Source organism: Streptomyces sp. NPDC055955, assembly GCF_042270245.1.
GTDB lineage: Bacteria > Actinomycetota > Actinomycetes > Streptomycetales > Streptomycetaceae > Streptomyces.
In genome coordinates this window covers 1-178,233 of record NZ_JBHJYS010000007.1, presented here as the reverse complement: position 1 = coordinate 178,233, position 178,233 = coordinate 1, and the positions used below count along the sequence as shown (strand labels likewise).

The following is a 178,233-nucleotide window of genomic DNA, read 5'->3' as shown; positions in this document are numbered from 1 at the left end:
GTCGTCTGTTTCACGTGAAACAGACGACCACCCGGCCCCTTCACCCTGACGACCTGGATCGAGGCCGACCGGGGGAGCAAAGCTGACCAGGAACGAGGTCGGCTAGGAACGTGGCAGCCCCCGCCAGCCCTCCGGGTCCACCCCGCCTGGAACCGGCGCCCCCTTCTCGTACGGTTCGCGCGTGAAGACGAACGATCCGAGATCGAGATGGCTCACCGACCCGTCGGGCCGGCGCTCAACGCGCAAGATCTCTCCCGCGTAGTAGCCGTCCAGCCCTGTCCAGGTTCCGTCGCCGTTCGGGCGGAATCGCGAGTCCCGCACCCCACTCGTCAGCGGCCCGAGCGAGACGCCCCCGTCGGCCGTCAGCCGCAGCACCGTGCTCTGCGTCCCCCGGTACCAAGACCCGGCGAGCTCCAGCACCGCCGCGTCGACCTCGGGCAGGGGCCGCCACGGTGCGGGAATGCACGGCTCGGCCTCGGCGACGATACGGAGAAGGTCTGTGCTGACCGTCGATGCGGCAACGCCCGACGTGCAGTTGGCGAGCGTGACCGCGGCCAGGCCGTCCTCCTCGCTCAGCCAAAGCCCCGCCACGAACCCGGGCAGCGAACCACCGTGCCCGGCCAGCACCTGGCCGTTCCTCCGTGCCAACTGCAGACCGAGGCCGTACGAGGAGTCCCAGTCCCCCGCCAGCGTGGGTGCCGCGGGCGTGCGCATCTCACGTACGGACTGCGCACTCAGAACCCGGTCGTCACCCTTCATGAGGAACACGGCGAACCGTCCCAAATCTGCGGCCGTCGACCAGAGTTGCCCCGCCGGAGCCATCAGCCCCAGGTCCTCAGTGGGCTCCGGCATCATCACATCGGCCCAAGGGTGCACGGCCCAGCCACCGGCGTGTGGGGCCTGCGGCTGCCCGCTCGTCCGGTGCAGACCGAGCGGCTCCAGGATCTCGCGGCGCAGGACGTCTTCCCAGGGAGCACCACGCAACGCCTCGACCAGCGAACCCAGCAGCGTGTAGCCGGGGTTGGAGTAGTGATGCTGCTTGCCGACCGGATGCCGGAACGGCTCCTCGCCCAGCACATCGGCGAGTTCGGGACGCAACGAAGACGACGAACGTTCCCACCACGGCCCGGGTGTCTCGGCCGCCAACCCGCCGGTGTGCGACAGGAGTTCGGCGATGGTGACCTGCCCGGCGCCGGTACCCGGCAGATGCTTCTCCAGCGGATCACCGAGGTCGAGCACTCCCTCGTCCCGCAACCTCAACACCAGCACCGCCGTGAACGTCTTGGTGATCGAGCCGATCCGGTACTGCACGTCCTCGTCCGGACCATGCCCGTCCACGCAGGTACGCCCATCGCTCCACACGAGCCGGCCGTCACGCACGACCGCGGCCACCAGCGAAGGAGATCGGCCTTCCGCCTGAGCGGTGGCGATGCGGTGCAACAGAGCTCGGCGCGTCGTGGGCAGCAGTTCTTCAGGGGAAGTCGTCATGCCCCAAGTCCACCCCGCCGACCGCCGGGCGTCGACCGCTTTTAGGCCGACGGATCCGGGAGCAGCAGGTCCGGAGCGCGCACCTTCAGAGTGCTCGGGTCCAGGGCGGTCGGGACCAGGCCGTGCGGGATCAGGTCTGCGCCATGTCCACGAAGCGCGAGTAGTGACCCTGGAAGGCGACCGTGATCGTCGCCGTCGGACCGTTACGGTGCTTGCCCACGATGATGTCCGCCTCACCTGCGCGGGGAGACTCCTTCTCGTAGGCGTCCTCGCGGTGCAGCAAGATCACCATGTCCGCGTCCTGCTCGATCGAGCCGGATTCACGCAGGTCGGACACCATCGGCTTCTTGTCCGTACGCTGCTCGGGGCCACGGTTCAGCTGCGAGAGCGCGATGACCGGCACTTCCAGCTCCTTGGCGAGGAGCTTCAGGTTTCGCGACATGTCCGAGACTTCCTGCTGACGGCTCTCGGAACGCTTCGAACCACCGGCCTGCATCAGCTGCAGATAGTCGATGATCACGAGCTTGATGTCATTGCGCTGCTTGAGGCGCCGGCACTTCGCGCGGATCTCCATCATCGACAGGTTCGGGGAGTCGTCGATGTAGAGCGGTGCCGCCGAGACCTCGGGCATCCGGCGCGCGAGCCGGGTCCAGTCCTCGTCCGTCATGGTGCCCGAGCGCATGTGGTGCAGCGCGACCCGTGCCTCCGCGGACAGCAGACGCATCGCGATCTCGTTCCGGCCCATTTCCAGGGAGAAGATGACGCTGGGCAGGTTGTGCTTGATCGAGGCCGCACGGGCGAAGTCGAGCGCCAGGGTGGACTTACCCATGGCGGGTCGGGCGGCGATGACGATCATCTGGCCGGGGTGCAGGCCGTTCGTCAGGGAGTCGAAGTCCGTGAATCCGGTGGGCACACCCGTCATCTCACCGCTACGGGAGCCGATCGCCTCGATCTCGTCGAGCGCGCCCTCCATGATGTCGCCGAGCGGCAGGTAGTCCTCGCTGGTGCGCTGCTCGGTGACCGCGTAGATCTCGGCCTGCGCACTGTTCACGATCTCGTCGACGTCGCCGTCGGCCGCGTATCCCATCTGCGTGATGCGCGTGCCCGCCTCCACGAGCCGGCGCAGGACCGCACGCTCGTGGACGATCTCGGCGTAGTACTCGGCGTTCGCCGCGGTCGGAACCGTCTGGACGAGGGTGTGCAGATACGATGCGCCGCCGACCTTGGTGATCTCGCCACGCTTGGTGAGCTCGGCCGCGACCGTGATCGGGTCGGCCGGCTCGCCCTTCGCGTACAGGTCGAGAATCGCGGTGAAGATCGTCTCGTGCGCGGGGCGGTAGAAGTCGTGCCCCTTGATCACCTCGACGACGTCGGCGATCGCGTCCTTCGACAGGAGCATGCCACCGAGGACCGACTGCTCGGCATCGAGGTCCTGAGGCGGTACCCGCTCGAAGGACGGAGCTCCGTCGTCCCAGCCGCCGTCGCCGCCGCGATCGTGCTGCTCCTCGCGCCCCCGCCCGACACTGCCACGCTGGCGGGAAGCAGGCAGACGGTCACTGGGACCACTGTCGGCCCAGGGGTCGTCCAAAGGCTCGGAGATACTCACCGGGCCACCTCCTCCAGTCCGCCGCGCGGACCTCGCCGTGCCCTCTTTCTTACGGCACGACACTGACAAATATGGGGACCCGACTCCGGTTCTGACGCGTCGGTTCATGACGTTTCCGAGGCCTGAAATCGTGGCGGGCGCCGCACCACGGTAGGCCCCTAGGCACCTTCAGCCAATCTGGTTATCCACAGGCGCTGTGGATGAAGGGCCTGTCACTGTGGAGAACTCTGCAAAACCTGTGCACGACACGGTGGACAGCCCTGTGAACAAGCCCTCAAGAGGCGTGCAGAAACGTGCCTGACCTGCAACTTTCCCGTCCACCGGCTGTGCAGGAAAAATACTTTCCCGGTCGGATCAAGATCCCCGTAAACGGTGTGTGACGCCACACCCCAGAGGGGGCAAAGTAAGGGCCCAAAGGCGGTTGCATCTCTTACCTGTGGAAGATTACATTGGTGCTCATGACACAGGCTCCCGCGGCGCCCAAGGCCGCCCGGCGGCGGCATGACCGTGAGATCGTCGCGCTGGCCGTACCCGCCTTCGGCGCGCTCGTCGCCGAGCCTCTCTTCGTGATGGCTGACAGTGCCATCGTCGGCCATCTGGGCACCGCCCAACTGGCCGGTCTCGCTGTCGCCTCGTCCCTCTTGATGACCGCCGTCAGCGTCTTCGTCTTCCTCGCCTACGCGACCACGGCCGCAGTGGCCCGCCGCGTCGGCGCCGGAGATCTCCAGTCCGCGATCCGCCAGGGCATGGACGGGATCTGGCTCGCCCTACTGCTCGGCGCCGCGGTCATCGCCATCGTCCTGCCCACCGCCCCCACGCTTGTCGAGCTGTTCGGCACCTCGCACACCGCGGCGCCCTACGCGGTTACCTACCTGCGGATCTCCTCGCTCGGCATCCCCGCGATGCTCGTCGTCCTCGCGGCGACAGGAGTCCTCCGTGGCCTCCAGGACACCAAGACTCCGCTCTATGTCGCAATCGGAGGCTTCGTCGCCAACGGCGCGCTCAACGCGGGGCTCGTCTACGGCGCCGGCCTGGGCATCGCAGGATCGGCTTGGGGCACCGTCATCGCCCAGGTCGCCATGGCCGCCGTCTATCTCGTTGTCGTCGTACGCGGGGCCCGTCGTCACGGCGCTTCCCTGCGCCCCGACGCCGCCGGGATACGAGCCTGCGCCCAGGCAGGCGCCCCGCTGCTCGTCCGCACCCTCTCGCTGCGCGCGATACTCATGATCGCCACCGCGGTGGCAGCCCGGCTCGGAGACGCGGACATCGCAGGGCACCAGATCATCATCTCCCTGTGGAGCTTGATGGCCTTCGCGCTGGACGCCATCGCCATAGCCGGCCAGGCCATCATCGGGCGCTACCTCGGAGCGGACGACGCCCAGGGCGCACGGGACGCCTGTCGCCGCATGGTGCAGTGGGGCATCGCCGCTGGGGTCGTCCTCGGACTCCTGGTGATCGTCTCGCGACCGCTCTTCATCCCGCTGTTCACGAATGATCAGGCAGTGCAGAACGTCGCGCTGCCCGCTCTCCTGATGGTCGCGCTCTCCCAGCCCATCTGCGGCATCGTCTTCGTTCTCGACGGAGTCCTGATGGGGGCGGGAGACGGTGCGTATCTCGCCTGGGCGATGCTCGCGACCCTGGCGGTCTTCACGCCGGTCGCCCTCCTGGTGCCGGTCTTCGGAGGAGGACTCACCGCTCTGTGGGGCGCGATGACGTTGATGATGACCGTGCGGATGCTGACCCTGTGGCTGCGCTCACGCTCGGGCCGCTGGATCGTCACAGGCGCCACGCGCTGATCCGGTTTCACGTGAAACGGTGACCGTGAAACGCGTTGGGCCGCACCCCGAGGGGTGCGGCCCAACGTTTGCTTCAGCTCTGCCAAGCGCAGTGCTTAGGCGGAGACGACCTCGACGCTGACCTTGGCGGCAACCTCGGGGTGCAGACGCACGGTCGCCTCGTGGGCGCCCAGCGTCTTGATCGGCGAGCCCAGCTCGACGCGGCGCTTGTCGACCTTCGGGCCACCGGCGGTCTCGATCGCCGAAGCGACGTCAGCCTGGGTGACGGAACCGAAGAGACGACCGGCGTCGCCGGAGCGGACGGCCAGACGGACCTTGACACCCTCGAGGCGGGCCTTGATCTCGTTGGCCTGCTCGATGGTCGCGATCTCGTGGATCTTGCGGGCGCGGCGGATCTGCGCCACGTCCTGCTCGCCACCCTTGGTCCAGCGGATCGCGAAACCACGCGGGACCAGGTAGTTGCGGGCGTACCCGTCCTTGACGTCGACGACGTCGCCGGCGGTGCCGAGGCCAGAGACCTCGTGGGTCAGGATGATCTTCATTAGTCGGTCACCCTTTCCTTATCGCGCGGTGGACGTGTAGGGCAGCAGCGCCATCTCACGGCTGTTCTTCACGGCCGTGGCGACGTCACGCTGGTGCTGGGTGCAGTTGCCGGTCACGCGGCGGGCACGGATCTTGCCGCGGTCGGAAATGAACTTCCGCAGCATGTTCGTGTCCTTGTAGTCCACGTACGTGACCTTGTCCTTGCAGAAAGCGCAGACCTTCTTCTTAGGCTTGCGCACAGGCGGCTTCGCCATGGTGTTTCTCCTGTGTGATCAAGAAGTGTGGGTACGGCCCACCCCTTGGCCCTGAGACCTAGAAGGGGGGCTCGTCCGAGTAGCCGCCGCCGGAGGAGGTCCCGCCGGAGCTTCCGCCCCAGCCGCCTCCGCCGCCCTGCTGGCCGCCGCCGGCCGGCGCACCGGTCGCCCAGGGGTCGTCGGCGGGAGCACCGCCGCCGCCCTGCTGCTGACCGCCACCGGAGCCACCGCCCCAGTTGCCGCCGCCCTGCTGGCCGCCGCCACCGCCGCCGTATCCGCCCTGGCCACCGCGACCCGTGGTCTTGGTGACCTTGGCCGTGGCGTTCTTCAGGCTGGCGCCGACTTCCTCGACGTCCAGCTCGTAGACCGTGCGCTTGACGCCCTCACGGTCCTCGTAGGACCGCTGCTTCAGCCGGCCCTGCACGATGACGCGCATGCCTCGCTGGAGCGACTCCGCGACGTTCTCCGCCGCCTGACGCCAGACCGAGCAGGTCAGGAACAGGCTCTCGCCGTCCTTCCACTCGTTCGTCTGCCGGTCGAAGGTGCGGGGAGTGGACGCGACACGGAACTTCGCGACCGCCGCACCGGAAGGGGTGAAGCGCAGCTCGGGGTCGTCGACAAGATTGCCGACGACCGTGATGACGGTCTCGCCTGCCATGGGGGAACCTCTCGGCGGGTTTGCTGCTGGCTGCTTGCTGCTACTCGAAACCCGAGTGCCGCTGAGCTAGGAAGCTCAGTGGGTCTCGGGACGGAGGACCTTGGTCCGGAGGACCGACTCGTTCAGGTTCATCTGGCGGTCGAGCTCCTTGACGACCGCAGGCTCGGCCTGCAGGTCGATGACCGAGTAGATGCCCTCGGGCTTCTTCTTGATCTCGTACGAGAGACGACGACGGCCCCAGGTGTCGACCTTCTCAACCTTTCCGTTGGCCTCACGGACAACGGAGAGGAAGTTCTCGATCAGCGGGGAGACAGCGCGCTCCTCGAGATCGGGGTCGAGGATGACCATCACTTCGTAGTGACGCATGTGGAACCCACCTCCTTTGGACTCAGCGGCCACGGTCGTTCCGTGGCAGGAGGGTCGTGATGCGTACGCAACGGTATCGGCGACCACTGACAATCGGGCCCCGCTGGCGGGGATCCCTGGTCAGGGCATGAGCAGACACCGGTGCAGACGGTACAGACTACCCGCACCACGGCTTCCGGTTGAAATCCGGCCGCGAGAGGGCACAATCTGTACACATCGGGTGTGTATGGCGCTACGATGCGCCGCCTTCCGCAGGAGGTGCCACATGGCACAGGCAATGCGACCCAACCCCGCGTCATCTCTCTTCGCCACGGACGGGAAGCCCCATCCCCTCCAGGACTCACTGGTCGCGGTAGCGATGGTTCTCGGAGCGATCGCGATCATCTCCTCGCTCTTCAGCAGCCTCCACCTGCTCAGCTCCTGGGTAGGGCTGATCGGCATCCTGACCGGTGCGTACGGCCAGTTCATCTCGGTGACGACGCGGGAGCGCTTCGGCCTCATCCTGGGCCTCGGTGCCTCGGCGATCGGCTTCTTCATCGGCATGGCCCACGGCGGCCTGTTCGGCGGTCTCATCGGCTGACTACCCACGAAGCTTCCATAGGCCCATTCGGGGCGCTCCCAGGGCGCAGTAGGCTTCGGCGCGAGAGCCGGAGCCCTTGTACCCATGGGGACACACCAGCCCGAGGAGCGCCCCGAATGAGCCTGACCCTGAGGACCATCAGCCGAGAGCAGCATCTGGCATACATCCAGAGCCTGCCCTCGGCTAGCCACATGCAGGTCCCGGCATGGGCTGACGTGAAGGCGGAGTGGCGCTCCGAGAGCCTGGGATGGTTCGACGAGCGGACCGGCGAGATGGTCGGCGCGGGCCTGGTCCTGTACCGGCAGCTGCCCAAGATCAAGCGTTATCTCGCCTATCTGCCCGAGGGCCCGGTCATCAACTGGTTCGCTCCGAATCTCGACGACTGGATGCGCCCGATGCTGGCGCACCTCAAGCAGCAGGGCGCCTTCTCCGTGAAGATGGGCCCGCCGGTGATCATCCGGCGCTGGGAGGCCACATCGATCAAGAAGGGCATCCAGGACCCGGACGTCAAGCGCCTGCGCGACATCGAGGCCGACTTCATCGAGCCGCGCGCCTTCGAGGTCGCCGACAAGCTCCGCCGCATGGGCTGGCAGCAGGGCGAGGACGGTGGCGCCGGCTTCGGCGACGTCCAGCCCCGTTACGTCTTCCAGGTGCCGCTGGCCAACCGCTCCCTCGAGGACGTGCACAAGGCCTTCAACCAGCTGTGGCGCCGCAACATCAAGAAGGCCGAGAAGGCCGGCGTCGAGGTCGTCCAGGGCGGCTACCAGGACCTCGCCGAGTGGCAGCGTCTCTACGAGATCACGGCTGTGCGCGACCACTTCCGGCCCCGCCCGCTGTCGTACTTCCAGCGCATGTGGACGGCCCTCAACAGCGAGGACCCCAACCGCATGCGGCTGTACTTCGCCCGCCATGACGGGGTGAACCTGTCGGCGGCGACGATGCTCGTGGTCGGCGGGCACGTCTGGTACTCCTACGGAGCCTCCGACAACATCGGCCGTGAGGTCAGGCCCTCGAACGCGATGCAGTGGCGGATGCTCCGCGACGCCTACGCGCTCGGCGCGACGGTCTACGACCTGCGCGGAATCAGCGACTCGCTCGACGAGTCGGATCACCTCTTCGGTCTGATCCAGTTCAAGGTGGGCACCGGTGGGCAGGCTGCCGAGTACCTCGGCGAGTGGGACTTCCCGCTCAACAAGCTGCTGCACAAGGCTCTCGACATCTACATGTCGCGGCGCTGAGCCCCGCCTCGTCCGCCCGGTCCACACGGCCCGGGCGGACCCTGCACAATTCACGTAGCTCAAAAGCTTCTTCATACCTCTGATACACCGCAGCCACGAGAAAGGTTCCGGGACCGGCCATGGCGCTCACGCTCTACGTCGACACCGCGCGCTGGCGGGCACACCACAAGCACGTGCTCGAGCAGTTTCCGGGGATCGTCCCGGTCTGCAAGGGCAACGGCTACGGCTTCGGCCACGAACGGCTCGCGGACGAGGCCACCCGCTTCGGCTCGGACATCCTCGCCGTCGGCACGACCTACGAAGCCGCCCGGATCAAGGACTGGTTCAGCGGTGACCTGCTGGTCCTGACCCCGTTCCGGCGGGGCGAGGAGCCCGTGCCGCTGCCCGACCGTGTGATCCGCTCCGTCTCCTCCGTCGACGGCGTGCACGGCCTCGTCGGCGCCCGCGTCGTCGTCGAGGTGATGTCCTCGATGAAGCGGCACGGCGTGAGCGAGCAGGAATTGCCCCAGCTCCACTCCGCCATAGAGGACGTCCGGCTCGAGGGCTTCGCGATTCACCTGCCCCTGGACCGCACCGACGGCTCCGACGCCGTCGAGGAGGTCATCGGCTGGATGGACCGTCTGCGCGCGGCCAGGCTGCCGCTGCACACGATGTTCGTCAGCCATCTCAAGGCCCAGGAACTCGCCCGCCTTCAGCAGCAGTTCCCGCAGACCCGGTTCCGGGCACGCATCGGTACGAGGCTCTGGCTGGGCGACCACGAGGCGACCGAGTACCGCGGCGCGATCCTGGACGTCACCCGCGTGGCCAAGGGCGACCGCTTCGGTTACCGCCAGCAGAAGGTCGCCTCGGACGGCTGGCTCGTGGTCGTCGCCGGCGGTACGTCGCACGGCGTGGGCCTGGAGGCTCCCAAGGCGCTGCACGGCGTCATGCCGCGCGCCAAGGGCGTGGCCCGCGCGGGTCTCGCGACCGTCAACCGGAATCTGTCGCCGTTCGTCTGGGGCGGCAAGCAGCGCTGGTTCGCGGAGCCCCCGCACATGCAGGTCTCGATCCTCTTCGTACCGTCCGACGCCCCCGAGCCCCGGGTGGGCGAGGAGCTGGTGGCCCATCTGCGGCACACCACCACGCAGTTCGACCGGATCCTCGACCGCTGACCGAGGCTTGGCGCACCCCGAGTCCTACGGACAAACGGAAGGGCCGGACACCATCACGGTGTCCGGCCCTTTTCGTGTGTTCACTCAGAGCGAACGCCCCTCATCCTTGCCCCAACCCCAACTCACTTGTGGCAGCTCCTCGTTGTGTACCGCGTGCCGCGGGGGATGGGCGGCGTGTCCGAGCACGAACACGTCCGGCGCTCCGTCCAGGACACCGCCCGACGGATCGTCGTCCCCGGAGCGTCTGACCACGTCCCGTTCCGGCATCAGGATGTCGCGGACGATCACCGCGCACAGATAGAGCGTGCCCAGCAGGTGGACGAGGATGACGAGGTGGTAGCCGTCCGTGGGCAGCCCTCGGTGCTTGTCACCGCTCGTGGTGTACGCGAGGTACATCCAGATCCCCAGGAAGTACGCGACCTCGCACGCCTGCCAGATCAGGAAGTCCCGCCAGCGCGGCCTGGCGAGGGCCGCGAAGGGGATCAGCCACAGGACGTACTGCGGCGAGTACACCTTGTTGGTGAGGATGAACGCGGCGATGACCAGAAAGGCGAGCTGCGCGAGGCGAGGCCGGCGTGGCGCGGTGAGGGCGAGTGCGGTGATGCCCAGGCAGGCCAGGACCATCAGCACCATCGCGTAGGTGTTGGCGTTGTCGGGGCTGATCTGCGCGTGCCACCGCTGCTGGATGATCAGCCAGATGGACCCGAAGTCGACGCCACGCTCCTGGCTGAAGCGGTAGAACTTCGACCAGCCTTCGGGGGCGAGCAGCATCACCGGCAGGTTCACGACGAGCCACGCGCCCACCGAGCCCGCCAGGGCCTTCCCGAAGTCCCGCCAGCGTCCGGCCCGCCAGCAGAGCAACAGCAGCGGGCCGAGCACCAGGAACGGATAGAACTTCGCGGCCGTGGCCAGGCCCAGCAGGACGCCGAAGGCGACCGATCGGCCCCGCGACCACATGAGCATCGCGGCCGCTGTGAGGGCCACGGCGAGCAGATCCCAGTTGATGGTGGCGGTCAGCGCGAACGCGGGCGCGAGAGCGACCAGGAGGCCGTCCCAGGGCCGTCGCCGGTGGGTGCGGGTCACGCAGATGGCGATCGCCACCGCGCAGATCATCAGCATCCCGGCGTTGACCATCCAGTAGACCTTCTCCAGGTGCTGGATGGAGCCGCCGCCCAGGGTCAGCCAGGACGCGACCTCCATGAACACGCCGGTCAGCACCGGGTACTCGAGGTAGTCCATGTCGCCGGGCAGCTTGTCGAAGTAGGGCACCAGGCCGTCGGCGAAGCCCCGCCCCTGATAGAGGTGCGGGATGTCCGAGTAACAGGCGTGCGTGTACTGCGAACTGGCGCCGAAGAACCACGCGCCGTTGTAGCAGGGGAATTTCTGCACCATGCCCAGCGCGAACATGCCGATCATCACCAGCGCGATGACGCGTACGGGGGTCCACCAGGAACTCCCGAGCAGCGCCCATCGTCCGATCGGTCCGCCGATCAGCTCGCTCCCCGCTGCGGCGACCTCGTCCTCCTTGGTCGGCCGTACCGGGTCCGGCTGTTGCACATGCGTGCGTGTCGTCTCTGCACTGGGCATGCCGCACATCCTGCCGTACGCGCCTGAGAACGGGGCGAGGGCCGCCGCACCCGATCGGTGCGGCGGCCCTCGCCTGGCGCTGTTCACTCACTGTTTCACGTGGAACACGCAGCGTTTCACGTGAAACAGGCGGCGTGGGATCAGCTCCGGCTAGCCCGCCGGCCCTCCGAAGAGGCCCCCGTTGCCATTCCCGTTGTTGCCGCCGTTGCCTCCCCCTGGGTCCGTCGGCGAGCTGGTCACGCCACCGTCTGCGCCGCCCGTGGGTGTCCCACCGGTGCCACCGTTCGACGTTCCGCCGTTGTTGTTGCAGTTCCACGACCAGCTGCTGCAGGACTCACTGGTCGACGGCGACGGGCCGGGGGTGGACTGACTGGGCGACGGTTCCACCGTTGCCGAATCCGAGGGAGAAGGAGTCGCCGAGGGCGTGATGCTCGGGCTCGGGGTGGCACCGACGATCTCACCGATGGGGTCGGGAGCGGGGAACGGCTTGGCCGGCACCCCCTTGAGGGCCTCCAACATGTAGTCGTGCCAGATCTCGGACGGGAACGAGGCTCCGTGGATCTTCTCCTGGTTACCTGTGCCGTACATCTCCAAGAACTCGCGCTTCTTGCTGTTCTCGTTGTCGTCCATCCGGTACATCGTGATGGCCGTCGACAGCTGCGGGGTGTACCCCACGAACCAGGCGGACTTGTTGCCGTCGGTCGTACCCGTCTTGCCCGCGACCTGGCGGTCGGGCAGCTTCGCGTTGGTACCCGTTCCCTTGTCGACGACGGTCCTCAGGACGTCGGTGACGTTGTCCGCGACCGCCGGCTGGAAGGCCCTGACCGGCGCCTTCTCGTGCCGATAGACCGTCTCGCCTTCGTGATCGACCGAAGTCACAGAGAACGGATCGTTCCGCTGCCCACTGGCCGCGAAGGTCCCGTAGGCGCCGGCCATACGGATCGCGCTCGGGTCGGAGGTGCCCAGGGAGAAGGACGGGTAGTTGGCACTGGCGAAACTGCTGTCCTTGATGCCCGCGTCGCTGGCGGCCTGCTTCACCTTGTCCAGGCCCACGTCCATGCCCAGCTGGACATAGGCGGAGTTCACGGACTCCCGCATCGCCTCACGAAGGTCGATCTGGTAGGTCGGCGCGTTGTAGGACTGGTGACCGTCGTTCTTCTGGAGCCACTCCTTGCCGTCCTTGTCCGTCCAGACCTGGCCGTTGTACTTCTTGATCTTCAGCTCGTTCTTGCCGCTGTAGAGGCTCTTGGGGGAGACCTGCGTGCGCTCGTCGTCACTCTGGATTTCGCCGCCCTTGGGGTCGCGAACACCGTCCCTCATCGCGGCGGCCAGCACGAACGGCTTGAAGGTCGAGCCGACCTGTGCACCTGTCTGGTCGGCGTTGTTCGTGTAGTGCTTCGTTGCGTCGACACCGCCGTAGATGGCTTCGATCGCGCCACTCGTGGGGTTTACCGAGGCGCCGCCGAACTGGACGTACTTGTCCGTCTTCGGGCGGAGCTTCTCGTTGATGTTCTCCTTGCGGACCTTCTTCACGGCCGCTTCGAGCTTGTCCACCTTCTTCTTGTCGAAGGTGGTGTGGATCTCGTAGCCGCCCTTCTGCAGGTCGAGGGCGGTGATCTTGCCGTCGCTGTTGTTGATCACGTAGGCCTTGGCGAGGTCCACGAGATAGCCGGTCTGGCCACCCAGCGAGGGGTTGGACCGCGGGTTCTGCAGCGCGGGGAAGCCTTCCGCCTTGAACTTCGCCCGGTCCGTGGCGTCCAGACGCTTGTCCTTGACCTCTTCGTCGAGGATCCAGCTCCACCGCTTCTCGGCACGGGCCTTGTTCTTGGCGGGCGTCGCCTGGACCGGGTCGATCTCGGGGGCACCGGCGGGGTCGTAGTACGTGGCGCCCTTGAGTACCGAGGCCAGGAAGGCGCACTGGCTCGCATTGAGGTTCGAGGCGTCCTTGTTGAAATACGTCCGGGCGGCTGCCTGAATCCCGTAGGCACCGCGTCCGTAGTACGCGGTGTTCAGATAGCCGGCCATCACCTTCTCCTTGGGCTCCGTACGGCCCACCTTTATGGAGACGAACAGCTCCTTGACCTTGCGCGAGATCGTCTGCGACTGGTCGTCGAGCATCGCGTTCTTCACGTACTGCTGGGTGATGGTCGAGCCGCCCTGCGTCGCACCGCCCTTGGCCATGTTGACGAACGCGCGGGCGATGCCCATCGGGTCGACGCCCTTGTCCGTCTCGAACGTCTTGTTCTCGGCGGACATGACGGCGTACCGCATGGCCTCGGGAATCTCTTCGTACTTGATGATCTGCCGGTTCGTCTCGCCACCGGTCGCCACCATCTGCTTGCCGTTGGCCCAGTAGTAGACGTTGTTCTGGGCCTTGGCCGTGTCCGCCGTCTTCGGGACGTCCACCATGGCGTACCCGATGCCCGCCGCGGCCATGAGACTGCCGCAGAAGCCGACGAACAGACCCGCCACCAGGCGCCAGGACGGCAGCCAGCGACGCACCCCGTACTTGTCGGAGCGCGGGTAGTCGATGAACCTCTTCTTCTGCGGCGGCCGTGCTGGTCCGCGGCCCCGGCCGCGGCCGGGCCCGCCGGCCCCCTCGGGGCCGCCTCCGCCGCGCCGGCCGCCGCCTCCGCGGCCACCGCCGCCGTCGGGAGCCTTCCTGCGGCTCCCTCCGGCGCTGCGCTGTGCGGCTCGGCGCGCTTCCGCCCGGCCTCCGTAAGGGCGGTCGTCGCCCGTCGGGCCGGACGATCCTGTTGACCCCGGCGTTCCATATGCATCAGAAGGCGATCCGGTGGCGTCACGCGGTGCCGCGCGACGGCCCGGCGTTGCGCCGGACGTGCCACGACGGGCCGCGGCACGTCCGCCGCCCTGTGGCTGCGGCGGTTTGCGACGGTGCTCGCTCATCGAACGACTACTCCTCGGGCAGGCGCTGACATACGCGCCTGGAAACGGCGGCTGGTTTCCGGTCCCCCCGAAATACGGATGCGCCCCTTCTGGCACTCACCCGCAATGCACCGGGGACAACGACGCCCACAGGCGTCACTTGGTTCCCGGCGGTCTGCATGGCGGACAGACTACGCACCGCCAAAACCCGCCTAGGGGTGAAGTTCACCCCAAATCAGGCAACTCGCTTGGTATGAATCGGTGATGTGACGCCGTTCACCGTGATCCCTCTTGTCCCATCCGTGGGGCCGTTCTATCGTCGTGATGTATCGAGTCGATACATCAGTTCGGCATAAAGAGTCCGTAAGAGGTCGTGACACGACCGCGGCAGAGGAGGAGGCGACGATGAGCCGACGTTCCGGCATCCTCGAGTTCGCCGTCCTCGGACTGCTCCGCGAGTCCCCGATGCACGGCTACGAGCTGCGGAAACGACTCAATACATCGCTGGGGGTCTTCCGCGCCTTCAGCTACGGGTCCCTCTACCCCTGTCTCAAGACGCTGGTCGTAAGCGGCTGGTTGATCGAGGAATCGGGGAGCACACCCGAGGACGCCCTCGCCGCACCACTCGCAGGGCGTCGCGCCAAGATCGTCTACCGGTTGACGGCAGAAGGTAAGGAGCACTTCGAGGACCTGCTCTCGCAGACCGGCCCCGACGCTTACGAGGACGAGCATTTCGCCGCGCGGTTCGCCTTCTTCGGGCAGACCTCGCGTGACGTACGTATGCGCGTGCTCGAAGGCCGTCGCAGCCGGCTCGAGGAGCGCCTCGAAAAGATGCGCATCTCCTTCGCCCGCACCCGGGAACGCCTTGACGACTACACCCTTGAGCTCCAGCGGCACGGAATGGAATCCGTGGAGCGCGAAGTGCGCTGGCTGAACGAGCTCATCGAGAGCGAGCGGGCGGGGCGGGATCAGCGGCGATCCGACCCCTCCGACGCAGCTCAGCAGGACACATCTGGAGAGACGGGCGGCCTGCCCCGGCACCGGGACAGCACCCGGCCGGATCCGTCCGACGACACCGCCACGTGAGGCCCATTCGGGGTTTCACCGATACACACAGGGAGCAACCGGAATGGGTTCGGTTCGCGTAGCCATCGTCGGCGTGGGCAACTGCGCCGCCTCGCTGGTCCAGGGCGTCGAGTACTACAAGGACGCCGACCCGGACAGCAAGGTCCCGGGCCTGATGCACGTCCAGTTCGGCGACTACCACGTCGGTGACGTCGAGTTCGTCGCCGCTTTCGACGTCGACGCGAAGAAGGTCGGCCTCGACCTCTCCGACGCCATCGGTGCCAGCGAGAACAACACCATCAAGATCTGCGACGTGCCCAACACGGGTGTGACCGTCCAGCGCGGCCACACCCACGACGGCCTGGGCAAGTACTACCGCCAGACCATCGAGGAGTCTGCCGAGGCCCCGGTCGACGTCGTCCAGGTCCTGAAGGACAAGCAGGTCGACGTTCTGGTCTGCTACCTGCCCGTCGGTTCCGAGGACGCCGCGAAGTTCTACGCGCAGTGCGCCATCGACGCCAAGGTCGCGTTCGTCAACGCCCTTCCGGTCTTCATCGCCGGCACCAAGGAGTGGGCGGACAAGTTCACCGAGGCGGGCGTGCCGATCGTCGGTGACGACATCAAGTCCCAGGTCGGCGCCACCATCACGCACCGCGTCATGGCGAAGCTGTTCGAGGACCGCGGTGTCCGTCTCGAGCGCACCATGCAGCTGAACGTCGGCGGCAACATGGACTTCAAGAACATGCTCGAGCGCGAGCGCCTGGAGTCCAAGAAGATCTCGAAGACGCAGGCCGTCACCTCGCAGATCCCCGACCGCGACCTGGGCGAGAAGAACGTCCACATCGGCCCGTCGGACTACGTGCAGTGGCTCGACGACCGCAAGTGGGCCTACGTCCGCCTCGAGGGTCGCGCCTTCGGCGACGTTCCGCTGAACCTGGAGTACAAGCTCGAGGTCTGGGACTCCCCGAACTCCGCGGGTGTCATCATCGACGCCCTGCGCGCCGCGAAGATCGCCAAGGACCGCGGCATCGGCGGCCCGATCCTCTCCGCGTCCTCGTACTTCATGAAGTCCCCGCCGGTTCAGTACTTCGACGACGAGGCCTACGCGAACGTCGAGAAGTTCATCAAGGGCGAGGTCGAGCGCTAACCACACACCGAGCGGCGCGAACCAGCGGTAACGCGCCTCTCCTTGTGGGCTGTTGAGGTCCCCGGATGCACATGCCGTGCTCCCGGGGACCTTTCCCGTATGTGAGGCTGGGCCCCATGGCTGTCGTCCGTGACCTGCGCGTACTCCTGCGCTTGAGGGACTTCCGGCGCCTGTTGGCATTGCGGCTGCTCTCCCAGGGAGCGGACGGCGTCTACCAGGTCGCGCTGGCCACCTACGTGGTGTTCTCGCCGGAGAAACAGACGTCGGCCGGCGCCATCGCCTCGGCCATGGCCGTACTGCTTCTCCCGTACTCGGTCGTCGGCCCCTTCGCGGGCGTCCTCCTCGACCGCTGGCGCCGCCGCCAGGTCTTCCTCTACGGCAACCTCCTGCGGACCGTCCTGGCGTCCTTGACGGCCGTCCTGATGCTCAGCAATGCGCCGGAGTGGCTCTTCTACGCCTCCGCCCTGTGCGTCACCGCCGTCAACCGCTTCATCCTCGCCGGGCTCTCCGCCGCCATGCCGCGCCTGGTAGACGCCGAGCGCCTGGTGATGGCGAACTCCGTCTCGCCGACCGCGGGCACGCTCGCCGCCACGCTGGGCGGTGGACTCGCGTTCGCCGTACGGCTGCTCATCTCGGACTCCGACGCCCTCGTGGTGCTCGTCGGGGCGGCCCTCTACCTGTGCGCGGCGCTCGCGTCGCTGCCCATGTCCGCGGAACTGCTCGGTCCGGACGCGGAGTTGGTGCGTCCGGGCCTGCGAACGGTGCTCACTGGCACGGCACAGGGGCTCGTCTCGGGCGTACGTCATCTGACCGCACGCCCCGCGGCAGCGCGCGCCCTGGCCGCCATGACGCTGATGCGGTTCTGCTACGGGGCGCTGACCGTCATGGTCCTCATGCTCTGCCGCTATTCCTGGTCGTCCACGGAGTCCGACGGACTTGCCCTGCTGGGCCTCGCCGTGGCGATCTCGGGGGCCGGATTCTTCGCCGCCGCCGTCGTCACGCCCTGGGCCGCGGGACAGCTGGGGCCCGCCGGGTGGATCATCGTCTGCGCGGGAGCGGCGGCCGTCCTCGAACCCGCCCTCGGGCTTCCGTTCGCACCCGCTCCCATGATGGCCGCCGCCTTCGTTCTGGGCCTGACGACCCAGGGCGCGAAGATCGCCACCGACACGATCGTGCAGTCCTCGGTGGACGACGGGTTCCGTGGCCGGATCTTCTCCGTTTACGACGTGCTGTTCAACGTCGCGTTCGTCGGCGCGGCCGCAGTGGCCGCGCTGATACTGCCTCCTGACGGACAGTCGGTCCCGCTGGTGCTCACAGTGGCTCTGATCTACGCGGCGATTGCTGGGGCTTTGGCCCGATTCGGCACCCAGTAAGTGTCACATCAATGACACAGAGCCCCTCCCGACTTCAGAGTTGTCATTCGGTACGGATAACTTACGGGCGTCTTATCCGCGCCATCGCGCCTAAGTTCGAGGGGGACCCCCAAAGTGACCACTCCGCCGCCGCAGGGCCAGAATCCGTTTGCCCAGGGCCAGCAGCCCTCTGGCCCGCCGCAGGGCGGTCCGTACGCTCCGGCCGCCGGCCAGCCCGGGGTTCCTCAGCAGCCGTACCCGCCGCAGGCCCCGGGTACGCCCATCCCGCCCGCCCAGTCGTCGGGTGGCGGCAAGAAGAAGGCCCTGCGCATCGTCGCGCTGATCGTGGTCGCCATCGCGCTCTACGGAGTGAAGTGGTACCTCGGCCAGAGCGACGCCGAGACGACCGCGGTCGGCAGCTGCCTGCACAACAACGGCACGACGTCCGCTCCGGACCTGAAGGACGTCGACTGCTCCTCCAGCGACTCCGAGTACAAGGTCATCGAGAAGTTCGACGGCACCAGCGACGTCGACAAGTGCAACTCGGTCAAGGGCACCGAGGTCTCCTACTACCAGAGCGGTGGCAGCCACGACGTGGTGCTCTGCCTGAAGGAAACCAAGTAAGACCGCGCATCACCATGCCGAAGGGCGCTGTTTCACGTGAAACAGCGCCCTTCGGCATGTCGCGCCAGGCCGATGTTTCACGTGAAACATCGGCCCAGGCCACTCACTCGGCGTTCTGCTGCGCCGCCCACCATTCCTTGAGCGCAGCCACAGCCATGTCATGCTCCATCGGCCCGTTCTCCAGCCGCAGCTCCAGCAGGAACTTGTACGCCTGCCCGATCACCGGCCCCGGCTTGATGCCCAGGATTTCCTGGATCTGGTTGCCGTCGAGGTCCGGACGGATCGAGTCCAGCTCCTCCTGCTCCTTGAGTCGCGCAATGCGCTCTTCCAGGCCGTCGTACGCACGCCCCAGCGCATTGGCCTTCCGCTTGTTGCGCGTCGTGCAGTCGGAGCGGGTCAGCTTGTGCAGGCGGTCCAGCAGCGGACCCGCGTCACGGACATAGCGGCGGACCGCGGAGTCGGTCCACTCGCCGGTGCCGTATCCGTGGAAGCGCAGGTGCAGCTCCACGAGTCGCGAGACGTCCTTCACGAGCTCGTTCGAGTACTTCAGCGCCGTCATACGCTTCTTCGTCATCTTGGCGCCCACCACCTCGTGGTGATGGAAGGAGACCCGGCCGTCGTCCTCGAAGCGCCGCGTCCTCGGCTTACCGATGTCGTGCAGCAGGGCCGCGAGACGGAGCACGAGATCCGGGCCGTCAGACTCCAGCGCCATCGCCTGCTCGAGGACGATCAGCGTGTGGTCGTAGACGTCCTTGTGCCGGTGGTGCTCGTCCCGCTCAAGGCGCAGCTCGGGCAGCTCGGGCAGGACATGGCCGGCGAGGCCCGTGTCCACGAGGAGGGTGAGGCCCTCGCGGGGGTGTGCGGAGAGGATCAGCTTGTTCAGCTCGTCACGCACCCGCTCCGCGGAGACAATGTCGATGCGGTCGGCCATGTCCTTCATGGCCTTGACGACCTCGGGGGCCACCTCGAAGTCCAGCTGCGCGGCGAACCGTGCGGCCCGCATCATCCGCAGCGGATCGTCGGAGAAGGACTCCTCGGGGGTTCCGGGCGTACGCAGCACGCGCTCGGCAAGATCGTCGAGCCCGCCGTGCGGGTCGATGAACTCCTTCTCCGGCAGCGCCACGGCCATCGCGTTCACCGTGAAGTCGCGACGCACGAGGTCGTCCTCGATGGAGTCGCCGTACGAGACCTCTGGCTTGCGCGAGGTCCGGTCGTACGCCTCGGAGCGGTACGTGGTGACCTCGACCTGGTAACCGTCCTTCTGGCAGCCGACCGTCCCGAAGGCGATCCCGACCTCCCACACGGCATCCGCCCAAGGCCTGACGATCTTGAGCACATCTTCGGGACGCGCGTCCGTGGTGAAGTCCAGATCGTTGCCGAGCCTGCCGAGAAGCGCGTCCCTGACCGAGCCACCGACCAGGGCGAGAGAGAACCCGGCCTCCTTGAATCGACGGGCGAGGTCGTCGGCGACAGGGGCCACCCGCAGCAGCTCACTCACCGCGCGGCGCTGCACCTGGCTCAGGGCACTGGGATTGTCTTCATTGGCGTTCGGCACAACAGAAAAGGGTACGTGGCCCCAGCCCAGGGTTCCGCCTCGTTTTCCGTGGGTGTGCGCGAGCCCTGCCGGATGCCCCCTACCCTGTCTTCCGATCATGTGGAGCAGTCCGCGGCACTTCGCCACAGCGCACCTCGTTACCATGCGTGGACTATCCGACGACCACTGACGACGACGAGGGACGGGCGAGCGCGTGGCCGAGGCGGCAGACTTCCAAGGGATGACTCCCTCACCTGCCCGTCGAAGGTGGCGGCGCACGGGGGCGTTGCTCGCCGGAGCGCCTCTGCTGGCCGGCCTGACCCTGCTCGGCGGCTCCCCCGGATATGCCTCCCCGCAAGCACCCGCGGCCGACGCGATCGGTACGAGCACCGTCGATGTCGCCGTGAACTCGCTCACTCCGAGCGCACCGTCCGACGGCGACACGGTCACCGTCACCGGCACGCTCACGAACGACAGCAAGCAGGCCGTCACGAACGCCCACGTGGCGCTCCGCCTCGGTTCTGCCCTCGGTGGGCGGGCCTCGATCGACAACGCCTCCCGGCACGCGGCGGGGGGAGCGCCGGACGGCAGGGAGATCGGCGGCAAGTACGCCAAGAAGGTCTCCACGCTGGCCCCCGGCGCGACGCAGGGCTTCAGCCTCTCCGTCCCCGTCAAGGAGATGGATCTCGGCGCCGACGGCGTCTACCAGCTCGGTGTCGCCCTGACCGGCCAGAGCGCGACTCAGCCGTACCAGCAGACGCTCGGCATCCAGCGGACCTTCCTCCCGTGGCAGCCCGAGGCAGCGGAGACGAAGACCAAGACGACGTACCTGTGGCCGCTCATCTCCCAGACCCACCTCACAGCGGAGACAGGGTCCAACGAGCAGCAGACGCGCATCTTCCACGACGACAGCCTCGCCAAGGAGATCGCTCCGGGCGGCCGTCTCCAGCAGATGCTGTCCCTCGGCACCGCCCTCGACGTGACCTGGGTGGTCGACCCCGACCTCCTCGCCTCCGTCGACGCCATGACGAGGCCGTACAAGATCAAGAAGCCGGACGGCACCGAGATCAACGGCAAGAATCAGACGGTCGCCAAGCAGTGGCTGAACGACCTGAAGAACGCCGTCGCCGACCAGAAGGTCGTCGCCCTCCCCTTCGCCGATCCGGATCTCGCGTCGCTGGCCCACAACGGCACGAAGGTGACCGGTTCCCTCGGGCACCTCAAGGACGCCACCGATGCGGCCTCCACGACCGTGGAGACGGTCCTGCACGTCAAGCCGGACACGAGCTACGCCTGGCCCGCCGACGGCGCGATCGACCCCAGCATCGTCAATGTCGCGACGTCCGCCGGCGCCGACACGGTGATCGCCCGCAGTGACAGCCTCCAGGAGCGGAACAACCTGCCGTACACGCCGTCGGCGGCCCGCCCCATCGGCAGCGGCACGACGGCCGTGGTGACCGACGCACGGCTGTCCGAAGCCTTCGAGGGCGACATGACGAAGGCCGAGAACTCGACCCTCGCCGTGCAGCAGTTCCTCGCGCAGAGCCTGACGATCAACCTTCAGGAGCCCGACAACCAGCGCAACATCGTGGTTGCGCCGCAGCGCATGCCGTCCGCAAGCCAGGCGCAGTCCATGGCTCAGGCCATCAAGGCCGACCAGGACAGCAGCTGGTCTGAGTCCGAGGACCTGGCCGCAGCCACGAAGGCGAAGCCCGACCCCGAAGCGACGACCCAGGTCCCCTCCTCCCGGTCCTACCCCTCGTACCTGCGCAAGCAGGAGCTGCCCGAGTCGGCCTTCCAGGCGATCCAGGACACCCAGAACAAGCTCACCAACTTCCAGGTGATCCTTTCCGACCCGTCCCGCGTGGTGACGCCGTTCGGACGGGCCATGGACCGGCAGATGTCCACGTCCTGGCGGGGGCACCCCGTCGAGGCGAAGGCGTACCGCGACGGCGTCGCCGACTACCTCACGGCGCTCACCAAGCAGGTCAGGCTCATCGAGAAGTCCGAGGCGAAGCTCTCCGGACGCAGCGCGACGATCCCGGTGACGGTCCAGAACAACCTGGTGCAGGGCGTCGAGCACCTCGTCCTGCGCCTCACGTCGACGAACGGCACCCGCCTCAAGATCGGCGACGGACCGTACTACGAGCAGCAGGTGAAGGTCGCCGGCGGGCACAGCCAGTCGGTGAAGTTCACGACCACCTCCAACGCCAACGGCAGGGTCCCGGTCTTCGCCCAGCTGTACACGGAGGACGGCCAGCCCTACGGCCCCGAGGTCCGGTTCGACGTGAACGTCACCGAGATCACCCCGACCGTGATGCTCGTCATGGCCGGCGGCGTTCTGCTCCTCGTCCTCGCCGGGTTCCGCATGTACACCCAGCGCAAGCGCGCCGCCGCGCAAAGCGCCGAGGAGGGACCTGACGACGGTCAGAACGGGGAGTCGGGCTCCGAGACCGGGGAAGGCGACCCCGAGCAGCCGAGTGACCCGACACCGGACACCGCTCCGGAAAGCACGGACCCGTCCGGCACGGGTGAGAGAGTGGACCGTTGAGCGATGTCGTGGCCGTGGGCCCGGGGACGATGAGGTGGGGTAACCATGAACGCGCCGTACGACGGTGACCGTGGCCAGGGCCCGGGCGGCTCGGCCTCGGCCGGGAGCCCGCCCCCCGGTCATCAGGGGGCGCCCGGCCAGGTCCCGCCGCCCCACCCGGCCCCGGACGCGTATCCGCAGGATGCGTACCTCCAGGACGCCTACGACCAGGATCCGTACCGGGCCCAGGACCTCACGGCACAGGACCCGGTGACGGAGGCGCTCTACGACCGCGCCGCGCACCCTCCGCCGCCTCCGGGCAGCTATGAGGCTCCTCAGCCGCTCTACAACGCGCCTCCCGCAGCCCAGTACCCCCCGGACCCCCGCGTGTGGGCCCAGACGCCCGCTCCCGAGCCGGAGGGCCCGTCGCAGCTCCTTCCGTACGGCGACGACGCCAGGACCACGCAGTTCCTTGGCGTCGACGATCTGATGACGCAGGCGAGCGAGGAGCAGCACGAGCCCGACGCCTTCGCGCATCTCTTCCGTGACCAGCAGAACAACGGCGGCGGCCGTCCGCCGGCCGACGCCTCCGGCGTTCCGGTGCCCACCGCCGAACCGGCTCAGCCTCCCGTCCAGGGCGGCACGCCCGCACCTGCCCCGGCGAAGGGGGGCCGGGCGTCGAGCCTCCTGAAGTCGAGCGCCGTCATGGCGGCGGGCACCCTGGTCTCACGCCTCACCGGTTTCGTACGCACCATGGTCATCACGGCTGCCCTCGGCGCCGCGACGCTCGGTGACGCGTGGACAGTGGCGTACACCCTGCCGACGATGATCTACATCCTGACCGTCGGCGGCGGCCTCAATTCCGTGTTCGTGCCGCAGCTCGTGCGGTCCATGAAGGAGGACGAGGACGGCGGCGAGGCCTATGCCAACCGTCTGCTGACCCTCGTGATGGTCGCGCTCGGCGTGATCGTCGCCGTGGCCGTCTTCGCGGCGCCACTCCTGATCCGGCTGATGTCGACCTCCATCGCCAACAGTCCGGACGCGAACAACGTCGCCGTCACCTTCGCCCGCTACTGCCTGCCCACGATCTTCTTCATGGGCGTGCACGTGGTCATGGGCCAGATCCTGAACGCCCGCGGGAAGTTCGGCGCGATGATGTGGACTCCGGTCCTGAACAACATCGTCATGATCTTCACGTTCGGCATGTTCATCTACGTCTACGGCACCGCGGCGGATTCTCAGCTGCACGTCGACACGATCCCCGCGGACGGTGTCCGGCTGCTCGGCATCGGCACCCTGCTCGGTCTGACGGTGCAGGCGCTGGCGATGATCCCGTACCTGCGCGAGACCGGCTTCCGGTTCCGGCTGCGCTTCGACTGGAAGGGCCACGGCCTCGGCAAGGCGGTCAAGCTCGCCAAGTGGACCGTGCTGTTCGTCCTCGCCAACCAAGCGGGCGTCCTCGTCGTCACCCAGCTCGCCACCGCCGCGGGCAAGGCGTCCGGCGTGCCCGGCGCGGGCATCATGGGCTACTCGAACGCCCAGCTGATCTGGGGCATGCCGCAGGCCATCATCACCGTCTCCGTCATGGCGGCGATGCTGCCGAGGATCTCGCGCGCGGCACACGACGGCGACCCCGGAGCGGTCCGCGACGACATCTCGCAGGGCCTGCGCACCTCCGCGGTCGCGATCGTCCCGGTCGCCTTCATGTTCGTCGCCCTCGGCGTTCCGATGTGCACCCTGCTCTTCGGGTCCAGCGGCGCCGACGGCGCCCGCTCCATGGGCTACATCCTCATGGCGTTCGGCCTCGGCCTGATCCCGTACTCCGTGCAGTACGTCGTGCTGCGCGGCTTCTACGCGTACGAGGACACCCGGACGCCCTTCTACAACACGGTCATCGTGGCCGCCGTCAACGCGGCCGCGTCGGGGATCGCCTACCTCCTGCTGCCCGCCCAGTGGGCCGTGGTCGGCATGGCCGCCTCGTACGGTCTCGCGTACGCGATCGGTGTGGGCGTCGCCTGGCAGCGCCTGCGCAAGCGTCTCGGCGGCGATCTGGACGGCGCACAGGTCATCCGTACATACGCCCGCCTCTGCATGGCCTCGATCCCGGGGGCCGTCGCCGGTGGCGCGGTAGGTTTCCTGATCATGGGGGCGCTCGGCAGCGGCGCGGCAGGTTCGATCGCAGCGCTGGTCGTGGGCGGGGCCGTACTGCTGGGTGTCTTTTATGTCGCCGCCCGGCGCATGCGGATCGAAGAACTCAACTCGATGGTCGGAATGGTCCGCGGGCGCCTCGGCCGCTGACGGCCCGGCCGGCCGCACAACCATCGCGGGCTACCGCGTGTCGTGCTTATCGCCGGACTGTGGGCACAATTGGCTTTGGCGTCGCAGAGCGCGCAACGGATGGGGAGGCAGGAACGACGGTGGCGGAACGGAGTACGGCTGCCGTCGACGTGGCAGACAACAGTGGTGACGAGCCACTGACCGCGAAGGCGGAGCAGACCACGGCCGACGGGGTGGCCCAGACCCGGGAGCGGGACACGGCAGCGAACGAGGACGCGGAGGACACCGACGTTTCGACGAGCCCCGGCTCGTCCACTCCCCCCGAGCTGCACAGCGGTCACAAACTCGCGAGACGCTATCGCCTGGAGGAGTGCGTCACCCGGCTGGACGGATTCAGCAGCTGGCGCGCGGTGGACGAGAAGCTCCGCCGGGCCGTCGGGGTGCATCTGCTCCCCGCGGACCACCCGCGGGCACGATCCGTCCTCGCGGCGGCACGCTCGTCGGCGCTGCTCGGCGACCCTCGCTTCGTCCAGGTCCTGGACGCGGTCGAGGAGAACGACCTCGTGTACGTGGTGCACGAATGGCTGCCCGACGCCACGGAGTTGACCGCGCTGCTCGCCTCGGGCCCGCTCGAGGTGCACGAGGCCTACCAGCTCGTGAACCAGATCTCCCAGGCGATGGCCGCCGCTCACCGCGAGGGCCTCGCACATCTGCGGCTCACTCCGAGCGCGGTGCTGCGCACCTCGACCGGCCAGTGGCGCATCCGCGGCCTCGCCGTCAACGCCGCCCTGCGCGGCATCACGTCGGAGACGCCGCAGCGCACGGACACCGAGGCGATCGGTGCCCTCCTGTACGCCGCCCTGACGCAGCGCTGGCCCTACGAGGACGACGCGTACGGCCTGACCGGGCTGCCCAAGGACATCGGCCTGATCGCGCCCGACCAGGTGCGGGCCGGCGTGCATCGCGGGCTGTCCGAGCTGGCCATGCGTGCCCTCGTCAACGAGGGGGCGACGGCGTCGCGGCAGGATCCTCCCTGCACCACGACCGAGGACCTCGTGAAGGCCGTCGGCGAGATGCCTCGCATCCGTCCCCCGGAGCCCGTGTTCACGGCGCCCGCGGAGTACCAGCGCACGACCTACCAGCAGGGCACGTACGGCCGTCAGGCTCCGCGTCCCGGCGTGGCCCAGCCCATGCCGGCGGTGCCCCCGCCACCGCTGCAGAGTCCGACGGGCAAGGCGCTCAAGTGGGCCGTGTCGGCGTTGCTCATCGTGGCCCTCGGCCTCGGCAGCTGGCAGCTCGCGGAAGCCCTGATGGACCGCGGCACGTCGGGCGACTCCAACACGTCGCACAACACCGACAGCGACGAGAAGGGCGACGAGCACAAGCCGACGAAGCCGGTGGCCATCGAGGACGCCAGGGAGTATGTCGCCAAGGGCGGGGCACAGGCCCCGGGTGACGTGGCGAAGACCTACGACGGCGACAGCAAGACGTTCTGGCGTACCAAGACCTACAACGACGGCCCGAAGCTCGCGCCCTACAAGCCCGGCGTCGGTATCGTCTACGACCTCGGCTCGGCCAAGGACGTATCGGCCGCGTCGATAGCCCTTCAGTACGGCGGCGACCACACGACGGTCTCCCTGTACGCGGCCGATTCGCTGTCGCCCACGACATCGATCGACTCCATGAAGAGCATCGGTACGGACACCACGACGAGTACCACCGCGAAGATCGAGGCCGACAAGCCGGTGAAGACGCGGTACGTGCTCCTGTGGATGACGGCCGTGCCGAAGTCCGGATCCGACGGCTACTACGGAGCGGGTTACAAGCAGGCTCTCACCGACGTGAAGTTCACCGGCTGAGGGCCCACCTGGGGGAGGGGGTTCGAAAGTGGACGACGCCGCTTACGGCGAAGCAAGCGATCAGGACCTCCTCACCCGCCACGTCGCGGGTGACAAGGACGCCTTCGGTGAACTCGTGCGCCGCCATCGGGACCGCCTGTGGGCCGTCGCCCTGCGCACCCTGAGAGACCGGGAAGAAGCCGCCGACGCCGTCCAGGACGCCCTGGTCTCCGCCTACCGGGCGGCGCACACGTTCCGCGGGCAGTCCGCCGTCACGACGTGGCTGCACCGCATCACCGTGAACGCCTGCCTCGACCGCGCCCGCAAGGCCGCGTCGCGGAAGACTTCCCCCGTCGAGGACACGGAGCGCCTGGAGCAGCTCCTCGAACCCCACGAGTCCGCGGCCGCGCCCGCCGAACGCAATGACCTGCACCGTGAACTCTTCGAGGCACTGGGCACCCTTCCCGTCGACCAGCGGGCCGCGCTCGTCCTGGTCGACATGCAGGGCTACCCCGTGGCCGAGGCGGCCCGCGTTCTCGGCGTTCCCACCGGCACGGTCAAGAGCCGCTGCGCACGCGGCAGAGCCAGACTCCTGCCGTTGGTCACCCATCTGCGGACCGACGACGGCGCCAACACAAGTAGCGAGAACCCGCACCCGGAAGCATCCGAAAGGAACCGGACGCAGGGGACATCCGTCCCACCGGCAGCAGAGCCCCGGGACGGGGCAGGACCGAGTGATTCAGCTGCCGTGAAGGGCGGAGGTGGGCGAGCGTGACATCCACGACCGACACGGCCGAGCACCCCGAGATCGACGAGATCTCCGACCTCACGGAGGGCCTGCTCTCTCCCTCCCGCACCGGGGAGGTACAGGAGCACCTGCACAGCTGCGAGCTGTGCGCCGACGTCTACGCCTCCCTGCAGGAGATCCGCGGCACCCTCGGCACGCTCCCCGGCCCGGCTCACATGCCTGCCGATATCGCGGGGCGTATCGACGCCGCGCTCGCCGCGGAGGCACTGCTCGACACGAAGGCACCTGTCGACACCGAGTACGAGGGCAAGGACGAAGCCGAGGCACACTCCGCGTCGCCTGTTTCACGTGAAACAACGCCGACCGACTCGCCGGCCACTCCCGCGGACCGCCCTTCAGGTCATCCCCGCGCCGCGACAGGTCCGGGGCGCGGCGGCCGGACGCGCGCCCGGCGCCGTCGGGGTGCCGCTCTGGGAGCGGTCTTCACCGCAGCCGCGATCGGCCTGGGAGTCTTTTTCCTGCAGAACGGGGGCGGCACACCTACCGGCGCTCCCGAGAGCGGCACGCCCCGTCAGACGAGCTCCGCACTCTCCTTCTCCGAGAACAAGCTCGAGAGTCAGGTGCAGAACCTTCTGACGGAGAAATCCGCCGCGCCCTCCGACTCGTCGACATCCAAGCCGTCCCTCGACATCCAGCAGTCGGGGCCGAAGACCCCCCGAACGAATTCCCCGATGCGAGGGAAGACCGTCGTCGTACCGGACTGCATACAGCGGGGTACCGGCCGTGAGACCCCTGCTCTCGCCATCGAGCGGGGAGACTACAAGGGCACCAGCGCCTACCTCGTGGTGCTGCCCCACGAGTCGGATCCTGCCCAGGTCTCGGCTTACGTCATCGACGCGGCTTGTGTGAAGCAGTCGTCCTCGGCTCCCGGCAAACTGCTGCTGGCTCACTCCTACGCACGGCGCTGACTCCACACCGGGACACACTTCGCGTGTGCTCCCGGACACGGTGGGAATGCGCGCCCCGTAGGATCCGTTGGGTGGGGTGAGAGTCCGGAGACGGACTCCCCCGGCAGTACGCAGCAGTCCCGCAGAGACGAGGAATCAAGCCGTGAGCGACGTCCGTAACGTGATCATCATCGGCTCCGGGCCCGCCGGCTACACGGCGGCCCTGTACACCGCGCGCGCGTCGCTGAAGCCGCTGGTGTTCGAGGGCGCTGTCACCGCGGGCGGTGCCCTGATGAACACCACCGAGGTGGAGAACTTCCCCGGCTTCCAGGACGGCATCATGGGCCCCGAGCTCATGGACAACATGCGCGCGCAGGCCGAGCGCTTCGGCGCCGAGCTGGTCCCGGACGACGTCATCTCCGTCGATCTGACGGGCGAGATCAAGACCGTCACCGACACGGCGGGCACCGTGCACCGCGCGAAGGCCGTCATCGTCACGACCGGCTCCCAGCACCGCAAGCTCGGCCTGCCGAACGAGGACGCGCTCTCCGGTCGTGGCGTTTCCTGGTGCGCGACGTGCGACGGCTTCTTCTTCAAGGACCAGGACATCGCCGTGATCGGCGGCGGTGACACCGCGATGGAGGAGGCGACCTTCCTCTCCCGGTTCGCCAAGTCCGTGACGATCGTGCACCGCCGTGACACCCTGCGTGCCTCCAAGGCCATGCAGGATCGCGCCTTCGCCGACCCGAAGATCAAGTTCGCCTGGGACAGCGAGATCGCCGAGGTCCACGGTGACCAGAAGCTCTCGCACCTGACACTGCGCAACGTCAAGACGGGTGAGACCTCCGAGCTCCCGGTCACCGGTCTGTTCATCGCGATCGGCCACGACCCGCGCACCGAGCTCTTCAAGGGCCAGCTCGAGCTGGACGACGAGGGCTACCTGAAGGTCGAGGCCCCCTCGACCCGGACGAACCTGACCGGTGTCTTCGGTGCCGGTGACGTCGTCGACCACACCTACCGCCAGGCGATCACCGCGGCCGGCACTGGCTGCTCCGCCGCCCTGGACGCCGAGCGCTTCCTCGCCTCTCTCACCGACAGCGAGTCCGCCGCAGCCGCCGCCGTCTGAGAACTCACACCCGCCCCACCGCATCACCAAAGTAGCTAAGGAGCCCGCCGTGGCCGGCAACCTCAAGAACGTGACCGACGCTTCCTTCGACGAGGACGTCCTCAAGAGCGACAAGCCCGTACTGGTGGACTTCTGGGCCGCCTGGTGCGGACCGTGCCGCCAGATTGCGCCGTCCCTCGAGGCGATCGCCGCCGAGTACGGCGACAAGATCGAGGTCGTCAAGCTCAACATCGACGAGAACCCGGCCATCGCCGCGAAGTACGGCGTCATGTCGATCCCGACCCTGAACGTCTACCAGGGCGGCGAGGTCGCCAAGACCATCGTCGGCGCCAAGCCGAAGGCCGCCATCGTGCGCGACCTCGAGGACTTCATCGCCAGCTGATCGGCGATGCGGCTCCACGGCGGAGCGGCAATGTTTCACGTGAAACACGAACGGGCCAACCCAACCGGGTTGGCCCGTTTGCGTGACCGCCGCAACGGATGCATCGGGACTCACAGAGGGCGGAGTGCCGGTTCCTTCTGTACCGCTCCGAGGAGCCGGTCCAGGGCGAGCTCGACGTCCTCCTTCCACGAGAGCGTCGTACGCAGCTCGAGGCGAAGGCGCGGATACGAGGGGTGGGGCCGCACGGTCTTGAAACCAACGGCCAGCAGATGGTCCGCGGGGAGCATGCAGGCCGGTTCTTTCCACTGCGCGTCACCGAACGCCTCGATCGCCTTGAACCCCCTCCGCAGCAGATCCTTGGCCACGGTCTGCACCATCACCCGGCCGAGCCCCTGGCCCTGATAGCCGGGCATGATCCACGCCGTCATCAGCTGCACAGCATCGGGGGAGACCGGACTCGTGGGAAAGGCAGTGGAGCGGGGGACGTACGCCGGAGGCGCGTAGAGAACGAAGCCGACCGGGACATCGTCCACGTAGACGACCCGGCCGCAGGAACCCCATTCCAGGAGGACAGCCGAAATCCAGGCCTCCTTCTCCAGCTCCGGAGTTCCTGCCTTTACCGCGGCTTGGCCGCTGACCGGATCCAGCTCCCAGAAGACACACGACCGGCAACGCTTGGGAAGGTCCGGAAGGTTGTCCAGTGTGAGCGGTACGAGCCGACGCCCCATGAAGGCAGTTCCTCACTTCCTTCGCCCGCCGCACCTCGGGCGGCTGTCAGAGCGCTCCGTTCCCTGAGCAGGCTGCCGACAAAACCGCCGACCGCGCCCAGCCCGAGACCAGCGGTCATCAGCCCGGCACGACTCACCGATTGCATGACCCGCCTCCCGCGTGAGGTGACTTTGAGGGGTGCGCTCTTCCCCGTCGCATCGTATCCACGAAGCGATTCCATCGATACCGACAGAAAGCAAAGAGCAGGCCGTGTTCCGGTACACACCGGACACGGCCTGCTCTCGTGAGACGTGCGTCGAACGGGATCAACCCCCCGTTCTCCTAGCCCTCGTTCTCCTGGTCCTCGTCTTCCGCCGCTCCGTGCTGGAGGACGGGTCCCTCACCCGGAGCGAGCTGACCGAGGATGCGCTCCAGGTCGTCCATCGAGGCGAACTCGACGACGATCTTGCCCTTCTTCTGCCCGAGATCGACCTTCACCCGCGTCTCGAACCGGTCGGACAACCGCGTGGCGAGCTCGCTGAGCGCCGGCGAGAGACGCGTCCCGGCCCGCGGCCCCTTGGCACGCGCCGTGCTCGTCGGACGTGAACCCATCAGGGTCACGATCTCCTCGACGGCCCGCACCGAAAGCCCCTCGGCGACGATCCGGTGAGCGAGGCGATCCTGCTCCTCCGAGTCCTCCACGGAGAGCAGGGCACGCGCGTGGCCGGCCGACAGCACGCCTGCGGCCACCCGACGCTGAACGGCCGGAGAGAGCTTCAGGAGCCGCAAGGTGTTGGAGACCTGCGGCCGCGAACGCCCGATCCGGTCGGCCAACTGGTCGTGCGTGCAGTTGAAGTCCTTCAGCAACTGGTCGTAGGCGGCAGCCTCTTCCAGCGGGTTCAGCTGAGCGCGGTGCAGGTTCTCCAGGAGTGCGTCGAGGAGAAGCTTCTCGTCGTCCGTCGCCCGGACGATCGCCGGAATGCGCTCCAGACCAGCCTCTCGGCAGGCGCGCCAACGCCGCTCACCCATGATGAGCTCGAAGCGCGACGAGCTCAGCTGCCGTACGACGACGGGCTGGAGAAGCCCGACTTCCTTGATCGAGGTGACGAGTTCGGCGAGGGCGTCCTCGTCGAACACCTCACGCGGCTGACGCGGGTTGGGCGTGATGGCGTCAATCGGAAGTTCGGCGAAGTATGCTCCCGCCGGCGCTTCCGGAGCGTCCACCGGACCGCCGAACAGATCCTCTGTTTCATGTGAAACCTGGGGCTGCGGAAGCGAGGCAACCTTCGCCGCTGCCACTCCGCGTTCCGCCGTCAGGATGGGCCCGGAAGAAGGCGAGCCGGGGACACCCCCCATCGCGCCGCTCGGTGCCGTCTTGTCGGGGGTGGGGGCTGCTGGAATCAGTGCGCCGAGGCCGCGGCCCAGTCCCCTCCGTCGCTCGCTCACTGGATACCCTCCACCGTGCTGTGCTGGTCAAGTTGAGTGCCCGCATGGGCGTGCTGAGCGTCGTAGCGGATACCGACCCCGCGCAGCGCCATCTCCCGCGCCGCCTCGAGGTAGGAGAGTGCGCCGCTCGACCCTGGATCGTAGGTGAGCACCGTCTGCCCGTAGCTCGGCGCCTCGGAGATACGCACGGAGCGCGGGATGCTCGTCCGCAGGACCTCTTCGCCGAAGTGGCTCCGGACCTCGTCGGCGACCTGCGACGCCAGCCGGGTGCGGCCGTCGTACATCGTGAGCAGGATCGTCGACACATGCAGATCCGGGTTCAGATGCCCGCGCACCAGATCCACGTTGCGCAGGAGCTGCCCCAGGCCCTCCAGCGCGTAGTACTCGCACTGGATCGGGATCAGCACCTCGGCGCCGGCGACCAGAGCATTGACCGTCAGCAGGCCGAGCGACGGCGGGCAGTCGATGAGGATGTAATCCAAGGGCTGCTCATACGCCTGGATCGCGCGCTGCAGTCTGCTCTCGCGTGCCACCAGCGAGACCAGCTCGATCTCCGCACCGGCGAGGTCGATGGTGGCTGGGGCACAGAAGAGGCCCTCCACATCGACCACGGGCTGTACGACTTCGGACAGCGGCTTGCTCTCGACCAACACGTCGTAGATCGAAGGCACTTCGGCGTGATGGTCGATACCCAGAGCCGTGGAGGCGTTGCCCTGCGGATCCAGGTCGATCACCAGCACGCGGGCACCGTGCAGCGCCAGCGAGGCGGCAAGGTTGACCGTTGTGGTGGTCTTGCCGACCCCGCCCTTCTGGTTGGCAACCACCATGACGCGGGTCTGCTCAGGTCGTGGCAGGCCCTCGCCTGCGCGACCAAGGGCTTCTACCGCCAGCTGGGCAGCACGACCGATAGGGGTGTCGTCCATCGGAGGCGGTGTTTCACGTGAAACATCCTCCCCCACCGACTCGGTACGGGGACCGGGGACCGGATCGGTCATCGGTCCCGCGATGTTGGCGTCGGACCGCAAGGATTCACTCTCCTCGACTTCAGGCTCGCAATGAACAGAGCCTCCCATGCTTTCGGGGTCGTGAACCAGCGAGGCCCTGTCTTCTGTGGAGGAAACGGCCTCTGTGGACAACTCCGTGCCCGATTCGAGGGATCCGAGAGACCTACGGTCGCGGGGGGCAGCCGCGGCGCGACCGCGGCTGATGATGCCATGCAGCAGTGAGCGACGTTTCACGTGAAACACGATGCACCGCAGCCCGGTCGGCACCCGTGCGACACCCCGACATACATACGTTTGGCAGGTTTCACGGAGCGCGGGTCACTGTCAGGACGATTCAGCGGCCACCCACCGACGCCCCTCGGTGCCGTCCAGTGCGTGCGCTGCCCACACCGGACACTCAGGACCCACGAGACAAGCGTCACTCAAAAATCGATGGCAGCTCAGGCAAAAGCAATGGCCGCTCAGGTCCTCAGGACCCGAGCGGCCATCACCGCGAGAAACGGACTGTCGCCTAGAACACAGCAGACGCCTCGAAGACGAGGAGCAGCGTCAGCGTCGACGCCGTACACGTCCGGCGCGAGCTGCCTTGGCGCGCTTCGCCGCGAAGCGCACACCGCCGGGGCTCTCCCCGACCTCGACACGCACCACGGTCGAGAGCGGATCCACCACGCCCTCACCGACGTGAAGCACCGAGGTGGCCACCGCACCGAGCTTGCTCAGGGCAGCACCCGCGCTCTTGACCTCTTCCTCGGCGGTGTCGCCCTTGAGGGCCAGCATCTCGCCGTACGGCCGCAGCAGCGGGACGCCCCACGCCGCGAGACGGTCCAGCGGAGCGACAGCGCGCGCTGTCACCACATGGACGGGGTTCAGCTTGCCGAGGACCTCTTCGGCGCGGCCGCGGACCACGGTCACATGGTCGAGGCCGAGGAGCTCGACGACCTCGGTGAGGAAGGTCGTGCGCCGCAGCAGAGGCTCCAGGAGCGTGATCTTCAGGTCGGGTCGTACCAGGGCCAGTGGGATACCGGGCAGGCCGGCACCGGAGCCCACGTCGCAGACGGTGACGCCCTCCGGCACGACCTCGGACAGTACGGCGCAGTTCAGGATGTGCCGCTCCCACAGCCGGGGCACTTCCCGGGGACCGATGAGACCACGCTGCACCCCCGCGTCGGCCAGCAGCTCCGCGTACCGGACCGCGTCCGTGTAGCGCTCGCCGAATACCGCTCGGGCCTGTTCAGGAGCCGGGGGAAGCTCTGCTGCCTCCGTCACGTGGACCGTCCTTCCGTACCGCGCTGCCGCGTTGGGTGGCTGACTATCAGGCTGACAAAGATCGGCCCCGCCTGCGAACAGACGGGGCCGTAGAGCGACGTACCGCTCAGGCGGGGAGCACGACGACGAAGCGCTGCGGCTCCTCGCCCTCGGACTCGCTGCGCAGGCCGGCGGCCTTGACCGCGTCGTGGACGACCTTGCGCTCGAAGGGAGTCATCGGGTCGAGCTTGACCGGCTCGCCGTTGCTCTTCACCTCGGCCGCAGCCTTGGCGCCCAGCTCGGAGAGCTCAGCACGCTTCTTCGCACGGTAACCGGCGATGTCGAGCATGAGGCGGCTACGGTCACCGGTCTCCCGGTGGACAGCCAGGCGGGTCAGCTCCTGGAGGGCCTCGAGGACCTCACCGTCGCGGCCGACCAGCTTCTGCAGGTCGCGGGTGGACGCGTCGCTGACGATCGAGACGGCAGCGCGGTCGGCCTCGACGTCCATGTCGATGTCGCCGTCGAGGTCGGCGATGTCCAGCAGACCCTCGAGATAGTCCGCCGCGATCTCGCCTTCCTGCTCGAGGCGAGTCAGGGTGTCGCTGCCCTCAGGAGCGGCGGAGGTGGTGCCTTCCGTCACGGGATGGACTCCTTCTTACTTCTTGGACGGGGACTTGGGCCGCTGCGGGCCCTTGCGCTGTCCGGACTTGGCTTTGCTGCGGGCAGGGGTACCGGAAGCGGGCTTGCCAGCGGCCGGCTTGGCCTCGGGCTTGGCGTCGTCCGCCTCGTCCTTCTTCTCGAGGGACGTGGGCTCCGGCGCGTCGGACTCGTCCTTGGCGGCGCTCTGGGCGGTGCCGTGCTGGCGCTGCGACTTGGACTGGCGCTTGGGCTGCTGCCGCTTCGGCGTACCGCCTGTCGTCTGGCCCCCGTCCTCGTCCTCGGTCAGGGTGCCGGCCGTGCTCTTGATGACCGTTCCGTCGGCCTGGGCGGCGAGGTTCACCTTGGTCAGGCCGTTGATGAACTTGCGCTCGAACTCGTTGCGGTCGCGGCCCTTGGCGACGATCGCCTTCACGACGGCGCGCTCGCGGCGGTTGCGCGTCTTCTCGGCGTGCGAGACGTGCTTGAGCAGACGCTCCAGGAACGCGGCCTGCGCCTTGCTGCCGGGGGTCGGGTTCTGGCGGATGACGTACATCTGCTGGCCCATGGTCCACACGTTGGTGGTCAGCCAGTAGACGAGAACACCGACCGGGAAGTTGATGCCGAAGACGGCGAACATGACCGGGAAGACGTACATCAGCATCTTCTGCTGCTGCATGAACGGCGTCTTCACCGTCATGTCGACGTTCTTGGTCATCAGCTGGCGCTGCGTGTAGAACTGCGACGCCGACATCAGGACGATCATGATCGCGGTGACGACGCGGACGTCGGTCAGCGAGGCGCCCAGCGAGGCGACCTTGTCGGCGCTGTCGGTGAACTTGGCCGCGAGCGGGGCGCCGAAGATGTGCGCCTTACGCGCGCTCGCCAGCAGATCATCGTTGATGACGCCGATCGTGGTGCCCGTCGCGATGCCGTTGAGCACGTGGTACAGGGCGAAGAAGAACGGCGACTGCGCCAGGATGGGCAAGCACGAGGAGAGCGGGTTGGTACCCGTCTCCTTGTACAGCTTCATCATCTCTTCGGACTGGCGCTGCTTGTCGTTCTTGTAGCGCTCCTGGATCTTCTTCATCTCGGGCTGCAGCGTCTGCATCGCCCGAGTGGCCTTGATCTGCTTCACGAAGAGCGGGATCAGGCAGATACGGATCAGGATCACCAGGGACACGATGGACAGGCCCCAGGCCCAGCCCGTGTCCGGGCCGAAGATCGCCCCGTACAACGAGTGGAACTGGACGATGACCCAAGAAACTGGTGTCGTGATGAAGCTGAAAAAACCGGCAATCGTGTCCACTAATCAGGCTCCTTGAGCATGGGACGGGGTCTCGGCGGCGGGGCTCGAGGGGCTGGTGTGGCCACACTCTGAAGGCGCGCCGGCGGCGGAAGGCCCGCCCTTGCGTTCGCGCCAGGCGTTACGCAGCATTTCGTGCCACCGCGGACGCTTACGCGGCGGAACGTGGTCGACACCGCCGAGCGACCACGGGTTGCACCGGAGGATGCGCCAGGCGGTGAGGGCTGTTCCCTTGATCGCACCGTGACGGTCGATCGCTGTGAAGCCGTAGTGGGAACACGACGGGTAGTACTTGCACACAGGCCCCAGCAGAGGGCTGATGGTCCACTGGTAGAGCTTGATCAGAGCAAGCAGCGGATATTTCATCGCGCGCCCCCTCCCAGTAGCCGCTGAAGGGCGGCATCCAGGTCTCGGGCCAGCTGTGCATGGTCGGCGTCACCCGCGCCGGGCAACGCACGTACGACTACCAGGCTACCGGGGGACAACAGTGCGAGTCGGTCGCGCATGAGGTGGCGAAGCCTGCGCTTCACCGCATTACGTACGACAGCTCCACCGACTGCCTTGCTCACGACGAAACCCGCACGCGTCGGGGGAACGCTCTCCCCAGGCGCGTGCGGGTCCGTTGCACCGCTACGTAGATGGACGACAAGGAGCGGGCGACCGGCCCGGCGTCCTCGGCGTACCGCGGTCGCGAAGTCTTCGCGCCGCCTCAGCCGATTCTCGGTAGGCAGCACGTCATGACCTGTACGCGATCAGGCGGACAGGCTTGCGCGACCCTTGCCACGGCGGTTCGCGAGAATCGCGCGGCCGGCACGGGTGCGCATCCGCAGGCGGAAGCCGTGGGTCTTGGCGCGACGACGGTTGTTCGGCTGGAAGGTGCGCTTGCTCACTCGGGGGCTCCAGAAATGATCGTGTAGTGGCGGGACATCGCCTGGCTGTCACCGTGCGCCCACGAGAAGCTCGCGTATACGCACCGAGTGCACCGCTTCACAATCACAGATCGTGATCTTTGCCCATCGGAGGCAGGCGGCAGCAGCCATCGACAACTCGACCTGGTCACGGTACGCGCGGCTAGTCCATCCGGTCAAACCGCCATCGGGTGAGGGACACTGTGCACAGCCTGTGGACAACAACTTGAACCGCACCGGTTGCCCTGACTACCGTGGCTGAACTCCGATTCGTTCCCTTCTCACCGCACCACCCCGATTTTCTTCCGACCCGTCCCAGAACCACACCTTCGTGGGACCTGCGAGAGAGCGTGCCCTGTGGCTGACGTACCTGCCGATCTTGCCGCAGTGTGGCCACGAGTTCTGGAACAGCTGCTCGGGGAGGGCCGTGGGCAGGGCGTCGAGACGAAGGACGAGCACTGGATCCGGCGCTGCCAGCCTCTCGCGCTGGTCGCCGACACCGCGCTGCTCGCCGTGCCGAACGAGTTCGCGAAGGGCGTACTCGAGGGACGGCTCGCGCCGGTCGTGGCCGAGACGCTGAGCCGCGAGTGCGGCCGCCCGATCCGGATCGCGATCACGGTCGACGACTCCGTCGGTGAACAGCCCGCGCCGCCCGCACCCCCCGTACAGCAGCACCGCTACGACGAGCCCGAGCTGCCGTCGGCCCAAGCCCAGGGCCAGAGCCAGAACCAGCCCCATGAGCCGTACGACCCGTACGGCCGCCGCGCGGACGACCATGCGCAGGGCCCCCGCAGTGATCAGGGCGCCCGCGCCGACCAGCTCCCGACCGCCCGCCCCGCGTACCCGGACTACCAGCGTCCGGAGCCGGGCGCCTGGCCGCGGTCGCAGGACGAGTACAGCTGGCAGCAGCCGCGGCTCGGCTTCCCCGAGCGCGATCCGTACGCGAATCCGCCCCAGCAGCCGCAGCACGACTACCGGCAGCAGGAACGCTCCCCGTACGAGCAGCAGAACGAGCGCTCCCCTTACGAACAGCAGCAGGAGCGGTCCCCCTACGAACAGCAGCAGGAGCGGTCCCCCTACGACCAGCAGCCGGACCGGACGGGTTACGACCAGCAGTCGGACCGCAACGGTTACGACCAGCAGGTCGAACGCTCCGGATACGAGCAGCAGGCCGAGCGGTCGTCGTACGAACAGCAGATGTCGGACCGTCAGGGGCGGCACGGCCGGCACGAGCGCCGTGACCTCAACGACGGTCCCATGGGCGGCCGCCCCGGGCAGGACGGCGGGCGCGCGGGCCGCGGTGTCCCCAGCGGTGCCCCCGGACCGCTCGCCGCGCAGCCCGCGCCCGCGACGGGTCCGGGCGAGCCGACCGCGCGACTGAACCCGAAGTACCTCTTCGACACCTTCGTCATCGGTGCCTCGAACCGTTTCGCGCACGCGGCCGCGGTCGCCGTCGCCGAGGCGCCGGCGAAGGCGTACAACCCCCTCTTCATCTATGGGGAGTCGGGGCTCGGCAAGACCCACCTGCTGCACGCGATCGGGCACTACGCGCGCAGCCTGTACCCGGGCACGCGGGTGCGTTACGTGAGCTCGGAGGAGTTCACGAACGAGTTCATCAACTCGATCCGCGACGGCAAGGGCGACAGCTTCCGCAAGCGGTACCGCGAGATGGACATCCTTCTTGTCGACGACATCCAGTTCCTCGCGGACAAGGAGTCGACGCAGGAGGAGTTCTTCCACACCTTCAACACGCTCCACAACGCGAACAAGCAGATCGTGCTCTCCAGCGACCGGCCGCCCAAGCAGCTGGTGACCCTGGAGGACCGGCTGCGCAACCGCTTCGAGTGGGGTCTGATCACCGACGTCCAGCCGCCCGAGCTGGAGACCCGGATCGCGATCCTTCGTAAGAAGGCGGTGCAGGAGCAGCTGAACGCTCCGCCGGAGGTCCTCGAGTTCATCGCGTCCCGCATCTCGCGCAACATCCGCGAGCTGGAGGGTGCGCTGATCCGGGTCACGGCGTTCGCGTCGCTGAACCGGCAGCCGGTGGACCTCGGCCTGACGGAGATCGTCCTCAAGGACCTGATCCCCGGCGGCGAGGACTCGGCCCCCGAGATCACGGCGACGGCGATCATGGCCGCGACGGCCGACTACTTCGGCCTGACGGTGGAGGACCTGTGCGGATCGTCGCGCAGCCGCGTCCTGGTGACGGCACGCCAGATCGCGATGTACCTGTGCCGTGAGCTCACCGACCTGTCCCTGCCGAAGATCGGGGCGCAGTTCGGCGGCCGCGACCACACGACCGTCATGCACGCGGACCGCAAGATCCGCGCGCTGATGGCCGAGCGGCGGTCCATCTACAACCAGGTCACCGAGCTCACCAACCGCATCAAGAACGGCTGACAGCAGCCTTCAGACCCCTCTGTACGCCGTCGAAGGGCGCCCCGGGACAACTCCTGGGGCGCCCTTCTTCGATGCGACGGGACAGCTCGGTCGGACGCGGTGTTCGATTCCGATCCCTGGTTACGGGTGTTCTCCACAGATGTGCGGACTTTCTTGCGTCCACACCCTGGGGACTGCCAAGTTGTCCAGACTGTGTCCACAGGGCCTCGCGATGAATGACCATCAGACCAGGTCAGACGGCTGTGGATTCGTGGACAAAAGATCTCCACAGGCTGTGGACAAGATCCTCCTCCACAGGGTGTGGGTTTCCTTGTCCACCGTCGACCCACAGGTCAGCGGTCCTTGTGCACAGCTGCGGCGGCTTCTCCACACGGCTGTCCACTGTTCGGCAACGCAACGCGCAAAATCACCGTGCCGAGTGAAAGGCGTCACATCAAGGGGTGTGGTTGGGCTGTGGGGAACCGGGGTAAAGCTGGGGACAGCCCTGGGGAGAAGTGACCCGGGCCTGTGCATCGGGTGTGCAGAACTTTTCCCCGTCCACAGAGAACCCCGGTTGTCCACCGCTCGCGCCCACAGGCCCGGTGGACAAAAAACCGACTCTGACCTGCGAAAAGGCAGTTATCCACGGTTTCCACAGCCCCTACTACTACTCCCAACTAGAGAGAGCTGGGAATCAGGATTGAAGTGGGGGCTGTGCACAACTCGGGGTCCGGTGCCCGACAGCGGGTCGGCACGACTTGACCCCGAGCGGCAACGACTGTCAGCGCCGTACGTCAGACTGTTCCCCGGTGTCCTTCCCATGTGGCGGCTGAGCGACACCGAGTCACACGACGAAGACCGAAGACCAACGCAGGGCGAGAGCAGCCAGCAACAGCAGGAGGCGGCTTACGGTGAAGATCCGGGTGGAACGCGACGTACTCGCGGAGGCAGTGGCCTGGGCGGCGCGCAGCCTCCCGGCCCGACCGCCTGCGCCGGTCCTCGCGGGCCTTCTCCTGAAGGCCGAGGAGGGCGCACTGAGCCTGTCGAGCTTCGACTACGAGGTCTCGGCGCGGGTCTCGGTCGACGCGGAGATCGACGAGGAAGGCACCGTCCTCGTGTCGGGCCGGCTCCTGGCGGACATCTGCCGTGCCCTGCCGAACCGTCCGGTGGAGATTTCCACAGACGGTGTACGAGCGACCGTGGTCTGCGGCTCCTCGCGATTCACACTCCACACCCTGCCTGTGGAGGAGTACCCGGCACTGCCGCAGATGCCGACCGCGACGGGCACGGTCCCCGGTGAGGTCTTCGCCTCCGCCGCGGCCCAGGTGGCCATCGCCGCCGGCCGTGACGACACCCTGCCGGTGCTCACAGGTGTGCGTATCGAGATCGAGGGCGACACGGTCACCCTCGCGTCGACCGACCGCTACCGCTTCGCGGTCCGCGAGTTCCTGTGGAAGCCGGAGGACCCCGAGGCGTCCGCGGTCGCCCTGGTGCCCGCCAAGACGCTCCTGGACACCGCCAAGGCGCTCACGAGCGGTGACACGGTCACCCTGGCCCTGTCGGGCTCCGGCGCCGGTGAGGGTCTCATCGGCTTCGAAGGCGCGGGCCGCCGTACGACGACGCGTCTTCTCGAGGGCGACCTGCCGAAGTACCGCACCCTGTTCCCGACGGAGTTCAACTCCGTGGCCGTGATCGAGACCGCCCCCTTCGTGGAGGCCGTCAAGCGTGTCGCCCTCGTCGCCGAGCGGAACACCCCGGTGCGGCTCAGCTTCGAGCAGGGCGTGCTGATCCTGGAGGCGGGCTCCAGCGACGACGCACAGGCTGTGGAAAGGGTCGACGCCCAGCTCGACGGTGACGACATCTCGATCGCCTTCAACCCGACGTTCCTCCTGGACGGTCTGAGCGCGATCGACTCCCCCGTCGCCCAGCTCTCCTTCACGACCTCCACGAAGCCGGCGCTGCTCAGCGGCAGGCCCGCCGTGGACGCCGAGGCGGACGACGCGTACAAGTACCTGATCATGCCGGTGCGGCTGTCGGGCTGACGCTCCACAGGGCATGGCCGCCGGGCGTTGGTCTGAGCGGCTATGCCCACAGGTGTGCGTGAGATCCCCTTCTGCCCGAAAGGCGTGGGTGGTACCCCCAGGTTTAGGCTCGGAACACAGGTGCGGGAGTACCTCACGCACCACCTCACGCCCCGTCGCAACTTAAGGAACCACCTGATGGAGCTCGGTCTCGTCGGTCTCGGCAAGATGGGCGGCAACATGCGCGAGCGCATCCGCCGCGCAGGCCACACCGTCATCGGATACGACCGCAATCCGGACCTCGCGGACGTCCACAGCCTCGGAGAGCTTGTGGGCAAGCTCAAGGGCCCGCGTGTGGTGTGGGTGATGGTCCCCGCCGGCGGCCCGACCCAGGCCACCGTCGACGAGCTCGCCGAACTCCTCGAGCCGGGCGACATCGTCGTGGACGGCGGCAACTCGCGCTGGACCGACGACGAGAAGCACGCCGTCGAGCTGGGCATCAAGGGCATCGGCTTCGTCGACTGCGGCGTCTCCGGCGGCGTCTGGGGCCTGGAGAACGGCTACGCCCTGATGTACGGCGGCACCAAGGAGCACGTCGCCAAGGTCCAGCCGATCTTCGACGCCCTCAAGCCGGAGGGCGAATTCGGCGCTGTACACGCGGGCAAGGTCGGCGCGGGCCACTTCGCGAAGATGGTCCACAACGGCATCGAGTACGCCATGATGCAGGCCTACGCCGAGGGCTGGGAGCTTCTGGAGAAGGTCGACTCCGTGGAGAACGTCCGCGAGGTCTTCCGCTCCTGGCAGGAGGGCACGGTCATCCGTTCCTGGCTGCTCGACCTGGCGGTCAACGCGCTGGACGACGACGAGCACCTGGAGAAGCTGCGCGGCTTCGCCGCCGACTCCGGAGAGGGCCGCTGGACGGTCGAGGCGGCCATCGACAACGCGGTTCCGCTGCCCGCGATCACCGCGTCCCTCTTCGCGCGCTTCGCCTCGCGCCAGGACGACTCGCCGCAGATGAAGATGATCGCCGCCCTGCGCAACCAGTTCGGCGGCCACGCAGTCGAGAAGAGTTAGCCCGGAAAGCGAACGCGCAGAGCGAACGCACAACGCATCCACGAAGCTCCACGACGAAGTAGTCCACACCAGCTCCACACCTTGGGGGAGGTCGGCGAACGACCATGCACGTGACGCATCTGTCGCTGGCCGACTTCCGCTCGTACGCCCGGGTCGAGGTCTCTCTCGATCCGGGCGTCACCGCGTTCGTGGGCCCGAACGGGCAGGGCAAGACCAACCTCGTCGAGGCCGTCGGCTACCTCGCCACTCTCGGCAGCCACCGGGTCTCCTCGGACGCGCCGCTGGTCCGCATGGGCGCCGAGCGCGCCGTCATCCGGGCCGCGGTCCGGCAGGGCGAGCGACAGCAGCTCATCGAGCTCGAACTCAACCCGGGCAAGGCGAACCGCGCCAGGATCAACCGGTCCTCGCAGGTCAGACCCCGTGATGTGCTCGGCATCGTGCGCACGGTCCTGTTCGCGCCGGAGGACCTCGCGCTCGTCAAGGGCGACCCCGGCGAGCGCCGCCGCTTCCTCGACGAGCTGATCACGGCCCGCTCCCCGCGCATGGCCGGTGTCCGGTCCGACTACGACCGCGTGCTCAAGCAGCGCAACACGCTCCTCAAATCGGCCGCGCTCGCCCGCAGGCACGGCGGCCGCTCCATGGACCTGTCCACCCTCGACGTCTGGGACCAGCACCTCGCGCGCGTGGGCGCCGAGCTGCTCGCGCAGCGGTTCGACCTGATCGCCACGCTCCAGCCGCTCGCCGACAAGGCGTACGAACAGCTGGCGCCCGGCGGCGGCCCGCTCGCCCTGGAATACAAGCCGTCCTCGCCCGAAATCGACGGCCACGCGCGCGAAGAGCTCTACGAACAGCTGATGACCGCCCTCGAAGCGGCCCGCAAACAGGAGATCGAGCGGGGCGTGACCCTCGTCGGACCGCACCGCGACGACCTGGTCCTCAAGCTCGGCCAGCTGCCGGCGAAGGGGTACGCCAGCCATGGCGAGTCCTGGTCCTACGCGCTGGCGCTGCGCCTGGCCTCGTACGACCTGCTGCGGGCCGAAGGGAACGAGCCGGTGCTCGTGCTCGACGACGTCTTCGCGGAGCTCGACGCGCGGCGCAGGGAGCGCCTCGCCGAGCTGGTCGCCCCCGGGGAGCAGGTCCTGGTGACGGCCGCGGTGGACGACGACGTGCCGGGCGTCCTGGCGGGCACGCGGTACGCGGTGTCCGAAGGCACGGTGGAGCGGATATGAGCGAGAACACATCCGGCGACGTCCCGCCGAAGGCCCCCGAGCCGTCCGGCATCGATCTCGCGCGTGTGGCCCTGCGGGCCGCGAAGGAACAGGCACGCGCGCGTGGAGTGGCCGACCAGCAGAAGAAGCAGGCCCGGCGCGGTGGCGGACTGAGGTCCGGGGCCCGTGCCGACGGCCGCGACCCCGTCGCGTTCGGCGCAGCGATCAACCGGCTGATCACCGAGCGCGGCTGGGAGGCGCCGGCCGCCGTCGGCGGTGTCATGGGCCGCTGGCCGGAGATCGTGGGCGAGGACCTCGCCAAGCACTCCGAGCCCCTGAAGTACGACGAGGACGAGCGCGTCCTGACCGTCCAGTGCGACTCGACTGCCTGGGCGATGCAGCTGCGGTACCTGGCTCCGACGCTGGTGGCGCGGCTCAATGAGGACCTCGGGCACGGCACCGTACGGCTCCTGAAGATCCTTGGGCCCAACGGCCCCGCTCGCCGCTTCGGCCCCCTGCGCGCCCCCGGAAGCAAGGGCCCCGGCGACACCTACGGGTGAGTCCCGAGAGCCGCCGGCCGGGCGTTGACAACCGGTTGACGCCCGGAAGCGCTGAGTGCCGCTGTGAGCCTCTTGGAGCCCCGGGACGCATATGGGGAGTCGGCAGAGGCCGGTTCAGGGCGGCACATGCGGACTCAGGTACCGGCAAACCCCCATCACTGTCAGCGCTACCGGTAGACTGAGAGTTAATCCCGCCCCACTTGTGGGACACACCGAGCAACGCTGACTATCGCTGAACGACGCAGCCGCTCCGGCCACCGCCGGGCTTGGCTTGTGCTGTGCCAGAAAGGGCGCTTCGTGGCCGATTCCGGCAACCCCAACGAGAACATCCCGTCCACTGCCGCCGACGCCGTCGGCGAGGCCCCCGCGGAGGCGAGCCAGTCCTCCGGTGAGGTGACCTCGGCGTACGACGCGAGCGCCATCACAGTCCTCGAGGGTCTGGACGCGGTCCGCAAGCGGCCTGGCATGTACATCGGTTCGACCGGTGAGCGCGGCCTGCACCACCTGGTGCAGGAGGTCGTCGACAACTCCGTCGACGAGGCGCTGGCGGGCCACGCGGACACGATCGACGTGACGATCCTGCACGACGGCGGTGTGCGCGTCGTGGACAACGGCCGCGGCATCCCGGTGGGCATCGTCCCGTCCGAGGGGAAGCCCGCCCTCGAGGTCGTGCTGACCGTTCTGCACGCGGGCGGCAAGTTCGGAGGCGGCGGCTACGCGGTCTCCGGCGGTCTGCACGGCGTGGGCGTCTCCGTCGTCAACGCGCTGTCCATGAAGGTCGCCGTCGAGGTCAAGACCGACGGCCACCGCTGGACCCAGGACTACAAGCTGGGCGTCCCGACGGCCCCGCTCGCGCAGCACGAGGCCACGGACGAGCACGGCACCTCGGTCACCTTCTGGGCCGACCCGGACATCTTCGAGACCACCGAGTACTCCTTCGAGACGCTGTCGCGGCGCTTCCAGGAGATGGCGTTCCTCAACAAGGGTCTGAGGATCACACTCACCGACGAGCGTGAGTCGGCGAAGGCCGTCGCCGGGGCGGACGAGGCGGGCGCCGACGAGAAGCCCGAGGTCAAGGCCGTCGAGTACCACTACGAGGGCGGCATCGTCGACTTCGTGAAGTACCTCAACTCCCGTAAGGGAGACGTGGTGCACCCCTCCGTCATCGACCTGGAGGCCGAGGACAAGGACAAGCTCCTGTCCCTCGAGGTCGCGATGCAGTGGAACAGCAGCTACGCCGAGGGTGTGTACTCCTTCGCCAACATCATCCACACACACGAGGGCGGTACCCACGAAGAGGGCTTCCGCGCCGCGCTGACCTCGCTGATCAACAAGTACGCGCGCGACAAGAAGCTGCTTCGCGAGAAGGACGACAACCTCACGGGTGACGACATCCGCGAGGGTCTGACGGCGATCATCTCGGTGAAGCTGAGCGAGCCGCAGTTCGAGGGCCAGACCAAGACCAAGCTGGGCAACACCGAGGTGAAGACCTTCGTCCAGAAGGTGGTCTACGAGCACCTGAACGACTGGCTGGACCGCAACCCCGTCGAGGCCGCGGACATCATCCGCAAGGGCATCCAGGCGGCCACCGCGCGCGTGGCGGCCCGCAAGGCCCGCGACCTGACGCGCCGCAAGGGCCTCCTGGAGACGGCGTCGCTGCCGGGCAAGCTCTCCGACTGCCAGTCGAACGATCCCACCAAGTGCGAGATCTTCATCGTCGAGGGTGACTCCGCCGGCGGCTCGGCCAAGTCCGGTCGTAACCCGCAGTACCAGGCCATCCTGCCCATCCGAGGCAAGATCCTGAACGTCGAGAAGGCGCGGATCGACAAGATCCTGCAGAACCAGGAGATCCAGGCGCTGATCTCCGCCTTCGGCACCGGAGTCCACGAGGACTTCGACATCGAGAAGCTCCGCTATCACAAGATCATCCTGATGGCGGACGCCGACGTCGACGGCCAGCACATCAACACCCTGCTGCTGACCTTCCTGTTCCGCTTCATGCGGCCCCTCGTCGAGGCCGGCTACGTGTTCCTCTCGCGCCCGCCGCTCTACAAGATCAAGTGGGGTCGTGAGGACTTCGAGTACGCGTACTCGGACCGCGAGCGCGACGCCCTGATCGAGCTCGGCCGTCAGCAGGGCAAGCGGATCCGCGAGGACTCGATCCAGCGCTTCAAGGGTCTCGGCGAGATGAACGCCGAGGAGCTGCGCATCACCACGATGGACGTCGAGCACCGCGTGCTCGGCCAGGTCACCCTCGACGACGCGGCCCAGGCGGACGACCTGTTCTCCGTGCTGATGGGCGAGGACGTCGAGGCGCGCCGCTCGTTCATCCAGCGCAACGCCAAGGACGTCCGCTTCCTCGACATCTGAGTCGGTCTCAGCTGACCGCATCAGAAAGGATCTTCACCAGCAATGACCGACGAGAACACTCCCCCCACGCCCGAAGAGGGCGCCGAGATCAGCGTCAGCGTCGAAACGGTGCCCGTGGAGGGTGCCCAGCGCATCGAGCCCGTCGGGCTCGAGACCGAGATGCAGCGCTCGTACCTCGACTACGCGATGTCCGTCATCGTGTCGCGCGCCCTGCCCGACGTACGGGACGGCCTCAAGCCCGTCCACCGTCGCGTCCTCTACGCGATGTACGACGGCGGCTACCGGCCCGAGAAGGGCTTCTACAAGTGCGCCCGCGTCGTCGGCGACGTCATGGGCAACTACCACCCGCACGGCGACTCCTCGATCTACGACGCCCTGGTCCGCCTGGCGCAGCCGTGGTCGATGCGTATGCCGCTGGTGGACTCGAACGGCAACTTCGGCTCCCCGGGCAACGACCCCGCGGCCGCCATGCGCTACACCGAGTGCAAGATGGCGCCGCTGTCCATGGAGATGGTCCGTGACATCGACGAGGAGACCGTCGACTTCACGGACAACTACGACGGCCGCTCCCAGGAGCCGACCGTCCTGCCGGCCCGCTTCCCGAACCTGCTGATCAACGGCTCGGCGGGCATCGCGGTCGGCATGGCCACCAACATCCCGCCGCACAACCTGCGCGAGGTTGCCTCCGGCGCCCAGTGGTACCTGGAGAACCCGGAAGCCTCGCACGAGGAGCTCCTGGACGCGCTCATCGAGCGCATCAAGGGCCCGGACTTCCCGACCGGCGCCCTGGTCGTGGGCCGCAAGGGCATCGAGGAGGCGTACCGCACGGGCCGTGGCTCCATCACGATGCGCGCGGTCGTCGAGGTCGAGGAGATCCAGAACCGCCAGTGCCTGGTGGTCACCGAGCTCCCGTACCAGGTCAACCCGGACAACCTCGCGCAGAAGATCGCCGACCTGGTGAAGGACGGCCGCGTCGGCGGCATCGCCGACGTCCGCGACGAGACCTCGTCGCGCACCGGCCAGCGCCTCGTCATCGTCCTGAAGCGTGACGCCGTCGCCAAGGTCGTGCTGAACAATCTCTACAAGCACACCGACCTCCAGACGAACTTCGGCGCCAACATGCTGGCGCTCGTCGACGGCGTGCCGCGCACCCTCTCCCTGGACGCCTTCATCCGCCACTGGGTGAGCCACCAGGTCGAGGTCATCGTCCGCCGTACGAAGTTCCGCCTGCGCAAGGCCGAGGAGCGCGCCCACATCCTGCGCGGCCTCCTGAAGGCCCTGGACGCCATCGACGAGGTCATCGCGCTCATCCGGCGCAGCGACACCGTCGAGATCGCCCGCGAGGGCCTGATGGGCCTCCTGGAGATCGACGAGATCCAGGCCAACGCGATCCTCGAGATGCAGCTGCGCCGACTGGCCGCCCTGGAGCGCCAGAAGATCGTCGCCGAGCACGACGAACTGCAGCTCAAGATCGACGAGTACAACGCGATCCTGGCCTCGCCGGAGCGCCAGCGCCAGATCATCAGCCAGGAACTCGGGGCGATCGTCGAGAAGTTCGGCGACGACCGGCGCTCCAAGCTGGTGCCCTTCGACGGCGACATGTCCATCGAGGACCTGATCGCCGAAGAGGACATCGTCGTCACCATCACGCGCGGCGGCTACGTCAAGCGCACCAAGACGGTCGACTACCGCTCGCAGAAGCGCGGCGGCAAGGGCGTACGCGGCACGAAGCTCAAGGAAGACGACATCGTCGACCACTTCTTCGTGTCGACGACGCACCACTGGCTGCTGTTCTTCACGAACAAGGGCCGCGTCTACCGCGCGAAGGCGTACGAGCTCCCGGACGCCGGCCGTGACGCTCGCGGCCAGCACGTCGCCAACCTGCTGGCCTTCCAGCCGGACGAGTCGATCGCCGAGATCCTCGCGATCCGCGACTACGAAGCGGCCCCCTACCTGGTCCTCGCCACAAAGGGCGGCCTCGTCAAGAAGACCCCCCTCAAGGACTACGACTCGCCCCGTTCGGGCGGCGTCATCGCCATCAACCTCCGCGAGACGGAGGACGGTTCCGACGACGAGCTGATCGGCGCCGAGCTGGTCTCCGCCGAGGACGACCTGCTGCTCATCAGCAAGAAGGCGCAGTCCATCCGCTTCACCGCAACGGACGACGCGCTGCGCCCGATGGGCCGTGCCACATCCGGTGTGAAGGGCATGAGTTTCCGCGAGGGCGACCAGCTGCTCTCGATGAATGTCGTTCGGCCGGGTACGTTCGTGTTCACCGCCACCGACGGCGGGTACGCGAAGCGGACCGCCGTCGACGAGTACCGCGTCCAGGGTCGCGGTGGCCTCGGTATCAAGGCCGCCAAGATCGTGGAGGACCGCGGTTCGCTCGTCGGCGCGCTGGTGACCGAGGAGACGGACGAGATCCTCGCCATCACGCTGTCGGGCGGTGTGATTCGTACGCGAGTCAACGAGGTCAGGGAGACGGGCCGTGACACCATGGGCGTCCAACTGATCAACCTGGGCAAGCGCGATGCCGTGGTCGGTATCGCTCGTAACGCCGAGGCCGGTCGCGAGGCGGAGGAGGTCGACGGTGACGTCATCGTCGACGAGTCCGCCGAGGCCGAGACGGCTGTCGAGACGGACGAGGGCACACAGTCCACGGCCGAGTAGCGCGAGGAGTGAGTCATCGTGAGCGGAGCCACGGGCGCCGGTTCGACCGGTACGGAATCGGAAGGCGGCCGTGGCCCCGCCACTGACTCGAACGACTCGCACGAGTCTCATGGATCCCAGGGGGGAACTGTGACGGACACCCGAGGTCCGCAGACGCAGCAGTACGAGGCCGAGACGGACGGGGCGCTGCCCGGGGAGAGGCAGCAGCCTGCGCAGCCCTCGCAGCCGTACCACCCGCCGCAGGCCTACCAGGCGGCTCCGCCCGCCGGAGCGGTCCGCAGGCCGCGCACGGGCGCCCGCACGACGCCTCGTACGCGCAAGGCGCGCCTGAGGGTCGCCAAGGCCGATCCGTGGTCCGTGATGAAGGTCAGCTTCCTGCTCTCCATCGCGCTCGGCATCTGCACGGTCGTCGCGGCCGCGGTGCTGTGGATGGTCATGGACGCCATGGGCGTCTTCTCGACCGTGGGCGGCACGATCTCCGAGGCCACGGGCTCGAACGAGTCCAACGGCTTCGACCTCCAGTCGTTCCTGTCTCTGCCGCGCGTCCTGATCTTCACGTCGATCATCGCGGTCATCGACGTCGTCCTGGCGACGGCGCTGGCCACGCTCGGCGCGTTCATCTACAACCTCTCCGCGGGCTTCGTGGGCGGCGTCGAGCTGACCCTCGCCGAGGACGAGTAGCAGCTGAGGAGCAACCGGGCAGCAGCCGTTTCGGTCGCTGCGACACCTGTGGAGCGCATTCCCTGACGGGGGTGCGCTCCACAGGCGTTTTGGCCGGTGGGGCGGGGTCCTGACTATCGATTTTGGGACTGGCCGGGTCGTGCGCTAATCTTCAGAGGTCAGCGCGCGGGACACACACCGCAAAGCGCGGCGGGGCTATAGCTCAGTTGGTTAGAGCGCATCCCTGATAAGGATGAGGCCACAGGTTCAAATCCTGTTAGCCCCACATGCGAAAGACCCCCAGTCGATATCGGCTGGGGGTCTTCGACGTATACGGGTGACATCGATCTTGCCGGCGCAGGCTCAGCACCTCACCGCGTCGCAGCCCCAGGACAAGCATCGACGCAGCGCGTGCGGCTAATCGGTGCGGACGAGCAGGGACACCGTGAGGCCGGTGGGGCGCGTTTGTTCGGACACCTTGTAGTGGGCCTGCAACGCCGCCACCTGGGTGGGGGGCAGCCCTTGCAGCGGATCCGGCACGTTCCCCTCCACCACCACCCAGATCCGCTTCTCGCCCCCCAGGCACCGGGCCGGATCGGGGCACTCGGTCGCCGCCAGGTCGTTGCGCCGGATCGGTGACTCGGAGAGGAAGACGTCGCGCAGCTTCAGGTCGCGGGGGAGGTAGTAGCTGACGCCCAGCGAGAGCGCCTCTTCCTGGACCCTGTTGTAGACGATCGCGTCGCCGGAGGCGTAGCCCTGCTGGATGGTTCGTGCGGCCGCGGCGAAGTCGGGGCCGTCCGACCAGTAGTGCGCGAGCGGCTCGCGCATGGATTTCTGGTCCGAGAGCGTGAGCAGGGTGAGGATCGCGAGGACCGACGCGATCACCCGCCGGGACCGTGCCCCGGTGGACAGCCCGGCCCCGGCCAGCATCGCGAGCGCGGGCAGGGTGAACAGCATGTAGCGGAAGTAGAAGTACGAGATGTGTCCGTGGGACATCGCCCAGATCAGCAGGACGGGCGCCACGGCCGACACGGTGCAGAAGACGACGGCGTCGCGGCGCGCCTGGCAGCCGACGAGGGCCAGCAGGAGCACCGTCCCCGCGCACAGACCGGAGTAGAACAGCTGCTCCCAGATGTCGATCAGGCCCCACGCCCCCGGCTTGGTGATCCACCAGATCTGCCGGGCGGTCTGGGCTCTGCCCAGCACCACGACCGGGACCAGCCAGACGACGCCGGCCAGGACCGCGCAGCCGAATCCGAGCCAGGTCCGGCGCTCACGCCGGGCCCGCATGGCCACCAGGGCCAGGTGCCCGATCAGGCACGTCAACGCGATCAAGTGGAAGAGTCCGACAGCCGTCAGGGTGAGCGCGTAACCCGCCCATCGCCACGGGCTGCCGGGACGGTCCAGGGCCCTCAGCAGCAGCAGCGCGGACAGGGTCACGGCCAGCATCACCAGGGCATAGGGGCGAGCCTCGTGGGCGAAGCGGCTCACGCCCGGGATCAGGGCGAACAGCAGACCGGCGGACAGTCCCGCGCGGTGGCCGAACAGCCGCCGTCCGACCAGCGCGACACAGCAGGCGGCACCGGTCATGGCCAGTGCTGAGGGCACGCGCAGGGCGAGGGCCGAGTCACCGAAGACGCTCGTCCAGGCGTGCAGGATCAGGTAGTACGTGCCCAGCACCCCGTCCACCCGCTGCACCGTGGCCAGCACCTGGCCGACGCTGCGGCCGGACATGTCCCAGCTCGTCAACTCGTCGCGGCTGAGCAGTGGTTCGCCGATCCGGTACATCGCCAGGACGAGAGTGGCCATCGCCGGCAACCACCACAGACGGACCGCGGTCGCCTTCTGATCGCCGTGCTGTGCTTCGCGGGCCGGATCGTCGTCGGTGCGCGGGGCGGTAGGGGAGAGAGTTGCCATGGCGAAAGCCATAGCGGCGTGGCGACGCGAGTGTCCGCCGTGACCCACCCGTTGCGGGTGGCTTTCCCCTGTTCGGCCCTGGGCTGTGACGGAACCGGGCCCACGGGCCACCCTCTTCGGGAGTGCCTTGACTCAGTCATCGAGACTTTCCCTGCCGGCCGCACAAGACAGAAACCCTCAACCCGTCGTGGTGGGGGGTGGCGTCTCTCGGGGGTGGCGGAGCAGAGCCGTTGTCCGTGGGCGCACGCCGAGAAGACCCTCAGCCTGTGGTGGCCGGGGTCGTGAAAGATCGAGGGCGCGGGGAGCGCGGTCTATCGATGCCTTGCTGCCTTGCCGTCTTGCCGTCCTGCCGTCTTGCCGTCTTGCCTGTGGTTGGTGAGGCCCGAATCTGGCGTGCGGCCAGGAGATTCGGGGCGTGGCTGCGCTGATGAAGCGCTGCCTGCTGCTGCCGTGGCTCTGTGGTGCCGCGCTGCAGTGGTGCGTGTGTTGTGGGTGTTGTGGGTGTTGTGGGTGGTGCGTTGGTCTGTGGTGCTCGTGCTCGTGCTCGTACAAGTGCCGGCTGCTGAGCGGCGCTGTCGGCTCGGGCCGATGAACCGTGCTGCCGGACGTTCTCTGCGGTGGTGCCTGCCGGTGGTACCTGTCGGGCTTCCTCACCGGCTGTTCTTGCGGTGGAGCTTTTGCTGCGGAGGGTCTGCCGCGGGTTCTCAAGGGGCCGGCCTTCTCGCCGTCGCCGCTTTCGGCACCGCTGGCGTACTGCTTGCTGTCACTGCTGGTGGAGCTTCGTCTTTGCGTACTGCTGTCGCTACGACTGCGAGTGGAGCGCATTGATCCGTGCCGCGGTCTCGTCGAACTCGTCCCCGGACCCCGTGTCGGTCGGCGGGCGGTGGCGGCAGCTGGGGGAGGAACCGTGGGCCTCGGCGCAGATGCGCTGCTTCATGGTGGGAGGCAGGGACCGTTTGAAGGTCCAGGGTGCACGGACGGCGGTAGGGGCGGGGATGCTCACCGCCGCGTTGCGCGTGCCCTCCGTCTGCTGTACGGGCGTGGCCGCGGCGGCCGGGGAGGTGAGACCCATCGCGGTCAGCACCGCGAAGAAGGCGGTGATGAGGACGGTCCACAGCTTGATGACCTTGTTGGTGGCCATGATCCCTCACTTTCGGGTTGGGCGATTTGCGTACTTTCCTCATGATGTGTATGTGGGCTCCGGAGTGGGGGACCGACGCCCGTGGCGCGTCGATGTTCAGATGAACACCACTCGGATGGGGGTAATCGACCTGCGAGGGAGCTAATCGCGCTGAATGTCACATTCTGCGAAGTGTGATCGGAGCTCCGTGATCCGGTTCGACTGCTTGTCGAGGTGCGGGAGTTGGGCCCGGGTGCAGGTCACCGATCGGTATCGGTCGGTGTGTATAGTCGGGCGCCAGAGGTCCCCTACGTCAAAGAAAGACGAGGTCGCGCGGTGAAGAAGCTTCTCCTGGTCGCACTGGCCGCCATCGGCGGGCTCCTCGTGTACCGCCAGATCCAGGCGGATCGCGCCGAGCAGGATCTGTGGACGGAGGCGACTGACTCCGTGCCCACGGGTTCGTGAGAGTCGACAACAGTCTCTTCAAGGCCCCGATCGCATGAGCGGTCGGGGCTTTGTGCTGTCCGGGGTGGGGCTGGGCGCGAGGCCGCCCGGGTCGACTATTCGCTTGAGTAAATTGTTTGCTTGCTTTGGCGAATGCCAGTGGGGCGCATGAGGCCCTGGCGGCAGGATGGGCGTCCGGCGATGAGTCCATGGCGGGGGCGACGAAGGGGCGCGTGATGAGTCGGCGCGGAGGGCGGCGCCTGATGGGGCGCGTGGTGGGGTGCGGGCCTGGACGGCCGGTGCCGGTGCTCAGGGCGCTGATGTGTGCGGTGGCCGTGCCGGTCGTGGTGGTGACGCTGCCGGGGACCGCGGTGGCGCAGGACGCGGCCCCGTACGTCTTCGCGCAGGGGGCGAAGACGGTCCAGGGCGCGGTGACCGGTACGGATGCGGCGGAGCTCAGGGCCGGGGAGATGTATCGCAGCTCCATCGAGGCGGGGGTGAGGAGCACCGGGCTCGGCAGTGGGTCGGGTGCGAAGGCAGCGGCCGGCACGCGTTATTACCGCGTCGACCTGGACGGCTCCTCCGATACGTATGTGTCGGTGGTGGCGGTGCCGAAGGCCGGGGCGGACGTGAAGGTGGCGTTCAACGACAGCATTTCCGTGACCCTGCAGGATCGGCAGGGCAATCGCTGTGACTCCGAAGTGGCGGCCTTCCGCTCCGCCGAGTACCCGAGGCCGATAGCCGCCACCGCGGAGCGGGTCGTACGCAAGGGCGGCGGACGCTGCCAGGATGCGGGCACATACGACGTGGTCGTCGCGCGCAAGACTGCGCCGGATTCCACGAGGGAGCGCTGGGACCTGGAGCTGAGCGTCTCCTCGGAGCCCGCGCTCACGTCGCCGCCCGCCACCACCGGGCCCGGGGCCTGGTCGTCGGCTTCGCCGCGGCCACCCGCCGGAATCCCTTCCGAACGCCGGGGAGGTACGGGCTTCAACGACGCGCGGAGCCTGCGGCAAGGCGTCTGGAAGGACCGGATCCGCCCGGGGCAGACGCTGTTCTACCGTGTCCCGCTGGACTGGGGACAGCAGCTCTTCACCGAGGCCGAGCTGGGCACGTCGGCGGGGGACGCACAGCGGAAGGGCTTTGTACCGAGCGCACTGAATGTGGCGCTGTACAACCCGGCGCGGACGCCTCTCACCGCGAAGGACGCCTCGTACGCAGGGGAGCCCTCCGTGGCGGCTCTGGACTCCCTGCCTCCGGTCGCCTACGAGAACCGCTATCTGTCGCGCGCGGACGAGGCGGGCGTGCGGTTCGCCGGCTGGTACTACCTGAAGGTCTCGCTCACGCCTGAGATGAAGGGGACCTTCGGGAACAAGGAATCCGGGCTGACACTCCGTCTGACGGTCCATGGGGAGGCGGCGTCCGCGCCGGCGTATGTGCGGGATCCGGGTGCGTTCCAGGTCACGGACGCGGACCGGGCCGCCGCCGAGAACGGCTCGGTGCAGGGCGGTGGCTCATCGTTGCCCTCGGCGGGAGACCAGATCGGCGGTCAGGGCGGCGGTCAGGCGGTGCAGGGCGGGTCCGGTCGGACGAACCGCATGACGGTCGTCGGGATCGCGGGGATCGGCACGGGGTCCGTGCTGGTGCTGGGGCTCGGCGTATGGACGTACGTCGCCCGCCGGCGGGCACCCGCCGGTCGGTAGGCGGGGCGTCAGGCTTTCTCAGGCCTGGGTCAGCGCCCAGATGCCCACCGCGAAACTGACCAGGGCAACGAACAGCACCGGGATCGCCACCTTCGCGGGCGGTCCCGGCCGCCTTATCCGCACCCTCCGATGAGGCGCCGGGTTCGCGGCCGTGCCGCCGGAATCCGGCCGGCCGACGAGTGGAACCTGAACGCTCTGGGCGGTGTACGTAGAGATAGAGGCGGGCTGGGCGGGCGCCGGAGCAGGGCCTGGAGCGGGAGCGGCGTAGAAGCGCTGCGTGGATGCGGGCGTGACCGGGGCGTGAGGGGAGGGCTCATGGGAGTGCGGGCCGGTCGGTGGGGCTGGTGGTGGTGCTTGTGGTGCTGGCAGGTGGGGGCCTGGGTGGGGGGTGTACTCAGGAGCGGTCGTGGGGGTGATCGGCCGCGGTTCCGGCGGGGTGTGCGCGAGTGGCTGTGCGGGTGGCTGCGCGGGAGGGGGCGGCGGCAGGTGGAAGCTGCCCGTCTCGGACATGTTGGTGCCGGACAGGTCGGCACGAGTCCGGGTGGTTCCGGCCGGGGTGGTTCCGGGCGGGGCGGTTTCGGGCGTGACGGTCCCCGACGGGGTGGTCCGGGGCGTGATGCTGCTGCCGCGCATGCCGGTCTGCGGTGTGGTGGATGCCGGCCCTGGGGGCGCGGGCGTGGTGGGCCTCGGAGTGGAGGCTTCTGGCGGTGCGACGTCCGGCACTGCGGGTGCGTACGGCGGGGGCGGTGGTGGCGCCGGTGTCGAGGGCTCCGGGGGGAGCGCCGGCAGGGCCTCTCCTGGCGCCGGTGCGGGCTTGAGGGTCGTGAACCGGCCCGTGGCGCCCTGGTTCCCGTTCGGGGCGTGTACGAGGCCGGGGGCGACCGCCCGGGAAGTCGTCGTCGGGCCGTTCGGGGCGAACCCCGGCGGGAGCGAGCCGAGTTGGTCGAAGACCTCGACCAGTTCGTCGTCGGGTCCGGGCTCGGGAAGCAGTTCGGCGGCGGCCAGGAGGGCCTTGTGCGCCCCTGTCGCGGTACGGAAGCGCGCTACGGGATCAGGCTGCAGCAGACCGGCCACGACGGTCCACAGCGGGCCGGGAATGCCCTGGGGCGCACCAGGGGTGCCGTGGTCGGTGAAGCGCTCGATCAGTGCCCTGGAGTCCGGCCGGGCGCCCTGGAGCAGATACAGAGCGACGAGACCGACGGCGAACAGGTCTGCCGGGAAGTCCGGCTCACCGCCCATCGCCTGTTCGGGGGCGAAGTAGCCGGGCGTTCCCACCACATAGTCGGTCTCGGTGAGCCGGGGCTCGCCCTTGCGCATCGCGATGCCGAAGTCCGAGAGGCGCAGATGAGGCCGGCCGGTGCCGGTCGCCTCCAGAAGAATGTTGGCGGGCTTGATGTCGCGGTGCACGACCCCCTCCGCGTGCACCGCGGTGAGGCCGGCCAGGAGCTGATCCAGGAGGAGACACACGAACGACGGTGGCAGGGGGCCGTAGTCACCGATCAGATGCGCGAGTGAGCCACCGGCGACGAGGTCCATGGTGAACAGGACCTTGTCGTCGTCCGCAGCCCAGCTGGCCGGGGCGAGGACGTGGGGGTGGTCGATCCGCAGTGCCTGTTCACGCACGAAGCGGAGCAGGGTGTGGGCATCGCTCTGCAACAGGACCTTGGCGGCCACGTATCTGCGGCGCCGGTGGTCCCAGGCGCGCCATACGGCGCCTGTTCCCCCGCGACCGATCGGGTCGGCCAGTTCGTAGCGTCCGGCGAAGACCTCACCCATCGTGGTGCGTCGCTCCCCCCTCGGCCGTCACGACGCGTCCGGCCTCTCGGATGGTCCCGCGGCCCAGGGCCGGCCGCGGGACTCGCGGCCGGCCCGTTGTCGCTACCGTTCGGCCGGGATCAGCTCTGGTGCGCCTGATAGTGGGTCACGGCGTCGGAGGTGCGCCCGGCGCCGTAGACCCGTAGGAACTCTGCCAGTTCCGGGTGGCTCGGGGCGAGGGTGTCCGCCGCATCGATGATGTCCCCGGCCGCGGAGACGGAGCGCAGCAGCGACTGGATCTCGCGGACCACACGCTTGACCGTGGGCGCGCCCGAACTGGTGGTTGTCTGAGCGGTGTTGGTGAGCACCGAGCCCCCCTGTGACTTCTTGATCTCGTCCATACGCTCGGTGGCCTCGGCGGCGCTGACGCTTCCGTCGGCGACCTGACCTGCCAGATCCTGGAGCTGCTGGACGCGCTGGACGACGGCCGGGTTACCTATCTTCGCGCGCTGACCGCTCATCAGCTGGGACAGCATGGGCGCGGACAGACCGAGAACCCCCGCGAGCCTGGCCTGATTGAGGCCCAGATCATCGATGAGGCGACGGAAGAGCGCCCCCAGCGGCTCTCCGTACCAGTTTCGCTGGAGCTCCCGGGCTCTTGCGGTAGCTTCCTGCTGTGCGGCGTCCATTGCGTCTCCCCATCGCTTCCCCAAATACGGCGGTTCGCTGCCGCGAACCACGTGGGGCATCTTACGGAGAGTGGTCGTGGACCGGGACCCCCAATCCTTTTGCGAGATCTGGGGGGTGACCCGGTACTCTGGTCTGCGATGCGTACCGGATCGCGCTTCTTCCGGTTCGACGTGTCGTTTTCGGGGCCTTAGCTCAGTTGGTAGAGCGCTGCCTTTGCAAGGCAGATGTCAGGAGTTCGAATCTCCTAGGCTCCACAGGTTCCACGTGAAACACGTGAACGCCGTAGGGCGGGAGACCACTGGTCTCCCGCCCTACGGCGTTACTGATCGTCCGAGGCTCAGTCGCGGTCGTCGCGGTCGGCGGCGTCCGCCTCCGCTTCGGCCTGCTTGGCCTGGACCTCGGGGTCGAGGGCGTTCTGACCGCTGCCGTCCACCGACGACAGGGGCGTGGTGTCCGGAACCTCTGTCGCGGCCGGCGGTTCCACCAGCCAGTCCGGGTTGGCCTGCTTGTCCCACCATCTCCAGGCGGCGTAGGCGCCCCCGGCGACGATGCCGACGATGAGCAGACCCTTGGCGACACGTCCGGCCCGGGCCCGCCGTTCGTGCTTGCGGGCGAGCTTCTTGATCTCCTTCGGTGAGACCTGTCCCCGCAGGGCGGCGATCGCCGCGATACTGCGGGCGGTCGCCTCCTCGCGGACGGGCTGGGCGGCGGCGACGGCCTGCTCGATCCGCGGCTTGGCGTAGACGGCGGCTTGGCGGGCGGCCTTCCGGGTGCGGACGGCTGCCTCCTGCGCGGCCTGGTCGACCTTCGGCGGCACATGGGTGCGGGCCTGTTCGAGATGCGGCGCGAGGTACGTGTCGTACTGGTCGCGGGTCTGTTGCGCAGCCTGCGACATCACGGGCGCGAGCCGTACGCGTGCTTCTTGCGCATACAGTGCGGCCCGGTCCTTGGCCGTCTCGGCGTAGGGCGCCACCACTTCCGCGGCGTGCAGCACGCTGTCCTTCGCCGAGCTGGTGGCGGCGCGCACGCTGTCGATGCGGGTCACGGGATCCTCCTCCTCGGTGGCGTACAGGTTTTCACCTTTCCACCCTTTTTCGGATCATGCCTGCCGGACGGCAATGAGGCATGCGAGGGCGAGCATTCGGGGCACAAGCAGCCGTCGGACGTACCGAGGTACTCCAGGCAATAACTGATCAATACGGTGCAAGACAGGCCTGTGGACGACAATGCCACGGATCGCCGTACGACGCGCCTCCTCGGCGGCGACTCGGCCGGAAATTCTGCGGCTGCCGTCGGGCGACGAGTCTGCGGGGGCGTGCGAGGATCGGGACGTCACAGAAGGCAACGGAAGGCAGATCGTGGCTGAGCAGCTCTACGCCACCTTGAAGACCAACCAAGGCGACATCGAAGTCCGGCTGCTGCCGAACCACGCGCCCAAGACGGTCAAGAACTTCGTCGAGCTCGCTCGCGGCGAGCGGGAGTGGACCAACCCGGAGACGGGCGAGAAGTCCACGGACAAGCTCTACGACGGCACGGTCTTCCACCGGGTGATCAGCGGTTTCATGATCCAGGGCGGTGACCCGCTGGGGAACGGCACGGGCGGCCCCGGCTACCAGTTCGGAGACGAGTTCCACCCCGACCTGGCCTTCGACAAGCCGTACCTGCTGGCCATGGCGAACGCCGGCCCGGGCACCAACGGCTCCCAGTTCTTCATCACGGTGTCGCCGACGGCCTGGCTGACCCGTAAGCACACGATCTTCGGCGAGGTCGTCGACGAGGCCAGCCAGAAGGTCGTGGACACCATCGCGACCACGCAGACGAACCCGCGCACGGACCGCCCGGTCAACGACGTGGTCATCGAGTCCGTCGTCATCGAGACCCGCTGACGCGAACCGGGCCGACGGGAACCAATCCGCCCCGCTCATCCGTAAGGATGGGCGGGGCCATGTGTTGATCGCGCGCGTTTCGTACGAGGGGATTTCCGATGGATCAGGTGCCGGGCAGTCCGCAGGGCCCTCAGGACGCACAGGGTCAGCCCCACTGCTACCGGCATCCCGACCGTGAGACCGGGATCCGCTGCGCCCGCTGCGACAAGCCCATCTGCCCGGACTGCATGGTCAGCGCCTCGGTGGGCTTCCAGTGCCCGGACTGTGTGCGGGGCGGTTCCGGAACGGGGCACGGTCCGGCGGCCAGCCGACCGAGGACCATCACGGGCGGCACGATCGCGGCAGACCCGCGCCTGGTCACGAAGATCCTCATCGGGATCAACGTCGCGGTGTTCATCGCGGTCCACGTGTGGAACCGGCTGCTCTCCGACTTCGTTCTGATCGGGGCGTGGCCTCCCGCGCCCTACGTCCCGAACCAGGGAGTGGCCGGCGGCGAGTGGTATCGCCTGGTGACGTCGATGTTCACGCACCAGGAGGTGTGGCACATCGCGTTCAACATGCTGGGTCTGTGGTGGCTCGGCGGACCGCTGGAGGCGGCGCTCGGCAGGGCCCGTTACATCGCGCTGTACATGGTCTCGGGGCTCGCCGGCAGCGCGCTGACCTACGCGCTCGCGGGGCCGAGCGAACAGTCCCTCGGTGCGTCCGGCGCCGTCTTCGGACTCCTGGGCGCGACCGCGGTGCTGGTGCGGCGCCTCAACTACGACATGCGCCCTGTCATCGGCCTGCTCGCGCTGAACCTGCTCTTCACGTTCACGTGGGGAAACATCGCCTGGCAGGCCCACGTCGGCGGTCTCGTCGCCGGTGTGGTCGTCGGGTACGCGATGGTCCACGCGCCCAGGGCGCACCGCTCGCTGGTGCAGTACGGGACCTGTGCGCTCGTCCTCGCCGTGGTGGTCGTCACTGTGCTTGTGAGGACGTCCCAGCTCACTTGAGCTCGGTCTGTGGCCCACGTTGTCCACAGACGGTGCCGGATCCTGTGCACTCGGTGGGGAACAAGTGTGCCCCTCGTCGCTGACCTGGGTTTCCCCAGCCAGGACAAGGGGCGAACATGTGGGCGAGCTGCGATGCGTCAGTCACACCGGCGTCAACACCCGGTGGGTTATCCACAGATCTTCCGACCTTTTCCCCACTGTGGAAACAGCTGTGGATAACTCAGTGGATAGCTAGGGGCAGAGCTACTTCCACTGCGTGGAAACGCCGAACCCGGCGGCGATGAAGCCGAAGCCCACGACGATGTTCCAGTTGCCGAGCGCATCCAGCGGCAGGGTGCCGTTGGTCACGTAGAAGACGACGATCCAGGCAAGCCCGATCAGGAACATCGCGAGCATCACCGGGGCCACCCAGCCCCGGTTGGTCAGCTTTATATTCGCCGCCTGCTTCGACGCCGGCGGCGGCGTGTAGTCGGCCTTCTTGCGGATACGTGACTTCGGCACGAGGGTCTCTCCTGTCGATGCGCTGCGTGGCCGCGCAGGGAACGTGGGCTGGCTCCGGGCAGCGTACAAGGGGAATCTGGGCGCTCCCCCGGGCGTCCGTTAGCGTAGTGCTTCCGCGGCGCTGAAGGAGATAAGGGTACGTTGAGCAATTCTGCCGACTCCCAGGGTGAGCCCCCCGGCGGGGGCCGCCCCCGTGTGCGCCTGCGACCTGTGCGCCTTCTGACGGTGGCCGTGTTCGCCCTGGCCGGGCTGATCTTCTTCACCAGCTTCAACACCGCCAAGGGCACCAACATCCGCACGGACGCCTCGCTGCTGAAGCTCTCCGATCTCATCCAGGAGCGCAGTCACAAGAACGGCCAGCTCGAGGAGTCCAACGGCGCGATCCGTGACGACGTCGACGCCCTCACCCAGCACGGCGGCGCCGGCACCAAGGCCCAGGACGCCAAACTGTCCGCCCTGGAGAAGGCGTCCGGCACCAAGAAACTGCGCGGGCAGGCCGTATCGGTCACGCTCGCGGACGCCCCGCCGAACGCGACCGCCAAGCTCCCCGGCTACCCCGAACCCCAGCCGAACGACCTGGTCATCCACCAGCAGGACCTCCAGGCCGTCGTGAACGCCCTGTGGAACGGCGGTGCGCAGGGCATCAAGGTCATGGACCAGCGGCTCATCGCCACCAGCGCCGTGCGCTGCGTCGGCAACACCCTGATCCTCCAGGGCCGCGTCTACTCGCCTCCGTACAAGATCACCGCGGTCGGGGACCCGGAGAAGCTGAAGAAGGCTCTCGCCGCCTCGCCCCAGATCCAGAACTACATGCTCTACGTCAACGCCTACGGGCTCGGCTGGAAAGTCGAGGACGACGGGGCGGTGACTCTTCCCGGTTACTCCGGCACAGTGGATCTCCACTACGCGAAGCCCGTGGAGTAGCCGCCTGGGGGAGCCTGTGTCGGTCCGAGTGGTCGTCAGGACATTCAGTGAACTGTGCATCACCGTCGGCGCACTGATCGTCCTGTTCGTCGCCTACGTGCTGTTCTGGACCGGCGTGAAGGCCGACAGCGCCATGGACCACCAGATCGACACCCTCCAGAACCAGTGGTCCCAGGGGTCGGTGGCGGTCGAGCAGCCCAGCCCGAGCCCGTCGCCGGGTCAGAGCCGGAGCGACGACCAGAGCTCCGCCCAGGACCAGGAACAGAGCCTGCCCCAGACCCCGGCCCCCTACAAGGACGGCAAGCCGTTCGCCGTCATGTACATCCCCCGGCTCGGTTTCACGTGGAACAAACCGGTGCTCCAGGGGACGGGCGTGGACATCCTCAAGAAGGGCCTCGGCCACTACGCGGGCACGGCGCAGCTCGGGCAGAAGGGGAACTTCTCCGTCGCCGGCCACCGCCGCACCTACGGCGACCCGTTCAAGGACTTCCCGAAGCTGCGCCCCGGTGACGCGGTCGTCCTCACCGACGGCGCCACCTGGTTCACGTACCGCATCGACACCAAGCCCTACAAGACGCTGCCCAGCGATGTCGCCGTCATCGACCCGGTGCCGCGCAAGTCCGGGTACAAGGAGCCGGGGCGCTATCTGACGCTGACGACGTGCGAGCCGGAGTGGGGTCACAGCCACCGGCTGATCGTCTGGGCGCACCTTGATGCCACCCAGCCCGCAGAGGCCGGGAAACCGGAGGCCCTGCGCCGTTAGTCTGTTGCCGTACGGCGACGGAAGGGACGGCATGTACGGCTGGATCTGGCGGCATCTGCCGGGAAACACGTGGATCAGAGCACTGATCTCGCTACTGCTCGTCCTCGTGGTGGTCTACGTACTGTTCCAGTACGTCTTTCCGTGGGCCGAGCCCCTGCTGCCCTTCAACGATGTGACGGTGAACAACTAGTGGGCGAGCGCAGCCGCAGCCGCATTCTCGTGGTCGACAACTACGACAGCTTCGTCTTCAACCTCGTCCAGTACCTGTACCAGCTGGGCGCGGAGTGCGAAGTGCTGCGTAACGACGAGGTCGAGACGCGGCACGCGCAGGACGGCTTCGACGGCGTACTGCTGTCCCCCGGCCCGGGGACTCCCGAACAGGCCGGTGTCTGCGTCGAGATGGTGCGGCACTGCGCGGCGACCGAGGTGCCCGTCTTCGGCGTCTGTCTCGGCATGCAGTCCATGCAGGTCGCGTACGGCGGCGTCGTGGACCGTGCCCCCGAGCTGCTGCACGGCAAGACGTCCCTGGTGCGCCACGAGGGCAAGGGCGTCTTCGCGGGGCTGCCGAACCCGTTCACGGCGACCCGTTACCACTCGCTCGCCGCCGAACCGGACACGGTCCCCGACGAGCTCGAGGTCACCGCGCGTACCGAGGACGGCATCATCATGGGCCTGCGCCACCGTGAACTGCTCGTCGAGGGCGTGCAGTTCCACCCCGAGTCCGTCCTCACGGAACACGGTCATCTGATGCTGGCCAACTGGCTGGCCGCCTGCGGCGACAAGACCGCGGTGGCACGATCGGCCGGGCTCGCCCCGGTCGTGGGCAGGGCCTCGGCGTGACCGCCCTGCGCCCCGAGCGCGAGGGAGCCTCGTACGAGCAGGAACCGTACGAGGCTGCCGGTGCGTTCGAGGCGGCCGTTCAGAGTCTCGGCGACCCGCTGAACGATCCACTGCCCGGGCAGCACCCCTCGCCCTGGTTCCGCGCCGCGGACGAGTCCGAGGAGCACCAGCCGTACCTTCAACCCCAGTCGTACCCTGAACCCCAGCCGCACGCTCAACAGCCGCTCCAGGCCCAGCCGTCGCCTCAGCCGGAGCAGGAGTGGTACGACCCGCAGGGCTACGCGCAGGACTGGTACGGCGGCGAACAGCACACACCACAGGCTTCACAGACGCCGCAGTCGCAGGTGCAGCAGGCGCCGCAGTCCGCGTACGTGCCGCCCGCCCGCGAGTACGAGGCGAGCCCGCCGCGGCCCGTCCCGGACGACGAGACGGTAGCCCTGCGCACCGCGGACACCCGGCGAACAGTCGAACCCGGCACGGGCGCAGCCGCGTATACCGACGTAGGCACCGACACCGACATCGACACCGCCTCCGAGTCCGACTCCGGCACGCCTGGGCACTCCGCCGTCGCGCCCGTGGTGACCGGTGGCCGGGCCGCGCGCAGGAAGGCCGCCAAGCACGGCGGCAGGCACTCGGCGGCGACCGCGCAGAGTCCGGAGCCCGCCTCCCCGCCGCGCAGCCGCCTGGAAGCGCGCAGGGCCGCGAGGGCGAGCAGGCCCAGCACCGGCGAGGTCGCCAGCCGGGCGATCGGCGAAACGTTCATCACCATCGGCGTGCTGATGCTGCTCTTCGTCACCTACCAGCTGTGGTGGTCGAACATACGGGCCCACCAGCAGGCGGGCAGCGCGGCGCACCACCTTCAGGACGACTGGGCGAACGGCAAGCGCGAGCCGGACAAGTTCGCGCCCGGCCAGGGCTTCGCGATCATGCACATTCCGAAGCTGGACGTCGTCGTGCCCATCGCCGAGGGCATCAGCAAGACGAAGGTCCTGGACCACGGCATGGTCGGCCACTACGGCAAGGACAGCATCCAGACGGCGATGCCGAGTGCCAAGACCGGCAACTTCGCCGTCGCGGGGCACCGCAACACGCACGGGGAGCCGTTCCGCTACATCAACCGGCTTCAGCCGGGCGATCCGATCGTCGTCGAGACGCAGGACACGTACTACGTGTACAAGATGACGAGCATCCTTCCGCAGACCCCGCCGAGCAACACGACCGTCCTGAATCCGATCCCGCAGGGATCCGGGTTCACGGCTCCGGGCCGGTACATCACGCTGACCACGTGCACGCCGGAATTCACCAGTACGTATCGAATGATCGTCTGGGGCAAGATGGTCGAGGAACGGCCGCGCAGCAAGGGGAAGCCGGACGCGCTCGTGCAGTAGCGGGGCGGGCGGCAAGCGGCAAGCAGCAGGTAGTAAGCAGCAGGTAACAGGCGCAGGCACAGGTTCAGGGACAGGGACGGGGCACAAGCAGTGGCAGCGACGACCGACCACGACGAGCGGGCCGGCGAGGCGCCGCCCGCGCCACGACGAGGCCGTGGCCGCATCGCCGGCGCCGTCAGTCTCTTCGGTGAACTCCTCATCACGGTGGGCCTGGTCCTCGGCCTGTTCGTCGCCTACTCGCTGTGGTGGACGAACGTGGTCGCGGACCGCGCCGCGCACAAGCAGGGCGACAAGGTGCGTGACCAGTGGGCCGACCATGGCGGCCCCGGCGCGCTCGACACCAAGAACGGCATCGGCTTCCTGCACGTGCCGTCGATGAAGAACGGTGAGGTGCTCGTCGAGAAGGGCACCTCGTCGAAGATCCTCAACGACGGTGTCGCCGGCTACTACACCGACCCGGTCAAGTCCGCGCTGCCGGCAGCCGCGAAGGGCAACTTCACGCTCGCCGCGCACCGGGACGGGCACGGGGCGAAGTTCCACAACATCGACAAGATCAAGAAGGGTGACCCGATCGTCTTCGAGTCGAAGGACAAGTGGTACGTCTACAAGGTGTACGACATCCTCCCCCAGACGTCGAAGTACAACGTGAAGGTCCTCGCCCCGGTCCCCAAGGAGTCGGGCGTGAAGAAGCCCGGCCGCTACATCACGCTGACGACGTGCACACCCGTCTACACGTCCATGTACCGCTATGTGGTGTGGGGCGAACTGGAGCGGATCGACAAGGTGGACAGCGATCGGACGCCTCCGCCGGAGCTGCGCTGACGACGATGCCTTCGCCGGAGCTGAGCTGAGCTGACGACGATGCCTCCGCCGGAGCTGAGCTGATGACGACGCCCCCGCAGGAGCTGCGCGGACGGCGCCACCGGCACAGGTGAGCGACCCGCACGTGAGCTCTCTTGCGCGCCCAAGCGCCCCGTTCGTAAGAACCTCCGCACGTAGAAGCCTCGAATCACCACCCGAAGAGCTCGCGCGTAGAACTCCGCATCACCTCTTGAAGACCCCGAGCGTAGAACCCCCGAATCCACACCCCCCGAAGAGCCCGCACGAAAGAACCCCGGCACCGCGTCTGCGGTACCGGGGTTCTCTCATGACGGGCGTCAATGACGGGCGTCAATGACGGGCGTCAATGACGGGCGGGCGCCTAGTGGCCGGTGACGCCTCCGAAGATCCCGCCGCCGCCGTTGTCGTTCCCGCCGTTGTTCTGGCCGGACGGGGTGGTGAGCAGGGTGACCGTGTCGCCCTTGTTCACCGGCGAGTTGGGGCCGGGCTGGCTGGTCACGACCGTGGAGTTCGGGTCGTTGGGCGAGCCGGGCGCCAGAGCCGGGACGAGACCGAGGTCCGTCAGCTGCTTCTGTACGTCCTTCAGCTTCTTGCCGGCGATGTCACCGGGCACCGTGATCTGCTGGGCCGCCTTGGCGACCTTCAGGGCAACCGTGGAGCCGGGCTCGGCCTGGGAGTTGGCGGCGAGGCTCTGCGAGAACACCTTGCCGGCCTCGACCGACGCGTTCTCCTCCTCGGTGCACGTGCCCTTGAGGTCGTTGTCGGCCAGCTGCGCCTTCGCCTCTTCGCACGTCTTGTTGGAGACGTCCGGCACGGTGGAGAGCTTCTTCTCCTTGGCGACAGTCAGGGTGATGGTGCTCCCCTTCTGTACTTCCTTGCCGGGGGTCGGGTCCTGGTCGAGGACCGTGCCCGGGTCGGCGCTGGACTCCTTCGACTTGGTCTCGACGACGAACTGGTAGTCGTTGCCCTCGAGCTTGGCCGTCGCGTCGTCGACGTTGTCGTCGATGACGTTCGGCACCGCGACCTTCGGCGCACCGGTCGACACCGTCACCGTGATGGTGTCGCCCTTCTTGACGTCGGTCCCCGCGGCAGGGTTCTGCGTGCAGATCTGGCCCCTGGGGAACTTGTCGCAGGGCTCCTTCTTCGAGGCGTCCAGCTTGAGGTGCGTGTTGTTGGCGGCGAGCCGGGCCTCGGGGACCGTCTTGCCGACGAACTTCGGAGCCGCGAACGGATCGTTGCTCGCGCCGCTCCCGTCCATGAAGAACTTCCCGATCAGGATCGCGCCGATCAGCACGAGGACGCCCGCGAGGACGAGCAGGATCGTCGACGTGCGGTTCTTGCTCTGGTTCTGACGGCGCCGGTCGGGGCGGTCGTCGTAGCCGTAGCCGCCGTCGTCCGGATTGACCGGCGGCAGCATCGACGTCTGGCCGCCGCCGTTCTGCGGGTGCAGCATCGCGGTCTGCTGGTCGTCCGGGTGGCCGCCGTAGCCGACGGCGCCCATCGCCGCGGTCGCCGCGACCGGCTGTCCGTCGAGGCACGCCTCTATGTCGGCACGCATCTCGTCCGCGGACTGGTAGCGGTAGTCCGGGTCCTTGGTGAGGGCCTTGAGGACGATCGCGTCCATCTCGGGCGTGATCTCGGAGTCGAAGACGCTCGGAGGCTGCGGCTCCTCGCGCACGTGCTGGTACGCGACGGCGACCGGGGAGTCGCCCACGAAGGGCGGCCGTACGGTCAGCAGCTCGTAGAGGAGACAGCCGGTCGAGTAGAGGTCGGACCGCGCGTCGACCTGCTCGCCCTTGGCCTGCTCCGGGGAGAGGTACTGGGCGGTGCCGATCACGGCCGACGTCTGCGTCATCGTCATGCCGGAGTCGCCCATGGCGCGGGCGATGCCGAAGTCCATCACCTTGACCTGGCCGGTCCGCGTCAGCATGACGTTGGCCGGCTTGATGTCACGGTGGACGATGCCCGCGCGGTGCGAGTACTCGAGTGCCTGGAGGATGCCGATCGTCATCTCCATGGCACGCTCGGGCAGCAGCTTGCGCCCGGAGTGCAGCAGCTCACGCAGCGTGGATCCGTCGACGTACTCCATCACGATGTACGGGATGGAGGTCCCGTCGATGTAGTCCTCACCGGTGTCGTACACGGCGACGATCGCGGGATGGTTGAGCGAGGCGGCCGACTGGGCCTCCCGGCGGAACCGGGCCTGGAACGACGGGTCGCGCGCGAGGTCGGCGCGTAGCGTCTTCACTGCCACGGTGCGGCCGAGCCGGGTGTCATGGGCGAGATAGACCTCCGCCATGCCACCACGGCCGAGCACCTGGCCCAGCTCGTACCGGCCGCCGAGGCGACGCGGCTCTTCCATGGTTACCTACCAGCCCTCTCCGTCGGTCCCGACCGTCACCCGTGCGGGGTCGGGCGGTGTGCTGTCCGGGCATACCGTACCCGGCCTGTCGTGCCTGACCTGCCCGAGACCGTCACCCGATACAGGACCGGTATCGCAACGTGCACCGATGTGAAGAACACGTGACCGGACTCACTTCTTGCTGTTGAGCACCGCTTCCATCACGCTCTTGGCGATCGGCGCGGCCAGACCGCCACCGGAGATGTCGTCTCGGTTCGCGCTGCCGTCCTCGACGACCACGGCCACGGCGACCGGCGAGCTGCCGTCCTTGGCCTTCACGTACGAGAGGAACCAGGCGTAAGGCTTCTCACTGTTGTTGAGGCCGTGCTGGGCGGTACCCGTCTTGCCGCCGACCGTGTAGCCGGGGATCTGCGCGTTCGTGCCGGTGCCCTCGCTGACGACCGTCTCCATCATCGACTGAAGGATCTGGGCGTTCTTCTCCGACAGCGGCCGGCTCATCTCCTTCGGCGTGTGCTGCTCGATGGTGTCGAGGTTCGGCGCCTGGAGCTCGCTGACCATGTACGGCTCCATGAGAGAGCCGCCGTTGGCGACCGCGGAGGCCACCATGGCCATCTGCAGGGGCGTGGCCGCGGTGTTGTACTGGCCGATCGAGGACAGCGCCGTCTGCGACTTGTTCATTTCCTTGGAGAACACGGACGCGTTCGAACGGACCGGGGTGAACTGCTGCTTGTTGAAGCCGAACTTCTCCGCGGTCTCCAGCATCTTGTCGTTGCCGAGGTCGGCGCCGATCTTGCCGAAGACGGTGTTGCAGGAGTAGCGCAGCGCCACGCGCAGCGTCGCGTCCTTGCAGGGGATGTTGCCCTCGTTCTTCAGCGGCGTCGTGGTGCCGGGCATGATCCACGGCAGCGGTGTGTCGGTCTTCGTGTCGGGGTTCGTGTAGAGCCCGTGCTCCAGCGCGGCCGCCGCCGTCACGATCTTGAAGGTCGAGCCGGGCGGGTACGTCTCGCGCAGCGCGCGGTTCGTGAGCGGCTTGTCCTTGTTCTTGTCGAGCTTGCCGAACGTGTTGCCGTCCTTCTGGAGGATCCCGGCGAACGACGACGGGTCGTACGACGGCGTCGACGCCATCGCGAGGATCGCACCGGTCTTCGGGTCGATCGCGACGGCGGCGCCCTTGCCCCGGTTCTTCAGACCGTCGTACGCGGCCTTCTGCGCCGCGGCGTTGAGGGTGGTGACGACGTTGCCACCCTCCTTCTTCTTGCCGGTGATCATGTCGAGGGTGCGGCGGAAGAACAGCCGGTCGTCGTTGCCGGTGAGGATGCCGTCCTCGATCGACTCGATCTGGGTCGCGCCGACCAGCTGCGAGGCGTACCCGGTGACGGGCGACCACATGGGCCCGTCCTTCCAGGTCCGCTTGTACTTGAGGTCGGTGCCGTCCGTCGCCACGGACCCCGTGATCGACTTGCCGTCGACGATGATGTCGCCGCGCGGCTGCGCGTACCGCTCGATGGCGACGCGCGGGTTCTGCTTGTCGGACTGGAGCTTGTCGGCCTGGGCGTACTGGAGCCAGTTGTCGCGGATCAGCAGGGCGAGGACGAGGAGCCCGCAGAAGATCGCGATCCGGCGCAGGGGCTTGTTCACGGTCGGACCACCTGGGTCATCTCGGCGTCGGGGCTGGGAGCGGGGGCCGGCGCCGGGCGGCGCGCGGTGTCGCTGATACGGATCAGGATCCCGATCAGCGCCCAGTTCGCGATCACGGAGGAACCGCCGTACGCGAGGAACGGCATGGTCATACCGGTCAGCGGGATGAGACCCATGACACCACCGGCGACGACGAACACCTGGATCGCGAACGCGCCGGACAGACCGGCCGCGAGCAGCTTGCCGAACGGGTCACGGGCCGCGAGCGCCGTGCGCAGACCGCGCTCGGCGATCAGCCCGTACATCAGCAGGATCGCCATGATGCCCGCGAGGCCGAGCTCCTCGCCGAACGTGGCGAGGACGAAGTCGGAGTTCGCGGCGAACTTGATCAGGTCGGAGTGGCCCTGGCCGAGACCCGTACCGAGCACACCACCGGAGCCGAACGCCCACAGGGCCTGCATCGCCTGCTCGGAGTGACCGGCGACGCCCTGCCTGCTCAGCAGGTACTCGTGCATCGGGTCGAGCCACGCCTGGACACGGCTCTGCACGTGCGGCTCGAACGAGGCGACACCGACCGCGCCGACCGCCGACATCAGCAGACCGAACACGATCCAGCTGGTGCGCTCCGTGGCGACGTACAGCATCACGACGAACATGCCGAAGAACAGCAGCGACGTACCGAGGTCCGTCTCGAAGACCAGGATCAGGATCGACATCACCCAGACGACGATGATCGGTCCGAGGTCACGGCCGCGCGGCAGGTACAGGCCCATGAAACGTCGGCTGGCCAGCGCGAGCGCGTCCCGCTTCACCATCAGATAGCCCGCGAAGAACACCGCGATGACGATCTTCGCGAACTCACCGGGCTGGATGGAGAACCCGCCGATGCTGATCCAGATCTTCGCGCCGAACACGTTCATACCGAGACCCGGCACGAGCGGCAGCAGCAGCAGGATCAGCGCGCCCACCATCGAGATGTACGTGTAGCGCTGCAGGATGCGGTGGTCCTTGAGCAGCATGAGCACGCCCACGAACAGGGCGATGCCGATCGCGGAGTACATCAGCTGGTTCGGCGCGTCCGGGCTGAACGACCCGTACGACGACTTTGCCAGCTGCTGCAGGCGCTCCGACTGGTCCAGGCGCCAGATGATGACCAGACCCATGCCGTTGAGCAGAGTCGCGATCGGCAGGAGCAGCGGATCGGCGTACGGCGCGAACCGGCGTACGACGATGTGCGCGACGCCCGCGAGCAGGCCGAGGCCCAGGCCGTAGCCCAGGAGCCCGGCGGGCAGCGAGCCGTCGATCGCCAGGCCCACGTTCGCGTACGCGAAAACGGGGATGACGACGGCGAACGCGAGGAGCGCGAGCTCGGTGTTGCGCCGGCTCGGCGCACCGATCGCGCCGATGGTCGACGTGTGTGTAGTGCTACTGCTCATGGCGTGCAAAGGCCCCCAACGGCTGCTTACTGCTTACCGCACAGCGGGACCAGCTTCTGCTCATCCTCCGAGAGGCTGGGGCCAGGTGTGGGCGTCGGTGCGGTCTTGGACTTGGCCGTTCCGGACGGCGTGGGTGTCGGACTCGGCGCTGTCTTCGCCGAAGCGCGTGACGTGGTGAAAGACGTCTTGGTGGCGCTTGTGGTGCCACCCGCCTCGCCCTCGCCGGTCTTCGCGTTCTGCTCGTTCTCCGCCTGACGGCGCTCGGCGTCCTTCTTGCAGGCCGAGGCCTGCAGCGACAGCTCGCCGATCTTGTCCTTGGCGTCACCGAAGCTGCCCTCGGTGATCGTCGCCTCGACCTGCTTGCGCTGGTACGGCGGCAGGTACTTGAGTTCGATCTCGGGGTGGTCCGTCTCGACCTTCGACAGACTCACCCACGCCAGGTCCTGGCTGATGCCGCGGTACAGCGCGACATGCGACTCGTTCGAACCGACGTAGTACTGCGTCTGCGTCCAGCGGTAGCCGCCGTACAGGCCACCGCCCACGACGGCCAGCGCCAGGACGATGAAGAAGGATCTCTTGAGCCACTTACGGCCGCGCCGCGGCTTGACGAAGTCGTCGTCCCCGTACGAGCCGAAGCTTCCCTCAGGAGCGTAACCGGCCGGGTCGCCGCTGCCGGGCGGGCCGAACTCGCCACCGCCGCCCTGCCCGGGAACCTGCCTGCCCGACCCGCGGCCGAGCTCCGACGCACGGCCCGCGGGGGTCTGCATCGCGCCGCCGTCGTGCAGCTGGTGCTGCTGGTTCTCGGCGACCGCGCCCACGATGACCGGGGCGTCGGACAGCTGACCGGCGAGCGTGTCACCGCTGTCGATGTCCAGGACGTCCGCCACGATCACCGTGATGTTGTCCGGGCCACCGCCGCGCAGCGCCAGCTGGATCAGGTCCTGCACGGTCTCCTGCGGGCCCTGGTAGCTGGCGAGGGTCTCCTCCATCGTCTGGTGGGAGACCACGCCGGACAGGCCGTCGGAGCAGATCAAATAACGGTCACCGGCCCGCACCTCACGGATGGAGAGGTCGGGCTCGACGTGATCACCGCTGCCCAGCGCGCGCATGAGGAGGGACCTCTGCGGGTGAGTGGTGGCTTCCTCTTCCGTGATGCGGCCCTCGTCGACGAGGCGCTGCACCCAGGTGTGGTCCTGTGTGATCTGCGTCAGCACACCGTCGCGCAGCAGATACGCGCGCGAGTCGCCGACGTGCACGAGGCCGAGACGCTGCCCCGTCCACAGCAGAGCGGTCAGGGTCGTCCCCATGCCTTCCAGCTGGGGGTCCTCCTCGACCATCATCCGCAGCTGGTCGTTGGCCCGCTGCACTGCCGTGCCGAGCGAGGTGAGGATGTCGGAACCGGGAACGTCGTCGTCGAGCGCGACGATCGTGGAGATCACCTCCGACGAGGCGACCTCACCGGCGGCCTGACCCCCCATGCCGTCGGCGATCGCGAGGAGACGCGGACCGGCGTAGCCCGAGTCCTCGTTCCCCTCGCGGATCATGCCTTTGTGCGATCCGGCGGCGAAGCGCAGTGACAGACTCATGCGCACCTCGCCCGTCGGCTCCGGGTACATCCGCACGGTGCCCACCCTCCGGTCGGGAGCGCGCTCAGGTCTTGGGTGACCGCGTCGGCTCGCTCGCTCCGCTCGCTCATTGTCGTACTACTTCCGCAGCTCGATGACGGTCTTGCCGATGCGGATCGGCGCGCCCAGCGGAATCGGTTGCGGGGTGGTCAGCCGAGACCGGTCGAGATAGGTGCCGTTGGTGGACCCGAGGTCCTCCACGATCCACTGTCCGTCCCGGTCCGGGTAGATCCTGGCATGCTTGCTCGACGCGTAGTCGTCGTCGAGGACGATCGTCGAATCGTGCGCACGGCCCAGCGTGATGGTCTGGCCCTGCAGCGCCACCGTGGTCCCCGTGAGGGTGCCCTCGGAGACGACGAGTTTCGTGGGGGCGCCGCGGCGCTGCCGCCCGCCGCCTCCACCGCTGTTCTGCTGCTGGGCGCGCTGCTGCGGCGGCGCGGCCTGGCGGGCCGCCGCCTGCTGCTGGCGCCCGCTGTCACGACGCGACCCGCGCTGGGTGACGCGCGTGCCGAACAGGTCGCTGCGGATGACCTGGACGGCCACGATCACGAACAGCCACAGAACGGCCAGGAAACCCAACCGCATGACCGTCAGGGTCAGCTCTGACATTGCCCCCGCTTCACCCTTCGGCTTGCCGGTAAATGATGGTGGTACTGCCCACGACGATCCGCGAGCCGTCGCGGAGCGTAGCGCGGGTGGTGTGCTGCCCGTCCACCACGATGCCGTTGGTGGACCCGAGATCCTGGATCGTCGAGGGCGTTCCGGTCCGAATCTCACAGTGCCGGCGAGAGACGCCGGGGTCGTCGATCCGCACATCGGCTTCGGTGCTGCGGCCGAGGACCAGCGTGGGGCGCGAGATCTGGTGGCGTGTGCCATTGATCTCGATCCAGTGACGCACTTGAGCGCCGGGCAGCGGTCCTGCCTGGTTACGCGGCCGAGCTCCCGCCGGTGCCTGGCCGGGGCGGCTCGGAGGCGGCCCCGCGGGCATCGGCGGCGCGCTCGCCGGCGGGTAGCCGTACCCGCCGGCAGCGTTCGCCGCGGGCGGATAGCCGTAGCCTCCGCCCGCCGCCGGGGGCGCCGAAGCGGGACCCCGGCCTGGCTGCGGCGGCTGCTGGGAGGGCTGGGACTGCTGCTGGCTGGAGCTCGACGCGAGCGTGCGGCTGCGTACGCGGTACAGACCCGTGTCCAGGTCGTCCGCCTTCTCCAGGTGGACCTTGATCGGTCCCATGAAGGTGTAGCGCTGCTGCTTCGCGTAGTCGCGCACCATGCCGGACAGCTCGTCGCCGAGCTGCCCCGAGTAGGGGCTGAGGCGCTCGAAGTCCGGCGCGCTCAGCTCCACGATGAAGTCATTGGGGACGACGGTCCGCTCGCGGTTCCAGATCGTCGCGTTGTTGTCGCACTCGCGCTGGAGGGCGCCGGCGATCTCGACGGGCTGGACCTCGGACTTGAACACCTTGGCGAAGGTGCCGTTGACCAGACCCTCGAGACGCTGCTCGAACTTCTTCAGGACTCCCATGGGGCACCTCCTCCTTCGTTTTCGTCCTGGTACTGCTTACTGATCGTATCCACGCACCGGGAAATCGGCTGGTTCCCCCTGTCAGCCCGGTCGATGAGTGTCGACCCTCACAGCTGGATCGTAGAGGGGGTCCCTGGACAGTGTCCCGCACGCGGCGGGGGAGCCGGGAGGGGACGGGGAAGGTCGGGGTCCGGCTTGGGGGCGGAGGCTGGATCGGAGGGGTGGACGGGGTCGGCGCTGGAGTTGAGGAGCAGGGGCGCTGCGAGGTGGCGTGCGTCCCCTTTGGAGGCTGGCGTGATCCCCTTCGGAGGCTTCGGACGGCCGGCGGAGTACCGGCGGAGTGCTGGTGGACTGCTGGTGGAGTGCCGGTTGAGTGTTGGCTGAGTGCTCAGGGCTGCCGGCGGACGCATCGGATGCGAGGTCAGCGGGGGTGGGCATGCCCAGCAGGTGCCCGCGGAAACGGATGTGAATCCACCCTCTGCAGCGTGCTAATCTTCTGCATGTCGGAAGGCGCTCACCCCGAAAGGGCGAGGGACCGGAAGGCACACCCAATGCGCGGGTGGCGGAATAGGCAGACGCGCTGGATTCAGGTTCCAGTGCCCGAAAGGGCGTGGGGGTTCAACTCCCCCCTCGCGCACAGAGAAGAACCGACGAAACGGGTCTTCACCAGGGACGAAAGTCCTGGTGAGGGCCCGTTTCTCGTTGTCCGATCGTCCATCTGACCCTGGCTGTGACCGCTGGGGCGTCGTGGTCCAGGACGGCATCTGTACGGCAGGGCCGGCTCCGTGACAAACGTCACGGAGCCGGCCCTGCTCTTCTTGATCTGCAGTTGTGCAGTTGTGCAGTTGCGTGGCTGTGGGCTGTGGGCTGTGGGCTGTGGGCTGTGGGCTGTGGGCTGCGACGGCTGGTCAGCCGGTCGGTGCCAGATGGTCGGTGGGGTTCGAGCTGCCGATCGGCTTCGTTCGGCAGCCGGTGATGGTGTTGTCTACGGGGTCGCTGGTCGTCGAGCGCGAGGGTTTCGACCCAGTTCTTGATCGTCCGGCTGTTGGCGCGGGCCGGCTGGTAGACGAGCGGGACGGCCTGGCCGGCGATGCGGTGAGTGCCGGATGCTCCGATGCCGTTGGTAGGTGGTTCTTCGTGCAGCCTTTGTGGCCTTCGACGCTGTTGCGGAGCCGGAAGTAGATCTTCTGCCCTTCGGTGCCCCCACACCGAGGGCCTGCCAGTGCTTGGCGCCTTGCACCTGGGCGGGCGTGATGCGGCGCAGGCGGCAGACCTAGAGCGGTCCGATGGGGCTGGGTTCAGGGTCGATGGGGGGATGCCACCGTTGAGGGCGCGCGGTTTGATCGTGCACCGGGCCTCGGCGGCCTCGGCTGGTCACATTGTTGAGTGGCTTGAGTGGCTTGAGTGAGGAGGCGGCGTATCGGCTGCCCCCAGGCCACGGGATTTCGTCGTGAGTCTCATCCCACATGCCGAACGGACCTGCGCGGTAGTCATTGATGGGCTCACTCGGCGGGCTGTTGCTGTCGGCTGCGGCACTGTCCGAAATGATTGGCAGACAGTTTGATGAGCGGACCGAAGAAACGAATCAGCTGGTCAGCACACTAACTATTGATCACTCAAGCCGGTGAACCATCCGATCAATCAGAAACATGATCGCGGCGTAGGAGTTCTTTTCGATCGGAGAGACTCTCCGACGAAAGGTGTTTGTTCATGTTCGCGCGTTATCGATCCCGGCCCTTCATGGCCATTGCCTCCGCCTGCGCTCTCTTGCTGACGAGTTCATCGGTGGCGCAGGCCGGCGCTGTCGGATCGACTCCTGTCCGAACCTTCGAGTACAGCGTTGGCGGGATGACGATGAAAGTTCCGACCGGATGCGCGTTCACCCACATCATCCGGGGCGGCGGGAAGAAGATCACCTACCAGAACGCCGGCGTCGACTGTGCTTTTGTCGCCGCGCTCGGCACTGGCTTCTGTAACTGGCGCATCGACTTCACGTACGCGGACACCGACAACAGGACGTACAGGGTCTCCCGGGGGCGAACGCACCCCGAGTGCAAGATCGATCCGATGCGGAACAACTCTCCTCAGACGTTGCCTCGTTATGGAAAGGCGTGTGCGCATCTCCACGTCAACGGGGTGCGCCGAGTGAGCCAGTGTCACCACATCACGAAGTGAGCCGTTCATGATTGATCGACAGCAGGAGCGAGACCTGGGATGGGAGGCGCGGCGGAGGCCCGCTGGGATCGCCGCTTTTGTGGCGGGTTTCGTCGTGACACTCGCCTTCTTCGCCTTCTTCCCTGGGCTTCCGCACGTCATCGACTGGGGGGCGATCGTCGTTGCCGCTCTGGTAGGAGCACTCACTCGATGGGCCTTCCTGGCGTGGGCAGGGAAGAGGAGTAGAGACAGTGAGTGAGTTCGGGCATAACGACGTGGGCCGGCAGAGATGCCACTTCAGTTGTTGAGTGCGGAGCGCGGGCTGTGGGTGCTGGACGCTCAAGGCTTTCGCGCCCCTGGCCTGTGCCGTAGGGAATCTGTGCCAGCAGGCCGGGAACGGTCTTTACGTCGGCGGACTCATTAGGCCTGATCATTGCCCTTCGTCGGTGCCCCGCAAAGGTCGGAAGCCCCGCAGGTCTCAGATCTGCGGGGCTTCCGCGTTTTCCCGGTGTGGGCGACCGTGTGTGGGTGCGGGTCCTGGGTCGGTGGGTGCCGGTCCTGAGAGCGGGGCTGGGCTCGGGTGGGTTCGGCGGCTCCGGCGGGCTCGGCGGGTTCGGCGGGTTCGACCGTGAGGACAATCACAGTGATTGGTGAAGGGTCCCCCAGTGCCGTACCGGACGGGGGACCCCTCGAAACCGCAGTGCTTCCGTGCGCGTCGGTGACGGCGCGGAGCGTCAGGCGGCGTCGGCCGAGAAGCGTGCCGCGAGCTCCTTGGCCCGGGCGTCCGCATCCTCCAGGGCCTTGGTGCGGGACGCCTCCGCGAGCGGGATGAGCTCGCTCATCGCCGGCGTCGTGTGCGCCAGGGTCAGCTCGGGAACGATGAAGTCCACGTCCAGGCCCAGCATCGTGCCGAGAAGGTCACGCAGGTAGTTCTGCACGTACTCGAAGGGCTCGCGCGGGGTGCCCGGCGCGTACGAGCCGCCACGGCTCGCGACGACCGTGACCGGCGTCCCCTTGGCGGACGGCGTCTCGCCGGCGGTGCGTCCCATGAGGATCACCTGGTCCAGCCAGGCCTTCAGGGTCGACGGAATCGAGAAGTTGTACATAGGGGCGCCGATCAGCACCGCGTCCGCCTGCTCCAGCTCCTCGATGAGCTTCAGACGCTCGGCGAAGGCCACGGCCTGCTCCGGGCTGTGGGTGGCGGGGTCGGCGAAACCGGCGGAGGCGCCGACCGCGTCCAGGTGCGGGACCGGGTTCACGGCCAGATCGCGGTAGATCACGGTGCCGTCGGGGTGCTGCTCCTCCCAGGTCTTGCGGAAGGCGTCGGCGACGGTGCGGGATGCGGAGGCCGAGCCGGGCCAGACGGACGAGTCGACGTGCAGAAGCGTGGGCATTGGGGGTCTCCAAAGGTGCGGCCGCTCGGCCACGTAGGTAGGTGCAGTTCTGTTCGGAGCTACTCTATGAACAGTAACTTACTTTTATTTAGTCCCCTACGGGAGGGCAGTACTCTGAAGGCATGGCGGGCAATGGGGAACACGAGAGCGGCTCCGCATGCGAGGCGGGGACCCACACCCCCGAAGCGTGCAAGCGGGTCGACAGCGGCATCACCCGCGTCTTCGGCCTGCTCGGCAAGCGCTGGACGGGACTCGTCGTCTCCGTGCTCCTCCAGCACCCCGTCCACTTCGCCGACCTTCGCCGCGCCATTCCCGGCATCAGCGAGCGCATGCTCTCGGACCGCCTCACCGAACTCGGCGCCGCCGGCCTCGTCGTACGCGAGGTCGACGAAGGCCCCCCTCTCCGCGTCGCCTACCGCCTGACGGAAGCAGGCGCCGCCCTTGAACCGGCACTCAAGGAACTCGGGCTATGGGCCGAGGCGTATCTGCCTGAGGGGTAGTAGAGGGGGGCGGGTGGCGAGGCTGTGCGAGGAGGGCTTCGATCGCGCCCATACGTTCCGACGCCGCCCGTACGTTTTGTTTCCATGGCAGGGGCCGAGGGCTCGAGGTCGGTGCTCGGGTTCGGTCCTGTGGTCCCGCTCGGGTGCGGTTCTCCTGTGTCCTCACTCCGGTTCCGCGCTCTTGTTTCCACAATCGCGGGGTTGTCCACAGGCTCTGACGGGTTCTGGCCGACGGCGGTACGGTCGTTGCCAGTTGATGTTCAGAGACGGGGGAGGCGGTCCGCGTGACCGAGCTCGACACGGCGGTACCGGTGCAGCGTGAGGAACCAGAACCGGCGGCTCGACGACTGCGGGCCGTCGACGGGTTCGCGACGCGACCCTGCTCCGGATCACCCAAGCAGGAGGGCAAGGTCCTGCGCGGCCGCGTACCGCGCTCCGCCCACGCGGCCCTCACCCTGCACCCCGCACGCCCCGACGCCGTCGCCGCGGTCGAGGAGTCCAACCTGGGCCGGATCGAAGAGCTCACGCCCATACGGGTCGGCAGGATGGTGGAGACCCCGTTCGCGTTCCTGCGCGGATCCGCCGGCCTCATGGCCCACGACCTCGCACAGACCCCCGTCACCGGTATCGGCGCCCAGATCTGCGGAGACGCCCACGCGGCGAACTTCGGCCTCTACGCCGACGCCCGCGGCGGCCTCGTCATCGATCTCAACGACTTCGACGAAACGGTGCACGGCCCCTGGGAATGGGACGTGAAGCGACTCGCCACCTCACTCGTCCTCGCGGGCCGCGAAGCCGGGGCCGACGAGGGCACTTGCCGGGAAGCCGCGTACTACGCGGCGGGCTCCTACCGCCGCACGATGCGTCTGCTGGCCAAACTGCCCGCCCTCGACGCGTGGAACGCCATCGCCGACGAGGAACTCGTCTCCCACACCGACGCCCACGACCTCGTCGGCACGCTGGAACGCGTATCCGAGAAGGCTCGCAACAACACCAGCGGAAGATTCGCCGCCAGATCCACCGAGCCGGCCGAGGACGGCACCCGACGCTTCGTCGACGCACCACCCGTGCTGCGCCGCATACCCGACGGGGAGGCGTCCGAGGTCGCGGCATCCCTCGGCGACTACCTGCGGACACTCTCCGAAGACCGCCTGCCTCTGCTCGGCCGCTACGCGATCCAGGACGTCGCCTTCCGCGTCGTCGGTACCGGCAGTGTCGGCACGAGGTCGTACGTGGTGCTGCTCCTCGATCATCGGGGAGAGGCGCTCGTGCTCCAGGTGAAGGAAGCCCGCCCCTCCGCGTTGCTGCCCCACCTGCCCGCAGTCGGCTTCGAGACGCCGACGCCCACCCATGAGGGGCGGCGTGTGGTCCTCGGACAGAAGCGGATGCAGGTCGTCAGCGACATCCTGCTCGGCTGGACGACTGTGGCCGGACGACCCTTCCAGGTAAGGCAGTTCAGAAACCGCAAGGGAAGTGTCGACCCCGCGGCTCTCGCCGCCGATCAGATGGACGACTACGGCCGCATGACGGGCGCGCTCCTCGCCCGCGCCCACGCACACAGCGCCGACCCCCGACTGATCGCCGGCTACTGCGGCAAGAACGAGGAACTGGACGAGGCCATCGCTCAGTTCGCGGTCACCTACGCGGACCGCACGGAACAGGACCACGCATCCCTGGTCAGGGCTGTGCGGGAGGGGCGGATAGGGGCTGAGGTGGGAGTTTGAAGGGGTTTGGGTGAGGGGGGTTGGGCTGAGGGGCGTGAGTCGCGGGTCCCTGATCGTGGGGTGCGGGTCGTGCTGAGCCTGGAGCGTGCGGGTCAGGCTGGGGCGGAGGCTTGAGGGCTTGAGCGCCTGAGGCGTGCGCTGGGGTGGGCTGGGGTGGATTGAGCTGATCTGGGGTGGGGTGGGAGGGGGCGGGGGAGGGAGGGGAGCCCCCCAGAACCCTTGAAATCAGGCGTCGAGCAGGGCATCCCGGCCCGTGCCCTAGGCTGGACGGGTGACGACCCCGGAAGCCGAGTCGACCCCGTCCGAGGCACCTGCCGCTGAGCCGCAGGGGCAGCCTGTTACTGAGGGGCGGCCCGAGGCGCGGCTTGAGCGGGCTGTGCTCGCCGCCGAGCAGGCTCTGATCGAGTACGAGATCGCGGTGGAGACGTTCCGCGTCGAGGTGGAGAACTTCTCTCGGCTGCACCACCAGAAACTCGGCCCCATGTATACGCGCCTGGACGAGCTCGAGGCGCAGATCGCCGAGGCGGTCGCCGCCCGGAGCGGGGATCCGGAGGACCGGCGTAAGGCGGACGAGGCCAGGGCGCGCGTGATGCCGATGCCCGCGGTCGAGGAGCTGTTCGACCAGTGGATGGACGGCGACGGTCTCTCGCCGGAGGCGTCCGCCATGCTCACCGATCAGCCCGTTAGGCCGCCACAGCGTGTGCGGCCGAGTGACGAGGCCCGCAAGCTCTACCGGGAACTCGTCCGCAAGGCGCACCCGGACCTGGCGCAGGACGAGAAGGACCGGACGCGGCGCGAAGAGTTCATCGTGCGGGTCAACGCGGCCTACGGCCGGGGCGACGAGGCGTTGCTGAAGGAGCTGTCCGACGAGTGGGCCGCGGGGCCTGTGCCCGAGGCGCGCAAGCCCAGCCCGAGCGAGGAGCTGTACGAGCGGCTCGAGTGGCTGGCGCAGCGCAAGGAGCTGCTGACGGCTGTTGCTCAGGAGCTGGAGGAGAGCGCGATCGGCGCGATGCTGCGGATGGCGCCGGACGACCCCGACCGGCTGCTCGAGGAGATCGCGGAGCAGCTGCTCGCGCAGGTCGCCGAGCGAGAGGCTGAGCTGGAGCGGCTGATGCGCGAGCAGGCTGCCGACAACTGAGCGGACGGTCGGACAGGCTGGTGGTCGTTGAGCCGCTTGGCGAGCATGCTGGAGAGCTGGAGAGCTGGGCCGGTCGGTGGGGATGAGGACACCCCGGCCCGAGTGTCGTTCCGCCCTGCCTTGCCGACGGGACGGTTGTGCGGGCGGCTGACCGCCCTGGTGCCTGGCGGGTCAGGGCTCTGGATGGGGTCGGGTAGCGTCGGGGGTATGCATTTCGGATCTGGTGTGCCCACGGTTGAGGTCGGCGAGCTCGTGGACGGGGACTTTCTCCTCGATGTCCGTGAGGACGATGAGTGGCAGGCGGGTCACGCCGAGGGCGCGTTGCACATTCCGATCAGTGAGTTCGTGGCGCGTTACGGCGAGCTGACCGAGGCGGCTCCCCAGGACGGGCGGGTCAACGTGATCTGCCGGTCCGGCGGCCGTTCCGCGCAGGTGACGATGTATCTCGTGCAGCAGGGCATCGACGCGGTGAACGTGGACGGCGGCATGCAGGTGTGGGCCGCCGCCGGGCGGCCCGTCCTGGACGACAAGGGGCAGTCGGGCTTCGTGCTCTGACCTCTGGCTCAGCCGAGGGGATGGGCTGCCAGTAGGTCGCCGAGTGTTTCCTCGTGGGCGGCGGCCGGGCCGAGTGACAGTTCCAGCTGCTTGGCCCAGGCGTGGTAGCGGTGGAGCGGATAGTCGGTGTCGGCGCCGAATCCTCCGTGCAGATGCTGTGCGGTCTGGACGACGCGTCGTACGCCTTCCGATGCCCAGATCTTGGCGACCGCGATGTCGCCTGCCGCGGGAAGCGCTCCGCCTGCCTGAGTGCTGATGCGCCAGGCGGCCTGCCAGAGGGTGGCCTCCATGGCGCGCAGGTCGATGTAGCGGTCCGCGGCCTGGACCGCGACCGCTTGGAATGTCGCCACCGGGTAGCCGAACTGTTCGCGCTTGGACGTGTAGTCGCCGGTCATCTGGAGGACTCGCTCGCCGAGGCCCAGTGCCAGTGCGCAGGTTCCGGTGGTGAGGAGCTGGTGCAGCCGGTCCCAGGACTCGTCGGTCTCGATGATCTGGTGGGCGTCGAGGCGCACGGAGTCGAGGTGGAGTTCGCCGAGGCGTTCGCCGGTCGTGGAGATCTGTTCGGCGAGGTTGAGTCCTTCGTGCGGGTGGGGCAGTACGGCGATGACCGTGCGTCCCTGTGGGGTGTGGGCGGGTACGGCGATGTGGTCGGCGTTGTGCGCCCAGGGCACGCCGGTCTGGGTGCCCTCGAGGATCCAGGTGTCGGTGTCCATGTCGCGGCGCGCGCTGACGGCGAGTTGGGCCGGGGCGTGGCCGGTGCGGCCCGCGGAGGCGGCGGTGAGGACGAGTTCGCCGAGGGCTGCCCGGGGGAGGATCTGCTTCTTCAACTCGTCGCTGCCGTAGGTCTGTACGGCGACGGCGGTCGCGGTGTGCTCCAGGAGCGGGACGCGGGCGAGCGCCTTGGCGGATTCCCGGAGGACCAGGCAGAGCGCGATGGCGTCCAGGCCCGCGCCGCCGTGTTCGGGGGCGAGCAGGAGGCTGAGCAGGTCGGCGTCGGCGAGTTTCGCCCAGAGAGTGCGGTCGAAGTCGTCGGCGATCGCGCCGGAGGTGAGGGCCGGGCTCGGCACGCTGTCGGGCGCGACCGGGCCGAACACGGCCTTGGCCGCCTCGACGGCCGCCTGCTGTTCTTTGGTGAAGGTGAAGTCCACTGCCCTGTCCCTCCGTGCACCGGTTCGTCGTGGCGACCCGCCAGGATCTGACGGTCCGTCAAGGTAGAACAAGTTCTACGAGAAGGGAATACGAGAGGGAGATACGCGGAGGGAGTGCGAAGGCAGTGGAACATGCACCGTCAGCCGTCAGCCGTCAGCCGTCAGCCGTCAGCCGTCAGCCGTCAGCCGTCAGCCGTCAGCCGTCAGCCGTCAGCCGTCAGCCGTCAGCCGTCAGCGGTCAGCGGTCGAAGTCCAGTTCCACCGTCTCCGTGGCTGGGTGGGACTGGCAGGCGAGTACGTAGCCGGCGTCGGTCTCCTCGGGTTCGAGTGCGAAGTTCCGGTCCATGCGCACCTCGCCCGAGACGAGGAATGCGCGGCAGGTTCCGCAGACGCCGCCCTTGCAGGCGTACGGAGCGTCGGGGCGGTTGCGCAGCACTGTCTCCAGGAGTGATTCGCCGTCGTCGACGGGCCAGGTGCCGGAGCGGCCGTCGAGCTGAGCGGTGACCGTGGAGTGCGCGAGCGCCGGTGCAGGGCGGGCGGGTGCCGCTCCGTCGTCGACGTGGAAGATCTCCTCGTGGATGCGCGCTCTTCGTACGCCGAGGGCGCGCAGCGTGCGCTCCGCTTCTTGTACGAGTCCGAAGGGCCCGCACAGGTACCAGCCGGCTACCTCTTCTACGGGGAGCAGCGCGGGCAGGAGGGTCGTCAGGCGGTCCTGGTCGAGGCGGCCGGAGTCGAGGCCGGCCTGCTGTTCCTCCCGGGACAGGACCGTGACCAGCTGGAACCGGTCGGGGTAGCGGTCCTTCAGGTCGGCCACCTCGTCCAGGAACATGGTCGACGCGGCGGTGCGGTCGCTGCGGATGAGGCAGAAGCGGGCGCGCGGTTCGCGGGCGAGCAGCGTGGCCGCGATCGACAGGACCGGGGTGATGCCGCTGCCGCCGACCACGGCGGCGTAGAGCCCTGGGGTGGGCTCGAGGATGAAGCGGCCGGCGGGGGTCATGACCTCGAGGGCGTCACCGACGGCGATTTCCTTGAGGGCGTATGTCGAGAAGGAGCCGCCTTCGACGAGGCGGACACCGACGCGGAGGGTCCGAGGGCCCTCGGGGCCCGGGGCGGGTGAGCAGATCGAGTACGTGCGCCGGATCTCGCCGTCGTCGGCGGGGCGGCGCAGGGCGAGGTGCTGGCCGGGCGCGTGGCGGAATTCCTCGCGCAGGGATTCGGGGACCTCGAAGGTGAGTGCCACGGAGTCGTCGGTGAGCCGGTCGACCGCTGCTACGCGGAGCTGGTGGAAGCGGGCCATCACAACTCCTTGAAGTGGTCGAAGGGTTCGCGGCAGTCGAGGCAGCGCCGCAGGGCCTTGCAGGCGGTGGAGGAGAAGCGGCTCAGCAGTTCGGTGTCCGTGGATCCGCAGTGCGGGCAGCGCAGGGGGGTGTCGCTTGCCTCGGGGGCGCCGAGGAGCGTGGCGGCGGCCACGTCGGTAGCTGTGCGTGTGGGGGTTGTGGTGCGGGTGGGGCCCAGAGTGACGGTCACCGGTCCCTGGTCCGCTCGGACGGCGCGGGGTGGAGCTATGCCGAACTCCCGGAGTTTGCGGCGTCCCTCGTCCGTGATGTCGTCCGTGGTCCAGGCCGGTGCGAGCACCCGACGGACGGTGACGTCCGGTATTCCGCGCTCGTGCAGGACGCGCTCGATGTCCGTGGACATGGCCTCGACGGCGGGGCAGCCCGTGTAGGTGGGGGTCAGCTCCACCTCGACGCTGCCGGGGTTGAGGCAGTGGACGGCGCGGAGCACGCCCAGCTCTTGCAGGGTGAGGACGGGCAGTTCGGGGTCGGGCACGGAGCCGGCGAGGCGGCGCAGCTCGGCTTCGAGCGGCGTCTCCGGTCGGTCGGCGGTGTCCTGGGGGGAGGCCTCGGGCGCTTTGGTCACCATGACGCCCCCGGGTGGCTGCGGTGGAGGTGCTGCATCTCGGCGAGCATCCGTCCGAACGGTTCCGTGTGCAGGCCCTGGCGTCCGGCGCCGGCGCTCCAGGCGCCGGTCCGCGGTCCCTCCGGGACGGTCAGCGTCGCCCTCTCCAGGACGGCGGTGACCGACGCGGTCCAACTGGCTTCCATATCCGGCCAGTCGATGTCGATTCCGTCGACGGGCTGGAACATCTCTCCGGTGTGGCGCCACAGTGCGTCGCAGGCTCGCTGCATCCGGTCGTGGCTTTCGGCGGTGCCGTCCCCGAGGCGTACGGTCCACTGCTCGGCGTGGTCCTGGTGGTACGCGACCTCCTTGACCGCCTTGGCGGCGAGACCGGCGAGCGGTCCGTCGGTCTCGGCGATACGGCCGTACAGGAGGCGCTGGTACGTGGAGAAGTACAGCTGGCGGGCGATGGTGTGGGCGAAGTCGCCGTTGGGCTGTTCGACCAACTGGACGTTGCGGAAGGCGCGTTCCTCGCGCAGGTAGGCCAGTTCGTCCTCGTCGCCGACGAGGGAGAGCAGAACCCGGGCCTGGCCGAGAAGGTCGAGCGCGATGTTGGCCAGGGCGACTTCTTCTTCGAGGACCGGGGCGTGTCCGGCCCACTCCCCCAGGCGGTGCGACAACACGAGCGCGTCGTCGCCCAGGGCGAGCGCTGCGGCGGCCGTGACGACGCCGGCGGATGAGGAGGCGGGGTTCAGGGACGTGGTCACAGGTGCTTCACCCCTTCCGGGATCTCGTAGAACGTCGGGTGCCGGTACGGCTTGTCTGCGGCGGGCTCGAAGAAGGGGTCCTTCTCGTCGGGCGAGGAGGCGGTGATCGAGGTGGACGGGACGACCCAGATCGAGACGCCTTCGCCGCGGCGGGTGTACAGATCGCGCGCGTTACGCAGGGCGAGCTCGGCGTCCGGCGCGTGCAGGCTTCCCGCGTGGGTGTGCGACAGTCCGCGCCGGGAGCGTACGAAGACCTCCCACAGCGGCCAGTCCTTCGCGTCGCTCATGCCGTCGCCTTCCCGTTCGCCCCGGAGTCTTGTGCCCCGGAGTGCTTTGCCGCGTGGGCCGCGGCCGCTTCCCTGACCCAGGCGCCCTCTTCGTGCGCCTGCCTGCGTTGGGTGATCCGCTGTTCGTTGCACGGTCCGTTGCCCTTGAGGACCTCCCAGAACTCCGTCCAGTCGATGGCTCCGAAGTCGTGGTGCCCGCGCTCCTCGTTCCACACGAGGTCCGGGTCGGGGAGGGTGAGCCCGAGGGACTCGGCCTGCGGGACGCAGATGTCGACGAAGCGCTGGCGCAGCTCGTCGTTCGAATGGCGCTTGATCTTCCATTCCATCGACTGCGCGGAGTGCGACGACTCGTCGTCCGGAGGGCCGAACATCATCAGGGACGGCCACCACCAGCGGTCGACGGCGTCCTGCGCCATCGCGTGCTGGGCCTCGGTGCCGCGGCTCAGGGCGAGGAGCAGCTCGTAGCCCTGGCGCTGATGGAAGGACTCCTCCTTGCAGATCCGCACCATGGCGCGCGCGTACGGCCCGTACGAGCAGCGGCACAGGGGGACCTGGTTCGTGATCGCCGCGCCGTCCACGAGCCAGCCGATGGCGCCGACGTCCGCCCAGGTCAGCGTCGGGTAGTTGAAGATCGACGAGTACTTCTGTCGGCCGCTGTGCAGCTTGTCGAGGAGTTCGTCGCGGCCCGTGCCGAGCGTTTCGGCGGCGCTGTACAGGTACAGGCCGTGACCGGCCTCGTCCTGGACCTTGGCCATCAGGATCGCCTTGCGTCGCAGCGAGGGGGCGCGCGTGATCCAGTTAGCCTCCGGCTGCATGCCGATGATCTCGGAGTGGGCGTGCTGCGCGATCTGGCGCACGAGCGTCGCGCGATAGGCGTCCGGCATCCAGTCGCGGGGCTCGATGCGCTCCTCCGCCGCGACGGCGGTGTCGAACGCTGTCTGGTACGCGGCGGTGCCCGGTGCCTGGCCCGAGGCGGTGCCGGTGGCGTCGGACGTGGCGTGGGCCGCCTGTGTCCGCGCCGCTTGGTGCGCAGCTGCTGTCGCCATCCCGGTCTCCCTCGACCTTGAGCGAATCTCCCGACCGATCGTTCGGTTCGTCGGATTCAATGGTGGGACGTGGCGCCGTAGGGTGTCAACCCTGCGAGGTCCGGCCTGTGGATAAGTCCCGTGCCTCTGTGCCTCGCGTGCGCGGCTGAGTACCGTGCCGGTGCGGCGGCGGGAGCGGGCCGCGGGGCGAGGAATCGGTTCGGCAGTAGCGCGGACCGGAGGCATCGGGAGACTCGGGGAAACGGGGCGGCATGGACGCGTACGACAAGGGCTCGGCCGCCCGGCGTTCCGACCCGGAGCCGCGGGCGGATCCGTTGCGGAGCCCTTCCTCGGACGAGGTCCCTGAGGTCGGCCACGTTCCTGAGGCCGCCAACGTTCCTGAGGTCGACCGGGTCCCCGAGGTCGACCATGTGCCTGAGGTCGGCCACGTGCCGAAGGGCGGCCACGTGCTTGACGGCGGACGAGTGCCTGAGCCGGATCTCCCGCCCTTCTCCCTCTCCTCCCTCCCCTCCGCGCCCCACGCACCCTCGCCCCCATCCGCCGCACCCCGCACAGGCATGTCGGCCCTCTCCCTCCGCTACCAGATCGCCGCCGCCTGCGCCCTCGTCGTGGTCGCTCTTGTGGCGTGTGCGCACGTCGCGATGGTGTTCCTGCACGTAGCTCCGTCGAACACCGTCTCCAAGCAGTACGGCCGGGCCGTCGACGGCTGGATCTATCCCGAGTTCGAGCAGAACTGGAAACTGTTCGCGCCGAACCCGCTCCAGCAGAACATCGCCGTGCAGGCCCGCGCGGAGGTCCGTACGGTCGGCGGCGGTTCGCGTACGACCGGCTGGTACGACCTGTCCGCACGGGACGGCGCCGACATCGACGGGAATCTGCTGCCCAGCCACACGCAGCAGAACGAGTTGCGCCGGGCCTGGGATTTCTATGTGTCCGCGCACGACAGTGAGAACCGCCCGAACGGTCTGCGCGGCCAGCTCTCCGAGCGCTACATCCGCCGCATCGTGGTCCTGCGGCTGTCCCACGAGGGCGGGCTGACGGCCGGCGGCAAGCAAGCCACCATCGCCCGCGTCCAGGTCCGCTCGCGGACCACCAACGTGGCGCCGCCCCCGTGGAGCGACGAGAAAGTGGATTCCAAGCCCCTCTACCGGGAGGTTCCCTGGTGGACGGTGACGGTCGCGGACAGGGCACTCGACAGCAACAGCAACAGCAACAGCAGCAGCAACGGTGAGAGCCGGAGCCAGGGCCAAAACGGCAACAGCACGCGCGCGCGTGCTGCCGGTGACGGGGCGGATGCCCGGTGAACCGCATCGATCGCGTCACCGGGTCCGCCCTCGGGCTCTACCAGAGCGCAGTGATCCGAATCGGCTTCTCCGCGACCTGGCTGCTGTTCCTGCTGCGCGAGTTCCCCAACCGTCACGAGCTGTACGGGCCCGACGGGCCGTGGAGCTGGGACATGGCGCAGCAGCTCATCGCCAATAACGGCGCTTTCACCGCTCTGATGTGGTCGGACGGCCGCGTCTGGTTCGAGATCGTCTACGCCGTCGCGGTCGTGACCAGCGCGCTTCTGATGCTGGGCTGGCGCACCCGGACCATGTCCGTCCTGTTCATGATCGGCGTGCTGTCGCTGCAGAACCGCAGCATCTTCATGGGCGACGGCGGCGACAACGTCATCCATCTGATGTCGATCTATCTGGTGTTCACGCGGTGCGGGCAGGTGTGGTCGCTGGACGCGCGGCGAGCGGCACGCGCGCGTGAGCACGTTGCGCGTGAGGGCGACATCGGGCCGCCCGACGTGGTGGGGCCGGTGCTGTGGTGGCTCGCGGGGCTCGGGCTCTCCGTGATCACGTTCATGGGGGTCGTGAGCGGGGGCTGGCTGGTCGTGTTCTGGGGGCTGTGGGCCGTACACGGCCTGTGGTGGGCGGTGAACCGGCGGGACCCGTACGGCGAGCCCCGGCAACTGCTCGACGTGATCGCGAACCTCGCTCACAACGCCGCGCTTCTCGTGATCATGACGGAGGCGTGTCTGATCTACGCGACCGCGGGCTGGTACAAGATCCAGGGAAGTCGCTGGCAGGACGGGACGGCGGTCTACTACCCGCTCCACCTGGACTACTTCTCGCCCTGGCCGGCCCTCGGTGATCTGCTCGCCTCGCACGGGCTGATGGTGATGCTCGTGTCGTACGGGACGGTCGCCGTGCAGGTCGCCTTCCCGTTCACGCTGTTCAACCGGCGCGTCAAGAACGTCCTGCTGGTCGCCATGATGTGCGAGCACGCGGCGATCGCCGTGCTGCTCGGGCTGCCGTTCTTCTCGCTCGCGATGATCGCCGCCGACGCGGTGTTCCTGCCGACGCCGTTCCTGAAGCGACTGGGTGGACGGGTGGCACGCGCGCGTGGAGGCGTGTTTTCCCGTACGGCCGGTGCCGGTGCCGGTGCGGTTCCGGGGCCTCGCGCTGCGGAGAGCCCCGACCAGGCCCACGTAGGCTTCACGCCATGAGCGGGGCGAACGGCGCGCGCAACGACACAGCCGTGCGCGGGCGCACAGCGTGAACAGGTAAGCAGCATGAGCGGGCACACAGCATGAGCGGGGCGCACGGCATGAACGGGCGGGCAGCATGAGCAGGGTGGATGGCGCCGGCGTCGACACATGGCGCGCCCGTGCCGAGACGTCCGTCCTCCTCGACGGGTTCCACGCGCTCAAGCACGCTCTGCGTTTCGGCGCGCGCGTGCCCGTGGCCCTGGCGGCCGACCGGGCCGCCGCGCTCGCCCTGACCGAGGAGCTCGCCCCGGACGTGCGGGATGCCCTTGACAGGCTTTTGGTGGAGGTGCCGGAGGAGACGCTGCGTGCCCTCGTGCCGCGTCTGCATCCCACCGGGGTGGCCGCGCTGGCGGTGCGGCCCGACCGGGCGGCGAACCTGGCCGCTGTGGCGCACCAGCCGAGGACCGCGCCCGTCGTCGTCCTCGACAACCCCCGCAACCTCGGCAACGCGGGCGCCGTCATCCGGCTCGCCGCGGGCTTCGGGGCGACGGGCGTCGTCATGACCGGCAGCCTCGATCCCTGGCATCCGACTGTCGTACGCGGTGGTGCGGGCCTGCACTTCGCGACGGCGGTGGAGCGCCTGGCGGTGGAGGAGCTGCCGCCGGGTCCCGTGTACGCGCTCGATCCGGAGGGTGAGGACATCCGGGGGACCGCGCTGCCGGACGACGCGCTGCTCGCCTTCGGCTCGGAGCGCAGCGGTCTGTCGCCCGAACTGCGTGCCCGCGCCGACCACTTGGTGTCGTTGCCGATGCGGGCGCAGGTCTCCAGCTACAACCTGGCGACGAGCGTCGGCATGACGCTCTTCCACTGGAGCACCTGTGGCACGCCGGGCGGTCCCGCGGGCCGCCCGGCTGCCTGAGCCGACGCCGGTCGGAGGCCTCAGGCCTCCTTGCGCACCTCCACCACCCGGAAGCGGTTCGACACGAACGCTCCGTCGCACAGCGCCGCGTTGGCCGCGGGGTTGCCACCGGAGCCGTGGAAGTCGGAGAACGCCGCCGTCTGGTTCACGTACACCCCGCCCGTGAGGTTGACGGACAGCTGGGCACACTCTTCGAGGCAGACCTCTTCGACGGCTTCGGTGACCTCGTCGGAGGTCGTGTACGCGCCGACCGTCATCGCGCCCTTGTCGCGCACCGTGCGCCGCAGCAGGTCCAGCGCGTCCGTCGTGGAGTCGACGGCGACGGCGAAGGAGACCGGGCCGAAGCACTCGCTGAGGTAGGCGGACTCGGAGTCGGCGCCGTCCCAGAACTTGCGCGCACCGTCCTGCTTGACGATCGTCGGCGTGCGGACGACGGCGCCCGGGAACTCCGGGTTGCTGATCTCCCGTGAGGCGAGGGCGACTTCGCCGAGGCCGGAGGCCGCCTCAAGGCGGGACTTCACGTCCGGGTTCACCAGGGCGCCGAGCAGCGCGTTCGCCCGGGCGTCGTCGCCGAGGAGGCCGCCGACCGCGGCTGCGATGTCCGTGACCACCTCGTCGTACGTCTTGGGGCCCTCGTCCGTGCTGATGCCGTCGCGCGGGATGAGCAGGTTCTGCGGGGTGGTGCACATCTGGCCGCTGTACAGGGACAGGGAGAACGCGAGGTTCGCCAGCATTCCCTTGTAGCGGTCGGTCGAGTCGATGACGACCGTGTTGACGCCGGCCTTCTCCGTGTAGACCTGCGCCTGCCGGGCGTGCGTCTCCAGCCAGTCGCCGAACGCCGTCGAGCCCGTGTAGTCGATGATCTTGATCTCGGGGCGCAGGGCGATCGTCTTGGCGATGCCTTCGCCGGGCTTCTCGGCGGCCAGTGCCACCAGATTCGGGTCGAAGCCGGCCTCGGCGAGGACCTCGCGGCAGACCTGGACGGTGAGGGCGAGGGGCAGCACCGCGCGCGGGTGGGGCTTCACCAGGACGGGATTGCCGGTGGCGAGGGAGGCGAAGAGGCCCGGATAGCCGTTCCACGTGGGGAACGTGTTGCAGCCGATGAGGAGCGCGATGCCGCGCCCGACCGGCGTGAACTGCTTGCCGAGGACGAGAGGGTCGCGCTTGCCCTGCGGCTTGGTCCACTCCGCCGCGTCCGGTGTGCGGACCTGCTCGACGTACGCGTACGCCACGGCTTCGAGCCCGCGGTCCTGCGCGTGCGGGCCGCCCGCCTGGAACGCCATCATGAAGGCCTGGCCGCTGGTGTGCATCACGGCGTGCGCGAACTCGTGCGTACGCGCGCTGATCCGCGCCAGGATCTCCAGACAGACGGCGGCGCGTGCCTCGGCGCCCGCCTCGCGCCACGTGCGCATGCCCGCCCGCATCGCGGGGAGCAGGACATCGAGGTCGGGGTGCGGGTAGGTCACGCCCAACTCGACTCCGTACGGCGAGATTTCGCCGCCCACCCAGTCGTCCGTGCCGGGCTGGCCCAGGTCGATCCGCGTGCCGGAGAGCGCGTCGAAGGCGGCCTTGCCCTCGGGCATGCTCAGGCTTCCGTGCTCTCCGTAGGCCTTGGGGTGCTCGGGGTGCGGCGACCAGTACGCGCGCGTGCGGATCGCTTCCAGCGCTTGGTCAAGGGTGGGCCGGTGCTTGGCGATCAGGTCGTGCGCGGTGACTTCGGCGGCCATGGCGGACCAACTCCTCGTCGAGACGGCTCTTCGTCGAGCCGGCGAGCTGGGCAGGAACAGCTGGGCAGGAACAGGCAGACACGGTTAGAGTAACCGAACGATCGGTCGGGACAAGGGGGTCCGTCGAACCTGTGGAAAACTTCGCGCCCGCCGCTGTGCCCCGACCCCCGGGCCCGCGGCCGTCGTTCCGTGCGGGAGGATCGCGACCATGACAGCACTCGAGCTCGGCAGCCCCGAACGCCTTGTGGGCGTGGTGGGCACCGGCACCATGGGCCAGGGCATCGCCCAGGTCGCCCTGACCGCCGGCCACCCCGTCCGGCTCTACGACGCCGTGCCGGGACGCGCCCAGGAGGCTGCGGACGCCATCGCCGCGCGTTTGGACCGCCTGGTCGACAAGGGCAGGCTCGACGCGTCCGAGCGCGACGCCGCCCGCGCGCGTCTGAGCCCCGCCGAGTCCCTCGAGGAGTTCGCGGGGGCGGCGCTCGTCGTCGAGGCCGTACTGGAGCGGCTCGACGTGAAACAGCGGCTGTTCGCGGACCTGGAGGAGATCGTCGGGGACGACTGTCTGCTCGCGACCAACACCTCGTCCCTGTCCGTCACGGCCGTCGGCGGCGCGCTGCGCCTGCCGGGCCGCCTCGTCGGCCTGCACTTCTTCAACCCCGCGCCCCTGATGCCCCTGGTCGAGGTGGTCTCCGGCGCGGCGACCGACGTCACGGCGGCCACGCGCGCGTACGAGACGGCCCGCGCCTGGGGCAAGACGCCGGTCGTGTGCGCCGACACCCCCGGATTCATCGTCAACCGCATCGCGCGCCCCTTCTACGCCGAGGCGTTCGCGGTCTACGAGGAGCAGGGCGCCCAGCCGGCCACCGTCGACGCCGTCCTGCGCGAGTGCGGCGGCTTCAAGATGGGCGCCTTCGAACTGACGGACCTCATCGGGCAGGACGTCAACGAAGCGGTCACCCGCTCCGTGTGGGAGGCCTTCTTCCAGGACGTGAAGTTCCGGCCGTCCCTCGCCCAGCGGCGCCTGGTCGAGGCCGGCATGCACGGCCGCAAGACGGGCCGCGGCTGGTACGCGTACGCGGACGGCGAGGAGCGCCCGGAGCCGCACACCGCGCAGCCCGCCCAGGCGCCCGCCTACGTGGTCGCCGAGGGTGACCTGGGGCCCGCCGCCGAGCTCCTCACGCTGATCCGTGAGGCGGGCATCCCGGTGCGCGAGGAGGACGAGGACAACGGCACGCGCCTGGTCCTTCCCGGCGGTGGCCAGCTCGCCCTCGCGGACGGCCAGACGTCCGTCGAGTACCGGGACGTCGTCTACTTCGATCTTGCGTTCGACTATCGCGCCGCCACCCGTCTCGCTCTCGCGACCTCTCAGGAAGCGTCCCCGCAGACTCTGCGCGAGGCCACCGGGCTCTTCCAGGCCATCGGCAAGGACGTCAGTGTCATCGGGGACGTGCCCGGCATGATCGTCGCCCGTACGGTCGCGCGGCTCATCGACCTGGCGCACGACGCCGTCGCCAAGGGAGTGGCCACTCCGGAGGACATCGACACGGCGATGCGCCTGGGCGTCAACTACCCGCTGGGGCCTGTCGAGTGGAGCAGGAAGCTCGGCAAGAACTGGGCGTACTCCCTCCTCGACGATCTGCACCTGCGCGATCCGTCCGGCCGTTACGCGCCCTCGCTCGCGCTCTATCGCCACTCGTACGCCTCCGACAAGCGGGAGGGCTCCGCATGACCACCTCAAGGCGCGACACCTACACGCCCGAGACCCTCCTGTCGGTCGCCGTGCAGGTCTTCAACGAGCGTGGCTACGACGGCACTTCGATGGAACATCTCTCCAAGGCCGCCGGCATCTCCAAGTCGTCGATCTACCACCACGTCGCCGGCAAGGAGGAGCTGCTGCGCCGGGCCGTCACCCGCGCGCTCGACGGCCTGTTCGGGATCCTGGACGAGGAGCACGCGCGCGTGGGGCGTGCCGTCGAGCGCCTGGAGTACGTCACCCGGCGCATGGTCCAGGTCCTGATATCCGAGCTGCCGTACGTGACCCTGCTGCTGCGCGTGCGGGGGAACACCGACACGGAGCGCTGGGCGATGGAGCGGCGCAGGGAGTTCGACCACCAGGTGGCCGAGCTCCTGAAGGCGGCCGCGGCCGACGGTGACGTGCGGGGCGACATCGAGGTGCGGCTCGCGACCCGCCTCGTGTTCGGCATGATCAACTCGATCGTGGAGTGGTACCGGCCGGGCGGCCGGGGCATGGACGACCGCGAAGTCGCCGACGCCGTAGCGCAGTTGATCTTCGGAGGGCTGCGCAAGGAGGGCTGACGGCCCCCGGGTGCGGGCGCGTCAGGCGTCCGGCTCCAGGTCCTCCTCCTCGAACACCAGCAGTGTCCGCGTGCTCAGCACCTCCGGCATGGCCTGGAGCTTGGTGAGCACCAGTTCACGCAGCGACCTGTTGTCCTGCGTGTGCACCATCAGGAGCACATCGAAGTCGCCGCTGACCAGTGCGATGTGCGAGGCCTCCGGGAGCCGGCGCAGCTGCTCGCGCACGGTGCGCCAGGAGTTCTGGACGATCTTGAGCGTGATGTACGCGGAGGCGCCCTGGCCGGCCCGCTCGTGGTTGACGCGGGCGCCGAAGCCACGGATGACGCCGTCGTCGATGAGCCGGTTGATTCGCGCGTAGGCGTTGGCCCGTGACACGTGGACGCGCTCGGCGACGGAGCGTATCGAGGCGCGGCCGTCCATCTGGAGCATCTGCAGGATGTCGCGGTCGATCGCGTCCAGCGGGCGCGGCTGGTACTCGGGGCGGTCGTCGGGCGGCCGGTGCGGAGCGTCCGGACGGCCGCCGAGGCCGGTGTCGGGCGCTCGGGGCGAGGACTTCGGGCGGTCGCCTCCCGGGCTGTCGGCCATTTGTTCAGATGCCATGTCCCCCCGCCTCCCTACCATGGACGTACTGCGTCCATCCCAAGCTGTGGAGAACCGTTTGTCCACAGCCTGGAGGCGCCTGTAGCCAAAATGTGCCGGCGACCGAACAATCGGTAGGTGAGGCGCATCACACCGTCGCGTCTCTCAGCCGCTTCCAACGAGGAGGTGCCGTCATGACGGTCATGGAGCAGCGGGACGCCTACCGGCCCACCCCGCCGCCCGCCTGGCAGCCGCGCACGGATCCCGCGCCGCTGCTGCCCGACGCCGAGCCGTTCCGGGTTCTCGGCACCGACGCCGCGGCCAAGGCCGACGCCCGGCTTCTGCGCCGGCTGTACGCGCAGGTGGTGCGCGGGCGCAGGTACAACGCGCAGGCGACCGCCCTGACGAAGCAGGGCCGGCTCGCGGTCTACCCCTCCAGCACCGGGCAGGAGGCCTGCGAGGTCGCGGCCGCCCTCGTCCTGGAGGAGCGTGACTGGCTCTTCCCCAGCTACCGGGACACTCTCGCCGCCGTCGCCCGCGGCCTCGACCCCGTACAGGCCCTGACCCTGCTGCGGGGCGACTGGCACACCGGGTACGACCCGCGCGAGCACCGCGTCGCCCCCCTGTGCACGCCGCTCGCGACCCAGCTCCCGCACGCCGTGGGACTCGCGCACGCCGCCCGCCTCAAGGGTGACGACGTGGTGGCGCTCGCCATGGTCGGCGACGGAGGCACCAGCGAGGGCGACTTCCACGAGGCGCTGAACTTCGCCGCCGTCTGGCACGCCCCGGTCGTCTTCCTCGTCCAGAACAACGGCTTCGCGATCTCCGTGCCGCTCGCCAAGCAGACCGCCGCCCCGTCCTTGGCCCACAAGGCCGTCGGTTACGGGATGCCCGGTCGCCTGGTCGACGGCAACGACGCGGCGGCCGTGCACGAGGTCCTCGCCGAAGCCGTGCGCCACGCGCGCGAAGGGGGTGGCCCGACCCTCGTCGAGGCGATCACCTACCGCATGGAGGCACACACGAACGCGGACGACGCCACGCGCTACCGCGTCGACGCCGAGGTCGACGCCTGGCGCGATCACGACCCGATCCTCCTCCTGGAGCGGGAGTTGACGGAGCGCGGACTCCTCGACGAGGAAGGCATACGGGCCGTGCGCGAAGACGCCGAGAAGATGGCCGCCGACCTGCGCGAGCGCATGAACCAGGACCCGGTGCTCGACCCCATGGACCTCTTCCGTGATGTCTACGCCGAGCAGACGACGCAACTGCGCGAGCAAGCGGCCCAGTTGCGTGCCGAGCTCGACGCCGAGGCGGACGGGGCGGACCGATGACGACTGTCGCCGCCAAGCCGGCCACCATGGCGCAGGCCTTCGGCCGCGCCCTGCGCGACGCCATGGCCGCCGACCCCTCCGTGCACGTCCTCGGTGAGGACGTCGGCACGCTGGGCGGTGTCTTCAGGGTCACCGACGGACTCGCCGAGGAGTTCGGTGACGCCCGCTGCACGGACACGCCGCTCGCCGAGGCGGGCATCCTCGGCACCGCGGTCGGCATGGCCATGTACGGCCTGCGGCCCGTCGTCGAGATGCAGTTCGACGCGTTCGCCTACCCGGGCTTCGAGCAGCTGATCTCGCACGTCGCGAAGATGCGCAACCGCACCAGGGGCGCGATGCCGATGCCCCTCACCGTGCGCGTGCCCTACGGCGGCGGCATCGGAGGCGTGGAGCACCACAGCGACTCCTCCGAGGCCTACTACATGGCCACCCCGGGCCTCCACGTCGTCACGCCCGCGACCGTCGCCGACGCCTACGGCCTGATGCGCGCCGCCATCGCCTCCGACGACCCCGTCGTCGTCCTCGAGCCCAAGCGGCTGTACTGGTCGAAGGACTCCTGGAACCCCGAGCACCCGACGGAGGTGGAACCCATCGGGCGGGCCGTGGTCCGGCGGCCCGGCAGCAGCGCCACCCTCATCACGTACGGCCCGTCGGTGCCGGTCTGCATGGAGGCGGCCGAGGCCGCGCGCGCCGAGGGCTGGGATCTGGAAGTCGTCGATCTGCGCTCCCTGGTGCCGTTCGACGACGAGACGGTCAGCGCGTCCGTGCGCCGCACCGGGCGGGCCGTTGTCGTGCACGAGTCGGGCGGTTTCGGCGGGCCCGGCGGTGAGATCGCCGCGCGGGTCACCGAGCGCTGCTTCCACCACCTGGAGGCGCCGGTCCTACGGGTGGCCGGGTTCGACATCCCGTATCCGCCGCCGATGCTGGAGCGGCACCATCTGCCGGGGGTCGACCGGGTCCTGGACGCGGTCGCCCGGCTTCAGTGGGAGGCGGGCAGCTGATGGCACAGGTCCTCGAGTTCAAGCTGCCCGACCTCGGCGAAGGCCTCACCGAGGCGTCGATCGTCACCTGGCTCGTCCAGGTCGGCGACGTCGTGGCGGTGGACCAGCCGGTCGTCGAGGTGGAGACCGCGAAGGCGATGGTCGAGGTGCCGTGTCCCTACGGGGGCGTGGTGACAGCGCGCTTCGGCGAGGAGGGCAGCGAGCTCCCCGTCGGCTCGCCCCTCCTGACGGTCGCCGTGGGCACGCCGGCCGAGGGGGAGGACGGCGCCGAGGGATCCGGGAACGTCCTGGTGGGTTACGGCACCACGGCCGCGCCGGCGCGTAGGCGCCGGGTCCGCTTGCAGGACGACGTCCCAGCGTCCGCGCCCGCGGCAGCCGGGCGAGTCGCCCCTTCCGCCTCCCCCGCACCGCCTCCGGAGGCGACACCGCGGAGCGGACCCGTGCCGGTCATCTCCCCCCTCGTGCGCAAGCTCGCCCGTGAACACGGCGTCGACCTGCGTGAGTTGCCCGGGTCGGGACCTCACGGCCTCATCCTGCGCGCGGATGTCGAGAGCGCCATGAGGGAGACCGTGCAGGTACGGGCCCACGTGGCCGAAGCGGAAGCGGTGGCCCCGGCCGCAGCCCCGACCCGGGCCCCCGCCCAGGTTCCGACTCCGTCGGACGCGAGTGTGGACGGCATCCGTGTCCCCCTGCGCGGCATACGAGGTGCCGTGGCCGACAAGCTCACCCGCAGCCGCCGCGAGATCCCCGACGCGACCTGCTGGGTGGACGCCGACGCCACGGAGTTCATGCACGCGCGCGCGGCCATGAACGCGGCCGGCGGGGAGAAGATCTCCGTACTCGCCCTGCTCGCCCGCATCTGCACCGCCGCCCTGGCCCGCTACCCGGAGCTCAACTCCCGGGTCGACCTGGCGGCCCGCGAGGTCGTGCAGCTCGACGCCGTGCACCTCGGGTTCGCCGCCCAGACGGAGCGCGGACTCGTCGTCCCCGTCGTGAGGGACGCGCACGCGCGCGACGCCGAGTCCCTCAGCGCCGAGTTCACCCGCCTCACGGAGGCGGCGCGGGCCGGGCGGCTCACGCCCGGGGAACTCACGGGCGGGACGTTCACGGTGAACAACTACGGCGTCTTCGGCGTCGACGGTTCGACGCCGATCATCAACCACCCCGAGGCCGCCATGCTCGGCGTGGGCCGGATCATCCCCAAACCCTGGGTCCACCAGGGGGAGTTGGCGGTGCGACAGGTCGTCCAGCTGTCGCTCACCTTCGACCACCGGGTGTGCGACGGCGGTACGGCGGGCGGCTTTTTGCGCTACGTGGCGGACTGCGTCGAACAGCCGGCGGTGCTCCTGCGCACCCTGTGAGGACCAGCGGCCCGCCCCGCCCACCCCGATGTGACGCAAATCCTCGTGGGTGCGGGCCGTCTCCGGGGGTCGCAATGATCCTTCGTGCGCCCATACTCGGGGGATGAACGCTGCTCCCGCGCCGAGCCGCCCCTCCCACGACGCCGTCGTGCTCGCCGGCGGCGCCGCCAGACGGCTCGGCGGCACGGACAAGCCCGCGGTCCGCGTCGGCGGCAGGCCGCTGCTCGACCGGGTCCTGGCCGCCTGCGCCACGGCCGGCACCACGGTCGTCGTCGCCGAACCCAGACCCACCGCGCACCCCGTGCGCTGGACCCGCGAGGATCCGCCGGGCGGCGGACCGGTGGCCGCGCTCGACGCCGGTCTGCGCGCCACCACGGCCGGCCAGGTCCTCGTCCTCTCCGCCGACCTGCCCTTCCTGAGCGAGCAGACCGTATGGCGCCTTCTCGACGCCCTGAACGCGGGAACGGCGGACGGGGTCCTGCTCACCGACGCCGACGGCCGGGACCAGCCGCTCGTCGCGGCCTACCGCAGCGCACCTCTGCGCCACCACCTCGCCGAACTCGCCGCCGCTCACGACGACGGCCTCTGTGGGCTGCCCCTGCGGCTGCTCGTCGGCCGGCTCGAACTCACCCGCATCACCGACCCCGTCGCGTCCTTCGACTGCGACACCTGGGACGACATCGCCGCCGCCCGGTCACGTATCAGGGAGCATGGGCACGTGTTGGATGAATGGATCTCCGCAGCCAAGGACGAACTGGGCATCGAGCTCGACGTCGACACCGGCGTCCTGCTCGATCTCGCCCGCGACGCCGCGCACGGCGTGGCCAGGCCGGCCGCTCCCCTGACGACGTTCCTCGTCGGATACGCGGCCGCGGCCGCCGGGGGAGGAAGCGAGGCCGTCGCCGAGGCCTGCGCGAAGGCCACCGCGCTCGCTGACCGCTGGGCGAAGGAAGCCGCGGACGAGGAAGCGCCGGTGGGCGGCACGACGGGTGCCACAGCCGCTGGTGCCTCCTCCGACGGCGCTTCATCCGGTGGTGCCTCCTCCGACGGCGCCTCATCCGGCGGTTCTGCGGGCGCGCGGCCGGACGCGGGATGAGCGGTCAGAGCGCCGAGTCGCCGGCCGCGCAGGCGCGCGCGGCCGAGGACCGCGCCGTCGACGAGGCGCTCGCCCTGGTCAACGAGGCCCGGGCAGCGGACGGCCGCGGCGCAGGCGGCGCGGGGGTTCCCGGCGCGGCGGGCTCCGGCAGGACGGGTTCCGGCCCGGGACGCCCCGGTCCGGAACGCGGTTCTGCAGAGCGCTCCCGGCACACCGGACCCGCCACCCCCACCAGCCATGCGGATCATCCGGGCCATCCGGACCCCACGCGCCACAGCACCCCTTCGGACGGCCGAACCGGCTCCCGGCACCAGGCCGCCCCCTGGTCCGTCGCGCGTGCTGTCGCCGGGCGGGCCGGGCGCCTGGCCGCCGCCCGCCGGCGAGGTGCGCAGCGCCGTGTGCCGCTCGACCGGGCGCTCGGTCTGACGCTGGCCGAGCCACTCGCCGCGCTCTCCGACCTCCCCTCCTTCGACACGTCCGCCATGGACGGCTGGGTCGTCGCCGGTCCGGGCCCTTGGGACGTACGGGCCGAGGGGATACTCGCCGGGCAGGACCGGCCCGAGCCGCTGTCCGACGGTGAGGCTGTCCAGATCGCCACCGGTGCCCGGGTCCCGCGGGACGCGACCGCCGTCATCCGCAGCGAGCACGGCCGCACCGACGACAAGGGCCGGCTGTTCGCCCTGCGCGACGTCGGCCATGGCCAGGACATCCGCCCTCGAGGCCAGGAATGTCGCTCCGGCGACCAACTCCTGCCCACCGGGGCCCTGGTGACGCCGGCGGTGCTCGGGCTCGCCGCGGCCGCCGGATACGACGAGCTGCCGACGGTGACACGTCCGAGGGTCGAGGTGTTCATCCTGGGCGACGAGTTGCTGACCGAGGGCCTCCCCCGTGAGGGCCTCATCCGTGACGCGCTCGGCCCGATGCTGCCGGCCTGGCTGAGGGCGCTCGGCGCGGAGGTCACTGCTGTACGGCGTCCGGGCGACGATCCGAAGGCGCTCCTCAAGGCCGTACAGGCCTCGGACGCCGACCTCGTCGTGACGACCGGCGGCACCGCGTCGGGCCCGGTCGACCATGTGCACCCGACGCTGAGCCGCGTCGACGCCGAGCTGCTCGTCGACGGGGTCGCGGTGCGGCCGGGGCACCCGATGCTGCTCGCCCGCACCAAGGAGGGGCAGCACCTCGTCGGTCTGCCGGGCAACCCTCTGGCGGCCGTTTCCGGGCTCCTCACGCTTGCCGAGCCGCTGCTGCGGATGCTCGCGGGACGCCCGGAGCAGGAGCCGTACACCGTGGCGCTCCGGGCGGCTGTGCCCGGGCATCCGCACGACACGCGGCTCGTCCCCGTCGTGGTGCGGGGCGAGGACGCCGTGCCTCTGCGCTACAACGGCCCGGCCATGCTGCGCGGGATCGCCGCCGCCGACGGGCTGGCCGTCGTGCCGCCCGGCGGCGCGACGGCCGGGCGGGAGGTGGAGATCCTCGACCTGCCGTGGTCGTGGAACCCGGCGGGTGACGACGGAGGCGACGCCTCCGTCGAGGGGTGTTTCACGTGAAACTTCCCGGCCACGATGCGATGGCCCGCCAGGACGACGAGAAGGTCGCCGTCCGCCAGGTGAAGCTGCCCAAGCGGGTCGTCGAGCGGCCGCTGCGGCAGGTCGCCAAGCGGCTGCTGATGGCGCTCACTGTGCTGGTCGCGACGGCGATCATCGTCTGGGTCGACCGCTCCGGCTACAACGACAGCTCCGACGGCAGCGTCGACCTGCTGGACGCGTTCTACTACGCGACCGTCACCCTCTCCACGACCGGGTACGGCGACATCACGCCTGTCAGTGACGGCGCCCGGATCGTCAACATCCTCGTCATCACGCCGCTGCGTGTGCTGTTCCTGATCATCCTGGTCGGCACCACCCTCGAAGTGCTCACCGAGCGCACGCGGGATGAGTGGCGACTGAATCGCTGGAGGTCCAACTTGCGTGACCACACCGTGGTCGTCGGATTCGGCACGAAGGGCCGGTCGGCGATCCAGACCGTCTGCGCGACGGGGCTGAAGGCGGATCAGGTGGTGGTCGTCGACCCCAGCAGCAAGGTCATCGAGGCGGCCACGGCGCTCGGGTTCGCCGGAGTCGTCGGGGATGCCACGCGCAGTGATGTGCTGCTGCGGGCCGAGGTGCAGAGGGCGCGGCAGATCATCGTCGCGACCCAGCGTGACGACACCGCGGTCCTGGTCACCCTCACCGCCCGTCAGCTCAATCGCGCGGCGAAGATCGTGGCGGCCGTCCGTGAGGAGGAGAACGCCCCCCTGCTGAGGCAGTCGGGCGCCGACGCCGTCATCACCACCGCCAGCGCGGCGGGCCGACTGCTCGGTCTCTCCGTGCTCAGCCCGAGCGCGGGCCTGGTCATGGAGGACCTCATCCAGCAGGGCAGCGGCCTCGACCTCGTCGAACGTCCGGTCATAAAGGCCGAGGTGGGGCTGAAGGTCCGGGAGACCGAGGACCTGGTCGTGAGCGTCGTGCGCGGGCACCGGGTGCTGGGTTTCGACGACCGGGCCATCGGCACACTCCAGTTGACGGACCGTCTGATCACGATCGTCCGGGCGACCCCCGGCACACAGTCCGTCCCGGACACACGACGGCTGCCGCAGGACTGACCGTCGGGGCAGCTCGCGACTGACCCGTCGGGGCACCGCAAGACGGATGGTCGGGCGTGCCCGGGCGGTGAGTTGGGGCGCGCCGAGAACCGGCAGGCGGGGCACGTGCCGTCCCGCCGCCCGGATCACCGCGAGGAGTAGCCTCGCCGGCATGTATGCGATCACGATTCCGGAACCCGGTGGACCTGAGGCGCTCGTCTGGGCGGAGGTTCCCGATCCCGTACCCGGTGACGGCGAAGTACTGGTCGAGGTGGCGGCCGGGGCCGTCAACCGCGCCGATCTGCTCCAGCGTCAGGGCCTCTACAACCCGCCGCCCGGCGCGACCGCCATCCCCGGCCTGGAGTGCGCGGGACGCATCGTCGCCCTCGGCGCCGGAGTGTCCGGCTGGTCCGTCGGCGACGAGGTGTGCGCGCTGCTCTCGGGCGGCGGTTACGCCGAGAAGGTCGCCGTCCCTGCCGGTCAGCTCCTGCCCGTACCCGAGAACACCGACCTCGTCACGGCGGCCGCGCTGCCCGAGGTGACCGCGACCGTCTGGTCGAACGTCTTCATGATCGCCCACCTGCGCCCCGGCGAGACCTTCCTCGTCCACGGCGGCTCCAGTGGCATCGGCACGATGGCCATCCAGCTGGCCAAGGCGATCGGCGCCAAGGTGGCGGTGACGGCGGGCAGCAAGGAGAAGCTCGACTTCTGCGCCGAGCTCGGCGCGGACATCCTGATCAACTACCGCGAGCAGGACTTCGTGGAGGAGATCAAGCGGGCCACCGACGGCGCGGGCGCCGACGTCATCCTCGACAACATGGGTGCCAAGTACCTGGACCGCAACGTCCAGGCGCTGGCCACCAACGGCCGCCTCGCGATCATCGGCATGCAGGGCGGCATCCAGGGCGAGCTGAACATCGCCATGCTCCTCAACAAGCGCGGCGCCATCACCGCGACCTCGCTGCGCGCGCGCCCGCTGGCCGAGAAGGCGGCGATCGTCGCGGCGGTACGGGAGCACATCTGGCCGCTGATCGACTCGGGTCGCGTCCGGCCGGTCGTCGACCGGAAGCTGCCGATGAGCGACGCGGCGCAGGCGCACCGTGTCCTCGAGGAGAGCGGGCACATCGGGAAGGTGCTGCTCACCGTGGAGTAGACCGGGCGGCGGGCGCCGGCGGGGCCGGAGTGAGCGAAGCGGCACCAAGATGCCGGAATTGTTGCGTCATGTGACGCTGATTCCGCGATTCCTCTGATCTTGGTGACTCGATTCCGGGAGGGGCGCGCGGAATGACTCCACGCCTCCGCACCACCGGCCGCCCGCCGCTGCCGATGCCGCCGCTGCTGTGGCCACTGCTGTGCCTGGCCCTTCTCTCCGGACCGGCCCTCACCGGCACCCACGCGTACGCCGCCGAACCCTCGCCCCCGCACGCCCCCGCCTCTGCCGACGACGAGGCGCGGGCCGCCAGCCGCCCCGGCGAGGGCCGTACGCCGCCGGGACGGGCCGAGTCGGGGCCGCCGGGACGGGCCGAGTCGGGGCCGCCGGGCCACAGCAGCCCCAAAGCGACCCCGTCCACGCACCTGCCGCGCCACGAGCCCTCCGCGGCCAGGTCGTCCGCGCCCGACACCGCGAAGCCCTCGGCCAGCGTGTCCCCCAGAAAGCCCAGCACGTCCCAGGCCCATCCGAAGGCGTCCTCCGCGGCTCCCTCCCGCAAGGGCCACTCCGCCCCAAAGAGCCACTTCACCCCCACCCCCACCCCCGCATCCGCCTCTGCGCCCGCGGCCGTGAAGACGCCGAAGCGGTCCCGCGCTCCCTCGGCGGCCCCGTCACGCACCCGCTCGGCCCAGGTCGCGATACCCGTGGTCCCGGAAGAGCCGCCGGGCTGGGAGGAAGACCCCGAAGAGCAGCAGGTCCAGCCGTCGGTCCGGCCCACGAGCGCCCCCGTGGACAACGCCGACCGCACCCCGCGGCAGACCGGGGCCGAACCCGTGATCCCTGGCGTGGGCGTCCTGCCGCTGGGCTCCGGCCTCGTCCTGGTCGGCCTCGGCGTCGGATTCCTGGCCCTGCGCCTGCGCCGCCCATGAATCGCTGCCGCCCATGAGCCACGCGCCGTCCCTGAGCCACCTGCTGCCCACGAGATGCATGGCGCCCACGGAATGCGCCCCGACCCCGAAATCTCCGTCGCCCATGACGTACGCGCCGCCCAGGAAATCCCCGACCCCGAGATCGCTGCCGCTCATGACGTACGCGCCGCCCAGGAAATCCCCGACCCCGAGATCGCTGCCGCCCATGACATACGCGCTGCTCACGACATCCGCCTCCACCGCATACGCCCCGAAGACACACGCCCTCACGGCTCATGTCCCCACGTCTCATGCCCCCACGGCTCACGCCTCCCGTTCCTCCCAAGCCCGAGGCCGTCCCTCGCGACCGGCCCGTGGCCCGCGTTCGGCGCCCCGCCCGCCCCGCAAACCGCCGCCGCCGTCGCTCAGGCCCGTACCCGCCGGGAACACCGCCGCTCACGGTGAGAGCACGCCCGAACACGGTGGATCACCCTCGTATGGGGGCACTACCCAGGTGTGATGGTGCCGTACGAGAGAATGGCGGCATGGAGATGCCGAGGAACGAAAGGTCGCCGGAGAGCCCCCAGGTCCTGGTCGTGGGCCAGGACGGAATGGCGCTCGGTGGCGGTGGAGACGACGACTCCCGCGAGGTCCCGGTGACGGAGATGGTGGAACAGCCCGCCAAGGTGATGCGCATCGGCAGCATGATCAAGCAGCTGCTGGAGGAGGTGCGGGCGGCTCCTCTGGACGAGGCGAGCCGTGTGCGGCTCAAGGAGATCCATGCCAGCTCCGTGAAGGAGCTCGAGGACGGCCTTGCGCCGGAACTCGTCGAGGAGCTGGAGCGTCTGTCCCTGCCGTTCACCGACGAGGTGATCCCGAGCGACGCCGAACTGCGTATCGCGCAGGCCCAGTTGGTGGGCTGGCTCGAGGGACTCTTCCACGGGATCCAGACGACACTGTTCGCGCAGCAGATGGCCGCGCGGGCCCAGTTGGAGCAGATGCGCCGTGCGCTGCCGCCCGGTGTGGGCACAGAGGACGGCGACGACCCGCGGGTGGCCGGCCGCTCCGGAGGCCCGTACCTGTAGGGGCGCCGGGCGCCCCCTACCCGGAACGCCCAGCCCGGTACCTGCAGCGACCCGAATCGAACCCGTAATAAGAAGGCGCCCGGCCGGTCATCGTGACCGGCCGGGCGCCTTCGTACGTCGTCTGCGCCGAGGGGCTCAGGCCCCGCCGTCGGTGCCGCCCGGGTCGTTCCCGCCCGGGTCCCCGATGACGCCACCCGTGGACGGACCGCCCGTGGGCTGGGTGGGATCCTCCGTCGGCGACTCCTCGGGCGTCGACTGGCTCTTGGACGGCGTCGGGTCGGACGGTTCGTCGCTCGGCTCGGGCGCGCTGTCGGAGGGCGTGACGTCACCCGTGCTGGGTTCTTCCGACGGCGAGTAGTCGGTGTCCCCGCCGGTCCCGGCGCCCGGGTCCGCCGTGTCGTTCTCGGTGGCCGTGTCGTCGGAGCCCTGGGTGGGCTCCTTCTCCTTCTGGGAGTGCGACTGCGTGGGCGACTGGGTGGTGCCGGTGCCGCCGCCGTGATCGCCGCCACTGGTCATCGCCCAGGCCGCGCCGCCCGCGATGGCGATCACGGCGAGGACCGCGAGGATCCACATCTTGCCGCGGCCGCTGCCGCCGCCCGAGCGGTGCCCGCCGTCGAAGCCGCCGTCGTCGCTGCCCGGGGGCCGCAGCATCGGCTGGGCCGCCGTACCGCCGTCGGTCGGGTGCGGCAGCGCCGTCGTGCCCGCGACGCCCATGGCCGGGGTGTTGCCGCCGCTGTGCATGTCGGCGGCGACCGGACCGGTGTTCCAGGTGTTGGTGTGGCCGCCCTGGTCGTGCAGCATCTGCAGCCCGTACTGGACGAGGCCGCGCATCTCCTCGGCGGTCTGGAACCGGTCGTCCGGGTCCTTGGCCAGCGAGCGCATGACGAGCCCGTCGAGCTCCGGCGGCGCCACGTCCGAGACCTCGGAGGGCGGCACCGGGGTGTCCTGGACGTGCTGGTAGACGACCGACAGCGGGGTCTCGCCGGTGAACGGGGGGCGCAGCGCGAGGAGTTCGTAGAGCAGGCAGCCGGTCGCGTACAGGTCGGAGCGGTGGTCGACGGCCTTGCCGAGGGCCTGCTCGGGCGACAGGTACTGGGGCGTGCCCATGACCATGCCGGTCTGCGTCATGGTCGACTGCGCGCCGTGCAGGGCGCGCGCGATGCCGAAGTCCATCACCTTCACCGCGCCGGTGTTGGTGATGATCACGTTCGCCGGCTTGATGTCGCGGTGCACGATGCCGTGCTGGTGCGAGTAGGCGAGGGCCTCCAGGACGCCGGAGACGATGATCAGGGCCTGCTCGGGGCCGGGCGCCTCGGCGTTCAGGAGGAGGTCGCGGATCGTGCGGCCCTCGACGATCTCCATCACGATGTAGGGGACGACCGAGTGGCCGACGGTGTCCTCGCCGGAGTCGTACACGGCGACGACGGCGTGGTGGTTGAGGCCCGCGACCGACTGGGCCTCACGCGTGAAGCGGGCCTTGGAGACCGGGTCCTCGGCAAGGTCGGAGCGCAGGAGCTTGACCGCGACGGTGCGTCCGAGCCGGACGTCCTCCGCGGCGAAGACCTCTGCCATGCCGCCCCGGCCGAGTCTGTGGGTCAGCCGGTACCGGCCGTCGCCGACCAGTCCGCCGTTACCCCACAACTCCGGCGCATCTGACATACCGCCGCCAGCCGCCTCGGGGTCGGACGGGCCCTGAGCGCGCTGCGTCTGTGCCATCAGTCCTCGCCGTCGTTTCTGTCCGCGTCGTCCGCACTGTCGGATGTTCGCGCGGTGGTCGTTACGGTCTCCGTCGGGCCACGCTACAGGCTTCGCCCGGCGCCCCGTCCCGAGATGGACCGGCCATCAAACCTTCTGCGGGCAATGCGATGCAAATCGTCCGGGCGGTTCCTGTAACGCTTCCGCGACGCTTCTTGCCCGTACGGTCACGGAACGGGCACCGAGCTTGACGTGTCGGTGCCACGGGGCAGACTTGGCCGGGATTAGTGGCAATCGATCACCGGCCGCGCCGATGGGGGACGTAGAAACATGAGCCAGGACGGCGCACAGGGCCGGTACGCAGGGCGTGCCGTCGCCGGCGGTCGCTACCAGCTGCGTGATCTGCTCGGCGAGGGCGGCATGGCCTCGGTCCACCTCGCGTACGACACGGTGCTCGACCGCCAGGTGGCGATCAAGACGCTGCACACCGAGCTCGGGCGTGAGCAGGCGTTCCGCGAGCGCTTCCGCCGTGAGGCCCAGTCCGTGGCGAAGCTCACGCACACGAACATCGTCTCGGTCTTCGACACCGGCGAGGACGACCTCGACGGGATGACCACTCCGTACATCGTCATGGAGTACGTCGAGGGCCAGCCCCTCGGCTCCGTGCTCGACGCGGACGTCGCGCACCAGGGCGCGATGCCGACCGACAAGGCTCTGAAGATCACGGCCGATGTGCTCGCGGCGCTCGAGATCAGCCACGAGATGGGTCTGGTCCACCGCGACATCAAGCCGGGCAACGTCATGATGACGAAGCGGAACGTCGTCAAGGTCATGGACTTCGGCATCGCCCGCGCCATGCAGTCCGGTGTCACGTCGATGACGCAGACCGGCATGGTCGTCGGCACCCCTCAGTACCTCTCGCCCGAGCAGGCCCTGGGCCGTGGCGTGGACGCCCGCTCCGACCTGTACTCGGTCGGCATCATGCTGTTCCAACTGGTCACCGGGCGGCTGCCGTTCGAGGCGGACTCGCCGCTGGCGATAGCGTATGCGCACGTCCAGGAGGAGCCGGTGGCTCCTTCGTCGATCAACCGGTCGGTGCCCCCGGCGGTGGACGCGCTGGTCGCCCGCGCGCTGAAGAAGAACCCGAACGAGCGCTTCCCGAGCGCCGAGGCGATGCGTGACGAGTGCCTGCGGGTCGCCCAGTCGCTGCAGGCCGCGGCGCCCAGCATCGTGCCGGGCGCGCAGACGTCCAGCGGCGCGGGTGTCGGTTCCGCGGTGTTCCCGCCGGTCGACCAGTCGACGTCGGCGCCGACCGGCCCGGTGCAGACGCCGTACCAGCCGGGCCCCTACGGGACGCCGGCGCCGGCCACTCCCGGGTACGGGTATCCGCAGCAGGGCTACCAGACCCCGCCGCCCACCTCTCCGTACGCGCCTCAGCACCAGCAGCACCAGCCGCTGCACCAGCAGACGCCTCCGCCGTACACCATCTCGCCCCAGACGACGCCGAGTTCGGCGGTCTCCGGCGGTGGTGGCGGCAAGCGGAACACCGGGGTGATCGTCGGTTCGGTCGTCGTCGCGCTGATCGCGGTCGGCGGTCTGATCACGGCTCTGACGATGAACGGCAACGACGAGAAGGGCGGCGGCGACGCGAAGAAGTCGCCGTCGGTCGTCGCCGGTCACAAGGGTCCCGATCTGACGAAGACGATCGAGGAGGACGAGTGCAAGGAGCCTGAAACGGGTTACAACGACCCGGACAAGGTCATGCTCCCGGACTTCACCTACAAGAACATCAAGTCGGTCAAGGCCTGCCTGCAGGCCGCCGGCTGGAAGTTCGACATCAGGGACGTCGACGAGAACACCTTCGGTGAGGGCACGGTCATCGTGCAGTACCCCAAGGCGCGCACGGAGATCGACCCGAAGAACCCCGAGTCGATCCAGCTCCAGGTCTCCACGGGCGATCCGGCGACGGGCTGACCCACCGATCGGGCCGACCCACCGATCGGCCCGACCCGACCGATCCGGCTGACCCGACCGACCCGGCCCACCGACGGCCGGTCACCCGGCGAACGCGTCGCACACTGCCCCGTACTCCCTCGTCCACCACACGGCGAGCGCCGACGCCGCGGGGAACTGGGGGTCGGCGCGGTGGTCGCCGCGTTCGTAGCGCCAGCGCAGTATCCAGAAGTCGTTGAGCCGCTCCCACCACACGCGGTGGACGGCGGCCGCGAGTTCGTCCGCCCCGGCGCCCGAGGCGCGGCGGTAGGCGCGCGCGTAGGCCCGCACCTTCGGCAGGTCGAGGGTGCCGACGGGCCGCACGAAGAAGATCACGGCGGCGCGTACGGCCTCCTCGGCCCGCGGCTGCACCCCGAGCCGGTCCCAGTCGACGATCGCGGCCGGTACGCCCCCTTGGTAGAGCAGGTTGAACGGGTGGAAGTCCCCGTGCACCCAGCCGGTCGCCGAGGCCTGCGCGGGCCGGCGTCCCGCGCAGGCCTCCAGGAGTCCGCGGCGCTCCACGAGGCGGTGCCGCGCCAACTCGTCGAACGCGTCGTGCGGCCGGTGGCGGCGCACCCGCGCCAGCAGCGTGTCGATGAGTTCGAGCGTGTCCGCGGGATCGGCACTGGCCCGGCCGCGCGCGGGCGCGGCCCCCATGACCTGCTCCAGACACGCGTGTACGAGTCCCAGGAGCGCCCCGAGCGTGCGGCACTGGGCCGCCGTGAGCTGGGCGCCGCTGCGGTGACGGCCCTCGACCCAGGGGTGCAGGGCGTAGCTGGCGCCGCCGATGACGGTGACGGTGCGCCCGTCGGCGGCGGGCAGGGGCGGGGCGACGGGGACGCCGAGCGTGGCCAGGCGTTCGGTGGCGCGGTGCTGACGGGCGATGGCGGCCGGGTCGGCGGTCTCCGGGTCGAAGTGGTGCTTGAGGAAGTAGCGGCCGCGCGTGGTGGCCAGTCGGTAGCCGCGGTTGAGCAGGCCTTGGTCGACGGGTTCACAGGTCAGGGGTGAGCCGGCGTCGTACTGCCGCAGCAGGGCGCGGAGCGGTGGGGCGAGGTGATCAGATGAGCGCGGCACGCGCCAGATGTTAGGGCACCCTGGGTGGTTGGTGGCTGCAGAACGTGGTGAAAGGGCTGCTTCGGATGACGGGTGCCGGCCGTCGGTTCGTGCACGGTGACGAACTGGGGCTCGATCCGCAGAAGGGCGGGGTCGAAGGGCTCTGCGTCGACGAAGCGGTGAGGGGCCGGAGAGGCCGAGTCGTCGTTCAGGTTGTCGGCGCCGTACGCGGCGACGCTGCCGGCGCAGGCCTGGTGCCGGCCGTAGCCCTTGTGCAGGCGCAGGACGACCCGGCCGTCCGCCACGTCGTGGCGGGCCGGGGCGAGGAAGGGGAGCGCGCGCACGCCGGTCGCCACCCGGCCGTGGTCCACGCTGCCGATCCGCTCGACGGCGCGCCTTTCCCGGGCGCGGTCTTCCTGGAATTCGGAGGGCAGGTTTTCACGGTGCGCCCGCGAAAGCGCCCCGTGAAAGAGGCCCCGGCCCCAGGTGAAAGGGACGTCGGTCCCGAATTCAGCGGCGCTTCTCGGCCTGCAGTCGTGCCACATACGCGGCGGCCTGCGAGCGGCGTTCCATGCCGAGTTTCGACAGCAGACCGGACACGTAATTCTTGATCGTTTTCTCGGCGAGGTGGAGACGCTCCCCGATGACCCGGTTCGTCAGGCCCTCGCCGATCAGGTCGAGGATCTTGCGTTCCTGGTCGGTCAGGCTCGCGAGCCGGTCGTCCTCCTTGCCGCGCCCGCCGTCGCGGAGCCTTTCGAGGACGCGGGCGGTGGCGACGGGGTCGAGCAGGGACTTCCCGGCGGCGACGTCACGGACCGCGTTCAGGAGTTCGTTGCCCCTGATGGCCTTGAGCACGTAGCCGGATGCGCCCGCCATGATCGCGTCGAAGAGCGCCTCGTCGTCGGCGAAGGAGGTCAGCATCAGGCATTTGATCGACTCGTCCTGGGAGCGGATCTCGCGGCACACCTCGACGCCGCTGCCGTCCGGGAGCCGCACATCCAGGACGGCGACATCGGGGCGCGTGGCGGGGATGCGGACCATGGCGTCGGCGGCCGTGCCCGCTTCTCCGACTACTTCGATGTCCTCCTCCACGGAGAGCATCTCGTGCACTCCACGGCGTACGACTTCGTGGTCATCGAGTAGAAATACGCGAATTTTTCCGTCTTCGGACACGCGGCCAGTCTCACATACTGGCTCTTCCCGTGCCCGAGGTGACCGGGATAACGTGCCCGTGTTCCGGCCGCCTGCCAGGCTTGTGACCGGTGCTCCGAACAGTGCTTTGACCACGTCTGACCAGCGAGTGTTCCGCAGTTGCTCGATTTACTTGGATATCCAAGCAAAATCGCAGGTCAGATGGGGTTTCGCAGATATGTGGGGCACTGGGTAACGTGCATGGTGCAGGGCGCTCGCCGGGACACCTGTCACGCCTTTACCCGGCCGAGTCGCACCCACCCCGTGCGCAGGACGGATCAGGCGAGCCTCCCCCGGGCCCTCAAAAGGCCGGGGGGAGACCCCCAGGCTTTCCCGGCGAACCCGGGGGCCGGACCGACGGAGGAGCACACGTGACCGTGGACAGCACTGCCGCCGCGCGTACGCCGCGCAAGCGCACCGCTGCGAAAAAGTCTGCGAAGAAGTCCCCGGGGGCGGGAGCGCCCGACCTCGTTCAGCTGTTGAGCCCCGAGGGCCGGCGCGTGGAGGACCCCGCCCACGCCGAGTACGCCGCGTTCGTCGAGGACATCACGGCCGACGAGCTGCGCGGCCTGTACCGCGACATGGTCCTCACCCGCCGTTTCGACGCGGAGGCCACGTCGCTGCAGCGACAGGGCGAGCTGGGCCTGTGGGCCTCGCTGCTCGGCCAGGAGGCCGCACAGATCGGCTCGGGCCGCGCCACGCGCGACGACGACTACGTCTTCCCCACCTACCGCGAGCACGGCGTCGCCTGGTGCAGGGGCGTCGACCCGACGAACCTGCTCGGCATGTTCCGCGGCGTGAACAACGGCGGCTGGGACCCGAACAGCAACAACTTCCACCTGTACACGATCGTCATCGGCTCGCAGACGCTGCACGCCACGGGCTACGCCATGGGCGTCGCCAAGGACGGCGCGGACAGCGCGGTGATCGCGTACTTCGGTGACGGCGCCTCCAGCCAGGGCGACGTCGCCGAGTCGTTCACGTTCTCCGCGGTCTACAACGCGCCCGTAGTGTTCTTCTGCCAGAACAACCAGTGGGCGATCTCGGAGCCGACCGAGAAGCAGACCCGGGTGCCGCTCTACCAGCGCGCGCAGGGCTACGGCTTCCCCGGCGTCCGTGTCGACGGCAATGACGTGCTGGCCTGCCTGGCAGTCACCAAGTGGGCCCTGGAGCGGGCCCGCAGGGGCGAGGGGCCGACGCTGGTCGAGGCGTTCACGTACCGCATGGGCGCGCACACCACCTCCGACGACCCGTCGAAGTACCGGGCCGACGAGGAGCGCGAGGCGTGGGAGGCGAAGGACCCGATCCTGCGCCTGCGCGCGTATCTCGAGTCCGAAACTGACACGGACGAGGGATTCTTCGCGGAACTCGAGGCCGAGAGCGAAGCGTTGGGTCTTCGAGTACGCGAGGTCGTGCGGGCCATGCCGGACCCGGACCGGATGGCCATCTTCGAGAACGCGTACGCGGACGGGCACTCGCTCGTCGACGAGGAGCGTGCTCAGTTCGCCGCCTACCAGGCGTCGTTCTCCACGGAATCCGATAGCGACTCCGTCGCGGGCTCGGGAGGCAACTGATCATGGCGGTACAGAAGCTTCCGCTCGCCAAGGCGATCAACGAGTCGCTGCGCACGGCGCTCGACACCGACCCCAAGGTCCTCGTCATGGGCGAGGACGTCGGCAAGCTCGGCGGCGTCTTCCGCGTCACGGACGGGCTGCAGAAGGACTTCGGCGAGGACCGGGTCATCGACACCCCGCTCGCCGAGTCCGGCATCGTCGGCACGGCCATCGGCCTCGCGCTGCGCGGGTACCGGCCGGTCGTGGAGATCCAGTTCGACGGTTTCGTCTTCCCCGCGTACGACCAGATCGTCACGCAGCTCGCGAAGATGCACGCCCGCGCGCTCGGCAAGATCAAGCTGCCGGTCGTCGTGCGGATCCCGTACGGCGGCGGCATCGGCGCGGTCGAGCACCACTCGGAGTCGCCGGAGGCGCTGTTCGCGCACGTGGCGGGCCTGAAGGTGGTCTCCCCGTCGAACTCGTCGGACGCGTACTGGATGATGCAGCAGGCCATCCAGAGCGACGACCCGGTGATCTTCTTCGAGCCGAAGCGGCGCTACTGGGACAAGGGCGAGGTCGACACCGAGGCGATCCCCGGACCCCTGCACGGCGCGCGCACGGTGCGCGAGGGCACGGATCTGACGCTCGTCGCGTACGGGCCGATGGTGAAGGTCTGCCTGGAGGTGGCCGCGGCCGCCCAGGAGGAGGGCAAGTCCCTGGAGGTCCTCGACCTGCGCTCCATGTCGCCGATCGACTTCGACGCGGTGCAGAAGTCCGTCGAGAAGACCCGCCGGCTCGTCGTGGTGCACGAGGCCCCGGTCTTCCTCGGTACGGGCGCGGAGATCGCCGCGCGGATCACCGAGCGCTGCTTCTACCATCTGGAGGCGCCCGTGCTGCGGGTCGGCGGCTATCACGTGCCGTACCCGCCGGCGCGCCTCGAGGACGAGTACCTGCCGGGCCTCGACCGGGTGCTCGATGCCGTCGACCGCTCGCTGGCGTACTGAGGAGAGGGCCGTGACGACGATGACAGACGCTGCGCTGGCCGAGTTCAAGATGCCCGACGTGGGCGAGGGACTCACCGAGGCCGAGATCCTCAAGTGGTACGTCCAGCCGGGTGACGCGGTCACCGACGGGCAGGTCGTGTGCGAGGTGGAGACGGCGAAGGCGGCCGTCGAGCTGCCGATCCCGTTCAACGGTGTGGTGCGCGAGCTGCGCTTCCCCGAGGGGACGACGGTGGATGTGGGGCAGGTGATCATCGCGGTGGACGTCGCGGGAGGATCCGGCTCCACGGCCGTTGCTCCCGAGCCCGTTTCGGTGCCGGAGCCCACGGCACCCGAGCCCGAGCCCGAGCCCCAGGGACGGCAGCCGGTGCTGGTGGGGTACGGGGTCTCCGAGGCGTCGACGAAGCGCCGGCCTCGCAAGGGCGACGTGGTGGCGGCCCCCGCGGCGGTCGCGCAGCTCGCGCCCGCGCCCGCACTCGCGATCGAGCCGGAAGCTCTGGCGAAGGGCAACGGGCGTCCGCTCGCCAAGCCGCCCGTGCGCAAGCTGGCCAAGGACCTGGGTGTCGACCTCGCCTCGCTCACGCCCTCCGGCCCCGACGGCATCATCACCCGCGAGGACGTGCGCGCGGCCGTCGCCCCGGCTCCCGAGCCGGTCGTGACGCAGGTGCAGGTGCAGACACAGGTGCAGGAGGCGTTCGCCGTCGCGCCGGCCGTCGTCCAGGGCGGCGTCCGCGAGACCCGCATCCCCGTCAAGGGCGTACGCAAGGCGACCGCGGCCGCGATGGTGGGCTCCGCCTTCACCGCACCGCACGTCACGGAGTTCGTGACGGTCGACGTGACGCGGACGATGAAGCTCGTGGAGGAGCTCAAGGCCGACAAGGAGATGCAGGGGCTGCGGGTCAACCCGCTGCTGCTCATCGCCAAGGCCCTGCTCGTCGCGATCAAGCGGAACCCCGAGATCAGCGCCTCCTGGGACGAGGCCGCCCAGGAGATCGTCCAGAAGCACTACGTGAATCTGGGCATCGCCGCCGCCACGCCGCGCGGTCTGATCGTGCCGAACATCAAGGACGCGGACGCCAAGACCCTGCCCGAACTGGCTGCGTCATTGGGCGAGTTGGTGTCGACGGCCCGCGAGGGCAAGACATCGCCGGGCGCCATGCAGGGGGGCACGGTGACGATCACGAACGTCGGAGTCTTCGGCGTCGACACGGGCACCCCGATCCTGAACCCGGGCGAGTCCGCGATCCTCGCCGTGGGCGCGATCAAGCTCCAGCCCTGGGTCCACAAGGGCAAGGTGAAGCCCCGCCAGGTCACCACCCTGGCTCTCTCCTTCGACCACCGCCTGGTGGACGGCGAGCTGGGCTCGAAGGTGCTGGCGGACGTGGCAGCGATCCTGGAACAGCCCAAGCGGCTGATCACCTGGGCGTGAGCGAACGGCACGGGGCCGTCCCTGAGGGGCGGCCCCGTGTGAGTACGCCGAAGGGGGCCCGCCGCGGATGCGCGGCGGGCCCCCTTCGGCGTGCAGGTACTTCTGCGGGTTACTTCTTGAAGCCGTAGTCCATGAGCTTCTTCGCGTCCGCCGTGCGGTTCGTGACGGAGGAGGAGGCGAGGACCGTGCCGATGACCGTCTTGCCGTTGCGGGTGGCGGCGAAGACCAGGCAGTACTTGGCCTCGGGGCCCGAGCCGGTCTTCACGCCGATGGTGCCGGAGTAGCTGCCGAGCAGGTTGTTCGTGTTGGACCACGACATGTAGCGGTAGCCGCCGCTCTTCGTGGTGACCTTCTGCTTCGTCGACTTCGTCTTGACGACCGAGCGGAACGTGGAGTTCTTCATCGCGGAGGACGCGATCTTCGTCAGGTCGCGCGGCGTCGAGTAGTTCGAGCCGCTGCCGATGCCGTCGAACGAGTCGAAGTGCGTGTTCTTCAGGCCCATGTCGGTGGCGGCCTTGTTCATCTTGCCGATGAAGGACTTCACGCGGGCGGCGCGCGTACTGCCGGAGCCGAACTTGTCGGCCAGGGCGTACGCGGCGTCGCAGCCGGACGGAAGCATGAGCCCGTACAGGAGCTGGCGGACCGTGACCTTGTCGCCGACGATCAGGCGGGCCGACGACGCGTTCTTCGCGACGATGTAGTCGCTGTACGCCTTCTGGATCGTGACCTTGGAGTCCAGGTTCAGGTTCGACTGCGCCAGGACGACCTTGGCGGTCATGATCTTGGTGGTGGAGCCGGTGGAACGGCGGGTGTCGGCGGCCTTGGTGAACAGGCTCGTACCGGTCCCGTTGTTCATCACATAGCCGCCCTTGGCGACGATCGTGGGGGTGGGCAGCGTGGCTGCCTGCGCGGAGGTGGCGAAGACCCCGCTCGCCAGGACCGCGCCGGCGGTCACGGTGGCGGCGGCAGATACGCGACGAATGCCCTTGATGCGGGTTTTCAAGTTGAACGCTCCAAATGCCCCAGGAGTGCGGCCACATGAGGGTGCCGCTCGCTGAAAAGACGCACGGGCGCGGCGAATGGATGTGCCGGGATGCGGACTATTTGCGGCGAGAGTTGGGGCGCCCGCCGTTTCGGGGTGCTGCGTCCGCATCCTGGACGCCTTCCGGCGATGCGTACGTGTTGTATCTATGATGTGCGCATGCCTTCAGTGCCCCCGTCCCCCACCGCCGTCAAGCGACCACCAGCGGCCGACCGCGTCTACGACCACGTCAAGCGCAGCGTCCTCGAACGCCGCTACGAGGGAGGGACGTTGCTCACCGAGGGCGAGCTCGCCGAGGCCGTCGGGGTGTCCCGCACCCCGGTGCGCGAGGCGCTGCTCAAGCTGGAGGTCGAGGGGCTGATCAAGCTCTATCCGAAGAAGGGCGCCCTGGTCCTGGCCGTCTCCGCGCAGGAGATCACGGACGTCGTCGAGACCCGCCTCCTCGTCGAGGAGCACTCCGTACGCAAGGCGGTCCCCGCACCCGCGAGCCTGATCGCCCGACTGGAGGAGCTGCTCTCGCTCCAGCAGGCCCAGGCCGCCGCGGGCGAGTTCGCGGACGCGGCCAGCACCGACCGCTGCTTCCACGCCGAGATCGTGCGCAGCGGAGGCAACGCCATCCTCTCCCGCCTCTACGACCAGCTGCGTGACCGTCAGCTGAGAATGGGCGTCGCCGTGATGCACTCGCACCCGGACCGGATCGCCAAGACACTGACCGAGCACGAGGAGATCCTCGACGCGCTGCGCGCCGGCGACGCCGAGGCGGCCGTCACCGTCGTGCGCCGCCACGTCGGCTGGTTCTCGAACCTGGCGCGGGGCGAGGTCCGATGAGCAGCTCCGCCGGCACCGTGTCGCTGCCCGGGGACCCGCCCGGCGGCCGCAGGGCCATGGGCGTCTGGTCCATCGGCGTCGCCGTCTACTTCGTCGCCGTCATCTTCCGCACCTCGCTGGGCGTCGCGGGCCTCGACGCCGTCGAGCGTTTCCACATCAACGCCTCGGCCCTGTCCACGTTCTCGATCCTCCAGCTGCTCGTGTACGCGGGCATGCAGATACCCGTCGGCCTGATGGTCGACCGGCTCGGCACCAAGCGCGTCCTGACGATCGGCGTCGTCCTCTTCACCATCGGCCAGCTCGGCTTCGCGTTCTCGCCCTCGTACGGGACGGCCCTCGTCTCGCGCGCCCTGCTCGGCTGCGGCGACGCGATGACGTTCATCAGCGTGCTGCGGCTCGGCACGCGCTGGTTCCCCGCCCGGCGCGGGCCGCTGGTCGCCCAGCTCGCGGGTCTCGTCGGTATGGCCGGCAACCTCGTGTCGACGCTCGTGATCGCGCGGCTGCTGCACGGCGTCGGCTGGGAAGCCGCGTTCGCCGGCAGCGCGCTCGCCGGGGTCTTCGTGCTCGTCCTGATGCTGCTCTTCCTCAAGGACCACCCGGAAGGCTTCGAGCCGGAGCCCGTGCGGCACACCGGCGGGGCCTTCGTCCGCGGACAGATCCTCGCGTCCTGGCGCGAGCCGGGCACACGGCTCGGCCTGTGGGTCCACTTCACGACGCAGTTCCCGGCGATGGTGTTCCTGCTGCTGTGGGGCCTGCCCTTCCTGGTCGAGGCGCAGGGCCTCTCGCGCGGGACCGCCGGTGAACTGCTCACCCTCGTCGTGCTGTCCAACATGCTGATCGGGCTCGTCTACGGGCAGATCGTGGCGCGGCACCACACGGCCCGGCTGCCGCTCGCGCTCGGCACGGTCGCCGGTACGGCGCTGATGTGGGCGGTGACGATCGCCTACCCGGGGGACCACGCGCCGATGTGGCTGCTCGTCATGCTGTGCGTCGTGCTCGGGGCGTGCGGGCCCGCGTCCATGATCGGGTTCGATTTCGCGCGTCCGGCGAACCCGCCGGAGCGGCAGGGGACCGCGTCCGGGATCGTCAACATGGGCGGGTTCGTCGCGTCGATGACGACGCTGTTCGCGGTCGGGGTCCTGCTGGATGCGACCGGCGACAACTACCGCATCGCGTTCTCCGCGGTGTTCGTCCTGGAGGCGCTCGGGGTGAGCCAGATCCTGCGGCTGCGCAGGCGCGCGGACCGCAGGGAGCGGGAGCGCCTGGTGGCGAGCCGGGTGGAGGCGGTGCACGTGCCCGCGTGAGCGGTTCCCGCGTGAGGCTTCGGCGCGTAGACGTGACCGGCTTGAGGCGTAGCCGTCCGGAGCCGTACTCCGCCCGAGCGGATCCACGGAAGAGGTGCCTGTCCGAGCCGTATCCGCGGAAGAGGTACCTGCCCGAGCCGTAGCGGGTGAGCGACGGGCCCCGGTTGCCGCCTTCGGCACCGGGGCCTTTCCGTCCGCTCCGCCGCCCTGGCCCCCGCCAGGACTACGGCGTGGTGGACAGCGAGTTCAGGATCGCCCGGGCGAGGTCCAGGTCGCCCTCCGTCTTGACCCGGTCGGACACCGCGTCGGGCGTCACGCGGCCGCAGGCCAGCTTGACGTAGGTCTCCCAGTCGAGGGAGAGCGTCGCGGCCGGGCCCAGCGACGGGGCGCCGTCGATCGTGCCGCGCCCGTCCGTGTCGACACGCACCGTGCGCAGGAACTCGACCGGCCCGTGCACGTCGAAGACCACCGCCGAGTTCGCGGGCGCGGAGGCGTCCTTCGCGACGACCTTCGGCAGAACGGCGAGCAGCATGTCCCGCGTGACGTACGCGCCCGGCGAGTCGAGGTTGCCCGGCCGTCCGACGGCCGCGCGCAGGTCCTGCTCGTGCACCCAGACATCGAACGCCCGCTTGCGCATGGCGAATTCGAGGGTCTCCTCCGTGCCGAGCGGCCCGCGCACCATCGCGCCCGGCTCACGCGACTCGTTGCGCAGCTGCCGGGAGCGCCGGATGATCGTGTACTCCAGCTCGGAGGTCATCTCGGGCGCCGTGTGGTGGCGCCGCACGTCGACCTGCATCTCCATGTACCGCTGGTGCTCGGTCTTCACGTGGTAGAGGTCGCGCGGCAGCGTGTGGATGGGCCGCGGGTCGCCGAGCATCTCGCAGTCGAGACCGATGACATGGGACACGATGTCCCGCACCGACCAGCCGGGGCATGGCGTGGCACGGTTCCATTCGCCCTCCACCAGGGGCGTCACCAGCTCGGATATCGCTTCGATGGAATGGGTCCAGGCATCGGCGTAGGACTGAAGACTGGGGTGGAGACTCACGGAACGGGACCCCTCGGGCGGTTGTGGCGCGGGCAGTGGGTGTCTTGGAACGCGTCTGCGGGGTCCGGGGGGAACCCCCGGAAATGCACAGTACGCTGCTGGCAGTCACCCCGGCAGTGCTTTCGTGTGACGATCGTAGGCCCGTGTAGACGGCTCGAATGCCAGGACGGTGGTAGTGTGCGCGCCTCGCTCATCCAGATCCGTGTAGATGATGACGAATCGCCCAATTCCCGTCGGCTGCGGGCCGCTTCGATGGTGCGGGAACAAGCCGGGTCCGCCGACCTCGTCGTCCTCCCCGAGCTGTGGACCACCGGCGCCTTCGCCTACGAGGCCTTCACGACCGAGGCGGAGCCCCTGGAGGGCCCGACGTACGAGGCGATGGCGAAGGCCGCGAGCGATGCCGGCGTCTGGCTGCACGCGGGCACGATCCCCGAACGCGACCCGGACGGGCCGCTCTACAACACCGCGCTCGTCTTCTCTCCGGACGGGGAACTCGCCGCCGCCTACCGCAAGATCCACCGCTTCGGCTTCGACAAGGGCGAGGCCGTGCTGATGGGCGCGGGCGAAGACCTCGTCACCGTACGTCTGCCGGAAACCGTCCTCGGCGTCACCACGTGCTACGACCTGCGCTTCCCCGAGCTGTACCGGGGCCTCGTCGACCGGGGCGCCGAGACGCTCCTCGTGTCCGCCGGCTGGCCCGAGCGGCGCCGCGCGCACTGGACGCTGCTCGCCCAGGCGCGCGCCGTCGAGAACCAGGCGTACGTACTGGCCTGCGGCACCGCCGGTACGCACGCGGGGGTGGCGCAGGCCGGGCACAGCGTCGTCGTCGATCCGTGGGGCCGGATCGTCGCGGAGGCGGGCGCCGACGAGGAGGTCCTCACCGTCGAGTTCGACGCGGCGGGCGTCGCCGCGGCCCGCGAGCGGTTCCCGGCGCTCAAGGACCGGCGACTGGGGCTGGAGCCGCCCCGGCGGTGAGGAAGACGTCAGCCGGCCCCCCGCTCCTTCTCCGCCAGGTGGATCACGCACACCGCGATGGCGATGATCAGCGCCGGGTCCGCGTCCTCACGGATGACGTCGACGCCGTACGTGTCGCGGACCCGGAGCCAGCGGCGTGAGATGTGGGCGAGCATCTCGCCCTCGTACTCGACGACGAACTCGCGGTCCAGGATCTTTCCGCTGACGTCGAGCTCCGTGCCGTCGACCAGTTCGACCCGGTAGTGGTTGCGCAGCAGCGACAGCCGCTTGCGCTTGATCTTGGCGAGGGCCTCGTCGCCGCGCTCGATGACCATCGTGTCGCGCAGGGCGAACATCTTCTCGTGGATGTCGATGAGCACCCGTCCGTCGGGCCCCTTCAGCTCGAAGGTGTCCCGCAGGCGCATCGCCTTGCCGTCGACGAGGAAGGCCTTGTGGCCCTGCTCGTCCTCGATCCAGTAGTCCTCGCCCACCGCGAAGAGCCGCTCCCGAACTTCGTATCTCATACGTCGAAGGGTGCCCGGCCCGCGCGCGCGGACTCCCCCCTCTCACTCGGGCGGCGGCGTCCGCAGGCGGCGGGCGAGGGACGGCTCCTGGGCGATGACGTACCCCGTGGCGATCCCCACGCACACGACCGTGAACAGCACGATGAGCCACGACAGCAGCGTGAACACGAGGCCGAGGGGGCCGAACTCCGCCACGGAGCGGTTCAGTGTCACCGGCATGTAGAAGCGCGACGCCCAGGCGAGGACGACCACGCCCACGCCGGTCAGGAGGGCGCCCGGCAGCAGCGGCAGCCACGGCACGCGGCCGCCGAGCAGCATGTGCTGCGTCCACCACCACAGCAGGGTGCTCGACGCGAACGACAGCGGCAGGCCGAGCCCGGGGCCCAGGCCGAACCCGTCGCTCAGCAGCCCCTGGACCATCAGCGCGGACAGCCACACCAGCAGCCACACCAGCCACCGCCACGCGATGAGGCGCAGGCCCGCGGGCGGTACGTGCCAGGAGCGCTCGCACACGCGTTGCAGGGCGCGGCTGCACGAGGTCGCCGACAGCAGCGTGATGAGGATGCCGACCGTCCCGGTGCTCTCGCGCGTGGCGTCGTCGGGCGACCCGAACACCTGCCGGACCTGGTCGAGGGCGGGTCCGGACAGGCCGAGCGCGTACGTGGCCGACTCGATGAGCCGGTCGCGCACCGAGGTCGGGGCGAACGCGGCGACGACGAAGAGCACGGGGAACGCCGTCAGGAACGCCTGCGCGGCCAGCCGCGTCGAGGAGTCGAGCAGGCTCACGTCCACCATCTGCCGGGTCAGGCGCGTGACGAACGGCAGCCGCTCCCGCAGCTCACCGGCCCGCGCGGTACCCCACCGCGTGACCTTGGCCAGAGTCCCGGTGAGACCGCCGCGCCCGCTGTCGTCCCTCATAGCTGCCAAGCGTCGGCCACGCGTCCTGTGCACAGCGGGCAGACGCGCCGCCGGGGCCTGCGGCGCCTGCCGGGATGCGGCTCCGGGGGCTGCGCCCACACGGCTTCGGCGCTGCCCCGGCCGGACCTGGGGCCTTTCGTCTGGATCAGGCCGGGCTCGCGGGTGCCGGCACCCGCCCCCTGATCCGGCCTGATCCAGACGAAAGGCCCTACGGCACCGCTGCCTCGGCCGGGCCTCGGCCGAACCTTCTCCGGTACGCCGACGGGCTCAGGCCCGTTTCCCGGCGGAGCCGGGCGCGCAGGTTCGCCGCGGTGCCCAGGCCGCTGCGGGCGGCCACCACGTCGAGGCGTTCCTCGCCGCGTTCGATGAGGCGGCAGGCCAGGGCGACCCGTTCGCCGGTGAGCCAGGCCAGCGGGGTCGTGCCGAGTTCGGCGCGGAAGCGGCGGTGCAGGGTGGCGGGGCTGACCGATGCGTGCGCGGCGAGGTCGGCCACGCTCAGCGGCTCACCGATCCGCTCCTGCGCCCACGCGAGCAGCGGCGCGAGGGACTCGTCCGGCACCGCGGGCACGGGCCGCTCCACGAACTGCCGTTGGCCGCCGTCCCGGTGGGCGGCGAACACGAGCCGCCGCGACACCGCGTTGGCGATCTCGGCGCCGTGGTCGCGGCGGACGACGTGCAGTCCGAGATCGAGCGCGGACGCGCTGCCGGAGGCGGTGAGGATGTCCCCGTCGTCCACGAACAGCACATCGGGCTGGAGGCGTACCGCTGGGAAGCGGGAGCGGAAGGAGTCCGCCCACATCCAGTGGCAGGCGGCCCGCCGCCCGTCGAGGAGCCCGGCCTCGGCGATGGTGAACGCGCCCGAGCAGAACCCGATGAGCCGGGCGCCCCGCGCGTGCGCCCGGCGCACGGCGCTGAGGACGGCGGGCCGCCTCGGCACGTCGGTGTCCGGCCGGTTGGGCACGATCAGGGTGTCCGCGGTCTCGGCCGCGTCGAGACCGGCCACGTCGGTCAGTGTGAAGAATCCGTCCCGCATCACCGTCCGCGTCCGGGGCGAGCAGAGCTGGAAGTCGTACAGCTCGCCGCCGAGTTCGGGCCGGCGCAGGCCGAAGACCTCGATGGCGCAGGACAGCTCGAAGGGGTTGGAGTTCTCGTCGACGATCACCACGACGCGGTGCGGCGGGCGCCGCGGCAGGCCCTGTGCGGGGCGCTGCGAGGATTCTTTCGCCATATGCGATTTCTAGCACTCGCCGCGGACCGGTTGCCGGGCACAGGATCGGCGTATGACCACCCGCGCGCACACGCCGATCGCCCTCGACGAGGCCCTGGCCTCCTTCGACGCCCTGTGGAGCCCCCGCATCGTCACCCGTGTCAACGACTACGACGTCCGCGTCGCGAAGGTCGAGGGGGAGCACGTCTGGCACGTGCACGACGACACGGACGAGTTCTTCCTGGTCGTCGACGGCGAGCTGACCATCGCCCTGCGCGAGCCCGCGGGCGAGCGCGACGTCGTCCTGCCCCGGGGCTCGGTCTTCACGGTTCCGCGCGGGACGTGGCACAGACCGCGCTCACCGAAGGGCGCCTCGATCCTCCTCCTGGAGCCCACCGGCACCCCCACGGTCGGGGACCGCCACGACGACGTGCCTGATCACGTGGATGCCACTACGGGGCATGCGCTCGCTTAGTGGCACCCTTGACCCATGAACGATGTCGACCCCGCACCCCGTCGCGCCCGTGTCCGTGCCCCCGAGCTCATCGGCAAGGGCGGCTGGCTCAATACGGGCGGTAAGCAATACACCCTGGCCGAGCTTCGGGGACGCATCGTCATCCTGGACTTCTGGACATTTTGTTGTGTGAATTGTCTGCATGTCCTCGACGAGCTGCGTGAGCTCGAGGAGAAGCACCGGGACACCGTCGTGATCGTCGGGGTGCACTCGCCGAAGTTCGTGCACGAGGCCGAGCACGCCGCCGTGGTCGACGCCGTCGAGCGGTACAACGTCGAGCATCCCGTCCTCGACGACCCCGAGCTGGCGACCTGGAAGCAGTACGCCGTGCGGGCCTGGCCCACGCTCGCGGTGATCGACCCCGAGGGGTACGTCGTCGCGCAGCACGCCGGCGAGGGGCACGCCCACGCCATCGAGAAGCTGGTCGAGCAGTTGGAGGCGGAGCACGGCGCCAAGGGGACGCTGCGCCGCGGCGACGGGCCGTATGTCGCCCCCGAGCCGGTCGCGACGGATCTGCGCTTCCCCGGCAAGGCGCTCGTGCTGCCGTCCGGGAACTTCCTGGTCTCGGACACGACCCGGCACCAGCTCGTCGAGCTGGCCGAGGACGGCGAGAGCGTCGTACGGCGGATCGGCTCGCCCGGCGACTTCAACGAGCCGCAGGGCCTCACGCTCCTCGACGACGCGACCGTCGTCGTGGCCGACACGGTGCACCACTCGCTGAAGGCCGTGGACCTCACGAGCGGGGACATCACGACGCTCGCGGGTACCGGCCGGCAGTGGTGGCAGGGCGCGCCGACCAGCGGCCCCGCCCTCGAGGTGTCGCTGTCCTCGCCGTGGGACGTCGCCGTCTTCGGCGGCAAGGTGTGGATCGCCATGGCGGGCGTGCACCAGCTGTGGACGTACGACCCGGAGACGAAGACCGTCGCCGTCGCGGCGGGCACGACGAACGAGGGGCTCGTCGACGGGCCGGGGACCGAGGCGTGGTTCGCGCAGCCGTCCGGGCTCGCGGCGGCCGGCGAGCGGCTGTGGGTGGCCGACTCGGAGACGTCCGCGCTGCGGTACGTCGACCTGGACGGCGCCGTGCACACGGCGGTCGGTACGGGTCTCTTCGACTTCGGGCACCGGGACGGCGCCGCCGGACAGGCCTTGTTCCAGCACCCGTTGGGTGTGACGGCCCTGCCGGACGGCTCCGTCGCGGTCTCGGACACGTACAACCACGCCCTGCGCCGCTACGACCCGGCGAGCGGTGAGGTCACCACGCTGGCGACGGACCTGCGGGAACCCAGTGACGCGGTGCTGGTGGGGGACGACATCGTCGTGGTGGAGTCGGCGCGGCACCGGCTGACGCGGCTGCGGCTTCCGGAGGAGGCCGTGCGGGTCGAGTCGGTCGCGCACCGGACGCAGCGGGCGGCGACCGAGGTCGCCGCGGGCAAGCTGCAGCTGGACGTGATCTTCCAGGCTCCTGCGGGTCAGAAGCTCGACGTGCGCTACGGGCCCTCGACCCGGCTCCTGGTCTCCTCCACCCCGCCCGAGCTGCTGGTCGCGGGGGACGGGGCGGACACGGACCTGTCGCGTGAGCTGGTCCTGAACGCGAAGGTGACGGAGGGCGTCCTGCACGTGTCGGCGATGGCCGCCTCGTGCGACGACGACCCGGCCAACGAGTACCCGGCCTGCCACGTCCACCAGCAGGACTGGGGTGTGCCGGTCCGGCTCACCGAGGGTGGCGCGGACCGGCTGCCGCTGGTCCTGGCGGGGATGGACGACCGGGGCTGATCCCGGCTGTCAGGGCTGACCGGGGAGGACGGAGCGCCGGTCAGCCGGCGTACGGGCGCTCGGTGTTCCAGGAGAGCACCTCGATGCCGTCGGCGCGCTTGCCGGCGTACTCCACCTCGCCGGGCGTGACCAGCTTGACGGACTCGCCCGACTCGTCGGAGTCGTTCCTGACCAGGGACAGGCGGATCGACGTGAAGTAGTCGTCCTCGGCCTTGGTCTCCTGGTAGACGTCGATCGCGGAGTAGACCGTGCCGCCGGGCTGCACGACGATCGGCTGGGCGGGCCGCCGGTCGTCCTTGGCGAGCGGCGCGTCGCCGTTGGCCTCGCCCGGGGTCACGACGGGGAACTTCTGGACGGTGCAGGCGGTGGCGGAGCGGTTGACGGCCGTGATGAGCAGGTGGTCGCCCTGCTGCTCGGGGTTCTCGCGCTTGAGGGAGTAGTCGAGGTAGCCGACCTTGCACTCGGGGGTCTTCTTCGCCGTCGTGCCGGTGCCGCCGGCGGTGTTCTTGCCGGTGCCGGCCTGCTTCGCGCCGGCCGCGGCGGCGTCCGTGCCGCCGGAGGCCTTCGACGATCCGGTGCCCGAGCCGCTGTCGGAGCCGGTGTTCTCGGCGCCGGAACCGGCGGAGTCGGTGGCCGTCCTGTCCGTGGCGGCGGCGCCCGAGTCCTTGGTGCCCTCGCCGCTGTCGCAGGCGGTGAGGGACAGGCTCAGGGCCGCGAGGGCGGCGACGGCGAGGACGGTGCGGGAACGGTTGCGGTGGGCGTTCATGGTGGGCTCCCCCGTGGGAATGGTCCGTGCGAAAGGTCCGTGCGAAGACGGTCCGTGCGTGCGGTCCGCTGTGTGGTCTGCACCGTTGTCTCGGCGCTGATCTCAGCTTCGGGGGTGCCTCTCTCGATCGGCTTGCGTGCCGCTAACGATCCGCTGGCAGCCCGTCCAGCATCTTCCGCGCGGCTGCCGCGCCGTCCTCGAAACCCGTCGACTCGGCTGTCCGCAGGGCCTGTCCGAGCAGGTCGGCGGCGTCGGCGGGGCGTCCGAGCGCGGCCAGCGCCTCGCCGCACGCGGTCTGGAGCAGCACGCGCCGGGCGGCCTCGTCGGACGAGGTCATGTCGAGGGCCCGTACGGCGTGCGAGAGGGCCGCTTCGTGGGCGCCGGCGTCGAGGCAGTGCCGGGCCAGGTGGTGCAGCGCGAGCGCCTCCGTCGGCGGGTGCTGGGCCTGTACGGCGAGGGTGACGGCGCGGGACAGGAGGAGCCCGGCGCGGTCGTGCTCGCCGGTGCCGTTGAGCGCGACGGCGAGGTTGACGCAGGCGATGGCCTCGCTGGTGACGTCGCCGGCGCGGGCCGCGAGTCCGGGGGCCTGTTCGAGGTGGACGAGGGCCTCGTCGTCCCTGCCTTCCTCGTGGAGGACCCAGCCGAGCAGGGCGCGGGCCCGCGACTGGGCGTCCGGGTCCTCCTCGTGCTCCGCGGAGGCGAGGCACTGTTCGAGCAGCGGGACCCAGCCGTCGCCGACGCGCAGCAGGATCACGGGCCACAGCAGGAGGGCGATCCGCCAGGCCCGGTCGTGCAGTCCGGCGCCGGCGGCCGCGGCGACGGCGCCTTCCAGGCCGGACCGCTCGGCCTCGAACCAGTCGAGCGCGGCGGCGCGGTCGGGGAACTCCCGTACGGCGGCGGGCGGACGCACGTCCGCGGGCAGGGCGCAGCAGGGCCGGCTCTCGGGGTGGGCGGCGGCGGCCGCGTCGAGGGCGGTGCGCAGGTAGTGGTCGAGGAGGCGGCCGAGTGGTTCGGCGGCGGGCTCGGGCGCGAGGGTGCGCGCGTAGAGGCGTACGAGGTCGTGGGGTGTGCGGCGGCCTCCGGCGGATTCGGCGACCAGATGGGCGGCGGCGAGCCGGCCGAGCGCGGCGTCCGCCTCGTCGGGGGTGGTGCCGGCGAGCGCGGCGGCCGTGAAGCGGTCGAGGTCGGATCCGGTGTGCAGTCCGACGAGCGTGAAGAGTTCGGCGGCGGGTGCGGGCAGGTGCCGGACGGTGAGCCGCAGCGCGGCCGATACGCCGGTGTCCTCGATGTCGAGCAGGCTCAGCCGGCGCTGTTCGTCGGCGAGTTCACCGGCCATCGCGGCCAGGGTGCCGTCGGGGCGCTCGGCGAGGCGGGCCGCGGTGACGCGCAGGGCGAGCGGCAGTCCGTCGCACAGGCCCGCGAGGCGTTCGACGGCCTCGGGTTCGGCGGCCACGCGCTCTTCGCCGAGCACGGCGGCGAGGAGTCCGGCCGCGTCGCCGGGCGGCAGGGGGTTCAGGGGCACGGGGGCCGCGGCGTCGGAGGCGATGAGGCCGCCGAGCCGGTCGCGGCTGGTGATGAGGGTGGCGCAGTGGTCGCCGCCGGGGAGCAGGGGGCGGACCTGGGCGGAGGTGCGGGCGTTGTCGAGGACGACGAGGAGGCGGCGGTGCGCGGCGAGGGAGCGGTAGAGGGCGCCCATCGCGGCGGTGGTCTCGGGGATCCGCCGGGCCGGGACGCCGAGGGCGAGGAGGAACTCCCGCAGCACGGTGGGTGTTTCGGGGGCGGGTGTGTCGCTGAAGCCGCGCAGGTCGGCGAAGAGGACGCCGTCGGGGAACCGGCCGGCGCGCGCGTGGCGGCGGTGGGCCCAGTGCACGGCCAGCGCGGTCTTGCCGACGCCGGCGGGCCCGGTCAGCAGACAGACGGGCGCGTCGTCGCCGGCCAGCGCCTGGTCGAGAGCGCCGAGCTCGGCCTCGCGCCCGGAGAAGCCACGCGGGAGGCGGGGCAGCAGGTTGGGCGTGGGTGTGGGGGGTTCGACGGGGGTGTGTACGGGGGTGGGCGCGGTGGGGTGTTCGGGGTGGGGGTCGGCGGGGTGTCCGGATGCGGCGTCGGTCCGGGGCTTTTGGCCGGACGCGCTGTCGGGGGCGCTCGGGGTTCCCGCCCCGGCGGGCGGCGAGGCGGCCCCCGGAGGCGGTGACAGGGGCAGGGAAGGTGACGGGGCGGGCCCGGTGCCGTCGGCCGGATCGTCGGACACGGGCCGCGGCGGCGGGACGGTGCCCGCGGGACCGGCCGACGGCCTCGGCCGCGCCGGCGTCTGCGGCTGGGCTGCGAACGCGGCCTGGGGCGGCGCCTGCACCGACGGCGTCCCCAGAATCGTCCGGTACGCCGCCACGAGGACCGGCCCGGGATCGACGCCGAGTTCGTCGGCGAGGAGCCGTCGCGTGCGGTGGTAGTGGTCGAGGGCGTCGGACTGCCGCCCGGAGCGGCCGAGCGCGAGGACCAGCGCGGCGGCGAGCGACTCGCGCAGGGGGTGGGCCACCGACTCGGGACGCAGGACGGCTGCCGCCCGCGTGTGCTCGCCGAGCTGCCCGTACGCCTCCGACAGTCCTTCCACGGAGGCGATGCGCAGCTCTTCGAGGGCGAGTGCGGCGGCTTCCAGGGGCGCGCTGCGCACGGTGCCGGTGAGTGCGGGGCCCTGCCACAGGGTGAGGGCCTCGCGGAGCATCTGGACGGTGTCGGCGGGCCGGTGCTGGAGCCGGGCGAGGGCGACCAGTTCCTCGAAGCGGTGGGCGTCGAGGAGGGTCTCCGGGAGCTGGAGCGCGTAGGCGGAGCCCTGCGTGGTGAGGCGGACCCCGTACATCTCGGCGTCGTGCGCGGTGAGCAGGGCCCGCAGGCGCGAGACGTGGCTCTGGAGGACGGCCTTGGCGTGGAGGGGCGGTTCGTCCTCCCACAGGGCGGCGATCAGCTGCTCGACGCGGACGACGCTGTTGGGCCGCAGCAGCAGCATCGCGAGGAGGCCGGAGCGTTTGGCGGGGCCCAGAGGCAGTTCGCCGGTCTCCGTCGCCACCGCGACGGTGCCGAGAATCCTGAACTCCACGGCCCGTGTCCTTCCTTGGCCCCCCGCACGGCAAAGGTCGAGTTTACCGCCGGGGGGTCCGCGGGCCGCGGGGCACCGCCTGTCGGGAAGGTCAGCCCTCCAGGAACGCGGCGAGGGCGTTCGCGAGGAGGAACGGGTCGTCGGCGGCGCACAGTTCGCGGACGCTGTGCATGGAGAGGATCGCGACGCCGATGTCGACGGTCTTGATGCCGTGGCGGGCCGCCGTGATCGGGCCGATCGTGGTGCCGCAGGGCATGGCGTTGTTGGAGACGAACGACTGGAAGGGCACGCCGGCCTTCTCGCACGCGGCGGCGAACACGGCGCGGCCCGAACCGTCGGTGGCGTAGCGGTTGTTGACGTTGACCTTGAGGATGGGGCCGCCGCCGGCACGCGGGTGGTGGGTGGGGTCGTGGCGCTCGGCGTAGTTGGGGTGCACGGCGTGGCCGGTGTCGGACGACAGGCACACCGTCCCGGCGAAGGCGCGGGCCTTGTCCTCGTAGGAGCCCGAGCGCGCGAACACCGAACGCTCCAGGACGCCGCCCAGCAGAGGTCCGTCGGCGCCGGTGTCGGACTGCGACCCGTTCTCCTCGTGGTCGAAGGCGGCGAGGACCGGGATGTAGGGGAGGTCGTCCGAGGCGGACACGGCGGCGAGGGCGGCCGTTCCCGCGTGCACGGACAGGAGGTTGTCCATCCGGGGTCCGGCGACGAGCTCCTTGTCGCGGCCGAGGTAGGACGGCGCCTCGACGGAGTGCGTCATCAGGTCCCACCCGGTGACGGCGCCCTCGGCGAGTCCGTGCTCCTGCTCCAGGAACCGGATGAGGTCGCCCTCGTGGACGTCGTCGCCGAGGCCCCAGATGGGCTGCATGTGCTTCTGCTTGTCGAGCTTGAGGCCGTCGGTGTGGACGGAGCGGTCCATGTGGATGGCGAGCTGCGGCACGCGCAGCAGTGCCCGGTCGATGTTCACGAGCCGCGTCGAGCCGTCCCGCAGGGTGAGCCGGCCCGCGAGTCCGAGGTCCCGGTCGAGCCAGGAGTTGAGGAGCGGGCCGCCGTAGATCTCGACGGCGACCTGCCGCCAGCCCTGCGAGCCCATGTCGGGCAGCGGCTTGACGCGCAGGTTCGGCGAGTCGGTGTGCGCGCCGACGATGCGGAAGGGGGTGTGCGGCGCGGCGCCCTCGGGGACGTACCACGCCACGATCGCGCCGCCGCGCGTCACGTATTTGCCGCCGGTCGTCCCGTCCCACGCGTCGGTCTCGGCGACCTGGCGGAATCCGGCCTTCTCCAGGCGCGCGGCGGCGTTCGCCACGGCGTGGTACGGCGAGGGGCTGGCCGCGAGGAAGGACATGAGGTCGTCGGTGTGACCGCGGTCGAAGCGGGAGGGGTTGCTCATGCGGGTCAGCCTAACGAGCCTTCGGCCCGGCGCGCGGGGGGTCCGCGCGGGTGCGGCCGGGGGTTCGGCCGGTCTCGACACGACGGCGCCGCCACCCGGATGTGTCCGGATGGCGGCGCCGGTGACCACGGGCGGGCCGGTGACTAGAACGCGGCCTCGTCCAGCTCCATCAGGTCGAGGTCGACCTTCTCGGAGAGGCGGCGCTCCAGGCCGACGCCCGGCAGGACGTTCGCGGCGAAGAACTTCGCGGCGGCGATCTTGCCCTGGTAGAAGGCCTGGTCCTTGGCGGAGGCGGTCCCCAGCTTCTCGGCGGCGACGGCGGCGCCGCGCAGCAGCAGGAAGCCGACGACCACGTCGCCGGAGGCGAGCAGCAGGCGGGTGGTGTTGAGGCCCACCTTGTAGATGTTCTTGGTGTCCTGCTCGGTGGCCGCGAGGTCGGTCAGCATGACGCCGACGATGGCCTCCAGCTCGACGGCCGCCTTGGCGAGCGCCTCACGGGCCGGGGCGAGCTCCTCGCCGCCGGTGCCGACCGCGAGGAACTTCTTGATCTCCTCGGCGAGGCCGTTGAGCGCGGCGCCCTGGTTGCGGACGATCTTCCGGAAGAAGAAGTCCTGGCCCTGGATCGCGGTGGTGCCCTCGTACAGGGTGTCGATCTTGGCGTCGCGGATGTACTGCTCGATCGGGTACTCCTGGAGGTAACCCGAGCCGCCGAACGTCTGGAGCGACTGCGCCAGCTGCTCGTAGGCCTTCTCCGAGCCGTAGCCCTTCACGATCGGCAGGAGGAGGTCGTTGAGGGCGTGGAGCTCGGCGGCGTCCTCGCCCGTGGCCTCCTTGACCGCGATGTCGTCCTGGACGGCGGCGGTGTGCAGCACGAGCGCGCGCATGCCCTCCGCGTACGCCTTCTGCGTCATGAGCGAGCGGCGCACGTCCGGGTGGTGCGTGATGGTGACCTTGGGGGCGGTCTTGTCCATGAACTGGGCCAGGTCGGGGCCCTGGACGCGCTCCTTGGCGTACTCCAGCGCGTTCAGGTAGCCCGTCGACAGCGTGGAGATCGCCTTCGTGCCGACCATCATGCGGGCGAACTCGATGATGCGGAACATCTGGCGGATGCCGTCGTGCTTGTCGCCGATGAGCCAGCCCTTGGCGGGGTGGCGGTCGCCGAACGTCATCTCGCAGGTGTTGGACGCCTTGAGGCCCATCTTGTGCTCGACGTTCGTCGCGTAGACGCCGTTGCGCTCGCCCAGCTCGCCGGTCTCCCAGTCGAAGTGGAACTTCGGGACCAGGAAGAGGGAGAGGCCCTTGGTGCCGGGGCCGTGGCCCTCGGGGCGCGCGAGCACGTAGTGGAGGATGTTCTCCGACATGTCGTGCTCACCGGACGTGATGAAGCGCTTCACGCCCTCGATGTGCCAGGAGCCGTCCTCCTGCTGGACGGCCTTGGTGCGGCCGGCGCCCACGTCCGAGCCGGCGTCCGGCTCGGTCAGGACCATCGTGGAGCCCCACTGCTTCTCGACGGCGATCTCGGCGACCTTCTTCTGCGCCTCGTTGCCCTCCTCGAAGAGGATGCCGGCGAAGGCCGGGCCGGAGGAGTACATCCAGACCGCCGGGTTCGAGCCGAGCAGCAGCTCCGCGTAGGCCCAGATCAGGGAGCGCGGGGAGGTGGTGCCGCCGATCTCCTCGGGCAGGCCCAGGCGCCAGTACTCGGAGTCCATGAAGGCCTGGTACGACTTCTTGAAGCTGGCCGGTACCGGAGCGGTGTTGGTCTCCGGGTCGAAGACCGGCGGGTTGCGGTCGGCGTCCGTGAAGGACTCGGCCAGCTCGTTCTCGGCGAGGCGGGCGACCTCGTCGAGGATGCTCTTGGCGGTGTCGACGTCCATCTCCGCGAACGGGCCGCTGCCGTACAGCTTGTCGCGCCCGAGCACCTCGAAGAGGTTGAACTCGATGTCGCGGAGATTCGACTTGTAGTGCCCCATGGCGACGGCTCCGTTTGGCTCAATCAATAGGGCGGCGCGTAGCGCCCCGTTGAGGGGTGGTGGTCGGGTGGCGGGCGGGCGGGATCTTCGTAAACACGCACTACTCGCAAGTAGCAAGTGCCTACGATGATGCTACCCGTCGGTAATAACGCGCAACCCCTGATCCGCCAATGTGAGCAGGGTCTAACGGCGCCCCCGCCGTGGCCCCCGCTCGGTAGTCTGGCCTCCATGTACGGCTACGACCAGACCGCGGGACCCGGGCAGCAGTACGCGCCGCCGCAGCAGGGCATGCAGGGCGGGTACGGCCAGCAGGCGCCGCCGCTGTATCCGGAGCCGTCACCTCCGTCACTGGCGGACGCGGTCCGCGCCTTCACCACGGGCTCGATGGCCGCCGAGGACTTCCAGCAGATCTTCGCCACGTCGAAGGTCTACTGCCCGCGCGGCGACAACCCCGGCTTCCTCGCGCTGCACAACACCCAGCAGCCGGTCATCCCGATGTTCACCTCGCTCAAGGAGCTGCGCAGGTACGCGGGCAAGGAGTCCAAGTACTTCGTGATCACCGGCGCCGAGGTGATCGACCTGCTCCCGACCGGGTACGGCTTCGTCCTCGACATGGAGGGCGAGCACCGGATGGTCTTCGACGCCAAGGCGGTCGAGCAGATGGTCGACTTCGCGATGCGCCGCATGTACGGCTAGCGGTCACCGCACGCGCAGGCATCCACGACGCCCGGAGGGAATTCCCTCCGGGCGTTCCGCGTTCCAGGTGGCAGAAAGTTCTACGTTCAACTAAACTTGAAGCACAAGGAGGTCCCGACATGCCTGCAGTGACCGTCGAAAACCCGCTGACCCTGCCCCGTGTGGCCGCGTCCGCCGATGCCGTGGCACGCCCCGTGCTGGCCGTGACGACCGCGCCCAGCGGATTCGAGGGCGAGGGCTTCCCGGTGCGCCGAGCGTTCGCCGGGATCAACTACAAGTACCTCGACCCGTTCATCATGATGGACCAGATGGGTGAGGTGGAGTACGCGCCCGGAGAGCCCAAGGGAACGCCCTGGCACCCGCACCGCGGCTTCGAGACCGTCACCTACATCATCGACGGCACCTTCGTTCACCAGGACTCCAACGGCGGTGGCGGCACCATCACCAACGGCGACACCCAGTGGATGACGGCCGGCTCGGGCCTCCTGCACATCGAGGCGCCGCCGGAGGCGCTCGTCATGTCCGGAGGGCTCTTCCACGGCCTCCAGCTGTGGGTGAACCTCCCGGCCGCCGACAAGATGAAGGACCCCCGCTACCAGGACATCCGCGGTGGCCAGGTCAAGCTCCTCACCACCGCCGACGGCGGCGCCCTGCTGCGCGTCATCGCGGGTGAGCTCGACGGCCACGACGGCCCCGGCATCACGCACACGCCGATCACGATGGTCCACGCGACCGTCCGCCCCGGCGCCGAGCTGACGCTGCCGTGGCGCGAGGAGTTCAACGGCCTCGCGTACGTCCTCGCCGGCCGCGGCACCGTCGGCACCGACCGCAGGCCGGTCCACATGGGCCAGACCGCCGTCTTCGGCGCGGGCTCCTCGCTGACCGTCCGCGCGGACGAGACGCAGGACTCCCACACCCCGGACCTCGAGGTCGTCCTCCTGGGCGGGCGTCCGATCCGGGAGCCGATGGCGCACTACGGTCCGTTCGTCATGAACACCCGCGACGAACTCCAGCAGGCGTTCGAGGACTTCCAGGCGGGCCGGCTCGGGGTCATCCCGGGAGAGCGGATCCCGCACACGTAAGCGGTATCTGATTGCCCGTCACTCGCGTGGCCCCGTCCGGAAGGTCGGGGCCACGCGCGCGTGATGCCCTGTGGGGGTGCACCCAGGTACAGGTAAGCCGCTTCTTCCCGAACCAGCCCGCCGCACCGCGGCCTGGTGCGCCCTGGCGCTGCTCGTCACCGGGGTGGCGGCCGTCGGCGTCTGGCTGTGCATCGTCTTCAAGACGGCCGTCACGCCCCTGCTGCTCGCCCTGCTCGGCACGGCCCTGCTCGGGCCGGTGCACGGCTGGCTGATCCGCAGGAGGGTCAACCGTGCGCTCGCCGCGGCCCTCACGTGTGTCGCCCTCGTCGCCGTCGTCGGCGGCGCCGGCTACATCGTCGTCAGGACCCTCATCGAAACCGGTGACCAGATCGTCGACTCGGTGCGGGAGGCCGGCAGCTGGATCAAGAGCCACTTCGGGATCACCGTGGCCGACGACCTCGGATCCGCGGCCGGAAGCCTCCAGAAGCTGCTGTCCAAATGGGGCGCCAGCGCCGCGAGCGGAGTGATCGCCGGGCTGTCCGTCCTCGGCTCGCTCCTGACGACCAGCGTTCTCGCCCTCCTGCTCACCTTCTTCTTCCTCAAGGACTCCGACCGCGCCGCGGGCCTCGCGCACAGCCTCGCGCCCGGCCGGGCCGGGGAGACCTTGGAGGCGATGGGGCGGCGGGCCTTCCAGGCTGTCGAGGGCTTCATGCGCGGGACCACGCTGATCGCGCTCATCGACTCGGTCTGCATCACCGTCGGTCTGCTCATCCTGCGGGTGCCCGGCGCGGTCGGGCTCGGCTCCCTGGTCTTCGTCACCGCGTACATCCCCTACCTCGGGGCGACGATCTCCGGCGCGGTGGCCGTCCTGGTGGCACTGGCCGACCGGGGCTGGGTGACCGCCCTGTGGGCGCTCGGCGTCATCCTGGCCGTGCAGCAGCTGGAGGGCCACATCCTTCAGCCCATGATCCAGTCCCGCACCGTGCAGATGCATCCCGCGATGGTGATGCTGGCGATCACGGCGGGCGCCTCCGTCGCGGGCATCCTCGGCATGCTGCTCGCGGTGCCGGTGACGGCGGCGGTCTTCGGGGTGATCGGGGAGCTGCGCAAGCGCTACTCCGCAGGCGAGGGGCCGTCGGCGCCGTCGGGGGGGTCACGTGAAACGTCGGCGGAGGACTCGTAGAGCTCGAACCAGATGCTCTTGCCCTCGCCCCTCGGGTCCACGCCCCAGCGGTCGGCGAGCAGGTCCATCAGGACGAGGCCGCGCCCGGACGACGCGAGCTCGCCCGGGTGGCGCTTGTGCGGCAGGTCGTCACTGGAGTCGGTGACCTCGGCGCGCAGCCGCCGCGCGGGCCCGTCGGCGACCTCGGCGACCAGGAGCGCGTCACCGTCCGTGTGGACGAGGACGTTGGTGAGCATCTCCGAGATCATCAGGACCGCCGAGTCGACCTGGTCCTCGTCGGTCCAGTCGTGCAGCAGCTCGCGCAGGTGCTGGCGCGCGGCGGCGACCCGCTCCGGCTCGGCCTGGGCGACGGTCATCACGGTGCGGCGCGCGGGTACGGGCGCCTCGGGCAGGCCCGTCCTGGCGAGGAGCAGCACCGCTATGTCGTCCTCGCGCCGGTCGGCGAGCGGGCCCGTCGTGTAGTGCGAGAAGGGGCCGTGCACGGCCCGCACGAGCGCGTCGGCCAGGTCTTCCAGACGGTCGGGGTCGGTGGAGTGCTCCGCGTGCCCGCCGTGCTCCTCGAGGATGCCGCGGATGCGCGCCCAGCCGGTGTCGAGGTCGTGTCCGCCCGTCTCGATGAGGCCGTCGGTGCAGATCAGCAGGGTGTCGCCGGGTTCGAGCGCGAGCCGGGTCGTGGGGTAGTCGGCGTCGGGGTCGACGCCGAGGGGCAGCCCGCCGGCGGTGGGCCGCACCAGGACCGTTCCGTCGGTCATGCGTATCGCGGGGTCGGGATGGCCGGCTCGGGCGATCTCCAGGATCCCGGTCTTCGGGTCGGCCTCCACGTACAGACAGGTCGCGAAGCGTGGGTCGCCCGCCTCCGAGCCCTTCTCGACGTCCTTGCCGGGGCCGCCGGTGGAGCCGTACGTGATGGAGTCGGTGACCCCGTACAGGAAGCGTGAGGCACGGGAGAGGACGGCGTCCGGGCGGTGTCCCTCGGCCGCGTACGCCCGCAGCGCGATCCGCAGCTGTCCCATCAGGCCGGCGGCCCGCACGTCGTGCCCCTGCACATCGCCGATGACGAGCGCGATGCGCCCGGTGGGCAGCGGGATCATGTCGTACCAGTCGCCGCCGACCTGGAGGCCGCCGCCGGTCGGCACATAGCGGGCGGCGACGCTCATCCCCGGGATCTCGGGGCCGAGCGTGGGCAGCATCGAGCGCTGGAGTCCGTCCGTCAGCTCCCGTTCCGACTCGGTGATCCCGGCCCGCGACAGGGCCTGCGCCAGCATGCGCGCCACCGTCGTCAGGACGGAGCGCTCGTCGGGAGTGAAGGACACCGGGTAGGCGAACCCGGCCATCCAGGTGCCGATGGTGCGGCCGGCCACGATGAGCGGCAGGAACGCCCAGGACTGGCGCTGGAAGCGCTGGGCCAGTGGCCAGGCGGCCGGGTAGCGCAGGCGGTACTGCTCGGGCGACGACAGATAGACGGCGCGGCCGGTGCGCACCACCTCGGCCGCCGGATAGTCGGTGTCCAGGGGCATGTCCGTGAAGGGCCCCTCCTCGCCCGGCTCGTGCCCGTGGTGTCCGATGACCGTGAGCCGGTCGCCGCCGACGCCGAAGACGGCGAGGCCGTCCGGCGAGAACCCCGGCATGGAGAGCCCGGCCGCGACCCGCAGGACCTCCTCCGTGGACCCCGCCTCGGCGAGCGCCCGCCCGGCGTCCAGCAGGAACGCCTCGCGCGAGCGCCGCCAGTCCCCGGTCACGGGGGTGCGCGCCGCGGACCCTGGCGTGGGCTCGCTGACCTCCTGGAGCGTGCCGATCAGCTCGTACGCGTGCGAGTCACCGTGCACGAGCGGCTTGGAGCGGCTGCGTACGGTCCTGATGACCACGCCCTGATCGTCCATGATCCGCAGCCGGGCCTCGGCGAGGGTGCCCTCGGCGACGGCGAGCTGCACCACACCGTAGATCTCGTTCCAGTCGACGGGGTGGAATCGGGAGCGTACGGCGGCCTCCGGCAGCGTCACCCGGGACGCGGGCAGACCGAGCAGCCGGGCTGCCTCCGCGTCGAAGGTGACCAGCCCGGCCCGGTTGTCCCACCGCCACACACCGGTGTCGAGGGCGGCGAGAACGTCCCCCACGGGCGGCAGGGGGTCACCAGTGCGCATGGCCCCACTCTAAGAAGAGGTGATCGTGAACGGCCACCGAGACTATTCGCAGAGCGATCTTGAGGCGGCCGGTACCCTGGGGTTTCGGGCATGCCCGGCCAATCCCCAATCGCAAAGACTGGATGAACGACGATGCATCGGTACAGGTCCCACACCTGCGGCGAGCTCCGCGCCTCTGACGTCGGATCCGACGTCCGGCTGAGCGGCTGGCTGCACAATCGGCGCGACCTGGGCGGCATCCTCTTCATCGATCTGCGGGACCACTACGGGATCACGCAGCTCGTCGCCCGCCCCGGCACCGCGGCCGCCGAGGTCCTCGACCGTCTGACCAAGGAGACGGTCGTCCGCGTGGACGGCAAGGTCGTCTCGCGCGGCGCCGACAACGTCAACTCCGAGCTGCCCACGGGCGAGATCGAGATCGAGGCCGCCGAGGTCGAGGTGCTCGGCGCTGCCCAGCAGATCCCGTTCACGATCAACGCGGACGACGGGGTGAACGAGGAGCGGCGCCTGGAGTACCGCTTCCTGGACCTGCGCCGCGAGCGCATGCACCGCAACATCATGCTGCGCTCGTCCGTCATCGCCTCCATCCGCTCCAAGATGGTGGCTCTCGGGTTCAACGAGATGGCGACGCCGATCCTCAGCGCCACCTCCCCGGAGGGCGCCCGCGACTTCGTCGTCCCCTCGCGCCTCAACCCGGGCAAGTTCTACGCGCTGCCGCAGGCCCCGCAGCAGTTCAAGCAGCTGCTGATGATCTCGGGCTTCGACCGCTACTTCCAGATCGCGCCCTGCTTCCGTGACGAGGACGCCCGCGCGGACCGCTCGCCGGGCGAGTTCTACCAGCTCGACGTGGAGATGTCCTTCGTCGAGCAGGAGGACGTCTTCCAGCCGATCGAGAAGCTGATGACCGAGCTCTTCGAGGAGTTCGGCGGCGGCCGCCACGTCACGTCCCCGTTCCCGCGGATCCCGTTCCGCGAGTCGATGCTCAAGTACGGCTCGGACAAGCCGGACCTGCGCGCCCAGCTCGAACTGGTCGACATCTCGGACGTGTTCGAGGGCTCCGAGTTCAAGGCGTTCGCCGGGAAGCACGTGCGCGCGCTGCCCGTCCCGGACACCGCGTCGCAGTCCCGCAAGTTCTTCGACGGCCTCGGCGACTACGCGGTCGAGCAGGGCGCGAAGGGCCTGGCCTGGGTCCGCGTCGCCGAGGACGGGTCCCTCACGGGCCCGATCGCGAAGTTCCTCACGGACGAGAACGTCAAGGTCCTCACCGAGCGCCTCGGCCTGAAGGCCGGCCACGCCGTGTTCTTCGGCGCGGGCGAGTTCGACGAGGTCTCCAAGATCATGGGCGCCGTCCGTGTCGAGGCCGCCAAGCGTGCCGGGCACTTCGAGGAGGGCGTCTTCCGCTTCTGCTGGATCGTCGACTTCCCGATGTACGAGAAGGACGAGGACACCGGGAAGATCGACTTCTCGCACAACCCGTTCTCCATGCCGCAGGGCGGCCTGGAGGCCCTGGAGACCAAGGACCCGCTGGACATCCTGGGCTGGCAGTACGACATCGTCTGCAACGGCGTGGAGCTGTCCTCCGGCGCGATCCGGAACCACGAGCCCGAGATCATGCTCAAGGCCTTCGAGATCGCGGGCTACGACCGTGACACCGTCGAGGCGCAGTTCGCGGGCATGCTCCGCGCGTTCCGCTTCGGCGCCCCGCCGCACGGCGGGATCGCCCCCGGCGTCGACCGCATCGTCATGCTCCTCGCCGACGAGCCGAACATCCGCGAGACCATCGCGTTCCCGCTCAACGGTAACGCGCAGGACCTGATGATGGGCGCGCCCACGGAGCTCGACGAGACGCGCCTGCGCGAGCTGAACATCCAGCTGCGCAAGCCGGTGGGCGAGAAGAAGTAGCACCCGCCAGTCGTCCGAAGGGGCCGGAACCGTTGATCGGTTCCGGCCCCTTCGCTGTGCGGACTCACAGCGCATCTCCATGTCCCTGACAGGTGGCGGTCCTAGCTTCGTTTCCCATGACAGAGACTCAGGGACCAGCGCACAAACGTGACATGACCCGCCGGAAGGTCATCCTCGCGGGCGGAGCCGCCGTGGCGGCCGTCGGCGTCGGGGGCTCCATCGCCGCCGACGCGTTCGCCGGGGAGACGGACACCGCCGACAGCAAGTCCGAGGCCGACTCCTGCTACAAGCTCACCTCGGAGACCACCGAGGGCCCGTACTACATCGACGCGGACAAGCTCCGCCGTGACATCACGGAGGACAAGGAGGGCATCCCGATGGTCCTCCGCCTCAAGGTGATCGACGCCGAGACCTGCAAGCCCCTGCGGAACGCGGCGGTCGACATCTGGCACTGCGACGCGCTCGGGATCTACTCCGGGTACGAGTCCCTCTCCACCGGAGGCGGCGGTGGCACGCCCCCGAGCGGCGCCCCGAGTGACGCCCCGAGCGGCGCTCCGACCGACCAGCCGTCCGGCACCCCGACGGGCGCCCCGCCCGGGGGCGGCGGTGGCGGCGGGCACGAGGAGCCCACCGACGACGAGCGGTATCTGCGGGGCACCTGGAAGACGGACAAGCACGGCAGCGTCGAGTTCAGGACGATCTTCCCCGGCTGGTACCGGGGCCGTGCCGTGCACATCCACACCAAGGTCCATGTGGACGGCAAGTGGACCGACGCCGGCTACGAGGGCGGCCACACCTGTCACACCGGCCAGTTCTTCTTCGAGGAGGCGGCGGTCATCGCCTCGGGGAAGGTCGCGCCGTACTCGACGAGCACGACCGAGCGCACGACGCTGACCGAGGACACGATCTACGACCAGAGCGGGACGACGGGCGGCCTGCTGAAGCTGACGTACGGCAAGGGGCGCATCGCGAAGGGCGTCATCGGGTCGATCACGATGGCGGTGGCGCCCGACGAGACGCACGACAGCACGGACACGCAGCCGGGCGCTTCCGCCTCGACGGCTTCCTGACGGGCGCCGCCGCGGGCTGCGCTCAGGTGTCGTACCGGCCGTCCCACGGTTCACCGAAGCCGAGGCGGTCCGGGTAGAGCTCGGCCCAGCCGCCCTCGTCGTCGTCCTCGGCGATCAGGCCGAACAGCACGCGGTCCACGGCGAGCCGGAACGGGCGGACGGCGATGTCGCCGTAGGTGCGGCCGGGCAGGGCTGCCAGGAGTTTGTCCAAGTGGGCGTGGGCCTGGGCGAGTTCGGCACCCTCGGCCCAGGTCCCCGCGCACCAGATCTCCGAGTCGCGGTACCTGCCCGAGGCGTCGAAGGTGTGGAGCACCGCGTAGAGACGCTTGTGCTCCTCCCAGCCGTCGTCGGGGCGGTAGCCCTCCGGGAAGGCGTACGTCACCGTGGCCAGGAACTGGCCGTCCGTGTACCGGCCGATGGTGGCGGTGCGGTGGTCCGGCTCGTGGGCGATCGGGATGGTTGCGGGAACTGGCATGGCGAAACCCTAATCGCGGTCGTGGACATGCCAGTAGCGGGGTACGGGAAAGGGGTGCGGGGACCTGTCCCCGCACCCCTTTCCCCCGGAATGCGTTACTCCGGAGCGCCGCCGAAGCGCTCGCGGTAGGACTCCAGGTCCTCCTCGGTGATCTTCGCGAAGAGCACCGGCGGGACCGTGAAGGCCGTGCCCGCGGGGACGGTGTCCAGGGCCTTCGCCTGCTCGGCGGTGACCCACGTGGCCGTGTCGTCGGCCAGCGCGAACGCGCCGCGCATCGCCTTCGACGAGGCCGGGATGAAGGGCTCGGACACGACCGCGTACAGGTGGATGAGGTTCATCGCCGTCCGCAGCGTGAGGGCCGCGGCCTCCGGGTCGGCCTTGATCTCCAGCCAGGGGGCCTTCTCCTCCAGGTAGGAGTTGCCCGCCGACCACAGGGCGCGCAGCGCGGACGCGGCCTTGCGGAACTGGAGGGCCTCCATCTGGGCCTCGTACTCGGCGAGCAGCGCGGCGATCTCCGTGCCCAGCTTCGCCTCCGCCTCGCCGGCCTCCTTGCCCGCGGGCACGTCGTCACCGAAGCGCTTGCGGGAGAAGGACAGGACGCGGTTCACGAAGTTGCCGAGGGTGTCGGCGAGGTCCTTGTTCACCGTGGCCGTGAAGTGCTCCCACGTGAAGGAGGAGTCGTCGGACTCCGGCGCGTTGGCGATGAGGAAGTAGCGCCAGTAGTCGGCCGGGAGGATCTCCAGGGCGGCGTCCGTGAAGATGCCGCGCTTCTGCGACGTGGAGAACTTGCCGCCGTAGTACGTCAGCCAGTTGAAGGACTTGAGGTAGTCGACCTTCTTCCACGGCTCCCGCACGCCCATCTCCGTGGCGGGGAACATCACGCTGTGGAACGGGACGTTGTCCTTGGCCATGAACTGCGTGTACCGGACGTCGTCGGCCTCGTACCACCACGACTTCCAGTCGCGGTCCGCCGGGTTCTGGTCCGCCCACTCCTTCGTCGAGCCGATGTACTCGATCGGGGCGTCGAACCAGACGTAGAAGACCTTGCCCTCGGCGGCCAGCTCCGGCCACGTGTCGGCCGGGACGGGGACGCCCCAGTCCAGGTCACGGGTGATCGCGCGGTCGTGCAGGCCCTCGGTCAGCCACTTGCGGGCGATGGAGGAGGCCAGCTGCGGCCACTCGCCCGCGGTCCGCGCGATCCACTCCTCGACCTCGACCTGCAGCTTCGACTGGAGCAGGAAGAGGTGCTTCGTCTCGCGGACCTCCAGGTCCGTGGAGCCGGAGATCGCCGAGCGCGGGTTGATCAGGTCCGTCGGGTCCAGGACGCGCGTGCAGTTCTCGCACTGGTCGCCGCGCGCCTTGTCGTAGCCGCAGTGCGGGCAGGTGCCCTCGACGTAGCGGTCCGGCAGGAAGCGGCCGTCGGCAGGCGAGTACACCTGACGGATCGCGCGCTCCTCGATGAAGCCGTTCTCGTTCAGCTTGCGCGCGAAGTGCTGCGTGAGCTCCGCGTTCTCCGCGGACGAGCTGCGGCCGAAGTGGTCGAAGGCCAGGCCGAAGCCGTCGTACACGGCCTTCTGCACGTCGTGCGCGTGCGCGCAGAACTCGGCGACCGGCAGTCCCTGCTCCTTCGCGGCCAGCTCGGCGGGCGTGCCGTGCTCGTCGGTGGCGCAGATGTACAGGACGTCGTGGCCGCGCTGGCGGAGGTACCGGGAGTACACGTCCGCCGGGAGCATGGACCCCACCATGTTGCCCAGGTGCTTGATTCCGTTGATGTACGGAAGGGCGCTGGTGATGAGGTGTCGAGCCATCGGGGGCTGCTCCCAAGTCGCTGCGTGCGGTGACGGTGTACGTCAGTCGAATCAAAGAATCGTATCCGACACGGCGGGGCCGCCCCTCCCGGTATTTACGGGGTGGACGGCCCTGGGCGTGCGGTGCCTAGCGGAAGTCGAAGACCAGGCGGGCCGTGACCCGGCCCGCCAGGATGTCCTCGATCGCCTCGTTGACCTCCTTGAGCCTGCGCTGCTCGCGGATGACACGGGTACGGCCGAGGCGGTGCAGCTGGAAGACCTCGGCGAGGTCCTGCCGGGTGCCGACGATCGAACCGATCACGCTCTTGCCTTCGAGCACGTGCTCGAAGACGGGCAGCTCCAGGGTGCCCCCGGCGGGCAGCGCGACCAGGACGAGCGTGCCGTGCCTGCGCAGGGAGCCGTACGCCGCCCGGAGCGACGCGTTCGACACGGCGAGCCCGATCGCGACGTCGGCGCCGCCCAGCCCGCGCACCGTCTCGGCGACGTCCCGGGTACGGGCGTCGATGACATGGTCGGCACCCAGCTCGTGCGCGAGGCGCAGCTTGTCGTCGGTGACGTCCACGGCGACGGTCTCGGCGCCCGCGATCCGCGCGTACTGGAGCGCGAGATGGCCCAGGCCGCCGATCCCGGAGATCAGGACGCGCTTGCCGGGGCCGGCGCCCGACACCTTCACGGCCTTGTACGTCGTCACTCCCGCGCAGGTCAGCGGCGCGGCGTCCAGGGGGTCGAGGCCGTCGGGGACCTTCACGACGTAGTCGCCGTGCGCGACGGCGTACTCGGAGAAGGAGCCGTCGACCGAGTAGCCGCTGTTCCGCTGCTCCAGGCAGAGCGTCTCCCAGCCGGACACACAGTGGTCGCAGTAGCCGCACGCCTCGCCCAGCCAGGCGATGGCGACGCGGTCGCCGATGTTGATGTGGCCGACCCGCTCGCCCAGGTCCTCGACGATCCCGATGCCTTCGTGGCCCGGGACGAACGGCGGGACCGGCTTGACGGGCCAGTCACCGGCGGCGGCGTGGATGTCCGTGTGGCACAGCCCGCTCGCCTCCATGCGGACGAGGACCTGCTGCGCGGCCGGGCGCGGGATCACGCGGTGCTGGATCTCCAGGGGCCGGGTGAAGTCGGTGACTACGGCGGCCTTCATGGTGCGCGGTCCTTCCCTCGGTGCCGGAATTCCTCCAGCTTCTCCCGATTCGTGGGGAACGGCGCGGGGGGAAACGGCGGCGCCCCCTGTCCCGCGGGGGCGGGGACAGGGGGCGCGGAGGGTGCGGGGGTCAGGCCTGCTGCGAGCCCAGCCATCGCGGCAGGTCCGCGAGCAGCCCCTCGTACAGCTCGGAGTCCGTGAGCTCGCGGGGGGTGGGGCCCGCGTGGAAGAACGCGGCGTTGGGCGCCTTCAGCTTGCGCAGGTAGTCGAAGCCCTTGGCCTCGTGCTCGCCGAACGCGACGAACTGGAAGAACAGCGGGTGCCGGGCCGCGTCCGCGAGGGCCTGATTGGCCGGGCCCTTCGCGTCCGGGGGGCCGTCCGTCTGGAAGACGACCAGGGCGGGCGTCTGCGACTGCGACTTCTCGTGGTGCGCCACGACCTCCTCGATCGCGCGGTGGTAGCTGGTACGGCCCATGCGGCCGAGCGATGCGTGCAGCTCGTCCACGCGGCCCTCGTGCCCGTCGAGGGTGAGCTCGCCGGTGCCGTCGATGTCGGTGGAGAAGAAGACGACGTGCACGGTCGCCTCGGGGTCGGTGTGCGCGGCCAGGGCGAGCACCTGTTCACCGAGCGCCTGCGCGGACCCGTCCTTGTAGTACGGACGCATCGAACCCGACCGGTCGAGTACGAGGTAGACGGTGGCCCGGACCCCGGCGAGGTCGTTCTTCTTGAGCGCGCTCCCGGCGGCCTTGTAGGCGGCGGCGAGCCCCGGGGCACGCGACTTGACCCGAGCGAGGGACAGGGCGGGGGCGGAGGCCTTGACACCGGCCTCGGCGACGGCCTGCGGCGCGGGTTCGGCGACGGCCCGCGGCGCGGGTTCCGCGATGGGCTCGGGGTCGGCGACGACCTCGGGCTCCGACGCGGCCGCGGCGACGGGCTCGGCGGCGGCCTCCGGCTCGGTCTCGGCGACCGGCTCGGCGGCGGCCTCCGGCTCGGGCTGAGCGGCGGGCGCGGGCGCGACCACGGCCTCGGGCTGCTCGGCGACGGGCTCGGCCTCCGGCTCGGTCTCGGCGACGGCCTCGGCCTCCGTCTTCGCCTCCGGCTCGGCGACGGGCTCTGCGTCAGCCTCCGGTTCCGCTTCGGCTTCGACGACGGGCTCAGGGCTCTCGGCCGCCGGTTCCGCTTCGGCTTCGACGAGGGCCTCGGGCTCCGGTGCGGTCTCGGCGACGGGCTCGACGAGGGCCTCGGGGGACGCCTCCGCCTTCACCTTCACCACCGGCTCGGCGGCGGGCTCTGCGGCAGCCTCCGCCTCCGTCTCTGCCTCGGCCTCCGGCTCGGCGGCGGGCTCTGCGGCAGCCTCCGCCTCGGCCTTCACGTCAGGCTCGGCGACAGGCTGTGCGGCAGCCTCCGCCGCCGTCTCCGTCGCCGTCTCCGCCGTCGGCTCGGTCGCCCTCTCCGCGGGCTGCGTGGTCGGTTCCGCTTCTGCGTCGGCGGTGGGCTTCTCGTCCACCGGCGCCGACGGCTTCGGGACCTTGACGTTGTCGAACGCCGCGGCCACCAGGTCGTCCGCCTCGCGCGTCGACGACGCGGGCGTCGGCTCGGTCGACGGTGCGGGCACCTTTACCTTTGCCTCGGCGGGCGCGGCCTCGGGCGCATCTGCCGAGGCGGCGGGCGCAGCCTCCGGCAGGGTCGCCTCGCCGGCCGGTGCCGGGACCGCCGCCTCGGGTGCGGCGGTTGCCGCCTCGTCACCCCGCGAGGACTTCCGCGACCTTCCGAACGCGTTCCGCAGGAGATTCCGAATGCCCATGTGCGCAACCCTTCGCATGAGTTGGTTTCCGTAACCCCTGGCCAGGGCGGACACGTAAGGTTAGCCGCCACGTTCCGTGATCTTGGGCAGGGTCGCCCACCCGGGCGAAGGCCATGCAACTGCCGCACGCCCGGCACAGGTTCACCGCTCGTTCACCCGCCGTCCCCCTCCGCGCTCGGCCACGCCCCTAGCGTCACGCCCGAGTGACCGTAAAGGGGAGGAAAAGAGTGCGTAAAACGCTGCCGCTCATCGGCTCGCACAACGGGGGCCGTGCCGCGCTGACCTGCCGGTTCCGCTGTGGGGACGCCTGTTTCCAGGAGGTGCCCAACACCAGTTCCAACGAGTACGTCGGTGATGTCATCGCCGGTGCGCTGAGCCGCCGCTCGATGCTGCGCACGGCCGCCGTCGTGACCGTCGCCGCCGCGACGGCCGGTACGGTCGTGGGCTCGGGGGCCCCGCAGGCCGTGGCCGCCACGCCGTCGGGAGCGGCAACGGGCGTAGCGCACAAGGGCGACAAGGGGGCGCGCGGACTGCGGTTCACGCCCGTCGCGCCGAACACGGCGGACCGGGTCACCGTCCCGGAGGGCCACGCCCAGAACGTCGTCATCAGCTGGGGCCAGCCCATCCTGCGCGGAGCGCCCGCCTTCGACCCGGACAAGCAGTCCGCAACGGCCCAGGCAGGACAGTTCGGTTACAACAACGACTTCCTGAGCCTCCTGCCCCTGCACGGTGAGCACGGCCGCCAGGTCCTCGTCGCCAACCACGAGTACACGGACGAGATCCTGATGTTCAAGGGGTACGACCCCGAGAACCCGACGCGCGAGCAGGTGGAGACCGCCTGGGCGGCGCACGGTCTGTCGGTCGTCGTCGTGGAGGAGTCCCGGCGCGACGGCAGGCTGACGGCCGTCACGCGTCACCAGCTCAACCGCCGTCTCACCGCCACCAGCGAGTTCCGCCTCTCGGGCCCGGTCGCGGGCAGCGCGCTCGTGCGGACGAAGGCGGACCCGCGCGGCCGTACCGTCCTCGGCACGCTCAACAACTGCTCGGGCGGCACCACCCCGTGGGGCACCACGCTGCACGGCGAGGAGAACTTCAACCAGTACTTCGCGAATGCCGCGAAGGTGACCGACCCGGCCACGGCCGCCCGCCTCAAGCGCTACGGCGTGACCGGCGAGGCCTCCGAGCGCAAGTGGGAGCGGTTCGACGACCGCTTCGACCTGGCCAAGGAGCCGAACGAGGCGAACCGCTTCGGCTGGGTCGTCGAACTCGACCCGTACGACCCGGAGTCGACGCCGCGCAAGCGCACCGCGCTCGGCCGTTTCAAGCACGAGGCCGCGCAGCCGCGCCTGACCGACGACGGCCGCCCGGTCGTCTACATGGGCGACGACGAGAAGTTCGACTACTTCTACAAGTTCGTGAGCAGCAAGCGCGTCGCCAAGGGCCGCTCGCGCGCTGCGCACGAGCACAACCTGACGCTCCTCGACGAGGGCACCCTCTACGTCGCCCGGCTGACCGGCAACTCCCCGGCCGCCGAGATCGACGGCACGGGCAAGCTGCCCGCGGACGGCGAGTTCGACGGCGGCGGCGAGTGGCTGCCGCTCGCCACGGCGGGCCCGCACGGCGCGGTCTCGCACGTCGACGGCATGACGGCGGAGGAGGTCTACCTCTTCACGCGGTTCGCCGGTGACAAGGTGGGCGCCACGAAGATGGACCGTCCCGAGGACATCGAGCCGAACCCGCACTCCGGCAAGGTCTACGTCGCGCTGACGAACAACTCGGACCGCGGCAAGGCCGGCAAGGCGCCCGTCGACGAGGCGAACCCGCGCAACCTCAACAAGCACGGGCAGATCCTGGAGCTGACCGAGCACCGGGGCCGCGCCGACGCCACCGCCTTCGGCTGGTCGCTCTTCCTCGTCGCGGGCGACCCGAACGACCCGGCGACGTACTTCGCGGGCTTCCCGAAGGACCGGGTCAGCCCGATCTCCTGCCCGGACAACGTCGCTTTCGACCCGCACGGCAACCTGTGGATCTCCACGGACGGCAACGCGCTCGGCACGCACGACGGCCTGTTCGGCGTCGCGACGCGGGGCGAGCGGCGCGGTGAGCTCAAGCAGTTCCTGACGATGCCGAACGGCGCCGAGACCTGCGGTCCGCTGGTCCAGGACCGGCGGGTCCTCGTCGCGGTGCAGCACCCGGGCGAGGTCGACGGCGCGTCGGTCGAGAAGCCGGCGAGCGCGTGGCCCGACGGGCCGGGGAGGATCGTCCGTCCGTCGGTGGTCTGCGTGTGGCGCGAGGACGGCGGCGACATCGGCGTCTGATCCGGCCCGGGCCGCCTCAGGCCGATGCCGCGTCCGGCAGGCGCTCCCGATACGCGGGTGCCTGCCGGGCCGCTTCCCAGTAGGCGTCCTCCAAGTCCCCGTAGACCGCGTCCAGTTCGGCCTCCGTGCGGGCGGCGACGACGAGGCGTACGCCGATCGGGTCGCCGTCGAGAGGCCTTATGGCCATGTCGGGGCGGCCGCGTGAGGTCGGCTGGCACAGGGTGACGACCTCGCCCGTGGCGACCAGGGACGCCGCGGTGAGGTAGTCGCCGTGCAGGATCAGGGGGTTGAGGCCGGCGGCCCGGAGCACCCGCAGGAGCCCGTGCCACTCGCCGTCGACGGTGGGGTCGACCATCCACCGGTCGTCCGCGAGGTCGGCGAGGCGTACGACGCGTCGCCGGGCCGCCGGATGGTCGGCGGCCAGGGACACGTACTGGGGTTCGCGTTCGACCAGGACGCGGCAGCGCAGACCCGGCGGGACGCGCAGCGGGCTGCCCTCGACCTCGTGCACGAACGCCACGTCGAGCTGTCCGTCGCCGACGAGCCGCAGGAGCGCGTTCGCGGAGACGTCCATGCGGAGCGCCGGCTCGCCGCCGGGCGGGTGTTCGCGCTGCCGCAGCCGGCGCAGCCAGCCCGGTAGGGCCCTGCTCGCCGTGGAACCGATCCGCAGCTGGGGGCCGCCCGCGGCGGGTGCGGCGGCCGCCCTGGTCTCCGTGACGAGAGCGCGCATGCCGTCCACGAGGGGGCGGGCGCGGCTGAGGACGACGCGGCCCAGGGGGGTCGCGCGGCAGCCGGTGCGCTCCCGGGCGAAGAGCGTGCCGCCGAGCGTCTCCTCGATGCGCCTGAGCTGGGTGGACAGGGACGGCTGGGTCATGCCGAGCAGACGGGCCGCCTTGTGCAGGCTCCCGGTGTCGTCGATGGCGCACAGCGCGCGCAGGTGCCTCACCTCGAGCTCCATGGGCATCGAGCGTAAGGCGGTCACGGAGGTCGCACCAGACGTCCAAATGCGAACCGAAACGGGCGAGTTGGGCGGGTGATAGCTCCGTCCTATCGCCAATTGCCATCATCCCCACGGGCCTCGTGCGCCACCACACTCTCCCTCGTACCGAACCGTTCACGTAACCCCCACTCACGGAACGAGGAGGAGCCCCCCACATGAAGCTCTCCCTGCGCTACGCCTCGGTCGCGGCCGGCATCGGCCTGGCCGCCGGCGCGCTCGCCACCGCGGCCCCCGCGTCCGCCGCCCCGGCCCCGGTCGTCGCCGGCTACACCCACTACGCGGGTTCGGCCGAGGAGGCCGCCGCCAACAAGGCGTTCTTCCAGGCCGTCCTGAAGTCGGTGGCGCAAAAGCGCGCCGCGCACCCGCACGCCGCGTCGGTCACCGTCACGTACGACGCGTCGGGCGCCCCGTCCTTCGCGCAGCAGATAGCCAACAGCACGTCGATATGGAACTCCTCCGTGTCGAACGTGAAGCTCCAGGCGTCCTCGGGCGGCGGCGACTTCTCCTACCGTGAGGGCAACGACCCGCGCGGCTCGTACGCGTCCACGGACGGGCACGGCAGCGGCTACGTCTTCCTGGACTACGCGCAGAACCAGGAGTACGACTCCACCCGGGTGACCGCGCACGAGACCGGTCACGTCCTCGGGCTCCCCGACCACTACGAGGGGCCGTGCAGCGAGCTGATGTCGGGCGGCGGCCCGGGCACGTCCTGCACGAACCCGTATCCGGACGCGAACGAGAAGTCCCGTGTCGACCAGCTGTGGGCCAACGGCTTCGCGAAGGCCCTGAAGTCGCTGGAGAAGTCCGCCAAGACCGGCTGACCCTCACGCCGGCTCTCACCGGCCGACGTACTGGAGCCACCCCCCCCCACACCGATGCGGGCCGTCCCCTCCCCGGGGCGGCCCGCATCCGCGTCCCGTGCCCGCGTCAGTGCGGTGAGGCGATGGAGCGGGCGGCCGCGACCTCCTGGCGTACGGGTTCCAGCACCCCGTCGGGGTCCGCCTCGCCGAAGTCGGCGCGCACCCCCCTCAGGACGTCGGACGTGCGCAGCCGCTCTGCCAGCTCCCGCAGTTGTTCCGCGGCCTGGGCCACCTCGGCGGGCCCCGGCACCGGCGCCCCCTGCCTGACCCGGACCCGCGCCGCGGTCGTCGCGTCCACGATGCGTTCCACGGCGACGACGAGCGGCCACCAGGCGGCGGCGCGGCGGCCCGTGGGCGGCGGTTCGGTCAGGGCGCGCTGGAACTCCGAGCGGATGACGGACAGGTCGCGGTAGAGCCCGCGGCGCATTCGCGCGCGGGCGGCCAGGACGTCCGGGTCCGCGGACGCCCCGAACGCGCGCTCCACGTACGTCGCGGTGTCCGCGACGGCGTCGGCGAGCCGGTCGCCGATGCGGGTGTGCCAGCTCTCGGGCCACAGCAGATATCCGGCGACCAGCGCGATGGCGCAGCCCATGAGGCTGTCCAGGAGCCGGGGCAGGACGAGCCCGATGCCCTGGTGGTTGAGGGTGTCGGACAGCAGCAGGATGGCCGGCGTGATGGCGGCGGTCTGGTAGCCGTAGCCGCGCGGGGTGAGCGCCGGGATGAGCGCGGCGAGGACCATCATGACGGGCACGTCCCACCACCCGCGGGGCACCACGGCGAGGACCGCCGTGGCCAGTACGAGCCCGACCGCGGTGCCGAGCGCGCGCAGGACGGCCCGCGAGAACACCGAGCCGAAGTCGGGCTTGAGGACGAACGTGATGGTCAGCGCCACCCAGTAGGAGCGCGGGACCGGCACCGTCGAGACGAGGACCTGGGCGAGGCCGATGCACAGGGCCAGGCGCAGCCCGTAGCGCCAGGAGGCGCCGGACAGCACGACGTTGCGCGCGGCGCGCCCTGCGCGTACGCGCAGGGCGGCGGGCCGGCCGAGGCGGTCGGCGGCGAGGGCGCGATGGGGGTCCGTGTTCTTGCTGGTGACGAGGTGGGCGGCGTGCCGCACCGCGTGGTCGACGGCGCGGGCGGCGGGTCCTTCGGGTGCGGGCAGGTCGAGGGGGCCCACGTCGGTGCTGCCGGTGTCGACCGCGTCGGCGAGGCGGCGCACGGCGCCCGGGACGGCGGCGGGGAGTGGCACCCCCTGCTGGTGGGCGGCGGGCGCGGACTCGGCGATCGGGGTGAGCGCGTTCAACAGGGCGATCAGGCGCACCAGTTCGGGGTTGCGGCCGTGGGCGAGGGCGCGCCGGGCGAGGACGAGGTCGTAGGCCTGGTTGAAGGACTGGGTGACGGCGTAGCGGGTCTCGACGTAGTTCTCGGGGTCGCCCGCCGACGCGAGCAGGTTCGCGACGGAGCGGTACGTGGCGGCGACGGCCGCGCGTTCCGGGACCCCGGACCGCAGGGGCCAGGCGAGCAGCGCGAGCGCGAGGACGAGGAGCCCGCCGCCCGTCATCAGGAGCGGCGCGAGCCACCACTCGCCCGGCAGGGGCAGCCCGGCGCCGATCACGCAGTTGAGCAGGAGCAGCAGCCCGGACACCGAGGCGACCGCGCCGATCGTCGAGATCATCCCGGAGACGAGCGCCACGCCCGTGACGGTGGCGACGGCGACCCAGCCCTGCCCGTACACGAGCGCGCCGACCGTCACGCCGACCGCGCCGAAGAGCTGCGGCACCGCGATGTTGAGGATCCGCATCCGGTAGGCGTCGGCGGTGTCGCCGATGACGCCGGACAGGGCGCCCATGGAGGCGAGCGCCCCGTACGCGGGCTGCCCGGCGGCGAGCCCGATCGCGAGCGGCAGCGCCAGCGCGAGGCAGGCGCGTGCGACGGCCGCCCAGGGAATCGGCGCGGGGTGCGGACGCAGGGACCTGACCAGCCAGTCGGGCGGTGCGAGATGGCGGGACGGGGACTCTGGTCGCATGCCGTCCATTGAACGCCAAGGCGCCCCGACGCTCAGGACGTCGCGGGTCGGTGCATCGTCAGGTCGACCAGGAGGGCGCGATGGTCGGTGCCGGCCAGCTCGACGAAGCGGGCGGTGTGCGCGGAGAACTCCTCGCTCACCAGCACGTGGTCGATCTGGGTGCCGAGCGGCGGGCGCAGGCGTGAGGGCCAGCTCGGGGCGCGGGACTTCCCGGTGAGGCGGGCGCTGTCGTGCAGGCCCGCGTCGAGGATGCGGCGGAACGCGGCGTGGTCCTGCGTGGCGTTGAAGTCCCCGGCCAGGATGGTCGGCTGTGAGCGGCCCGCGGCGGCGAAGTCGCGCAGTCCGCCCAGCTCCGAGCGCCACAGGCCGACCTGCCGGGGCAGCGGGGGCATCGGGTGCGCGAGCTGGACCCGCACGTCGTGGCCCTTCACATCGGCGACGGCGCCTGGCATGCCCATGGTCCCGGGGACGCCCGCGGTGGCCTTGAGCGGATAGCGGCTCAGGATCACCGACCCCTGTGATCCGCCCGCCTTTACGGCCTGCCGGTGAGGGAAGTCGGCACGCGGCAGCTCACGGCGCAGGGTGTCCTGGCACCCGTCATCACACTCCTCCACGAACACCAGGCCGGGCCGCTCGCGGCGTACCGCGCCCACCAGCGACTCGGTGCCGCGCCCGAACCGGACGTTCGAGGAGAGCACCCGCACGTCCGCGACGGGCGGCCCGCTCGCCTCGACGTCCTTGCCGTACGGCTCGATGTACCAGGCGAGGGCGCCCAGGGCCGCGACGCCCCACACCATGCCGAGCCGCCATCGGGCGAGCGCCGTGAGCAGCAGAGCGGCGCCCGTGGGGGCGAGGAGCCAGGGCAGGAACGCCAGGAGCTGCGGGACGGGGGTGACCCCGTCCACGTCCGCGATCCGGCAGCCCACGACCGCGCTGACTCCGGCGAGGAGCAGGCCCGCGGCCCCGGCGGCCAGGGTGCGGCCCGGCCCGCGGTCCCGGTCGTCGGGGGAGAGGACCGGCGATGGGCCGGGCGCGTGCGTCACATGCTCCAAGGTCCGGGCCCGCCTTCCGCTCGCTCCGACACCCTCCGGCGCCGGACACCGCGATCCTCCCTCGAAGACGGGCCCGCGCGGGGAACGGTTGCCCGGCCTCAGGCCCCGGCGGCGTGGCGCGAACTGTCGCTGACCAGCGCCCAGATGACGAAGACGCCGATGGCGATCGCGATGACCGCCCAGAGGGGCTCGTAGGGCAGGAACATGAAGTACGCGATGATGTACAGGGAGGCGATGGCGACGCCGACGCCGCGTGCCCAGCCGGCGTCCTTGAGGACGCCGAAGCCGGTGACCGCGACGATGACGCCGATGATCAGGTGGATCCAGCCCCACGTGGTGAGGTTGAAGGCGTACGTGTAGTTCCCGATGTGGGCGTACACGTCGTCCTTGGCGATGCCCGCGATGCCGTTCAGGATGCCCAGGATGCCGCCGACCATCATCAGGACGCCGGCGAAGACCGTGCCGCCGGACGCCCAGCCGCTGCCCGCGCCGTCGCCCCGGGTCGGGTCGGGACCGGCGGAGCGGTGCTTGTCCGACCAGACGCCGGGGCCGGGTCCGGGTCCGGCGTCGGGGCCGGGGGGCGGTGTCGGGGTGGTGGGGGTCTCACTCATTCAGTCCTCCTCGGTGTCACTGGCATGCTCACCCCGGAAGCGGCGGGCCGCATTTCGGGAGGAGCCGGAGGGTGTGGTGGGGGCCTGCGGCGCAGGCGCCCCGACAGCCAGGCGCAGACGGCCACGGCGAGGGCCGTACCGGCCGTCCACAGGGACGCGGTGCGCACCGATGAGCCGAGGGCGTCGTAGGCCGCGCCCGCCGCGGAGCGGTCCACGTCCGAGGGCAGGTTGTCGAGGGTGAGGGAGCGGCACATCGCGAGCGCGACGAGGAGCGCCGCGGCGGCCAGGGCCACGCCGAGCGCCGTCGCGGTGAGGGCCCGGCGCCGGCGCCGGGCGAGCGCGAGCCCGGCGGCGGCGCAGGCGGACGCGGCGAACGGCAGCCACGGGCCCGCCCGTTGGAGCAGGCGCAGCGACTGGCGCAGCCGGTCGAGATCGCGCGAGCTCATCACGATGATCGTGGTGTGCGTGACGGGGATGCGGTTGGCGAAGGGGACGCCGTCGGCGCTGAGCTGTTGTCTGACCTGCCCGGTGACGGGCGCGAGATCGATGGTGACCGGGCCGTCGGCGCCGTCGTCGACGGCCTGCTGCACGGCGTCGTGCGCGGCCCGGTTCGCCGTGTTCCACGCCGTCCGGAAGGCCGCGGTGCCGGTGAACGACTTCACCGCGTCGTGCACGAACGCGTCGACCGCCGACTGCAGCGGCCCCGCGTCGAGTTGCGTCACGATGCCGTTCGTGACGGCGTCGGCGACCGCGCCCCGCACGGCCGGTTCGGCGGCGAGCGGAGCCATCGTCGCGACGTACCGGTCACTGTCCCCGACCTCGTACCTCGCCCAGGCGGAGAGCGTGCCGAGCGGCACGAGCAGGCAGGCCAGGGCCAGCAGAACGGCGGACAGGGCGCTTCGCATCACCCTCCCAGGCAACGCGCGCGCGGCAGGGGGCGCCAGCGGAGACAGGGCAGATGGCGGGGTCTGCGGCGGAGGGCTCGGCCGAACGGGTGTCACCCGGTGGGTTCCCGCTCGCCCTCGCCACGGAGGGACCGGCGAGCGGGAGGGACGGCGCCGTCCGGGCGCACCGTCACCTCCCGCGCCGAGCTGAATTCACCTGCGGGTGGTCCTGAGGGTCCGTCACTCGTGTGTGTAGTAGTGGTAGAACATCGCCGCGAACACACCGGCGGCCACCACCAGGGCCATGATCGTGGACCGCAGGACGGTGGCGTCGGTCAGGCTGTAGAGATAGCCGAACGCGATACCGGCCCACGCGGCCCAGGTGACGGCGCGCAGTTCGCGCGGCAGCCGGGACGACGCCCGGTGGATCCCGAAGGTGACCACGGCGACGATGATGCCCGTGAGGAAACCGAACAGGACGTTGCCCGTGGTGATCGGGCCGGCGTCGCGCCGGATGCCCGAGGCCCAGATGCCGTAGACGATGCCGAGCAGGAGAGGGAGCGCCATCGAGAGCCTGGAGCCGGCCGCCATGGAGCGCAGGCCGGAGGTCCTTGAGGCGGGTGCCGCGTGAGCCATGACGGCTCCTTTCTGCCTTTCCCCCCGCCTTCCATTGACCTCCGTAGCCTTCCGATCCGCAACATCGCGGCGTGTCCCTATGCCGCGGGGATGCGGGCGAACCGCCCGGCGACGTGCAGATCCGCCTCGATGCGCGAGGCCGCGGCGAGCAGCGCGGGAAGAACCTCGTCCGTGACGCGGGCCAGGTCGCGACGGCTGCTGTGCGTGGCCACGTTCACCGCGGCGACGACCTGCCCGGCGAGGTCGCGCACCGGCACGGCGACGGAGCGCAGCCCCTCCTCCAGCTCCCCGTCCACGAGCGCGTGCCCCTGGTGCCGTACGTCGTCCAGGAGCGCGCCGAGCCGGTCGGCGCCGGTGACGGTGCGCGGGGTGAGCGGGGTCAGGTCGGCGCGGGCGAGGAACGCGGCGCGCTCGGCCGGGTCGAGACCCGCGAGCAGGACCCGCCCCATGGATGTGGCGAAGGCGGGGAAGCGGGTTCCGACCGCGATGTTCACGCTCATCACACGGCTCGTCGCGACGCGTGCCGTGTACCGGATGTCGTCGCCGTCGAGCACGGTCAGGGACACCGAGTCGTGCAGCTCGGCGGAGAGGGCCCGCATGTGGGGCGTGGCGATCTCGGCCAGTGTGAGGTGGGACAGGGGCGGGAAGCCGAGGGCGAGGACGCGGGGCGTGAGCCGGAAGCTCCGGCCGCGCGAGGCGACGTGCCCGAGGTGCTCCAGGGTGATCAGGGCGCGGCGCGCGGTGGCCCGCGCCAGGCCCGTCGCCGCGGCGATGTCGGTGAGGTTCAGCTCGGCCCGCCCGGGCCCGAAGGCGGTCAGCACGGCGAGGCCGCGCGCCAGCGACTCGACGAAGTCCCGGCCGAGCCGCTGCTTGGCCTCGGCGGCCCACGCGGCGTCCGGTCCCGTCGCGTCCGCTCCCGCCGGCGCGGGGGCGTCGGGCACGGGCCCGCGCAGTGCCGTCTCCATCTCGGTGACGGCGTCCCGCAGCCGCCCCAGCATCGCCTCGCGCAGCGATGCGGCGGTGTGGCGGCTGGTGTGGCTGACGACGCTGACCACGCACGCGACGTCACCCGAGGGGTCGCGCACGGGCACGGCGAGCGCCACGAGGCCGGGCTCGATGAGCTGGTCGTCGAGGGCCCAGCCGGCGGTCCCGGCGCGCGCCACGCGCTCCTCGAACGGCTCCTTGTCCGCCTCCTGGCGGGGCGGCACCGCGGGGAAGGCGCGGTCCTCGGGATCCGCGGCCCGGCGCTCCCGCCACCGCTCCCACTGGTCCTCGTCCCACGTACCCGCGAACAGCGGGCCCGGCGCGGTGCGTTCGGCGGGCAGCAGGTCGCCGATGCGGAAGCTCAGCGACATGGCGCGGCGCCGGGTCGCCTGGTGGATGAAGCGGATCCCGTCGCCGTCGGGGACCGCGAGAGAGACCGATTCGTCGAGTTCGTCCGCGAGCTGCTCGGCGCGCGGGCCGAGCAGCGCGGGCAGCCGCAGAGCGCCCAGATAGGCGTTGCCGACGGCCATCAGCGGTGGCGCGAGCGTGGCGTCACGCCCGTCGAGGCGCAGGCACCCCATGTGCGCGAGGGTCGCGCAGATCCGGTCGACCGTGGACCGGGCGAGGCCGGTGGCCCGCGCGAGCTCGCTCAGGCTCAGCGTGCCGCCGGCGTCGGTGAGCCTGCGCAGCACGTCGATGCCGCGCATCAGCGGCGCGACGGCCTCCGCGGGCGTCGCGACGCCGGGGTCGAGGGTGGGAACCGGTCCAGTGGACATGTGCGATGACTGCTCTCCGTGGCGCATTCTCAGGCAACGGTAGAGGAATCCCCCCGCCTCCCGGTTCCCGGCCGCCCGCGGGTGCGCTCAGCGGCCGAGGAGTTCCAGGATCCGGTCGAGGGCCGCGGGGGCGAGATGACGCCGGAGGGACTCGACGACCTCTTCCGGGGTGCCCCGGCTGTCGATTTTGATTACGCCGTAATCACGCCGGGCCTTCGGCACGGTCGGCGGGGGTGCGCCGGTGTCGCCGGGGAGCGCCTGCTCCTCCTGGGGGAGGCGGGCGATGCGGCGGGCGTCCTCGACCGAGACGCGTCCGTCGGCCAGCGCCTCCTGGAGGTCCTCGCGCAGCTTCATCAGGGACAGGCGCTGCGAGACGAAGCCCTGCGTCTTGCCGATCCGGGCGGCGACCTGGCGCTGCGAGTAGCCGTAGCTCTTGATGAGGCCCTGGATGGCCTGGGCCTGCTCCAGCTCGGTGAGGTCGTCGCGCTGGACGTTCTCGATCAGGGCGTCCTCGTCGGTGCGGGACGCGTCCTCGCGCACCAGGACGGGCACCTCGTCCAGGCCCGCCATCCGGGCCGCGGCGAGCCGCCGGTGGCCGTGCAGGACGACGTACGGGGCCCGGCCCACGGCCCCCTCGTGGTGCGGGTGCGCCGCGAGGAACACGGCGCGGGGGACCACCCCGAGCGCCTGGAGCACCCCGCGCTCGCGCACCGTCTCGGCGAGCCCGTCCAGGTCGCGCAGCTCGTGGCGCGGGTTGTCGGGGTTCTCGGCCAGGTCGGCGAGCGCGACGGTGACGGGGTGCGCGGCGTCGCGGGCGCCGGGCCGGGTGCCTTCGCCGGCTGTTTCCGGGGCCGGGGCCGGGGCCGTGGCGGGTGCCGGGGCGCCGGAGGACAGCAGGGAGGACAGATCGGTACGGCGCCCCATCAGACGTTCACCTTCTTGGCGTTCCTGGCGTTCTTGCCCTTGGTGCTCTTGCCCGTCGCGGCCTGCCCGTCCTGCTTCTGCGCGTCCTTCCTCGCAGGCGTACGGGTGCCGCTCGTGGAGCGCTTGGCGGGGGCCGGGATCGCGGCGAGGCCCACCTCCAGGGCGAGGCGGAAGAAGTCCTCGCGGGCCTGGAGCGCGACCCGGTTCGCGCCGTACTGGGTGACGACGAGGCCGTCGGCGGAGGCGCGCGTGTGCAGCTTGTAGTGCCGTACGACCGTGCGGGCCAGCGGCCAGTCCTGGGCCTCCACGAAGGCGCGTGTCTGCTCCAGGTCGGCCTTGCCGTCGCGCGGGTCCCAGTTGTTGATGACCACGCGGTAGGGCAGGCCGCGCGGCTTCACGACGCGCTCGATGGTGCGCTGCGTGGGCTGGAAGCCGAGCGGCTCGGGCTCGATCGGCACGATCACGTCGTGGGCGTTGGACAGGACGGCGCGCAGCGCGTCCGCGGCTGCGCCCTTGCCGAGCGGGTCCTCGCCGGCGGACTCGGCGAGGTCGAGCCAGCCCGGGGTGTCGACGAAGACGTGCTGGGCGGAGGGGATGCGCGAGAGCGCGGCGAGTCCGGCCAGGTCGTCGTGGGCCTGCACGAAGTCGAAGGGGAGGCCGTCGCCGACGCGCTCCGACCACCACACGGCGGAGCCCTGCGGGTCGATCGAGACGGCGACGACGGGCGGCTGACCGCCCTCGGTCCCCGCGCCGAGCACGTCCGCCGTCACGGCGGCGAGATTGACGGCGAGCGTGGACTTACCCACGCCGCCCTTCTGATTGAGGATCACGTGCACGTGGGCCATGCTCACCACACTCCCTGGGAGACCGGCGTAACGCACTAAAATTATGAAACGCGCGAAACGGGTGATTCTGTCCCTGGTCACTCTGGCAGTGCGGGCGGGGCCGAGCGGAGCGAACACGCCGTGGACGGCGGGTGGTTACGCCCAGACGTCCACCTGCTCGTACCCCACGGCCCGCCCCTCGGCGTCCAGGAGCCGTCCCATCAGCTTCACCGCGCGCAGGGCGACGGCGCGGTCGGCGATGCGCAGGTGGGGCAGTCTTCCGGCGAGTTTGACCTCCAGGAGCTGCGCGTCGAGCAGGGACGCGACCCAGACCGTGGCGATCAGGTTCTGCGGACCCGCGGTCCCCACGCAGAGCCGGATCTCCGGGAGCTTCGCCAACTCCCGTGCGGTGGAGTCGAGATGCTCGGGCGGCACGGACCCGAAGAAGGTGACGGAGACGGGGGAGCCGGACAGGGAGCGGGCCAGGTCGCAGCGCAGGACGAGGCGGCCCGAGTCGAGGAGCCGGCCCAGGCGCCGGCTCGCGGTGTTGACGCTGACGCCGAGGCGCGCGGCGAGTTCCCCGACGGGGAGCCGGCCGTCCTCGCCGAGCGCGGTCACCAGGGCGCGGTGGTCGGCCAGGTACGGGGCGGCGCCGCCCGCGGAGCGGCGGGACGCGGCGAGGGCCTCCTGCTGGGTGCGGGTGAGGCTGCGCAGGCGCCAGATGCTGCCCTCGGTGTAGCTGCGGGTGATGAGGTGCGCGCGTGAGGACGTGACGCCGGGCACGGCGCCGAGCGTGTCGACGATGTACGCGGACAGGGTGCTGAAGTCGGGCGTCATGACGGTGACGAGGAGGTCGCGGCCGCCCGCCGTGTGCTCGACGGTGACGACCTTCGGGTCGGCGGACAGGGCGGCGGCGACGGCCGCGTCCTGGCCGGGCGCGCAGTCGACCTCGACGAGTGCGCCGCCGCCGACGTCGTACGCGTACGCGGTGACCCAGGCGAGGCCTGCCGAGCGCAGCCGTTCCCAGCGCCGGGCGACGGTGGCCGCGTCCACGTCGAGGGCGGCGGCGAGCTTGGTCCAGGGTGCCCGGGGATCGATCTGCAGGGCGTTGACCAGGGCGAGGTCGAGCTCGTCGAGATGGTCGGGGGTGCGCGCAAAGGTGCGGGCTGGTGTTTCGGCCATGGGGGATCGGCTCCTTCTCCACGACGCGGGCGGCGTGATGGCGATGTGACACAGAACTGCATTCGATCTACGTGAGTGCCACAGAAACGCAATTCTGCCGGTCCGAATGACGTCTGAATAGCATCGCTCCATCGATCGGAATCAGCCACGCCGAGAGGTCGGAGGTGTCACCGCATGGAACGTCGTATGCCCTGCATAGAACAAAAGTTCGAAACTTTGAGCGGTGCGGTGCACGCCCTGCGCACCGGCGCCGTCAGCAGCCGTGAGGTCGTCACCGCGGCGCTCGCCGACGCCGACGCGCTCGACCCGCTGCTCGGCGTCTTCGTCACCCGCTTCCCCGAGCGGGCCCTCGCCGCGGCGCGGGAGGCGGACGCGCTGCCCGCCGGTGAGCGCGGCCCCCTGCACGGTGTGCCCCTGGCCGTGAAGGACAACTTCGCCGCCGCCGAGGGCCCGGTCACCGCGCAGAGCCCCGCCCACGACCCCGGCCTGTGGCGCGGGCTCGACGCCCCCGCCGTGACGCGCCTGCGCTCGGCGGGAGCCGTCGTCATCGGCAAGACGACCATGGCCGAGTACGCGATGGGCCGCCCCGACCCGGCACACTCCTTCCCCGTGCCGCGCAACCCGTGGGACGTGGAGCGCTGGACCGGCGGCTCCAGCACCGGCAACGGCGCCGGGATCGCCGCGGGGATCTTCCTCGGCGCGCTCGGCACGGACACCTCCGGCAGCGTGCGGCTGCCCGCCGCCCTGTGCGGCACGACGGGCCTCAAGCCCACCCACGGCCTCGTCTGCCTCGACCGCTGCCTCCCGCTCAGCCCGTCGCAGGACGTGGCGGGCCCGATGGGGGTCTCCGCGGCCGACTGCGGCCTGCTGCTGTCCGCGCTCACCGGACGCTCGTACGTACCTGGCGAGACCGGCGGGACCGGCCTGCGGGGGCTGCGCATCGGCGTGCCGTACAGCCTCGTGGAAGGGCCCTCGGTCACCGGCGCCTGCCGTTCCGCCTTCGCCGAGGCGCTCCGCGTGCTCGCCGGACTCGGCGCGCAGACACGAGAGTTCGAACTCCCCGAGTTCCCGTCGCTGCTCGCCGTCAACGCGACCGTCATGCTCGGCGAGGCCTTCGCCGCCCACGGGGCGCGGCTCGCCGCGCGCTGGGAGCTGCACGGGCGGGCCTTCCGCCGTCTCGCCGCGGCCGGTGCCGCGCTCGGGCCGGGGCTCGTCGACCGGGCCCGCCTCACCGGAGCGGCGCTCACCGCAGGTCTCCTGGAGCGGATGGACGGCCCCGGCGGCGTGGACGTCATCGCGACCCCGACCTGGCCGGCCGGCGCCCGCCCCTACGTCCATGAGGCGGCGCCCGGCGACGAGCTGAACCTCACCGCGCCCTGGAACGCGACCGGATTCCCCGCGCTCGCGCTGCCCATGGGCACGGACGGGGCGGGCCTGCCCCTGTCGCTCCAGCTCGTGGCCCGCCCGTACGCCGAGCGCGCGCTGCTCGGGGCGGGCGCGGCCTACCAGCGGGCGACCGCCTGGCATCTGCGCCGCGCGACCCCCGACCCGGCCATCCGCCCCCGCCCCCTGCCGGAACCGCCTCCCGCCGAGGGAGCGCGGGAGCCGGCCGACGACCTCGTGACCGCCGCGCTCACCGCCGCCGGCCTCACCCCCGACCCCGAGGACCTGACGGCGGTACGGGCCACGGCCCACGCCCTCCTCAGGTCCGCCCACGAACTGGCACAGGCCCACCCCGAGCCCGCCTGACCCGTTCACGGGGCCCCGACTCCCCCTGTGATCAAGCGCATTCGACTCGACCACCCATCCCCGACAGCAAGGCAGACACCCCCCACGCCCCGCCCGAACGCCCCGTCCCCGCCGCCCGTGTGCGGCCGTTCACCCTGGAGAACCCATGTCGCGTGTCAAGGCCGGTCACGGCCCCGCAGCGCCCGGTCCCGGCGGCGCCCGCGTCGCCGCGGTCGTCGGTTTCCTGGTCTTCGTCGAGCTCATCAGCGGCATCCTCCAGGGCATGATGCCGACCCTGTTGCCGGGGCTCGGCGCCGCTCTGAAGATCACCGCCGGTGACCTGAACTGGGTCAGCAGCGCACAGCTCCTCGCGGCCGCCGTCTCCGTGCCGATCTTCGGCCGGCTCGGCGACCTGTACGGTCACCGCCGCCTCCTGCGTGTCGCCGCGCTGTGCCTCGCCGTGGGCTCCGTACTCGTCGCCTGGTCGCCGTCGTTCGAGCTGCTGCTGCTCGGCCGTGTCCTCCAGGGGCCGCTCGCCGCGCTGCTCCCCCTGGAGATGGGACTGGTCCGCGACCGGCTCAGCCCGGAGGGCGCGCGCGGCGCGATCGGTCTCCTCGTCGGCGCGCTCACCTTCGGCGCGAGCGCGGGAACGGTCCTGGCCGGCCTGCTCAGCGAGGTCGTCACGAGCGTCCACGGCATCCTGTGGATCCCCGCCGCCGCGACCGTGCTCTGTGTCGGCATCGTCTTCTTCCTCGTCCCCGAGTCGAGCACCCGCGCCCGCGGCACCGTCGACTGGGCGGGCGCCGGGCTGCTCAGCGTGGGGCTCGCCGCCCTGCTGCTCGCCATCTCGCAGGGCCCGCGCTGGGGCTGGACCGGCGGCGGCACACTCGGCCTGTTCGCCGTCGCGGCGCTCGTCCTCGCCGTGTGGGTCCTCGTCGAACTGCGCGTGGCGCACCCCGTCGTGGACATCCGCCTCACCGTGAAGCGCACCCTGCTGCCGGTGTACGGGGCGAGCTTCCTGCTCGGCGCCGCGCTGTTCGGCTCGCAGACCGCCGCGTCCCTGTTCCTGGCCGGCCCGCCCGAGAAGCTCGGTTACGGCTTCGGCTACGGGACCCTCGGCATCGGCTGGATGATGGCCCCCTGGGGGCTGATGGCCTTTGCGGGCTCGGCGACAGTGCCCCGGCTCGCCCGGGCGATCGGGGCGCGTGCCGTCCTCGGCCTGAGCGGCGTGTTCATGGCGGCCGGCTATACGGTGCTCGTCCTCGCGCACGCCGAGCCGTGGCAGTTCGTCGCCGCGAACCTCGTCCTCGGCTTCGGCATCGGGCTCGCCCTGAGCGCCATGCCCGCCCTGGTCCTCGACGCCAGCCCCGCCGACCGCACCGGCATCGCGACCGGTGTCTACAACACCTCCAAGACCCTGGGCGGCAGCGTCTCCGGCGCCGTGTTCGCCGCGATCCTCACGGCGATCACCTTCAAGGGCACCGAGATCCCGACCGAGTCCGCCTACACGACCGTGTGGTGGTGCTGCGCCGGTGTCTCGCTGCTCGTCGCCGCCTCGGCCGCCCTGGTCGTACGGACGCGGCAGGCCCCCGCCGGCACGGACACCGCACCGCGGCAGCCGGCCCCGGTCTCCTGACGGCCACGCGCCCCCGTACCGACCGCAGCATCCCTCTCCACCCGCATCACGGAAGGACCCGCCCGCCATGACCACCGGACCGACCACCGAGGCCACCGCCGCTCCCGCCTCCACCGTCCCCCTCCTGTTCCACAACGGGCTGCTCATCGACGGCAGAGGCGGAGAGCCGGTGCGGGACGGTGCCGTCCTCGTCGAGGACGGACTCGTCCGGTGGGCGGGGCCCGGTGCCGAGCGGCCCGAACTCCCCGCCGGCACCCGGGAGATGGACGTGCGGGGCGACGCGATCCTGCCCGGCTTCATCGACTGCCACGTCCACATGGCGGCGCCGGGCGGAGCGCTCGACCACGCCGCACTCGGCGCGATGCCCAGGACCTTGCGCACCTTCCTGTCGGCTCCCAGGATGCGGCAGACGCTGTTCGCCGGGGTCACCACGGCGCGCGACCTGGGCGGCGCCGACGCCGGGCACAGGAAGGCCGTCGACGACGGGCTCCTCGTCGGGCCGCGCCTGCTCGTCGCGATCGCCATGCTCAGCCCCACCGGCGGCCACGGCGACTTCCGCGCCGGAACCGACGACGGCGTCACCGACCCCACGATGAGCCGCCTCGCGGACGGCGTCGACGACTGCCGGCGCGCGGTGCGCGACCTGCTGCGCAAGGGCGCCGACTGCATCAAGGTCGCCGCGACCGGCGGCGTGTGGAGCCCCACCGACCAGCCCGACGACGACGGGTTCCTCGAGGACGAGATCCGCACGATCACCGAGATCGCCGCGGGCCACCGGGGCAAGCGGGTCGCCGCGCACGCCCAGGGCCGCGGCGGCATCCTCAACGCCGTGCGCGGCGGCGTCGCCAGCGTCGAGCACGGCTATGAGATCGACGACGAGGCCATCGACCTGATGCTGGAGCGCGGCACGTTCCTCGTGCCGACGCTGACCACGGCGAACACCGACCCCGACCCGCTGAAGGCCGCGAGCTGGGCGTACGCGAAGAAGAAGCACTGGCAGAGCGTCGCGCGCCGGCACATCCCGCACGCCATCGAGCGCGGCGTGCGCGTCGCCATGGGCACGGACTGCGGCATCGCGGCGCACGGCACGAACCTGCGCGAGCTGGCACATCTCGTCGAGTGCGGCATGACGCCGATGGGCGCGATCCTCGCGGGGACGTCCGAGGCGGCGGAACTGCTCGGCCTGGCCCACGAGATCGGCACACTGGAGCCCGGCAAGCGCGCCGACCTCGTCATCGCGCGCGGCAACCCGCTCACCGACATCGCGTCCCTCGGCAAGCCCGAGAACGTCCTGCTCGTGGCGAAGGACGGCGTGCCCTACAAGGACACGGACGGCCTCGCGGCCTGACCGTCACCCGTCCCACGCAGGGACGCGGCCCACGGGCCGCGTCCCTGCGGGCGCTGATATCCGCAACGGACCACATCGCCGTGTCCGTGGGGGGACGACCGCCCGGCGCGGCAGCGCCTCGCGTGTCCGGCGACCGCGCGCGAGGGATCAGAAGCCGGGCAGCGAGGCCTGTACGGCCGCGGAGCCGTCCGCGCCGTAGCGGGAGCTGTTCACCGCCCCGCCGACGAGACCGAGCACCAGAAACGCTCCGACCAGCACCTTCGCCGTCGCGCCCAGGAACAGCGGCCGCGTCGCGGACGGGCCCGAGAGGGTGCCGACGACGGCGTCCGGCGCCGACTGGTCGCCGAAGAGCCGCTTCGGGTACGCGGGGGTCAGCAGCAGCACGTACGCGCCGAGCCGCATCCGGTAGCGCAGGACCGCCGCCGTCGCCTCGAACAGCGGCAGCGGCATCCGACCGAGGAACAGCACGACGAGCCACGACAGCGCGGAGAAGACCCACCAGCCGGCGGTGGCGACCACCGCGACGAGCGCCGCGGGGATCACCAGAAGTGGCCGGAACAGCACGGCCGGCCGGTTGAGGCGCACGGACTGCTGCATGCGCACCCGCACCGGGTGACCCATCGGTGCGTCGAGCTCGAAGGGCGGCCAGCGGCCGGTCAGCAGCATCGCGCAGGCGTTCACGCGGATGTCGTAGCCGAGGAACCCCGCCAGATACCGCTCGACCGGAGCGGGCAGCCGCCCCAGCAGCAGCGCCGCGAACCAGCCGGCGACCACCACGAAGAACGCCGCCACCGACAGCACGGCCAGCACGACGAAGTGCGGCAGGAGCAGCAGGAGCCGCACCAGCACGGCGAGCCGGTTCTGCCGCCCCGGCTGCGGGATGTCCAACTCGGGCAGGGCCTCGGCGCCCGGAAACAGCGGGACCGTGCCGTACTGGGGTTCCATGCCGGTAACTCTGCCGACGGGAGGACGCCCGGGCACCCCGGGTCGTCCGCCCGAGTGGTCGGCGGGGGCCGGGGCGCACGCTCCCGGCGTCTTGCGATCGCACGCACCGGCCCCGGCCGCCGCGGACGACAAGAAGGGACGAGGGGCCGGGGTCGCCCCGCCGCGGCGGGGTGCGGCTCAGCTCACCCCCCGGTCCCGGCCCTCCCAATACGGCGCCCGCAGCTTGTACTTCTGGAGTTTGCCCGTGGCCGTGCGGGCCAGTTCGTCGCGGAACTCGACCGACGTGGGCGCCTTGAAACCGGCCAGGCGTTCCTTGCAGTGGCGGATCAGTTCGTCCTCCGTGACCGCCGAGTCGGGGGACCGGACCACGAGCGCCTTGATCGTCTCCCCCCACTTCTCGTCCGGGACACCGATGACGGCGACCTCGGCGACGCCTGCGTGACTGAAGAGCGCGTCCTCCACCTCGATGGACGACACGTTCTCGCCGCCGGTGATGATCACGTCCTTCTTGCGGTCGCTGATCGTCAGATAGCCGTCCTCGTCGACCGTGCCGCCGTCGCCCGTGTGGAACCAGCCGCCCGCGAGGGCCTTCGCGCTCTCCTCGGGCTGCTCCCAGTAGCCCTCAAGGATCACGTTCGACCGGGCGAGCACCTCGCCCTCCTCGTCGGTGCGCAGCGTCACGCCGAGCGCGGGCGCCCCGGCCCGCACCAGCTTCTCCGCGCGTGCCGACGTGTCCAGCCCGTCCCACTCGGCGCGGCTGCGGTTCACCGTGAGCAGCGGCGACGTCTCCGTGAGGCCGTAGATCTGGATGAACTCCCAGCCGAGTTCGGACTCGACGCGGGCCACGGTACGGGTGGGCGGCGGCGCCCCGGCGACGATGATGCGGACCCGGTCGCGCCCCGGGATCGCGCCCTTCCAGGAACGGGCGGCGTCCAGGACGGCGTTGACGACGGCGGGCGCGGCGCACATCACGCTCACGCCGTGTTCGTCGACGCGGCGCAGGATCTCGGCGCCGTCGACCTTGCGCAGCGCGATCTGGCGCACCCCGAGCGCGGACATGGCGAACGGCATGCCCCAGCCGTTGGCGTGGAACATCGGCAGCGTGTGCAGGTAGACGTCCCGGTCGGTGACGCCCGCGTGCAGGGCGAAGGTGACGGCGTTGACCCAGATGTTGCGGTGGGTGATCTGGACGCCCTTGGGCCGGGCGGTCGTGCCGCTCGTGTAGTTGATCGTGGCGGTGGCGTTCTCGTCGGGCGTCCAGGGGGCGGGGTCCGCGCCGAAGCGGTAGAGCTCGGAGTCGGCGGCCGCCCCGATGGTGAACCGGTGCTTGGCGGGGACGCCGGCGAGGCGGTCCGTCAGTTCGGGGTCCACGAGGAGGACGTCGGCGCCCGAGTGGGAGACGACGTAGCTCACCTCCTCCGCGGTGAGACGGAAGTTGACCGGGACGAGGACGCGGCCGTAGCCGCTCACCCCGAAGAACGAGGTCAGCAGCCGCGCGCTGTTCGGCGACACGACCGCGACGCGGGCGCCGAGCGGCACCCCGAGCGCGTCGAGTCCGGCGGCCTGGGCGCGCGCCAGCTCGGCCACCCGGCGGTAGGTGAGGTCCTCCCAGGGTTCGGCAGGCTGGACCGGTTCGTCGACGACGCCGATCCGGTCCCCGTAGACGGTGGCGGCACGTTCCAGAAAATCAAGGGCCCCGAACGGGACGATCATCCTGGCCTCCCGAGCACAGACGATGAACAACAGATCAGGTTCTGTCCGCCCACAGCATGGGCGAACCGGGCTCGCGTGGCATTACCTCCGGCGTAATCGACCCTCGTCCGCCCGCCCGGCAGGCTGAAGGCATCCGGAACCCGGGCGGCGCACTCCTCCCGGGCTCCGGTCCCGCACCCGACCTGACTGGAGGCCGATTCGCATGTCCGTCATCTCCGTTCACGAAGCCGCCGTCGCCCGCTACTTCGAGGCATGGAACGCCGAGGGCGCAGACGCCCGGGCCGAGGCCGTCGCCGCCGCGTGGAGCGAGGACGGCAGCTACACCGACCCCCTGGCCGACGTGACCGGGCACGAGGGCGTCGCCGCCGTGATCGCCGCGGCCCGTGAGCAGTTCCCCGGATTCGCGTTCCGGCGGACCGGCACGGTCGACGCGCACCACGACATCGCCCGGTTCACCTGGGAGCTGGTGTCCGCCGCGGACGGCTCCGCGCCCGTCGCGGGGTCCGACGTGATCTCGCTGGCCAAGGACGGCCGGATCCGTACGGTGCAGGGGTTCCTGGACCGGATCCCGGCGGCGTGACGACTCCCGCTAGCGCAGCGTCACCGTGAGGCTCCGCCCGTACGTGTGGCGGGTGTCCACGTCCAGGCGGGTGCCGCCGGGGACGCGGGTCACCCGCACCTGCGGGTCCGCGGTGACTTCGCGAAGTGGACGCCCGTGGAGCAGGACGGTCACGGTGTCGCGCCGCGTCGTGGGGTCCGCGACGGCGACTGTGACCGGGTCGCCGTGGCCCCGCCCGCGCCGCACCAGCACCGAGGCGGGGCCCTCGACGCGCAGACCCGCGGTCTCGTGGCGGCCGGGCGTGAAGGTGTTCACGGCGGTCAGGCCGAGGCCCTTGTGGGTGACGGCCTGGAGGCGCGGTGTGTTCGCGTGGACCGTCAGCGGGCCGTCGTGGCGCGTGTACGAGCGCAGGGCGGCCTCCGCCGCGTTCGGCACCAACGCGTAGGCCAGAGAGGCCGGTTCGGCTCCGGCCGCATGGTCGACCGTCACGCCGAGGACCGTGCGGGTCACCGCCGTGTCCGGGTTCGCGGTGCGCACCACGCGGCGGCTGCGGGTGACTTCGTCGAGCGAGACCCGCACGCGCGGGGTGTCGAGGAAGACGTAGCCGAGCGACGTGCCGCGGGTCGCGTCGGCGTAGCGCAGCCAGTGCAGGTCGCCGGTGCCCGGGCCGCTCCACGGACGGCCGTCGCGCAGCGCTCCGGTGACCGTGGTCCGGTCGTCCGGTGCTGCCGTGCGGGAGTCGACGGTCGTCGTCACGGCCCGCCCGGCCGCGTCGCCGACATCCGCCGCGAGGACCACGATCTCGTCGTCGAACAGGAACCACGACTTCGTCGACGTCGCGTTGCGATAGACGACGAAGTCGTCGGGCAGGATGCCCTTCTGCTTGTCCCGGTAGGGGACGTCGTCCGACTGCACCATGGCGGCCGCGCCGTACGCGCCGAGCACGGCACCGCCCGAGTGCGGGCCGGTGCCGCAGGGGAAGTAGACGTAGGTGTTCTGCGACTCGGACGACGACGTGAAGTTCAGCGGGTGGCCCGGGTTGTCGTAGTACGGCTTCCCGTAGAGCTCGGGGACGGTGCGGCGCTCCTCGACCGGCGCGGTGACCCCGGCCAGCGCGTACGGCGAGACCGTCGTGAAGTAGTCGACGCCGTACGCCTGCGTCTGGTCCTGGCCGGACAGGTACAGGTAGTACGCGCCGTCGCCCTGGAACCACGGCATGAGGTTCTCGCCGCTCATGTACTCGTACTTGCTGATGCGGCTCGAACTCCGGGCGAGCGCGAAGGCGAAACCCGGCCTGCGGTGCACGGTCCGGTCCATGGCGTTGAACGCGACCGTGCGGGCCCCGGGGTTGAGGTCCTCGGCGGGGAGGGACGCGTCGCCGGTGATGTCGGCGTAGCGCGTGATGCTCACGGGGGAGACGAACGAGGACGGGTCGAGGGCGGCGCGCGAGGTGGCCCGGATGTGTTTGACGTAGCTCTTGAGGGCGGTGGCGTCGGCTCCGGCGGTGTCTTCGGCGAGTGACGCGAGATCCACGACCGCCTCGACGACGATCGCGACGTCGGTGTAGCCGGTGTCGGGGCGGGACACGGCCCGGCCCTTGACGATCTCCATCATCCAGCCCTCGAAGATGAGTGGCGCGAAGCCGTTCCGCACCCAGCCCACCACGGTCGGCACCAGCTCCCCGCCGTGCGCGAAGCCCGTGCCGTCGAGGAACTTGAGGGTCTGCACGACCCGCGTGAGCAGGCCCTTGCCGTACGAGCCGGTGTAGGCGACGGACGCGTGCTGGATGAAGGAGCCGTCGGCGTAATAGCCGTCCGTGACCCCGTGGGCGAGTGCGTACGGGTCGATCGTCGCGAAGACGGTGAGCTGGTCGGTGAGGGCCTTGCGGATGCGGGCCTCGCCGTCGGGGGCGCCGCCCCCGTCCCCGACGAGGAGCGCGCCCTGGAGGATGCGGTTCGTGGTGATGTCGGCGAGGTTGGCGCCCGTGTGGAAGCGGGAGTCGAGGTTCACGTCGCCGTCGGTGCCGTTGCGCAGGTACGCGTCCATGGAGGCGACGTAGGTGCGCAGGAGGTCCGGGCGGTGGGCCTTGACCGCGTCGGCGAGGAGGACGAGGGTCTTGCTGATGTACTGGGAGAGGCCGATCTCCCAGTAGAACCAGTTGCCGTAGTAGCCCTTGGACTGGTCGCCGTAGTAGCGCTCGTGCAGCCACGCGAGGCCGTCGACGACGCGGCGTTGCACCGCCTCGTCGTGGTACAGGTCGGGGGACGCGCCCGGCGCGCGCGTCGCGAGGGCGATCTCGTACAACTGCTTGTAGGCCGTGTTGAGCCGGCCCTCGTCGGTGCCGAGGACGAGCCCGGCGAAGAGTTCGCCGGGGCCGGCCGCGTCCATCGACTTCAGGTTCGCGCGGGCGGCCTTGTCGATGGCGGCGCGCTTGGCGGCCGTCTCCGTACGGGAGTTGGAGGCCTCGGTGCCCGCGAAGACGTCCACAGTGTTGGCGAGGAGCCGCGCGCTGTCCGCGGCCGCGTCGGCGGCGTTCGCCCGTCCGGTGGGGATCACCGTGAGGAGACCCGCGGCTGACAGGGCGGACAGCAGGCGTCTGCGGGTGATCTCCATGGCTTCCTCCGCCGGTGAGTTGGCGTGCTGGCGCGCGGAGTCAAGCAGATGGGCCCGAGGGCGACAAGGGGTCCACGGGCCCGGGGAGGGAAAGCGCGTACTGGCTTGTCCGGTAAGGGTCCCGGCACGGCGGTCAGACGGGCAGCCAGTCGGCGCCCTCCCCCGCCGCGCCCGGGACGACCTGTCCGAAGACGACGTCCGCGAAGTGGATGCCGAAGCCGAGGGTGCCCGGCTGCTGGAGTTCGCTGATCAGGCTGCGCCGGTGGCGTTCCGACTGGGCCGGGTCGCCCTCCGACACCGTGAACCACTCGGGGTGGCGCACCTGGAGCGGCGAGTGCAGCGCGTCCCCGAACGCGAGCAGGCGACGGCCCCGCGAGGTGATCGTGAAGCCGGTGTGGCCCGCGGTGTGGCCGGGCAGCGCCAGCGTCTGCACACCCGGGAAGATCTCCTCGCCGGGGACGACGAGCCGCAGCCGGCGCTCCAGCGCGGCGAGCGCCCCGGCGGTCAGCCCCGGCATCTGATGGCGGTTCTCCCACTCGCTCTTCGGCACGGCGAACGCGGCCGCCGTGAACACCGGCGGATCCGCGCACGCCCATCCGATGTGATCCCGGTGCAGATGGGTGAAGGCCACGACCTCTATCTCGTCGGGCCGCGCCCCGAGCCGCGCCAGATTGTCGAGCAGCGAACCGCCGTGCACCGCGCCGATGTACGGGTGGTCGGGGTCCTCCGGTACGGAGTGCGGGCCGAACCCCGCGTCGATGAGCAGCGCCCGCCCGTCGGACTGGACGAGCAGGCCGCCGGTGTTGGCGACCAGATGGGCGGTGTCGTTGAGATAGGCGGCACCGACGTCCGCCCGTGGCGGCTCGGGCGGCTTGAACAGCATGGCGCCGTCAGGCACGTAACTGACCTTCAGATCACCCACCTGCACGGAACACACGGCAGAGGGCCTGCGCAGTCGCCTGTCGTTCACGGATCGGTCTCCTTGGTGATGTTCCGAACGGGCGCGGATGTGGCCCGCGGCCCGCAGAAAGCGACGGCGCCGGAACCCCGGACGAGGGTCGCGGGGAGGTGCGCCGACGGCACGCACGCTCCCCGCGACCACATTCCCGCACCCGCTTCGCGGCTAGCCGCGCTTGCGCAGCACGGTCGCCGCAAGGCCCGCACCCACCAGGGCGACCACGCCGGCGGTGACCATGCCGGCGTGCAGTCCGCCGAGCGTGGCGGCCGCGTCGGGACCCGAACCGCCCGCGAGGGCGTTCGTGCGGGCGGCGGCGATCGCGCTGAGACCGGCGACGCCGATCGCGGCGACGTACTGCGGGAGCTGCGACAGGCCGCCGACGACGCCCTGGTCCTCCTCGCTGACGCCCGTCGTCATCACGGTGATGAAGGAGACGACGCTGAAGACGTGGCCGAGGCCCATGACCGAGGACGTGATGACGAGCGGCGCGATGGTGCCGCTCTGCGGCAGGGTGAACATGGCGACGGTGCCGGCGCCCTGGATCAGCAGGCCGGCCGCGAGGACCCGCGGGCCGCCGAACCGGCCGAGCAGCTTGGAGACGTACATGCCGCCGAGCATCGCGGCCGCGCCCTCGCCGAGGTAGCTCAGACCGGCCTGGAGCGGGGTGAAGCCGAGGACGTCCTGCATGTAGAGGCTGAGCAGCACGGTCGTGCCGGCGCACATGCCGAAGGTGACGACACCGAACAGGCCGGACCACTTGACGGTGGGGCGGCCCAGAACGCTGAGCGGGATCAGCGGTTCGGGGTGGCGCCGCTCGACCAGGAGGAACACGCCGAGCAGGACGAGGCCGCCGACGATGGAGCCGAGCGAGTCCACGCGGACCCAGCCCTTGTCGCCGCCGGTGGAGATGCCGAAGACGAGACCGAACAGGCCGAGCGTGGCGAGGACCGCGCCGGGGATGTCCATGCGCCGGGCGGCCGCGGACTCCCGCATCACGGGCAGCGCGAGCGCGCCGGCCAGGGCGACGGCGCCCATGACGCACAGCACGACCATCGTCCAGCGCCAGCTGAAGCCGCTGGTGATGACGCCGCCGCCGAGCGCGCCGAGCACGAAGCCGAGCGACATGACGGCGCCGTTGAGGCCCAGGGCGCGGGCGCGCTGCGGGCCCTCGGGGAAGTAGCCCGTCATCAGGGCGATGGCGGCGGGGGCGATCATCGCGGCGGCCGTGCCCTGGCCCACGCGGGTGGCGATCAGGACGCCGGGGCCGCCCGCGAGGGCGGCGCCCAGCGAGAACAGGGTGAACAGGGCCACGCCGAACGTGAAGAGCTTCTTGCGGCCCACGAGGTCGGCGACGCGGGCGAACAGCGGCAGCAGGCTCGCGGAGGGCAGCAGGCTCGCGGTGGCGACCCACTGGAGCGTGCCGGGCGAGGAGAAGCCGAGGCTGCTGCCGATGTCGGGCAGGGCGACGGTGACGATGGAGAAGTCCAGGCCGCACATGAAGGTCGCGCAGCACAGGGTGATCAGGACGAGCCAGCCCCGCGTGCTGAACGAGCTGTCGGCGGGGCCGACGTCGGCGACCGGCGGTGGCGGGGCGAGGACACCGGTCTCGACGAGGGGATCGGTGGGGGGAGAGGACTCGGTGACAGCCATCAGGGGTGTCCTTTCGTATGCGATCGGGCCTGACCAGCATCGAATCGGGGCACCTGCGCAACAAGAACGATCTGTGCAACGATCGATTCGCCGGGCTCATCGTTCGAGGTGAGCGGGTGAGTGAGGGGTACGAGGCCGGGGACGGGGAGGACATGGAACGCCAGGAGATCGAGATCTTTCTGACGCTGGCGGAGGAACTGCACTTCGGCCGGACCGCCGAACGCGTGGGTGTCTCGCAGAGCCGTGTCAGCCAGACCATCGCGCGCGTCGAGCGCCGCATCGGCGCGAAGCTGTTCGAGCGCAGCAGCCGCCGTGTGACGATGACGGCCATCGGGGAGCAGCTGAGAGACGGGATCGGCCCTGCTCAGCGCCGCATCGAGGAGGAGATCGCCAAAGCCACGGCGGCCGGCCGGGGGATCACCGGCACGCTGCGGATCGGCTTCTCGGGGGCGTTCACCGGCCATCTGCTGCACAGCGTCGCCGCGGTGTTCGCGCGCCGTCACCCGGGTGTGGACGTACAGATCCGACAGGTGCAGATATCCGACCCGTACGGGCCGCTGCGGGCCGGGGACATCGACCTTCAGGTCACCGAACTCCCGGTGGCGGAGGCCGACCTGACGACCGGTCCGGTGCTGCTGTCGCAGCCGCGGGTGCTCCTGATGCCGTCCGCGCACCCGTTCGCGCGGCGCGAGACGCTGAGCGTGGAGGATCTGGCGGAGGCGACGCTGCTGACGGTGACGAGGCCGGTGCCGGCCCACTGGCTGGACCATCACTTCCCGCGGCAGACGCCGTCGGGGCGGCCCATTCCGCACGGCCAGGCGATCACGCACTGGGAGGACGCGCTGTCACTGGTCCTCGCGGGCAAGGGGGTGACGCCGGTCGCGGCGGCGGGTGAGCGGTACTACGCGCGCCCCGGCCTGGCGTTCCGGCCGTTCGCCGATGCCCCCCGCATCGAGTACGCGTTCATCTGGCCGGCCGACCACGAGACGGGCCGGCTGCGGGCGTTCGTGGGTGCCGCGCTGGAGCATGTGCGCTCGCTGGGCGGGCCCACCAGGGCGCTGGAGACCCTGTGGGAGTCCGAGGGCGGCGCCTGAGGGACGTCAGGGCCGCGGACGGTGGTGCGGGGCACGGTCAGCGGACGGCTCCCGCGGCGGAGAGATAGCGCTGGTCGGGGCGGTCCTGGAGCATCGCGTGGTGCAGGGACCTGGTGGTGGGCGACGGGGTGATGCCGAGGTCGTCGCCCATGCGGCGGCGCAGCGACTGGTAGACCTCGAGCGCGGCGGCCCGGCGGCCGGACGCGTACAGGGCGCGCATCAGCTGGGCGTGCACGTTCTCGTGGTACGGGTGCTCCTCGACGAGGGCGACGGCGTCACCCACCGCCTCCTGGAACCGCCCGGCCGACAGCAGCGCGTCGACCCGCACCTCGCAGGCCGCGAGGTGGGCCTCGTTCAACACCCTGGACTGTGCGGTGAGTTGGCTGCCGGCCTTGACGTTGCAGAACGGGGTGCCGCGCCACATGGCGAGGGCCTCGCCGAGTACCTCGGTGGCGCGCTGCGCCTCGCGCTCCTCCATCAGACCGCGCGCCTCCAGGACGAGCTGCTCGAAGCGGGGCCGGTCCCATTCGGTGTCGGCGAGCTTCAGGACGTAGCCGTTCCCGTCGGTGACGAGGCGGTGTTCGGCGATGTGGCGGGCGGTGGTGCCGGTCGCGGTGGCGAACGTCTTGCGCAGGGACCCTATGTAGGTCTGCAGCGCGGTGGTGGCGGTGCGGGGCGGCTCGTGGCCCCACACCTCGTTGAGCAGCGTCGGTACGGACACCCGGCGGTTGGCTCTGGCCAGGAGCAGGGCGAGTACCTGCCGCTGTTTGGGCGCGGTGGGCGTGATGTCGCGCCCCTGCTCGGATACGTCGATCGGACCAAGGAGACGGAACTCCACAGCCCCTCCCTCGTGATGGACGCGCAGTCCGTTTCGGCGGACGGCGAGTGGGTGGACAAACAGGTCGTGGTCCCTACGGTGCGGTACGGTGCGGGGTGTGCGGACACCCGCCGTGGCCGAGCCTGCGCTGCGCGGAAGCGGCGGAGACCAGCGTCGCGTGGCGGTGCCAGCCGGCGTAGGAGCGGCCGGCGAAGTCGTGCAGTCCGAGCTCGGTCTCGGCGGCTCCGGCCCGTGCGGCGGCGCGCCCCGCGATGAGCGCGCCCGCCTGGAAGTGGCGGTCGGGGTGCAGGTTGGTCAGCCAGGTCCGGTCGGGCCGGACGGACGGCGATGTCCATTCCCCGACGAGCAGACAGGGCCGGTCGCCGCCGGGCAGCGGCACCAGCGTGGACAGCGCGCCGAGGCGGGCACTGCCGTGTTCCGTCCGGGCGGCGGTACGCGGTGCCGCGTGCCGGCGGACCAGGGTGCGCACGGTTTCGAGCGGCGGGCGGGGGGCGGTGCTCAGGGCGGGCGCGAGGGCGAGGCGGAGGGTGTCGGGCACGGCGACGATCCAGTCGTGGCCGCGTGCCTCCAGGCCCTCGATGAGCGCTTCGGCATCCAGGTGGCCTTCGGGGTCGATGACGACGGGCGCCCGGCGGGTGGTGGTCCGCGCGAGCCGGTCGAGCAGCGCGAGGCAGAGCCCGGTGGCGTCGGTGTAGCCGGTGGAGCCGGGGATGCGGGCCTGCTCGCGCAGCCGGCTGTCCGCGGTCCATTCGCGCGGCAGGTAGAGCTGCCAGTCCACGGAGACGTCGCCGAGCCCGGAGGTCAGGAACGCGCCCAGTGCCAGCTGGCAGTTGACGGTGCGTCCGAGGCCGGGCACGAACCGCCGGTGGACGCCGGCGGCGAGGCTGCCCCGTTTGGGGATCACCACGGGGGCCACGGTCCAGGCCCGCACGGGTGTGTGTCCGGCGACCCAGCGGGTGAGCTCGGCGCGGACCGGACGCCATTCCCAGGGGCTGACGTTGACGAACTGCTGGAGCGACTGCGACGCCGTCGGGGACGGGGTGACGGAGGCCGCCATCCGCCGCAGCGACTTCTTGCCCGGGGTGGTCAGCAGCCCCTTCACATAGACCTCGGCCCACCGGCGCTGATCGGCGCGCGGCAGGTGGGCGAAGAGGCGGTGCACGGGCGGCGCGGGGGCCGCGCCGGTGGTCGGTGCGCTGTCGTCGAACGTCCGGTCCATGAGTGGGCTCCTCTCTCTGCGTGGCCGCCCAGGAAATATAGCGAACGTTCTCTATTTTTCTAGCCCAGTTCTCGGAGCCGGCGGGGAGAAGCGCGGCAAGAGCGTGCCCCTCCGTCCGACGGCAGGGGTTCTGAGCTGGGAGGGAGTGCGCTCAGGGGTGCGTGGAGGGGAAGTTGAATATGTGGGTGCGGGCGTGATCCGGCCCGTCGTCGGGTGCCGCCGAGCGGACGGTCCGTGCCCGGAACAGTGCATTCAGTTGATGCACGCACGCCCGAAGGGCCCTGTCCCTTACCTGAGTCGAGGGCGCCGACCCGTGAACGCCGGTCCCGTCAGAGGGGCTTGGCCGGGGACGCGAGCGCGCTCAGCGCCTGGAGCGCCTGCGTCAGCTCGCCCTTCGGGTCGGCGCCGTACGCGTCCCGCAGGGCGCCCCGGGACGACGTGGTGGCCTCGACGCCGGCCATGACGTACGTGAGCAGCGCGGCGGCGGAGACCGGGGTCAGCCCCGAGCCGGGGCGCTCGTCGGCCCAGCCGCGTTCCATGCTCTCGCGCAGGTGCGGGACCCAGGCCGCGTACCAGTTGGACTCGGCGTCGCGGCCCTCGCGGGTGAAGCGCGCGGCGGCCCTGATGCACGGGGTGGTCTCCAGGGCCTCGGCGAGCGCCAGGGTGTCGACGAGCGCGCCCCGCAGCCCCGGGTCGGCCCCGTCGCCGTGCAGCACCGCGCGCGTGGCGGCGGCCCCGGCTTCCTGGACGGCGTCCGCCAGGGCGGACTTCGACGAGAAGTGGAAGGTCAGGGCGCCCATGGTGACCCCGGCCGACTTCACGATCCCGAGCAGGGAGGTGCCGGCGTACCCGTGGGCGGCGAACTCGGCGGCAGCGGCCTCGATGAGCCGGCGCCGGGTCAGTTCTGCTCTCTCCTGGCGTGCCATGGATCTACCGTAGGTCAAGACTTTCCCAAGAACACCCCATGGGCGGCACCCCGGAACGTTCTTGGCAGGTCGGTCGCGCCCGAGTGGCGAAATGACGCCTCCCGGCCTTCACCCGCACCTGCTTGACTGCCCGTCATGATCAAGGACGTACGTGACATGGACGGCCGGGTAGTGATGATCACGGGGGCTTCGTCGGGCATCGGCGCGGCGGCGGCGCGCCTGTTCGCCGGCAGGAACGCCCCCGTGGTGCTCATGGCCCGCAGACAGCAGCAACTCGACGCGCTCGTCGAGGAGATAGCGGCGGACGGGGGAAGAGCGGTGGCCGTCGTCGGGGACGTGCGCCGCGGCGAGGACGTGGAGCGGGCCGTCTCCACCGCCGTGGAATGCTTCGGCAGGCTGGACGCCGCCTTCAACAACGCCGGTCACGCCACGCTCGGCAAAGACCTGCACGAGACGCCGGACGACGACTTCGACGCCGTGATGGACATCAACGTGCGAGGCGTGTGGAACTGCCTGCGCCACCAGATCGCCGCCATGCTCCCCACCGGCGGCGGCTCCATCGTGAACACGGCGAGCACGGCGGGCCTCATCGCCACCGGCGTCGGCGCCCCCTATGTCGCCGCCAAGCACGCGGTGATCGGCCTGACGAAGGCGGCCGCCGCCGAGTACGGCACGCGCGGCATACGCGTCAACGCGCTCGCCGTGGGCAGCACGCTGACCGAGATGATGGAGTCCGTCATCGACCAGGCGCCCGGTATCGAGAAGACCTTCTTCGCGCGGGCCGTCCAGCAGCGCTTCGCCGCGCCGTCCGAGGTCGCCGAGGCGGCGATGTGGCTGTGCAGCGACGCGTCGTCCTTCGTCACCGGTGCGACCGTACCCGTGGACGGCGGGGTCCTCGCCGTCTGATCCCTGAACGCCCGCGCTCCGGCCGGCCCAGGGCCGGCC

Annotated in this window: 150 protein-coding genes and 3 tRNA genes; 78 read left to right on the top strand and 75 right to left on the bottom strand. The window is 70.1% G+C overall.

Annotated elements, in window-relative coordinates; all coding sequences use genetic code 11:
* Nucleotides 1-102 precede the first annotated feature (102 nt).
* Both ACFC96_RS16565 and dnaB read right to left on the bottom strand, forming a co-directional pair.
* The gene (locus ACFC96_RS16565; RefSeq protein WP_376612832.1) at nucleotides 103-1,488 is read right to left on the bottom strand and encodes a serine hydrolase domain-containing protein; all 1,386 of its coding nucleotides are present in this window, start codon (nucleotides 1,486-1,488) and stop codon (nucleotides 103-105) included.
* A 130-nt stretch (nucleotides 1,489-1,618) separates the two neighbouring features.
* Nucleotides 1,619-3,094 (bottom strand): replicative DNA helicase, encoded by a 1,476-nt coding sequence (gene dnaB, locus ACFC96_RS16560; RefSeq protein ID WP_376255323.1) that lies wholly within the window; start codon nucleotides 3,092-3,094, stop codon nucleotides 1,619-1,621.
* Between the two features lie 458 nt (nucleotides 3,095-3,552).
* Here dnaB and ACFC96_RS16555 point away from each other — a divergent pair, with 458 nt between their 5' ends.
* Nucleotides 3,553-4,890, top strand: coding sequence for an MATE family efflux transporter (locus ACFC96_RS16555; RefSeq protein WP_376255324.1), 1,338 nt, complete (start codon nucleotides 3,553-3,555; stop codon nucleotides 4,888-4,890).
* Nucleotides 4,891-4,985: 95 nt separating this feature from the next.
* Here ACFC96_RS16555 and rplI read toward each other — a convergent pair whose 3' ends face one another.
* The 4 genes from rplI to rpsF form a co-directional block, all read right to left on the bottom strand.
* A complete protein-coding gene (gene rplI / locus ACFC96_RS16550) occupies nucleotides 4,986-5,432 on the bottom strand; it encodes a 50S ribosomal protein L9 (RefSeq protein ID WP_116512098.1) in 447 nt (148 codons plus the stop codon).
* Between the two features lie 18 nt (nucleotides 5,433-5,450).
* On the bottom strand, nucleotides 5,451-5,687 hold the full coding sequence (rpsR, locus tag ACFC96_RS16545) for a 30S ribosomal protein S18 (RefSeq protein WP_003949403.1): 237 nt from the start codon (nucleotides 5,685-5,687) through the stop codon (nucleotides 5,451-5,453).
* A 58-nt stretch (nucleotides 5,688-5,745) separates the two neighbouring features.
* Complete coding sequence (locus tag ACFC96_RS16540; RefSeq protein ID WP_376255326.1) at nucleotides 5,746-6,345, bottom strand: single-stranded DNA-binding protein; 600 nt, start codon at nucleotides 6,343-6,345, stop codon at nucleotides 5,746-5,748.
* A gap of 75 nt (nucleotides 6,346-6,420) precedes the next feature.
* A complete protein-coding gene (gene rpsF / locus ACFC96_RS16535) occupies nucleotides 6,421-6,711 on the bottom strand; it encodes a 30S ribosomal protein S6 (RefSeq protein ID WP_052578287.1) in 291 nt (96 codons plus the stop codon).
* A gap of 265 nt (nucleotides 6,712-6,976) precedes the next feature.
* Here rpsF and ACFC96_RS16530 point away from each other — a divergent pair, with 265 nt between their 5' ends.
* The 3 genes from ACFC96_RS16530 (at nucleotide 6,977) to ACFC96_RS16520 (ending at nucleotide 9,680) form a co-directional block, all read left to right on the top strand.
* On the top strand, nucleotides 6,977-7,291 hold the full coding sequence (locus ACFC96_RS16530; protein WP_376255328.1) for a hypothetical protein: 315 nt from the start codon (nucleotides 6,977-6,979) through the stop codon (nucleotides 7,289-7,291).
* A 116-nt stretch (nucleotides 7,292-7,407) separates the two neighbouring features.
* Nucleotides 7,408-8,529, top strand: a complete 1,122-nt coding sequence (gene femX / locus ACFC96_RS16525; RefSeq protein ID WP_227296028.1) for a peptidoglycan bridge formation glycyltransferase FemX — start codon at nucleotides 7,408-7,410, stop codon at nucleotides 8,527-8,529.
* A gap of 119 nt (nucleotides 8,530-8,648) precedes the next feature.
* Nucleotides 8,649-9,680, top strand: a complete 1,032-nt coding sequence (locus ACFC96_RS16520; RefSeq protein WP_351441298.1) for an alanine racemase — start codon at nucleotides 8,649-8,651, stop codon at nucleotides 9,678-9,680.
* 84 nt (nucleotides 9,681-9,764) lie between these two features.
* On the opposite strand, the gene ACFC96_RS16515 is transcribed toward ACFC96_RS16520, so the two are convergent.
* Nucleotides 9,765-11,267, bottom strand: coding sequence for a glycosyltransferase family 87 protein (locus tag ACFC96_RS16515; RefSeq protein ID WP_376255330.1), 1,503 nt, complete (start codon nucleotides 11,265-11,267; stop codon nucleotides 9,765-9,767).
* 150 nt (nucleotides 11,268-11,417) lie between these two features.
* Nucleotides 11,418-14,174, bottom strand: coding sequence for a transglycosylase domain-containing protein (locus ACFC96_RS16510; protein ID WP_376612831.1), 2,757 nt, complete (start codon nucleotides 14,172-14,174; stop codon nucleotides 11,418-11,420).
* A gap of 384 nt (nucleotides 14,175-14,558) precedes the next feature.
* On the opposite strand from ACFC96_RS16510, the gene ACFC96_RS16505 reads away from it, so the two are divergent.
* From ACFC96_RS16505 to ACFC96_RS16490, 4 genes are all read left to right on the top strand, one after another.
* Nucleotides 14,559-15,239 (top strand): helix-turn-helix transcriptional regulator, encoded by a 681-nt coding sequence (locus ACFC96_RS16505; RefSeq protein WP_376255334.1) that lies wholly within the window; start codon nucleotides 14,559-14,561, stop codon nucleotides 15,237-15,239.
* Between the two features lie 43 nt (nucleotides 15,240-15,282).
* Complete coding sequence (locus ACFC96_RS16500) at nucleotides 15,283-16,365, top strand: inositol-3-phosphate synthase (protein ID WP_376612830.1); 1,083 nt, start codon at nucleotides 15,283-15,285, stop codon at nucleotides 16,363-16,365.
* A 116-nt stretch (nucleotides 16,366-16,481) separates the two neighbouring features.
* Complete coding sequence (locus ACFC96_RS16495; RefSeq protein WP_376612828.1) at nucleotides 16,482-17,738, top strand: MFS transporter; 1,257 nt, start codon at nucleotides 16,482-16,484, stop codon at nucleotides 17,736-17,738.
* A 114-nt stretch (nucleotides 17,739-17,852) separates the two neighbouring features.
* On the top strand, nucleotides 17,853-18,341 hold the full coding sequence (locus ACFC96_RS16490; protein WP_376255340.1) for a hypothetical protein: 489 nt from the start codon (nucleotides 17,853-17,855) through the stop codon (nucleotides 18,339-18,341).
* A gap of 103 nt (nucleotides 18,342-18,444) precedes the next feature.
* Here the strand turns inward: ACFC96_RS16490 and ACFC96_RS16485 are convergent, their stop codons facing one another.
* Nucleotides 18,445-19,896, bottom strand: a complete 1,452-nt coding sequence (locus ACFC96_RS16485) for a CCA tRNA nucleotidyltransferase (protein WP_376255342.1) — start codon at nucleotides 19,894-19,896, stop codon at nucleotides 18,445-18,447.
* A gap of 193 nt (nucleotides 19,897-20,089) precedes the next feature.
* Here ACFC96_RS16485 and ACFC96_RS16480 point away from each other — a divergent pair, with 193 nt between their 5' ends.
* From ACFC96_RS16480 to trxA, 7 genes are all read left to right on the top strand, one after another.
* On the top strand, nucleotides 20,090-22,426 hold the full coding sequence (locus tag ACFC96_RS16480) for a DUF6049 family protein (protein ID WP_376612826.1): 2,337 nt from the start codon (nucleotides 20,090-20,092) through the stop codon (nucleotides 22,424-22,426).
* A 45-nt stretch (nucleotides 22,427-22,471) separates the two neighbouring features.
* Nucleotides 22,472-24,703: a murein biosynthesis integral membrane protein MurJ gene (gene murJ / locus ACFC96_RS16475; protein WP_376612824.1), complete on the top strand. Its 2,232-nt coding sequence runs from the start codon at nucleotides 22,472-22,474 to the stop codon at nucleotides 24,701-24,703.
* A gap of 119 nt (nucleotides 24,704-24,822) precedes the next feature.
* The gene (locus tag ACFC96_RS16470; RefSeq protein WP_376255347.1) at nucleotides 24,823-26,541 is read left to right on the top strand and encodes a protein kinase family protein; all 1,719 of its coding nucleotides are present in this window, start codon (nucleotides 24,823-24,825) and stop codon (nucleotides 26,539-26,541) included.
* 28 nt (nucleotides 26,542-26,569) lie between these two features.
* On the top strand, nucleotides 26,570-27,295 hold the full coding sequence (sigM, locus tag ACFC96_RS16465; protein ID WP_376255349.1) for an RNA polymerase sigma factor SigM: 726 nt from the start codon (nucleotides 26,570-26,572) through the stop codon (nucleotides 27,293-27,295).
* On the top strand, nucleotides 27,292-28,236 hold the full coding sequence (locus ACFC96_RS16460; protein WP_376255351.1) for an anti-sigma factor family protein: 945 nt from the start codon (nucleotides 27,292-27,294) through the stop codon (nucleotides 28,234-28,236). Before sigM ends, ACFC96_RS16460 begins: the two co-directional genes overlap by 4 nt.
* A 142-nt stretch (nucleotides 28,237-28,378) precedes the next feature.
* On the top strand, nucleotides 28,379-29,341 hold the full coding sequence (trxB, locus tag ACFC96_RS16455) for a thioredoxin-disulfide reductase (RefSeq protein ID WP_376612822.1): 963 nt from the start codon (nucleotides 28,379-28,381) through the stop codon (nucleotides 29,339-29,341).
* A gap of 49 nt (nucleotides 29,342-29,390) precedes the next feature.
* Nucleotides 29,391-29,723, top strand: coding sequence for a thioredoxin (trxA, locus tag ACFC96_RS16450; RefSeq protein ID WP_376255355.1), 333 nt, complete (start codon nucleotides 29,391-29,393; stop codon nucleotides 29,721-29,723).
* Nucleotides 29,724-29,833: 110 nt separating this feature from the next.
* Here the strand turns inward: trxA and ACFC96_RS16445 are convergent, their stop codons facing one another.
* The 9 genes from ACFC96_RS16445 to rpmH all read right to left on the bottom strand — a co-directional run bounded on the left by ACFC96_RS16445 (nucleotide 29,834) and on the right by rpmH (nucleotide 36,958).
* Nucleotides 29,834-30,451 (bottom strand): GNAT family N-acetyltransferase, encoded by a 618-nt coding sequence (locus ACFC96_RS16445; protein ID WP_376255357.1) that lies wholly within the window; start codon nucleotides 30,449-30,451, stop codon nucleotides 29,834-29,836.
* 322 nt (nucleotides 30,452-30,773) lie between these two features.
* Nucleotides 30,774-31,877 carry a ParB/RepB/Spo0J family partition protein gene (locus ACFC96_RS16440; protein ID WP_376255358.1) on the bottom strand — a complete coding sequence of 368 codons (1,104 nt, stop codon included), beginning with the start codon at nucleotides 31,875-31,877 and terminating at the stop codon, nucleotides 30,774-30,776.
* Nucleotides 31,874-32,950, bottom strand: a complete 1,077-nt coding sequence (locus ACFC96_RS16435) for an AAA family ATPase (RefSeq protein WP_323186994.1) — start codon at nucleotides 32,948-32,950, stop codon at nucleotides 31,874-31,876. The genes ACFC96_RS16440 and ACFC96_RS16435 overlap by 4 nt, the downstream gene beginning before the upstream one ends.
* 480 nt (nucleotides 32,951-33,430) lie before the next feature.
* Nucleotides 33,431-34,147, bottom strand: coding sequence for a 16S rRNA (guanine(527)-N(7))-methyltransferase RsmG (rsmG, locus tag ACFC96_RS16430; protein ID WP_376255359.1), 717 nt, complete (start codon nucleotides 34,145-34,147; stop codon nucleotides 33,431-33,433).
* 106 nt (nucleotides 34,148-34,253) lie between these two features.
* Nucleotides 34,254-34,766, bottom strand: a complete 513-nt coding sequence (locus ACFC96_RS16425; protein WP_116512078.1) for a R3H domain-containing nucleic acid-binding protein — start codon at nucleotides 34,764-34,766, stop codon at nucleotides 34,254-34,256.
* Between the two features lie 15 nt (nucleotides 34,767-34,781).
* The gene (gene yidC, locus ACFC96_RS16420) at nucleotides 34,782-36,071 is read right to left on the bottom strand and encodes a membrane protein insertase YidC (RefSeq protein ID WP_376255361.1); all 1,290 of its coding nucleotides are present in this window, start codon (nucleotides 36,069-36,071) and stop codon (nucleotides 34,782-34,784) included.
* A 3-nt stretch (nucleotides 36,072-36,074) separates the two neighbouring features.
* Nucleotides 36,075-36,434, bottom strand: coding sequence for a membrane protein insertion efficiency factor YidD (gene yidD / locus ACFC96_RS16415; protein ID WP_100597227.1), 360 nt, complete (start codon nucleotides 36,432-36,434; stop codon nucleotides 36,075-36,077).
* Entirely contained in the window at nucleotides 36,431-36,802 is a 372-nt protein-coding gene (gene rnpA, locus ACFC96_RS16410; RefSeq protein WP_116512076.1) for a ribonuclease P protein component, read from the bottom strand. The genes yidD and rnpA overlap by 4 nt, the downstream gene beginning before the upstream one ends.
* An 18-nt stretch (nucleotides 36,803-36,820) precedes the next feature.
* Nucleotides 36,821-36,958 (bottom strand): 50S ribosomal protein L34, encoded by a 138-nt coding sequence (gene rpmH / locus ACFC96_RS16405; protein ID WP_006381191.1) that lies wholly within the window; start codon nucleotides 36,956-36,958, stop codon nucleotides 36,821-36,823.
* 375 nt (nucleotides 36,959-37,333) lie between these two features.
* On the opposite strand from rpmH, the gene dnaA reads away from it, so the two are divergent.
* The 9 genes from dnaA (at nucleotide 37,334) to ACFC96_RS16360 (ending at nucleotide 50,204) form a co-directional block, all read left to right on the top strand.
* Nucleotides 37,334-39,376: a chromosomal replication initiator protein DnaA gene (gene dnaA / locus ACFC96_RS16400; RefSeq protein WP_376612820.1), complete on the top strand. Its 2,043-nt coding sequence runs from the start codon at nucleotides 37,334-37,336 to the stop codon at nucleotides 39,374-39,376.
* Between the two features lie 890 nt (nucleotides 39,377-40,266).
* Nucleotides 40,267-41,397, top strand: coding sequence for a DNA polymerase III subunit beta (gene dnaN / locus ACFC96_RS16395; RefSeq protein WP_116512073.1), 1,131 nt, complete (start codon nucleotides 40,267-40,269; stop codon nucleotides 41,395-41,397).
* Between the two features lie 177 nt (nucleotides 41,398-41,574).
* Nucleotides 41,575-42,450, top strand: a complete 876-nt coding sequence (gnd, locus tag ACFC96_RS16390; RefSeq protein ID WP_376255365.1) for a phosphogluconate dehydrogenase (NAD(+)-dependent, decarboxylating) — start codon at nucleotides 41,575-41,577, stop codon at nucleotides 42,448-42,450.
* A gap of 104 nt (nucleotides 42,451-42,554) precedes the next feature.
* Nucleotides 42,555-43,679: a DNA replication/repair protein RecF gene (gene recF / locus ACFC96_RS16385; protein WP_376612818.1), complete on the top strand. Its 1,125-nt coding sequence runs from the start codon at nucleotides 42,555-42,557 to the stop codon at nucleotides 43,677-43,679.
* A complete protein-coding gene (locus ACFC96_RS16380) occupies nucleotides 43,676-44,218 on the top strand; it encodes a DUF721 domain-containing protein (protein WP_376255369.1) in 543 nt (180 codons plus the stop codon). The genes recF and ACFC96_RS16380 overlap by 4 nt, the downstream gene beginning before the upstream one ends.
* A 273-nt stretch (nucleotides 44,219-44,491) precedes the next feature.
* A complete protein-coding gene (gene gyrB, locus ACFC96_RS16375) occupies nucleotides 44,492-46,588 on the top strand; it encodes a DNA topoisomerase (ATP-hydrolyzing) subunit B (protein ID WP_376255371.1) in 2,097 nt (698 codons plus the stop codon).
* Nucleotides 46,589-46,630: 42 nt separating this feature from the next.
* Complete coding sequence (gene gyrA / locus ACFC96_RS16370; RefSeq protein WP_376255373.1) at nucleotides 46,631-49,258, top strand: DNA gyrase subunit A; 2,628 nt, start codon at nucleotides 46,631-46,633, stop codon at nucleotides 49,256-49,258.
* A gap of 18 nt (nucleotides 49,259-49,276) precedes the next feature.
* Nucleotides 49,277-49,939, top strand: coding sequence for a DUF3566 domain-containing protein (locus ACFC96_RS16365; RefSeq protein WP_376255375.1), 663 nt, complete (start codon nucleotides 49,277-49,279; stop codon nucleotides 49,937-49,939).
* A 191-nt stretch (nucleotides 49,940-50,130) separates the two neighbouring features.
* Nucleotides 50,131-50,204: transfer RNA gene (locus tag ACFC96_RS16360), tRNA-Ile, on the top strand.
* Nucleotides 50,205-50,335: 131 nt separating this feature from the next.
* On the opposite strand, the gene ACFC96_RS16355 is transcribed toward ACFC96_RS16360, so the two are convergent.
* Both ACFC96_RS16355 and ACFC96_RS16350 read right to left on the bottom strand, forming a co-directional pair.
* Complete coding sequence (locus tag ACFC96_RS16355; RefSeq protein WP_376612817.1) at nucleotides 50,336-51,835, bottom strand: glycosyltransferase family 39 protein; 1,500 nt, start codon at nucleotides 51,833-51,835, stop codon at nucleotides 50,336-50,338.
* An 802-nt stretch (nucleotides 51,836-52,637) separates the two neighbouring features.
* The gene (locus tag ACFC96_RS16350) at nucleotides 52,638-52,976 is read right to left on the bottom strand and encodes a DUF6344 domain-containing protein (RefSeq protein ID WP_376255378.1); all 339 of its coding nucleotides are present in this window, start codon (nucleotides 52,974-52,976) and stop codon (nucleotides 52,638-52,640) included.
* 315 nt (nucleotides 52,977-53,291) lie between these two features.
* On the opposite strand from ACFC96_RS16350, the gene ACFC96_RS16345 reads away from it, so the two are divergent.
* Nucleotides 53,292-53,420: a DLW-39 family protein gene (locus ACFC96_RS16345; protein WP_003999697.1), complete on the top strand. Its 129-nt coding sequence runs from the start codon at nucleotides 53,292-53,294 to the stop codon at nucleotides 53,418-53,420.
* A gap of 278 nt (nucleotides 53,421-53,698) precedes the next feature.
* Nucleotides 53,699-55,099, top strand: a complete 1,401-nt coding sequence (locus ACFC96_RS16340; protein ID WP_376612816.1) for a hypothetical protein — start codon at nucleotides 53,699-53,701, stop codon at nucleotides 55,097-55,099.
* A gap of 18 nt (nucleotides 55,100-55,117) precedes the next feature.
* Here ACFC96_RS16340 and ACFC96_RS16335 read toward each other — a convergent pair whose 3' ends face one another.
* A complete protein-coding gene (locus tag ACFC96_RS16335; protein ID WP_376612814.1) occupies nucleotides 55,118-56,875 on the bottom strand; it encodes a serine/threonine-protein kinase in 1,758 nt (585 codons plus the stop codon).
* A 119-nt stretch (nucleotides 56,876-56,994) separates the two neighbouring features.
* Complete coding sequence (locus ACFC96_RS16330) at nucleotides 56,995-57,543, bottom strand: helix-turn-helix domain-containing protein (protein ID WP_376255384.1); 549 nt, start codon at nucleotides 57,541-57,543, stop codon at nucleotides 56,995-56,997.
* Between the two features lie 182 nt (nucleotides 57,544-57,725).
* On the opposite strand from ACFC96_RS16330, the gene ACFC96_RS16325 reads away from it, so the two are divergent.
* Nucleotides 57,726-57,798: transfer RNA gene (locus ACFC96_RS16325), tRNA-Ala, on the top strand.
* Between the two features lie 83 nt (nucleotides 57,799-57,881).
* Here the strand turns inward: ACFC96_RS16325 and ACFC96_RS16320 are convergent.
* Nucleotides 57,882-58,589, bottom strand: a complete 708-nt coding sequence (locus tag ACFC96_RS16320; RefSeq protein WP_376255386.1) for a DUF5324 family protein — start codon at nucleotides 58,587-58,589, stop codon at nucleotides 57,882-57,884.
* Between the two features lie 313 nt (nucleotides 58,590-58,902).
* On the opposite strand from ACFC96_RS16320, the gene ACFC96_RS16315 reads away from it, so the two are divergent.
* A complete protein-coding gene (locus ACFC96_RS16315) occupies nucleotides 58,903-59,430 on the top strand; it encodes a peptidylprolyl isomerase (RefSeq protein WP_376255388.1) in 528 nt (175 codons plus the stop codon).
* Between the two features lie 98 nt (nucleotides 59,431-59,528).
* On the top strand, nucleotides 59,529-60,422 hold the full coding sequence (locus ACFC96_RS16310; protein WP_376255389.1) for a rhomboid family intramembrane serine protease: 894 nt from the start codon (nucleotides 59,529-59,531) through the stop codon (nucleotides 60,420-60,422).
* A 243-nt stretch (nucleotides 60,423-60,665) separates the two neighbouring features.
* Here ACFC96_RS16310 and crgA read toward each other — a convergent pair whose 3' ends face one another.
* Nucleotides 60,666-60,923 (bottom strand): cell division protein CrgA, encoded by a 258-nt coding sequence (gene crgA, locus ACFC96_RS16305; protein ID WP_116512061.1) that lies wholly within the window; start codon nucleotides 60,921-60,923, stop codon nucleotides 60,666-60,668.
* Nucleotides 60,924-61,064: 141 nt separating this feature from the next.
* On the opposite strand from crgA, the gene ACFC96_RS16300 reads away from it, so the two are divergent.
* The 6 genes from ACFC96_RS16300 to ACFC96_RS16275 all read left to right on the top strand — a co-directional run bounded on the left by ACFC96_RS16300 (nucleotide 61,065) and on the right by ACFC96_RS16275 (nucleotide 65,660).
* Complete coding sequence (locus ACFC96_RS16300) at nucleotides 61,065-61,847, top strand: DUF881 domain-containing protein (protein WP_376612812.1); 783 nt, start codon at nucleotides 61,065-61,067, stop codon at nucleotides 61,845-61,847.
* 16 nt (nucleotides 61,848-61,863) lie between these two features.
* Entirely contained in the window at nucleotides 61,864-62,610 is a 747-nt protein-coding gene (locus tag ACFC96_RS16295; protein WP_376612811.1) for a class E sortase, read from the top strand.
* Nucleotides 62,611-62,641: 31 nt separating this feature from the next.
* Nucleotides 62,642-62,800, top strand: a complete 159-nt coding sequence (locus ACFC96_RS16290; RefSeq protein WP_127827559.1) for a hypothetical protein — start codon at nucleotides 62,642-62,644, stop codon at nucleotides 62,798-62,800.
* Nucleotides 62,800-63,450 carry an aminodeoxychorismate/anthranilate synthase component II gene (locus tag ACFC96_RS16285; protein ID WP_376255395.1) on the top strand — a complete coding sequence of 217 codons (651 nt, stop codon included), beginning with the start codon at nucleotides 62,800-62,802 and terminating at the stop codon, nucleotides 63,448-63,450. Before ACFC96_RS16290 ends, ACFC96_RS16285 begins: the two co-directional genes overlap by 1 nt.
* Nucleotides 63,447-64,838: a class E sortase gene (locus ACFC96_RS16280; RefSeq protein ID WP_376612809.1), complete on the top strand. Its 1,392-nt coding sequence runs from the start codon at nucleotides 63,447-63,449 to the stop codon at nucleotides 64,836-64,838. Before ACFC96_RS16285 ends, ACFC96_RS16280 begins: the two co-directional genes overlap by 4 nt.
* A 90-nt stretch (nucleotides 64,839-64,928) precedes the next feature.
* A complete protein-coding gene (locus ACFC96_RS16275) occupies nucleotides 64,929-65,660 on the top strand; it encodes a class E sortase (RefSeq protein ID WP_376255399.1) in 732 nt (243 codons plus the stop codon).
* Nucleotides 65,661-66,039: 379 nt separating this feature from the next.
* Here ACFC96_RS16275 and pknB read toward each other — a convergent pair whose 3' ends face one another.
* The 6 genes from pknB to ACFC96_RS16245 all read right to left on the bottom strand — a co-directional run bounded on the left by pknB (nucleotide 66,040) and on the right by ACFC96_RS16245 (nucleotide 74,255).
* Nucleotides 66,040-68,040 (bottom strand): Stk1 family PASTA domain-containing Ser/Thr kinase, encoded by a 2,001-nt coding sequence (gene pknB, locus ACFC96_RS16270; RefSeq protein ID WP_376612807.1) that lies wholly within the window; start codon nucleotides 68,038-68,040, stop codon nucleotides 66,040-66,042.
* Between the two features lie 171 nt (nucleotides 68,041-68,211).
* A complete protein-coding gene (locus tag ACFC96_RS16265; protein WP_376612805.1) occupies nucleotides 68,212-69,678 on the bottom strand; it encodes a peptidoglycan D,D-transpeptidase FtsI family protein in 1,467 nt (488 codons plus the stop codon).
* A complete protein-coding gene (locus ACFC96_RS16260) occupies nucleotides 69,675-71,114 on the bottom strand; it encodes an FtsW/RodA/SpoVE family cell cycle protein (RefSeq protein WP_376255405.1) in 1,440 nt (479 codons plus the stop codon). Before ACFC96_RS16260 ends, ACFC96_RS16265 begins: the two co-directional genes overlap by 4 nt.
* Before the next feature lie 26 nt (nucleotides 71,115-71,140).
* The gene (locus ACFC96_RS16255; protein ID WP_376612803.1) at nucleotides 71,141-72,700 is read right to left on the bottom strand and encodes a Stp1/IreP family PP2C-type Ser/Thr phosphatase; all 1,560 of its coding nucleotides are present in this window, start codon (nucleotides 72,698-72,700) and stop codon (nucleotides 71,141-71,143) included.
* A gap of 117 nt (nucleotides 72,701-72,817) precedes the next feature.
* On the bottom strand, nucleotides 72,818-73,348 hold the full coding sequence (locus ACFC96_RS16250; RefSeq protein ID WP_376255407.1) for an FHA domain-containing protein: 531 nt from the start codon (nucleotides 73,346-73,348) through the stop codon (nucleotides 72,818-72,820).
* Between the two features lie 10 nt (nucleotides 73,349-73,358).
* On the bottom strand, nucleotides 73,359-74,255 hold the full coding sequence (locus tag ACFC96_RS16245; RefSeq protein WP_376612802.1) for an FhaA domain-containing protein: 897 nt from the start codon (nucleotides 74,253-74,255) through the stop codon (nucleotides 73,359-73,361).
* Nucleotides 74,256-74,808: 553 nt separating this feature from the next.
* Between ACFC96_RS16245 and ACFC96_RS16240 the strand changes: the two genes are divergently transcribed.
* From ACFC96_RS16240 to ACFC96_RS16230, 3 genes are all read left to right on the top strand, one after another.
* Nucleotides 74,809-74,892: transfer RNA gene (locus tag ACFC96_RS16240), tRNA-Leu, on the top strand.
* Between the two features lie 296 nt (nucleotides 74,893-75,188).
* Nucleotides 75,189-75,437 carry a hypothetical protein gene (locus tag ACFC96_RS16235; protein WP_376612800.1) on the top strand — a complete coding sequence of 83 codons (249 nt, stop codon included), beginning with the start codon at nucleotides 75,189-75,191 and terminating at the stop codon, nucleotides 75,435-75,437.
* 528 nt (nucleotides 75,438-75,965) lie between these two features.
* On the top strand, nucleotides 75,966-76,430 hold the full coding sequence (locus ACFC96_RS16230) for a hypothetical protein (protein WP_376612798.1): 465 nt from the start codon (nucleotides 75,966-75,968) through the stop codon (nucleotides 76,428-76,430).
* A 713-nt stretch (nucleotides 76,431-77,143) separates the two neighbouring features.
* Here ACFC96_RS16230 and ACFC96_RS16225 read toward each other — a convergent pair.
* Nucleotides 77,144-77,803 carry an FMN-dependent NADH-azoreductase gene (locus tag ACFC96_RS16225; RefSeq protein WP_376612797.1) on the bottom strand — a complete coding sequence of 220 codons (660 nt, stop codon included), beginning with the start codon at nucleotides 77,801-77,803 and terminating at the stop codon, nucleotides 77,144-77,146.
* A gap of 122 nt (nucleotides 77,804-77,925) precedes the next feature.
* Between ACFC96_RS16225 and ACFC96_RS16220 the strand changes: the two genes are divergently transcribed.
* From ACFC96_RS16220 to ACFC96_RS16205, 4 genes are all read left to right on the top strand, one after another.
* The gene (locus ACFC96_RS16220) at nucleotides 77,926-78,303 is read left to right on the top strand and encodes a winged helix-turn-helix transcriptional regulator (RefSeq protein ID WP_376255415.1); all 378 of its coding nucleotides are present in this window, start codon (nucleotides 77,926-77,928) and stop codon (nucleotides 78,301-78,303) included.
* Between the two features lie 311 nt (nucleotides 78,304-78,614).
* Nucleotides 78,615-80,027, top strand: a complete 1,413-nt coding sequence (locus tag ACFC96_RS16215) for a DUF2252 domain-containing protein (RefSeq protein ID WP_376613015.1) — start codon at nucleotides 78,615-78,617, stop codon at nucleotides 80,025-80,027.
* 271 nt (nucleotides 80,028-80,298) lie between these two features.
* Nucleotides 80,299-81,165, top strand: a complete 867-nt coding sequence (locus tag ACFC96_RS16210) for a hypothetical protein (RefSeq protein ID WP_376255417.1) — start codon at nucleotides 80,299-80,301, stop codon at nucleotides 81,163-81,165.
* 225 nt (nucleotides 81,166-81,390) lie between these two features.
* A complete protein-coding gene (locus ACFC96_RS16205; RefSeq protein WP_376613013.1) occupies nucleotides 81,391-81,720 on the top strand; it encodes a rhodanese-like domain-containing protein in 330 nt (109 codons plus the stop codon).
* A gap of 8 nt (nucleotides 81,721-81,728) precedes the next feature.
* On the opposite strand, the gene ACFC96_RS16200 is transcribed toward ACFC96_RS16205, so the two are convergent.
* The 6 genes from ACFC96_RS16200 to paaA form a co-directional block, all read right to left on the bottom strand.
* Nucleotides 81,729-82,868 carry an acyl-CoA dehydrogenase family protein gene (locus ACFC96_RS16200; RefSeq protein ID WP_376612795.1) on the bottom strand — a complete coding sequence of 380 codons (1,140 nt, stop codon included), beginning with the start codon at nucleotides 82,866-82,868 and terminating at the stop codon, nucleotides 81,729-81,731.
* A gap of 238 nt (nucleotides 82,869-83,106) precedes the next feature.
* Nucleotides 83,107-84,165, bottom strand: a complete 1,059-nt coding sequence (locus ACFC96_RS16195; protein ID WP_376612793.1) for a 2Fe-2S iron-sulfur cluster-binding protein — start codon at nucleotides 84,163-84,165, stop codon at nucleotides 83,107-83,109.
* Nucleotides 84,165-84,791 carry a 1,2-phenylacetyl-CoA epoxidase subunit PaaD gene (gene paaD, locus ACFC96_RS16190; RefSeq protein ID WP_376255423.1) on the bottom strand — a complete coding sequence of 209 codons (627 nt, stop codon included), beginning with the start codon at nucleotides 84,789-84,791 and terminating at the stop codon, nucleotides 84,165-84,167. The genes ACFC96_RS16195 and paaD overlap by 1 nt, the downstream gene beginning before the upstream one ends.
* Entirely contained in the window at nucleotides 84,785-85,534 is a 750-nt protein-coding gene (paaC, locus tag ACFC96_RS16185; protein WP_376612791.1) for a 1,2-phenylacetyl-CoA epoxidase subunit PaaC, read from the bottom strand. Before paaC ends, paaD begins: the two co-directional genes overlap by 7 nt.
* On the bottom strand, nucleotides 85,531-85,821 hold the full coding sequence (gene paaB, locus ACFC96_RS16180; RefSeq protein ID WP_116512039.1) for a 1,2-phenylacetyl-CoA epoxidase subunit PaaB: 291 nt from the start codon (nucleotides 85,819-85,821) through the stop codon (nucleotides 85,531-85,533). Before paaB ends, paaC begins: the two co-directional genes overlap by 4 nt.
* Nucleotides 85,818-86,867: a 1,2-phenylacetyl-CoA epoxidase subunit PaaA gene (gene paaA / locus ACFC96_RS16175; protein WP_376255427.1), complete on the bottom strand. Its 1,050-nt coding sequence runs from the start codon at nucleotides 86,865-86,867 to the stop codon at nucleotides 85,818-85,820. The genes paaB and paaA overlap by 4 nt, the downstream gene beginning before the upstream one ends.
* 251 nt (nucleotides 86,868-87,118) lie before the next feature.
* Between paaA and ACFC96_RS16170 the strand changes: the two genes are divergently transcribed.
* From ACFC96_RS16170 to ACFC96_RS16160, 3 genes are all read left to right on the top strand, one after another.
* On the top strand, nucleotides 87,119-88,171 hold the full coding sequence (locus tag ACFC96_RS16170) for a DUF5819 family protein (RefSeq protein WP_376612789.1): 1,053 nt from the start codon (nucleotides 87,119-87,121) through the stop codon (nucleotides 88,169-88,171).
* Entirely contained in the window at nucleotides 88,168-89,364 is a 1,197-nt protein-coding gene (locus ACFC96_RS16165) for an HTTM domain-containing protein (protein ID WP_376612787.1), read from the top strand. Before ACFC96_RS16170 ends, ACFC96_RS16165 begins: the two co-directional genes overlap by 4 nt.
* Before the next feature lie 118 nt (nucleotides 89,365-89,482).
* The gene (locus ACFC96_RS16160) at nucleotides 89,483-90,265 is read left to right on the top strand and encodes a TrmH family RNA methyltransferase (RefSeq protein ID WP_376612786.1); all 783 of its coding nucleotides are present in this window, start codon (nucleotides 89,483-89,485) and stop codon (nucleotides 90,263-90,265) included.
* A gap of 20 nt (nucleotides 90,266-90,285) precedes the next feature.
* Here ACFC96_RS16160 and paaN read toward each other — a convergent pair whose 3' ends face one another.
* Entirely contained in the window at nucleotides 90,286-91,992 is a 1,707-nt protein-coding gene (gene paaN, locus ACFC96_RS16155) for a phenylacetic acid degradation protein PaaN (RefSeq protein ID WP_376612784.1), read from the bottom strand.
* 208 nt (nucleotides 91,993-92,200) lie between these two features.
* Here paaN and ACFC96_RS16150 point away from each other — a divergent pair, with 208 nt between their 5' ends.
* Entirely contained in the window at nucleotides 92,201-93,724 is a 1,524-nt protein-coding gene (locus ACFC96_RS16150) for a 3-hydroxyacyl-CoA dehydrogenase (RefSeq protein WP_376612783.1), read from the top strand.
* Nucleotides 93,721-94,311: a TetR/AcrR family transcriptional regulator gene (locus ACFC96_RS16145; protein WP_376612782.1), complete on the top strand. Its 591-nt coding sequence runs from the start codon at nucleotides 93,721-93,723 to the stop codon at nucleotides 94,309-94,311. Before ACFC96_RS16150 ends, ACFC96_RS16145 begins: the two co-directional genes overlap by 4 nt.
* Before the next feature lie 21 nt (nucleotides 94,312-94,332).
* On the opposite strand, the gene ACFC96_RS16140 is transcribed toward ACFC96_RS16145, so the two are convergent.
* Nucleotides 94,333-94,911: an Lrp/AsnC family transcriptional regulator gene (locus tag ACFC96_RS16140; RefSeq protein ID WP_376612780.1), complete on the bottom strand. Its 579-nt coding sequence runs from the start codon at nucleotides 94,909-94,911 to the stop codon at nucleotides 94,333-94,335.
* A gap of 173 nt (nucleotides 94,912-95,084) precedes the next feature.
* Here ACFC96_RS16140 and pdhA (ACFC96_RS16135) point away from each other — a divergent pair, with 173 nt between their 5' ends.
* The 9 genes from pdhA (ACFC96_RS16135) to ACFC96_RS16095 all read left to right on the top strand — a co-directional run bounded on the left by pdhA (ACFC96_RS16135) (nucleotide 95,085) and on the right by ACFC96_RS16095 (nucleotide 105,442).
* On the top strand, nucleotides 95,085-96,221 hold the full coding sequence (gene pdhA, locus ACFC96_RS16135; protein WP_376255443.1) for a pyruvate dehydrogenase (acetyl-transferring) E1 component subunit alpha: 1,137 nt from the start codon (nucleotides 95,085-95,087) through the stop codon (nucleotides 96,219-96,221).
* A complete protein-coding gene (locus tag ACFC96_RS16130; RefSeq protein WP_376612779.1) occupies nucleotides 96,218-97,222 on the top strand; it encodes an alpha-ketoacid dehydrogenase subunit beta in 1,005 nt (334 codons plus the stop codon). The genes pdhA (ACFC96_RS16135) and ACFC96_RS16130 overlap by 4 nt, the downstream gene beginning before the upstream one ends.
* Nucleotides 97,222-98,583 (top strand): dihydrolipoamide acetyltransferase family protein, encoded by a 1,362-nt coding sequence (locus ACFC96_RS16125; RefSeq protein WP_376612778.1) that lies wholly within the window; start codon nucleotides 97,222-97,224, stop codon nucleotides 98,581-98,583. The genes ACFC96_RS16130 and ACFC96_RS16125 overlap by 1 nt, the downstream gene beginning before the upstream one ends.
* Nucleotides 98,584-98,686: 103 nt before the next feature.
* Entirely contained in the window at nucleotides 98,687-99,679 is a 993-nt protein-coding gene (locus ACFC96_RS16120; protein ID WP_376612776.1) for an NTP transferase domain-containing protein, read from the top strand.
* Nucleotides 99,676-101,226, top strand: coding sequence for a molybdopterin molybdotransferase MoeA (locus ACFC96_RS16115; RefSeq protein ID WP_376612774.1), 1,551 nt, complete (start codon nucleotides 99,676-99,678; stop codon nucleotides 101,224-101,226). Before ACFC96_RS16120 ends, ACFC96_RS16115 begins: the two co-directional genes overlap by 4 nt.
* Nucleotides 101,214-102,320 carry a potassium channel family protein gene (locus tag ACFC96_RS16110; RefSeq protein ID WP_376612772.1) on the top strand — a complete coding sequence of 369 codons (1,107 nt, stop codon included), beginning with the start codon at nucleotides 101,214-101,216 and terminating at the stop codon, nucleotides 102,318-102,320. The genes ACFC96_RS16115 and ACFC96_RS16110 overlap by 13 nt, the downstream gene beginning before the upstream one ends.
* Before the next feature lie 151 nt (nucleotides 102,321-102,471).
* Nucleotides 102,472-103,452 (top strand): NAD(P)H-quinone oxidoreductase, encoded by a 981-nt coding sequence (locus ACFC96_RS16105; protein ID WP_376612771.1) that lies wholly within the window; start codon nucleotides 102,472-102,474, stop codon nucleotides 103,450-103,452.
* 131 nt (nucleotides 103,453-103,583) lie between these two features.
* Entirely contained in the window at nucleotides 103,584-104,378 is a 795-nt protein-coding gene (locus ACFC96_RS16100) for a hypothetical protein (protein ID WP_376612769.1), read from the top strand.
* Nucleotides 104,379-104,902: 524 nt separating this feature from the next.
* The gene (locus ACFC96_RS16095) at nucleotides 104,903-105,442 is read left to right on the top strand and encodes a bacterial proteasome activator family protein (protein WP_376255459.1); all 540 of its coding nucleotides are present in this window, start codon (nucleotides 104,903-104,905) and stop codon (nucleotides 105,440-105,442) included.
* A gap of 135 nt (nucleotides 105,443-105,577) precedes the next feature.
* Here ACFC96_RS16095 and ACFC96_RS16090 read toward each other — a convergent pair whose 3' ends face one another.
* A complete protein-coding gene (locus ACFC96_RS16090) occupies nucleotides 105,578-107,158 on the bottom strand; it encodes a protein kinase (protein ID WP_376612768.1) in 1,581 nt (526 codons plus the stop codon).
* A gap of 309 nt (nucleotides 107,159-107,467) precedes the next feature.
* Here ACFC96_RS16090 and ACFC96_RS16085 point away from each other — a divergent pair, with 309 nt between their 5' ends.
* Nucleotides 107,468-109,111, top strand: coding sequence for a protein kinase (locus tag ACFC96_RS16085; RefSeq protein ID WP_376255463.1), 1,644 nt, complete (start codon nucleotides 107,468-107,470; stop codon nucleotides 109,109-109,111).
* 81 nt (nucleotides 109,112-109,192) lie between these two features.
* Here ACFC96_RS16085 and ACFC96_RS16080 read toward each other — a convergent pair whose 3' ends face one another.
* The 3 genes from ACFC96_RS16080 to ACFC96_RS16070 form a co-directional block, all read right to left on the bottom strand.
* On the bottom strand, nucleotides 109,193-110,203 hold the full coding sequence (locus ACFC96_RS16080) for a phosphotransferase (protein WP_376612767.1): 1,011 nt from the start codon (nucleotides 110,201-110,203) through the stop codon (nucleotides 109,193-109,195).
* Nucleotides 110,128-110,553, bottom strand: a complete 426-nt coding sequence (locus tag ACFC96_RS16075) for a hypothetical protein (RefSeq protein ID WP_376612765.1) — start codon at nucleotides 110,551-110,553, stop codon at nucleotides 110,128-110,130. Before ACFC96_RS16075 ends, ACFC96_RS16080 begins: the two co-directional genes overlap by 76 nt.
* A 139-nt stretch (nucleotides 110,554-110,692) precedes the next feature.
* A complete protein-coding gene (locus ACFC96_RS16070) occupies nucleotides 110,693-111,355 on the bottom strand; it encodes a response regulator (protein ID WP_376255466.1) in 663 nt (220 codons plus the stop codon).
* A gap of 389 nt (nucleotides 111,356-111,744) precedes the next feature.
* Between ACFC96_RS16070 and pdhA (ACFC96_RS16065) the strand changes: the two genes are divergently transcribed.
* From pdhA (ACFC96_RS16065) to ACFC96_RS16055, 3 genes are read left to right on the top strand one after another with little or no spacing between them, the layout of a single operon-like run.
* Nucleotides 111,745-112,947 (top strand): pyruvate dehydrogenase (acetyl-transferring) E1 component subunit alpha, encoded by a 1,203-nt coding sequence (gene pdhA / locus ACFC96_RS16065; RefSeq protein ID WP_376255468.1) that lies wholly within the window; start codon nucleotides 111,745-111,747, stop codon nucleotides 112,945-112,947.
* A 2-nt stretch (nucleotides 112,948-112,949) separates the two neighbouring features.
* Nucleotides 112,950-113,930 (top strand): alpha-ketoacid dehydrogenase subunit beta, encoded by a 981-nt coding sequence (locus ACFC96_RS16060; RefSeq protein ID WP_376255470.1) that lies wholly within the window; start codon nucleotides 112,950-112,952, stop codon nucleotides 113,928-113,930.
* A gap of 10 nt (nucleotides 113,931-113,940) precedes the next feature.
* A complete protein-coding gene (locus ACFC96_RS16055) occupies nucleotides 113,941-115,356 on the top strand; it encodes a dihydrolipoamide acetyltransferase family protein (RefSeq protein ID WP_376612763.1) in 1,416 nt (471 codons plus the stop codon).
* Nucleotides 115,357-115,465: 109 nt separating this feature from the next.
* Here the strand turns inward: ACFC96_RS16055 and ACFC96_RS16050 are convergent, their stop codons facing one another.
* Nucleotides 115,466-116,359 (bottom strand): D-alanyl-D-alanine carboxypeptidase family protein, encoded by an 894-nt coding sequence (locus ACFC96_RS16050; protein WP_116512002.1) that lies wholly within the window; start codon nucleotides 116,357-116,359, stop codon nucleotides 115,466-115,468.
* Between the two features lie 198 nt (nucleotides 116,360-116,557).
* On the opposite strand from ACFC96_RS16050, the gene ACFC96_RS16045 reads away from it, so the two are divergent.
* Together ACFC96_RS16045 and ACFC96_RS16040 are read left to right on the top strand one after the other, a co-directional pair.
* Nucleotides 116,558-117,226: a GntR family transcriptional regulator gene (locus ACFC96_RS16045; RefSeq protein WP_376612761.1), complete on the top strand. Its 669-nt coding sequence runs from the start codon at nucleotides 116,558-116,560 to the stop codon at nucleotides 117,224-117,226.
* Nucleotides 117,223-118,530: a nitrate/nitrite transporter gene (locus ACFC96_RS16040; RefSeq protein ID WP_376255476.1), complete on the top strand. Its 1,308-nt coding sequence runs from the start codon at nucleotides 117,223-117,225 to the stop codon at nucleotides 118,528-118,530. The genes ACFC96_RS16045 and ACFC96_RS16040 overlap by 4 nt, the downstream gene beginning before the upstream one ends.
* Nucleotides 118,531-118,753: 223 nt before the next feature.
* On the opposite strand, the gene ACFC96_RS16035 is transcribed toward ACFC96_RS16040, so the two are convergent.
* Nucleotides 118,754-119,578: a maleylpyruvate isomerase family mycothiol-dependent enzyme gene (locus ACFC96_RS16035; protein WP_376255477.1), complete on the bottom strand. Its 825-nt coding sequence runs from the start codon at nucleotides 119,576-119,578 to the stop codon at nucleotides 118,754-118,756.
* A 177-nt stretch (nucleotides 119,579-119,755) separates the two neighbouring features.
* On the opposite strand from ACFC96_RS16035, the gene ACFC96_RS16030 reads away from it, so the two are divergent.
* Nucleotides 119,756-120,553: a carbon-nitrogen family hydrolase gene (locus tag ACFC96_RS16030; protein WP_376612759.1), complete on the top strand. Its 798-nt coding sequence runs from the start codon at nucleotides 119,756-119,758 to the stop codon at nucleotides 120,551-120,553.
* A gap of 8 nt (nucleotides 120,554-120,561) precedes the next feature.
* On the opposite strand, the gene ACFC96_RS16025 is transcribed toward ACFC96_RS16030, so the two are convergent.
* The 3 genes from ACFC96_RS16025 to ACFC96_RS16015 all read right to left on the bottom strand — a co-directional run bounded on the left by ACFC96_RS16025 (nucleotide 120,562) and on the right by ACFC96_RS16015 (nucleotide 123,202).
* Nucleotides 120,562-121,056 carry an LURP-one-related/scramblase family protein gene (locus ACFC96_RS16025; protein ID WP_376612758.1) on the bottom strand — a complete coding sequence of 165 codons (495 nt, stop codon included), beginning with the start codon at nucleotides 121,054-121,056 and terminating at the stop codon, nucleotides 120,562-120,564.
* 42 nt (nucleotides 121,057-121,098) lie between these two features.
* Nucleotides 121,099-121,974 (bottom strand): YhjD/YihY/BrkB family envelope integrity protein, encoded by an 876-nt coding sequence (locus ACFC96_RS16020; protein ID WP_376612756.1) that lies wholly within the window; start codon nucleotides 121,972-121,974, stop codon nucleotides 121,099-121,101.
* Between the two features lie 208 nt (nucleotides 121,975-122,182).
* A complete protein-coding gene (locus tag ACFC96_RS16015) occupies nucleotides 122,183-123,202 on the bottom strand; it encodes a GlxA family transcriptional regulator (RefSeq protein WP_376255485.1) in 1,020 nt (339 codons plus the stop codon).
* 52 nt (nucleotides 123,203-123,254) lie between these two features.
* On the opposite strand from ACFC96_RS16015, the gene ACFC96_RS16010 reads away from it, so the two are divergent.
* Nucleotides 123,255-123,656 carry a cupin domain-containing protein gene (locus ACFC96_RS16010; RefSeq protein ID WP_376255487.1) on the top strand — a complete coding sequence of 134 codons (402 nt, stop codon included), beginning with the start codon at nucleotides 123,255-123,257 and terminating at the stop codon, nucleotides 123,654-123,656.
* Nucleotides 123,657-123,671: 15 nt separating this feature from the next.
* Complete coding sequence (locus tag ACFC96_RS16005) at nucleotides 123,672-125,468, top strand: NHL domain-containing thioredoxin family protein (RefSeq protein WP_376612754.1); 1,797 nt, start codon at nucleotides 123,672-123,674, stop codon at nucleotides 125,466-125,468.
* A gap of 40 nt (nucleotides 125,469-125,508) precedes the next feature.
* On the opposite strand, the gene ACFC96_RS16000 is transcribed toward ACFC96_RS16005, so the two are convergent.
* The 4 genes from ACFC96_RS16000 to ACFC96_RS15985 form a co-directional block, all read right to left on the bottom strand.
* Nucleotides 125,509-126,234, bottom strand: coding sequence for a DUF4232 domain-containing protein (locus ACFC96_RS16000; protein ID WP_376612752.1), 726 nt, complete (start codon nucleotides 126,232-126,234; stop codon nucleotides 125,509-125,511).
* Nucleotides 126,235-126,376: 142 nt separating this feature from the next.
* Complete coding sequence (locus tag ACFC96_RS15995; protein ID WP_376612750.1) at nucleotides 126,377-129,325, bottom strand: BTAD domain-containing putative transcriptional regulator; 2,949 nt, start codon at nucleotides 129,323-129,325, stop codon at nucleotides 126,377-126,379.
* Between the two features lie 91 nt (nucleotides 129,326-129,416).
* Entirely contained in the window at nucleotides 129,417-130,712 is a 1,296-nt protein-coding gene (locus ACFC96_RS15990; protein WP_376255495.1) for a M18 family aminopeptidase, read from the bottom strand.
* A 143-nt stretch (nucleotides 130,713-130,855) separates the two neighbouring features.
* Complete coding sequence (locus ACFC96_RS15985) at nucleotides 130,856-132,682, bottom strand: acyl-CoA dehydrogenase (RefSeq protein WP_376612748.1); 1,827 nt, start codon at nucleotides 132,680-132,682, stop codon at nucleotides 130,856-130,858.
* 228 nt (nucleotides 132,683-132,910) lie between these two features.
* Between ACFC96_RS15985 and ACFC96_RS15980 the strand changes: the two genes are divergently transcribed.
* From ACFC96_RS15980 to ACFC96_RS15970, 3 genes are all read left to right on the top strand, one after another.
* Nucleotides 132,911-133,378: an SseB family protein gene (locus ACFC96_RS15980; RefSeq protein WP_127827615.1), complete on the top strand. Its 468-nt coding sequence runs from the start codon at nucleotides 132,911-132,913 to the stop codon at nucleotides 133,376-133,378.
* Nucleotides 133,379-133,497: 119 nt separating this feature from the next.
* Complete coding sequence (locus ACFC96_RS15975) at nucleotides 133,498-134,460, top strand: pirin family protein (protein ID WP_376255499.1); 963 nt, start codon at nucleotides 133,498-133,500, stop codon at nucleotides 134,458-134,460.
* A 76-nt stretch (nucleotides 134,461-134,536) separates the two neighbouring features.
* Nucleotides 134,537-135,643 carry an AI-2E family transporter gene (locus ACFC96_RS15970; RefSeq protein WP_376255501.1) on the top strand — a complete coding sequence of 369 codons (1,107 nt, stop codon included), beginning with the start codon at nucleotides 134,537-134,539 and terminating at the stop codon, nucleotides 135,641-135,643.
* On the opposite strand, the gene ACFC96_RS15965 is transcribed toward ACFC96_RS15970, so the two are convergent.
* Nucleotides 135,574-137,784: a SpoIIE family protein phosphatase gene (locus tag ACFC96_RS15965; RefSeq protein WP_376612746.1), complete on the bottom strand. Its 2,211-nt coding sequence runs from the start codon at nucleotides 137,782-137,784 to the stop codon at nucleotides 135,574-135,576. The genes ACFC96_RS15970 and ACFC96_RS15965 overlap by 70 nt on opposite strands.
* Before the next feature lie 132 nt (nucleotides 137,785-137,916).
* Here ACFC96_RS15965 and aspS point away from each other — a divergent pair, with 132 nt between their 5' ends.
* Entirely contained in the window at nucleotides 137,917-139,686 is a 1,770-nt protein-coding gene (gene aspS / locus ACFC96_RS15960) for an aspartate--tRNA ligase (RefSeq protein ID WP_376255505.1), read from the top strand.
* A gap of 152 nt (nucleotides 139,687-139,838) precedes the next feature.
* Complete coding sequence (locus ACFC96_RS15955; protein WP_376255507.1) at nucleotides 139,839-140,756, top strand: intradiol ring-cleavage dioxygenase; 918 nt, start codon at nucleotides 139,839-139,841, stop codon at nucleotides 140,754-140,756.
* Between the two features lie 22 nt (nucleotides 140,757-140,778).
* On the opposite strand, the gene ACFC96_RS15950 is transcribed toward ACFC96_RS15955, so the two are convergent.
* From ACFC96_RS15950 to ACFC96_RS15935, 4 genes are all read right to left on the bottom strand, one after another.
* Nucleotides 140,779-141,231, bottom strand: a complete 453-nt coding sequence (locus ACFC96_RS15950; protein WP_376255509.1) for a hypothetical protein — start codon at nucleotides 141,229-141,231, stop codon at nucleotides 140,779-140,781.
* 95 nt (nucleotides 141,232-141,326) lie between these two features.
* A complete protein-coding gene (gene metG / locus ACFC96_RS15945) occupies nucleotides 141,327-143,039 on the bottom strand; it encodes a methionine--tRNA ligase (RefSeq protein ID WP_376255511.1) in 1,713 nt (570 codons plus the stop codon).
* A 127-nt stretch (nucleotides 143,040-143,166) separates the two neighbouring features.
* Complete coding sequence (gene adhP / locus ACFC96_RS15940; RefSeq protein WP_376612744.1) at nucleotides 143,167-144,180, bottom strand: alcohol dehydrogenase AdhP; 1,014 nt, start codon at nucleotides 144,178-144,180, stop codon at nucleotides 143,167-143,169.
* A 130-nt stretch (nucleotides 144,181-144,310) separates the two neighbouring features.
* The gene (locus tag ACFC96_RS15935; protein ID WP_376612742.1) at nucleotides 144,311-145,984 is read right to left on the bottom strand and encodes a VWA domain-containing protein; all 1,674 of its coding nucleotides are present in this window, start codon (nucleotides 145,982-145,984) and stop codon (nucleotides 144,311-144,313) included.
* A gap of 227 nt (nucleotides 145,985-146,211) precedes the next feature.
* Here ACFC96_RS15935 and ACFC96_RS15930 point away from each other — a divergent pair, with 227 nt between their 5' ends.
* On the top strand, nucleotides 146,212-148,302 hold the full coding sequence (locus tag ACFC96_RS15930) for a PhoX family phosphatase (RefSeq protein ID WP_376612740.1): 2,091 nt from the start codon (nucleotides 146,212-146,214) through the stop codon (nucleotides 148,300-148,302).
* A gap of 16 nt (nucleotides 148,303-148,318) precedes the next feature.
* On the opposite strand, the gene ACFC96_RS15925 is transcribed toward ACFC96_RS15930, so the two are convergent.
* Nucleotides 148,319-149,260, bottom strand: coding sequence for a LysR family transcriptional regulator (locus tag ACFC96_RS15925; protein WP_376612739.1), 942 nt, complete (start codon nucleotides 149,258-149,260; stop codon nucleotides 148,319-148,321).
* A gap of 197 nt (nucleotides 149,261-149,457) precedes the next feature.
* Here ACFC96_RS15925 and snpA point away from each other — a divergent pair, with 197 nt between their 5' ends.
* Nucleotides 149,458-150,123, top strand: a complete 666-nt coding sequence (gene snpA / locus ACFC96_RS15920) for a snapalysin (protein ID WP_376255521.1) — start codon at nucleotides 149,458-149,460, stop codon at nucleotides 150,121-150,123.
* Between the two features lie 106 nt (nucleotides 150,124-150,229).
* Here snpA and ACFC96_RS15915 read toward each other — a convergent pair whose 3' ends face one another.
* The 9 genes from ACFC96_RS15915 to ACFC96_RS15875 all read right to left on the bottom strand — a co-directional run bounded on the left by ACFC96_RS15915 (nucleotide 150,230) and on the right by ACFC96_RS15875 (nucleotide 160,061).
* The gene (locus ACFC96_RS15915; RefSeq protein WP_376255523.1) at nucleotides 150,230-152,188 is read right to left on the bottom strand and encodes an FUSC family protein; all 1,959 of its coding nucleotides are present in this window, start codon (nucleotides 152,186-152,188) and stop codon (nucleotides 150,230-150,232) included.
* Between the two features lie 32 nt (nucleotides 152,189-152,220).
* Complete coding sequence (locus tag ACFC96_RS15910) at nucleotides 152,221-153,240, bottom strand: endonuclease/exonuclease/phosphatase family protein (protein ID WP_376612737.1); 1,020 nt, start codon at nucleotides 153,238-153,240, stop codon at nucleotides 152,221-152,223.
* Between the two features lie 98 nt (nucleotides 153,241-153,338).
* Nucleotides 153,339-153,851, bottom strand: coding sequence for a hypothetical protein (locus ACFC96_RS15905; protein WP_376255527.1), 513 nt, complete (start codon nucleotides 153,849-153,851; stop codon nucleotides 153,339-153,341).
* Nucleotides 153,848-154,756, bottom strand: coding sequence for a hypothetical protein (locus tag ACFC96_RS15900; RefSeq protein WP_376612735.1), 909 nt, complete (start codon nucleotides 154,754-154,756; stop codon nucleotides 153,848-153,850). Before ACFC96_RS15900 ends, ACFC96_RS15905 begins: the two co-directional genes overlap by 4 nt.
* A 219-nt stretch (nucleotides 154,757-154,975) precedes the next feature.
* On the bottom strand, nucleotides 154,976-155,371 hold the full coding sequence (locus ACFC96_RS15895; RefSeq protein ID WP_376255531.1) for a hypothetical protein: 396 nt from the start codon (nucleotides 155,369-155,371) through the stop codon (nucleotides 154,976-154,978).
* 77 nt (nucleotides 155,372-155,448) lie between these two features.
* Nucleotides 155,449-157,131, bottom strand: a complete 1,683-nt coding sequence (locus ACFC96_RS15890; RefSeq protein ID WP_376612733.1) for an IclR family transcriptional regulator C-terminal domain-containing protein — start codon at nucleotides 157,129-157,131, stop codon at nucleotides 155,449-155,451.
* 87 nt (nucleotides 157,132-157,218) lie between these two features.
* Nucleotides 157,219-158,055 (bottom strand): ParB/RepB/Spo0J family partition protein, encoded by an 837-nt coding sequence (locus ACFC96_RS15885; protein WP_376612731.1) that lies wholly within the window; start codon nucleotides 158,053-158,055, stop codon nucleotides 157,219-157,221.
* Entirely contained in the window at nucleotides 158,055-158,900 is an 846-nt protein-coding gene (locus tag ACFC96_RS15880) for a ParA family protein (RefSeq protein ID WP_376255537.1), read from the bottom strand. The genes ACFC96_RS15885 and ACFC96_RS15880 overlap by 1 nt, the downstream gene beginning before the upstream one ends.
* A 135-nt stretch (nucleotides 158,901-159,035) precedes the next feature.
* Nucleotides 159,036-160,061, bottom strand: coding sequence for an Lrp/AsnC family transcriptional regulator (locus ACFC96_RS15875; RefSeq protein ID WP_376612729.1), 1,026 nt, complete (start codon nucleotides 160,059-160,061; stop codon nucleotides 159,036-159,038).
* Between the two features lie 216 nt (nucleotides 160,062-160,277).
* Between ACFC96_RS15875 and ACFC96_RS15870 the strand changes: the two genes are divergently transcribed.
* The 3 genes from ACFC96_RS15870 (at nucleotide 160,278) to ACFC96_RS15860 (ending at nucleotide 164,773) form a co-directional block, all read left to right on the top strand.
* Nucleotides 160,278-161,810, top strand: a complete 1,533-nt coding sequence (locus tag ACFC96_RS15870) for an amidase (protein WP_376612727.1) — start codon at nucleotides 160,278-160,280, stop codon at nucleotides 161,808-161,810.
* A gap of 145 nt (nucleotides 161,811-161,955) precedes the next feature.
* The gene (locus ACFC96_RS15865) at nucleotides 161,956-163,425 is read left to right on the top strand and encodes an MFS transporter (RefSeq protein WP_376255543.1); all 1,470 of its coding nucleotides are present in this window, start codon (nucleotides 161,956-161,958) and stop codon (nucleotides 163,423-163,425) included.
* 67 nt (nucleotides 163,426-163,492) lie between these two features.
* On the top strand, nucleotides 163,493-164,773 hold the full coding sequence (locus ACFC96_RS15860) for an amidohydrolase family protein (protein WP_376612725.1): 1,281 nt from the start codon (nucleotides 163,493-163,495) through the stop codon (nucleotides 164,771-164,773).
* A gap of 147 nt (nucleotides 164,774-164,920) precedes the next feature.
* Here the strand turns inward: ACFC96_RS15860 and ACFC96_RS15855 are convergent, their stop codons facing one another.
* A complete protein-coding gene (locus tag ACFC96_RS15855) occupies nucleotides 164,921-165,718 on the bottom strand; it encodes a DUF4389 domain-containing protein (protein WP_376612723.1) in 798 nt (265 codons plus the stop codon).
* A gap of 177 nt (nucleotides 165,719-165,895) precedes the next feature.
* Nucleotides 165,896-167,431 carry an AMP-binding protein gene (locus ACFC96_RS15850; protein WP_376612721.1) on the bottom strand — a complete coding sequence of 512 codons (1,536 nt, stop codon included), beginning with the start codon at nucleotides 167,429-167,431 and terminating at the stop codon, nucleotides 165,896-165,898.
* A gap of 202 nt (nucleotides 167,432-167,633) precedes the next feature.
* Here ACFC96_RS15850 and ACFC96_RS15845 point away from each other — a divergent pair, with 202 nt between their 5' ends.
* Complete coding sequence (locus ACFC96_RS15845; RefSeq protein ID WP_376612719.1) at nucleotides 167,634-168,011, top strand: nuclear transport factor 2 family protein; 378 nt, start codon at nucleotides 167,634-167,636, stop codon at nucleotides 168,009-168,011.
* A 9-nt stretch (nucleotides 168,012-168,020) separates the two neighbouring features.
* Here ACFC96_RS15845 and ACFC96_RS15840 read toward each other — a convergent pair whose 3' ends face one another.
* From ACFC96_RS15840 to ACFC96_RS15830, 3 genes are all read right to left on the bottom strand, one after another.
* Entirely contained in the window at nucleotides 168,021-170,603 is a 2,583-nt protein-coding gene (locus tag ACFC96_RS15840) for a polysaccharide lyase family 8 super-sandwich domain-containing protein (protein ID WP_376612717.1), read from the bottom strand.
* Nucleotides 170,604-170,736: 133 nt separating this feature from the next.
* Nucleotides 170,737-171,573, bottom strand: coding sequence for an MBL fold metallo-hydrolase (locus ACFC96_RS15835; RefSeq protein WP_376255555.1), 837 nt, complete (start codon nucleotides 171,571-171,573; stop codon nucleotides 170,737-170,739).
* Between the two features lie 153 nt (nucleotides 171,574-171,726).
* Nucleotides 171,727-173,211 (bottom strand): MFS transporter, encoded by a 1,485-nt coding sequence (locus ACFC96_RS15830; RefSeq protein ID WP_376255557.1) that lies wholly within the window; start codon nucleotides 173,209-173,211, stop codon nucleotides 171,727-171,729.
* Nucleotides 173,212-173,327: 116 nt separating this feature from the next.
* On the opposite strand from ACFC96_RS15830, the gene ACFC96_RS15825 reads away from it, so the two are divergent.
* Complete coding sequence (locus ACFC96_RS15825) at nucleotides 173,328-174,305, top strand: LysR family transcriptional regulator (RefSeq protein WP_376255559.1); 978 nt, start codon at nucleotides 173,328-173,330, stop codon at nucleotides 174,303-174,305.
* A gap of 37 nt (nucleotides 174,306-174,342) precedes the next feature.
* Here ACFC96_RS15825 and ACFC96_RS15820 read toward each other — a convergent pair whose 3' ends face one another.
* From ACFC96_RS15820 to ACFC96_RS15810, 3 genes are all read right to left on the bottom strand, one after another.
* On the bottom strand, nucleotides 174,343-175,143 hold the full coding sequence (locus ACFC96_RS15820; protein WP_376255561.1) for a BTAD domain-containing putative transcriptional regulator: 801 nt from the start codon (nucleotides 175,141-175,143) through the stop codon (nucleotides 174,343-174,345).
* Between the two features lie 73 nt (nucleotides 175,144-175,216).
* Nucleotides 175,217-176,362, bottom strand: a complete 1,146-nt coding sequence (locus ACFC96_RS15815; RefSeq protein ID WP_376255563.1) for an IS701 family transposase — start codon at nucleotides 176,360-176,362, stop codon at nucleotides 175,217-175,219.
* A 329-nt stretch (nucleotides 176,363-176,691) separates the two neighbouring features.
* Nucleotides 176,692-177,288 carry a TetR family transcriptional regulator gene (locus ACFC96_RS15810; RefSeq protein WP_376612715.1) on the bottom strand — a complete coding sequence of 199 codons (597 nt, stop codon included), beginning with the start codon at nucleotides 177,286-177,288 and terminating at the stop codon, nucleotides 176,692-176,694.
* Nucleotides 177,289-177,423: 135 nt separating this feature from the next.
* Between ACFC96_RS15810 and ACFC96_RS15805 the strand changes: the two genes are divergently transcribed.
* Nucleotides 177,424-178,194: an SDR family NAD(P)-dependent oxidoreductase gene (locus tag ACFC96_RS15805; protein ID WP_376612713.1), complete on the top strand. Its 771-nt coding sequence runs from the start codon at nucleotides 177,424-177,426 to the stop codon at nucleotides 178,192-178,194.
* The last annotated feature ends 39 nt before the right edge of the window (nucleotides 178,195-178,233 follow it).

What these genes read in the sequence shown, in the direction of transcription:
- ACFC96_RS16565 (WP_376612832.1), bottom strand. Translation starts at nt 1,488, where the DNA reads ATGACGACTTCCCCTGAAGAACTGCTGCCCACGACGCGCCGAGCTCTG.
- ACFC96_RS16555 (WP_376255324.1), top strand. Translation starts at nt 3,553, where the DNA reads ATGACACAGGCTCCCGCGGCGCCCAAGGCCGCCCGGCGGCGGCATGAC.
- rplI (WP_116512098.1), bottom strand. Translation starts at nt 5,432, where the DNA reads ATGAAGATCATCCTGACCCACGAGGTCTCTGGCCTCGGCACCGCCGGC.
- rpsR (WP_003949403.1), bottom strand. Translation starts at nt 5,687, where the DNA reads ATGGCGAAGCCGCCTGTGCGCAAGCCTAAGAAGAAGGTCTGCGCTTTC.
- ACFC96_RS16540 (WP_376255326.1), bottom strand. Translation starts at nt 6,345, where the DNA reads ATGGCAGGCGAGACCGTCATCACGGTCGTCGGCAATCTTGTCGACGAC.
- rpsF (WP_052578287.1), bottom strand. Translation starts at nt 6,711, where the DNA reads ATGCGTCACTACGAAGTGATGGTCATCCTCGACCCCGATCTCGAGGAG.
- ACFC96_RS16530 (WP_376255328.1), top strand. Translation starts at nt 6,977, where the DNA reads ATGGCACAGGCAATGCGACCCAACCCCGCGTCATCTCTCTTCGCCACG.
- femX (WP_227296028.1), top strand. Translation starts at nt 7,408, where the DNA reads ATGAGCCTGACCCTGAGGACCATCAGCCGAGAGCAGCATCTGGCATAC.
- ACFC96_RS16520 (WP_351441298.1), top strand. Translation starts at nt 8,649, where the DNA reads ATGGCGCTCACGCTCTACGTCGACACCGCGCGCTGGCGGGCACACCAC.
- ACFC96_RS16515 (WP_376255330.1), bottom strand. Translation starts at nt 11,267, where the DNA reads ATGCCCAGTGCAGAGACGACACGCACGCATGTGCAACAGCCGGACCCG.
- ACFC96_RS16510 (WP_376612831.1), bottom strand. Translation starts at nt 14,174, where the DNA reads ATGAGCGAGCACCGTCGCAAACCGCCGCAGCCACAGGGCGGCGGACGT.
- ACFC96_RS16505 (WP_376255334.1), top strand. Translation starts at nt 14,559, where the DNA reads ATGAGCCGACGTTCCGGCATCCTCGAGTTCGCCGTCCTCGGACTGCTC.
- ACFC96_RS16500 (WP_376612830.1), top strand. Translation starts at nt 15,283, where the DNA reads ATGGGTTCGGTTCGCGTAGCCATCGTCGGCGTGGGCAACTGCGCCGCC.
- ACFC96_RS16495 (WP_376612828.1), top strand. Translation starts at nt 16,482, where the DNA reads ATGGCTGTCGTCCGTGACCTGCGCGTACTCCTGCGCTTGAGGGACTTC.
- murJ (WP_376612824.1), top strand. Translation starts at nt 22,472, where the DNA reads ATGAACGCGCCGTACGACGGTGACCGTGGCCAGGGCCCGGGCGGCTCG.
- ACFC96_RS16445 (WP_376255357.1), bottom strand. Translation starts at nt 30,451, where the DNA reads ATGGGGCGTCGGCTCGTACCGCTCACACTGGACAACCTTCCGGACCTT.
- ACFC96_RS16435 (WP_323186994.1), bottom strand. Translation starts at nt 32,950, where the DNA reads ATGGGAGGCTCTGTTCATTGCGAGCCTGAAGTCGAGGAGAGTGAATCC.
- yidD (WP_100597227.1), bottom strand. Translation starts at nt 36,434, where the DNA reads ATGAAATATCCGCTGCTTGCTCTGATCAAGCTCTACCAGTGGACCATC.
- gnd (WP_376255365.1), top strand. Translation starts at nt 41,575, where the DNA reads ATGGAGCTCGGTCTCGTCGGTCTCGGCAAGATGGGCGGCAACATGCGC.
- recF (WP_376612818.1), top strand. Translation starts at nt 42,555, where the DNA reads ATGCACGTGACGCATCTGTCGCTGGCCGACTTCCGCTCGTACGCCCGG.
- ACFC96_RS16380 (WP_376255369.1), top strand. Translation starts at nt 43,676, where the DNA reads ATGAGCGAGAACACATCCGGCGACGTCCCGCCGAAGGCCCCCGAGCCG.
- gyrA (WP_376255373.1), top strand. Translation starts at nt 46,631, where the DNA reads ATGACCGACGAGAACACTCCCCCCACGCCCGAAGAGGGCGCCGAGATC.
- ACFC96_RS16355 (WP_376612817.1), bottom strand. Translation starts at nt 51,835, where the DNA reads ATGGCAACTCTCTCCCCTACCGCCCCGCGCACCGACGACGATCCGGCC.
- ACFC96_RS16350 (WP_376255378.1), bottom strand. Translation starts at nt 52,976, where the DNA reads ATGGCCACCAACAAGGTCATCAAGCTGTGGACCGTCCTCATCACCGCC.
- ACFC96_RS16335 (WP_376612814.1), bottom strand. Translation starts at nt 56,875, where the DNA reads ATGGGTGAGGTCTTCGCCGGACGCTACGAACTGGCCGACCCGATCGGT.
- ACFC96_RS16330 (WP_376255384.1), bottom strand. Translation starts at nt 57,543, where the DNA reads ATGGACGCCGCACAGCAGGAAGCTACCGCAAGAGCCCGGGAGCTCCAG.
- ACFC96_RS16310 (WP_376255389.1), top strand. Translation starts at nt 59,529, where the DNA reads ATGGATCAGGTGCCGGGCAGTCCGCAGGGCCCTCAGGACGCACAGGGT.
- ACFC96_RS16290 (WP_127827559.1), top strand. Translation starts at nt 62,642, where the DNA reads ATGTACGGCTGGATCTGGCGGCATCTGCCGGGAAACACGTGGATCAGA.
- pknB (WP_376612807.1), bottom strand. Translation starts at nt 68,040, where the DNA reads ATGGAAGAGCCGCGTCGCCTCGGCGGCCGGTACGAGCTGGGCCAGGTG.
- ACFC96_RS16260 (WP_376255405.1), bottom strand. Translation starts at nt 71,114, where the DNA reads ATGAGCAGTAGCACTACACACACGTCGACCATCGGCGCGATCGGTGCG.
- ACFC96_RS16255 (WP_376612803.1), bottom strand. Translation starts at nt 72,700, where the DNA reads ATGAGTCTGTCACTGCGCTTCGCCGCCGGATCGCACAAAGGCATGATC.
- ACFC96_RS16250 (WP_376255407.1), bottom strand. Translation starts at nt 73,348, where the DNA reads ATGTCAGAGCTGACCCTGACGGTCATGCGGTTGGGTTTCCTGGCCGTT.
- ACFC96_RS16245 (WP_376612802.1), bottom strand. Translation starts at nt 74,255, where the DNA reads ATGGGAGTCCTGAAGAAGTTCGAGCAGCGTCTCGAGGGTCTGGTCAAC.
- ACFC96_RS16230 (WP_376612798.1), top strand. Translation starts at nt 75,966, where the DNA reads ATGTTCGCGCGTTATCGATCCCGGCCCTTCATGGCCATTGCCTCCGCC.
- ACFC96_RS16225 (WP_376612797.1), bottom strand. Translation starts at nt 77,803, where the DNA reads ATGCCCACGCTTCTGCACGTCGACTCGTCCGTCTGGCCCGGCTCGGCC.
- ACFC96_RS16220 (WP_376255415.1), top strand. Translation starts at nt 77,926, where the DNA reads ATGGCGGGCAATGGGGAACACGAGAGCGGCTCCGCATGCGAGGCGGGG.
- ACFC96_RS16195 (WP_376612793.1), bottom strand. Translation starts at nt 84,165, where the DNA reads ATGGCCCGCTTCCACCAGCTCCGCGTAGCAGCGGTCGACCGGCTCACC.
- paaD (WP_376255423.1), bottom strand. Translation starts at nt 84,791, where the DNA reads ATGGTGACCAAAGCGCCCGAGGCCTCCCCCCAGGACACCGCCGACCGA.
- paaB (WP_116512039.1), bottom strand. Translation starts at nt 85,821, where the DNA reads ATGAGCGACGCGAAGGACTGGCCGCTGTGGGAGGTCTTCGTACGCTCC.
- paaA (WP_376255427.1), bottom strand. Translation starts at nt 86,867, where the DNA reads ATGGCGACAGCAGCTGCGCACCAAGCGGCGCGGACACAGGCGGCCCAC.
- ACFC96_RS16170 (WP_376612789.1), top strand. Translation starts at nt 87,119, where the DNA reads ATGGACGCGTACGACAAGGGCTCGGCCGCCCGGCGTTCCGACCCGGAG.
- ACFC96_RS16160 (WP_376612786.1), top strand. Translation starts at nt 89,483, where the DNA reads ATGAGCAGGGTGGATGGCGCCGGCGTCGACACATGGCGCGCCCGTGCC.
- paaN (WP_376612784.1), bottom strand. Translation starts at nt 91,992, where the DNA reads ATGGCCGCCGAAGTCACCGCGCACGACCTGATCGCCAAGCACCGGCCC.
- ACFC96_RS16150 (WP_376612783.1), top strand. Translation starts at nt 92,201, where the DNA reads ATGACAGCACTCGAGCTCGGCAGCCCCGAACGCCTTGTGGGCGTGGTG.
- ACFC96_RS16145 (WP_376612782.1), top strand. Translation starts at nt 93,721, where the DNA reads ATGACCACCTCAAGGCGCGACACCTACACGCCCGAGACCCTCCTGTCG.
- ACFC96_RS16140 (WP_376612780.1), bottom strand. Translation starts at nt 94,911, where the DNA reads ATGGCATCTGAACAAATGGCCGACAGCCCGGGAGGCGACCGCCCGAAG.
- pdhA (WP_376255443.1), top strand. Translation starts at nt 95,085, where the DNA reads ATGACGGTCATGGAGCAGCGGGACGCCTACCGGCCCACCCCGCCGCCC.
- ACFC96_RS16130 (WP_376612779.1), top strand. Translation starts at nt 96,218, where the DNA reads ATGACGACTGTCGCCGCCAAGCCGGCCACCATGGCGCAGGCCTTCGGC.
- ACFC96_RS16125 (WP_376612778.1), top strand. Translation starts at nt 97,222, where the DNA reads ATGGCACAGGTCCTCGAGTTCAAGCTGCCCGACCTCGGCGAAGGCCTC.
- ACFC96_RS16120 (WP_376612776.1), top strand. Translation starts at nt 98,687, where the DNA reads ATGAACGCTGCTCCCGCGCCGAGCCGCCCCTCCCACGACGCCGTCGTG.
- ACFC96_RS16115 (WP_376612774.1), top strand. Translation starts at nt 99,676, where the DNA reads ATGAGCGGTCAGAGCGCCGAGTCGCCGGCCGCGCAGGCGCGCGCGGCC.
- ACFC96_RS16105 (WP_376612771.1), top strand. Translation starts at nt 102,472, where the DNA reads ATGTATGCGATCACGATTCCGGAACCCGGTGGACCTGAGGCGCTCGTC.
- ACFC96_RS16100 (WP_376612769.1), top strand. Translation starts at nt 103,584, where the DNA reads ATGACTCCACGCCTCCGCACCACCGGCCGCCCGCCGCTGCCGATGCCG.
- ACFC96_RS16095 (WP_376255459.1), top strand. Translation starts at nt 104,903, where the DNA reads ATGGAGATGCCGAGGAACGAAAGGTCGCCGGAGAGCCCCCAGGTCCTG.
- ACFC96_RS16090 (WP_376612768.1), bottom strand. Translation starts at nt 107,158, where the DNA reads ATGGCACAGACGCAGCGCGCTCAGGGCCCGTCCGACCCCGAGGCGGCT.
- ACFC96_RS16085 (WP_376255463.1), top strand. Translation starts at nt 107,468, where the DNA reads ATGAGCCAGGACGGCGCACAGGGCCGGTACGCAGGGCGTGCCGTCGCC.
- ACFC96_RS16060 (WP_376255470.1), top strand. Translation starts at nt 112,950, where the DNA reads ATGGCGGTACAGAAGCTTCCGCTCGCCAAGGCGATCAACGAGTCGCTG.
- ACFC96_RS16045 (WP_376612761.1), top strand. Translation starts at nt 116,558, where the DNA reads ATGCCTTCAGTGCCCCCGTCCCCCACCGCCGTCAAGCGACCACCAGCG.
- ACFC96_RS16040 (WP_376255476.1), top strand. Translation starts at nt 117,223, where the DNA reads ATGAGCAGCTCCGCCGGCACCGTGTCGCTGCCCGGGGACCCGCCCGGC.
- ACFC96_RS16025 (WP_376612758.1), bottom strand. Translation starts at nt 121,056, where the DNA reads ATGAGATACGAAGTTCGGGAGCGGCTCTTCGCGGTGGGCGAGGACTAC.
- ACFC96_RS16020 (WP_376612756.1), bottom strand. Translation starts at nt 121,974, where the DNA reads ATGAGGGACGACAGCGGGCGCGGCGGTCTCACCGGGACTCTGGCCAAG.
- ACFC96_RS16015 (WP_376255485.1), bottom strand. Translation starts at nt 123,202, where the DNA reads ATGGCGAAAGAATCCTCGCAGCGCCCCGCACAGGGCCTGCCGCGGCGC.
- ACFC96_RS16010 (WP_376255487.1), top strand. Translation starts at nt 123,255, where the DNA reads ATGACCACCCGCGCGCACACGCCGATCGCCCTCGACGAGGCCCTGGCC.
- ACFC96_RS16005 (WP_376612754.1), top strand. Translation starts at nt 123,672, where the DNA reads ATGAACGATGTCGACCCCGCACCCCGTCGCGCCCGTGTCCGTGCCCCC.
- ACFC96_RS16000 (WP_376612752.1), bottom strand. Translation starts at nt 126,234, where the DNA reads ATGAACGCCCACCGCAACCGTTCCCGCACCGTCCTCGCCGTCGCCGCC.
- ACFC96_RS15990 (WP_376255495.1), bottom strand. Translation starts at nt 130,712, where the DNA reads ATGAGCAACCCCTCCCGCTTCGACCGCGGTCACACCGACGACCTCATG.
- ACFC96_RS15985 (WP_376612748.1), bottom strand. Translation starts at nt 132,682, where the DNA reads ATGGGGCACTACAAGTCGAATCTCCGCGACATCGAGTTCAACCTCTTC.
- ACFC96_RS15980 (WP_127827615.1), top strand. Translation starts at nt 132,911, where the DNA reads ATGTACGGCTACGACCAGACCGCGGGACCCGGGCAGCAGTACGCGCCG.
- ACFC96_RS15975 (WP_376255499.1), top strand. Translation starts at nt 133,498, where the DNA reads ATGCCTGCAGTGACCGTCGAAAACCCGCTGACCCTGCCCCGTGTGGCC.
- ACFC96_RS15965 (WP_376612746.1), bottom strand. Translation starts at nt 137,784, where the DNA reads ATGCGCACTGGTGACCCCCTGCCGCCCGTGGGGGACGTTCTCGCCGCC.
- aspS (WP_376255505.1), top strand. Translation starts at nt 137,917, where the DNA reads ATGCATCGGTACAGGTCCCACACCTGCGGCGAGCTCCGCGCCTCTGAC.
- ACFC96_RS15955 (WP_376255507.1), top strand. Translation starts at nt 139,839, where the DNA reads ATGACCCGCCGGAAGGTCATCCTCGCGGGCGGAGCCGCCGTGGCGGCC.
- ACFC96_RS15950 (WP_376255509.1), bottom strand. Translation starts at nt 141,231, where the DNA reads ATGCCAGTTCCCGCAACCATCCCGATCGCCCACGAGCCGGACCACCGC.
- metG (WP_376255511.1), bottom strand. Translation starts at nt 143,039, where the DNA reads ATGGCTCGACACCTCATCACCAGCGCCCTTCCGTACATCAACGGAATC.
- adhP (WP_376612744.1), bottom strand. Translation starts at nt 144,180, where the DNA reads ATGAAGGCCGCCGTAGTCACCGACTTCACCCGGCCCCTGGAGATCCAG.
- ACFC96_RS15935 (WP_376612742.1), bottom strand. Translation starts at nt 145,984, where the DNA reads ATGGGCATTCGGAATCTCCTGCGGAACGCGTTCGGAAGGTCGCGGAAG.
- ACFC96_RS15925 (WP_376612739.1), bottom strand. Translation starts at nt 149,260, where the DNA reads ATGGAGCTCGAGGTGAGGCACCTGCGCGCGCTGTGCGCCATCGACGAC.
- snpA (WP_376255521.1), top strand. Translation starts at nt 149,458, where the DNA reads ATGAAGCTCTCCCTGCGCTACGCCTCGGTCGCGGCCGGCATCGGCCTG.
- ACFC96_RS15915 (WP_376255523.1), bottom strand. Translation starts at nt 152,188, where the DNA reads ATGCGACCAGAGTCCCCGTCCCGCCATCTCGCACCGCCCGACTGGCTG.
- ACFC96_RS15905 (WP_376255527.1), bottom strand. Translation starts at nt 153,851, where the DNA reads ATGAGTGAGACCCCCACCACCCCGACACCGCCCCCCGGCCCCGACGCC.
- ACFC96_RS15900 (WP_376612735.1), bottom strand. Translation starts at nt 154,756, where the DNA reads ATGCGAAGCGCCCTGTCCGCCGTTCTGCTGGCCCTGGCCTGCCTGCTC.
- ACFC96_RS15895 (WP_376255531.1), bottom strand. Translation starts at nt 155,371, where the DNA reads ATGGCTCACGCGGCACCCGCCTCAAGGACCTCCGGCCTGCGCTCCATG.
- ACFC96_RS15890 (WP_376612733.1), bottom strand. Translation starts at nt 157,131, where the DNA reads ATGTCCACTGGACCGGTTCCCACCCTCGACCCCGGCGTCGCGACGCCC.
- ACFC96_RS15885 (WP_376612731.1), bottom strand. Translation starts at nt 158,055, where the DNA reads ATGGGGCGCCGTACCGATCTGTCCTCCCTGCTGTCCTCCGGCGCCCCG.
- ACFC96_RS15880 (WP_376255537.1), bottom strand. Translation starts at nt 158,900, where the DNA reads ATGGCCCACGTGCACGTGATCCTCAATCAGAAGGGCGGCGTGGGTAAG.
- ACFC96_RS15875 (WP_376612729.1), bottom strand. Translation starts at nt 160,061, where the DNA reads ATGGCCGAAACACCAGCCCGCACCTTTGCGCGCACCCCCGACCATCTC.
- ACFC96_RS15865 (WP_376255543.1), top strand. Translation starts at nt 161,956, where the DNA reads ATGTCGCGTGTCAAGGCCGGTCACGGCCCCGCAGCGCCCGGTCCCGGC.
- ACFC96_RS15860 (WP_376612725.1), top strand. Translation starts at nt 163,493, where the DNA reads ATGACCACCGGACCGACCACCGAGGCCACCGCCGCTCCCGCCTCCACC.
- ACFC96_RS15855 (WP_376612723.1), bottom strand. Translation starts at nt 165,718, where the DNA reads ATGGAACCCCAGTACGGCACGGTCCCGCTGTTTCCGGGCGCCGAGGCC.
- ACFC96_RS15850 (WP_376612721.1), bottom strand. Translation starts at nt 167,431, where the DNA reads ATGATCGTCCCGTTCGGGGCCCTTGATTTTCTGGAACGTGCCGCCACC.
- ACFC96_RS15845 (WP_376612719.1), top strand. Translation starts at nt 167,634, where the DNA reads ATGTCCGTCATCTCCGTTCACGAAGCCGCCGTCGCCCGCTACTTCGAG.
- ACFC96_RS15840 (WP_376612717.1), bottom strand. Translation starts at nt 170,603, where the DNA reads ATGGAGATCACCCGCAGACGCCTGCTGTCCGCCCTGTCAGCCGCGGGT.
- ACFC96_RS15830 (WP_376255557.1), bottom strand. Translation starts at nt 173,211, where the DNA reads ATGGCTGTCACCGAGTCCTCTCCCCCCACCGATCCCCTCGTCGAGACC.
- ACFC96_RS15815 (WP_376255563.1), bottom strand. Translation starts at nt 176,362, where the DNA reads ATGGACCGGACGTTCGACGACAGCGCACCGACCACCGGCGCGGCCCCC.
- ACFC96_RS15810 (WP_376612715.1), bottom strand. Translation starts at nt 177,288, where the DNA reads ATGGCACGCCAGGAGAGAGCAGAACTGACCCGGCGCCGGCTCATCGAG.
- ACFC96_RS15805 (WP_376612713.1), top strand. Translation starts at nt 177,424, where the DNA reads ATGATCAAGGACGTACGTGACATGGACGGCCGGGTAGTGATGATCACG.